This window comes from Streptomyces sp. GESEQ-4 (assembly GCF_017948455.1).
GTDB lineage: Bacteria > Actinomycetota > Actinomycetes > Streptomycetales > Streptomycetaceae > Streptomyces.
The window spans coordinates 230,687-423,028 of record NZ_JAFFSU010000004.1; the positions used below are offsets into that span (position 1 = coordinate 230,687).

Annotated in this window: 174 protein-coding genes, 1 tRNA gene, 2 pseudogenes and 1 riboswitch (1 of these 178 running past the window's edge); of the genes and pseudogenes, 122 read left to right on the forward strand and 55 right to left on the reverse strand. The window is 69.5% G+C overall.

The genetic code is table 11. From position 1 onward, the window contains the following. Positions 1–292, reverse strand: partial view of an LLM class flavin-dependent oxidoreductase gene (locus tag KCH48_RS11200; RefSeq protein WP_210572630.1) — the beginning only. It extends 737 nt beyond the left edge of the window; the window shows 292 of its 1,029 coding nt (coding positions 1–292); the start codon lies at positions 290–292; the stop codon falls past the left edge of the window. Between the two features lie 278 nt (positions 293–570). Here KCH48_RS11200 and KCH48_RS11205 point away from each other — a divergent pair, with 278 nt between their 5' ends. Next, a complete protein-coding gene (locus tag KCH48_RS11205) occupies positions 571–903 on the forward strand; it encodes an ATP/GTP-binding protein (RefSeq protein ID WP_210572632.1) in 333 nt (110 codons plus the stop codon). A gap of 21 nt (positions 904–924) precedes the next feature. On the opposite strand, the gene KCH48_RS11210 is transcribed toward KCH48_RS11205, so the two are convergent. From KCH48_RS11210 to mce, 7 genes are all read right to left on the reverse strand, one after another. Continuing rightward, on the reverse strand, positions 925–1,791 hold the full coding sequence (locus KCH48_RS11210; protein ID WP_210572635.1) for an ABC transporter permease: 867 nt from the start codon (positions 1,789–1,791) through the stop codon (positions 925–927). Then, entirely contained in the window at positions 1,788–3,065 is a 1,278-nt protein-coding gene (locus KCH48_RS11215; protein WP_210572638.1) for an ABC transporter ATP-binding protein, read from the reverse strand. The genes KCH48_RS11210 and KCH48_RS11215 overlap by 4 nt, the downstream gene beginning before the upstream one ends. A gap of 110 nt (positions 3,066–3,175) precedes the next feature. Continuing rightward, a complete protein-coding gene (locus tag KCH48_RS11220; protein WP_210572641.1) occupies positions 3,176–3,946 on the reverse strand; it encodes an ABC transporter permease in 771 nt (256 codons plus the stop codon). A gap of 2 nt (positions 3,947–3,948) precedes the next feature. After that, the gene (locus KCH48_RS11225) at positions 3,949–4,902 is read right to left on the reverse strand and encodes an ABC transporter ATP-binding protein (protein WP_210572644.1); all 954 of its coding nucleotides are present in this window, start codon (positions 4,900–4,902) and stop codon (positions 3,949–3,951) included. Positions 4,903–5,066: 164 nt separating this feature from the next. Further along, positions 5,067–6,005 (reverse strand): cellulose-binding protein, encoded by a 939-nt coding sequence (locus tag KCH48_RS11230; protein WP_210572646.1) that lies wholly within the window; start codon positions 6,003–6,005, stop codon positions 5,067–5,069. Between the two features lie 183 nt (positions 6,006–6,188). Then, positions 6,189–10,004: a polarized growth protein Scy gene (gene scy, locus KCH48_RS11235; RefSeq protein WP_307840860.1), complete on the reverse strand. Its 3,816-nt coding sequence runs from the start codon at positions 10,002–10,004 to the stop codon at positions 6,189–6,191. A gap of 211 nt (positions 10,005–10,215) precedes the next feature. Continuing rightward, complete coding sequence (gene mce, locus KCH48_RS11240; RefSeq protein ID WP_210572649.1) at positions 10,216–10,656, reverse strand: methylmalonyl-CoA epimerase; 441 nt, start codon at positions 10,654–10,656, stop codon at positions 10,216–10,218. Between the two features lie 147 nt (positions 10,657–10,803). Between mce and KCH48_RS11245 the strand changes: the two genes are divergently transcribed. Beyond that, positions 10,804–12,006, forward strand: a complete 1,203-nt coding sequence (locus KCH48_RS11245; RefSeq protein WP_210572650.1) for an acetyl-CoA C-acetyltransferase — start codon at positions 10,804–10,806, stop codon at positions 12,004–12,006. Positions 12,007–12,040: 34 nt separating this feature from the next. Next, entirely contained in the window at positions 12,041–12,997 is a 957-nt protein-coding gene (meaB, locus tag KCH48_RS11250; RefSeq protein WP_210572656.1) for a methylmalonyl Co-A mutase-associated GTPase MeaB, read from the forward strand. A 110-nt stretch (positions 12,998–13,107) separates the two neighbouring features. On the opposite strand, the gene KCH48_RS11255 is transcribed toward meaB, so the two are convergent. Then, positions 13,108–13,767 carry a PepSY domain-containing protein gene (locus KCH48_RS11255; RefSeq protein WP_210572659.1) on the reverse strand — a complete coding sequence of 220 codons (660 nt, stop codon included), beginning with the start codon at positions 13,765–13,767 and terminating at the stop codon, positions 13,108–13,110. A 115-nt stretch (positions 13,768–13,882) separates the two neighbouring features. Here KCH48_RS11255 and KCH48_RS11260 point away from each other — a divergent pair, with 115 nt between their 5' ends. Both KCH48_RS11260 and KCH48_RS11265 read left to right on the forward strand, forming a co-directional pair. Beyond that, positions 13,883–14,545, forward strand: coding sequence for a response regulator transcription factor (locus tag KCH48_RS11260; RefSeq protein WP_210572661.1), 663 nt, complete (start codon positions 13,883–13,885; stop codon positions 14,543–14,545). Continuing rightward, positions 14,542–15,957, forward strand: a complete 1,416-nt coding sequence (locus KCH48_RS11265) for a HAMP domain-containing sensor histidine kinase (protein ID WP_210572663.1) — start codon at positions 14,542–14,544, stop codon at positions 15,955–15,957. The genes KCH48_RS11260 and KCH48_RS11265 overlap by 4 nt, the downstream gene beginning before the upstream one ends. Positions 15,958–15,965: 8 nt before the next feature. On the opposite strand, the gene KCH48_RS11270 is transcribed toward KCH48_RS11265, so the two are convergent. The 4 genes from KCH48_RS11270 to KCH48_RS11285 all read right to left on the reverse strand — a co-directional run bounded on the left by KCH48_RS11270 (position 15,966) and on the right by KCH48_RS11285 (position 18,610). Further along, complete coding sequence (locus KCH48_RS11270; RefSeq protein ID WP_210572664.1) at positions 15,966–16,442, reverse strand: MarR family winged helix-turn-helix transcriptional regulator; 477 nt, start codon at positions 16,440–16,442, stop codon at positions 15,966–15,968. Between the two features lie 92 nt (positions 16,443–16,534). Beyond that, positions 16,535–17,290, reverse strand: coding sequence for an AIM24 family protein (locus KCH48_RS11275; protein ID WP_210572975.1), 756 nt, complete (start codon positions 17,288–17,290; stop codon positions 16,535–16,537). A 35-nt stretch (positions 17,291–17,325) separates the two neighbouring features. Beyond that, a complete protein-coding gene (locus KCH48_RS11280) occupies positions 17,326–17,976 on the reverse strand; it encodes an AIM24 family protein (RefSeq protein WP_210572665.1) in 651 nt (216 codons plus the stop codon). Between the two features lies 1 nt (position 17,977). Continuing rightward, on the reverse strand, positions 17,978–18,610 hold the full coding sequence (locus KCH48_RS11285; RefSeq protein WP_210572666.1) for an AIM24 family protein: 633 nt from the start codon (positions 18,608–18,610) through the stop codon (positions 17,978–17,980). Between the two features lie 195 nt (positions 18,611–18,805). On the opposite strand from KCH48_RS11285, the gene KCH48_RS11290 reads away from it, so the two are divergent. The 6 genes from KCH48_RS11290 (at position 18,806) to KCH48_RS11315 (ending at position 23,204) form a co-directional block, all read left to right on the forward strand. Beyond that, the gene (locus tag KCH48_RS11290) at positions 18,806–19,150 is read left to right on the forward strand and encodes a DUF3817 domain-containing protein (RefSeq protein ID WP_210572668.1); all 345 of its coding nucleotides are present in this window, start codon (positions 18,806–18,808) and stop codon (positions 19,148–19,150) included. Further along, positions 19,147–19,440, forward strand: coding sequence for an MTH1187 family thiamine-binding protein (locus KCH48_RS11295; RefSeq protein WP_210572670.1), 294 nt, complete (start codon positions 19,147–19,149; stop codon positions 19,438–19,440). Before KCH48_RS11290 ends, KCH48_RS11295 begins: the two co-directional genes overlap by 4 nt. A gap of 162 nt (positions 19,441–19,602) precedes the next feature. After that, positions 19,603–20,355 carry a hypothetical protein gene (locus KCH48_RS11300; RefSeq protein ID WP_210572671.1) on the forward strand — a complete coding sequence of 251 codons (753 nt, stop codon included), beginning with the start codon at positions 19,603–19,605 and terminating at the stop codon, positions 20,353–20,355. Beyond that, on the forward strand, positions 20,352–21,032 hold the full coding sequence (locus tag KCH48_RS11305) for a DUF4166 domain-containing protein (protein WP_210572672.1): 681 nt from the start codon (positions 20,352–20,354) through the stop codon (positions 21,030–21,032). Before KCH48_RS11300 ends, KCH48_RS11305 begins: the two co-directional genes overlap by 4 nt. Then, entirely contained in the window at positions 21,029–21,679 is a 651-nt protein-coding gene (locus tag KCH48_RS11310; protein ID WP_210572675.1) for a TetR/AcrR family transcriptional regulator, read from the forward strand. Before KCH48_RS11305 ends, KCH48_RS11310 begins: the two co-directional genes overlap by 4 nt. A 469-nt stretch (positions 21,680–22,148) precedes the next feature. Then, positions 22,149–23,204 carry a UDP-N-acetylmuramate dehydrogenase gene (locus KCH48_RS11315; RefSeq protein ID WP_210572677.1) on the forward strand — a complete coding sequence of 352 codons (1,056 nt, stop codon included), beginning with the start codon at positions 22,149–22,151 and terminating at the stop codon, positions 23,202–23,204. Between the two features lie 28 nt (positions 23,205–23,232). Here KCH48_RS11315 and KCH48_RS11320 read toward each other — a convergent pair whose 3' ends face one another. Next, positions 23,233–23,865 carry an NAD(P)-dependent oxidoreductase gene (locus KCH48_RS11320; RefSeq protein WP_210572680.1) on the reverse strand — a complete coding sequence of 211 codons (633 nt, stop codon included), beginning with the start codon at positions 23,863–23,865 and terminating at the stop codon, positions 23,233–23,235. 120 nt (positions 23,866–23,985) lie between these two features. On the opposite strand from KCH48_RS11320, the gene KCH48_RS11325 reads away from it, so the two are divergent. Then, positions 23,986–24,612: a helix-turn-helix domain-containing protein gene (locus KCH48_RS11325; protein ID WP_307840861.1), complete on the forward strand. Its 627-nt coding sequence runs from the start codon at positions 23,986–23,988 to the stop codon at positions 24,610–24,612. A 15-nt stretch (positions 24,613–24,627) separates the two neighbouring features. Here the strand turns inward: KCH48_RS11325 and KCH48_RS11330 are convergent, their stop codons facing one another. Both KCH48_RS11330 and KCH48_RS11335 read right to left on the reverse strand, forming a co-directional pair. Beyond that, positions 24,628–25,659 carry an adenosine deaminase gene (locus tag KCH48_RS11330; RefSeq protein WP_210572682.1) on the reverse strand — a complete coding sequence of 344 codons (1,032 nt, stop codon included), beginning with the start codon at positions 25,657–25,659 and terminating at the stop codon, positions 24,628–24,630. Between the two features lie 122 nt (positions 25,660–25,781). Beyond that, positions 25,782–27,008 carry a pyridoxal phosphate-dependent aminotransferase gene (locus KCH48_RS11335; protein ID WP_210572687.1) on the reverse strand — a complete coding sequence of 409 codons (1,227 nt, stop codon included), beginning with the start codon at positions 27,006–27,008 and terminating at the stop codon, positions 25,782–25,784. A gap of 272 nt (positions 27,009–27,280) precedes the next feature. On the opposite strand from KCH48_RS11335, the gene KCH48_RS11340 reads away from it, so the two are divergent. The 48 genes from KCH48_RS11340 (at position 27,281) to truA (ending at position 66,349) form a co-directional block, all read left to right on the forward strand. Then, positions 27,281–27,353, forward strand: a tRNA-Trp gene (locus KCH48_RS11340). A 111-nt stretch (positions 27,354–27,464) separates the two neighbouring features. Continuing rightward, positions 27,465–27,746 carry a preprotein translocase subunit SecE gene (secE, locus tag KCH48_RS11345; protein WP_210572689.1) on the forward strand — a complete coding sequence of 94 codons (282 nt, stop codon included), beginning with the start codon at positions 27,465–27,467 and terminating at the stop codon, positions 27,744–27,746. A 77-nt stretch (positions 27,747–27,823) separates the two neighbouring features. Further along, complete coding sequence (gene nusG, locus KCH48_RS11350) at positions 27,824–28,669, forward strand: transcription termination/antitermination protein NusG (protein WP_210572691.1); 846 nt, start codon at positions 27,824–27,826, stop codon at positions 28,667–28,669. A 167-nt stretch (positions 28,670–28,836) separates the two neighbouring features. Beyond that, positions 28,837–29,271 (forward strand): 50S ribosomal protein L11, encoded by a 435-nt coding sequence (gene rplK / locus KCH48_RS11355; RefSeq protein WP_155058660.1) that lies wholly within the window; start codon positions 28,837–28,839, stop codon positions 29,269–29,271. A gap of 77 nt (positions 29,272–29,348) precedes the next feature. Continuing rightward, positions 29,349–30,074, forward strand: a complete 726-nt coding sequence (gene rplA / locus KCH48_RS11360) for a 50S ribosomal protein L1 (protein WP_210572693.1) — start codon at positions 29,349–29,351, stop codon at positions 30,072–30,074. A gap of 130 nt (positions 30,075–30,204) precedes the next feature. Next, positions 30,205–31,050 (forward strand): hypothetical protein, encoded by an 846-nt coding sequence (locus tag KCH48_RS11365; RefSeq protein WP_210572695.1) that lies wholly within the window; start codon positions 30,205–30,207, stop codon positions 31,048–31,050. 87 nt (positions 31,051–31,137) lie between these two features. Beyond that, on the forward strand, positions 31,138–31,992 hold the full coding sequence (locus KCH48_RS11370) for a DUF1396 domain-containing protein (protein WP_210572697.1): 855 nt from the start codon (positions 31,138–31,140) through the stop codon (positions 31,990–31,992). A 282-nt stretch (positions 31,993–32,274) separates the two neighbouring features. Beyond that, complete coding sequence (gene rplJ / locus KCH48_RS11375; RefSeq protein ID WP_210572700.1) at positions 32,275–32,805, forward strand: 50S ribosomal protein L10; 531 nt, start codon at positions 32,275–32,277, stop codon at positions 32,803–32,805. A gap of 122 nt (positions 32,806–32,927) precedes the next feature. Then, positions 32,928–33,314 (forward strand): 50S ribosomal protein L7/L12, encoded by a 387-nt coding sequence (rplL, locus tag KCH48_RS11380; RefSeq protein WP_210572984.1) that lies wholly within the window; start codon positions 32,928–32,930, stop codon positions 33,312–33,314. Positions 33,315–33,921: 607 nt separating this feature from the next. Then, positions 33,922–37,407, forward strand: a complete 3,486-nt coding sequence (rpoB, locus tag KCH48_RS11385; protein ID WP_210572703.1) for a DNA-directed RNA polymerase subunit beta — start codon at positions 33,922–33,924, stop codon at positions 37,405–37,407. 102 nt (positions 37,408–37,509) lie between these two features. After that, on the forward strand, positions 37,510–41,409 hold the full coding sequence (locus KCH48_RS11390; RefSeq protein WP_210572705.1) for a DNA-directed RNA polymerase subunit beta': 3,900 nt from the start codon (positions 37,510–37,512) through the stop codon (positions 41,407–41,409). Positions 41,410–41,568: 159 nt separating this feature from the next. After that, on the forward strand, positions 41,569–42,171 hold the full coding sequence (locus KCH48_RS11395) for a DUF1707 and DUF4190 domain-containing protein (protein WP_374104670.1): 603 nt from the start codon (positions 41,569–41,571) through the stop codon (positions 42,169–42,171). Positions 42,172–42,479: 308 nt separating this feature from the next. After that, entirely contained in the window at positions 42,480–42,851 is a 372-nt protein-coding gene (gene rpsL, locus KCH48_RS11400; protein WP_003948652.1) for a 30S ribosomal protein S12, read from the forward strand. A gap of 2 nt (positions 42,852–42,853) precedes the next feature. Further along, positions 42,854–43,324: a 30S ribosomal protein S7 gene (rpsG, locus tag KCH48_RS11405; protein ID WP_003992340.1), complete on the forward strand. Its 471-nt coding sequence runs from the start codon at positions 42,854–42,856 to the stop codon at positions 43,322–43,324. Between the two features lie 41 nt (positions 43,325–43,365). Continuing rightward, positions 43,366–45,492, forward strand: a complete 2,127-nt coding sequence (gene fusA, locus KCH48_RS11410) for an elongation factor G (RefSeq protein ID WP_210572707.1) — start codon at positions 43,366–43,368, stop codon at positions 45,490–45,492. Positions 45,493–45,647: 155 nt separating this feature from the next. Beyond that, the gene (tuf, locus tag KCH48_RS11415) at positions 45,648–46,841 is read left to right on the forward strand and encodes an elongation factor Tu (protein ID WP_151482642.1); all 1,194 of its coding nucleotides are present in this window, start codon (positions 45,648–45,650) and stop codon (positions 46,839–46,841) included. A gap of 319 nt (positions 46,842–47,160) precedes the next feature. Continuing rightward, on the forward strand, positions 47,161–48,306 hold the full coding sequence (locus tag KCH48_RS11420) for an acyltransferase family protein (RefSeq protein WP_374104672.1): 1,146 nt from the start codon (positions 47,161–47,163) through the stop codon (positions 48,304–48,306). Positions 48,307–48,743: 437 nt separating this feature from the next. Further along, positions 48,744–49,052, forward strand: a complete 309-nt coding sequence (gene rpsJ, locus KCH48_RS11425) for a 30S ribosomal protein S10 (protein WP_003948644.1) — start codon at positions 48,744–48,746, stop codon at positions 49,050–49,052. Positions 49,053–49,069: 17 nt separating this feature from the next. Further along, complete coding sequence (gene rplC, locus KCH48_RS11430) at positions 49,070–49,714, forward strand: 50S ribosomal protein L3 (RefSeq protein ID WP_210572712.1); 645 nt, start codon at positions 49,070–49,072, stop codon at positions 49,712–49,714. An 8-nt stretch (positions 49,715–49,722) separates the two neighbouring features. Then, positions 49,723–50,379, forward strand: coding sequence for a 50S ribosomal protein L4 (rplD, locus tag KCH48_RS11435; protein ID WP_210572714.1), 657 nt, complete (start codon positions 49,723–49,725; stop codon positions 50,377–50,379). Then, the gene (gene rplW, locus KCH48_RS11440) at positions 50,379–50,798 is read left to right on the forward strand and encodes a 50S ribosomal protein L23 (protein WP_210572716.1); all 420 of its coding nucleotides are present in this window, start codon (positions 50,379–50,381) and stop codon (positions 50,796–50,798) included. Before rplD ends, rplW begins: the two co-directional genes overlap by 1 nt. 38 nt (positions 50,799–50,836) lie before the next feature. Continuing rightward, positions 50,837–51,673, forward strand: a complete 837-nt coding sequence (rplB, locus tag KCH48_RS11445) for a 50S ribosomal protein L2 (RefSeq protein WP_059192905.1) — start codon at positions 50,837–50,839, stop codon at positions 51,671–51,673. A gap of 12 nt (positions 51,674–51,685) precedes the next feature. Further along, entirely contained in the window at positions 51,686–51,967 is a 282-nt protein-coding gene (gene rpsS / locus KCH48_RS11450; RefSeq protein ID WP_007384069.1) for a 30S ribosomal protein S19, read from the forward strand. A gap of 42 nt (positions 51,968–52,009) precedes the next feature. Beyond that, on the forward strand, positions 52,010–52,357 hold the full coding sequence (rplV, locus tag KCH48_RS11455) for a 50S ribosomal protein L22 (RefSeq protein WP_155058649.1): 348 nt from the start codon (positions 52,010–52,012) through the stop codon (positions 52,355–52,357). Further along, the gene (gene rpsC, locus KCH48_RS11460; RefSeq protein ID WP_210572717.1) at positions 52,357–53,190 is read left to right on the forward strand and encodes a 30S ribosomal protein S3; all 834 of its coding nucleotides are present in this window, start codon (positions 52,357–52,359) and stop codon (positions 53,188–53,190) included. The genes rplV and rpsC overlap by 1 nt, the downstream gene beginning before the upstream one ends. A 5-nt stretch (positions 53,191–53,195) precedes the next feature. Further along, on the forward strand, positions 53,196–53,615 hold the full coding sequence (gene rplP, locus KCH48_RS11465) for a 50S ribosomal protein L16 (protein WP_210572729.1): 420 nt from the start codon (positions 53,196–53,198) through the stop codon (positions 53,613–53,615). Beyond that, a complete protein-coding gene (gene rpmC / locus KCH48_RS11470) occupies positions 53,615–53,839 on the forward strand; it encodes a 50S ribosomal protein L29 (protein ID WP_010036720.1) in 225 nt (74 codons plus the stop codon). The genes rplP and rpmC overlap by 1 nt, the downstream gene beginning before the upstream one ends. Further along, positions 53,839–54,126, forward strand: a complete 288-nt coding sequence (rpsQ, locus tag KCH48_RS11475; RefSeq protein WP_003992363.1) for a 30S ribosomal protein S17 — start codon at positions 53,839–53,841, stop codon at positions 54,124–54,126. Before rpmC ends, rpsQ begins: the two co-directional genes overlap by 1 nt. Before the next feature lie 200 nt (positions 54,127–54,326). Next, the gene (rplN, locus tag KCH48_RS11480) at positions 54,327–54,695 is read left to right on the forward strand and encodes a 50S ribosomal protein L14 (RefSeq protein WP_003998823.1); all 369 of its coding nucleotides are present in this window, start codon (positions 54,327–54,329) and stop codon (positions 54,693–54,695) included. A 2-nt stretch (positions 54,696–54,697) separates the two neighbouring features. After that, a complete protein-coding gene (gene rplX / locus KCH48_RS11485; protein WP_003992365.1) occupies positions 54,698–55,021 on the forward strand; it encodes a 50S ribosomal protein L24 in 324 nt (107 codons plus the stop codon). Then, positions 55,021–55,578, forward strand: coding sequence for a 50S ribosomal protein L5 (rplE, locus tag KCH48_RS11490; protein ID WP_210572734.1), 558 nt, complete (start codon positions 55,021–55,023; stop codon positions 55,576–55,578). Before rplX ends, rplE begins: the two co-directional genes overlap by 1 nt. Before the next feature lie 5 nt (positions 55,579–55,583). Beyond that, entirely contained in the window at positions 55,584–55,769 is a 186-nt protein-coding gene (locus tag KCH48_RS11495) for a type Z 30S ribosomal protein S14 (protein ID WP_003948630.1), read from the forward strand. A gap of 211 nt (positions 55,770–55,980) precedes the next feature. Further along, positions 55,981–56,379 carry a 30S ribosomal protein S8 gene (rpsH, locus tag KCH48_RS11500; RefSeq protein ID WP_015658459.1) on the forward strand — a complete coding sequence of 133 codons (399 nt, stop codon included), beginning with the start codon at positions 55,981–55,983 and terminating at the stop codon, positions 56,377–56,379. Positions 56,380–56,403: 24 nt separating this feature from the next. After that, positions 56,404–56,943 (forward strand): 50S ribosomal protein L6, encoded by a 540-nt coding sequence (rplF, locus tag KCH48_RS11505; protein ID WP_210572735.1) that lies wholly within the window; start codon positions 56,404–56,406, stop codon positions 56,941–56,943. Between the two features lie 3 nt (positions 56,944–56,946). After that, entirely contained in the window at positions 56,947–57,330 is a 384-nt protein-coding gene (gene rplR / locus KCH48_RS11510; RefSeq protein ID WP_210572736.1) for a 50S ribosomal protein L18, read from the forward strand. 40 nt (positions 57,331–57,370) lie between these two features. Then, positions 57,371–57,979: a 30S ribosomal protein S5 gene (rpsE, locus tag KCH48_RS11515; RefSeq protein WP_030671799.1), complete on the forward strand. Its 609-nt coding sequence runs from the start codon at positions 57,371–57,373 to the stop codon at positions 57,977–57,979. After that, entirely contained in the window at positions 57,979–58,161 is a 183-nt protein-coding gene (gene rpmD, locus KCH48_RS11520) for a 50S ribosomal protein L30 (RefSeq protein WP_005481207.1), read from the forward strand. The genes rpsE and rpmD overlap by 1 nt, the downstream gene beginning before the upstream one ends. 2 nt (positions 58,162–58,163) lie before the next feature. Further along, positions 58,164–58,619 (forward strand): 50S ribosomal protein L15, encoded by a 456-nt coding sequence (gene rplO / locus KCH48_RS11525; RefSeq protein WP_014674382.1) that lies wholly within the window; start codon positions 58,164–58,166, stop codon positions 58,617–58,619. A 242-nt stretch (positions 58,620–58,861) separates the two neighbouring features. After that, entirely contained in the window at positions 58,862–60,175 is a 1,314-nt protein-coding gene (gene secY, locus KCH48_RS11530) for a preprotein translocase subunit SecY (protein ID WP_210572737.1), read from the forward strand. After that, the gene (locus KCH48_RS11535; RefSeq protein WP_210572738.1) at positions 60,175–60,837 is read left to right on the forward strand and encodes an adenylate kinase; all 663 of its coding nucleotides are present in this window, start codon (positions 60,175–60,177) and stop codon (positions 60,835–60,837) included. Before secY ends, KCH48_RS11535 begins: the two co-directional genes overlap by 1 nt. 134 nt (positions 60,838–60,971) lie before the next feature. Next, complete coding sequence (map, locus tag KCH48_RS11540) at positions 60,972–61,808, forward strand: type I methionyl aminopeptidase (protein WP_210572740.1); 837 nt, start codon at positions 60,972–60,974, stop codon at positions 61,806–61,808. Positions 61,809–62,043: 235 nt separating this feature from the next. Continuing rightward, positions 62,044–62,265 (forward strand): translation initiation factor IF-1, encoded by a 222-nt coding sequence (gene infA, locus KCH48_RS11545; protein WP_003948620.1) that lies wholly within the window; start codon positions 62,044–62,046, stop codon positions 62,263–62,265. Positions 62,266–62,323: 58 nt separating this feature from the next. Further along, positions 62,324–62,437, forward strand: a complete 114-nt coding sequence (gene rpmJ, locus KCH48_RS11550) for a 50S ribosomal protein L36 (RefSeq protein ID WP_003998809.1) — start codon at positions 62,324–62,326, stop codon at positions 62,435–62,437. A gap of 191 nt (positions 62,438–62,628) precedes the next feature. After that, positions 62,629–63,009: a 30S ribosomal protein S13 gene (rpsM, locus tag KCH48_RS11555; RefSeq protein ID WP_037680379.1), complete on the forward strand. Its 381-nt coding sequence runs from the start codon at positions 62,629–62,631 to the stop codon at positions 63,007–63,009. Between the two features lie 69 nt (positions 63,010–63,078). Continuing rightward, a complete protein-coding gene (rpsK, locus tag KCH48_RS11560) occupies positions 63,079–63,483 on the forward strand; it encodes a 30S ribosomal protein S11 (RefSeq protein ID WP_003956432.1) in 405 nt (134 codons plus the stop codon). Between the two features lie 225 nt (positions 63,484–63,708). Continuing rightward, positions 63,709–64,731: a DNA-directed RNA polymerase subunit alpha gene (locus KCH48_RS11565; RefSeq protein ID WP_210572742.1), complete on the forward strand. Its 1,023-nt coding sequence runs from the start codon at positions 63,709–63,711 to the stop codon at positions 64,729–64,731. Between the two features lie 117 nt (positions 64,732–64,848). Continuing rightward, positions 64,849–65,349, forward strand: a complete 501-nt coding sequence (rplQ, locus tag KCH48_RS11570) for a 50S ribosomal protein L17 (RefSeq protein ID WP_210572744.1) — start codon at positions 64,849–64,851, stop codon at positions 65,347–65,349. A 142-nt stretch (positions 65,350–65,491) separates the two neighbouring features. Beyond that, a complete protein-coding gene (truA, locus tag KCH48_RS11575) occupies positions 65,492–66,349 on the forward strand; it encodes a tRNA pseudouridine(38-40) synthase TruA (RefSeq protein WP_210572752.1) in 858 nt (285 codons plus the stop codon). Between the two features lie 30 nt (positions 66,350–66,379). On the opposite strand, the gene KCH48_RS11580 is transcribed toward truA, so the two are convergent. The 6 genes and pseudogenes from KCH48_RS11580 to KCH48_RS11605 form a co-directional block, all read right to left on the reverse strand. After that, positions 66,380–68,461 (reverse strand): acyltransferase family protein, encoded by a 2,082-nt coding sequence (locus KCH48_RS11580; RefSeq protein WP_210572754.1) that lies wholly within the window; start codon positions 68,459–68,461, stop codon positions 66,380–66,382. A 49-nt stretch (positions 68,462–68,510) separates the two neighbouring features. Then, positions 68,511–69,584 (reverse strand): annotated as a pseudogene (locus KCH48_RS11585) (sugar phosphate nucleotidyltransferase); the annotation flags it as partial. A gap of 66 nt (positions 69,585–69,650) precedes the next feature. Continuing rightward, positions 69,651–70,877 carry a hypothetical protein gene (locus tag KCH48_RS11590; protein WP_246885124.1) on the reverse strand — a complete coding sequence of 409 codons (1,227 nt, stop codon included), beginning with the start codon at positions 70,875–70,877 and terminating at the stop codon, positions 69,651–69,653. A 20-nt stretch (positions 70,878–70,897) separates the two neighbouring features. Next, the gene (locus KCH48_RS11595; protein ID WP_246885125.1) at positions 70,898–72,349 is read right to left on the reverse strand and encodes a glycosyltransferase family 2 protein; all 1,452 of its coding nucleotides are present in this window, start codon (positions 72,347–72,349) and stop codon (positions 70,898–70,900) included. A 258-nt stretch (positions 72,350–72,607) separates the two neighbouring features. Continuing rightward, a complete protein-coding gene (locus tag KCH48_RS11600) occupies positions 72,608–73,951 on the reverse strand; it encodes a glycoside hydrolase family 26 protein (protein WP_246885180.1) in 1,344 nt (447 codons plus the stop codon). A gap of 118 nt (positions 73,952–74,069) precedes the next feature. Then, positions 74,070–74,963 carry a hypothetical protein gene (locus KCH48_RS11605; RefSeq protein WP_210572760.1) on the reverse strand — a complete coding sequence of 298 codons (894 nt, stop codon included), beginning with the start codon at positions 74,961–74,963 and terminating at the stop codon, positions 74,070–74,072. Between the two features lie 294 nt (positions 74,964–75,257). On the opposite strand from KCH48_RS11605, the gene rplM reads away from it, so the two are divergent. The 3 genes from rplM (at position 75,258) to glmM (ending at position 77,810) form a co-directional block, all read left to right on the forward strand. Beyond that, entirely contained in the window at positions 75,258–75,701 is a 444-nt protein-coding gene (gene rplM, locus KCH48_RS11610; RefSeq protein ID WP_210572762.1) for a 50S ribosomal protein L13, read from the forward strand. Between the two features lie 42 nt (positions 75,702–75,743). Beyond that, positions 75,744–76,265 carry a 30S ribosomal protein S9 gene (gene rpsI, locus KCH48_RS11615; protein WP_210572764.1) on the forward strand — a complete coding sequence of 174 codons (522 nt, stop codon included), beginning with the start codon at positions 75,744–75,746 and terminating at the stop codon, positions 76,263–76,265. A 186-nt stretch (positions 76,266–76,451) separates the two neighbouring features. Continuing rightward, positions 76,452–77,810: a phosphoglucosamine mutase gene (gene glmM / locus KCH48_RS11620; protein ID WP_210572765.1), complete on the forward strand. Its 1,359-nt coding sequence runs from the start codon at positions 76,452–76,454 to the stop codon at positions 77,808–77,810. A gap of 33 nt (positions 77,811–77,843) precedes the next feature. Here the strand turns inward: glmM and KCH48_RS11625 are convergent, their stop codons facing one another. Both KCH48_RS11625 and coaA read right to left on the reverse strand, forming a co-directional pair. Then, the gene (locus KCH48_RS11625; RefSeq protein WP_210572767.1) at positions 77,844–78,794 is read right to left on the reverse strand and encodes a DUF389 domain-containing protein; all 951 of its coding nucleotides are present in this window, start codon (positions 78,792–78,794) and stop codon (positions 77,844–77,846) included. A gap of 16 nt (positions 78,795–78,810) precedes the next feature. Further along, entirely contained in the window at positions 78,811–79,788 is a 978-nt protein-coding gene (gene coaA / locus KCH48_RS11630; protein ID WP_210572772.1) for a type I pantothenate kinase, read from the reverse strand. Positions 79,789–80,009: 221 nt separating this feature from the next. On the opposite strand from coaA, the gene KCH48_RS11635 reads away from it, so the two are divergent. Both KCH48_RS11635 and KCH48_RS11640 read left to right on the forward strand, forming a co-directional pair. Continuing rightward, positions 80,010–81,020 carry an ATP-binding cassette domain-containing protein gene (locus tag KCH48_RS11635; RefSeq protein WP_210572774.1) on the forward strand — a complete coding sequence of 337 codons (1,011 nt, stop codon included), beginning with the start codon at positions 80,010–80,012 and terminating at the stop codon, positions 81,018–81,020. After that, positions 81,017–81,832 carry an ABC transporter permease gene (locus tag KCH48_RS11640; RefSeq protein WP_210572776.1) on the forward strand — a complete coding sequence of 272 codons (816 nt, stop codon included), beginning with the start codon at positions 81,017–81,019 and terminating at the stop codon, positions 81,830–81,832. The genes KCH48_RS11635 and KCH48_RS11640 overlap by 4 nt, the downstream gene beginning before the upstream one ends. A 30-nt stretch (positions 81,833–81,862) precedes the next feature. Here KCH48_RS11640 and KCH48_RS11645 read toward each other — a convergent pair whose 3' ends face one another. Next, a complete protein-coding gene (locus KCH48_RS11645; protein WP_210572778.1) occupies positions 81,863–82,273 on the reverse strand; it encodes a hypothetical protein in 411 nt (136 codons plus the stop codon). Between the two features lie 165 nt (positions 82,274–82,438). Here KCH48_RS11645 and glmS point away from each other — a divergent pair, with 165 nt between their 5' ends. After that, positions 82,439–84,286, forward strand: coding sequence for a glutamine--fructose-6-phosphate transaminase (isomerizing) (glmS, locus tag KCH48_RS11650; RefSeq protein WP_210572780.1), 1,848 nt, complete (start codon positions 82,439–82,441; stop codon positions 84,284–84,286). Here the strand turns inward: glmS and KCH48_RS11655 are convergent. Both KCH48_RS11655 and KCH48_RS11660 read right to left on the reverse strand, forming a co-directional pair. Next, the gene (locus KCH48_RS11655; protein WP_210572782.1) at positions 84,247–84,468 is read right to left on the reverse strand and encodes a DUF397 domain-containing protein; all 222 of its coding nucleotides are present in this window, start codon (positions 84,466–84,468) and stop codon (positions 84,247–84,249) included. The two genes, glmS and KCH48_RS11655, sit on opposite strands and share 40 nt — an antisense overlap. An 8-nt stretch (positions 84,469–84,476) precedes the next feature. Continuing rightward, the gene (locus KCH48_RS11660) at positions 84,477–85,328 is read right to left on the reverse strand and encodes a helix-turn-helix transcriptional regulator (protein ID WP_210572784.1); all 852 of its coding nucleotides are present in this window, start codon (positions 85,326–85,328) and stop codon (positions 84,477–84,479) included. A 199-nt stretch (positions 85,329–85,527) separates the two neighbouring features. Between KCH48_RS11660 and KCH48_RS11665 the strand changes: the two are divergent. From KCH48_RS11665 to tsaE, 9 genes and pseudogenes are all read left to right on the forward strand, one after another. Then, positions 85,528–85,942 (forward strand): annotated as a pseudogene (locus KCH48_RS11665) (ATP-binding protein). 53 nt (positions 85,943–85,995) lie between these two features. After that, on the forward strand, positions 85,996–86,496 hold the full coding sequence (locus tag KCH48_RS11670; RefSeq protein WP_210572786.1) for a hypothetical protein: 501 nt from the start codon (positions 85,996–85,998) through the stop codon (positions 86,494–86,496). A gap of 9 nt (positions 86,497–86,505) precedes the next feature. Further along, entirely contained in the window at positions 86,506–86,877 is a 372-nt protein-coding gene (locus KCH48_RS11675) for a holo-ACP synthase (RefSeq protein WP_210572788.1), read from the forward strand. A 40-nt stretch (positions 86,878–86,917) separates the two neighbouring features. After that, positions 86,918–88,351 (forward strand): NAD(P)H-hydrate dehydratase, encoded by a 1,434-nt coding sequence (locus KCH48_RS11680; RefSeq protein ID WP_210572794.1) that lies wholly within the window; start codon positions 86,918–86,920, stop codon positions 88,349–88,351. A gap of 409 nt (positions 88,352–88,760) precedes the next feature. Next, positions 88,761–89,585 carry a L,D-transpeptidase family protein gene (locus KCH48_RS11685; protein WP_210572992.1) on the forward strand — a complete coding sequence of 275 codons (825 nt, stop codon included), beginning with the start codon at positions 88,761–88,763 and terminating at the stop codon, positions 89,583–89,585. Between the two features lie 166 nt (positions 89,586–89,751). Further along, complete coding sequence (locus tag KCH48_RS11690) at positions 89,752–90,396, forward strand: M23 family metallopeptidase (protein WP_210572796.1); 645 nt, start codon at positions 89,752–89,754, stop codon at positions 90,394–90,396. Positions 90,397–90,603: 207 nt separating this feature from the next. Further along, positions 90,604–91,785 (forward strand): alanine racemase, encoded by a 1,182-nt coding sequence (gene alr / locus KCH48_RS11695; RefSeq protein WP_210572798.1) that lies wholly within the window; start codon positions 90,604–90,606, stop codon positions 91,783–91,785. Between the two features lie 72 nt (positions 91,786–91,857). After that, positions 91,858–93,102 (forward strand): alpha/beta fold hydrolase, encoded by a 1,245-nt coding sequence (locus tag KCH48_RS11700; protein WP_210572803.1) that lies wholly within the window; start codon positions 91,858–91,860, stop codon positions 93,100–93,102. Next, on the forward strand, positions 93,074–93,589 hold the full coding sequence (gene tsaE / locus KCH48_RS11705; RefSeq protein WP_210572809.1) for a tRNA (adenosine(37)-N6)-threonylcarbamoyltransferase complex ATPase subunit type 1 TsaE: 516 nt from the start codon (positions 93,074–93,076) through the stop codon (positions 93,587–93,589). Before KCH48_RS11700 ends, tsaE begins: the two co-directional genes overlap by 29 nt. Before the next feature lie 377 nt (positions 93,590–93,966). Here tsaE and KCH48_RS11710 read toward each other — a convergent pair whose 3' ends face one another. Further along, the gene (locus KCH48_RS11710; protein WP_210572811.1) at positions 93,967–94,521 is read right to left on the reverse strand and encodes a hypothetical protein; all 555 of its coding nucleotides are present in this window, start codon (positions 94,519–94,521) and stop codon (positions 93,967–93,969) included. 108 nt (positions 94,522–94,629) lie between these two features. Between KCH48_RS11710 and tsaB the strand changes: the two genes are divergently transcribed. Genes tsaB through KCH48_RS11730 form a run of 4 tightly spaced genes read left to right on the forward strand, consistent with a single transcriptional unit; the run spans position 94,630 to position 97,112 of the window. Then, positions 94,630–95,283, forward strand: a complete 654-nt coding sequence (tsaB, locus tag KCH48_RS11715; protein ID WP_210572813.1) for a tRNA (adenosine(37)-N6)-threonylcarbamoyltransferase complex dimerization subunit type 1 TsaB — start codon at positions 94,630–94,632, stop codon at positions 95,281–95,283. A 17-nt stretch (positions 95,284–95,300) separates the two neighbouring features. Continuing rightward, complete coding sequence (rimI, locus tag KCH48_RS11720; RefSeq protein WP_210573000.1) at positions 95,301–95,774, forward strand: ribosomal protein S18-alanine N-acetyltransferase; 474 nt, start codon at positions 95,301–95,303, stop codon at positions 95,772–95,774. Next, on the forward strand, positions 95,767–96,852 hold the full coding sequence (tsaD, locus tag KCH48_RS11725; RefSeq protein WP_210572815.1) for a tRNA (adenosine(37)-N6)-threonylcarbamoyltransferase complex transferase subunit TsaD: 1,086 nt from the start codon (positions 95,767–95,769) through the stop codon (positions 96,850–96,852). The genes rimI and tsaD overlap by 8 nt, the downstream gene beginning before the upstream one ends. Further along, positions 96,849–97,112: a hypothetical protein gene (locus KCH48_RS11730; protein ID WP_210572817.1), complete on the forward strand. Its 264-nt coding sequence runs from the start codon at positions 96,849–96,851 to the stop codon at positions 97,110–97,112. Before tsaD ends, KCH48_RS11730 begins: the two co-directional genes overlap by 4 nt. On the opposite strand, the gene KCH48_RS11735 is transcribed toward KCH48_RS11730, so the two are convergent. Together KCH48_RS11735 and KCH48_RS11740 are read right to left on the reverse strand one after the other, a co-directional pair. Continuing rightward, positions 97,057–97,794 carry a hypothetical protein gene (locus tag KCH48_RS11735; protein WP_210572819.1) on the reverse strand — a complete coding sequence of 246 codons (738 nt, stop codon included), beginning with the start codon at positions 97,792–97,794 and terminating at the stop codon, positions 97,057–97,059. The two genes, KCH48_RS11730 and KCH48_RS11735, sit on opposite strands and share 56 nt — an antisense overlap. A gap of 39 nt (positions 97,795–97,833) precedes the next feature. Continuing rightward, positions 97,834–100,143 carry a glycoside hydrolase family 3 N-terminal domain-containing protein gene (locus KCH48_RS11740; protein WP_210572821.1) on the reverse strand — a complete coding sequence of 770 codons (2,310 nt, stop codon included), beginning with the start codon at positions 100,141–100,143 and terminating at the stop codon, positions 97,834–97,836. Positions 100,144–100,262: 119 nt separating this feature from the next. Between KCH48_RS11740 and KCH48_RS11745 the strand changes: the two genes are divergently transcribed. From KCH48_RS11745 to KCH48_RS11765, 5 genes are all read left to right on the forward strand, one after another. Further along, positions 100,263–101,330, forward strand: coding sequence for a LacI family DNA-binding transcriptional regulator (locus tag KCH48_RS11745; RefSeq protein ID WP_210572823.1), 1,068 nt, complete (start codon positions 100,263–100,265; stop codon positions 101,328–101,330). 153 nt (positions 101,331–101,483) lie between these two features. Further along, the gene (locus KCH48_RS11750; protein WP_307840862.1) at positions 101,484–102,533 is read left to right on the forward strand and encodes an LCP family protein; all 1,050 of its coding nucleotides are present in this window, start codon (positions 101,484–101,486) and stop codon (positions 102,531–102,533) included. A 111-nt stretch (positions 102,534–102,644) separates the two neighbouring features. After that, positions 102,645–102,995: a YciI family protein gene (locus KCH48_RS11755; protein WP_210572825.1), complete on the forward strand. Its 351-nt coding sequence runs from the start codon at positions 102,645–102,647 to the stop codon at positions 102,993–102,995. Positions 102,996–103,043: 48 nt separating this feature from the next. Beyond that, a complete protein-coding gene (locus KCH48_RS11760) occupies positions 103,044–104,327 on the forward strand; it encodes an RNA polymerase sigma factor (protein WP_210572827.1) in 1,284 nt (427 codons plus the stop codon). Between the two features lie 132 nt (positions 104,328–104,459). Continuing rightward, on the forward strand, positions 104,460–106,496 hold the full coding sequence (locus tag KCH48_RS11765; RefSeq protein WP_210573010.1) for a cell wall-binding repeat-containing protein: 2,037 nt from the start codon (positions 104,460–104,462) through the stop codon (positions 106,494–106,496). Here KCH48_RS11765 and KCH48_RS11770 read toward each other — a convergent pair. Then, positions 106,474–107,790: a methyltransferase domain-containing protein gene (locus KCH48_RS11770; protein ID WP_210572828.1), complete on the reverse strand. Its 1,317-nt coding sequence runs from the start codon at positions 107,788–107,790 to the stop codon at positions 106,474–106,476. The two genes, KCH48_RS11765 and KCH48_RS11770, sit on opposite strands and share 23 nt — an antisense overlap. Here KCH48_RS11770 and KCH48_RS11775 point away from each other — a divergent pair. From KCH48_RS11775 to groL, 4 genes are all read left to right on the forward strand, one after another. Beyond that, on the forward strand, positions 107,773–108,675 hold the full coding sequence (locus KCH48_RS11775; protein ID WP_210572830.1) for a polysaccharide deacetylase family protein: 903 nt from the start codon (positions 107,773–107,775) through the stop codon (positions 108,673–108,675). The two genes, KCH48_RS11770 and KCH48_RS11775, sit on opposite strands and share 18 nt — an antisense overlap. Then, positions 108,672–109,370 carry a polysaccharide deacetylase family protein gene (locus tag KCH48_RS11780; protein ID WP_210572832.1) on the forward strand — a complete coding sequence of 233 codons (699 nt, stop codon included), beginning with the start codon at positions 108,672–108,674 and terminating at the stop codon, positions 109,368–109,370. Before KCH48_RS11775 ends, KCH48_RS11780 begins: the two co-directional genes overlap by 4 nt. 306 nt (positions 109,371–109,676) lie before the next feature. After that, positions 109,677–109,985, forward strand: a complete 309-nt coding sequence (gene groES, locus KCH48_RS11785; protein WP_003998759.1) for a co-chaperone GroES — start codon at positions 109,677–109,679, stop codon at positions 109,983–109,985. A gap of 117 nt (positions 109,986–110,102) precedes the next feature. Beyond that, positions 110,103–111,725: a chaperonin GroEL gene (gene groL, locus KCH48_RS11790; protein ID WP_210572834.1), complete on the forward strand. Its 1,623-nt coding sequence runs from the start codon at positions 110,103–110,105 to the stop codon at positions 111,723–111,725. A gap of 69 nt (positions 111,726–111,794) precedes the next feature. On the opposite strand, the gene KCH48_RS11795 is transcribed toward groL, so the two are convergent. From KCH48_RS11795 to KCH48_RS11805, 3 genes are all read right to left on the reverse strand, one after another. Beyond that, positions 111,795–112,502: an ester cyclase gene (locus KCH48_RS11795; RefSeq protein WP_210572836.1), complete on the reverse strand. Its 708-nt coding sequence runs from the start codon at positions 112,500–112,502 to the stop codon at positions 111,795–111,797. 71 nt (positions 112,503–112,573) lie between these two features. Further along, positions 112,574–113,347 (reverse strand): SDR family oxidoreductase, encoded by a 774-nt coding sequence (locus KCH48_RS11800; protein ID WP_210572838.1) that lies wholly within the window; start codon positions 113,345–113,347, stop codon positions 112,574–112,576. Between the two features lie 367 nt (positions 113,348–113,714). After that, the gene (locus tag KCH48_RS11805) at positions 113,715–114,383 is read right to left on the reverse strand and encodes an MOSC domain-containing protein (RefSeq protein ID WP_210572840.1); all 669 of its coding nucleotides are present in this window, start codon (positions 114,381–114,383) and stop codon (positions 113,715–113,717) included. Positions 114,384–114,463: 80 nt separating this feature from the next. Between KCH48_RS11805 and KCH48_RS11810 the strand changes: the two genes are divergently transcribed. Continuing rightward, positions 114,464–115,360 (forward strand): LysR family transcriptional regulator, encoded by an 897-nt coding sequence (locus tag KCH48_RS11810; RefSeq protein ID WP_210572843.1) that lies wholly within the window; start codon positions 114,464–114,466, stop codon positions 115,358–115,360. A gap of 79 nt (positions 115,361–115,439) precedes the next feature. Here the strand turns inward: KCH48_RS11810 and KCH48_RS11815 are convergent, their stop codons facing one another. Further along, entirely contained in the window at positions 115,440–115,766 is a 327-nt protein-coding gene (locus KCH48_RS11815; protein WP_210572845.1) for a WhiB family transcriptional regulator, read from the reverse strand. A 380-nt stretch (positions 115,767–116,146) separates the two neighbouring features. Here KCH48_RS11815 and KCH48_RS11820 point away from each other — a divergent pair, with 380 nt between their 5' ends. The 4 genes from KCH48_RS11820 to KCH48_RS11835 all read left to right on the forward strand — a co-directional run bounded on the left by KCH48_RS11820 (position 116,147) and on the right by KCH48_RS11835 (position 120,525). After that, on the forward strand, positions 116,147–116,758 hold the full coding sequence (locus KCH48_RS11820; RefSeq protein WP_003948568.1) for a response regulator transcription factor: 612 nt from the start codon (positions 116,147–116,149) through the stop codon (positions 116,756–116,758). Between the two features lie 278 nt (positions 116,759–117,036). After that, positions 117,037–117,624 carry a sigma-70 family RNA polymerase sigma factor gene (locus KCH48_RS11825; RefSeq protein ID WP_210572847.1) on the forward strand — a complete coding sequence of 196 codons (588 nt, stop codon included), beginning with the start codon at positions 117,037–117,039 and terminating at the stop codon, positions 117,622–117,624. Between the two features lie 154 nt (positions 117,625–117,778). Beyond that, a complete protein-coding gene (guaB, locus tag KCH48_RS11830; protein WP_210572857.1) occupies positions 117,779–119,284 on the forward strand; it encodes an IMP dehydrogenase in 1,506 nt (501 codons plus the stop codon). Positions 119,285–119,400: 116 nt separating this feature from the next. Beyond that, entirely contained in the window at positions 119,401–120,525 is a 1,125-nt protein-coding gene (locus KCH48_RS11835; RefSeq protein ID WP_210572859.1) for a GuaB3 family IMP dehydrogenase-related protein, read from the forward strand. Positions 120,526–120,615: 90 nt separating this feature from the next. Here KCH48_RS11835 and KCH48_RS11840 read toward each other — a convergent pair whose 3' ends face one another. Beyond that, entirely contained in the window at positions 120,616–121,824 is a 1,209-nt protein-coding gene (locus KCH48_RS11840; RefSeq protein ID WP_210572861.1) for a nucleotide sugar dehydrogenase, read from the reverse strand. A 280-nt stretch (positions 121,825–122,104) separates the two neighbouring features. Here KCH48_RS11840 and KCH48_RS11845 point away from each other — a divergent pair, with 280 nt between their 5' ends. From KCH48_RS11845 to KCH48_RS11885, 9 genes are all read left to right on the forward strand, one after another. Continuing rightward, on the forward strand, positions 122,105–123,811 hold the full coding sequence (locus tag KCH48_RS11845; RefSeq protein WP_210572864.1) for a glycerol-3-phosphate dehydrogenase/oxidase: 1,707 nt from the start codon (positions 122,105–122,107) through the stop codon (positions 123,809–123,811). Between the two features lie 115 nt (positions 123,812–123,926). Further along, positions 123,927–125,975, forward strand: coding sequence for a serine/threonine-protein kinase (locus KCH48_RS11850; RefSeq protein WP_210573012.1), 2,049 nt, complete (start codon positions 123,927–123,929; stop codon positions 125,973–125,975). A gap of 154 nt (positions 125,976–126,129) precedes the next feature. Continuing rightward, positions 126,130–128,922, forward strand: coding sequence for a protein kinase (locus KCH48_RS11855; RefSeq protein ID WP_210572866.1), 2,793 nt, complete (start codon positions 126,130–126,132; stop codon positions 128,920–128,922). Between the two features lie 145 nt (positions 128,923–129,067). Beyond that, positions 129,068–130,729, forward strand: coding sequence for a serine/threonine-protein kinase (locus KCH48_RS11860; protein WP_210572868.1), 1,662 nt, complete (start codon positions 129,068–129,070; stop codon positions 130,727–130,729). A gap of 66 nt (positions 130,730–130,795) precedes the next feature. After that, the gene (locus KCH48_RS11865) at positions 130,796–132,226 is read left to right on the forward strand and encodes a serine/threonine-protein kinase (protein ID WP_374104673.1); all 1,431 of its coding nucleotides are present in this window, start codon (positions 130,796–130,798) and stop codon (positions 132,224–132,226) included. Positions 132,227–132,337: 111 nt separating this feature from the next. Then, positions 132,338–133,990, forward strand: a complete 1,653-nt coding sequence (locus KCH48_RS11870) for a serine/threonine-protein kinase (RefSeq protein WP_210572872.1) — start codon at positions 132,338–132,340, stop codon at positions 133,988–133,990. A 96-nt stretch (positions 133,991–134,086) separates the two neighbouring features. Beyond that, positions 134,087–135,811, forward strand: coding sequence for a serine/threonine-protein kinase (locus KCH48_RS11875; protein WP_210572874.1), 1,725 nt, complete (start codon positions 134,087–134,089; stop codon positions 135,809–135,811). 137 nt (positions 135,812–135,948) lie between these two features. Next, complete coding sequence (locus KCH48_RS11880) at positions 135,949–137,562, forward strand: succinic semialdehyde dehydrogenase (RefSeq protein ID WP_210572876.1); 1,614 nt, start codon at positions 135,949–135,951, stop codon at positions 137,560–137,562. Positions 137,563–137,640: 78 nt separating this feature from the next. Next, on the forward strand, positions 137,641–139,419 hold the full coding sequence (locus KCH48_RS11885; RefSeq protein ID WP_210572878.1) for a GMC oxidoreductase: 1,779 nt from the start codon (positions 137,641–137,643) through the stop codon (positions 139,417–139,419). A 105-nt stretch (positions 139,420–139,524) separates the two neighbouring features. Here KCH48_RS11885 and KCH48_RS11890 read toward each other — a convergent pair whose 3' ends face one another. Next, entirely contained in the window at positions 139,525–140,550 is a 1,026-nt protein-coding gene (locus KCH48_RS11890) for a cell wall protein (RefSeq protein ID WP_210572880.1), read from the reverse strand. A gap of 602 nt (positions 140,551–141,152) precedes the next feature. Then, on the reverse strand, positions 141,153–141,440 hold the full coding sequence (locus KCH48_RS11895) for a chorismate mutase (RefSeq protein WP_210572883.1): 288 nt from the start codon (positions 141,438–141,440) through the stop codon (positions 141,153–141,155). Between the two features lie 311 nt (positions 141,441–141,751). Between KCH48_RS11895 and guaA the strand changes: the two genes are divergently transcribed. Further along, positions 141,752–143,332, forward strand: coding sequence for a glutamine-hydrolyzing GMP synthase (gene guaA / locus KCH48_RS11900; protein ID WP_210572884.1), 1,581 nt, complete (start codon positions 141,752–141,754; stop codon positions 143,330–143,332). A gap of 3 nt (positions 143,333–143,335) precedes the next feature. Here the strand turns inward: guaA and KCH48_RS11905 are convergent, their stop codons facing one another. Continuing rightward, a complete protein-coding gene (locus KCH48_RS11905; protein ID WP_210572886.1) occupies positions 143,336–143,809 on the reverse strand; it encodes a pyridoxamine 5'-phosphate oxidase family protein in 474 nt (157 codons plus the stop codon). Positions 143,810–143,948: 139 nt separating this feature from the next. Between KCH48_RS11905 and KCH48_RS11910 the strand changes: the two genes are divergently transcribed. Beyond that, positions 143,949–144,743 (forward strand): class II aldolase/adducin family protein, encoded by a 795-nt coding sequence (locus KCH48_RS11910; protein WP_210572888.1) that lies wholly within the window; start codon positions 143,949–143,951, stop codon positions 144,741–144,743. Between the two features lie 57 nt (positions 144,744–144,800). Here the strand turns inward: KCH48_RS11910 and KCH48_RS11915 are convergent, their stop codons facing one another. Then, positions 144,801–145,685 (reverse strand): DUF4429 domain-containing protein, encoded by an 885-nt coding sequence (locus KCH48_RS11915; RefSeq protein WP_210572890.1) that lies wholly within the window; start codon positions 145,683–145,685, stop codon positions 144,801–144,803. A gap of 186 nt (positions 145,686–145,871) precedes the next feature. On the opposite strand from KCH48_RS11915, the gene KCH48_RS11920 reads away from it, so the two are divergent. Together KCH48_RS11920 and KCH48_RS11925 are read left to right on the forward strand one after the other, a co-directional pair. Then, positions 145,872–147,167, forward strand: a complete 1,296-nt coding sequence (locus tag KCH48_RS11920) for a hypothetical protein (protein ID WP_210572892.1) — start codon at positions 145,872–145,874, stop codon at positions 147,165–147,167. A 118-nt stretch (positions 147,168–147,285) separates the two neighbouring features. Next, positions 147,286–147,816, forward strand: coding sequence for a DoxX family protein (locus KCH48_RS11925; protein ID WP_210572894.1), 531 nt, complete (start codon positions 147,286–147,288; stop codon positions 147,814–147,816). A 3-nt stretch (positions 147,817–147,819) separates the two neighbouring features. Here KCH48_RS11925 and KCH48_RS11930 read toward each other — a convergent pair whose 3' ends face one another. Together KCH48_RS11930 and KCH48_RS11935 are read right to left on the reverse strand one after the other, a co-directional pair. Then, positions 147,820–148,089: a hypothetical protein gene (locus tag KCH48_RS11930; RefSeq protein ID WP_210572895.1), complete on the reverse strand. Its 270-nt coding sequence runs from the start codon at positions 148,087–148,089 to the stop codon at positions 147,820–147,822. Further along, positions 148,076–149,563, reverse strand: a complete 1,488-nt coding sequence (locus tag KCH48_RS11935; protein WP_210572897.1) for a PspC domain-containing protein — start codon at positions 149,561–149,563, stop codon at positions 148,076–148,078. The genes KCH48_RS11930 and KCH48_RS11935 overlap by 14 nt, the downstream gene beginning before the upstream one ends. 179 nt (positions 149,564–149,742) lie before the next feature. Here KCH48_RS11935 and KCH48_RS11940 point away from each other — a divergent pair, with 179 nt between their 5' ends. Both KCH48_RS11940 and KCH48_RS11945 read left to right on the forward strand, forming a co-directional pair. Next, a complete protein-coding gene (locus KCH48_RS11940) occupies positions 149,743–151,035 on the forward strand; it encodes an ATP-binding protein (protein WP_210572899.1) in 1,293 nt (430 codons plus the stop codon). Beyond that, entirely contained in the window at positions 151,032–151,769 is a 738-nt protein-coding gene (locus KCH48_RS11945; protein WP_210572901.1) for a response regulator transcription factor, read from the forward strand. Before KCH48_RS11940 ends, KCH48_RS11945 begins: the two co-directional genes overlap by 4 nt. Before the next feature lie 33 nt (positions 151,770–151,802). Here the strand turns inward: KCH48_RS11945 and KCH48_RS11950 are convergent, their stop codons facing one another. Both KCH48_RS11950 and KCH48_RS11955 read right to left on the reverse strand, forming a co-directional pair. Beyond that, a complete protein-coding gene (locus KCH48_RS11950; protein WP_210572903.1) occupies positions 151,803–152,435 on the reverse strand; it encodes a hypothetical protein in 633 nt (210 codons plus the stop codon). A 100-nt stretch (positions 152,436–152,535) separates the two neighbouring features. Then, a complete protein-coding gene (locus KCH48_RS11955; protein ID WP_210572905.1) occupies positions 152,536–153,576 on the reverse strand; it encodes a C40 family peptidase in 1,041 nt (346 codons plus the stop codon). A 439-nt stretch (positions 153,577–154,015) separates the two neighbouring features. Between KCH48_RS11955 and KCH48_RS11960 the strand changes: the two genes are divergently transcribed. Both KCH48_RS11960 and KCH48_RS11965 read left to right on the forward strand, forming a co-directional pair. After that, positions 154,016–154,369: a hypothetical protein gene (locus KCH48_RS11960; protein ID WP_210572906.1), complete on the forward strand. Its 354-nt coding sequence runs from the start codon at positions 154,016–154,018 to the stop codon at positions 154,367–154,369. 244 nt (positions 154,370–154,613) lie between these two features. After that, on the forward strand, positions 154,614–155,882 hold the full coding sequence (locus KCH48_RS11965; RefSeq protein WP_210572908.1) for a pentapeptide repeat-containing protein: 1,269 nt from the start codon (positions 154,614–154,616) through the stop codon (positions 155,880–155,882). 269 nt (positions 155,883–156,151) lie between these two features. On the opposite strand, the gene KCH48_RS11970 is transcribed toward KCH48_RS11965, so the two are convergent. Next, on the reverse strand, positions 156,152–157,819 hold the full coding sequence (locus tag KCH48_RS11970; protein ID WP_307840864.1) for a pentapeptide repeat-containing protein: 1,668 nt from the start codon (positions 157,817–157,819) through the stop codon (positions 156,152–156,154). Positions 157,820–158,401: 582 nt separating this feature from the next. Between KCH48_RS11970 and KCH48_RS11975 the strand changes: the two genes are divergently transcribed. Further along, positions 158,402–159,031, forward strand: a complete 630-nt coding sequence (locus tag KCH48_RS11975; RefSeq protein ID WP_210572911.1) for a class I SAM-dependent methyltransferase — start codon at positions 158,402–158,404, stop codon at positions 159,029–159,031. A gap of 143 nt (positions 159,032–159,174) precedes the next feature. Here KCH48_RS11975 and KCH48_RS11980 read toward each other — a convergent pair whose 3' ends face one another. The 5 genes from KCH48_RS11980 to KCH48_RS12000 form a co-directional block, all read right to left on the reverse strand. Further along, positions 159,175–162,111, reverse strand: coding sequence for a TniQ family protein (locus KCH48_RS11980; RefSeq protein WP_210572912.1), 2,937 nt, complete (start codon positions 162,109–162,111; stop codon positions 159,175–159,177). Further along, the gene (locus tag KCH48_RS11985) at positions 162,108–163,196 is read right to left on the reverse strand and encodes a TniB family NTP-binding protein (RefSeq protein ID WP_210572913.1); all 1,089 of its coding nucleotides are present in this window, start codon (positions 163,194–163,196) and stop codon (positions 162,108–162,110) included. The genes KCH48_RS11980 and KCH48_RS11985 overlap by 4 nt, the downstream gene beginning before the upstream one ends. Next, positions 163,193–165,238 carry a helix-turn-helix domain-containing protein gene (locus tag KCH48_RS11990; RefSeq protein ID WP_210572914.1) on the reverse strand — a complete coding sequence of 682 codons (2,046 nt, stop codon included), beginning with the start codon at positions 165,236–165,238 and terminating at the stop codon, positions 163,193–163,195. The genes KCH48_RS11985 and KCH48_RS11990 overlap by 4 nt, the downstream gene beginning before the upstream one ends. Then, entirely contained in the window at positions 165,235–165,987 is a 753-nt protein-coding gene (locus KCH48_RS11995) for a TnsA-like heteromeric transposase endonuclease subunit (protein WP_210572915.1), read from the reverse strand. Before KCH48_RS11995 ends, KCH48_RS11990 begins: the two co-directional genes overlap by 4 nt. 219 nt (positions 165,988–166,206) lie before the next feature. Then, complete coding sequence (locus tag KCH48_RS12000; protein ID WP_210572917.1) at positions 166,207–167,370, reverse strand: C40 family peptidase; 1,164 nt, start codon at positions 167,368–167,370, stop codon at positions 166,207–166,209. A 7-nt stretch (positions 167,371–167,377) separates the two neighbouring features. Then, a riboswitch (cyclic di-AMP (ydaO/yuaA leader) is annotated at positions 167,378–167,549 on the reverse strand. 263 nt (positions 167,550–167,812) lie between these two features. On the opposite strand from KCH48_RS12000, the gene KCH48_RS12005 reads away from it, so the two are divergent. Together KCH48_RS12005 and pcrA are read left to right on the forward strand one after the other, a co-directional pair. Further along, positions 167,813–168,901, forward strand: coding sequence for a ScyD/ScyE family protein (locus KCH48_RS12005; RefSeq protein ID WP_210572919.1), 1,089 nt, complete (start codon positions 167,813–167,815; stop codon positions 168,899–168,901). 267 nt (positions 168,902–169,168) lie between these two features. After that, positions 169,169–171,658 carry a DNA helicase PcrA gene (gene pcrA, locus KCH48_RS12010; RefSeq protein ID WP_210572921.1) on the forward strand — a complete coding sequence of 830 codons (2,490 nt, stop codon included), beginning with the start codon at positions 169,169–169,171 and terminating at the stop codon, positions 171,656–171,658. Between the two features lie 41 nt (positions 171,659–171,699). On the opposite strand, the gene KCH48_RS12015 is transcribed toward pcrA, so the two are convergent. Next, the gene (locus KCH48_RS12015; protein WP_210572923.1) at positions 171,700–173,247 is read right to left on the reverse strand and encodes a M23 family metallopeptidase; all 1,548 of its coding nucleotides are present in this window, start codon (positions 173,245–173,247) and stop codon (positions 171,700–171,702) included. Between the two features lie 83 nt (positions 173,248–173,330). Then, positions 173,331–174,194, reverse strand: a complete 864-nt coding sequence (locus KCH48_RS12020) for a triacylglycerol lipase (RefSeq protein WP_210572925.1) — start codon at positions 174,192–174,194, stop codon at positions 173,331–173,333. A gap of 590 nt (positions 174,195–174,784) precedes the next feature. Between KCH48_RS12020 and KCH48_RS12025 the strand changes: the two genes are divergently transcribed. Continuing rightward, positions 174,785–175,201 (forward strand): cobalamin B12-binding domain-containing protein, encoded by a 417-nt coding sequence (locus KCH48_RS12025; protein WP_210572926.1) that lies wholly within the window; start codon positions 174,785–174,787, stop codon positions 175,199–175,201. A gap of 92 nt (positions 175,202–175,293) precedes the next feature. On the opposite strand, the gene KCH48_RS12030 is transcribed toward KCH48_RS12025, so the two are convergent. Beyond that, positions 175,294–176,892, reverse strand: coding sequence for a DUF5691 domain-containing protein (locus KCH48_RS12030; RefSeq protein ID WP_210572928.1), 1,599 nt, complete (start codon positions 176,890–176,892; stop codon positions 175,294–175,296). 82 nt (positions 176,893–176,974) lie between these two features. Continuing rightward, a complete protein-coding gene (locus KCH48_RS12035; protein ID WP_210572930.1) occupies positions 176,975–178,330 on the reverse strand; it encodes an SWIM zinc finger family protein in 1,356 nt (451 codons plus the stop codon). 133 nt (positions 178,331–178,463) lie between these two features. Here KCH48_RS12035 and KCH48_RS12040 point away from each other — a divergent pair, with 133 nt between their 5' ends. The 7 genes from KCH48_RS12040 (at position 178,464) to sucD (ending at position 189,852) form a co-directional block, all read left to right on the forward strand. Beyond that, positions 178,464–179,615, forward strand: a complete 1,152-nt coding sequence (locus KCH48_RS12040) for an AAA family ATPase (RefSeq protein WP_210572932.1) — start codon at positions 178,464–178,466, stop codon at positions 179,613–179,615. After that, on the forward strand, positions 179,594–181,981 hold the full coding sequence (locus KCH48_RS12045; protein ID WP_210572933.1) for a DUF5682 family protein: 2,388 nt from the start codon (positions 179,594–179,596) through the stop codon (positions 181,979–181,981). The genes KCH48_RS12040 and KCH48_RS12045 overlap by 22 nt, the downstream gene beginning before the upstream one ends. A 301-nt stretch (positions 181,982–182,282) precedes the next feature. After that, positions 182,283–183,446, forward strand: coding sequence for a VWA domain-containing protein (locus KCH48_RS12050; protein WP_210572934.1), 1,164 nt, complete (start codon positions 182,283–182,285; stop codon positions 183,444–183,446). Positions 183,447–183,687: 241 nt separating this feature from the next. Further along, positions 183,688–184,773, forward strand: coding sequence for a hypothetical protein (locus KCH48_RS12055; protein ID WP_210572935.1), 1,086 nt, complete (start codon positions 183,688–183,690; stop codon positions 184,771–184,773). A 328-nt stretch (positions 184,774–185,101) separates the two neighbouring features. Beyond that, positions 185,102–187,276 (forward strand): hypothetical protein, encoded by a 2,175-nt coding sequence (locus KCH48_RS12060; RefSeq protein WP_210572936.1) that lies wholly within the window; start codon positions 185,102–185,104, stop codon positions 187,274–187,276. A 489-nt stretch (positions 187,277–187,765) separates the two neighbouring features. Then, positions 187,766–188,944 carry an ADP-forming succinate--CoA ligase subunit beta gene (gene sucC / locus KCH48_RS12065; RefSeq protein ID WP_210572937.1) on the forward strand — a complete coding sequence of 393 codons (1,179 nt, stop codon included), beginning with the start codon at positions 187,766–187,768 and terminating at the stop codon, positions 188,942–188,944. A 23-nt stretch (positions 188,945–188,967) separates the two neighbouring features. After that, on the forward strand, positions 188,968–189,852 hold the full coding sequence (gene sucD / locus KCH48_RS12070) for a succinate--CoA ligase subunit alpha (protein WP_124439782.1): 885 nt from the start codon (positions 188,968–188,970) through the stop codon (positions 189,850–189,852). A 163-nt stretch (positions 189,853–190,015) separates the two neighbouring features. On the opposite strand, the gene KCH48_RS12075 is transcribed toward sucD, so the two are convergent. After that, positions 190,016–191,128: a helix-turn-helix domain-containing protein gene (locus KCH48_RS12075; protein ID WP_210572939.1), complete on the reverse strand. Its 1,113-nt coding sequence runs from the start codon at positions 191,126–191,128 to the stop codon at positions 190,016–190,018. A 96-nt stretch (positions 191,129–191,224) separates the two neighbouring features. Between KCH48_RS12075 and KCH48_RS12080 the strand changes: the two genes are divergently transcribed. Next, positions 191,225–192,342 (forward strand): DUF6350 family protein (locus tag KCH48_RS12080; protein WP_210572940.1); only part of this gene is annotated, 1,118 nt, incomplete at its 3' end.

A 192,342-nucleotide genomic window follows, 5' to 3' on the forward strand; every position in this document is an offset into this window, starting at 1 on the left:
CGCTCGTCATGTGCAGCAGCGCGGCCTGCTCGCCGAGGGCGACGGGGTGGACGGTGGGCAGCACGCTGACCGCCGTACCGACCCTCAGGCGCCTGGTGCGGCCGAGCAGTAACGCGGCCAGCGTGATCGCCGAGGGGCAGGTGCCGTACGGCACGAAGTGGTGCTCGGCGAGCCATACGGCGTCGAGCCCCGCCTCCTCCGCCACCTCGGCCGAGCGGACCGCGCGGTGCAGCGCCTCCCCCTGGCCCTGGCCCGGGAACTGGGCCGCCAACACGAAACTTCCTACGCGCATTGCTTTCCTGCTTCCTTGGCTCCGACACGGAGCTCCCCCACCGGGCATAACCGTCTGACACGTGCCGAGGACACGGCCTGGCGAAGAGATTTGCGGATTGTCTGGAGAATCGATCAAGAAACGGGTCGAGGACAAGTCGAGGAGGGGTCGATAGGGGATCGGGAAGGGACGGGCCTGAAGGGGGACTTGCGATGATTGGTGCTCTACGCGTACCCCTGACTGCGCCGCGTAGGCTGTTTTCCGGCCCGTGCTTCCTGTATAGCCCCGTGAGGTGTTCCGTGTCCCCGCGTCGCAACCGACCCAAGGGCAGTGAGTCGTCCGGCCGGAGCGCCGAGGACGACCGGCCGGGCCGGTACGGCGGCTGGGAGTCGAGGGAGAGCTGGCGGGGCGAGGAGTGGAACGTGCGGCACGTGGCCGGGGCCAGTGCGCAGGGCAAGATGTACCGCTGCCCCGGCTGCGACCAGCTGATCCCCTCCGGCGTCCCGCACGTCGTCGCCTGGCCGGACCACTCGGGCGTCGACGAACGGCGCCACTGGCACAAGGCCTGCTGGAACGCGAAGGACCGCCGCACCACACGGGTGCAGCGGTCCAGGAACGCACCGAAGTTCTGACGGGGCAGTTTGACGGAGCCCTCAGACGTCCCGCTTCTCCAGCAAGGCGTAGGCGCCGACGAAGGCCGCGGCCGTCACGCCGAGGACGATCCACAGCGGGTCCCAGCCGGAGGGGCCGGTGTCGGTGAGGGAGTTGGAGTAGAAGACGCTGAGCTGGTTCGGGATCGAGTACTCGAACAGGGCTTCCTGCAGATCCCGCAGCGACTGCGAGAACATGAACAGCGCGATGACCAGCGGGGCCAGGACGAGGCCGATCATGATGGTGATGGCGCCCGCCGAGTGCCGGATGATCGAGCCGATGATGAGCGAGAGCAGTCCGAGCAGCGCGATGTAGAGGGACACACCGAGCGTGCCCTTCAGCCATTCTGCGCTGGACGGATCCCGCGCGTCGGTCACCATGCCCACCTGGGCGACGGCCACGAACGTGGTCGCCACCAGCGACACCACGAACGCCACCGTGAAGAACACGATCGCCTTCGCCGCCATGACCCGCCCGCGCGAGGGGCACGCGGTCATCGTCGTACGGATCATGCCCGTGCCGTACTCCGAGGCCGTGGTCAGCACACCGAGGGTGATGATGCACATGACGCCGAGGAGCACTCCGAAGAAGCCCAGGGCCAGCGGGTTCTCGTCGCCCAGGCCGCTGTCGGCCGCGTTGGCGACCAGTGCGCCGGCCGCCAGCCCGATGCCGACGACGAGCAGCACGAACACGCCCAGCGTCCACATCGTGGAGCGCACCGACCGGATCTTGGTCCACTCCGAGGCGAGGGCGTGCCCGAGGTGCGTCCGGACGACGGGGATCGGCGAGGTGTAGGTCGGGTACGGCGAACCGGGGGCAGCCTGCCACGCGGGCGCGGCCTGCTGCGTCGGGGGCTGGGGCGTGCTCATCGGGCGTCCTCGGGCTTGGTCGGGGCGGCGGCGGGCTGCGCGGGGGCGGCGGGGGGCTGGGCGGGCGCGGCAGCGGGCTGCTGGGGTGCGGGCGCCGACTGGGCAGGCGCGGGCTGCTGAGCCGGCGGCGCGGGCTGGGCGTACGGGTTGGGCTGTCCCGCGCCGGGGGCGGCTCCGGGCGCGGCAGGAGCGCCGTACAGGCCCTGTCCCTGTCCCTGCGCGGTCGGCGGGGCGAACGGCTGCCCGCCCTGCTGGGGCGGCGGCGGAGCGTACCAGCCGGGCTGGCCCTGGCCCGGCACCGGCATCGGCGGCTGCGTGCCGGGCGGCAGGGGCTGCATCAGCCCCTCCTTCTGGTCGACCGTCGAGCGGTAGTCGACGGCGCCCTGCGTCATCCGCATGTACGCCTCCTCCAGCGAGGCCTGGTGCGGCGACAGCTCCCACAGGCGTACGTCCGACTCGTGCGCGATGTCGCTGATGCGGGGCAGCGGCAGCCCGGTCACCCGCAGCGCGCCGTCCTGCTCGGGCAGGACGTGCCCGCCCGCCTCGGTGATCGCGGTGGTCAGCTTCTCGCGCAGCTGCGGCTCGGTGTCGGGCGTGCGCACGCGCGCGAAGTCGGCGGAGTTCGCCGAGATGAAGTCCGTGATGCGCATGTCGGCGAGCAGCTGCCCGCGGCCGATCACGATGAGGTGGTCGGCGGTCACCGCCATCTCGCTCATCAGGTGCGAGGAGACGAAGACCGTACGGCCCTCCGCCGCGAGCGCCTTCATCAGGTTGCGCACCCAGAGGATGCCCTCGGGGTCGAGGCCGTTGACCGGCTCGTCGAACAGCAGCACCTGGGGGTCGCCGAGCAGCGCGGCGGCGATGCCGAGGCGCTGGCCCATGCCGAGGGAGAAGTCCTTGGAGCGCTTCCTGGCCACGTCCTGCAGGCCGACCACGCCGAGCACCTCGTCCACGCGGCGGGCCGGGATGCCGGACAGCTGGGCGAGGCAGAGCAGGTGGTTGCGGGCGGCCCGGCCGCCGTGCACGGCCTTGGCGTCGAGCAGCGCGCCGACCTGGCGGGGGGCGTTGGGCAGCCTGCGATAGGGGTAGCCGCCGATCGTCACCTGCCCCGAGGTGGGGTTGTCCAGGCCCAGGATCATCCGCATCGTCGTCGACTTGCCCGAGCCGTTCGGCCCGAGGAAGCCGGTGACGGCCCCGGGCCGCACCTGGAAGGAAAGGTTGTACACAGCGGTCTTGTCGCCGTAGCGCTTGGTCAGGCCGACTGCCTCGATCATGCTCCGCACCCATCAAAGGTTCAGGACAGCGGGGCACACGCCCCCCGTAAGGGTTAGGAGGATATCCGGGTACTGACGGTTCCCTTCAAGATGAAGCAAAACCGTAAGGTTCAGGCGTCCCGTTTCTTCAGCAGTACATAACCGCCCACAAGCGCCACGACCACCCACAGGGCCATGATCGCGAGCCCGCCCCAGGGGCCGTACGGGGCGTCGTCGTCGACCGGTGTGACCACCTGCATGATCTTGCTGCCAGCCTGGTCGGGCAGGTACTGGCCGATCTTCTTCGTCGCCGAGACATTGCCGAGGATGTTGGAGATCAGGAAGAAGAACGGCATCAGGATGCCCAGCGACAGCATCGGTGAGCGCAGCATCGCGGCGACGCCCATCGAGAACATCGCGATGAGGGTCATGTAGACCCCGCCGCCGATGACCGCGCGCAGCACGCCCGGGTCGCCGATGGAGGCCTTGAGGTCGCCGAGCATCGCCTGGCCCAGGAAGAACGTGACGAAGCTGGTGACGAGGCCGACGGCCAGGCAGAGGCCGGTGGCGACCGCGATCTTGCTGACCAGGAAGGTGCCGCGCTGCGGCACCGCGGCCAGCGAGCTGCGGATCATGCCGGTGCTGTACTCGTTCGAGACGACGAGCACACCGAACACGATCATCGCCAGCTGACCGAGGCTCATGCCCGCGAAGCTGATGAAGGTCGGGTCGAAGGAGAGCTGGTCCTGCCGGTCCATGTTGTCGAACTCGCTCTTCGACAGGGCCGAGATCAGGATGCCGAGGCCGATGGTGACCACCACGGCGAGGGAGAGCGTCCAGACGGTGGACGCGACGGAGCGGATCTTCGTCCACTCGGAGCGGATGACCTGGGTCGCCGCCATGCTCAGGCCTCCCTGTTCCAGCCGTTGCCCCACGGTTCTTGCCGGGGGGCTTCGGAGTGGGCGTGGTATTCCACCGATTCGGCGGTCAGCTGCATGAAGGCCTCCTCCAGCGAGGCCTGCTGCGGGCTCAGTTCATGCAGCACGATCTGGTGCTGCGCGGCCAGCTCGCCGATCTGCTCGGACTTGCTGCCGTCCACCTCGAGGGTTCCGTTGCCGGTCTCCACGACGGTGACCCCGGCTCCGTGCAGCACATCGAGCAGCCGCTCGCGCTGCGGGGTGCGGATCCGGACGTACGACCGCGAGTTGCGCGCGATGAAGTCGGCCATGGTGGTGTCGGCGAGCAGCCGGCCCTGGCCGATGACGACGAGGTGGTCGGCGGTCAGCGCCATCTCGCTCATCAGGTGCGAGGAGACGAAGACCGTACGGCCCTGCGCGGCCAGCGACTTCATGAAGTTGCGGATCCAGTGGATGCCCTCCGGGTCGAGCCCGTTGACCGGCTCGTCGAACATCAGGATCCGCGGGTCGCCGAGGAGCGCGCCCGCGATGCCGAGCCGCTGGCCCATGCCCATCGAGAAGCCCTTGGTCTTCTTCCGCGCGACCGCCGTGAGTCCGACCGTCTCCAGCACCTCCCGCACCCGGCTGCTCGGAATGCCGTTGCTCTGCGCGAGGCACAGCAGGTGGTTGTAGGCGCTGCGCCCGCCGTGCCAGGCCTTGGCCTCCAGCAGGGCGCCGATGTACGTCAGCGGGTCCTTCAGCTGGTCGTAGTGCTTGCCGTCGATGCGGACGTCCCCGGCGGTGGGGTGGTCGAGCCCGAGAATCATCCGCATGGTGGTGGACTTGCCCGCACCGTTCGGCCCGAGGAACCCCGTGACGATTCCTGGTCTGACGGTGAAGGAGAGGTTGTTGACCGCCACCTTCTCGCCGTACCGCTTGGTCAGCCCCTCGAGCTCAATCATGCGGCAACGCTAAATCGGGCGTTCGGCGGATGCCACCCGGACTGGCAAACCGAGGCCGACGGATATGGCAACAATCGCCAAAGCCGTCACCCACGATGCGGATGTGACAAAGGCCCGCACCCCCTGCCCTGGGGATGCGGGCCTCGGCCGACTAACTCACTCGCTCACCGGGTCTGCTGAGCCGGCACCCCGCGGGAGATCGGCTCGTCCTCGGCGGCGGGCGCACCGGTCGCGGCGACCGCGGCACCGGTGAGGGTCGCCAGCATCTCGCGGACGTTCGTCAGCTGGGCGTTGATGCTGTCGCGACGGTTGGTGAGGGCGGCCAGCTCGCGCTCGGATTCCGAACGGATGCGGTCGGCCTTGGCGTTGGCGTCGGCCACGATGTCCTCGGCCTGGCGCTGAGCCGTCTCCACCGTCTGGCGGGCGCGGCGCTCGGCGTCCGTGCGCAGCTTCTCCGCCTCCAGACGCAGCTGCTCCGCGCGGTGCTCGATCTCGGCGAGGCGCTTCTCGGCCTTGGCCTGACGGGACGCCAGGTCGCGCTCGGACTGCTCGCGGCGCTTGGCGAGGTTCGTCTCGAAGTCGGCGGCGGCCTGCGCGGCCTTGGCGCGGGTCTCCTCGAAGAGGGCGTCCGCCTCCTCGCGCTTGGACTGCGCGTCCTTCTGCGCCTCGGCACGCAGCTGGGCGGAGTCACTCTTGGCCTTCTCGACGATCCGGACGCCTTCGTCCTCCGCCTTGGCCTTGCGCTCCGCAGCGAACGATTCTGCGTCGTTGCGGACCTGCTGAGCCGACGACTCGGCGAGTTCGCGGTGCTGTTCGGCTGCGCGGCGGGCCTCCTCGCGCAGATCCTTGGCCTCTTCCTCGGCGAGGCGAAGGATCTTCTCGACTCGCGCGCCGAGGCCGGCGTACGACGGCTCGGCGTCGTTCACCTGAGCCTGGGCGTTCTGCGTTTCGAGGTGGAGCTCCTCGATGCGCTTTTCCAGAGCGGTGATGCGGGCGAGAGCGCTGTCACGGTCGGAGACGAGCTTGGAGATCCGTTCGTCCACCTGAGCGCGGTCGTACCCACGCCGCACAAGCTCGAAGCCGTAGGGGGAAGTGTCGCTCATGGGGTTCCTGTCGAAAGAGACCGGTGAGGTGATAGGTGGAATCCTAGGGGCCGAAGCGGTGTGTCATCGAGCGGATGCGTGTTTGATCTGGAGAATGACACCCCTTTTGGGTGGCTAACCCTCAGACGGCTTGCCAAAGACTTGGTCAAAGGCCCCAGAAGACACCGAAACTCCTCGACTGCGCTAGCTCTCCGGCGACTTGCCACCCGATCGGGGGGCGCCGACCGTCGCACCCGCCTTGACCGCGCCGTCCTTGCCCGCGGACGGCGCTTCGAAGGACTCGAGCGCCTCCAGGACGTCCTGCACGCGGGAGATCTCGGCGTTGATGTCCTCACGGCGCCGCACCAGCGTCTCCAGCTCGCGCTTGCCCTCCTCGACCGTCCGCTTCGCCTCGCGGATCGCCTCGGCCTTGAGCTCCTCGGCCTCCCTGACGAGCGTCGCCTTCTTCTGCTCGGCCTCCTTGAGCAGCCCCTCGGCCTTCTTGACCGCGGCGATACGGACCTTGCCCGCCTCGGAGTTGGCCTCCGAGACCAGCTCCTTGGCCTTCGCCTGCGCCTTGGCGAGCTGTTCCTCGGCGGCCTTGATGAGCGCGTCGCAGCGGTCGCCCGCCGACTTCATCGTCTCGGCCGACTCACGGCGGGCCCGCTCGTGCAGCTCCTCGATCTCCGTCGTGATGCGGTCGCGCAGCTCCTCGGCGCGCTCCCGGATCGCGGTGGCGTCCCGGCGGGCGCCGACGAGCAACTCGTCCGCGTCCGTACGGGCCTTCTCCACCATCCCGTTGCCCTCGACGGTCGCCTCGGACACCAGCCGGTCGGCCTCGCTGCGGGCCGCGCCGACCATCGTGTCGGCCTGCGCCTCCGCCTCGGCCGTCGTCTTGTGCGCCTGCTGCTGCGCCTCGGTGAGCAGCTTGTCCGCCTCGGCCGTGGTCTCCGTGATGAGCTTGTCGACCTGCTCGGCCGCCTCGGAGCGCCGCTTGTTGGACTCCTTGCGGGCCTCGTCGAGGGCGCGCTCGGCCTCCTCGCGTGCGCCGTTGACCAGCCGCTCGGCCTCGGCTTCGGCCTCCGCCTTGACCCGCGCCGACTCGGCCCGGACCCGCTCGGCGTGCTGCTGGGCCGCGCCGACGGTGTCGGCGGCCTCCGCGCGCAGCCGCTCCGCTTCGCTGGTCGCGTCCGACAGCCGCTGCTCGGCCTGGGCGGCCGTCTCATTGGCCAGCCGCTCCGCCTCGGACCGCGCCTCGGTGATGAGGGTGTCCGCCTGCGTCGCCGCGTCCGACCGGATGCGGTTGGCGTCCTCGCGGGCGTCCGCCCGGGTGCGCGAGGCGTCCTGCTCGGCCTGCTCGGTGAGGTCCGACACCTCGGTGCGCACCCGCTGGGCGTGCTCGGCCGCGTCCGAACGCAGCCGCTCCGACTCGGCGATCGCCTCCGAAACGGTGCGCTCCGCAAGGGACTTGGCGGCCTCCGTCTCCTCGGCCGCCTCGCGCCGGACACGGCCCGCGTCCTCGCTGGCCCGCTCCCGCTCGGCGTAGGCGTCCGTGCGAACCCGGTCGGCCTCCTCCTGCGCCTCGCGCCGGGTACGGTCCGCCGCGTGCTCGGCGGCGGAGCGCAGCCCGGTGATCTCCTCCTGGGCCTGCTCGTGCAGCCCGACGACCGAGTCCCGTACCTGCTGGGCGTGTTGCTCGGCGGCCGACACCATCTCGTTGGCGCGCCGGTCGGCCTCCTCGATCAGCCGGAGCGCCTCGGTCTGCGCCTCCTCCACGCGGTTGCGCGCGGAGGCCAGCAGCTCCTCGCTCTGCTCGCGGGCCCGCTGCCGCTCCTGGTCCGCCTCCTGGCGCGCGGAGCCGAGGAGTTCCTCGGCCTCTCGGCGGCGCCGGGCGGCCTCCTCCTGGGCGGCGGCCAGCGTCTCCGTGGCCTCCGTGCCGAGCCGCTCGGCGGCGGCCTGTGCCTCTGCCCGTACCCGGTCGGCGGTGTCCTGGGCCTCCGACTTCAGCCGCTCGGCCTCCGCCGCGGCCTCCGACCGCAGGCGTACGGCGATGGCCTCGCCCTCCGCGCGGGAGGCGGACGCGTCCGACGCGGCCTCGTCCCGCAGCCGCTCGGCCTCCGCCTCGGCCTGCGCCTGGAGCGTACGGATCCGCTCGGCGGCCTCGGAGCGCAGCCGCTCCGTCTCCTCGGCGGCCTCCCGGCGGATCCGCGCGGCCTCCTCACGGGCGTCGGCCAGCGCCTGCTCTGCCGCCGCGAGCCGCTCCTCGGCCTCCGTGTGCAGCAGGGTCAGTCCCTCGGCGGCCTCGGCGCGGCGGGCCTCTATGGCGCGCTCGGTCTCCTCGCGCAGCTCACGCGAGGCCTGCTCGGCGTCCGCCTTGATGCCCTCGGCCTGCTCGACGACCTCCTCGCGGTGCCGCTCGGCCTCCTGGCGGGTGCGCTGCAGGGTCTCCTCGGCCTGGCGGCGCAGCGTCGTCGCCCGCTCGATCGCCTCCGTACGGACCTTCTCGCTGTCCGACTGGGCGGTCTGGCGCAGCTCGTCGGCGTCGGCCTTCGCCTTGGAGAGCAGCTCCTCGGCGGTCTTGGCCGCCTCCTCGATCTGCTGGACGGCCTCCTTGCGCGCCTCCGCGCGGATCTTCTCGCCCTCGGCCACCGCGTCGGCGCGCAGCTGCTCGGCCTCGCCGCGCAGCCGGCGGGCCTCCTCCTGCAGCTCGACCGTCTTGGCGCGGTACTCCTTGGTGTCGTCCTTCGCCGAGCCCTTGAGCTGCTCGGCGATGTCGTGCGCCTCGGCGCGCAGCCGGTCGGCCTCGGCCTCCGCCTCGCGGCGGATCCGCTCGGCCTCCTCGGCAGCCGCCTTGGTGGTGTTCTGCGCGTCCTCCTGCGCCTTGTTGAGGACGTCCTCGGCGGTCTTGGCCGCCTTCGACAGCTGGGTCGCGCTCTCCTCGGCGGTGAGGGTGCGGGCCTTCTCGGCGGCCTCCTCGACGATCCGCTCGGCCTCGGCACGGGCGTCCGAGACGATCTGTTCGGCGTCCGACTTGGTGGTCTCGGCCTCCTTGGTGGCCTCGCTGACCAGCCGGGCGACCTGCTCCTTTGCCGTACGCGTGCGCTGCTCGTTGGCCGCCTCGGCGCTGGAGAGGGCCTTGGCGGCGGCCTCCTTGGCCTCGGTGAGCACCTTCTCGGCCTCGGCCTGCGCCGTGCGCAGCGCCTTCTCGGCCTCCGCCATCCGCTGCTCGGCGGCCCGGCTCATCTCGGTGGCCTGGCGGCGGGCCGACTCCGACTCGTTCGTCGTGGAACTGCGCAGCTGCTCGGCGTGGTCCGTGGCCTCCTGGGCCTGGGTGGACGCCGCGTTCAGCAGCCGCTCGGCGTCCGTGCGGGCCCGGCGCAGCAGCTGCTCGGCCTCCGCGCGGGCCGTCTCGGCCTCGCTGGTCAGCCGCTGCCGGGCCTCGGCGGTGAGCCGCTCGGCCTCGGCGCGGGCGGTGGCCATGGCCTTCTCGGCCTCCGCGCGGGACTCCTCGAGGAGCCGGCGGGCCTGCTGCTCGCTGCGGGCGCGCAGCTGCTCGGCCCATGCCACGTTCTCGTTGACGTGCGACTCGACGGTCTGCCGGCGCTCGGCCAGCTCCTGGTCGAGCTGCTGGCGGCGGGTGACCGCCTCCTGGTGCAGCTCCGCCTGGAGCCGGGCGGCCTGCTCGGCGTGCTCCTGGAGGATCCGCTGGGTCTGCGCCCGAGCCTGGCTCATCTCCCGCTCGGCGTCGAGCCGCAGCTGGTCGGCCTGCATCTGGGCGTTGCGCAGCAACTGCTCGGCCTGGTAGCCGATGTCGCCGCCCTCGTAGGCGGGCCGGGACATGAGGGTGCGCCGCGCCTCGTGCAGCTTGGCGCGCAGCACCTCGACCTGGTAGCCGAGGTCCTCGGCGTGCTGGATCGCCTTTTCCCGCTCGGTCTTCAGCCGATCCATCTCGGCCTCGAACCGAGAGAGGTGGTCGACGTCAGCCGCCGGCTCTCGCTCCTGGCTTTCGTAGCCCCGCACTGCGCGGTCCCATCCGTCCCCTGGTCGCAAGTCTCTCCAAACGAGCACCGTCCATCCGCCGAACGGGGCCCCCGGGGAATGGTGTCAGATCAACGGCGGAGCACGGGCTGCCGCCCCGACGCTCGCCCCCCGAAACCCGGACCCCGGCCAGCGGTCACCACAGGGTTGAGCGGCGACCGCCCCCAACCCTACCGGCCCATATGTACGGGGGTCAGTGCTCAGGTGACTCAACAGGCGCCGAAGTGACCAGTTCTGTCAGGACGCCATGGCAATCCTTGGGGTGCAGGAACGTGATCCGTGACCCCATGGAGCCGCGTCGGGGCTCTTCGTAGAGCACGCGTACGCCCTTGTCCTTGATGTCCGCGGCGTCGGCGTCCACATCCGCCGTGCCGAAGGCGATGTGGTGGACGCCCTCCCCGTTCTTCGCCAGCCACTTCGCGACGGTCGAGTCCTCGCGGGTGGGCTCCAGGAGCTGGAGGTAGGACGCCCCGCCGTCGGACGTATCGTTGATCTTGAGCATGGCCTCGCGTACGCCCTGCTCCTCGTTGATCTCGGAGTGGAACACCTCGAAGCCATAGGTGGCCCGGTAGAACTCGACGGTCTTGTCGAGGTCGAAGCAGGCGATCCCGATGTGGTCGATTCGCGTCAGCATGAAGTCAGTGCAGCGCTACGGGAGCGGTTACGCAACGTGCGCGCGATCACACCGACTGCCGGATGACGCGGTGGACTACCGCTCAGTACATTCGAAGTAAACCCTCGTTCACTCCTCAGCTGTGCAGCTGAAAGGGGATCGCACCTCATGTCTGGAACGAACACCACGACATCCGTCATCGTCGCGGGTGCCCGCACTCCGATGGGTCGGTTGCTCGGCTCTCTCAAGTCGTTCTCCGGGGCCGATCTTGGCGGCTTCGCGATCAAGGCCGCCCTCGACCGTGCGGGGATCGGCGGCGACCAGGTGCAGTACGTGATCATGGGCCAGGTGCTCCAGGCCGGGGCAGGGCAGATCCCGGCACGCCAGGCCGCGGTCAAGGCGGGCATTCCGATGAACGTCCCGGCGCTCACCGTCAACAAGGTGTGCCTGTCGGGCCTCGACGCGATCGCGCTCGCGGACCAGCTGATCCGCGCCGGCGAGTTCGACGTGATCGTGGCCGGCGGTCAGGAGTCCATGACCAACGCACCCCATCTGCTCCCGAAGTCCCGTGAGGGATACAAGTACGGGGCGATCGAGATGCTCGACGCCATGGCGTACGACGGTCTGACCGACCCGTGGGAGAACGTCCCCATGGGCCAGTCGACCGAGAAGCACAACACGAAGCTGGGCATCGCGCGCCCCGAGCAGGACGAGATCGCCGCCCTGTCCCACCAGCGCGCCGCGGCCGCCCAGAAGAACGGCGTCTTCGAGGCCGAGATCACCCCGGTCGAGATCCCGCAGCGCAAGGGCGAGCCGGTCGTCTTCAGCGAGGACGAGGGCATCCGCGCCGAGACGACGGCCGAGTCGCTGGGCAAGCTGCGCCCGGCGTTCGCCAAGGACGGCACGATCACCGCGGGTTCGGCCTCGCAGATCTCCGACGGTGCGGCGGCCGTGGTCGTGATGAGCAAGACCAAGGCGCAGGAGCTGGGCCTCGAGTGGATCGCCGAGATCGGCGCCCACGGCAATGTGGCCGGTCCGGACAACTCGCTCCAGTCGCAGCCGTCGAACGCGATCCTGCACGCCCTGAAGAAGGAGGGCCTGGAGGTCGCGGACCTCGACCTCATCGAGATCAACGAGGCGTTCGCGGCGGTCGCCGTCCAGTCAATGAAGGACCTCGGAGTGTCCAGCGAAAGGGTGAACGTCAATGGTGGCGCGATCGCCCTGGGCCACCCGATCGGCATGTCGGGCGCCCGCCTCGTGCTGCACCTGGCGCTGGAGCTGAAGCGCCGGGGTGGCGGTGTCGGCGCGGCCGCGCTGTGCGGCGGCGGCGGGCAGGGTGACGCGCTCGTCGTGCGGGTACCCAAGGCCTGATGTCGATTTCGTAGGCGAGCTGAACGGAGCTGTGATGCAGGACGTCTCCACTCTGGTGGCCCAGGCCAGAGAAGGCCGGCCGCGGGCCGTGGCCCGGCTGATCTCCCTGGTGGAGGGGGCGTCCCCGCAGCTGCGCGAGGTCATGACGGCGCTGGCCCCGTTGACGGGCAACGCGTACGTGGTCGGCCTCACCGGCTCGCCGGGTGTCGGCAAGTCGACATCGACGTCGGCGATGGTGACGGCGTATCGCAAGCAGGGCAAACGGGTCGGCGTGCTCGCCGTCGACCCGTCCTCGCCGTTCTCCGGCGGCGCCCTGCTCGGCGACCGCGTCCGTATGTCGGAGCACGCCTCCGACCCCGGCGTCTACATCCGCTCCATGGCGACGCGCGGCCACCTGGGCGGCCTCGCGTGGTCCGCGCCGCAGGCGATCCGCGTCCTGGACGCGGCCGGCTGCGACGTGATCCTGGTCGAGACCGTCGGCGTCGGCCAGTCGGAGGTCGAGATCGCCTCGCAGGCGGACACGAGCGTGGTCCTCCTGGCCCCCGGCATGGGCGACGGCATCCAGGCGGCCAAGGCCGGAATCCTGGAGATCGGCGATGTGTACGTCGTCAACAAGGCCGACCGCGACGGCGCCGACGCGACCGCCCGCGAACTGAACCACATGCTGGGCCTCGGCGAGTCCCGGGGCCCGGGCGACTGGCGCCCCCCGATCGTCAAGACGGTCGCCTCCCGCGCCGAGGGCATCGACGAGGTCCTCGAAGCGCTGGAGAAGCACCGCGCCTGGATGGAGGAGCACGGCGTCCTCGCCGAGCGCCGGCTCGCCCGCGCCTCCCGCGAGGTCGAGACCATCGCCGTCACCGCCCTGCGCGAACGCATCGGCGACCTCCACGGCGACCGCCGCCTGAGCGCGCTGGCGGAGCGGATCGTGGCGGGGGAGCTGGATCCGTATGGGGCGGCGGACGAACTGGTGGCGGGGATCACGGCGGGCTGACGGTCGGAGCCGCGCCCCGAAGGGGCGCGGGGCTGTATCGATATGCGGCTCCGCCGCGCGGGCGCGACCAGCCACGACGGACCCGCAGCCGAACGACGGCCAAGCGTTCGTCAGTCGTCGTCGTGGTCGTCGTCAGCGCGGTCGTCCCGGTCGTCACTGCGGTCGTCGTCCGAGTCCGCCGTGACCTTGCCCGTCTTCAGGTCGACGCGCCAGTCGTGGTCGACCCTGCCCGAGCCTGTGCTGACGTCCCAGCCCTTCGCGCGGCCGTCGTCGTCGAGGTCCACGTCCGTCACCGTTCCCTTGGCGGCGGCGGCCTCGGCGGCCTGCGCGGCGGTCACGGAGGTGCCCTTGAGGGCGGCGCGTACGCCGGCGGTGTCGTCGTCATCGTCCTCGCGCCCGGTGTGGGAGCCGAGGACCTTGCCGTCGGCCGGGTCGATGCGGACCTGGTGCCAGGTGTTGTCGTCGGCGAGGATGCCGACCTTCCACCCGGCCGGACCGTCGTCCCCGTCGTCCCCGTCGTCGTCACGGTCATCGTCCAGTTCGGCGGAGACCGCGGTGCCCGGGGCTTCCTTGAGGGCGGCGGCGATCGCGTCGGCGGCGGTCACGGTGCCGGACTCGACGCGCGGCGCGGCGTCGTCGTCCCGTGCCACGGTCGCGTCCTTCTGCCGTGCGGGCGCGTCGTCGTCCCCCGTGACCGCGAGTGCCGTGGCCGTACCGCCTCCGATCAGTGCGGCGGCCGTGACGGCGGCGATCACGATGTTGCGCTTCATGCTGATTCCTCCTGAGTCGTTTGCGTTCGACGGGAATCAATCTCGCTGACCGACGCTGAGGGGAACCTGAAGCCGCCTGAAGAGATCTTCAGCTTGGCTTTGTCACGCTGTACGCATGCGCCTGTTGATCGTGGAGGACGAAAAGCGGCTCGCCCTGTCGCTCGCCAAGGGCCTGACGGCCGAGGGCTACGCCGTCGACGTCGTCCACGACGGCCGCGAAGGCCTGCACCGGGCGACCGAGGGGACGTACGACCTGGTGATCCTCGACATCATGCTCCCCGGCCTCAACGGCTACCGCGTCTGCGCCGCCCTGCGCGCCGCCGGCCACGACGTGCCGATCCTGATGCTCACCGCGAAGGACGGCGAGTACGACGAGGCGGAGGGCCTCGACACGGGCGCGGACGACTACCTCACCAAGCCGTTCTCGTACGTCGTCCTGGTCGCCCGGATCAAGGCCCTGATGCGGCGACGGCAGGGCGCCGGCGCCTCGCCCGTGCACGTCCACGGCGAGCTGAAGGTCGACACCGCCGCCCGCCGGGTCTTCCTGGCCGAGGACGAAGTCACCCTGACCGCCAAGGAGTTCGCGGTCCTGGAGCAGCTCGTGCTGCGGGCCGGAGAGGTGGTGTCCAAGGCCGAGATCCTGGAGCACGTCTGGGACTTCGCGTACGAGGGCGACCCGAACATCGTCGAGGTGTACGTCAGCACCCTGCGGCGCAAGCTGCGCGCCGGGCTCATCCGGACGGTGCGCGGCGCCGGCTACCGGCTGGAGACGGCGTGAGACGACGGCTCTTCGGCTCCGTACGCTCCCGGGCGACGCTCGGCGCCACCCTCGTCGTCGCCGTGGCACTGCTCGCGGCCGGGACCGCCGTCCTGCTGTCCCTGCGGTCCAACCTCGTCGGCGAGGCGGGCACGCAGGCCGAGCGGTCCGCGCGGGAGGTGGCCGCCGACCTCGCGGCCGGGACGGCGTACGACCAGCTCTCCCTGGACGACGACCAGCCGGTCCAGGTCGTCGACGCGGACGGCAGGCTCGTCGCGGCCAGCGAGAAGCTGGAGCGGATCAGCGGGACGGGCACGGACGCGGTACGGCCGCAGACGCCGGGGCGCAGCCCGGCGGCGGGCGACGACGACGATGACGACGACGCCGACGACCAGTCCCTGGAACCCGGTGAGATCGGCCGGAATGCCAAGTTCCACGACGGTTCCGCGACCATCGAGGGGGAGACGGCCGAATACCGGTTCGCCGAGGTCCCTGTGGAGGTGCCGGGCAAGGGCGCGCTGACCGTCTACGCGGGCGCCCCGCTGTCCGCCGAGCAGAGCGCCGTCAACACCGCGCTGACCGTCATGCTGATCGGCTTCCCGCTGCTGCTCGGCGTCGTCGCGGGCGTGACCTGGCTGGTCACCCGGCGCGCGCTGCGCCCGGTCGAGGGCATCCGCGGTGAGATGGCCGCGATCACCGCCTCCGAGGACCTGGCACGCCGCGTGCCGGTGCCGGACACGCACGACGAGGTGGCCAGGCTCGCCCGGACGACGAACGAGACGCTGGCCGCCCTGGAGGCCTCCGTGGAGCGCCAGCGGCGGTTCGTCGCCGACGCCTCCCACGAGCTGCGCAGCCCGATCGCGTCGTTGCGCACCCAGCTGGAGGTGGCCGCCGCCCACCCGGAGCTGCTGGACCTGGACGGGGCGGTCGCCGACACCGTACGGCTGCAGCACCTGGCCGCCGACCTGCTGCTGCTGGCCCGGCTCGACGCGGGGGAGGGGCCGGCCGGCACCCGGGTGGACCTCGCCGCGCTGGCGCGGGAAGAGGGCGCGGGCCGGGCAGGTGTGACGGTCGAGGCCGCCGATGCGGTGGAAGTGGCCGGATCACGCGGGCAGTTGGGGCGGGTGCTGGCCAATCTGCTGGACAACGCTCAGCGGCACGCCGGATCGGCGGTCACCGTGGCCGTACGGCGGGACGGAGACCGGGTGGTGGTCGAGGTCGCCGACGACGGTGACGGGGTGCCGGAGGCCGACCGGGAGCGGATCTTCGAGCGGTTCGTACGGCTGGACGCCGCCCGCAGCCGTGACGACGGCGGCGCGGGGCTGGGCCTCGCCATCGCCCGGGACGTCGCCGTACGCCACGGCGGCACGCTCACGGTGCGGGACGCACCGGCAGGCGGAGCCCTGTTCGCACTCCGCCTGCCGCTTGCCTGATCAGGACGTCAGGGGCGCCCTCGCTGCCCGCGCAGGTGCTCTGCGATCGGCTTCAGCGCCTTGTCGAGCTCGGTCAGTGCCTCGGGGGACAGCAGATCGATGAAGTGCCTCCGCACAGACGCCACATGATGGGGCGCGACCTTCTGCATCGTCTCCATGCCGTGCTCGGTCAGCACCGCGTACAGCCCGCGGCGGTCGGACTCGCAGTTCTCGCGCCGCACCAGGTCCGCGTTCTCCATGCGGGTGATCTGGTGTGAGAGGCGGCTCTTGGACTGGAGGGTGGCGGACGCGAGGTCGCTCATCCGCATCCGTACGCCCTCCGACTCGGAGAGATTCACCAGGATCTCGTAGTCGTTCATCGTCAGGCCGAACGGCTGCAGGTCCTTCTCGAGCTGGTACGTCAACAGCCTGTTGACCTCCAGGTGGGTGCGCCAGGCGCACTGCTCCGCATCGGTCAGCCAGCGCGTGGCCGTCTCGGTCTCCATGAATGAAGTCTACCTAAAATGTTGAAAGGCGAACTAGTGAGGGTGGTGTGACTGCGTGCACGCGTTCGACGTCACACTCCGCAGACTACCGCTCACAGCCCGAAGCGACGCTGGAGGTCCCCCAGCTGTCCGGGAAGACGCGGTGCGCCGGCTTGCTGTCCGGGCCCTGTCTGTCCCCCATGGCCACCGGGTACGCCGGCCTGCTGCGGGACCGCCCCCGTGGCCTGCTCGGCCATCAGGGTCTCGGTGGACTGCAGCAGGACCGTACCCGCTCCCACGAACTCGAACTGATGCTCCTCTCCGGAGGCCCCGCCGAGGCCCGTCATCGCACGTAGACCGCCCATCAGGCCCGTCATATAGCCGTGGTCGTAGTGATGGCACGGCGACGGGCAGTCGGCCCAGCCGACGAGCGCCTGCGGGTCCACCCGGATCGGCGGTTCCATGAACACCACCGGGCCGTTAGATGCGGCTATGAACTTGCCGGTTCCGATCAGCGTCAGAAAACCCGGAACGATCGACTGCTTGAGCGCGAGACTTGGCTGAAAAGCGAGGAGGTTGCCCGAGCGAATGGTCAAGTTGCCGTTCTCGAGGTCGTACGGATTCACGTCGAAGGCCCGGTCGGCGAGGAGCATCTTGCCCGAGCCCTCCGCCACGACCCAGTCGCTCGCGTGCAGAGGCGAATGAAACGACGTACGGACAAGACGGTCCAAACGGCCGTGCCCGATGCCGTTGAAGTCGATCGAGCCGTAGTAGGCGATCATCTTCCCCTTCTGCAGGAACCACTGGGAGCCCTTGAGCTCCACGCAGAAGGTGTACGCGTTCACGTTGTCGTCGGCGGGCAGGGTCATCGGGTCGTGGACGACGACGCCCGGGGTTCCGTAGGTCACAGCTTCTCCTCCGAGGCCTGGACGTACACCGCGCCGTTGCCGCTCAGCTCCAGCTGGAACGCCTCGCCGGAGCCGCGGCCCACCATGTCCCGCCAGCCCAGCGCGGTCGACAGCTTGTTGCGTACGTCGCCGTGGTGGGCGACGTACGCCTGCGGGTCGACATGGACGGGCCGCTGGGGGGTGATCGGTATCTCGAAGACACCGCCGTGCGCCATCACCGCGACCGCGCCCTGCCCCTTGAGGGTGGTGGTGAACAGTCCCTGGCCCGACACCTGGCCCCGCACCATGCCCATCACGCCGCCCTGCGACCCCAGGAACATCGTCCCCTGCTGAAGCGTGCCCTCGAAGGCGAGCAGCCGGTCCGCCTCCACGCACAGCGTGTCGCCGGCGAGGTTGATCACCTGGACGTGGTGGCCGCCGTGCCCGAACAGCACCGTGCCGCTGCCCTCGACGGTCATCAGCGGCGTGTCCTCATTGGCGACCCGGCGCCCGATCATCGACATGATCCCGCCCTGGCCCCCGGCCGTGTTGGGCGTGAAGGACACCTCGCCCTTGTAGGCGAGCATGGCCCCGCGCTGACTGAACAGCCGCTGCCCCGGCATCACAGTCGCCTCGACCATCTTCGAGTTGACCTCACGGAAGCCCATGTCACACATCCCCCGCGACGGTGTTCCGCTCACTGGGCTGGACATACACGAGCCCATCGCCCTCGAAGCGGATCTGGAAGGCCTCACCGCCGCCCTCGCCCATGAACGTGCGGAACGTCACACCCGACTGGAACGACTGCCGCAGATTCCCCTGATGCGCCACATAGGCCCCCGGGTCGACGCTCAGCGGATACTGCGGACTCACCCGCAGCGCCACAGCCGGCCCGTCGGACATGATCGCCGCCTGACCGTGCCCCTCGACGGTCGTGGTGAACAGCCCATTGCCCTGCGAGGCGCCGCGCACCCCGGTGAAGGACGTGCCCGTCCGCAGCCCGGAGTCGGTCGCCAGCAGGTTGCTGGACTCCACGAACAGCTTGTCCCCCTGGAGACTCACGAGGTTGATCTCGGACGCCCGGTCCGCGAACCAACAGGTCCCCTGCCCCCTCACCTCCATCACCGTCATCTGCTCCCCGGTGATCCGCCGCGTCACCATCCCGCGGATGCCCTCACCGCCGCCGCTCAGCTTCTTGAAGGCCATCTGCCCGTCGTACGCGACCATCGAGCCGTTCTTCGCCTTCACGGCGTCCCCGGTCATGTCGACGGCGAGCACCTTGCTGCCTTGAAGTCGGAACATCGCCACGGTGTGAAGGTAGCCGCAGCCGGTGTCCCGCCAACAGGCCCCACGGGTGGAGATCGACCCTGACCGCACCCCTAAGGGCGGAGCGGGCCGCACCCCCGGCCACGCGCACCCACAGCCGTTTGCCACAATGGGAGGACGTTTGTGCTCGTGTTCACAAGCAGTCGACGCCTCTCCCACCGAAGGTGACCCGTGGACCTCAAGACCGCCGCCGCCCTCCGCCGCCTCCGCCTCGTCTCGGTCCCCGAGGCGGTGTCGTTCCTGCTCCTGCTCGTCTGCTCGGTGCTGAAGCGGACCACCGAATTCGACGCCGTACGCCCGATGGGCATGATCCACGGCGCCCTCTTCATCCTGTACGTGATCTTCTGGGCGGACGCCTGGAACCGTACGAAGTGGTCCACGAAGACCGCCGCCCTGTACTTCGTCCTCTCCGTCCTCCCGGCCGGCGGCTTCTTCGCCGAGCGCAAGCTCAAGCGCGAGGCCGAGAACGCGGTGATCGCCTCCCGCGCCCGCAAGGAAGGAATCGTGAACGCGTGATCGTCGCCTTCTCCGTGACGCCGCTGGGCGTCGGCGAGGACGTGGGGGAGTACGTCGCCGACGCCGTCCGCGTGGTCCGCGAGTCCGGCCTGCCCAACCGTACGGACGCGATGTTCACCTCCGTCGAGGGTGACTGGGACGAGGTCATGGACGTCGTCAAGCGAGCGGTCGCCGCCGTAGAGCAGCGCGCCCCGCGCGTGTCCCTGGTCCTCAAGGCGGACATCCGCCCCGGCGTGACCGACGGTCTCACCTCCAAGGTGGAGACGGTGGAGCGACACCTGGCCGAATAGCCGGCACGCACGTCAACAGCGAACCCCGGCCCGACAAGGGCCGGGGTTTTCTCGTCCCCTCTCTTTGAGCGATCGCTCAAAAAACTGCTAGGCTCCCGCCCCAGACAGTTTGAGCACCCGCTCAAAAACCTGCTCACACCACGCTCACCAGGGGGAAGAACGATGGGTCTCTCCATAGAGGCATTCATACGCGCCGAACTCGACGACCTCTGGACCCACACCCAGGACCCCTCCCAGCACCAGCGCTGGGACCTCCGCTTCACCGAGATCGACTACCTCCCACGCGCCGAGGGCGAGCCGCAGCGCTTCCGCTACGCCACGCGCGTGCTGCCCTTCCTCACCATCGCCGGCACCGGCGTCTCGGCCGGCGAGAAGGAACGCCCCGACGGCACCCGCACCTCGGCCCTGCGCTTCGCCTCCCGGCACCCCCTCTCCCTGCTCGCCGAGGGCAGCGGCTACTGGCGTTACGTCCCCGACGGCGACGGAGTCCGCTTCCTCACCGGCTACGACTACCGCCCCCGCTGGGGCGCCCTCGGCGCACTGGCCGACCGCCTCGTCCTCCGCCCCCTGATGGGCTGGGTGACGGCATGGTCCTTCGACCGCCTCCGCCTCTGGCTGGAGCGCGGGATCACCCCCGAGCGAGCCCTCCTGAACTGGCTGGCGGAAATGACCGTACGAGCCCTGATCCTCACGCTCTCGGCCACGGCCCTGCTCAAGGCCTCCTCCCTCACCCTCTTCGGCCCGTTCGCGCCGACGATGGCGTACGTCTACCCCCTCTTCCTGACGCTCGCCATCTGCACGGCCCTCCTCAAGTCCCCCCTCGCCTGCACGCCCGCCGCCCGCCGCTGCCTGCGCACCCCACCCACGCGCGCGGGTGCCCCGCGTGTCCTGCGCACGCTGAAGGAGCTGTCATGACGTCGATCTTCCGCACCGTGATGGGCACGGACTTCGACCGCCTGCACCCCCAACTACAGCGCCGCTTCTCGGTCGGCCTCTCAACCGGCGAGGCATGCACGGGCCAAGGCGTCATGCACCGCATCTGGCACGGCGGCCCCTGGCTCAAACCCTTCCTCGCGCTCGGCACCACCCGGAACATACTCGTCCCGCGCACCGGCCGGAACGTCCCCTTCACCATCGAGAACGTCCCCTACGTGGACACCTACGGCCGTGAGACGGTGACCTTCGTGCGCACCTTCGACCTGCCCGGCGGCCCCCGCCGATTCGACGCCCAGATGGTGCTCAGCCCCAAGGGCGACCGCATCCTCGACTACCTCGGCACCCACCAGCACCTGGCCACCGACCTCCACTTCACAGCGGAGCCCGACGGCTCCCTCCTCATCAGCTCCGGCGAACACCGCTTCCGGGAGGGCCCGGTGGACGTACGCGTCCCCGAACTGATCGGCGCGACGGCGCAGGTGCGTGAGAGTTACGACGACGACACGGCCCGCTTCCGCATCCAAGTCCAGGTCGTGAACCGCTACTTCGGCCCGCTGTTCGGCTACGAGGGCTCATTCAGGGCGACGTACACGAACACACAACGATGCGATGTACGCCCCGGACTCCGCCCCGTCCGCGAGGAGTGCCGCGCATGAGCCCCGAGACGGCGAAGTCCCTCGAGACCAAGACCAAACTCCTCGAGGGCGCGCTGCGGACGCTCACCGAGCAGGGCATCGCCAAGACCTCGGCCCGCACGGTGGCGGCCGCCGCCGGGGTCAATCAGGCGCTGGTCTTCTACCACTTCGGTTCGGTGGACGAGTTGCTGGCGGCGGCGTGCAGATACGGCGCGGAGCAGACAGTGGCGCGCTACCGCCCCCGCCTGGCCACCGTCACGTCCCTCTCCGAACTCCTCACCGTCGGCCGGGAAATCCACGAACAGGAACGCGCCGGAGGCCATGTCGCCCTCCTCGGCCAGCTCCTCGCCGGCGCCCAGACCCACGAGAACCTCGGCCCGGCCACGGCGGCGGGGCTCGACCTGTGGATCGTCGAGATCGAGAACGTCCTCACCCGCGTCCTGACGGCGACACCCTTCGGCGAGTTCGCGGACCCCGCGGGGCTGGCGCGCGCGGTCGCCGCGTCCTTCGTAGGCATCGAACTGTACGAAGGGGTGGACGCGGTGGGGGCGACCGCGGCGCTGGACGCCCTGGAACAACTCGGCTTCCTCCTGGGCGCGTTGGAGGAACTCGGCCCGGTCGCCCAGCGAGCAGTACGCCACCACCTCCGCCGAACCAGCCGCCGCTGACGCCCCGGCACGATGGCTGGGGCGGGGGTGGGTCGCGCAGCCCGGCGCTGACGGGGTGCCGCCTGCGCCCACCCGTGCCGCCCCAGGCGGCACGCATGCCCGCAGCTGGGGCGGCGGAGATCGGGCCGCCCGCAGTCGCCTACGCGCCCGGGCGGCCCGGCGTCCTGCCGCGCATGCCACCACGGACCCGCGGTCGCCCGTGGGCGGGGCGCCGCGTATGCAACCACGGACCCGCGGTCGCCCGCGGCGGGAAGGGGACGCGGTGGGGGTGTCCGCCCGCAGCGGTTGTCGCGTCAACACGGGCACCTCACCAGCAGACCGAGCCGCGACGTTCCGAGGACGGACACCCCCACCGCGGCCCCGACCCCACCACCAACCGAACGCGCTACGCGCACCCCCACCCACCCGCACCCCCCGCCGGGAGGCATCACACCCAAGCCCCCACCCACCGTCTCGTACTCTTGAGCCCGTGCAGGAACTCCACGACGCCCCCCTCGCCCCCCTGACCACCTTCCGCCTGGGCGGCCCCGCCGCTCGCCTGGTCACCGCGACGACCGACGCCGAGGCGGTCTCCGTCGTACGGGAAGCCGACGACAACGGAACGCCCCTGCTGCTCATCGGCGGCGGCTCGAACCTGGTCATCGGCGACAAGGGCTTCGACGGCACGGCCCTGCGCATCGCCACCCAAGGCTTCGACCTCACCGGCACCACCCTCGAACTGGCCGCCGGCGAGGTATGGACGGACGCAGTCGCCCGCACCGTAGACGCCGGACTCGCCGGCATCGAGTGCCTGGCCGGCATCCCCGGCTCGGCAGGCGCGACCCCGATCCAGAACGTCGGCGCGTACGGCCAGGAGGTCTCCTCGACGATCACAGAGGTCGTCGCCTACGACCGAACGACCCGCGAGACGGTCACCCTCCACAACACCGACTGCGCCTTCTCGTACCGCCACAGCCGCTTCAAGGCAGCCCCCGAGCGCTACGTCGTCCTACGCGTCCGCCTCCAGCTGGAGGACGCCGACGGCCTCTCCGCCCCCATCAAGTACGCCGAGACGGCCCGCGCCCTGGGCGTGGACCCAGGCGACCGCGTGCCCCTCACCGCCGCCCGCGAGACCGTGCTCAAGCTCCGCACCGGCAAGGGCATGGTCCTGGACCCCGAGGACCACGACACCTGGTCCGCCGGATCCTTCTTCACCAACCCGATCCTCACCGACGCGGAATTCGCCGAGTTCCACGCGCGCGTGCACGCCCGGCTCGGCGACGGCGTGGAGCCGCCCGCCTATCCCGCGGGCGACGGCCACACCAAGACCTCCGCCGCCTGGCTGATCGACAAGGCCGGCTTCACCAAGGGCTACGGCACCGGCCCGGCCCGCATCTCCACCAAGCACACCCTCGCCCTCACCAACCGCGGCGACGCGACCACCGAGGACCTGCTGGCGCTCGCCCGTGAGGTCGTCGCCGGTGTTCGCGAGGCCTTCGGGATCACGCTGGTCAACGAACCGGTGACCGTGGGCGTGACCTTGTAAGGGCCAGCGTCAGTAGGTCACGTGGGGGTCAGTAGGCGACCCCCACCCCCTGCTTCACCGCCCCCGGCTCGTCCGTCATCGCCAGCATCGCGTGGGCCACGTCCGCGCGGCCGATGAAGCGGCCCTTGGCCGGAGTGCCGCCGACGACCATGCGGTACCTGCCGGTGAGCGGCTTGTCCTGGAGCCGGGGCGGTCGCACCGAGGTCCAGTCGACCGCGCTGCGGGCGAGCTCCGCCTCCATCTCCCTGAGGTCGTCGTAGACGTCCTTCAGGACCGCGGAGACCAGACCCCGCATGGCGCGATCGAGAGGGCCGTCCCCCTCCGGCGCGGGCCCGACCGGAGCCGCGCTCACCACCAGCAGCCGCCGCGTGCCCTCCGCCTCCATGGCCCGCAGCACCGTGCGCGTGAGACGGGCGGCGACCCCGGCGTCCTTACGGCTCCGCGCGCCGAGACCCGAAAGAACCGCGTCCCGGCCGGTCACCGCGGGACGCAGCGCTTCCGGATCGGTGACGTCCGCCCGGAACACCTCCAGACCGGCGCCCCTCACCGCAAGCCGCGCGGGATCCCGTACGACCGCCGTCACCTGGTGCCCGGCGGTCAGCGCCTGCCGGACGATCTCCTGCCCGATGCCGCCGGTGGCACCGAAAACCGTGAGGTTCATGGGTGGTTCTCCCGTCTCCGCAATGCCGTCTCTCTGGGTGGGTGAGTGTTCACTCACCCCACCTCACTCCAGAGTGGGTAAGTACTCACCCACCCGTCAACCCCGGTAAGGTCCGCCCTCGTGGAATCCGTGCAGAAACCCGCCCGCGAACCCGCCCGCGAACCCACCCGCGTCCGCATCCTCGACGCCGCCCACGAGCTGATGCTCACCCTCGGCCTGGCCCGCGCCACCACCAAGGAGATCGCCAAGGCGGCCGGCTGCTCGGAGGCCGCGCTCTACAAGCACTTCGCGAGCAAGGAGGACCTGTTCATCCGCGTCCTCGCCGAGCGTCTGCCCCGCCTCGGCCCCCTGCTGACCAGCCTCGCCGCCGAACCGGGCGGGCACACGCTGGAGGAGAACCTCACCGAGATCGCCCGCCAGGCCGCCCTGTTCTACGAGCAGAGCTTCCCGATCGCCGCCTCGCTGTACGCCGAGACCCAGCTGAAGCGACGGCACGACGACGCGATGCGGCAGATGGGCATGGGGCCGCACAAGCCCATCGAGGGCCTGGACGCCTACCTCCGCGCGGAGCGGGACGCGGGCCGCGTCCGCGCCGACGCCGACACCTTCGCGGCCGCGTCCCTGCTCCTCGGCGCCTGTGCCCAGCGCGCGTTCGCCTACGACGCCACACCGGAAGGCGTACGGCCGCCCCTGGACACCTTCGCCCGGCGGCTCGCCCGCACGCTCCTGGCCGGCGTCACCGCATGAGGCGCACCGCGTGAGCTACGCCGTCAGCCAGTCGTCGATGCCCGACAGCAGCTTGCGCCGCACATCCTCCGGCGCCGCGGACGCCCGTACCGACTGGCGGGCCAGCTCCGCCAACTCGGCGTCCGTGAAGGCGTGGTGGCGGCGGGCCAGCTCGTACTGGGCGGCCAGCCGGGAGCCGAAGAGCAGCGGGTCGTCGGCGCCCAGCGCCATCGGGACGCCCGCCTCGAACAGCGTCCGCAGCGGGATGTCCTCCGGTTCCTCGTAGACACCGAGGGCCACATTCGACGCCGGGCACACCTCGCAGGTGATCCCCCGGTCGGCGAGCCGCTTCAGCAGCCGCGGGTCCTCCGCCGCCCGTACGCCGTGCCCGATCCGGTTCGCGTGCAGGTCGTCCAGGCAGTCCCGCACCGACGCCGGGCCGGTCAGCTCACCGCCGTGCGGAGCCGACAGCAGGCCGCCCTCGCGCGCGATGTGGAACGCGCGGTCGAAGTCCCGCGCCATGCCCCGCCGTTCGTCGTTCGACAACCCGAAGCCGACCACACCCCGGTCCGCGTACCGCACCGCCAGCCGGGCCAGCGTGCGGGCGTCCAGCGGATGCTTCATCCGGTTCGCGGCGACCAGCACCCGCATCCCGAGCCCGGTCTCCCGCATCGCCGAGTCGACCGCGTCCAGGATGACCTCCAGCGCCGGGATCAGACCGCCCAGCCGAGGGGCGTACGACGTCGGGTCGACCTGGATCTCCAGCCACCCCGAGCCGTCCTTGATGTCCTCCTCCGCGGCCTCCCGCACCAGCCGCTGGATGTCCTCGGGCTCCCGCAGACACGAGCGCGCCGAGTCGTACAGCCGCTGGAAGCGGAACCAGCCCCGCTCGTCCGTAGCCCGCAGTCTCGGCGGCTCCCCGCCCGTCAGCGCATCGGTCAGCGCCTCGGGCAGCCGCACGCCGTACTTGTCGGCCAGCTCCAGCAGGGTGGTGGGCCGCATCGAGCCGGTGAAGTGCAGGTGCAGATGGGCTTTCGGCAGCTCAGAGACATCACGTACACGCTCCATCCCAGGATCCTGCCGTACGTTCCCGCCCTCCCGGTAGCGCTTTCCCCGTTAGTGGTCTTGCTCGCACAAACGAATGGGGCACATACCGACATCGGTATGTGCCCCAGGCCGGAGAGGAACCGTCAGTCGCGGGCCTCCGCCAGCAGCTTCTGGATCCGCGAGACACCCTCGACGAGATCCTCGTCACCCAGGGCGTACGACAGCCGCAGATAGCCCGGAGTGCCGAAGGCCTCGCCGGGTACGACCGCCACCTCGGCCTCCTCCAGGATCAGCGCGGCCAGCTCGACCGAGTCCTGCGGGCGCTTGCCGCGGATCTCCTTGCCGAGCAGGCCCTTCACCGACGGGTACGCGTAGAAGGCGCCCTCCGGCTCCGGGCACACCACGCCGTCGATCTCGTTGAGCATCCGCACGATCGTCCTGCGGCGCCGGTCGAAGGCCTCGCGCATCTTCGCGACCGCGTCCAGGTCGCCGGAGACCGCGGCCAGCGCCGCCACCTGGGCGACGTTCGACACGTTCGACGTGGCGTGCGACTGGAGGTTCGTCGCCGCCTTCACCACGTCCTTCGGGCCGATGATCCAGCCCACCCGCCAGCCCGTCATGGCGTACGTCTTGGCCACCCCGTTGACCACGATGCACTTGTCACGCAGCTCGGGCAGCAGCGCGGGCAGCGACACGGACGCGGCGTCGCCGTACACCAGGTGCTCGTAGATCTCGTCCGTCAGCACCCACAGGCCGTGCTCCGCGGCCCAGCGGCCGATCGCCTCGGTGTCCTGCTCGCTGTAGACCGCGCCGGTCGGGTTCGACGGGGAGACGAAGAGGACGACCTTCGTCTTCTCCGTGCGCGCCGCCTCCAACTGCTCCACGCTCACCCGGTAGCCGGTCGTCTCGTCCGCGACGACGTCCACCGGCACACCGCCGGCCAGCCGGATCGACTCCGGGTACGTCGTCCAGTACGGCGCCGGGACGATGACCTCGTCGCCCGGGTCGAGGATCGCGGCGAAGGCCTCGTAGATCGCCTGCTTGCCGCCGTTGGTGACGAGGATCTGCGACGGGTCGACCTCGTAACCGGAGTCGCGCAGCGTCTTCGCGGCGATCGCGGCCTTCAGCTCGGGGAGGCCACCCGCGGGCGTGTAGCGGTGGTACTTCGGGTTCTTGCAGGCCTCGATCGCGGCCTCGACGATGTAGTCCGGGGTCGGGAAGTCGGGCTCACCCGCGCCGAAGCCGATCACCGGACGCCCGGCGGCCTTGAGGGCCTTGGCCTTGGCGTCCACAGCGAGGGTGGCGGACTCGGAGATCGCGCCGACTCGGGCGGAGACCCGGCGCTCGGTGGGAGGGGTTGCAGGGCTCATGGGCCCCATCGTTTCAGACCGGAAACCTGCCCGGCACGCGGGTTTCACGGACTGAACAACACCGGGCCGATCGCTGAACAAGCGTCCGGAACCGGCCCGCGGCCAGGGTGATCTTCGGCCACACCGTCACCGACAAAGCCCCTACGGGCACTTTCTGTTCGACGCCCGGCCGCAGAACACGTACACTCTCACCTCGTTGGCCTCATACAGGCCGCGCTCATCCGGTGCACACCGAGCATCCGGGCGGATGCGGTACGTTTGGGGAGAACCAAAGGGTCGTAGCTCAATTGGTAGAGCACTGGTCTCCAAAACCAGCGGTTGGGGGTTCAAGTCCCTCCGGCCCTGCTACACACACCTTCGCCAGGATGTGTGCGCGCATGTACGTACAAGCAGCATTGCGCCGTGCGGCTCAGACCGGGCGCGGCACGGCCACGACCCGGAATCAGGTGAGGACGAATGACGGACGCCGTGGGCTCCATCGACACGCCTGATGCCCAGGACGAGACGCCGAAGAAGCAGGGCCGCAAGGGCGGCAAGCGCGCAAAGAAGGGCCCGCTGAAGCGGCTCGCGCTCTTCTACCGCCAGATCGTCGCGGAACTTCGCAAGGTCGTCTGGCCCTCGCGCAACCAGCTGACGACGTACACGACAGTCGTGATCATCTTCGTCGTCATCATGATCGGCCTGGTGACTCTGATTGACTTCGGACTCGACAAGGCCGCCAAGTACGTCTTCGGCTGAGCCGAAAGCGAAGGGCGCCGTACCCGGCGCCCCTATTCGCGCGTTCCACCCCATGTATCCAGGAAGAAGCAGCCACCGTGTCTGACCCGAACGTGAACGACGCCATCGAGCCGGTCGAGTCCGTGGAAGACGAGCTCGAGATCGTCGAGGGTGCCGACGACGACCTGGACGAGGTCGAGGCTGCCGACGCCGCCGAGGGTGAGCCCGCCGAGGAAACCGCCGTACACGTCGAGGACGAGCCGGCCGAGGCCGAGGCGGCTGAGGACGAGGCTGAGGCCACCGAGGAAGAGGAGCCGGCCGAGCCGGTCGACCCCGTCGCCGCCCTGCGCGAGGAACTGCGCACGCTTCCCGGTGAGTGGTACGTCATCCACACCTACGCCGGCTACGAGAACCGCGTGAAGACCAACCTGGAGCAGCGCGCCGTCTCGCTGAACGTCGAGGACTACATCTTCGCGGCCGAGGTGCCGCAGGAAGAGGTCGTCCAGATCAAGAACGGCGACCGCAAGACGATCAAGCAGAACAAGCTCCCGGGCTACGTCCTCGTCCGTATGGACCTGACGAACGAGTCCTGGGGCGTCGTCCGCAACACCCCCGGCGTCACCGGCTTCGTGGGCAACGCCTACGACCCGTACCCGCTGACCCTGGACGAGATCGTCAAGATGCTCGCCCCCGAGGCCGAGGAGAAGGCCGCCCGCGAGGCCGCCGAGGCCGAGGGCAAGCCCGCTCCGCAGCGCAAGGTCGAGGTCCAGGTGCTGGACTTCGAGGTCGGCGACTCGGTCACCGTCACCGACGGCCCGTTCGCCACGCTGCAGGCCACCATCAACGAGATCAACGCTGACTCGAAGAAGGTCAAGGGCCTCGTGGAGATCTTCGGCCGGGAGACGCCGGTCGAGCTGTCCTTCGACCAGATCCAGAAGAACTAGCACCTTCTGGACGTACGCCTTCCGAACAGGTCAGACGGGCTGCTGAAGCCGGTCTGACCTGCTCGGTTTTTGGCCGCGCAGGGATACCCGTTATCGTTGTGCGGTATGCCTCCATCCGGATGATCGGGTGGCAGGCGATCACCTCTCACTAGGACCCGGAGAGAGCAATGCCTCCCAAGAAGAAGAAGGTCACGGGGCTCATCAAGCTCCAGATCCAGGCCGGTGCGGCCAACCCGGCGCCGCCGGTCGGCCCCGCGCTGGGTCAGCACGGCGTCAACATCATGGAGTTCTGCAAGGCCTACAACGCCGCGACCGAGTCGCAGCGTGGCTGGGTCATCCCGGTGGAGATCACGGTCTACGAGGACCGCTCCTTCACCTTCGTGACCAAGACGCCGCCGGCCGCCAAGATGATCCTCAAGGCCGCGGGCGTGGAGAAGGGCTCCGGCGAGCCGCACAAGACCAAGGTCGCCAAGATCACCGAGGCGCAGGTCCGCGAGATCGCCACCACGAAGATGCCCGACCTCAACGCCAACGACATCGACGCCGCCGCGAAGATCATCGCCGGCACCGCCCGTTCCATGGGCATCACGGTCGAGGGCTGAACCCCAACCTCCAGCAGCAGAAGTGGCGGGGCCTGCTCGGCCCGGACCACGACTCCTAAGAATCCCCAGGAGCAGTAGTGAGCAAGCGCAGCAAGTCTCTCCGCGCTGCGGACGCCAAGATCGACCGGGAGAAGCTCTACGCCCCGCTCGAGGCCGTCCGTCTCGCCAAGGAGACCTCCACGACCAAGTTCGACGGCACCGTCGAGGTCGCCTTCCGTCTGGGTGTCGACCCGCGCAAGGCCGACCAGATGGTCCGTGGCACCGTGAACCTTCCGCACGGCACCGGCAAGACCGCCCGGGTCCTGGTCTTCGCGACCGGCGACCGTGCCGAGGCCGCGCGTGCCGCGGGCGCCGACATCGTCGGCTCCGACGAGCTCATCGACGAGGTGACGAAGGGCCGTCTGGACTTCGACGCCGTCGTCGCCACCCCGGACCTCATGGGCAAGGTCGGCCGCCTCGGCCGGGTCCTCGGCCCGCGTGGTCTGATGCCGAACCCGAAGACCGGCACCGTGACCCCGGACGTGGCCAAGGCCGTGACCGAGATCAAGGGCGGCAAGATCGAGTTCCGCGTCGACAAGCACTCGAACCTGCACTTCATCATCGGCAAGTCGTCCTTCGACGACACCAAGCTGGTGGAGAACTACGGCGCCGCGCTGGAGGAGATCCTCCGTCTGAAGCCGTCCGCCGCCAAGGGTCGCTACATCAAGAAGGCCGCCATCACCACCACGATGGGCCCCGGCATCCCGGTCGACCCGAACCGCACCCGCAACCTCCTCGTCGAGGAGGACCCGGCAGCTGTCTGACCGGGCCGAGCCCCACAGGCTCGCTGACGTCCGGCGACGGGCCCCACACCTTCCGAGGTGCGGGGCCCGTCCCCTTTTCGCGCTCCGCTGGGTTAGCGTGCGACCAGGGCAACGCACGGGGGTGGAACGCATGCAGAGGACTACGGCACACTGCCTGGCTCTCACGATCGCGCTGACGGCAGCGACCGGCTGCACCTCCTCCGACGGCCCCGACGAGGACGACCGGGAGCGCAGGCCGCCCCGCGCCCTCCTCGCCGCCCTGCGCACCGTGGAACGCTCCACCGACGGCGCCGACTCGGCCAAGGTGGAGTCCACCACCGTCATGGGCGGTGAACTGTCCCTCGAAGCCGACGGCGCCCTCGGCTGGGGCGACGGCCTCACCGGCACCCTCACCATCACCTACACCGGCGGCACCACGGCCGAGACCATGCGCGACCTCGGCGTCACATCGATGGAGGCCCGCTACCTCCCCGACGCCTACTACGCCCGGATGGGCGACACGTTCGCCGAGCAGACCGGCGGCAAGCACTGGATCCGCTACGCCTACGACGATCTGGACGACCTCGGCGGCGGCGCGGCCGCGAACTTCGCGGACCAGATGCGCAGCGCCACCCCGAACCAGTCGGTGAAGCTTCTGCTCGCTTCCGGGGACGTACACAAGATCGGCGAGGAGCAGGTGCGCGGCAAGCACACCACGCACTACTCCGGCACGGTCTCCGTGGGCGACCTCGCCGACGCCGAGCTGAAGGAACTGCTGCGGCAGGCCGGCGTCACCACCCAGACCGTCGACATCTGGGTCGACGACCAGGACCTGCTGATCAAGAAGATCGAGCAGGGCCGGCTGGCGGCCGGCCACCTCACGCAGACCGCGTACTACAGCGACTACGGCGTGCGGGTCACCGCCGCCGAGCCGCCGGCCTCCGACACCGAGGACTTCAAGGAACTACTGAAGAAACAAGGCGGCAGCGCCTCCTGAACCTCAGGGAATTCAGCGGCCCCCTCAAGCCCGCTGGGATAGGCTCGCGAGGCTGTGAATCAGCCGTGTGTTCCTTGGGGGGAATCGATGAAGACTGCTGTACGCCGTTCCGTGCGAGGCCGGGCGACGGGCGCCGGACTTGCCGCGCTGCTGCTCGCGGGGGGTGCCGTCGGCTGTGGCACCGAGCAGTCGCCGGAGATGACGCCGGTGGCCGCCGTGGCCAAGGCCGCCGAGAAGACGGAGAAGATCACTTCCCTGAGCTATCGGATGCGCGGCGAGGTACCGAGCGACGGCCGGGTCGAGGCCGAGGCCGTGATGCGCATGGAGCCGACGGCGATGAGCATGAAGATACGGATGCCCGACGACCCCGAGGTCAAGGGCGCCGTCGAGATGCGCATCGTCGGCAAGTCGCTGTACATCGGCGGTGAGGCGATGGCCGGGCAGATGGACGGCAAGAGCTGGATGAAGATCGACGCCCCCAAGTCGGGTGGCGGCGAGCACCGGCTGGGCGCCGAGACGGCCGGTCTCGCCCAGGCCGAGCGGAACCCGGCCGCCGAATCCGCCTTCCTCACCGGCGCCGACGACGTCACCGAGGTCGGCACCGAGACGGTCGACGGGGTGAAGACCACGCACTACAAGGGCACGCTCACCCTCGACGACATGCGGGACAGCCTGAAGGACGAGGACAAGAAGACTCGCGAACGGCGCGAGAAGAGCCTCGAACAGTACGAGGACATGGGCGTCGACAAGCTCACCATGGACATGTGGGTCGACGGTGAGGACCACACCAAGCAGTTCCGCATGCGCGGCGACGCCGACAAGGGCACGCTCGACATGACCGTCACCTTCTCCGACCTCAACGAGCCGGTCACCGTCCAGGCCCCGCCCGCCAAGGACACCATGGACTTCGGCGACATGATGAAGGAACTCGGGCAGGCCTGAGCACCGTACGACCGGATTTGCCTGACGGCGATCCGGTCGCGTACGCTCCTACAGAAGCCAAAGACCGCTGGTCGTTGCTGTGCGCTCGCGAGAGGGTGCGGTGGCCGAAGGATCCGCTGAATGGCGGACGACCCGCGCAGGTGAATGTGGATGTGCTCCTGGAGTGCCCATGTCTCATGGGAATTCCGGTTGAGCTACGCCCCGTGCGCCTGCGCCGGGGCGTTTCGTTTACCCCAGCCCCTTCCGAGCGGTCCTCAACACCCGGAAGGAGGCCGACGCTCTATGGCAAGGCCCGACAAGGCTGCCGCGGTAGCCGAGCTGACGGAGCAGTTCCGCAGCTCGAACGCCGCCGTGCTGACCGAGTACCGGGGTCTCACCGTGGCGCAGCTCAAGACGCTGCGCCGTTCGCTCGGTGAGAACGCCCAGTACGCCGTGGTGAAGAACACGCTGACCAAGATTGCGGCCAACGAGGCCGGGATCACGACGCTCGACGACCTGTTCAACGGTCCGACGGCGGTCGCCTTCGTCACCGGTGACCCGGTGGTGTCGGCGAAGGGTCTTCGTGACTTCGCCAAGGACAACCCGAACCTCGTCATCAAGGGCGGTGTCCTTGACGGTAAGGCGCTGTCCGCCGACGAGATCAAGAAGCTTGCGGACCTCGAGTCCCGCGAGGTTCTGCTCGCCAAGCTGGCGGGCGCCATGAAGGGCAAGCAGACGCAGGCTGCTCAGGTCTTCCAGGCGCTTCCGTCGAAGCTCGTCCGCACCGTGGACGCGCTTCGCGCCAAGCAGGACGAGCAGGGCGGTGCCGAGTAATTCGGCTCGCGAAATGACCGCCGCCTGAGGCTTTGCGCCTTGAGGCAACGGTCGTAGCGGGCCGAACGTACGCCCGCCAGACATGTACACACGGCACCAGCCGAATTAGTGGAAGGAAAGCCATCGTGGCTCTCACCCAGGACGAACTGCTCGCCGAGTTCGAGGGCATGACCCTCATCCAGCTCTCCGAGTTCGTGAAGGCGTTCGAGGAGAAGTTCGACGTCACCGCCGCCGCTGCGGTCGCCGTCGCCGGCCCCGCCGCTGCCGGCGGCGCCCCGGCCGAGGCCGAGGCCGAGCAGGACGAGTTCGACGTCATCCTCACGGGTGCCGGCGAGAAGAAGATCCAGGTCATCAAGGTCGTGCGTGAGCTGACCTCCCTGGGCCTCAAGGAGGCCAAGGACCTCGTGGACGGCGCCCCGAAGCCCGTCGTCGAGAAGGTCGCCAAGGAGGCCGCCGAGAAGGCTGCCGAGTCCCTCAAGGCCGCCGGCGCCTCCGTCGAGGTCAAGTAACACCTCAATGGGTCCTCGAGGATCCGTTGCGAGCTGATACAGCCGTAGGGCTGTAACGCGAGCGCACCGAAGAGCGATCATCCATCCGGGTGGTCGCTCTTCGGCGTTCCCGGTGCCTGGTGGTGGCGGCCTTGCACGGGCGGATGCGCGGAGTAGGGTGATCTTCGTCGTGTCTCCGGGCACCTCCGAAGCCGGCCGCAAGTGACGATGGCAGCACCCGGTTTGGGCAAGGGGGGCCTTGACGAACCGCACGCAGCGCGCAATTCTCAGGACGCGTCGTCACAACGATCCGGATCCGAGGCATGGATCGACGGCGAAGAGGGAAGCATCGAAGTGCATTGAGGGCGTGGCTTGCAGCAGGGGTTGAGAACAACGAGGGTCTTCAAAAACCCGAACTGGACATCAGTGGGCCTTGTGGCTACACTGACCCTTTGCGCTGCCTGTTAGCTGTCCCCTGCCCGTCACCAGGGGCATGCCCTCCCTTGAGCACCGACGATCAGAACGTCCCTGACCTGGCCTTTTGGCTAAATCAGGGAGTGCTGTCTCTGTGCGCAAGAGGGGGACCGGTACGCGCGTAGTGAGTCCGAGCCCTCGGAAGGACCCCCTCTTGGCCGCCTCGCGCACTGCCTCGACCGCGAATACGAACAACGGCGCCAGCACCGCCCCGCTGCGCATCTCCTTTGCAAAGATCAAGGAGCCCCTCGAGGTTCCCAACCTGCTCGCGCTGCAGACCGAGAGCTTCGACTGGCTGCTCGGCAACACCGCCTGGCAGAGTCGGGTCGAGGCGGCTCTGGAGTCCGGTCAGGACGTCCCCACCAAGTCCGGTCTGGAGGAGATCTTCGAGGAGATCTCTCCGATCGAGGACTTTTCCGGGTCGATGTCGCTGACTTTCCGCGACCACCGTTTCGAGCCTCCGAAGAACTCCATCGACGAGTGCAAGGAGCGCGACTTCACGTACGCCGCCCCGCTCTTCGTCACCGCCGAGTTCACCAACAACGAGACCGGCGAGATCAAGTCCCAGACCGTCTTCATGGGCGACTTCCCGCTCATGACCGGCAAGGGCACCTTCGTCATCAACGGCACCGAGCGTGTCGTGGTGTCGCAGCTGGTCCGCTCGCCCGGCGTCTACTTCGACTCCTCCATCGACAAGACGTCCGACAAGGACATCTTCTCCGCCAAGATCATCCCGTCCCGGGGTGCCTGGCTGGAAATGGAGATCGACAAGCGCGACATGGTCGGTGTCCGCATCGACCGCAAGCGCAAGCAGTCCGTCACCGTTCTTCTGAAGGCTCTCGGCTGGACCACCGAGCAGATCCTCGAGGAGTTCGGCGAGTACGAGTCCATGCGCGCCACCCTGGAGAAGGACCACACCCAGGGCCAGGACGACGCGCTGCTCGACATCTACCGCAAGCTGCGTCCGGGCGAGCCCCCCACCCGGGAGGCCGCGCAGACGCTGCTCGAGAACCTCTACTTCAACCCGAAGCGTTACGACCTCGCCAAGGTCGGCCGCTACAAGGTGAACAAGAAGCTCGGCGCCGACGAGCCGCTGGACGCCGGTGTGCTCACCACCGACGACATCATCGCCACCATCAAGTACCTGGTGAAGCTGCACGCCGGTGAGACCGAGACGGTCGGTGAGTCCGGTCGCTCGATCATGGTCGAGACCGACGACATCGACCACTTCGGCAACCGTCGTATCCGCAGCGTCGGCGAGCTGATCCAGAACCAGGTCCGTACGGGTCTCGCCCGTATGGAGCGCGTCGTGCGTGAGCGCATGACCACGCAGGACGTCGAGGCGATCACGCCGCAGACCCTGATCAACATCCGGCCGGTCGTCGCCTCCATCAAGGAGTTCTTCGGCACCAGCCAGCTGTCCCAGTTCATGGACCAGAACAACCCGCTGTCGGGGCTGACGCACAAGCGTCGTCTGAACGCCCTCGGCCCGGGTGGTCTCTCCCGTGAGCGGGCCGGCTTCGAGGTCCGTGACGTCCACCCGTCGCACTACGGTCGTATGTGCCCGATCGAGACGCCTGAAGGCCCGAACATCGGTCTGATCGGCTCGCTCGCCTCCTACGGCCGGGTCAACGCGTTCGGCTTCATCGAGACGCCGTACCGCAAGGTCGTCGACGGTGTCGTCACCGACGACGTCGACTACCTGACCGCCGACGAGGAGGACCGCTTCGTCATCGCGCAGGCCAACGCGCCGCTCTCCGAGGACTTCCGGTTCGAGGAGTCCCGCGTGCTGGTCCGCCGCCGTGGCGGCGAGGTCGACTACGTCCCCGGTGACGACGTCGACTACATGGACGTCTCGCCGCGCCAGATGGTGTCGGTCGCGACCGCCATGATCCCGTTCCTGGAGCACGACGACGCCAACCGTGCCCTCATGGGCGCGAACATGATGCGGCAGGCCGTGCCGCTCATCAAGTCCGAGGCCCCGCTCGTCGGCACCGGCATGGAGTACCGCTCCGCCGTCGACGCCGGTGACGTGGTCAAGGCCGAGAAGGCGGGTGTCGTCCAGGAGGTCTCCGCGGACTACATCACCACCGCCAACGACGACGGCACGTACATCACGTACCGCCTGGCCAAGTTCGCCCGCTCCAACCAGGGCACCTCGGTCAACCAGAAGGTCATCGTCCACGAGGGCGACCGGATCATCGAGGGCCAGGTCCTCGCCGACGGTCCGGCCACCCAGGAAGGCGAGATGGCGCTGGGCAAGAACCTGCTCGTCGCCTTCATGCCCTGGGAGGGCCACAACTACGAGGACGCGATCATCCTGTCGCAGCGCCTCGTACAGGACGACGTCCTCTCCTCGATCCACATCGAGGAGCACGAGGTCGACGCCCGTGACACCAAGCTCGGCCCCGAGGAGATCACCCGGGACATCCCGAACGTCTCCGAGGAGGTCCTCGCCGACCTCGACGAGCGCGGCATCATCCGTATCGGTGCCGAGGTCGTCGCCGGTGACATCCTCGTCGGCAAGGTCACGCCCAAGGGTGAGACCGAGCTGACGCCGGAGGAGCGCCTGCTCCGTGCGATCTTCGGTGAGAAGGCGCGCGAAGTGCGCGACACCTCGCTGAAGGTGCCGCACGGTGAGATCGGCAAGGTCATCGGCGTCCGCGTCTTCGACCGCGAGGAGGGCGACGAGCTTCCCCCCGGTGTGAACCAGCTGGTGCGCGTGTACGTGGCGCAGAAGCGCAAGATCACCGACGGTGACAAGCTCGCCGGCCGCCACGGCAACAAGGGCGTCATCTCCAAGATCCTGCCGATCGAGGACATGCCGTTCCTGGAGGACGGCACCCCGGTCGACATCATCCTCAACCCGCTGGGTGTCCCGTCCCGAATGAACCCGGGACAGGTCCTGGAGATCCACCTCGGCTGGCTCGCCAGCCGCGGCTGGGACGTCTCCGGCCTCGCCGACGACTGGGCGCAGCGCCTCCAGGCGATCGGCGCCGACCAGGTCGACGCGGGCACGAACGTCGCGACCCCCGTCTTCGACGGTGCGCGCGAGGACGAGCTCGCCGGTCTGCTGCAGCACACCATCCCGAACCGCGACGGCGACCGCATGGTCCTCCCGTCCGGCAAGGCGCGGCTGTTCGACGGCCGTAGCGGTGAGCCGTTCCCGGAGCCGATCTCGGTCGGCTACATGTACATCTTGAAGCTGCACCACCTGGTCGACGACAAGCTGCACGCCCGTTCGACCGGTCCGTACTCGATGATCACCCAGCAGCCGCTGGGTGGTAAGGCCCAGTTCGGTGGCCAGCGGTTCGGCGAGATGGAGGTGTGGGCGCTGGAGGCTTATGGCGCCGCGTACGCCCTCCAGGAGCTGCTGACCATCAAGTCCGACGACGTCACCGGCCGCGTGAAGGTCTACGAGGCCATCGTCAAGGGCGAGAACATCCCGGAGCCCGGCATCCCCGAGTCCTTCAAGGTGCTCATCAAGGAGATGCAGTCTCTCTGCCTGAATGTGGAGGTGCTGTCCAGCGACGGTATGTCCATCGAGATGCGTGACACAGACGAGGATGTCTTCCGCGCTGCGGAGGAGCTCGGCATCGACCTGTCCCGGCGTGAGCCGAGCAGCGTCGAAGAGGTCTGACGGAGTCCGGCGGGCCTTTCTGAGAGATCAGCAAAGGCCCGCCGACCCCGGGACCCCGTATCAGACCCCAAGACTTACGACCCTGAGAGGGATTGACGCATAGTGCTCGACGTCAACTTCTTCGACGAGCTCCGGATCGGCCTGGCCACCGCTGACGACATCCGTCAGTGGAGCCACGGCGAGGTCAAGAAGCCCGAGACGATCAACTACCGCACCCTCAAGCCCGAAAAGGACGGACTCTTCTGCGAGAAGATCTTCGGTCCGACCCGGGACTGGGAGTGCTACTGCGGCAAGTACAAGCGTGTCCGGTTCAAGGGCATCATCTGTGAGCGCTGCGGCGTCGAGGTGACTCGCGCCAAGGTGCGCCGTGAGCGGATGGGCCACATCGAACTGGCCGCCCCCGTCACGCACATCTGGTACTTCAAGGGTGTCCCGTCGCGCCTCGGCTACCTGCTGGACCTGGCGCCCAAGGACCTCGAGAAGGTCATCTACTTCGCGGCGTACATGATCACGTACGTCGACGAGGAGCGCCGTACCCGCGACCTGCCCTCCCTGGAGGCGCACGTCTCCGTGGAGCGGCAGCAGATCGAGAACCGTCGCGACTCCGACCTGGAGGCCCGCGCCAAGAAGCTCGAGACCGACCTGGCCGAGCTCGAGGCCGAGGGCGCCAAGGCCGACGTGCGCCGCAAGGTGCGCGAAGGTGCCGAGCGGGAGATGAAGCAGCTGCGTGACCGTGCGCAGCGCGAGATCGACCGGCTCGACGAGGTGTGGACCCGCTTCAAGAACCTCAAGGTCCAGGACCTCGAGGGCGACGAGCTGCTCTACCGCGAGCTGCGTGACCGCTTCGGCACGTACTTCGACGGTTCGATGGGTGCCGCGGCGCTGCAGAAGCGCCTGGAGTCCTTCGACCTCGACGAGGAGGCCGAGCGCCTCCGCGAGATCATCCGTACCGGCAAGGGCCAGAAGAAGACCCGTGCGCTGAAGCGGCTGAAGGTCGTGTCTGCCTTCCTGCAGACCTCCAACAGCCCCAAGGGCATGGTCCTCGACTGCGTCCCGGTCATCCCGCCGGACCTTCGCCCGATGGTGCAGCTGGACGGTGGCCGCTTCGCGACCTCCGACCTGAACGACCTGTACCGCCGTGTGATCAACCGCAACAACCGTCTGAAGAGGCTCCTCGACCTCGGCGCGCCCGAGATCATCGTCAACAACGAGAAGCGCATGCTTCAGGAGGCTGTTGACGCCCTCTTCGACAACGGTCGTCGTGGTCGCCCGGTCACCGGTCCCGGTAACCGTCCCCTGAAGTCCCTCAGCGACATGCTGAAGGGCAAGCAGGGCCGCTTCCGTCAGAACCTGCTCGGTAAGCGTGTGGACTACTCCGCGCGTTCCGTGATCGTCGTCGGTCCGCAGCTGAAGCTGCACCAGTGCGGTCTGCCGAAGGCGATGGCGCTGGAGCTCTTCAAGCCGTTCGTGATGAAGCGGCTCGTGGACCTCAACCACGCGCAGAACATCAAGAGCGCCAAGCGCATGGTGGAGCGCGGCCGCACGGTCGTGTACGACGTCCTCGAAGAGGTCATCGCCGAGCACCCGGTTCTGCTGAACCGTGCTCCCACCCTGCACCGCCTCGGCATCCAGGCCTTCGAACCGCAGCTGGTCGAGGGCAAGGCCATCCAGATCCACCCGCTCGTCTGCACCGCGTTCAACGCGGACTTCGACGGCGACCAGATGGCCGTACACCTGCCGCTCTCCGCGGAGGCGCAGGCCGAGGCGCGCATCCTGATGCTGTCCTCGAACAACATCCTCAAGCCCGCCGACGGCCGTCCGGTGACGATGCCGACCCAGGACATGGTCCTCGGTCTGTTCTTCCTCACCACCGACGGCGAGATGCGGGACGTCAAGGGCGAGGGCCGGTCCTTCGGCTCCGCGGCCGAGGCGATCATGGCGTTCGACGCCGGCGAGCTCTCGCTGCAGTCGCGCGTGGACATCCGCTTCCCGGTGGGCACCATCCCGCCGCGCGGCTGGACCCCGCCGGCGCAGGAAGACGGCGACCCGGAGTGGCAGCAGGGTGACAGCTTCCGGCTGAACACCACGCTGGGCCGCGCGCTCTTCAACGAGCTGCTGCCCGAGGACTACCCGTTCGTCGACTACGAGGTCGGCAAGAAGCAGCTCTCCGAGATCGTCAACGACCTCGCCGAGCGCTACCCCAAGGTCATCGTGGCGGCGACGCTCGACAACCTGAAGGCGGCCGGCTTCTACTGGGCGACCCGTTCCGGCGTCACCGTGGCCATCTCCGACGTCGTCGTTCCCGAGGCGAAGAAGGAGATCGTCAAGGGTTACGAGGCGCAGGACGAGAAGGTCCAGAAGCAGTACGAGCGCGGTCTGATCACCAAGGACGAGCGCACCCAGGAACTCATCGCGATCTGGACCAAGGCGACCAACGAGGTTGCCGAGGCCATGAACGAGAACTTCCCGAAGACCAACCCGATCTTCATGATGGTGAACTCGGGTGCACGAGGCAACATGATGCAGATGCGTCAGATCGCCGGTATGCGTGGTCTGGTGTCGAACGCCAAGAACGAGACGATTCCGCGTCCGATCAAGGCCTCGTTCCGTGAGGGTCTGTCGGTGCTGGAGTACTTCATCTCCACGCACGGTGCCCGTAAGGGTCTCGCCGACACCGCCCTGCGTACCGCCGACTCGGGTTACCTGACCCGTCGTCTGGTGGACGTCTCGCAGGACGTGATCATCCGCGAGGAGGACTGCGGTACCGAGCGCGGTCTGAAGCTGAAGATCGCCGAGCGCGGCGCCGATGGCTCGCTCCGCAAGACCGATGACGTCGAGACCAGCGTCTACGCCCGCATGCTCGCCGAGGACGTCGTCGTCGACGGCAAGGTGATCGCGCCGGCCAACGTGGACCTCGGCGACGTGCTCATCGACCAGCTGGTGCACCACGGCATCGAGCAGGTGAAGACCCGTTCGATCCTGACCTGCGAGTCCCAGGTCGGCACCTGCGCCATGTGCTACGGCCGCTCGCTGGCCACCGGCAAGCTGGTCGACATCGGTGAGGCGGTCGGCATCATCGCCGCCCAGTCCATCGGTGAGCCCGGCACCCAGCTGACGATGCGTACCTTCCACACCGGTGGTGTGGCCGGTGACGACATCACCCAGGGTCTGCCGCGTGTCGTCGAGCTCTTCGAGGCCCGTACCCCGAAGGGTGTCGCCCCGATCTCCGAGGCCCAGGGCCGCGTGCGGATCGAGGAGACCGAGAAGACCAAGAAGATCGTCATCACCCCGGACGACGGCAGCGACGAGACGGCGTTCCCGATCTCGAAGCGTGCCCGGCTCCTGGTCAGCGAGGGCGAGCACGTCGAGGTGGGCCAGAAGCTCACCGTGGGTGCCACCAACCCGCACGACGTGCTGCGCATTCTGGGCCAGCGTGCCGTCCAGGTCCACCTGGTCGGCGAGGTCCAGAAGGTCTACAACTCGCAGGGTGTGTCGATCCACGACAAGCACATCGAGATCATCATCCGGCAGATGCTCCGCCGGGTGACGATCATCGAGTCCGGCGACGCCGAGCTGCTGCCCGGCGAGCTGGTCGAGCGCACGAAGTTCGAGACCGAGAACCGTCGTGTGGTCCAGGAGGGCGGTCACCCGGCCTCCGGTCGTCCGCAGCTGATGGGTATCACCAAGGCCTCGCTGGCGACGGAATCCTGGCTGTCGGCCGCCTCCTTCCAGGAGACGACCCGAGTCCTGACGGACGCGGCGATCAACGCCAAGTCCGACAGCCTCATCGGCCTCAAGGAGAACGTCATCATCGGTAAGCTCATCCCGGCCGGTACGGGCCTGTCCCGCTACCGCAACATCCGGGTCGAGCCGACCGAGGAAGCCAAGGCCGCGATGTACTCGGCCGTCGGCTACGACGACATCGACTACTCGCCGTTCGGCACGGGCTCCGGCCAGGCCGTTCCGCTGGAGGACTACGACTACGGTCCGTACAACCAGTAAGCGAGTCGCTTGAACTGAAGGGCGGCCACCTCTCGGGGGTGGCCGCCCTTCGGCGTCTCAGGGGACTCTCCGGGTTTTCTCCGGGGCGTCCCTGGTGCCGGAGATGCCGGTTTCAGAGCATGATGGAGGCACTCCGACCGATACGGGGGGTGGTGCTCCGTGACGCACCCGTCGTGGCAGCCGTGGCAGGGCAACGGCACGCCGCAGCCGTGGCAGGGAAGCGGGAGTCCTGCCCCGCAGCGGTGGCAGGGGGGCGGTGTCCCGCAGCCATGGGCCGGCCAGGGCAGCCCGTCCCCGTCCATGCTCGCCTCGCACGCCGACCGTGAGCGTGCCGTGGACGTGCTCAGAGCGGGGTTCGGCGAGGGGCGGCTGGAACAGGGGGAGTTCGAGAAGCGGGTCGGGCGGGCCTACGCGGCCCGTACGGTGGGTGAGCTGGCGCTGCTGGTCGCCGACCTGCCGCAGGGGCCCGTACCGCACCCTGCGCCCGTCATGCACGTGCCGGGGACCTTTCTGCCGGCCCGGCCGCAGACGAACGGCAAGGCGGTCGGTTCCGCGGTGTGCGGTGCGGTGTGTCTGCTGACGTTCGGGCTGGCCGGCGTCCCCGCGGTGGTCCTGGGCCACGCGGCCCGTGCCGAGATCCGCCGGACCGGGGAGGCGGGCGACGCGCTCGCGCTCACGGGGCTGGTGATCGGCTGGCTGTCCACGGTGGGATGGGCGATCATACTGACCGCGATGATCGTGGCAGCGGCCGCGTCCGCGTGACGCGCCCGGATCGTCGATTCGAAGATCATCAGCCGCACAGGGGCTTGACATGCTCCGTGCCGCGATCCGGCCGAGGCCCATTTGTTTTGACCGCAGCGAATGAGGTAGGTACGCTCAGACCTTGTGCCTGGGGTGTGCCCTGGCTCTCGTGCGTGCCTTCAACCGCACTGGGGTCCGAGAGTGGCCACCGTAATCTGCGCCTCTTTCTGCCTAACGGCGGGAGTCTGCGGGTTCGACACACCCGACCGCGTGGGTCGGCGACGTTCCAGGTTAGCTTCACCATTCGGCACACAGAAACCGGAGAAGTAGTGCCTACGATCCAGCAGCTGGTCCGCAAGGGCCGGCAGGACAAGGTCGAGAAGAACAAGACGCCCGCACTCGAGGGTTCCCCTCAGCGCCGCGGCGTCTGCACGCGTGTGTTCACGACCACCCCGAAGAAGCCGAACTCGGCCCTGCGTAAGGTCGCGCGTGTGCGTCTGACCAGCGGGATCGAAGTCACCGCTTACATTCCGGGTGAGGGACACAACCTGCAGGAGCACTCCATCGTGCTCGTGCGTGGCGGCCGTGTGAAGGACCTGCCGGGTGTTCGCTACAAGATCATCCGTGGCTCCCTCGACACCCAGGGTGTCAAGAACCGCAAGCAGGCCCGCAGCCGCTACGGCGCCAAGAAGGAGAAGTAAGAATGCCTCGTAAGGGCCCCGCCCCGAAGCGCCCGGTCATCATCGACCCGGTCTACGGTTCTCCTCTGGTCACCTCCCTCATCAACAAGGTGCTGCTGAACGGCAAGCGCTCCACCGCCGAGCGCATCGTGTACGGCGCCATGGAGGGTCTGCGTGAGAAGACGGGCAACGACCCGATCATCACGCTGAAGCGCGCGCTGGAGAACATCAAGCCGACCCTCGAGGTCAAGTCCCGCCGTGTCGGTGGCGCCACCTACCAGGTTCCGATCGAGGTCAAGCCCGGTCGTGCCAACACCCTGGCGCTGCGCTGGCTGGTCGGTTACTCCCGCGCCCGTCGCGAGAAGACCATGACCGAGCGTCTGCTCAACGAGCTTCTCGACGCTTCGAACGGCCTTGGTGCGGCCGTCAAGAAGCGCGAGGACACGCACAAGATGGCCGAGTCCAACAAGGCCTTCGCGCACTACCGCTGGTAGTCGCTACCCCATCGAGAGAACCGAGAGAAGACGAAAGCCTTATGGCTACCACTTCGCTTGACCTGGCCAAGGTGCGCAATATCGGCATCATGGCCCACATCGACGCGGGCAAGACGACCACCACCGAGCGGATCCTGTTCTACACCGGCGTTTCGTACAAGATCGGTGAGGTCCACGACGGCGCCGCCACGATGGACTGGATGGAGCAGGAGCAGGAGCGTGGCATCACGATCACCTCTGCTGCCACCACCTGTCACTGGCCGCTGGAAGACGTCGACCACACCATCAACATCATCGACACCCCGGGCCACGTGGACTTCACCGTCGAGGTGGAGCGTTCGCTGCGTGTGCTCGACGGTGCGGTGACGGTGTTCGACGGCGTCGCCGGCGTTGAGCCCCAGTCCGAGACGGTGTGGCGTCAGGCGGACCGCTACGGCGTTCCGCGCATCTGCTTCGTGAACAAGCTCGACCGCACGGGCGCCGAGTTCCACCGCTGCGTGGACATGATCTCGGACCGTCTGGGCGCGCAGCCGATCGTCATGCAGCTCCCGATCGGTGCCGAGGCCGACTTCAAGGGCGTCGTCGACCTGGTCACCATGAAGGCGTTCGTGTGGTCCGCCGAGGCCACCAAGGGCGAGATGTACGACGTCGTCGACATCCCGGACACGCACACCGAGGCTGCCGAGGAGTACCGCGGCAAGCTGCTGGAGGCCGTGGCCGAGAACGACGAAGAGATCATGGAGCTGTACCTGGAGGGCGAGGAGCCTTCCGCGGAGCAGTTGTACGCCGCGATCCGTCGCATCACCATCGCGTCCGGCAAGTCCAGCGACACCACGGTCACCCCGGTGTTCTGCGGTACCGCGTTCAAGAACAAGGGCGTTCAGCCCCTGCTCGACGCGGTCGTGCGCTACCTCCCCTCGCCGCTCGACGTCGAGGCCATCGAAGGCCACGACGTCAAGGACCCGGAGCTGGTCATCCGGCGCAAGCCGTCGGACGACGAGCCGCTGTCGGCGCTGGCGTTCAAGATCATGAGCGACCCGCACCTCGGCAAGCTCACCTTCGTCCGGGTCTACTCGGGCCGCCTGGAGTCCGGCACCGCCGTGCTGAACTCCGTCAAGGGCAGGAAGGAGCGCATCGGCAAGATCTACCGCATGCACGCGAACAAGCGTGAGGAGATCGAGTCGGTGGGCGCCGGTGACATCGTCGCCGTCATGGGCCTGAAGCAGACCACCACCGGTGAGACGCTGGCCGACGACAAGAACCCGGTGATCCTGGAGTCCATGGACTTCCCGGCGCCGGTCATCCAGGTCGCCATCGAGCCCAAGTCGAAGGGCGACCAGGAGAAGCTGGGCGTCGCGATCCAGCGCCTGGCCGAGGAGGACCCGTCCTTCCAGGTCCACTCGGACGAGGAGACCGGCCAGACCATCATCGGCGGTATGGGCGAGCTGCACCTCGAGGTGCTGGTCGACCGTATGCGCCGTGAGTTCAAGGTCGAGGCCAACGTCGGTAAGCCGCAGGTCGCGTACCGTGAGACGATCCGCAAGGCCGTCGAGCGCGTGGACTACACCCACAAGAAGCAGACCGGTGGTACCGGTCAGTTCGCCAAGGTGCAGATCGCGATCGAGCCCATCGAGGGTGGCGACGCCTCTTACGAGTTCGTGAACAAGGTGACCGGTGGTCGTATCCCGAAGGAGTACATCCCTTCGGTCGACGCCGGTGCGCAGGAGGCCATGCAGTTCGGCATCCTCGCCGGGTACGAGATGACGGGCGTGCGCGTCACGCTCCTCGACGGTGCCTACCACGAGGTCGACTCCTCCGAGCTCGCGTTCAAGATCGCCGGTTCGCAGGCCTTCAAGGAGGCCGCGCGCAAGGCCAGCCCCGTGCTGCTCGAGCCGATGATGGCCGTCGAGGTCACCACGCCCGAGGACTACATGGGTGAGGTCATCGGTGACATCAACTCCCGCCGTGGTCAGATCCAGGCCATGGAGGAGCGGGCCGGTGCCCGCGTCGTGAAGGGTCTCGTGCCCCTCTCGGAGATGTTCGGCTACGTCGGAGACCTCCGCAGCAAGACATCGGGTCGCGCAAGCTACTCGATGCAGTTCGACTCCTACGCCGAGGTTCCGCGGAACGTCGCCGAGGAGATCATCGCGAAGGCCAAGGGCGAGTAACGCACTCCGTTCACACGCTTTAGGCTTGACTCCGGAGCCTCAGGGGGCATTCCGCCACAATCATGGTGGGAATGCCCCGGGCCCGGGCTTTCCAGCAAAGATCACCTGGCGCCGATGAAGCAAGGCGTTCAGAACCACTCCACAGGAGGACCCCAGTGGCGAAGGCGAAGTTCGAGCGGACTAAGCCGCACGTCAACATCGGCACCATCGGTCACATCGACCACGGTAAGACGACCCTCACGGCCGCCATTACCAAGGTGCTGCACGACGCGTACCCGGACCTGAACGAGGCCTCGGCCTTCGACCAGATCGACAAGGCTCCTGAGGAGCGCCAGCGCGGTATCACCATCTCCATCGCGCACGTCGAGTACCAGACGGAGACGCGTCACTACGCCCACGTCGACTGCCCCGGTCACGCGGACTACATCAAGAACATGATCACCGGTGCTGCCCAGATGGACGGCGCCATCCTCGTGGTCGCCGCCACCGACGGCCCGATGCCGCAGACCAAGGAGCACGTGCTCCTGGCCCGCCAGGTCGGCGTTCCGTACATCGTCGTCGCGCTGAACAAGGCCGACATGGTGGACGACGAGGAGATCCTGGAGCTCGTCGAGCTCGAGGTTCGTGAGCTGCTCTCCGAGTACGAGTTCCCGGGCGACGACCTGCCGGTCGTCAAGGTCTCGGCGCTCAAGGCCCTTGAGGGCGACAAGGAGTGGGGTCAGTCCGTCCTCGACCTGATGAAGGCCGTCGACGAGTCGATCCCGCAGCCCGAGCGTGACGTCGACAAGCCGTTCCTGATGCCGATCGAGGACGTCTTCACGATCACCGGTCGCGGTACGGTCGTCACCGGCCGTATCGAGCGCGGTGTCCTCAAGGTCAACGAGACCGTTGACATCGTGGGCATCAAGCAGGAGAAGACCACCACCACGGTCACCGGCATCGAGATGTTCCGCAAGCTGCTCGACGAGGGCCAGGCCGGTGAGAACGTCGGTCTGCTGCTTCGTGGCATCAAGCGCGAGGACGTCGAGCGCGGCCAGGTCATCATCAAGCCGGGCTCGGTCACCCCGCACACCGAGTTCGAGGCGCAGGCCTACATCCTGTCCAAGGACGAGGGTGGCCGCCACACGCCGTTCTTCAACAACTACCGCCCGCAGTTCTACTTCCGTACGACGGACGTGACCGGCGTGGTGACCCTCCCCGAGGGCACCGAGATGGTCATGCCGGGTGACAACACCGAGATGAAGGTGGAGCTCATCCAGCCCGTCGCCATGGAGGAGGGCCTGAAGTTCGCCATCCGTGAGGGTGGCCGGACCGTGGGCGCCGGCCAGGTCACCAAGATCAACAAGTGACCTGACCCGGTAGATCCCTGAAGGGGCCCGTACGACTTCGGTCGTGCGGGCCCTTTCGCTGTGCCCTCGATGCGCTCTGTTCGAACGATTCCGATGGTTGTGCTGAGGCCAGGTGAAATCTGGTCGAACGTCGTGCGGCGGATTGGCGAGAGTTCCGGCAATTTCGAAACGCCCGCGCGAGGAATGTTCTTTTCTGTCCCGGTGGGGCGGAACGTACAGCCGTAGCGTGAACGGTCGTCCGTGGCCGTCGGGTCCGGAGCAACTACCGAGGATGGCAAGGTCTTTGATGCAGGGTGTGCGCAGCCGCTTGTCGGTACCGATGCCGGCCGTGGTGGCCGAGCGTCCACCACAACTGACCCCCGCGCCGAGCCCGGACCGGCCCGTCCGCGTCGCCCGGCAGCGCCCCAGGCTCTACGTCCTCGACGGCATCCGCCTCCTCGCCGCCCTGATGGTGGTCCTGCACCACTTCGTCGGCACGAGCCGGGTCGACCGGCCGGGCAACGTGATCTGGGACCGCCCGGTCTCGGAGATCATGCCGACGGTGTTCCGCGTCTCGTCCTTCGGCTGGATCGGCGTCGAGATCTTCTTTGTGATCAGCGGCTTCGTGATCTGCATGTCCTGCTGGGGCCGTACGCCCAAGGACTTCTTCGTGTCGCGGGTGATCCGCCTCTACCCGGCCTACTGGTTCGCGGTCTTCTTCACGACCGCCGTGCTGGTGCTCATGCCCGGGGTGTGGGAGCGGCTGTCGATGCGGAAGGTGCTCTTCAACCTGACGATGCTGCAAGCGGGTTCGGGCGTGCCGCACGTCGACGGCGTGTACTGGACCCTCTGGTCGGAGCTGCGGTTCTACCTGCTGTTCCTCATCGTCGTCGCCATGGGCCTGACCTACCGCAGGGTCATCATCTTCTGCTGTGTCTGGGGCGCGGCCGCGATGCTCGCCCCGATCTCCAAGTTCCCGCTCATGGTCCTCGTCGCCGACCCGAGCGCCGCCTGGTACTTCATCGCCGGCCTCGCCCTCTACCTCATGCACCGATTCGGCCAGGACCTGCTCCTGTGGGGCATCCTCGCGATGGCCTGGCTCATGGGCCAGTTGGAGCTGGGGGAGCGGGTCGCGCACGAGGGCGTCAGCAGCTGGCGCGGCGCGGTGGTCATCTTCACCGCCTTCATGCTGTTCATGGTCGCCATCGCCCTCGGCTACACCGACCGCATCCAGTGGAAGTGGCTGGTGACGGCGGGCTGCCTGACCTATCCGCTCTACCTCCTGCACTACGTCGCCGGTACGGTCCTCATCAGCCGCCTGCACGACACGATGGACCCGCGCCTGCTGGTCGCCTCCCTCATCGCCGGCTTCATGGTGCTCAGCTGGCTCGTGCACCGGCTCGTGGAACGTCCGGCGGCACGGGCACTGAAGAAGGGGCTGGACTCGTCCTTCGTACGGCTGCGGGGCTTCCAGCGCGCGGCCTGAGGCTTCGGATCTGCCGCCCTGTGTTTGACCTGCGTCACGCTCGGGGTATTGTCTCCGGCTCGATTGGCCAGCGACCTGCCCCATATGGCAGACTGTCCGAGTTGCTCGGTCGAGTGTTGATGCTGCGCGCCTCCCGCCGGGAGGACCGGAAGCGAGTCCCACAGTACTCGTCGCCCTAACTGCCTCACGGCAGCGCTGGGGCGGACGTACGGGAATCTTTCGGGAAGTGTCAGTGCGGCACTGGCCAGGCACCTGGTGGGCCACGCGTAAGCAAATCAGACGCTGCACCCCCGGCCGTGCTTTCCAGCAGGGAAGTCCCAGAGATGGGACATCTGTGTCAGTGAGAGTGCGACACGCCCGACCGCGTGGGTCGGAGGTGGAGTGTTCGGAACACCGGGTTCCAGAGCGTTAAACGAGAGACAGGACTACTAGTAGCCATGGCGGGACAGAAGATCCGCATCCGGCTCAAGGCCTACGACCACGAGGTCATCGATTCCTCGGCGAAGAAGATCGTCGAGACGGTGACGCGTACTGGTGCGTCGGTCGCGGGCCCGGTGCCGCTGCCCACTGAGAAGAACGTGTACTGCGTCATCAAGTCGCCGCACAAGTACAAGGACTCGCGCGAGCACTTCGAGATGCGTACCCACAAGCGCCTGATCGACATCCTCGACCCCACCCCCAAGACCGTTGACTCTCTGATGCGACTCGACCTCCCGGCCGGTGTCGACATCGAGATCAAGCTCTGAGGGTCGGTGAGCTGAGAATGACCAAGCAGATCAAGGGCATCCTGGGCGAGAAGCTCGGCATGACGCAGGTGTGGGACGAGAACAACCGTGTTGTTCCGGTCACCGTCGTCAAGGCCGGCCCGAACGTCGTGACCCAGGTCCGTACGAATGACAGTGACGGCTACGAGTCGGTCCAGATCGCCTTCGGCGAGATCGACCCGCGCAAGGTGAACAAGCCCCTCAAGGGCCACTTCGCCAAGGCCGACGTCACCCCCCGTCGCCACCTCGTCGAGATCCGTACCGCTGACGCCAGCGAGTACACCCTCGGCCAGGAGATCACCGCCGAGGTGTTCGAGGCCGGGATCAAGGTCGACGTGACCGGCAAGAGCAAGGGCAAGGGCTTCGCCGGTGTCATGAAGCGTCACAACTTCAAGGGCCTCGGCGCCGGACACGGCACCCAGCGCAAGCACCGCTCTCCCGGTTCCATCGGTGGCTGCGCCACCCCGGGCCGTGTGTTCAAGGGCCTCCGCATGGCGGGTCGTATGGGCAACGAGCGCGTCACCACCCAGAACCTGACCGTCCACGCCGTTGACGCGGAGAAGGGTCTGCTGCTCATCAAGGGCGCGGTTCCCGGTCCGAACGGCGGCCTCGTCCTGGTCCGCACCGCGGCCAAGGGGGCCTGAGGTAACCGATGAGCACTGTTGACATCCTTTCGCCCGCCGGCGAGAAGGCCGGAAGCGTCGAGCTCCCCGCGGAGATCTTCGACGTGGAGAAGATCAGCGTTCCGCTGCTTCACCAGGTCGTCGTCGCGCAGCTGGCAGCTGCCCGCCAGGGCACTCACAAGACCAAGCGCCGCGGTGAAGTCCGTGGTGGTGGCCGCAAGCCGTACCGCCAGAAGGGCACCGGTCGCGCCCGTCAGGGTTCGACGCGTGCGCCGCAGTTCGCCGGCGGTGGCGTCGTCCACGGCCCGCAGCCGCGTGACTACTCGCAGCGGACCCCGAAGAAGATGAAGGCCGCGGCCCTGCGCCACGCCCTCACCGACCGGGCCCGCAACAACCGCATCCACGTCGTCTCCGGCGTCATCGAGGGCGAGAGCCCGTCGACGAAGGCCGCGAAGACGCTCTTCGGCAAGATCAGCGAGCGCAAGAACCTGCTGCTCGTGATCGACCGTGCCGACGAGGCCGCGTGGCTGTCCGCCCGCAACCTGCCCCAGGTCCACATCCTGGAGCCGGGCCAGCTGAACACGTACGACGTTCTCGTCTCGGACGACGTGGTCTTCACCCAGGCCGCCTTCGAGTCCTTCGTGTCCGGCCCGAAGGCCAATGACACCGAAGGGAGCGAGGTCTGATGGCCATCCGTCACCCCGCCATTGCCTCCAAGGCCGCCAAGAAGGCCAAGGCCGCGCGCGTCGCCAAGGCGCGTCGCCACGCCACCGAGGGCAAGAACACCGTCGTCACCCCGGCGAGCAAGGCGTACACGGACCCCCGTGACGTCCTGCTGAAGCCGGTCGTGTCCGAGAAGAGCTACGCGCTCATCGACGAGAACAAGTACACGTTCCTGGTCGACCCGAGTGCCAACAAGACCCAGATCAAGCAGGCCGTCCAGGCGGTCTTCTCGGTCAAGGTCACCGGGGTCAACACGATCAACCGCCAGGGCAAGCGCAAGCGGACCCGCACCGGCTTCGGCCAGCGTGCGGCGACCAAGCGCGCGATCGTGACCCTCGCTGAGGGCGACCGTATCGACATCTTCGGCGGTCCGACCGCGTAAGCGGGTCGGATCGTCCGATATCGGACGAGGACTGAGAAATGGGAATCCGCAAGTACAAGCCGACTACGCCGGGCCGTCGCGGCTCCAGCGTCGCCGACTTCGTCGAGGTCACGCGGTCCACGCCGGAGAAGTCGCTGGTCCGCCCGCTGCACAGCAAGGGCGGCCGTAACAACGCCGGTCGTGTGACCGTTCGCCACCAGGGTGGCGGACACAAGCGCGCCTACCGAGTCATCGACTTCCGTCGCCATGACAAGGACGGCGTGCCGGCGAAGGTCGCGCACATCGAGTACGACCCCAACCGCACCGCGCGCATCGCGCTGCTGCACTACGCCGACGGCGAGAAGCGCTACATCCTCGCCCCGCGCAACCTGCAGCAGGGTGACCGCGTCGAGAACGGTCCCGGGGCCGACATCAAGCCGGGCAACAACCTGGCGCTCCGCAACATCCCGGTCGGTACCACGATCCACGCGATCGAGCTCCGTCCGGGTGGCGGCGCCAAGTTCGCCCGTTCCGCCGGTGCCTCCGTGCAGCTGCTCGCGAAGGAGGGCCAGATGGCCCACCTCCGTATGCCGTCCGGTGAGATCCGCCTGGTCGACGTGCGCTGCCGCGCCACCGTCGGCGAGGTCGGCAACGCCGAGCAGTCCAACATCAACTGGGGCAAGGCCGGCCGCAAGCGCTGGCTGGGCGTCCGCCCGACCGTTCGCGGTGTGGCGATGAACCCGGTTGACCACCCGCACGGTGGTGGTGAGGGCAAGACCTCCGGTGGTCGCCACCCGGTCAGCCCCTGGGGTCAGAAGGAAGGACGTACTCGTTCGCCCAAGAAGGCGTCGAACAAGTACATCGTCCGCCGCCGCAAGACGAACAAGAAGCGCTAGGAGCGGGTTTAGATGCCGCGCAGTCTCAAGAAGGGGCCCTTCGTCGACGACCACCTGATCAAGAAGGTGGACGCCCAGAACGAAGCCGGTTCCAAGAACGTCATCAAGACCTGGTCCCGTCGCTCGATGATCGTCCCGGCCATGCTCGGCCACACGATCGCGGTGCACAACGGCAAGACCCACATCCCGGTGTTCGTCACCGAGTCGATGGTCGGCCACAAGCTCGGCGAGTTCTCGCCGACGCGCACCTTCCGGGGCCACGTCAAGGACGACCGGAAGTCGAAGCGCCGCTAGTAGCGGATCGCATTCAGACAAAGAAACCTGAAAGGGACAACCATGGAAGCCAGGGCCCAGGCGCGGTACATCCGCGTCACGCCCATGAAGGCCCGCCGCGTGGTGGACCTCATCCGTGGCATGGATGCCACGGAGGCCCAGGCGGTCCTGCGATTCGCTCCGCAGGCCGCCTCCGAGCCGGTCGGCAAGGTGCTCGACAGCGCCATTGCCAACGCCGCGCACAACTACGACCACACCGACGCCGACAGCCTCTTCATCTCCGAGGCGTACGTCGACGAGGGCCCGACCCTGAAGCGGTTCCGTCCGCGTGCCCAGGGCCGCGCCTACCGGATCCGCAAGCGGACCAGCCACATCACCGTGGTCGTCAGCAGCAAGGAAGGAACCCGGTAATGGGCCAGAAGGTAAACCCGCATGGGTTCCGCCTCGGTGTCACGACCGACTTCAAGTCGCGTTGGTACGCCGACAAGCTGTACAAGGACTACGTCAAGGAAGACGTCGCCATCCGTCGGATGATGACGTCCGGCATGGAGCGCGCCGGTATCTCGAAGGTGGAGATCGAGCGCACCCGTGACCGTGTCCGCGTGGACATCCACACCGCGCGTCCGGGCATCGTCATCGGCCGCCGTGGCGCCGAGGCCGACCGTATCCGCGGTGACCTGGAGAAGCTGACCGGCAAGCAGGTCCAGCTGAACATCCTCGAGGTCAAGAACCCGGAGACGGACGCTCAGCTGGTGGCCCAGGCCGTCGCCGAGCAGCTGTCCTCCCGTGTCTCCTTCCGTCGGGCCATGCGTAAGAGCATGCAGTCCGCCATGAAGGCCGGCGCCAAGGGCATCAAGATCCAGTGCGGTGGCCGTCTCGGCGGCGCCGAGATGTCCCGCTCGGAGTTCTACCGCGAGGGCCGTGTGCCCCTGCACACGCTCCGCGCGAACGTGGACTACGGCTTCTTCGAGGCCAAGACGACCTTCGGCCGTATCGGTGTGAAGGTCTGGATCTACAAGGGCGACGTCAAGAACATCGCCGAGGTCCGCGCCGAGAACGCTGCCGCCCGTGCGGGTAACCGCCCGGCTCGCGGTGGCGGCGCCGACCGCCCGGCCCGTGGTGGCCGCGGTGGCGAGCGTGGCGGGCGCGGTCGTAAGCCGCAGCAGGCTGCCGGCGCCGAGGCCCCCAAGGCCGAGGCTCCCGCCGCCGCCGCTCCGGCTGAGAGCACCGGAACGGAGGCCTGACCGACATGCTGATCCCCCGTAGGGTCAAGCACCGCAAGCAGCACCACCCGAAGCGCTCCGGCATGTCCAAGGGTGGCACGCAGGTTGCCTTCGGCGAATACGGCATCCAGGCGATGACCCCGGCGTACGTCACGAACCGTCAGATCGAAGCGGCTCGTATCGCCATGACCCGTCACATCAAGCGTGGCGGCAAGGTCTGGATCAACATTTACCCGGACCGCCCCCTGACGAAGAAGCCCGCCGAGACCCGCATGGGTTCCGGTAAGGGTTCTCCCGAGTGGTGGGTGGCCAACGTCAAGCCCGGACGTGTGATGTTCGAGCTGTCGTACCCCAACGAGAAGATCGCGCGCGAGGCCCTGACCCGTGCGGCTCACAAGCTGCCGATGAAGTGCAAGATCGTCAAGCGCGAGGCAGGTGAATCGTGATGTCGGCCGGTACCAAGGCGTCCGAGCTGCGCGAGCTGGGCAACGAGGAGCTGCTCAACAAGCTCCGCGAGGCCAAGGAAGAGCTGTTCAACCTCCGCTTCCAGGCGGCGACCGGACAGCTCGAGAACCACGGTCGGCTGAAGGCCGTCCGTAAGGACATCGCGCGGATCTACACCCTGATGCGTGAGCGCGAGCTGGGCATCGAGACGGTGGAGAGCGCCTGATGAGTGAGAGCAACGTGACTGAGCAGACCGCAGAGGCGCGCGGCTTCCGCAAGACCCGTGAGGGTCTCGTCGTCAGCGACAAGATGGACAAGACCGTCGTCGTCGCCGTCGAGGACCGCGTCAAGCACGCGCTGTACGGCAAGGTCATCCGCCGTACGAACAAGCTCAAGGCGCACGACGAGCAGAACGCCGCGGGCGTCGGTGACCGGGTTCTCCTGATGGAGACCCGTCCGCTGTCCGCGACGAAGCGCTGGCGCGTCGTAGAGATCCTCGAGAAGGCGAAGTAATCAAGCGGGGGTTCCACCCTCGCTGACCCCCGCTGGGGGCTCCGCCCCCAGGCCCCCGGGCCTGGCCGCGGTGAAGCCCCCGGCGTGGGTTGTCGCCTGCAGAGGCACAAGTAATTCCTGCGGAGTAACCCGCAGGACGGTTCCGCCAGGCTCTCCGGGTCAACCCCCGGAGGGAACCGGCAGACAATCAGGAGATAGACGTGATCCAGCAGGAGTCGCGACTGCGTGTCGCCGACAACACTGGTGCGAAGGAGATCCTTTGCATCCGTGTGCTCGGTGGCTCCGGTCGCCGCTACGCGGGCATCGGTGACGTCATCGTCGCCACCGTCAAGGACGCGATCCCCGGTGGCAACGTGAAGAAGGGTGACGTCGTCAAGGCGGTCATCGTTCGCACCGTCAAGGAGCGCCGCCGTCCGGACGGCTCGTACATCCGCTTCGACGAGAACGCCGCCGTCATTCTGAAGAACGACGGCGACCCTCGCGGCACCCGTATCTTCGGCCCCGTCGGCCGTGAGCTGCGCGAGAAGAAGTTCATGAAGATCATCTCGCTCGCGCCGGAGGTGCTGTAAGCATGAAGATCAAGAAGGGCGACCTGGTCCAGGTCATCACCGGTAAGGACAAGGGCAAGCAGGGCAAGGTCATCGCGGCCTTCCCCCGTGAGGACCGTGTCCTGGTCGAGGGTGTCAACCGGGTCAAGAAGCACACCAAGGCAGGTCCGACGGCTCGCGGTTCGCAGGCCGGCGGCATCGTCACCACCGAGGCGCCGATCCACGTCTCCAACGTCCAGCTGGTCGTGGAGAAGGACGGCAACAAGGTCGTGACCCGCGTCGGTTACCGCTTCGACGACGAAGGCAACAAGATCCGCGTTGCCAAGCGGACGGGTGAGGACATCTGATGACTACCACCACCAGCCCGCGTCTGAAGCAGAAGTACCGCGAGGAGATCGCGGGCAAGCTGCGTGACGAGTTCAAGTACGAGAACGTCATGCAGATCCCCGGCCTCGTCAAGATCGTGGTCAACATGGGTGTGGGCGACGCCGCCCGCGACTCCAAGCTGATCGACGGCGCGATTCGCGACCTCACCACGATCACCGGTCAGAAGCCGGCCGTCACCAAGGCCCGCAAGTCCATCGCGCAGTTCAAGCTGCGTGAGGGTCAGCCGATCGGTGCCCACGTCACGCTCCGTGGCGACCGCATGTGGGAGTTCCTGGACCGCACCCTGTCGCTCGCGCTGCCGCGCATCCGCGACTTCCGTGGTCTGTCCCCCAAGCAGTTCGACGGCCGTGGCAACTACACCTTCGGTCTCACGGAGCAGGTCATGTTCCACGAGATCGACCAGGACAAGATCGACCGCGTCCGGGGTATGGACATCACCGTGGTCACCACGGCGACCAACGACGCCGAGGGCCGCGCGCTCCTCCGTCACCTCGGCTTCCCCTTCAAGGAGGCGTAAGCGAGATGGCGAAGAAGGCTCTGATTGCCAAGGCTGCTCGTAAGCCCAAGTTCGGTGTACGTGGCTACACGCGCTGCCAGCGCTGTGGTCGTCCGCACTCCGTGTACCGCAAGTTCGGCCTCTGCCGCGTGTGCCTTCGTGAGATGGCTCACCGTGGCGAGCTGCCGGGCGTGACCAAGAGCTCCTGGTAGTCCCGTACTTCGGGACGTCAGGAACTCTCGGTAAGTAAAGGGCAGTGTCAGGTGCCCACCTCTCCGTGGCTTAGGCTAGGAGGGTTGGGCGCCTGGACGCCCATACGACTTACTACGCCGTAGGTCCACCGCGCCGCACCCGCCCCGTCTCGGATCGGGGAGAGGGATGGCGCACCAGGAAACCCCGGCGAGAGAGGCCGAAGGCCAATTCATGACCATGACTGATCCGATCGCAGACATGCTTACGCGTCTGCGGAACGCGAACTCGGCGTACCACGACACCGTGGCGATGCCGCACTCGAAGATCAAGTCTCACATCGCGGAGATCCTCCAGCAGGAGGGCTTCATCACGGGCTGGAAGGTCGAGGACGCCGAGGTCGGCAAGAACCTCGTCCTGGAGCTGAAGTTCGGCCCCAACCGTGAGCGCTCCATCGCGGGCATCAAGCGGATCTCCAAGCCCGGTCTCCGGGTGTACGCGAAGTCCACCAACCTGCCGAAGGTGCTCGGCGGCCTCGGCGTGGCGATCATCTCCACGTCGCACGGGCTTCTCACCGACAAGCAGGCCGGCAAGAAGGGCGTAGGCGGAGAAGTTCTCGCCTACGTCTGGTAGCGGAAGGGAACGGAGGAAACAGCTATGTCGCGCATTGGCAAGCTCCCCATCACGGTTCCCGCCGGCGTGGACGTCACCATCGATGGCCGCACGGTCCAGGTGAAGGGCCCCAAGGGCACCCTCTCCCACACCATCGCGGCGCCGATCGAGATCGCTAAGGGCGAGGACGGCGTGCTGAACGTCGTGCGTCCGAACGACGAGCGTCAGAACAAGGCCCTGCACGGCCTGTCCCGCACGCTGGTGGCGAACATGATCACCGGCGTGACCCAGGGTTACGTGAAGAAGCTCGAGATCAGCGGTGTCGGTTACCGCGTGCAGGCCAAGGGTTCGAACCTGGAGTTCGCTCTCGGCTACAGCCACCCGATCACCGTCGAGGCCCCCGAAGGCATCACCTTCAAGGTCGAGAACCCGACGCGGTTCTCGGTCGAGGGCATCGACAAGCAGAAGGTCGGCGAGGTTGCGGCCAACATCCGCAAGCTGCGCAAGCCCGACCCGTACAAGGCCAAGGGCGTCAAGTACGAGGGCGAAGTCATCCGCCGCAAGGTCGGAAAGGCGGGTAAGTAAGCCATGGCATACGGACAGAAGATCCTTAAGGGCGACGCCTACAAGCGCGCCGCGATCAAGCGCCGTCACATCCGGATCCGCAAGAAGGTCGCGGGTACGGCGGAGCGTCCGCGTCTGGTCGTTACCCGCTCCAACCGCCACATCGTGGCCCAGGTGATCGACGACATCAAGGGTCACACCCTGGCGTCGGCGTCCACCCTGGACACCTCGGTGCGCGGTGGCGAGGGTGACAAGTCCGCACAGGCCAAGCAGGTCGGCGCCTTGGTCGCCGAGCGCGCCAAGGCCGCGGGCGTCGAGGCCGTCGTATTCGACCGTGGTGGTAACCAGTACGCCGGGCGCATTGCCGCTCTGGCGGACGCCGCCCGCGAAGCCGGACTGAAGTTCTAGTCGGTTCCGTAGCTAGCGGAGACAGAGAGAGGTAATTCCAATGGCTGGACCCCAGCGCCGCGGTGGCGGTGCCGGTGGCGGCGAGCGGCGGGACCGGAAGGGCCGTGACGGCGGCGCAGCTGCCGCCGAGAAGACCGCGTACGTTGAGCGCGTCGTCGCGATCAACCGCGTCGCCAAGGTTGTGAAGGGTGGTCGTCGCTTCAGCTTCACTGCGCTCGTCGTAGTGGGCGACGGTGACGGCACCGTGGGTGTCGGTTACGGCAAGGCCAAGGAGGTGCCGGCCGCCATCGCCAAGGGTGTTGAGGAGGCCAAGAAGCACTTCTTCAAGGTCCCCCGTATCCAGGGCACCATCCCGCACCCGATCACGGGTGAGAAGGCTGCCGGCGTCGTTCTCCTCAAGCCGGCTTCGCCGGGTACCGGTGTTATCGCCGGTGGCCCCGTGCGTGCCGTGCTCGAGTGCGCCGGTATCCACGACGTGCTGTCGAAGTCGCTCGGCTCGTCGAACGCGATCAACATCGTGCACGCGACCGTGGAGGCCCTGAAGGGTCTGCAGCGTCCCGAGGAGATCGCGGCCCGCCGTGGTCTGCCGCTCGAGGACGTCGCTCCCGCGGCTCTGCTGCGTGCGCGTGCCGGGGCTGGTGCTGCGTAATGGCTCAGCTCAAGATCACGCAGACGAAGTCGTACATCGGCAGCAAGCAGAACCACCGTGACACCCTGCGCTCCCTTGGTCTCAAGGGCATCAACACGCAGGTCGTCAAGGAGGATCGTCCCGAGTTCCGCGGCATGGTGCACACCGTCCGCCACCTCGTGACGGTCGAGGAGGTCGACTGATCATGGCGGAGCAGAACCCGCTCAAGATCCACAACCTCCGTCCCGCCCCGGGCGCCAAGACCGCCAAGACCCGTGTGGGTCGTGGTGAGGCGTCGAAGGGTAAGACGGCCGGTCGTGGTACCAAGGGCACCAAGGCCCGCTACCAGGTTCCGGAGCGCTTCGAGGGTGGCCAGATGCCCCTCCACATGCGTCTCCCGAAGCTGAAGGGCTTCAAGAACCCGTTCAAGACCGAGTACCAGGTCGTGAACCTCGACAAGCTGGCCGCGCTCTACCCCGAGGGTGGCGAGGTCACCGTCGAGGGTCTGGTGGCCAAGGGCGCTGTTCGCAAGAACAGCCTCGTCAAGGTGCTCGGCCAGGGCGAGATCTCCGTGGCGCTGCAGGTGACGGTCGACGCCGTCTCCGGCTCCGCCAAGGAGAAGATCACCGCCGCCGGCGGCACCGTCACCGAGCTCGTCTGAACACCTCAGGCGCCTCGATGACTTGAGCGATCCCGACCGGGGATACCCACAAATGGGGTATCCCCGGTTGGTCGTTCCAAGGGTGGCAGTCCCGCGGGTAAGGTGGCCTGCACTGCCAACTTTTACTGAGTGCTTCACGTGGGGCACTCAGAGCGGCAGTTGACCGTTACGTAAGTCGTTATCCATCGGAATCTCACAACCGTCACCCTTGACGCAGAAGCGCGGGGGTCGCAGGAGGCACCGTGCTCACCGCGTTCGCCCGGGCGTTCAAGACGCCCGACCTGCGCAAGAAGCTGCTCTTCACGCTCGGCATCATCGTGATCTACCGGATCGGTACGCATATCCCGATCCCCGGTGTCGACTATCAGAACGTCCAGACCTGTATCGACGTGGCCAAGGGCAACCAGGGCCTGTTCGGTCTGGTCAACATGTTCAGCGGCGGCGCGTTGCTGCAGATCACGATCTTCGCGCTCGGCATCATGCCGTACATCACGGCGAGCATCATCCTGCAGCTGCTGACGGTGGTGATCCCACGGCTCGAGGCCCTGAAGAAGGAGGGCTCGGCCGGTACAGCGAAGATCACGCAGTACACCCGGTATCTGACGGTCGCGCTCGCCGTCCTCCAGGGCACCGGTCTGGTCGCCACCGCCCGCAGCGGCGCGCTCTTCCAGGGCTGCCCCGTGGCCTCTGAGATCGTCCCGGACCAGTCGATCTTCGTGACCATCACCATGGTCATCACCATGACCGCCGGTACGGCCGTCGTGATGTGGCTCGGTGAGCTCGTCACCGACCGCGGCATCGGCAACGGCATGTCGATCCTGATGTTCATCTCGATCGCCGCGACCTTCCCGTCCGCGCTGTGGGCCATCAAGACGCAGGGCTCCCTGGCCGGCGGCTGGATCGAGTTCGGCACCGTCGTCCTCGTCGGCCTGTTCATGGTCGGCCTGGTGGTCTTCGTCGAGCAGGCGCAGCGCCGCATCCCCGTGCAGTACGCGAAGCGGATGATCGGCCGCCGGTCCTACGGCGGTACATCCACGTACATCCCGCTGAAGGTGAACCAGGCGGGTGTGATTCCCGTCATCTTCGCCTCGTCGCTGCTCTACATCCCGGCATTGATCGCGCAGTTCTCGAGCGGGAACTCCAGCTGGAAAACGTGGATCGAGTCACACCTGGTGAAGGGTGACCATCCGATTTACATCACTCTGTACTTCTTGCTCATCGTGTTCTTCGCGTTCTTCTACGTGGCTATCTCCTTCAACCCCGAAGAAGTAGCCGACAACATGAAGAAGTATGGTGGCTTCATCCCGGGCATCCGGGCTGGCCGGCCGACCGCTGAGTACCTGTCGTACGTGCTCAACCGGATCACCTGGCCGGGTTCGCTGTACCTGGGTCTGATCGCTCTCGTCCCGACAATGGCGTTGGCTGGTTTCGGGGCAAACCAGAACTTCCCGTTCGGCGGCACCAGCATCCTGATCATCGTGGGTGTCGGTCTCGAGACGGTGAAGCAGATCGAGAGCCAGCTCCAGCAGCGCAATTACGAAGGGTTCCTCCGCTGATGCGAATCGTCCTCGTCGGGCCGCCGGGCGCCGGTAAGGGTACGCAGGCCACGCGCCTTGCCGAGAAGCTGCGCATCCCGCACATCTCCACGGGCGATCTGTTCCGCGCGAACATCAGCCAGCAGACGGAACTCGGCAAACTCGCGAAGTCCTACATGGACGCCGGCAACCTGGTCCCCGACGAGGTCACCATCGCGATGGCCAAGGACCGCATGGAGCAGCCCGACGCGGAGAACGGCTTTCTGCTCGACGGCTTCCCGCGCAATGTCTCGCAGGCCGAGGCGCTGGACGAGGTGCTGGAGACCGAGGACGTCACGCTGGACGCGGTGCTGGATCTCGAGGCACCCGAGGAAGAGGTCGTCAAGCGGATCGCCGGCCGGCGGATCTGCCGCAGGGACTCCGCGCACGTCTTCCATGTGACGTACAGCGCGCCGAAGAAAGAGGGCGTCTGCGACGTCTGCGGCGGTGAGCTGTACCAGCGGGACGACGACTCCGAGGAGACCGTCCGCAAGCGGCTCGAGGTCTACCACACGCAGACCGAACCGATCATCGACTACTACAAGACGCAGGGCCTGGTCGTCACGATCAACGCGATGGGTCCCGTGGACGAGGTCACCGGTCGTGCGCTGGAGGCGCTGAAGCGCGAGGGCGACGAGAAGTAGTCGTTCGTACGTTGTCGTAGCCGCGGTTCCCCGTCGGGGGACCGCGGCTACTGCGTGAGAGCGGACGCATGCCGCGCACGTATGGTTGTGGAAGCAGCCCCATTCCTCCCCGTTGCAGAAAGGCCACCGCCGCCATGGTGCAGATCAAGTCCCCTGAGCAGATCGCCAAGATGCGTGAGGCAGGGCTGGTCGTTGCCGCCATTCACGCGGCGACGCGGGAGGCGGCCGTGCCGGGTGCCTCCACCAAGGACCTGGACGAGGTCGCGCGGAAGGTGCTCGCGGAGCACGGGGCGAAGTCGAACTTCCTCGGGTACGGCGGCTTCCCGGCCACCATCTGCACCTCCGTGAACGAGGTCGTGGTCCATGGCATCCCGTCCGACGAGGTCGTCCTCAAGGACGGCGACATCATCTCCGTCGACGCCGGCGCGATCATCGACGGCTGGCACGGCGACGCGGCCTACACCGCCTTCGTGGGCTCCGGTCACGCGCCGGAGCTGATCGAGCTCTCCCGGGTGACGGAGGAGTCGATGTGGGCGGGCATCGCGGCGATGAAGCAGGGGCATCGCCTCGTCGACGTCTCCCGTGCCATCGAGACGTACATCCGCCGCCAGCCGAAGCCGGGGGGCGGGCGCTACGGGATCATCGAGGACTACGGCGGCCATGGCATCGGCACGGAGATGCACATGGATCCGCATCTGCTGAACTATGTCGAGAAGCGGCGCGGCAAGGGGCCGAAGCTGGTGCCCGGGTTCTGCCTGGCGATCGAGCCGATGGTGTCGCTGGGGACGCCGAAGACCGAGGTCCTCGCGGATGACTGGACGGTCGTCACGACGGACGGTACGTGGTCGTCGCACTGGGAGCATTCGGTTGCGTTGACCGAGCAGGGGCCGCTGGTGCTTACGTCTCCCGACGGGGGTAGGGCGAAGTTGGCGGAGTACGGGGTCGTTGCGGCTCCGGATCCGTTGGCTTGAGTGCCCTACGGGTGGGGTGGTTCTGGTCTCGTCGGCGGCTGCGGGCTTGTGGGGGCTTGTCGCGCAGTTCCCCGCGCCCCTCCGGGGCGCTTAATGATCTGCCGGTTGGGGCAGGCTCCCTGGATTCGTCTTTCCGGGTGCGCTGACGTAGACTGACTCGTCGGCTCTTGTGTACCCGCATGTCTGCATGCGCTCGCACAGGGTCGATCAAGGTAGTCGATTCGAAGGGCGAAGCGTGGCCAAGAAGCAAGGTGCCATCGAGATCGAGGGCACTGTCGTCGAGTCTCTTCCGAACGCCATGTTCAAGGTCGAGCTCCAGAACGGCCACCAGGTCCTGGCACATATCAGCGGCAAGATGCGAATGCACTACATCCGTATCCTCCCTGACGACCGGGTCGTGGTGGAGTTGTCTCCGTACGACCTGACGCGTGGCCGGATCGTCTACCGGTACAAGTAGATCTTGCCTGTGCCCCGGCTCGCCGGGGTGGTGGCACTGACCCGGAGAACCTCACCTAATGAAGGTCAAGCCGAGCGTCAAGAAGATCTGCGACAAGTGCAGGGTGATCCGCCGTCACGGTCGGGTCATGGTCATCTGCGAGAACCCGCGCCACAAGCAGCGCCAGGGCTGACGCACGACCGACTCTCTGCATCCGCAGAACTTCGCGCGACGCAAGCAGTACATGTTCATACGCGGAATCCAGGGCTGAGACTCATCAGACCTGACACCCCCGGTCGGAGGCTGGGGACCCAGTTCGTACCTCGTACGGCGGCTGGGAGGCGGTTCCGTGTCAGACCTCCGAACGACAACTGGAGCCATTGAATGGCACGCGTTTCCGGTGTCGACATCCCGCGCGAAAAGCGTGTGGAAGTCGCCCTGACCTACGTGTTCGGCATCGGCCGGACCCTTTCGCAGCTGACGCTGGCGGAGACGGGCATCGACCCGAACACCCGTGTTCGCGACCTCTCCGAGGAGCAGCTCGTCGCGATCCGCGAGTACGTGGACAACAACATCAAGACCGAGGGTGACCTCCGTCGTGAGATCCAGGCCGACATTCGCCGCAAGGTGGAGATCGGCTGCTACCAGGGTCTCCGTCACCGTCGTGGCCTGCCCGTCCGCGGTCAGCGCACCAGCACGAACGCTCGTACCCGCAAGGGCCCGCGTCGCGCCATCGCCGGTAAGAAGAAGCCGGGCAAGAAGTAGTCCGCAGCGGACAACGCTTCATCAGCGGTCTTCGCTGTAGGACCGACCACCTCCCCGTAGGAGTTATAGATGCCCCCCAAGGGTCGTCAGGGCGCTGCCAAGAAGGTGCGCCGCAAGGAAAAGAAGAACGTCGCTCACGGTCACGCGCACATCAAGAGCACGTTCAACAACACGATCGTCTCCATCACGGACCCGTCCGGCAACGTGATCTCCTGGGCCTCCGCCGGCCACGTCGGCTTCAAGGGCTCCCGGAAGTCCACGCCGTTCGCCGCGCAGATGGCCGCCGAGTCGGCTGCCCGCCGCGCCCAGGAGCACGGCATGCGCAAGGTCGACGTGTTCGTCAAGGGCCCGGGTTCCGGTCGTGAGACCGCCATCCGTTCGCTTCAGGCGACCGGTCTCGAGGTCGGCTCCATCCAGGACGTCACCCCGACCCCGCACAACGGCTGCCGTCCGCCGAAGCGCCGTCGCGTCTGACGCACCGGCTCACGGTGGCTCGGCTTCCGGCTGGGGGTGTGGGGGTTATCCCCCACATGTCGCAGTACGGCTGCCGTCCGCCGAAGCGCCGTCGCGTCTGACCTGACGTACGGCTGCTTGGTTTGAGGTTTGCGGGCGGTATGGCTCTTCGGAGTCGTATCGCCCGTACCCTTGTAACAAATCAGGGCGTCAAATAGCGGGCGCCCCTGACAGAAGGAACGCAACATGCTGATCGCTCAGCGTCCCTCGTTGACCGAAGAGGTCGTCGACGAATTCCGCTCCCGGTTCGTGATCGAGCCGCTGGAGCCGGGCTTCGGCTACACCCTCGGCAACTCCCTGCGTCGGACTCTCCTGTCGTCGATCCCCGGAGCCGCTGTCACCAGCATCCGTATCGACGGTGTCCTGCACGAGTTCACCACCGTGCCGGGCGTCAAGGAGGACGTCACCGACCTGATCCTCAACATCAAGCAGCTGGTCGTGAGCAGTGAGCACGACGAGCCGGTCGTGATGTACCTGCGCAAGCAGGGTCCGGGTCTGGTCACCGCCGCCGACATCGCGCCGCCGGCCGGTGTCGAGGTGCACAACCCCGATCTCGTCCTCGCCACGCTCAACGGCAAGGGCAAGCTGGAGATGGAGCTCACGGTCGAGCGTGGCCGTGGTTATGTCTCCGCCGTGCAGAACAAGCAGGTCGGTCAGGAGATCGGGCGTATTCCGGTCGACTCGATCTACTCGCCGGTGCTGAAGGTCACGTACAAGGTCGAGGCCACGCGTGTCGAGCAGCGCACCGACTTCGACAAGCTGATCGTCGACGTCGAGACCAAGCAGGCCATGCGTCCGCGTGACGCCATGGCTTCCGCCGGTAAGACGCTGGTCGAGCTGTTCGGGCTTGCCCGTGAGCTCAACATCGACGCCGAGGGCATCGACATGGGTCCGTCGCCGACGGATGCTGCGCTCGCGGCTGACCTGGCGCTGCCGATCGAGGAGCTTGAGCTCACCGTTCGGTCGTACAACTGCCTCAAGCGTGAGGGCATCCACTCCGTGGGTGAGCTGGTCGCGCGCTCCGAGGCCGACCTCCTCGACATTCGTAACTTCGGTGCGAAGTCCATCGACGAGGTCAAGGCGAAGCTGCACGGCATGGGTCTGGCCCTCAAGGACAGCCCGCCCGGATTCGACCCCACTGCTGCGGCGGACGCGTTCGGCGCGGACGACGACGCGGATGCGGGCTTTGTGGAGACCGAGCAGTACTGATCGGTTCCACTTCCGGGGTTCGCGTCAGCGGACCCCGGATCTCCGACAGACGACCGTCTGCTCGGATACTGACCCCGGTACCTGATACGGCCGGGGCAGACACCTAGGAGAAACATCATGCCGAAGCCCGCCAAGGGTGCCCGTCTGGGCGGCAGTGCCGCGCACGAGAAGCTGCTCCTCGCGAACCTCGCGAAGGCGCTTTTCGAGCACGGCCGTATCACCACCACCGAGGCGAAGGCCCGTCGGCTGCGGCCGTACGCCGAGCGTCTGGTCACCAAGGCGAAGAAGGGCGACCTTCACAACCGCCGTCAGGTGCTCCAGGTCATCACGGACAAGAGCATCGTGCACACGCTCTTCACCGAGATCGGTCCGCGGTACGAGAACCGTCCGGGTGGTTACACCCGTATCACCAAGATCGGTAACCGTCGGGGCGACAACGCGCCGATGGCTGTCATCGAGCTGGTCGAAGCGCTCACTGTTGCACAGGCTGCGACGGGTGAGGCCGAGGCGGCGACGAAGCGTGCTGCTAAGGACGCCGAGGGTGCTGAGGTTGCTGAGGCCAAGGTCGATGTGACCAAGGCCGATGAGGCTCCTGCCGAGGAGTCGAAGGACGCGTAAGCGTTCTGCCGGGGGCTGTTCGGTTTGCGGCTGCGGGTTCGTCGTGGCTTGTCGCGCAGTTCCCCGCGCCCCTTCAGGGCGTTGGCGGGTCCGTTCCTTTCCAGGAGCGGGCCCGCTTTTGTGTTTCTGAGAGGATCTGTGGGTGAGCGATGAAGCAGCGGCGGGTTACGTCCGTGTCCGCCTCGATCTGTCCTACGACGGGAGCGAGTTCTCCGGCTGGGCCAAGCAGGCCGGTGGGCGTAGGACTGTGCAGGGGGAGATCGAGGATGCTCTGCGGACTGTTACGCGGTCCCGGGAGACGTATGAGCTGACCGTGGCCGGGCGGACCGATGCCGGGGTGCATGCGCGGGGGCAGGTCGCGCATGTCGATCTGCCTCGGGAGGTGTGGGGGGAGCATCACGAGAAGTTGCTGAAGCGGCTTGCCGGGCGGTTGCCGAAGGATGTGCGGGTGTGGGCGCTGAGGGAGGCGCCGGAGGGGTTCAACGCGCGGTTCTCGGCTGTCTGGCGGCGGTATGCGTATCGCGTCACCGACAATCCGGGGGGCGTTGATCCGTTGCTGCGGAGTCATGTGCTGTGGCACGACTGGCCGCTCGACGTCGATGCCATGAACGAGGCGGCTCAAGGGCTGCTGGGGGAGCATGACTTCGCCGCCTACTGCAAGAAGCGGGAGGGGGCGACCACCATTCGTACGCTGCAGGAGCTGCGCCTGGTGCGGGGGGCGGACGGGATCGTCACGGCGACCGTGCGGGCCGATGCGTTCTGCCACAACATGGTGCGGTCGTTGATCGGGGCGTTGTTGTTCGTGGGGGACGGGCATCGAGGGCCGGACTGGCCGGGGAAGGTGCTTGCCGCCGGTGTGCGTGACTCGGCCGTGCATGTCGTACGGCCGCATGGGCTGACGTTGGAGGAAGTCGGTTACCCCGCCGACGAGTTGCTGGCCGCGCGGAACAAGGAGGCGCGGAACAGGCGGACGTTGCCGTCGGCGGGGTGTTGCGGGTAGCGGGGGCGGCCGGCCGGGCCTCCTCCGGTATCAGGACTTCAGGGCCGCGGCCACTTCCTTCTCCAGCCACGGTGCAACGAAGTCGAGGCCCGCTTTGGAGAGATGGACGTCGTCGCCCTGCGGATAGAGGCGGGCGCCCCCGTCCGTGGTCTGGCGGCAGTCCGTGCTGTCGCACAGCAACCCGTCGAGGTCGACCAGGTGGACCTGGGAGTCGGAGGACTCCGTGAACTCGGCGACGACCTCGTTGAAGCAGGTTCCCCAGTCCGAGGTGATCGCGCCGTTGTAGTTCCGCTCGTTCATGAGCATGATCCGGGTGTCGGGGGACTCCGTACGGATCAGCTCCATGGCCTTGCCGAGCTGCTTGACGTAGCGGGACTTGTAGGCGGGACTGCACGCGGTCAGCCACTTGCCGTCGATCTTCTGTTCCGCCGCGTCCCAGCCCAGATGGATGAGGGCCGCGTCCGGCTGGGAGCCCTGGAGCTGGTCCGCCCAGAACTTCTCCCACTTCAGGCAGGAGTCCCAGTTGTCGAAGACCGTGTCCGTACGGTCGCGAACGGCGGCCGGGGACATCACCCCGCAGCCTCGCTGGCCGCCGTCGACCACCGCGTAGTCGTCCCCGTGCTGTGCCAGCGCCGTCGCGAAGTCCTCAGCCATGGAGTCGCCCAGGGTGAGCACCAGCGGCTTGCCGTCGGGGCGCATGGAGTCGGCGATGTACGTGGGCAGGTACCAGGAGCCGAAGCCGATGGCCAGGGAGGCCGCGGTGAACAGGGGGACCACCTTGACGGGGCGCCAGTCGCGGACCCGGTACTGCTCGATGGTGTAGTGCATGACCATCGACAGCAGCCAGGTGAGCCCGGCGCCGAGCAGGAACAGGGCGTACGGCTTCATGTCCGGGTAGACCATCAGCAGCAGCCAGTACACCGGCAGGTGCAGCAGATACAGGCTGTACGAGATCTGGCCGATCTCCATGAGCGGCTTCAGGCGCAGCACCCGCGCCAGCGGGCCGCGGTCGGTGCTGAGGCAGGCCGCGGTGAGCGCGATCAGGAAGGCGACGACTGCCAGTCCGCCCTGGTAGAGGCGGGGCTCATGGTAAGTGCTGACCTTGATGCTGAGGTAGATCACGGCGGCCAGGGACAGGATTCCGGTCACCGTGGCCAGGTGGTACCCGCCGCTGCTCTCGGTGTCGCGTCGCGCCGCCCTGCGCTGCACCAGGTAGACGAGGAACGCGGCGGCCGCGCCCGCCATGAAGGCCACGGCGCGGGTCTGCGTCGCCAGGTACAGGAAGTCGGTGTCGTGGTTGCCGCCCCGCCACAGCACCGGAGCGACGAGCGCCGAGGCACCGAACAGCACCATGGTGACCACGGCGACCGGGAGCACACGCTTGCGGAAGACGGCGAAGGACACCACGAGGACCAGCGGCCACACGACGTAGAACTGCTCGGTGATGCTCAGTGACCACATCGCCGACAGGGGCTGGATGGCGCCGAAGTGGTCCCAGTACGCGTCGCCGCGGGCGATCTGGGCCCAGTTGCCGATCTGGAGGAGCGCGCCGAGCGCCTGCTCGGAGACGGTCTGGGCCTCCTTGAGCGGGCTGGTGAGATAGGAGATCCCCACGACCAGGGTGAGGGTCACCATCAGTCCCGGCAGCAGCCGCTTGAAGCGGCGGCGGTAGAAACGGCCGATGCGGATACGGCCGGTGCGCTCGACCTCGCGGATCAGCAGGAGCGTGGTGAGGAAGCCCGACAGCACGAAGAAGGCGTCCACGCCGAACAGTCCGTTGCTGAACCAGTTGGTGTGGTACAGCAACACAGACAGGATGGCGATGCCGCGCAGGCCGTCGACGGCCTGGAAGCGGGAGCGCAGAGGAGCCGGTTCCGGTTTGGCTTCCGGCTTGGGCTTCGGCGCCGCCCGCCGCGGCGCGGGTTCCGGCTCGGGCGCGGCGACCGCGGTGTCGTACGCGTCGAATCCATCGTGCTGCGGGACGTACGGCTGCTGCGGGACGTAGCTCTGCGGCTGTTGTCCGTACGCCGGTTGTCCGTAGCTCGGCCGGCCGTACCCCTGCTGACCGTGGCCGTCCTGGCCGGGATGGTCAGTGGGCGGCTGACGATGCATGGGGTACTCCAGAGTGGGCGACGCCCTGCGAGGTGCAGGGAGCGGGGGATGCGGAGGTGCGGACGGCGTGGGCGGCCAGCCGGGCGCCGCAGGCGATACGGAGGCCGGGTGGGAGTTCGTTGCCCTCGGCCACGTGGGCCCCGTCGCCGACCACGGCGGCTTGCAGCACGCTGCCCTCGCCGATCCAGGCGTGGCGGCCCACGACGGAGCGGTGCAGGCTGGTCCGGGCGTCGATCCGGGCGCCGGCCAGCAGCACACTGCCCTCGACCACGGCTCCCTCGCCGACCACGGCACCGGCGGCCACGACCGTGCCGCCGCTGAGCACCGCGCTGGGGTGCACCTCGGCGCCGGGCAGCACGAGGGCGTCACCGACCGGCCCGGGCAGCGCGGGGGAGGTGACCAGGCCGCGCACCAGGTCGGCGGAGCCCTGCACGAAGGCGGCCGGGGTACCCAGGTCCAGCCAGTAGCTGTCTTCTACGACTCCGCACAGATGCGCGCCCGTGGCGAGCAACTTGGGGAAGGTCTCGCGCTCCACGGAGACGACCCGGCCGGCGGGGATGCGGTCGATCACGGAACGGGTGAAGACGTAGCAACCCGCGTTGATCTGGTCGGTGGTGATCTCTTCCGGGGTCTGCGGCTTCTCCAGGAACGCCTGGACGCGGCCCTCCGCGTCGGTGGGGACGAGACCGAAGGCACGCGGATCGGCCACCCGCTTCAGATGCAGCGTGACATCGGCTCCCGAGGCACGGTGGCTCTCCCGCAGGGCGGCGAGGTCCACGCCGGAGAGGATGTCGCCGTTGAAGATCAGCACCGGCTCGTCGGGGGCGCTGCGCAGCCGCTCGGCAGCGTTGCGTATGGCGCCGCCGGTGCCGAGCGCGGTCTTCTCGGTGACGTACTCCAGCTCCAGGCCGAGGCGGCTGCCGTCACCGAACTCCTCCTCGAAGAGCTCGGCGAGGTAGGAGGTCGCGAAAACGATCCGGGTGATCCCGGCCGCGGCTGCTCGCGCCAGTTGGTGCGTGAGGAACGGCACCCCGGCCACGGGGAGCAGCGGCTTGGGGGTGTGGCTGGTCAGGGGCCGGAGTCTGGTGCCCTGACCGCCCACGAGAAGGATCGCTTCAGTCATGTGGTGTCCGCCTTGGGTCGCGGGGACGGGTGATGGAGGCGTGGGGGGATCTCCTGTGCTGCGGGATTACTGGGCTGTGGCGCCAGGACCTGCGTAGTCGGAGGTGAAACAGGCTTTGACGGCCTTCTCGGTCTGGGGACGGCCGGCGAAGTCGAGCCGGGACGCGACCTTGTCGTCCGGCGGGGTGTTGGGGTCGTCGTCGAACCAGATGGACCACCAGTACAGGCCCTGCATCCGCCGTTCCTGGACGATCTGGCAGACGGCCTTGTACCAGTTGGCCTGCACCTCGGGATTGACGTCGCGCTTGGTGTAGAAGTCGCCGGGCGCCTTGTAGGCGCCCTTCATCGCGCCGATGCCGGCCTCGGCGATGGTGATGTTGGGCAGCGGGCCGGTGGCCTTCTTGTCCAGCCAGTCGTTCCAGCCCTCGACCAGCGTCTCGACGGGTGCGGTGTCCGCGACCTTCACGGGGAAGTAGGCGTCGACGCCGAGGTGGCTGACCGGCATGTTGATGCGGCCGGAGACGTAGTTGTCCCAGTTGGCGTCGTAGGCGACCTCGCCGGAGAAGGTCTTCTCGGCGGAGGCGACCAGGGCGTCCCAGCCCGCGTCGCCCTCCAGGGAGTTGAGCTCGGTGCCGATCACAAAGGTGTTCGCCTTCTCTTTCTCGGCGACCTCGAGATACGGGGTGAGGAACTCCTTGTAGGACGCGAACCAAGCGGAGCGTGAGGCCGGTTCGATGTTGCCGCGCCAGCCGGTCGGCGGGTCCAGCGACACCTCGTCCATGATCGGGCGGAGCGTGGTGCGGAAGCCGGCGTCCTCGAACACCTTCAGCACTCGCCGCAGGCGTTCAGGGGACGGCGTCTTGGATCCGGCGGAGAGTTCGTCGGACGTGATGCCCTCGGTGAAGAAGGGGAAGGACAGGGACACCGAATTCGCGCCCAGGCCGATGAGGTACTTGGCGTGCTTGCGGGCCTGGTCCTCGATGAACGTGTCGGAGCGCTTCTTCTCCTCCTCCTCCCAGTAGAGCTGTACGCCCCACTGCGCCATGCCGGCCTTCCAGGGCTTGGCGACCTTGAGGGCGTCGGCGGCGGACGACGCGGCGGACGACGAGGGTGTCGTACCGGAGGAGTCGTCGGCCGGGGCGGTGGAGTCCTTGGAGCCGTCCCGGACGATCTTGGGCAGGGTCGAGCCCGACTCCCAGCGCACCGGGTGGTCGCCGAGGACGAAGGGGGTGGCCAGCACGACGGTGAGGACGGTCACCGGGAAGATGGCGAGCAGAGGCAGTCGCGAGCGCATGTCAGGTGTCTTCCGGGGGCTCAGGCGGGCTTGGCGATCACGACGAACTTGTTCTCCTCGCGCCGGACGAACTTCAGGAAGCCCTTGAAGCCGCCGAGTCCTTCCAGCACGGAGAAGACGGGGATGAGCGCGACCACGACGATCGGCTCCCACCACTTGCGCCGCCCGCTGACCGACGCGAGCGCGTTCAGCCGCAGTCCCTCCCAGTAGGTCCAGATGACATAGGCGAAGTTGAGGGCCCACAGGATGACCACGGACTGGGTCACGGGCGAGGTGTTGAGATCGCCGACGAGGAGACCGATGCACAGCACGGCGACGATGTGCTGGAGCGGGCCGAGGATCCAGGTGGTGACGCAGATCGACAGGAACCAGCGGTAGCGCCAGGGCACGGCCTTGTTGAAGCAGAGTGCCACCAGGCCCCAGGCCCACCGGTCGCGCTGCTTGATGAAGTCGCGGGCGGTCGCGGGGGAGGCGCCGTAGCAGCGGCCGTTGAACCAGTCGCTGCGGCCGGGGTAGCGGCGGCAGAAGGTCAGGGCGAGGCGGGCATCCTCGACGATCTCCTTGGGACCGAAGTCCCAGCCGATCGTGGCCTCGATGGAGGCGCGCAGCACCAGCAGCTCGCCGTGCACACCGGCGGCCGGGGTGCCCATGCCGGTCAGAGCGCGGAAGCGGGCGATGTCGTCGGCGGGACGTACCGCGTCGGCGAGCCAGGTGAAGAGGCTGACCGCGTTCTCGCGGGGGTACGTGAGGATGCCCTGGGCCATGTGCTTGGCCTCGTCGGGGTGGGCGCGGCGCTGGCGGTTGATGAACTGGGCCAGCGAGGACGCGGTGTCGGGGCCGACGCCGGTGTCGTCGTCCATGTGCAGCACCCAGACGTGGTCGAGGGCCTCGCCTTCCTCGATGCGCAGCTCATGGGCGTAGTGGTTGGCTCGCGCTTTGAAGCGGGTGCCGTTGGCCGGGACGTACGCCTTGGGAACGGTGATCACTCGGATCAGGGGGTGGGAGGCGGCGAGCCGGTCGATGTCCTCCGCCGCCTCGCAGCCCTCTTCGGTGAGGATGTCGACGCGCAGGTACGGGAACCACTCGGGCAGATGCTCGACGTAGGAAAGGATCGAGCGTTCCAGGGCCGGGTAGGTGTCGTGCCGCCCGATGGTCGGGCAGAGGACGATCAGGAAGTCCTCCTGGGCCGGCGCCGGCGGGGTCATCCGGTCGTTCTTGCGGACCCGGCGGCGGATCAGCAGAGCGCCTTGGATGCCCACCATCACGCCGATCACGGGCAGCGACCATACGACGGTCAGCGCCCAGCTCAGCGGTGATGAACTGGGCCGGTAGGTCCAGAGCCCGAACGCGACCAGAAGGACGAAGGGCAGCAGGAACGGGAGGATGCCGGGCCTCCACGACGCGGTGCGCTTGGCCAGTTTCTGATTGTGCCGTGAGTGCGGCACACCCCCGTCGACCAGTGTCGATGCCATGACGACTGCGGAACTCCCCCGTGAGATCGGTGGTGCGTTGAGGCAGCGACAGATCTCGGCCGCGGCGCGACAGAGCGCACCACAGCACCTTCCCTACGGGATCCCCACCCCTCAACGCCCTCGTTGGCGTGAAAATCGGCCAATCGCCCCTCAGATGCCCCCCCAGGCGTCCAGAACCATTGGCCGAACAGGAGCACGATTCTGGCATACGTGTCCGGACCATGGAACCGTTGTGAGGAAGTTGTGTTTAAAAGTTAATCAGGCGAAGTCTTGTGCCGTGATCACACGGGAGGAGTGGTACGTCCGCTTCGCGTCGTCTGTGGTGTTCTTCTTCCGCGGCTCGGAGACGTTGTCGTACGACAGCGCCTGTCCCCACACCGTCCACAGCACCCACGGCGTCCTGACCAGGGTCTTGGGCTGCGCGGCGTTGAGCGGGACATGGAAGGACTCGGAGACGATCCGGGGTCTGCGGTACGTCTCCAGACCGCGGTACCACACCTCGGTCCAGGCTCCGCCGCCGAACGGCTCGGCCGGGGTGTCGCTGTAGTCGTCGACGCCGACGATGTCGACGTAGCGCCCGCCGGGGTAGTACGGCCCGGGCACGCGGCCGTAGGAGCTGTGCCAGGAGTTCGGGGCCCAGACGAAGATCAGGTTGTGCAGGCCGCGGTGGTGGACGAGGTAGTCGTACGTCACCTGCCACAGCTTGCGGAAGGCCGCCGGGTCCTGGCCGGCCCACCAGAAGCCACGACCCGGTGCGGTGTTCATCTCGTGGTACGGCCGCAGCAGCACGGGTACGCCCTGGTCGGCGAGGTAGCCCAGGTGGTCCGCGAGATAGGCGAGGTCCCGCAGCAGGTCCCGGTGCTCGGCGGTGCCCCGGCTCACCACCCGGGCGAACCACCCGGGATCCTGCGCGGCGGGCGAGTTGCGGTGCAGGGTCTGTGGGAAGCCCTTGACGGGGCTGCCCGGGTAGGGCTGGTGGAAGGAGAAACCGACCAGGCCCGCTGGGGCGCCGCCGTTGTGCGGCAGGGACACCTCGGCTCCGGTCGCGCACTCGCGGTGCGTGCCCGAGGGGCGGTACGAGCCGTCGGCCGCCCTGGGCAGGCCCGCCCACACGCCGACGGCGAGGTCCACGGCGTCCTCGACATACCCCCAGTGGCGGCGGCAGCCCGGCCAGTCGCCGGAGTAGGAGCGGGACCGGCCCACCGCCCAGCCGGGCCGGCCGTAGCCGGGGCCGAGGTCCAGCTCCACGAAGCCGGGCAGGCGGCCGGTGATGTCGCGGGCCTTGCGGTAGTAGTAGCCGGGCTGCTTGGTGCCCCGGTGGTCGCCGTACTGCGCGTTGTACCGCTCGTTGTGCAGCTCGACGTGCTGGCCGATCACCGTGCGGCTCGGGCGGCCGCGGCGGGCGGTGTTCTCCAGGTTCGCGAGCATCGCGTACACCCGGCGGGCCTCGGGGGTGGCCTTCGGGTCACGGTCCCGCAGATCGGTCGGCACGAGCCGGGGTCCGGCCTCGCCGTCGTCCTGGTCGGGCCAGGCCCACACGGCCAGCGGGGCCAGCACGGCGGCGCCGGCGGCTGCGCCGAGCAGCTTGATCCGGCCTCGCATCCGCACGGCCCCCGCCCCCTCCCCAACATGACGTGGGGTGATTGTCTCTCGGTATGGGGGCGGAGGCCGGCGGCCGACCGATCGTCGGCCGCCGTCATGCGCCGGTTGCCGCTGCTCGCTACTCGTTCGCCGCCGCCGACGCCTGGGCCTCGCCGCGCCGGCGGATCTGGCGGAACGTGAACTCCTGGAGGTCGTCGCCCGAGCTGAAGACCTCCGTGCTCTTGTCCGTGACGTCGTTGCCGTTGATGAAGCCGGCGACGGTGAAGTAGGCGTAACGGCCGTAGGAGTTGGTGGTCGTGCGGCAGGTGGGGCCATTGCAGAAGGGCTTGACGCCACCGCCGGACAGGGACGCGACGACGCTCTTGCCGTCGGCCTGTCCCTTGGTCTTCGTCGCCTGTGCCTCGGTGTTGAAGACGGCCACGCCGACCGTCACCGCGATGCCGCTCCTGGTGTAGGTGACGCGCAGGAAGCGGGTGCAGTCGTTGGCCTTGAGGACCCTGCCGAGGGTGCCCTGCGGGTTGGCGGCCGAGGCGCAGTTCTTCGTGTCGGCCGTCGGACCCTTCTTGTACAAGGTCTCGCCCATGGTCAGCTGCGTGCCCGGGAAGAGGATCTCCGGGCTGAGCGCGGCCTTGTCCTTCTTCACGCTGGCCACGAAGTCCTTGGGGTCCAGCGGCGGCGGCGCGGTGGTCGGCGCGAAGGACGGGTCCGCGGCGCCGGACGCGCTCGGGATGTCCGCGGTCGACGGCAGCTGGGAGGAGCCGTTGCCGGACGCCTCGCTGTCACCGTTCGCCGACACCACGGCCACGGCGACGGCGGCGCCTATCGCCACGGTGGCCAGCGCGCCGCCGCCGACGAGCAGCAGTCGGCGGCGTTTGTTGCGGGTCTCCGACGCTTCGGCGAGAGCGGCCCAGTCCGGAGTCTCGCCGTCGCCGCTGCTGCTCCACGGCTGCTGCTGCGAATTCGGTTTCCAGGGGTCCCACTGGGACTGAGGACCCCCCTGCCCAAAGCTCATGGGCCGCATCTTAGACGGGGCGGCGACCCGTGTGTCGCCCAGTCTCACGGGTCACGGCGGCATCGCGGGCCCGATGCCGCTTTGACCCATCAGGGGCGCCGAAGGTAGCCTTGCAGTTCGTTATGCGTATTGGCTTGGTCGTTCTCAGACGAGAGGCCCTTACGTAGGTTCCCTGGAGCAGTTACCAGTGGGCGGCATACGGGCAGTGATCCCGGCCATTGTCGTCCCCAGCTGCACGATCGCTTCAGTGATGCCATGTGTCAGCACCCATCCACTGAAGAAGAAGGCTGCGAAGTGCGTACGTACAGCCCCAAGCCCGGCGATGTGACTCGCCAGTGGCACGTCATCGACGCCCAGGACGTCGTCCTGGGTCGTCTGGCCTCCACTGCGGCGTCCATCCTGCGCGGCAAGCACAAGCCGATCTACGCGCCCCACGTCGACACCGGTGACTTTGTCATCATCATCAACGCCGACAAGGTGCACCTGTCCGGCAACAAGCGGACCCAGAAGATGGCGTACCGCCACTCCGGTTACCCGGGTGGTCTGCGCTCCGTCCGTTACGACGAGCTGCTCGCCAAGAACCCCGAGAAGGCCATCGAGAAGGCCGTCAAGGGCATGCTCCCCAAGAACACCCTGGGCCGTCAGATGCTCACGAAGCTGAAGGTCTACTCGGGCGAGAACCACCCGCACGCTGCCCAGCAGCCGGTTCCGTTCGAGATCACCCAGGTCGCGCAGTAAGTCCGGCCACCCCCTAAGACTGAAGAGAATCTGAGGAGAATCGTGGCCGAGACCACCGTCGAGACGCCCGTCGAGGGCGAAGAGATCGTCGACATCGAGAGCTACACCACCGAGTCCGAGGTGCCCGTCGAGGGCGAGTACACCTCGGAGTCGCTGGCGTCCCGCTTCGGCGACCCCCAGCCGGCCGCCGGCCTGGGCCGCCGCAAGAACGCCATCGCCCGCGTCCGGATCGTCCCGGGCACCGGCAAGTGGAAGATCAACGGTCGCACCCTCGAGGACTACTTCCCGAACAAGGTGCACCAGCAGGAAGTCAACGAGCCCTTCAAGGTGCTCGAGCTCGAAGGCCGTTACGACGTCGTCGCCCGCATCGCGGGTGGCGGTGTCTCCGGCCAGGCCGGCGCCCTGCGCCTCGGTGTGGCCCGCGCGCTGAACGAGGCCGACGTGGACAACAACCGCGGCGCCCTCAAGAAGGCCGGCTTCCTCCGTCGCGACGACCGTGCGGTCGAGCGCAAGAAGGCCGGTCTGAAGAAGGCCCGTAAGGCTCCGCAGTACAGCAAGCGCTAGGCTTCGCTGCCTGCTCGTACTCGCGGTACTACCAGCAGTACGCAGTACGTCCGAACGCCCCGGCGGCACGCCACAGTGCCGTCGGGGCGTTCGTTTATCACAGCCATGGGCGTATAACGGCACAAGACGTTCAAGGACTTGTGTGATCGCCTGATCTCCGAAAGTGACGCTTTATCAGGAGGACAAGTGGGACGACTCTTCGGCACAGACGGCGTGCGCGGTGTCGCCAACGCGGATCTGACGGCCGAGTTGGCACTCGGCCTCTCCGTCGCCGCGGCGCATGTACTGGCCGAGGCGGGCACGTTCGCGGGGCACCGGCCGACCGCCGTGGTCGGCCGTGACCCGCGCGCGTCCGGGGAGTTCCTCGAGGCCGCCGTGGTCGCGGGCCTGGCCAGCGCGGGCGTGGACGTGCTGCGCGTCGGTGTGCTGCCGACGCCCGCGGTCGCCCATCTCACCGGCGCGCTCGGCGCGGACCTCGGCGTGATGCTCTCCGCCAGCCACAACGCCATGCCCGACAACGGCGTCAAGTTCTTCGCCCGCGGCGGCCACAAGCTCGCCGACGAGCTTGAGGACCGTATCGAGGCGGTCTACGAGGAGCACCGGACGGGCGCTCCGTGGAACCGGCCCACGGGTGCGGGCGTCGGGCGGGTGACGTCGTACGACGAGGGCTTCGAGCAGTACGTCACCCACCTCGTCTCCGTCCTCCCGAACCGTCTCGACGGGCTGAAGGTCGTCCTCGACGAGGCGCACGGCGCCGCGGCGCGGGTCTCGCCGGAGGCGTTCTCGCGGGCCGGTGCGGAGGTCATCACGATCGGTGCCGAGCCTGACGGGCTCAACATCAACGACGGCTGCGGCTCCACGCATCTGGGTCTGCTGCAGGCGGCCGTCGTCGAGCACGGCGCGCATCTCGGGATCGCGCACGACGGTGACGCCGACCGTTGTCTCGCCGTCGACCACACCGGTGCGGAGGTGGACGGCGACCAGATCCTGGCCGTGCTCGCGCTGGCGATGCGGGAACGCTCCGCGCTGCGTGCCGAGACGGTGGTGGCGACGGTGATGTCCAACCTCGGGTTCAAACTGGCCATGGAGCGCGAGGGATTGACGCTCATTCAGACGGCCGTCGGCGACCGGTATGTGCTGGAGGAGATGAAGGAGCACGACTACGCCCTCGGCGGCGAGCAGTCCGGGCACGTCATCATCCTCGATCACGCCACGACCGGTGACGGGACGTTGACCGGGCTGTTGCTGGCGGCGCGGGTCGCGGAGACGGGTCGTACGCTGCGGGATCTTGCTTCTGTGATGGAGCGGTTGCCTCAGGTGCTCATCAATGTGCCGGATGTCGACAGGGCCCGTGTCGGGGACTCGGCCGAGCTTGCGGTCGCCGTGACTGAGGCGGAGCGGGAGCTGGGGGCGACGGGGCGGGTGTTGTTGCGGCCGTCCGGTACCGAGCCGTTGGTGCGGGTGATGGTCGAGGCTGCGGACATCGAGCAGGCTCGGTCCGTGGCCGGGCGGCTGGCGGATGCGGTGAAGTCGGCGCTCGGGTAGTACGGCCGGCTTCCGTCAGTACGGCCGGCTCTGTCAGCACGGCCTTCCTGCTTTGGCGGTACGTTCGCGCTGCCCGGCCCAGAGCCACTTCTGGGCCAGGAGCGTGAGCGTTCCGGCGAGGAGGATGCCCAGCAGATTGAGCAGGAGTTGTTCGGTGGAGCCCCAGGTCTGCTTGGTGTCGCCGTAGCTCAGGGCGACCGCCGCGTTGGCTGCGGCGGGGACCGTGGTCACGGAGATGGCCACGCCCACCAGGGCGCCCGACTTGGCTGAGGTGAGGGACAGGGTGCCCGCGATGCCGGCCAGGACTGCCACGATGAAGGAGAACTCGTCGGGGGCGTAGATGAAGGCCGTGTTGGGCCGGGTGGCATCAAGCTGCTCCTCAGTGAACTCTCCGATCGAGTCCATGAAGAGGCTGAAGGCGACCGTCACCGCCATCGCCACCGCGAAGCCGACCAGAAGCGCGATCAGTGAGCGCAGGGCGAGGCGCGGATGGCGCTGGACGATCGCCGTGGAGAAGCCGGCCAGGGGGCCGAACTCCGGGCCGACCGCCATCGCGCCCACGATCAGGATGGCGTTGTCGAGGACGACACCGCAGGCCGCGATCATCGTGGCGAGCGTGATGAAGGCGACGTAGGTGATCGACAGGGTCGACTCCTCGTGCGTGGCTTCGGCGAGGTGCTCCCACAGGACCGCGTCCGCGGCCTCGCCGGGGGCCTCGTCCTCGGCCTTGTCGGCACGCTTGGACAGCGAAAGGTCGATGTTCTCGACGGCGATGGAGCCGTCCTTGTCGATGTCCAACTCCTGCAGTTTGGTGAGGAGTTCGTCGCCCGCCTCCCGCGCGACGTCGCACATCACCACGTCCCCCGCGGGGTTGCGGGCGGCGCCCGGCAGCACCACGAGGTGGGTGGTGCCGACCGTCTTCTCGATCAGGCGGACCACGTCGTCGGTCTTGCCGGCCGGGGTGATCAGGCGGAGGTGCAGCATGGGGGCAGGGTAGCGGTCACAGCTTGCGCAGACTGAGCCGCTGCACCTTGTGGTCGGGGCCCTTGCGGATGATCAGGGTGGCGCGGCCGCGGGTGGGGGCCACGTTCTCGATGAGGTTCGGCCTGTTGATCGTGCGCCAGGTGGTGCGGGCGTAGTCGAGGGCCTCCTCCTCGGAGACCTGGGTGTACTTGCGGAAGTACGAGGACGGGTTCTGGAAGGCGGTGTCGCGGAGTTTGCGGAACCGGTTCAGGTACCAGCGCTCGATGTCCTCGGGGCGGGCGTCGACGTACACGCTGAAGTCGAAGTAGTCGGCGAGGCCGACGCGGGTGCGGCCGTCCTTGCCGGGGAGGGCGGGCTGCAGGACGTTCAGGCCCTCGACGATCAGGATGTCCGGGCGGCGCACGGTGAGCTTCTGGTCCGGGACGATGTCGTAGATCAGGTGGGAGTAGACGGGGGCCGTGACCTCGTCCTTGCCCGCCTTGATGTCGGCGACGAAACGGGTGAGCGCGCGGCGGTCGTACGACTCGGGGAAACCTTTCCGCGACATCAGGCCGCGGGCCTCCAACTCCTTGGTGGGCAGGAGGAATCCGTCCGTGGTGACCAGCTCCACGCGCGGGTGCTCGGGCCAGCGGGAGAGTAGGGCCTGGAGGAGACGGGCGACCGTGGACTTTCCTACGGCGACCGAGCCGGCGACGCCTATGACGAACGGGGTGCCGGACTGGGAGCCCTTCTCGCCGGTGTCGCCGAGGAAGGTGTTCAGGGCGCCGCGGAGGCCGGCGGTGGCGCCGATGTAGAGGTTGAGGAGCCGGGACAGCGGGAGGTAGATGTCCCGCACCTCGTCGAGGTCGATGACATCGCCGAGGCCGCGCAGCTTCTCGACCTCCTCGGCGGTGAGGGGGAGCGGCGTCTTGTCGCGCAGCGCGCTCCACTCCGTGCGGGTGAGGTCGACGTAGGGAGTCGCCTCCGGCCTGTGCCGGTGGGCGCTCCGGGGCATCGGGGAGACCGGAGAGATCACAGTCCATTGTTACGGGAGTACGAACGGTCGGCGGGGTGGGGTCCGTCACGCGCTCGGTTTTCGGGGCGAACCCGGGCAAGACGGGGAATGTCAGTGCCGTGCGTCACAGTTGTGGGAAAGGTGGGCCCGCGCCGGGATCCATGAACGCCCAGGCCCGGGGTCATGAACAGCGAGGGGTGACGAACGTCGAGGGGTGACCCATGACCTATGCGATTGAGGCGGAAGGCCTGGTCAAACGGTTCAAGGAGACCGAGGCGCTGGCCGGGGTCGATCTGGGGGCCCGCAAGGGCTCGGTGCTCGGGCTGCTCGGTCCCAACGGCGCGGGGAAGACGACCGCCGTGCGGATCTTCGCGACCCTGCTGCGCCCCGACGCCGGCCGGGCTCATGTGGCCGGCCATGACGTGGTCCGGGACGCCGGGGTCGTCCGCGCCCTCGTCGGGCTGACCGGGCAGTACGCGGCGGTGGACGAGAACCTGACCGGCACGGAGAACCTGCTGCTCATCGGTCGGCTGCTCGGCTTGCCGCGGCGGGAGGCCAGGGCGAGGGCGGGTGAGCTGCTGGAGCGCTTCCAGCTGACGGACGCGGCCGGCCGGGCCGTGAAGACCTTCTCCGGCGGCATGCGCAGGCGCCTCGACCTCGCGGCCAGCCTGGTGGGCCGGCCCAGCATCCTCTTCCTCGACGAGCCGACCACCGGCCTGGACCCGCACAGCCGCGGTGAGCTCTGGGACCTGCTGCGGGGCCTGGTCGCGGACGGCGCGACCGCCCTGCTGACCACGCAGTATCTGAACGAGGCCGATGTACTCGCCGACGACATCGTGGTGATCGACAAGGGTCGGGTGATCGCCGAGGGCACCCCGGACCAGCTGAAGTCGCAGGTCGGCGGGCAGGTGCTGCAACTGCGGCCGGTGCTGGCGCAGGACCTTGCGCGGGCGCATCGGCTGGTCGCCCAGGCGGCCGGGCCGCAGACCCAGATCGAGGGCGAGACGATCACGGCCCCGGTGAACGACCCCCAGCTCATGCCGGCCGTGGTGCGCACGCTCGACCGCGAGGGCATCGCGGTGGGCGAACTGGCGCTGCGCCGCTCCTCGCTGGACGAGGTGTTCCTGGCTCTGACGGGGCACCGGGCGGAGCCGGGTGAGCCGGAGAACGACGGCGGTACGGCCGTACGGGACTCGGACGATGAGTTGGAGAAGGCGGTGAGCCGGTCATGACCGCGACCACTGCCACTGCCGCCGCCCCGATCACGGCATCGGGCCGCGTGCGGCCCCTGGCCGGCATCCAGCAGACCTTCACGATGGCCTGGCGCAGCCTGGTCGCCGTCAAGCACAACCCGCTCGAACTGGTCGACTACAGCATCACGCCGATCATGTTCGTGTTCCTCTTCACGTATGTGCTGGGCGGGCAGATGGCCGGATCGCCCGAGGCGTATCTGAAGTACGCGCTGCCCGGGATCATCGTGCAGAACACCCTGTTCATGACCATGTACACGGCCATGGCACTCAACACGGACCTCACGAAGGGCGTCTTCGACCGCCTGCGCAGCCTGCCGATAGCCCGTTCCGCCCCGCTCATCGGACGCATCACCGCGGACCTCGCCAAGCACGTCTGGGCGATGCTGCTGATGATCGGCCTGGGCCTGCTGCTCGGGTTCCGGATAACCGGCGGCTTCGGCGGATTCCTGCTCGGCATCCTGCTGCTGGTCGTCTTCGCCGCGGCCGTCTCCTGGAGCGCGGTGCTGATCGGGATGCTGGCCGGCGACGCGGAGAAGGTACAGGCCTTCGCCTTCACCCTCATCTTCCCCATCACCTTCACCAGCAGCGCCTTCGTCGTCGTCGACACCATGCCCGGCTGGCTCCAGGCCTTCAGCGACGTCAACCCGGTCACGCATCTGTCCGACGCGTTCCGGGGGCTGCTGCTGGGTGGGGCGGTGGCGGAGCCGGTGATGTGGTCGTTGGTGTGGGCTGCGGGGATTGCGCTTGTCTTCTATCCGTTGGCTATGCGGGCTTATCGGGCGAAGACGTGAGGGGGCCCTCTCGCGTGGGGTTGCTCGGAGTCACCGGCGGGGAGTCCTGCCGGGGGCCGTGGAGTAGAACGCCAGGATGATCCCGAGGCCGCCCGCGACCCCGCCGACGACCGCGGGGATCCGGCCGAGGACTACCGCCTCCCTGTGCTGGTCGGCGTATCCGGAGGTGGCGGCCTCGTCGCCCAGGGCCCGCCCTTCGAACTCCACGGTGTCGTCCTCCTCGCCCGCGGGCAGCGGGCCGCGCAGGCCGTACCTGTCGAAGTCGTCGCGCCAGATGTGGACCGTGCCCTGTTGCGTACGGTCGTCAGATCCGAGCGCCTCCCAGGAGCCGTGGCACTCGCCGGCGCCCACCTTGCAGGTCCAACGCTTGGGCACGCTGATGGTCCTCGGCTCGCCGTACTTCCAGATGTACTCCCCTTTACCACGCTCGAGGTACCCCATGAAGGCCACTCACTCCCCCTCGTGAGCGCGCAAGTCGCCGCCACCCTTTGCCCATGCCTGAGCTTCGGTAGGTGCTTGGCGGAGCGTTCGTACTGTGGTGGGAATTTCTGAAATCGGGCAGGTGGAGGCCGTTTCGGGCGTGGGTTCGGTCGTAGGCTGCCGCGCATGTGCGGAATCGTGGGATACGTGGGGTCGCAGTCGGCGCTTGATGTGGTGATGGCCGGGCTGAAGCGGCTGGAGTACCGGGGGTATGACTCGGCGGGTGTCGCCGTGCTCTCGGACGGTGGGATGGCCGCTGCGAAGAGGGCGGGGAAGCTGGTCAATCTGGAGAAGGAACTCCTTGAGCGGCCGTTGCCGACCGGGGCGACCGGGATCGGGCATACGCGGTGGGCCACGCATGGGGGGCCCACCGATGCCAACGCTCATCCGCACCTCGACAACGCCGGGCGCGTCGCCGTCGTGCACAACGGGATCATCGAGAACTTCGCGCTCTTGAGGGCCGAGTTGGCGGAGCGGGGGCATGAGCTGGCCTCCGAGACCGACACCGAGGTCGTCGCCCATCTGCTCGCCGAGGAGTTCTCCGCCTGCGCCGATCTCGCGGAGGCGATGCGGCTGGTGTGCCGGCGGCTGGAGGGGGCGTTCACGCTGGTCGCCGTGCATGCGGATGAGCCCGAGGTGGTGGTGGGGGCTCGGCGGAACTCGCCGCTCGTGGTGGGGGTTGGGGAGGGCGAGGCCTTTCTTGCCTCCGATGTCGCCGCGTTCATCGCTCATACGCGGTCCGCGATCGAGCTGGGGCAGGATCAGGTCGTCGAGCTGCGGCGGGACGGGGTGAGCGTGACCGGGTTCGACGGGCGGCCCGCCGAGGTGCGGTCGTATCACGTTGACTGGGATGCCTCGGCCGCGGAAAAGGGTGGTTACGACTACTTCATGCTCAAGGAGATCGCCGAGCAGCCGAAGGCCGTCGCCGACACGTTGCTGGGGCGTATCGATGCGGCCGGTTCGCTGACGCTGGACGAGGTGCGGATCGCTCCTCAGGTGCTGCGGGAAGTCGACAAGGTCGTCATCGTGGCCTGCGGTACGGCCTTTCACGCCGGGCTCATCGCCAAGTACGCCATCGAGCACTGGACGCGGATTCCCTGCGAGGTGGAGCTGGCGAGCGAGTTCCGGTACCGGGATCCGATTCTCGACCCGCAGTCGCTCGTCATCGCGATCTCGCAGTCCGGCGAGACCATGGACACGCTGATGGCCCTGCGGCATGCGAGGGAACAGGGCTCGAAGGTCCTGGCGATCTGTAACACCAACGGTTCGACGATCCCGCGCGAGTCGGACGCGGTGCTGTACACGCATGCCGGGCCGGAGGTGGCCGTCGCCTCGACCAAGGCCTTTCTGACGCAGCTCGTGGCCTGCTATCTCGTCGCCCTCTATCTGGGGCAGGTGCGCGGGACCAAGTGGGGTGACGAGATCCGGGACGTCATCCGGGACCTGTCCGAGATCTCCGGTGCGGTCGAGCGTGTGCTGGAGACCATGACGCCCGTACGGGGGCTTGCGCGCAGCCTCGCCGAGAAGGACACCGTGTTGTTCCTGGGGCGGCACGTCGGGTATCCGGTCGCGCTGGAAGGTGCGTTGAAGCTCAAGGAGCTTGCGTATATGCACGCCGAGGGCTTTGCGGCGGGGGAGTTGAAGCACGGGCCGATCGCCCTGATTGAGGCTGATGTGCCGGTGGTTGTTGTGGTGCCTTCGCCTCGGGGGCGGTCCGTTCTCCACGACAAGATCGTGTCCAACATCCAGGAGATTCGGGCTCGGGGGGCGCGGACCATCGTCATCGCGGAGGAGGGGGACGAGGCGGTGGTGCCGTATGCGGATCACTTGATTCGGATTCCGGCTACGCCGACATTGCTGCAGCCGTTGGTGGCCACGGTGCCGCTTCAGGTGTTCGCGTGTGAGTTGGCTACCGCCCGGGGCAACGAGGTGGATCAGCCTCGGAACCTGGCGAAGTCGGTGACGGTGGAGTGAGCCGGCTTTAGGGCTTCGATGAAGGGCGTGAAGGCTCCGGCCGGGAAGGTGATGGTCGCGCCGGCCGGGGTCTTTGAGTCGCGGATGGCTATGTGGGTGGGGGAGTTGGCGATTTCCACGCAGGAGTCGCCGTCGCCAGGGCCTGAGTAGGACGACTTCCGCCAGTTGTCGGGGGTGTCCATGGGATGCCTCACAGCTCCTTCGCCAACCTGTGGATGAAGTCACGCGAACGCTGGGGGTCGAGCGACGCGCCCTCCACCTTACGGAGGAGTGTTCGAAAGGCGCCGAGCTGGCCTTCGGAATCGATGAACACCGCGCCATGCGGGCCATCGCGTACGACTGTGTCCAACTTGGGTACGGGGCCTCCCGCATACGTCATGGCGCTCGCGGCGCCGGCGAACCCCTCCAGGTCGAAGGGGATGACGCGCACGGTGATGTGGTCCGCCTCGGAGATTTCGATGAGGCGGGTGAGCTGGGACCGTGAGGTGGCGCGGTCGCCCACCATGATGCGCAGCGCGGCCTCGTGGATAACGGCCTCGTACTCTGTGGGGGCCGGGCTTTCGAGGATCACCTTGCGTTGCATCCGGTGCCGGACGCGCAACTCCAGCTCTTCTTCGGGAAGTTCGGGGACCCTGTAGGAGAAGACGGCACGGGCGTAATCCTCCGTCTGCAGTGGGCCGGGGATGTACAGGAACTGTGCCTCGCGCAGGAACGTGGCGTGGTGCTCCAACTCGGCGAGATCGAGGAATGGTGTGGGCAACAAGCCTCGGTATTCCTCCCACCAACCGCGTGTCCGGTCGGTCGCCATGGCGATCAGGGCGCCGATGAGGGCTTCGTCGGTACACACGTAGTGGGCTGCGAGGCGGCGCAGCCGCTGCTCGCTCACGCCCGCCAGGCCGGATTCGATGTGGCTGATTTGGACACGACCAGTCCCGAGCAGCGCTGCGGCCTCGGTGGCGCTGAGGCCTGCCGCGTCGCGGAGCCTGCGCAGTTCGACCGCCAGACGCATCTGGCGTGCCGTGGGTTCGTGCCTGAGAACCATCGATCGCTCCTCGGTTCAACACGCCTGCCAGCGTGCCTCGTTCGGGGGTCAGATTACGCGATCGGCTTGCTCCGTATGACAGGTTAGGTCTACCGTCGGTGACGTAGCGCATACTCAGCGGAAGCGCACCGCCCCGTCCTGCCATGACGGCTGCGGCACTGCCACCGCAACTCCCCACCAACCCGAACGGAGCTCACGCATGCCCGAAAACGAACCCTGGGAGTACACGCTCTACATCCCGAACGACGTCCGAGCCGTCACCGTCTCCCGCCGCACCCTCCGCCTCATCCTCACCATGCACGGCCTCATCAGCCTCGTCGACACCGCGGAGCTTCTCGCCACCGAGCTGGTTGCCAACGCCGTACGTCACACCAAGGGGCCCGCGGCCCTACGGGTGCGATGGGCGGCCGGTGTGCTGCGGATCGGGGCGTGGGACGCCGACCCCGAACCGCCGGAGCCGCCGGGGGAGTTGGAGCGACTCGGGGAGGGCGAGGAGGGGCGAGGGCTGGCCCTCGTTCGTGCGGGCCTGCGCCGATGTGTGGGGTTGGCAGCCGCTCACCAGGCACGGCAACCGCGGCAAATACGTGTGGTGTGAGCTGACTTCGGCGGCGTGAACGGCATCAAGGTTGCACACATGGTCACATCAACTCACCAGGACAGCTGAGCGATGACGGATCCGCGAGACAACCGAGAAGGCAGCCAACGGGACGAGCCGCCTGAGTTGCCCGCCGTCCTCCAGTTGCTGCGGGACGGGCCGCCGGAGCTGGCCGACCTGCTCCGCTTCACGATGACGAGCCAAATGCTGGGCATCCCCCAGGAGAAGGTTCAGGGGGACTTCCTCTTCGGCCTTGAAAGCCTCAGGCAGAGGGGGCTCCTTCCCCTGGACGACGTGGCCCGGGTGCGCGCAAGAACCTCGGGCTTGGCCCCAGACCACCGTGAGCAATGGGCCGCAGGCTATGCCGCCGGATATCTCGCAGCATGGGCCGCTGCGATCTTGCGGATCTTGGACACTCGCGGCGTCAAGTTCGACAAACACCTCCACCGAGCCCTCCACCTATGCCCCGACACGGATGCGCTCACCCGTTTCCTGGACCGTGCCGTCACCGCGACGCACGAGGCTGATCTGGTCGCCGGGGAACCGGGCCTGGCGGCGCTCGGTGGGTCGTAGAGTGCCCGGATGAGCATCATCGGTGTCGGAATCGACGTGGCCGAGATCGACCGGTTCGAGGCGTCGCTGAAGCGGACGCCCGGGATGGCGGAACGGCTGTTTGTGGAAAGCGAGTTGCTGCTTCCCAGCGGGGAGCGGCGGGGGGTTGCCTCGCTCGCCGCCCGCTTCGCCGCCAAGGAGGCGCTGGCCAAGGCGCTCGGCGCGCCGCCCGGCCTGCACTGGACGGATGCCGAGGTGTACATCGAGGACAGCGGGCAGCCGCGGTTGCGGGTGACGGGGACGGTGGCGGCGCGGGCGGCGGAGCTGGGGGTGCGGGCCTGGCATGTGTCGTTGAGCCATGACGCGGGGGTGGCCTCGGCGGTGGTCGTGGCTGAGGCGTAGCGACCTGAAGAAGTGACCGTTTCGAGAGAGACTCGATCCCATGCGTACTGCGTACAGCGTGGAGACGGTCAGGGCCGCCGAGCGGGAACTCATGGCGCGGCTGCCCGAGGGGGCGTTGATGCAGCGGGCCGCGGCCGGACTGGCCGTTGCCTGCGGGCAGTTGATGGGGCGGGTGTACGGCAGCCGGGTGGTGCTGCTGGTCGGCAGTGGGGACAACGGTGGCGACGCGCTGTACGCGGGGGCGCGGCTGGCCCGGCGTGGTGCGGGGGTCTCGGCGGTGCTGCTGTCGCCCGAGCGGGCGCACGCCGGGGGGCTCGCGGCGCTGCGCCGGGCGGGTGGCCGGGCTGTGCGGGCGGGTGACGCCGAGCAGTTGATCGCGGCGGCCGATCTCGTTGTCGACGGCATCGTCGGGATCGGTGGGAAGGGTGGGCTGCGGGCGGAGGCCGTATCGCTGGCTTCGGTGGTCGCGGATTCGCTTGCTGCCGTTGTCGCCGTTGATTTGCCCAGTGGCGTCGACGCCGATACCGGTGAGGTGCGGGGTGCGGCCATCCGCGCCAATCTGACCGTGACCTTCGGGACGCACAAGCCGGGGTTGCTGATCGATCCGGCGCGGGAGTACGCCGGGTCGGTGCGGCTCGTCGACATCGGGCTCGAACTGCCTGTCGAGGCCGAGTTGGAGGCTTTGCAGCACGCGGATGTGGCGGCGCTGCTGCCGGTGCCGGGCGGGGAGAGCGACAAGTACCGGCGGGGCGTCGTCGGGATCGCCGCCGGGTCCGCGCGGTATCCGGGGGCGGCGGTGCTGGCTGTGGCGGGGGCGTTGCGGGGTGGGGCCGGGGCCGTGCGGTACGTCGGGCCGGCCGCGGATGCCGTGATCTCCCGTTTCCCCGAGACGCTGGTGTCCGACAAGGGGCCCAAGCAGGCGGGGCGGGTGCAGGCGTGGGTCGTGGGGCCCGGGGCCGGGGACGATGCGTCGGCTGTGGGGGAGGTGTTGCGGGCGGATGTGCCGGTGCTGGTGGATGCGGACGGGTTGCGGCTTGCGGATCCGGATGTCGTACGTCGTCGTAACGCGCCGACGCTGATGACTCCCCATGCTGGGGAAGCCGCCGCGCTGTTGGGGGTTGCGCGGGAGGAGGTCGAGGGGGCTCGGCTGTTTTTCGCGCGGGAGTTGGCGGGGCGGTATGCGGCGGCGGTGTTGCTGAAGGGGTCGACGACGTTGGTTGTGGATACGGGGAGTGGGGCGGCGGTGAGGGTGAATCCGACGGGGACGGCTTGGCTGGCTACCGCGGGGAGTGGGGACGTGTTGTCGGGGTTGGCGGGGTCTTTGCTGGCGGCGGGGCTTTCGGCTGTCGATGCGGGGAGTGTGGCGGCGTATCTGCATGGGCTGGCGGGGCGGTTTGCGGCGGATGGGGCGCCGGTGGGGGCGCATGACGTTGCGGAGGCGATTCCGGGGGCGTGGAGGGATGTACGGGGGTGAGGGGGCGGGGGCTGTTCGGCGCCCGGGGTTGGGCTGGGCGGGGGTGAGTCGCGTGGCCCGGCGTGGGGGCTGAGGCGGGGTGGGTCGCGCGGCCCGGCGCTGACGGGGTGCCGCGGATTGGCGTCGGCCGGGGGTAAGTCGCGCGGCCCGGCGCTGACGGGGTGCCGCCTGCGCCCACCCGTGCCGCCCCAGGCGGCACGCATGCCCGCAGCTACGGCAGCGGTACGCATTCCTGCGGCTGAGGGCTACGGCAGCGGCACGTATGCCCGCAGCTTGGGCGGGGGCGGTGCGCGCAGCTTCGGCAGCGGCACGCATGCCCGCAGCTGGGCGGATGGGTGCAGGCTGCGTACGGGTGATGCCTCCCGCGCGGCTCCCCAGCACCGTCGAGGCCGCGCGCTTATGTGAGCGCATGATCAGTGGACGTCTTGTGCGCCGGAGTGTCGCGGTTTTGTTGGCCGTTGTCACTGTGATTCCTGTGGGGAGCGCCGCTGCGGAACCTGGGCCGAATGCAGCTGGTGTGGAAGGGGAGTTGGTGCCGGGGGAGAGTGCGACCGGCGATGAATTGGATGCCGTCGAGACGGAGCTCAGGGACGCGGCCGACAGGGCGTCTGCGTTTTTTGAGGATGTTCCGGTCGACGAGGAGATCGTGCCGGACAGCTGCCCCGACTTCACCGGGCCTTATCAGCGGCAGGTCGAGCGGTACCTGAAGTTGAAGGTGGACGGGAAGCAGTCGGAGAGGGACTGCGACGCGATCCGGGCGTTTCAGGAGAAGCAGGGGATCGAGGTCGACGGATATGCCGGGCCCCTTACGTGGGCGTGGACGCAGGTCGCCGCCGCGAAGAAGAACCCCAATGCCGCGAAGAAGTGCCCGGTACGGACGTATCGCGTCGCCTGTGTCGATCTCAGCCGGCAGTTGACCTGGGTGCAGAAGGGGAAGAAGGTCGTGTTCGGGCCGGTGCCCATGCGCAGTGGGCGGGCCGGGCATCGGACTCGTGTCGGATGGCACACGATCCACTGGCGGCACAAGAATCACTACTCGACGCTCTACAAGTCCCCTATGCCGTACGCCCAGTTCTTCAGCGGCGGTCAGGCGTTCCACGCCGTCCACGGCACCATCTTCACCACCGTCGGCTCCCGAGGCTGCGTCAGCTTGCGCCACGGCGACGCCCGCAAGCTGTGGGGCCTGCTGAAGAAGGGCGATCGGGTGTACGTGTGGGGGCGTCGGCCGATCTGAGCGCGAGGCGACGGCCGTAACTCGTGTGCGCGCGTTGTGATTGCGGCCGTCGCTCGCAAACGGTAGGGCGGGAAATTGGCGCTTCCTAGGTGAAGAAACCACCGAAGGGAGCAATACCGGTCGGCCGAGTGTGCGGAGAAGAAATGGGGGATGGTTCGCTGGCGGCATGAGTGAATCAGACATACGTGATGCTACTCGGCGTGAAGTGCTGGGAGGGGCGGCCGTTGTTCTGGGGGGCGCCGTCCTTGGGAAGCGCGCGAGCGATTCTGATTCGGGTGACTGGGGTGAGGAACCGGCCGGGAGTTGTGGCATCGAGTACGACGAGGAATTCGAGGCCCTGCTCGCGGCCGTGGAGGAACCCCAGGACTGGGTGGACCCGGACGAAGACGTGTACCGCGCTCCCAAGAAATGGCGCCGTCCGGTGCGGCGGCGGGTCAAGGTCACGGCGCGTTACCGGATGCGGGGGAATTGGGCGGTCGGGTATCACACCGGAATCGACCTCGCCGTACCGAGGGGAACCCCGGTCTATTCGGTGGGCCCCGGTGTCGTGGTGCTGGCCCGGTGGTCGGGGTCGTACGGCAAGGCCGTGACGGTGAAGATGAGTGACCGCCGGTATGTCGTCTACGCCCATCTGTCGCGTATCTCCGTGGAGCGGGGCGACAAGGTTCGGCCCGGCACGCGGCTCGGCAACAGCGGCAGCACCGGCCGTGCGACCGGGCCGCATCTGCATTTCGAGGTGCGCACCCGCCGCAAGTACGGCTCGGACATCGATCCGGTGAAATATCTGGCCCGGCACGGACTGCGACTCTGACCCGCCCGCCCGCCCGCATGCAGTCGCAGTCGCAGTGGTGATGGCGTCCGCTGAGCGCCCCAGGGGCACGCAGGGCCGCCCGGCCCGGGAATCTTGTGCGGGCCGGCGCGGTCAGGATTCCCGTGCCACTCGGCGGGAGCCGTCACAGCCAGCCACCGGCGGCCGGAGAGCTCGACCGTCAGACCCCTCTGAGACACTGAGGGCGCCATGACTGAGAACGCACCGCCGCCGACCGCCCCGCTGCGTGCCCGCGCCGAGATCGACCTGGCCGCGCTGCGGGCCAATGTGCGGGCCCTGCGTGCCCTGGCACCGGGTGCGCAGCTGATGGCCGTGGTGAAGTCCGACGCCTACGGGCATGGCGCGGTGCCGTGCGCCCGCGCGGCTGTCGAGGCCGGGGCGAGCTGGCTGGGAACCGCCACTCCCGAGGAGGCCCTCGCGCTGCGGGCCGCCGGTGTGCCGGGGCGGATCATGTGCTGGCTGTGGACCCCGGGCGGGCCCTGGCGCGAGGCCATCGAGGCCGACCTCGATGTATCCGTCAGCGGTATGTGGGCTCTACAGGAAGTGACCGCTGCCGCTCAGCAGACGATGACCCGCACCCGCACCCCCGCCCGCGTCCAGCTCAAGGCCGACACCGGCCTCGGGCGGGGCGGCTGCCAGCCCGGTGGCGACTGGGCCGAACTGGTCGGCGCCGCCCTGCGCGCCGAGCAGGACGGACTCATCCGCATCACCGGGCTCTGGTCGCACTTCGCCTGCGCCGACGAGCCCGGGCATCCGTCCATCGACGCCCAGCTCGGCCGCTTCCGGGAGATGGTGTCGTACGCCGAGGAGCAGGGCGTGCGGCCCGAGGTGCGGCACATCGCCAATTCGCCCGCTACTCTCACGCGGCCCGACAGCCACTTCGACCTCGTCCGCGCCGGGATCGCCGTCTACGGCATCTCACCCAGCCCGGAGATCGGCGGCCCGACCGACTTCGGGCTGCGGCCGGTGATGACGCTGTCGGCGTCGGTCGCGTTGGTGAAGCACGTGCCGGGCGGGCACGGCGTGAGTTACGGGCATCACTACACCACCCCCGGCGAGACCACCCTCGGCCTGGTGCCCGTGGGCTACGCGGACGGCATCCCGCGGCACGCCTCCGGGACCGGGCCGGTCATGATCGGCGGCAAGTGGCGTACGGTCGCGGGGCGGATCGCGATGGATCAGTTCGTCGTGGATCTGGGGGGCGACGAGCCCGTGACCGGGACCGAGGCGGTCCTCTTCGGGCCCGGCGACCGCGGTGAGCCCACCGCCGAGGACTGGGCGCAGGCCGCGGGCACCATCGCGTACGAAATCGTCACCCGCATCGGAACCCGTGTCCCCCGCGTCTATGTGAACGAGGAACAAGCGGGGTAGACGCCAGGAGGCGTGCACCGCAGTCAGCACCAGCCATCCGGCGACCAGCAGTACGGCGAAGAGGAGCGATTCGTGAGCGAGAGCAGTGCGGAGGCCGTAGCGAACGCCGCCTCGGCGGCCGTCGCCTCCGCCACGGGGGCGGCCGGGAACTGGCGCCGGGTGACCGGTATCGCGGGTGCCGCGATCGGCGTGGTCGCCGCGGGCGCGGCGGCCGGCGTCGCGATCGAACGCATGACGGTCGGCCGCGGGATGCGGCAGAAGGCCCGCCTCGCCCTGGACTCGGCCGGACCGTACGGCGCCCTGCGCGGCACCCCCGGCAAGGCGTACGCCGACGACGGCACCGAGCTGTACTACGAGGTCGACGACGTCGAACCCCAGGAGGGGCTCACCCCGCGGCGCCGGCGGCTCTTCGGCCGTAAGGCCCCCGCCCCGGTCACCGTCGTCTTCAGCCACGGCTACTGCCTCAGCCAGGACTCCTGGCACTTCCAGCGCGCGGCGCTCAGGGGTGTCGTACGGACGGTGCACTGGGACCAGCGCAGCCACGGCCGGTCCGCGCGCGGGGTGTCGCAGGTCCAGGACGGCATGCCGATCACCATCGACCAGCTGGGCCGCGATCTGAAGGCCGTGATCGACGCGGCCGTCCCCGAGGGGCCGATCGTGCTGGTCGGGCACTCCATGGGCGGGATGACCGTGATGGCGCTGGCCGCCCAGTTCCCCGAGCTGGTCCGGGAGCGGGTCACCGCCGTCGCGCTGATCGGTACGTCGTCGGGGAAGCTCGGCGAGGTCAACTTCGGGCTGCCGGTCGCGGGCGTCAACGCCGTGCGTCGCGTGCTCCCCGGAGTGCTGAAAGCGCTGGGGCAGCAGGCGGCGCTGGTCGAGCGGGGGCGGCGGGCCACCGCCGATCTGTTCGCCGGGATCATCAAGCGGTACTCGTTCGCGTCCCGGGACGTCGATCCGGCGGTCGCGCGGTTCGCCGAGCGGATGATCGAGGGCACGCCGATCGACGTGGTCGCCGAGTTCTACCCGGCCTTCGCGGACCACGACAAGACCGAGGCGCTCGCGTATTTCGCCGATCTGCCGGTGCTGGTGCTGGCCGGGGTCAAGGACCTCGTCACGCCCAGTGAGCACAGCGAGGCCATCGCCGACCTGTTGCCGGACGCCGAGCTGGTGCTCGTCCCGGACGCCGGTCACCTGGTGATGCTGGAGCACCCGGAAGTGGTCACCGACCGTCTCGCCGACCTGCTCACCCGCGCGGGTGCCGTGCCGGCAGGGGCTACCGTAAGTGGCTATGGAAGCAGTACCGCACAGCCAGGCTGAGCCGGGCGTCCAGAACCTCACCGTCACCTCTCCCGACCAGATGCGGGAACTCGGCCGCCGCCTCGCCAAGCTGCTGCGCGCCGGTGACCTCGTGATGCTCAGCGGGGAGCTCGGCGCGGGCAAGACGACGCTGACCCGGGGGCTGGGTGAAGGGCTCGGGGTCCGGGGGGCCGTCACCTCACCGACGTTCGTGATCGCGCGCGTGCATCCGTCGCTGGGGGACGGGCCGCCGCTGGTCCACGTCGACGCGTACCGCCTCGGTGGCGGCCTCGACGAGATGGAGGACCTCGACCTCGATGTCTCGCTGCCCGAGTCGGTGATCGTCGTGGAGTGGGGCGAGGGCAAGGTCGAGGAGCTGACCGACGACCGGTTGCAGGTCGACATCCACCGGGCCGTCGGCGACACGGCGGACGAGGTTCGGCGGGTGACGCTGACCGGGCTGGGGGAGCGCTGGGCCAACGCGGACCTCAGCGTGCTGTCGGCGTGAGCGTGAACGTTCCGACAAGGCGTCGGCAAGTTATTGCTTTCGGGGTCTTACGCGTGGTCACATGGTACCCAGTCTGTAGTTAGGTCTACCTAACTACGTCCGCCCCCGTCCCTCAGGAGGCGTCCATGTCGGTTTCGGAACGCAGTGTGGAGAACGACCGCCACGAGGTCCGGCCTCGGCAGCCGTACGCGGTTGGCGGGGTGTCGATGAGTGCGTTGCTGGCGTCCTGTGCGGCGGCGCGCGTGATTTCCACGCCGCCAGCTGCGCCAGCGCGGTGTGAGACAGAGGGCCGTCGGGCCGCGTAGTCGTCTGCGGGTTCGATGTGGCTTGTCGCGCAGTTCCCCGCGCCCCTATCGGGGCGCTCCACTGACCCGGCTCTAGCGGATCACGACCACCTTTTGGCCCACCGTCGCGAACCGCCACATCGCGTTGCCGTCCGCGCGTGATTCGCGGATGCCGCCTGTTTTCACCGTGGGGTCGGGTACCGGGGTCGAGCCGTCGACGGCTGCGCTGAAGCCGATGGCTACGCCGTCGACGCTGGTGAAGCGGACGACGTGTTCGATGGGGGTGCCGTCGGAGCCGGTGACCGCGTTCGAGCGGGAGGTGACGAAGTAGGTGCCGGGCGGTGGGTCGACCGTGCTCGGGTTGACCTTGAAGGTGCGCTGGACCTTGTTGGCCCGGGTGACGAGCCAGACGCGGTCGGCGTCCACCGAGTACACGACGCGTTCACCCGTTCCGGAACCGGCGGGCAGTGCCTTGGGGTGCCGACCGTCCCGTGCCGCCTTGGAGGTGGCCGCCGAGGCCGACCCGCCCGCCTGGGGCCGGCCCAGATCGGCCGGGACGGTCGCCGAGGCCTGGTAGGCGAGGAAGCCGATGGTCGCGACGGCCGCCGCGGTCAGCACGGCCACGAATCCGGCGCTGCTGCTTGGCACGGTCGCCCACCTCTTCGTCGTACGTCACGCTTCGTTGCGACGGTAGCAGCAGGTGACCGCCGGACCTGGGCGGCCGTGCGCGAGCCCGGGGAGCCGTAGGCTGTTTGCGTGCTCTTGCTCGCTCTGGATACCGCCACCCCCGCCGTCACCGTCGCCCTGCACGACGGGACGGACGTCATCGCCTCGTCGAGTCAGATCGACGCGCGCCGACACGGAGAGTTGCTGCTGCCGGCCGTCGACCGTGTGCTGACCGAGGCGGGGCTGAAACTCGACGCCGTCACCGGGATCGTCGTAGGGATCGGTCCGGGCCCGTACACCGGGCTGCGGGTCGGTCTGATGACCGCGGACACGTTCGGGCTGGCGCTCGGCGTCCCCGTGCACGGTATGTGCACGCTCGACGGCCTCGCGTACGCGTCCGACATGGGCAGCCCTTTCGTCGTGGCCACCGACGCCCGGCGCAAGGAGGTCTACTGGGCGCGGTACGCCGACTCCCGTACGCGCCTCACCGATCCCGCCGTCGACCGGCCCGTCGACATCGCCGACCAGGTCGCGGGACTGCCCGCCGTCGGCGCGGGCGCGCTGCTGTACCCGGACACCTTCCCCCACGTACACGAGCCCGAGCATGTGTCGGCCGCGGCGCTCGCGAGCCTCGCGGCCGAGAGGCTGGCGGCCGGCGCGGAACTGCCCGCGCCCCGGCCGCTGTACCTGCGCCGTCCCGACGCCCAGGTGCCCAAGAACTACAAGGTGGTCACCCCCAAGTGACAGCGGTGCTGCGCGAGATGCGCTGGTGGGACATCGATGCCGTGCTCGAGCTGGAGAAGGACCTCTTCCCCGAGGACGCCTGGTCGCGCGGGATGTTCTGGTCCGAGCTGGCCCACGCGCGCGGTCCCGGGGCGACCAAGCGGTACGTCGTCGCCGTCGACGAGGACCGGCTCGTGGGGTACGCGGGCCTCGCCGCGTCCGGCGACCTCGCCGACATCCAGACCATCGCCGTGACCCGCGACCAATGGGGCACCGGCCTCGGCGGGCGGCTGCTGACCGAACTGCTGCGGGCGGCCACCGCCTTCGAGTGCGCCGAAGTGATGCTGGAGTGCCGGATCGACAACATCCGCGCGCAGAAGCTGTACGAGCGCTACGGCTTCGAGGCCATCGGCTTCCGGCGCGGCTACTACCAGCCGGGGAACGTGGACGCCCTCGTCATGCGACTGACCGACCCATCAACCTCCGTACAAGGAACCGAGATCAATGGCTGACGAACCTCTGGTGCTGGGGATCGAGACCTCCTGCGACGAGACCGGCGTCGGCATCGTCCGCGGCAGAACTCTGCTGGCGGACGCCGTCGCGTCCAGCGTCGACGAGCACGCCCGTTTCGGCGGCGTGGTGCCGGAGGTCGCCTCCCGGGCGCATCTGGAGGCGATGGTCCCGACGATCGACCGTGCGCTGAAGGAGGCCGGGGTGAGCGCCAGGGACCTGGACGGCATCGCCGTCACCGCCGGTCCCGGCCTCGCCGGTGCCCTGCTGGTCGGCGTCTCGGCGGCGAAGGCGTACGCCTACGCGCTGGGCAAGCCGCTGTACGGCGTGAACCACCTCGCCTCGCACATCTGCGTGGACCAGCTGGAGCACGGCGCGCTGCCCGAGCCGACGATGGCGCTGCTGGTGTCCGGCGGGCACTCGTCCCTGCTGCTGTCCTCCGACATCACCTCCGACGTACGGCCGCTGGGCGCGACGATCGACGACGCGGCCGGCGAGGCCTTCGACAAGATCGCGCGGGTGCTGAACCTCGGCTTCCCGGGCGGTCCCGTCATCGACCGGTACGCCAAGGAGGGCGACCCTCAGGCCATCGCCTTCCCGCGCGGTCTGACCGGGCCCCGCGATCCGGCGTACGACTTCTCCTTCTCCGGTCTGAAGACCGCCGTGGCCCGCTGGATCGAGGCCAAGCGGGCGGCGGGGGAGGAGGTGCCGGTGCGCGATGTGGCGGCGTCCTTCCAGGAGGCGGTCGTGGACGTGCTGACCCGCAAGGCCGTACGGGCCTGCAAGGACGAGGGCGTCGGGCATCTGATGATCGGCGGTGGCGTGGCGGCCAACTCCCGGCTGCGGCACCTCGCCCAGCACCGGTGCGAGGCGGCCGGGATCGAACTGCGGGTGCCGCGGCCCAAGTTGTGCACCGACAACGGCGCGATGGTCGCCGCGCTCGGCGCGGAGATGGTGGCGCGGGGGCGGGCGGTGTCCAGCTGGGACCTGTCGGCGGACTCCTCGCTGCCGGTGACCGACCCGCATGTGCCGGGGCACGACCATGTCCACGAGGTCAGCAAGGACAACCTGTACTCATGACCGTGGCGTTGATGTGGGAGGCGCGGGCGGTCGAAGGGCGGGGCGAGCAACTGCTGGCCTGGGCGCGCGAACAGCGGCTTCCTGAGGAGCCGCTGCGCCGCGAGACCTTCCGCGCGCCGCAGGACCGGGTGCTGGTCATCACGTGGTGGGACGCCGACTACGACACCGTACTGCCGGAACTGCCCGAGCCCGACGGGGAGTTGGTCACTCGGGTGGTGCATCGATGGCGCTTCGAGTCCGTCGACGCCTGGACAGGGTGAGCCAGAGACCGAGCACCAGGACGGTGACGACTCCGCCGATGAACCACAGCCGCCAGTCGGGCGGGGTGTGTCCGAAGACGGTGACGATCTCTCCCTCGCCCGGTACCGAGGTGATGTCGCGGAGTGTGAGGATCACATCCTGCTGGCCGAGCAGGTCGTTGTTCTCCCGGAAGTCCTCCAGGCCACCGGTATAGGTCTCGCCGGTCGTGTCGATCAGGGCGGGGGACTTGGACTTGTCCGGTGGCTGCGCCACGTAGAGCGTGATCAGTTCGAGGGCCCCGTCCTCGTGCTGGACCAGGACGGAGCGCCTGAAGAGTTCGCCCTTGGAACCGGTGACGTCCCGCGCCGCCGCGCTCACGGACGAGTTCGGCGGACAGCCGGTGTTGGACTGGTAGTCGTAGTCGGCCTCGGTGGTGTCTTTGTCGCACGGGGTCGCCGCAAGGAGCATCCTCTGGAACTCTTCGGTGGTGTAGTGGGCGGCGAAGTTGGCGATTCGGTCCTTGCTGGAGGCACCGTCACTGGGAAACCTGTCGTTCTTGACGTCGGTCGACCTGAAGTACTCCGTGAACAGTTTTCCGGGCGGCGTCTCCGGTTCCGGGGATCCGCAGGACGCCAGCAGCAGGACGAGCAGCGCGGTGATGGCCGAAACCGCTCCGGGACGGAGACGCGTCGCAGATGTCATCCGTTCTGTGTAGCGGGGTGGGGGCGGGAGGGGTCCCGGTCACCCCGACGCCGATACCTCCGTCTCGCACAGCAGCCGCCGGTCGGGTCCCAACTCCCGTACGGGCCCTGTGAGTTCCAGCCGCGCCGTATGCCGTACGTCCGCGCTGGACGCCGCCAGCCGCAGCTCCAGTACGCCCGGTTCGACCACCCGCCGTCCTGAGCGGTCGGTGAAGGAGGACAGGTCGGCGTGGAAGCGGAAGGTCACCCGGTTCGCCTCGCCCGGCTCCAGCTCCACCCGCCGGTAGCCGATCAGCCGGACGTCCGGGCGGGTCACCGACGCCACCGGGTCGTGGAGGTAGAGCTGGACGACCTCCGCGCCCGCGCGGTCGCCGGTGTTGCGGACGGTCACGGTCATCTCGTACGAGCCGTCCGTGCCGATCTCCGTCTCCGTCGCGTCGGACTCCCAGGCGAACGTCGTGTACGAGCGGCCGTGTCCGAAGGCGTACAGCGGCGTCGGGTCCAGGTTGCTGACCTCGCCCGCCAGGCCCAGCGGCGGCTGGAGGTAGGTCCAGGGCTGCCCGCCGGGCACGTGCGGGACGCTCACGGGCAGGCGGCCGGAGGGGTTGACGCGGCCCGACAGCACTCCCGCCACCGCCGGGCCGCCCTCCTCCCCCGGGAAGAACGCCTGGACGACCGCGCCGAGGCGCCCGTGCCAGCGGCCGAGCGCGTAGGGCCGTCCCGTCAGGAGTACGAGCACGACCGGTACGCCCGTCGCGATCAGCTGGTCCAGCAACTCGCCCTGTACGCCCGGCAGTCGCAGGTCCGTCACATCGCAGCCCTCGCCCGAGGTGCCCCGCCCGAACAGGCCCGCCCGGTCGCCCAGCACCGCCACGCACACATCCGCCTCGGACGCCCGGGCCACCGCCTCCTCGAAGCCGGAGGTGTCCGGGGCCGAGGTGTCGCAGCCCTCGGCGAACGTCACCTTGGCGTCGGGGAGTTCGTCGCGCAGGGCCTGGAGGAGGGGCGGGATCTCGATGCCCATGGGGACTTCGGGGTGGTGGGTGAGGACGTGGGACGGGAAGGAGTAGCAGCCGAGCATGGCGAGGGCGTCCGCCGCGCGCGGGCCCACGACCGCGATGCGGGCGTCCGGGGCCAGCGGCAGCAGGCCGTCCGGGTTGTCCAGCAGGACCACGGACTCCTCGGCCAGACGCCGGGCGAGGGCGCGGTTGGCCGTCGAGTCGAGGTCGATCGGGCCCTTGGGTTCCGGGTTCCAGTCGGCGTCCAGGAGGCCGAGTTCGCACTTCTGGAGCAGGACCCGGCGGGCCGCCCGGTCCACCAGTTCCTCGGGGACGCGGCCCTCCCGTACCGCCTCCAGCAGCGGGCGGCCGTAGCACTTCACCGTGGGCAGTTCCACGTCGATGCCCGCGGCGAGTGCCGCGTGCGCCGCCTCGGCGGGGGAGCCGGCGACGCGGTGCAGGGTCTCGAGGAACGCGATGCCGAAGTAGTCGGCGACGACGGTGCCGGTGAACCCCCAGTCCCGGCGCAGGAGTTCGGTCAGCAGGGCCGGGTCCGCGGAGGCCGGGACGCCGTCCGTCTCGTTGTAGGCCGCCATCACCGAACGGGCCCCGCCCTCGCGCAGCGCCATCTCGAAGGGCGGCAGGATCACGTCCGCGAGCTCCCGGACGCCCGCCCGCACGGGGGCCTGGTTCCGGGCGCCCGCGGAGGACGCGTACCCGGCGAAGTGCTTGAGCGTGGCGACGATCCCGGCCGACTCCAGGCCCCGGACGTAGGCGGCGCCGACCGTGCCGACCAGGTACGGGTCCTCGCCGATCGTCTCCTCGACCCGGCCCCAGCGCGGATCCCGTACGACGTCCAGGACGGGTGCGAGGCCCTGGTGGACGCCGGCCGCGCGCAGGTCGCGGCCGATGTGCCGGGCCATCTCCTCGACCAGCAGGGGGTCGAAGGTGGCGCCCCAGGCGAGGGGGACCGGGTAGGCCGTGGCGCCCCAGGCGGTGAAGCCGGCGAGGCATTCCTCGTGGGCCACGGCAGGGATGCCGAAGCGGCCCGCGTCGGCGATACGGCGCTGGGCGCGGGCCAATGCCTGCGCGCCCAGCGCCGGGTCCACGGGGGCGGTGCCGTAGGAGCGGGTGAGCTGGCCCAGGCCGTGGGTGATCAGCTCGGCGAAGTCTTCGGCGGAGCCGACGGTCATGTCGTGCTGGTGCGGAGCGACTCCGTCGCCGTCCGTGGCGGCGCCCACCCACACGCCGTACAGCTGGGCGGTCTTCTCCTCCAGCGTCATCCGGGAGAGGAGATCGTCGACGCGGGCGGCGGCGGGCAGGGCGGGGTCACGCCAGGGGGCGGTGGTCATGAAACTCCTGTCGGTTCCCGGTCGCTGGCGAATGTTTCGTTATACACTTCGAATGTTCCGGGACGCTATGGCGCTCAGAAGGGTTCGTCAAGAGGGGGTGCAGGGATACGATCGCCGCCATGACACCCTCCGAGCCCGCTCAAACCCGGACGGCAGGACGCTCGACGCAGACCGCGACGCTCGCCGAGATCGCCCGCGAGGCCGGCGTATCCGCGCCGACTGTTTCGAAGGTCCTCAACGGACGGGCCGATGTCGCCCCGGCGACCCGGACCCGCGTCGAGGAACTGCTGCGCGCCCACGGCTACCGGCGCCGCCGTGCCGAGGCGAGCCGCTCCCCCCTGATCGACCTGGTCTTCCACGAGCTGGAGAGCGCCTGGGCGATGGAGGTCATCCGGGGCGTGGAGAACGTGGCGCGGGACGCCGGGCTGAGCGTGGTGCTCAGCGAGAGCGCCGGCCGGCTCACCCCCGGCCGCACCTGGGCCGACCAGGTCGCCGCCCGCCGCCCGCACGGCGTGATCCTCGTGCTGTCCGGCCTCGACGAGTCCCAGCGCGCCCTGCTGACCAGCCGTTCCATCCCGTTCGTGGTGATGGACCCGGCGGGCGACCCGGGCGCCGACGTGCCGTCCATCGGCGCCACCAACTGGCAGGGCGGGCTCGCCGCCACGCGCCATCTCGTCGAGCTGGGGCACACCCGGATCGGCGCGATCACCGGACCGTCCCGGATGATGTGCAGCCGCGCCCGGGTGGACGGCTACCGGGCGGCGCTGGAGACCGCCGGGCTGCCGGTCGACCCCGAGCTGATCAAGAACGGCGACTTCCACCACGAGACGGGCTACCGGCGGGGGCTGGATCTGCTGCGCGCCCCCGACAGGCCCACCGCGGTCTTCGCCGGCAACGACCTCCAGGCGCTCGGCCTGTACGAAGCGGCGCGCGAGCTGGGGCTGCGCATCCCGGAGGACCTGAGCGTCGTCGGCTTCGACGATCTGCCGATCGCCCGCTGGGTGGGGCCGCCGCTGACGACCGTACGGCAGCCGCTGACCGAGATGGCCGAGGCGGCGGCCAAGCTCGTCCTCGATCTCGCGCGCGAGGAGGGGACGCCGGCGGCGACTCGGGTGGAGCTCGCGACGAGTCTGGTGGTGCGCAGCAGCACAGGGGCACCGCCCGCTTTTCCGAAGTCAGTCGGGTGACCGTCCGAAACTTTCGGAGTCGGATGAAAGCCGATGAGAGCCGATGAAATCCGGTGACTCCGCCCTGAGGCTGGGCTGAGAAGTCTTAGATTTTCCGCAGAAACAGCGGGCAGGGGTGTCCTCTCGTAATAATTCGGACTTACGTTCCTGTCCGTGACTGCTGATGACGAACACGGGGACGACAACGGGGGATCGGACAGACACATACGCCCGCGCTCCGGCCTGCTGAAGGCCGTCGGTCTCACCCTGGCCGGTCTGCTGGCGCTGGGCGCCGCGGGGGCCGGCTGGGTCTACTGGCACCTCAACGACAACATCACGAGCGTCGACATCAACAGCGCGCTCGGCGACGACCGCCCGGCCAAGTCGATGACGACGCCCGCCGGTTCGGCGTCCGCATCCCCCCTGCCCACCGAGGCCCTGAACATCCTGGTCCTCGGCTCGGACTCGCGGGACGGCGAGGAGAACCAGCAACTCGGCGGCGGTGCCAGTGGCGGCGCCCGCTCCGACACGGCGATGGTCGTCCACGTCGACGCCGGCCGCACCGAGGCCACCGTGGTCAGCATCCCGCGCGACACGCTCGTCACCCGGCCGTCCTGCCCGCTGGCGGACGGGGAGTCGACGGAGGAGGCGTACGGCGTGATGTTCAACAGCGCCTACGCGGTGGGCGGTCCGGTCTGCGCCGTGAAGACCGTCGAGTCGATGACGGACGTCCGCATGGACCACTACATCGAGATCGACTTCGCCGGCTTCGCCAAGCTGGTGGACGCGCTCGGCGGGGTCACCGTCACCACGGACGAGGACATCGACGACGAGGACAGCCACCTGACCCTGGAGGCCGGCACCCACCAGCTGGACGGCGAGCAGGCCCTGGGCCTCGCCCGCACCCGGCACGGCATCGGCGACGGCAGCGACCTCGGGCGCATAGGCCTCCAGCAGACGCTCGTGAAGGCCTTGCTGGAACGGCTGTCCGACATCGGCCCCACCCGGCTCTACTCGGTCGCCGACGCCGTGACCGGCAGCCTCACCACGGACACCGGCCTGGACTCGCTCACCGAGCTGTACGCGCTGGGGCAGAGCCTCGAAGGGCTGTCCGCGGACGACACGACGACGGTGACCATGCCGGTGGAGAGGGCACCTTCGGACGCCAACCGGGTGGTCGCTCAGGAGCCGGAGGCGGGGGAGTTGTGGGAGTCGTTGCGGTGAGGAGAATGTCCCCGAAGAAATCCGGGGCGCGTGTCGATCCGGCCGTCTCCCGTTCGACGCAGGGGTGAAAGGCGGGGAGAGACCCCGCCGGTCCGTGTCGAAGGAGTCCCCATGCCCCGCTACCTGTCGCTGGTGAAGACCCAGGAGAGCCAGGCGGCCGCCGGCCCCAGCCCCGAACTGATGGAGCGGATGGGCGAGTTGATTGAGGAGATGACCAAGGCCGGGGTGATGCTCGACACGGCCGGTCTGACGCCCACCGCCCAGGGCACCCGCGTGCACTGGGAGGACGGGAAGGTCTCCGTGACCGACGGTCCGTTCACCGAGACCAAGGAGGCCGTCGGCGGTTACGCGATCCTCCAGTGCAAGGACAAGGCCGAGGCGCTGGAGTGGACCAAGCGGTTCCTGAAGGTGCACGAGGACTTCTGGACGGTGACCTGCGAGGTGCGGGAGATCATGGGCTGAGCCTCCGGTCCTTGGAGGCGCGCCGGTCCGGGTGTCCAATGGGGGGCTGTGAGCAGCTCGCAGCCCTCCGCCGACCCGCCATCCACCGTCGACCCGCGATCCACCGTCGAGACCGTCTTCCGTATCGAGTCGCCCCGCGTCATCGCCGCCGTCGCCCGTGTCGTCCGCGACGTCGGTATCGCCGAGGAGCTGGCCCAGGATGCCCTGGTCGCCGCGCTGGAGCAGTGGCCCCGGGACGGGGTCCCCGACAATCCGGGCGCCTGGCTGATGGCGACCGCCAGGCACCGCGCCGTCGACCTGATCCGGCGCAAGGAGAACTACGCCCGCAAGCTGGCCGAGATCGGCCGCGACCTGTCGACGGTGACCGAACCCGAGGAGCCCGCCGACCCCGACGACATCGACGACGACCTGCTCCGCCTCGTCTTCACCGCCTGCCACCCGGTTCTCTCCGCCGAGGCCCGCATCGCCCTCACCCTGCGCCTCCTCGGCGGCCTGACCACAGCGGAGATCGCCCGCGCCTTCCTCGTCCCGGAATCGACGGTCGCCCAGCGCATCGTCCGCGCGAAACGCACCCTCGCCACGAAGAACGTCGCCTTCGAGGTGCCGTACGGCCCCGACCGCGAGGCCCGCCTCGGCTCCGTTCTCGACGTCATCTACCTGATCTTCAACGAGGGTTACGCGGCCACGGCCGGCGACGACTGGCTGCGCCCGTCCCTCGCCGAGGACGCGCTGCGGCTGGCCCGGCAGTTGGCCGTCCTGATGCCCAAGGAGCCCGAGGTGCACGGCCTGGCCTCGCTGCTGGAGTTCCAGGCGTCACGGATGGCCGCCCGCACCGGCCCGGACGGTGAGCCGGTCCTGCTCCAGGACCAGAGCCGCAGCCGCTGGAACCGGCTCCTCATCGCCCGCGGGATCACCGCCCTGGACCGCGCGGACGCGGTGTCCACCGGCCTGCCCGGCCCGTACGCCCTCCAGGCCGCGATCGCCGCCTGCCACGCGCACGCGCTCACCTACGAGGACACCGACTGGCGCGCGATCGCCACCCTGTACGGCCTGCTCGCCGCCCGCGCCCCCTCCCCGGTCGTCGAACTCAACCGCGCGGTCGCCGTGTCGATGGCGGACGGCCCTGCCCCGGCCCTGGAGCTGGTCGACTCCCTCGCCACCGAACCCGCCCTGCGGGACTACCACTTGCTGCCGAGCGTGCGCGGCGATCTGCTGGCCCGCCTGGGGCGTACGGAGGAGGCGCGCGAGGAGTTCGTCCGGGCGGCCGGTCTCGCACGCAACGAACGCGAGCGGAAACTGCTGCTGGCCAGGGCGCGGGAGTGCGATGCGTAACCCGAGGACGTAACCCGAAAACGCACAGCTGTTCACTAGTAACTCCGTTCCCCTCGTGCCCCGTTGGGCACTACAGTGACCCGGCCTCTGTGCAGAGGCTGTGAAGATCCATGGGGGGATCAAACCTTGAGCATGTTCACGCGCCGCCGTGCCGCGGCGCTCGCGACCGCGGCGGCGCTCGCCGCCGTGGGCACCCTGGCCACCGCGCCGGGCGCCGCCGCCGACGAGGCAGGGCCCTGGCCGGGCACCGAGGGCCGGATCCTCACCGACGGCCCCGTCCTCGTCGACCCGGCCACCGGCCGGGCCGCCACGGTCCCGGGCACCTCCGGCGACCACGCTGCCTGGGCGCCGGACGGCAGCCGGCTGGTCACCGCCTGGAGCCAGATCTCCAGCGTCCGGCCCAGCGGCTCCTCGAAGATCACCCTGCCCTGGGCGGAGGGCATGCGCTCCAGCGCCGCCTACGAGGACCTGGCCTTCTGGTGGGGCGGCCGCTACGTCGTCTTCGCCAGCGGCGGCCAGCTCGCCTACGGCCCCTCCGACGGCTCCTGGGCGCCCCGCCCGCTGCTGTCCGACGCCCAGGGGTCGGCGCAGGTCTGCGACGAGGACCCGACGGCGAGCCCGACATCGACCCTGCTCGCCTTCTCACGCCGTATCAACGGCTGCTCCGACCGCGCGTGGATCTACACCTACGAGGGGACCACGGGCACGCTCAAGCGAGTGCTGGCCAACGCCGAGCAGCCCGCGCTCTCGCCCGACGGCACCAAGCTGGCCTTCGTCCGCAAGGACCCCGACGGCAACCCGCAGATCCTCACGGCGAACGCCGACGGCACCGACGTCCGACAGCACACCGACGGCCCCCGCCGGTACGCCAACCCGTCCTGGTCGCCCACCGGCAAGCGGATCGTCTTCGACGCCCACACCTCGCCGCACAGCGACGACGTACACACCACCGAGTACGTCGACCTGGCCACCGGCGAGCTCACCCGCGTCCCCGGCACCCCGCAGGGGAGCAACCCCAGCTGGCAGCCGCTGCGCAAGAACACCACCGGCCGCGTCTGGGGCAGCAACGCCTACAACACCAACATCGCCGCCTCCCGCTGGACCTGGAACAAGGTCGGCACCAGCGTGCCGGGCCTGCTGAACGCCAAGGCCGCGGTGCTGGTCAACCAGGACGACGCGGCCTACTCGCTCACCGCGCCCGCGCTGGCCGGCAAGAAGCAGGGGCCGGTGCTCACGACCCCGAAGAGCGGGCTGTCCACGGCGGTGAAGAGCGAGCTGAAGCGGGCGCTGAAGCCGGGCGCCAGTGTGTACCTCCTCGGCGGCACGTCCATCCTCAGCAGCAACGTCGCCGCCCAGCTGAGGACGCTCGGCTACGTCCCCAAGCGGCTGTCCGGCGCCGATCGCTACGAGACGTCGGTCAAGGTGGCCCAGTCCGTCACCGGCGCCCCGAAGTATGTGTTCCTGGCCTCGGGCACCGACTACCGCGCGGCCCTCCCGGCTGCCACCGCGGCCGGCGCCGACGGCACGGCCAGCGCGGGCAGTATCGTCCTCACCAGCGGCAACAAGCTGACCGCAGCGGTGAAGTCGTACCTCAACAGCCTGAACCCCGACAAGACCATGATCATCACGGTCGGGTCGGACGCCAAGTACGCGCTGACCCACACGGGCTTCTCCAGGTGGCCGTCGAGGTACTCGTACTACCCGATCACGGGCAGCACCGACGCGGCCCTGTCCGTCGCCGTCGCCAAGTTCTGGTGGGCGGTGCCGAGCAACGTGGCCCTCGCCTACGCCGGCGCCTGGCGCGACGGCCTGTCCGCCGCAGGGGCGGTGAACGTCTTCGGGCCCCTCCTGTGGACCTCGCGCCCCGCCCTGTCGGACGAGACCAAGAGCTATCTGCTGCGCGAATCCGCGAGCATGAACTTCGCGGTCGCGTTCGGCCCCGCCGCCTCGGTCACGACGGGCGCGCTGAACACGGCGGGCTCCTCGATCAGCGCGAGTGGCTCCCAGTTCGTGTACCACGACTACTACAACGGCGTGGTGCCCACGAGCACGCAGGCCAGCACCTTCTCGGCCCGCACGAACGGCGGTCAGCCCGCCACCGTGGCCCGCACCGGCCCGGTCGGCGCCGACCCCCACCTGGAGCCCCTCAAGAAGCTCCACCGGCAGTAGCCGACGCCCGCGCAGGGGCGCCGACGAGCATGGTCGGCGCCCCCGCGACCCGGGTGAGGAACACGGTCGCCGCGTTGGGCCCCTGCGGCTTGACCTTCCTGCGCAACTCCTCCGGCTCCACCGCCGACCCCCGCTTCTTCACGGTCAGCGTCCCGACCTGCCGCTCCCGGAGCAGTGCCTTCAACTTCTTGACGCTGAAGTGGAGTTGATCGGTGATCTCGTACGCGGTGGCGTACGGGGTCACGTGGTACTCGTCGGCGGTGATGTACGCGATGGTGGGGTCGATCAGCCCGCCCTCCAGGTCCTCGGCGACCTCGGCGACCAGATGGGCCCGGATGACGGCGCCGTCGGGCTCGTACAAGTACCGCCCGACGGGCCGGACTTCGGGGTCGGGCAGCATGGTGGCGGGCGAGGCCCAGATGCCGGCCAGGGCGGGCAACAGCACCGCCCGTCGCGCACCCGGTGTGACACCCGTGCCGAACCACAGCATGGCCTCCTTCACGTCCCCCCTGTCCGAGATCCACTCGGCCTCGGCCTGCGCGGGGATCGCGTCGTGCGGGATGCCGGGCGCGATCTTCAGCGCGGCGCGCGGCGCATTGAGCGCGGCGGACACGGCCCAGGACAGGGGAGGCGAGTAGGCCTCCGGGTCGAAGATCCGGCCGCGTGCGCCGGAACGCCGGGCCGGGTCGACGAATACGCCGTCGTACCCGGACGTGTCGACCTCCGTCACATCCGCCTCCCGTACCTCGATGAGGTCGGCGAGGCCGAGGGCAGCCGCGTTGGCGCGGGCCACCTCGCAAGTCAGCGGATCCCGATCCACCGCCAGCACCCGGATCCCGGCGCGGGCGAACGCGATCGCGTCACCACCGATACCGCAGCACAGGTCCGCGACGGACCGGATCCCCAGCGCATCGAAGCACTCGGCCCGATACGTCGCCACACTCGCCCGCGTCGACTGCTCCACCCCGTTCGGCGTGAAGAACATCCGCCCCGCGTCCTCGGCCCCGAACTTCGCCACCGCCCGCTGCCGCAGCCGCGCCTGCCCGAGCGCCGCCGACACCAGCTCGGCGGGGTGCTCGCGGCGCAGCCGGGTGGCGACGGCGAGTTCCTGCGCGGGGTCGGTGCCGCGGACCTCGTCGAGGAGGGCGCGGCCTTCGGGGGTGAGGAGGGGGGCGAGGTCGTTCACCGGTTCATTGTGGGCCAGTCGGTGGATGGTGCAGGCGCGGCGGCGGTGTCGGCCGGGGTTGGGGGCGGGTGGCTGCGAGGATCCGGCTCCATGCGAGTAGTCGTACAAAATGATAAATACGGTGCGTATCGGAAGCGGCGGATCCGTGCCGGAATCGCCGTGCTCGCCGCCGCGGCCATCGCCTCGGGCTGCGCGGACGGCGCCTCCACGGCACCGCCCGCAGCAGGTCAGCAGCCCCGTGAGGCGCCCGGCGTCAAGGCCCCGGACAAGCAGCAGGTCCGGGTCGCGGCGGCGAAGCGCTGGGGCCTGTCGCGGGTCCCCCTGACCGCCCCGTTGCCCCCGGCCGTGAAACCGGAGATCAAGACCCGCGCGGGCTTCGAGGTGGACGGCCATGAGGAGGACGACCTTCCGCCGGTCTTCACCACGATCCCGACCCGGCAGAAGATCGTCTTCCTCACGATCGACGACGGCGCCGAAAAAGACCCGGCGTTCCTGCGCATGATGCGCGAACTGCGGGTCCCGTACACCGCGTTCCTCAGCGACTACCTGGTGAAGGAGGACTACGGCTACTTCAAGCGCATGCAGCGGGCGGGCGTGAGCCTGCACAACCACACCCTCCACCACCCCTACCTGCCGGGCCTGTCGTACTCCCGCCAGAAGCGCGAGATCTGCGGCATGCAGAACGTCATCGAGAAGCACTACGGCACCCGCCCGACCCTCTTCCGCCCGCCCTTCGGCAACTACAACGCGGACACCCTGTACGCCGCGAAGGCCTGCGGCATCAAGTACGCGCCCCTGTGGAACGAGGAGGTCTTCGCCGACCACTGGGAGTACCGCGAGTGGGACCGTGACCTTCATCCCGGCGACATCGTTCTCAGCCACTTCCGCGGTAAGGACGACTGGAAGGGCACGATGCCGGACATGGTCCGACGGTTCCTGGAGAAGGTCACGGCCAAGGGGTACGCCGTGGCACGGCTGGAGGACTACCTGTGAGGCCGCGCGCGGCCGGGGCGCTGGCGCTGACCGCCGCGCTGCTCACCGGCTGCGCCCAGTCCGTCGACCCCTTCGAACGCCCCGGCGAGAAGGCGGACGGACGAGTGAGCCCGCACGGACCGGAGGCGGACCGGGGTCTGCCGCCCGTGGTCGACCGGGTCCGCACCCGGGACAAGGTCGTCTTCCTGACCTACGACGACGGGGCGGAGAAGGACCCCCGCTTCGTCGACATGGTCCGCGAACGACGGCTCCCGGTCAGCATGTTCCTCACGGACAGCGTCGTGGGCCCGGGCTACGGCCACTTCGCGCGCCTGCAGTCGGTCGGCGCGAGCATCCAGAACCACACCCTCGACCACACCGCCCTGCCCGGCCTGCCCTACGCCGGCCAGCGCGCCGAGATCTGCGGCCAGCAGGACAAGCTCAAGTCCCGCTTCGGCATCCGCCCCCGCCTCTTCCGCCCGCCCCACGGCCGCTACGACATGACGACCCTGCACGCCACCGCCGACTGCGGCCTCTCGGCGATCGTCCTGTGGACCTCCGCCGACACCGACGCCGCCCCCCTCCACCCCGGCGACATCATCCTCATCGGCCCGGACGACCCGACCGGCCCACCCCTGTGGCAGCGAACGGAACGGGTGCTGCGGCGGGTGGAGGGGGCGGGGCTGAGGGTCGGGAGGCTTGAGGATTACCTGTAGGCCAATCCAGCCCGTCCGGCGTTTGAGGACGAGGCCGCCAGGCCGAAGCGGGGGTCTGGGGGCGCAGCCCCCAGGAAAAAGACGCCGGGTTCCACGCAACGGACGTCCACGAGAATCCGCCGACGCGCCGCAGGCATTGGCACTCCGCTTGACCGAGTGCTAACCCCGTCATAGTCTCTGGTCTGGCACTCCCCCCTGGAGAGTGCCAATAGCGACGGGCAGGTCCGGCACCCGCGACGACGGATCGACCTGGTCGCCACCTCAGACAGTTAACCCCGTGAGATCTCCGAAGGGGGAGGTCGGATCGTGACGACCACCAGCTCCAAGGTTGCCATCAAGCCGCTTGAGGACCGCATCGTGGTCCAGCCGCTCGACGCGGAGCAGACCACCGCCTCTGGCCTGGTCATCCCGGACACCGCCAAGGAGAAGCCCCAGGAGGGCGTCGTCCTGGCCGTGGGCCCGGGCCGCTTCGAGAACGGCGAGCGCCTGCCGCTCGACGTCAAGACCGGCGACATCGTGCTGTACAGCAAGTACGGCGGCACCGAAGTGAAGTACAACGGCGAGGAGTACCTGGTGCTCTCCGCTCGCGACGTGCTCGCGATCATCGAGAAGTAGATCAACGAAGCACACTTGTTTTTGAGCTGCGCCCCGGGCCCCCGCGACCTTATGAAGCCGGGCGTCAGGGGCGCAGTTCGTTTCACCCACGTTTTCCGAGAGGGCTGAACCGCTCCCATGGCGAAGATCCTGAAGTTCGACGAGGACGCCCGTCGCGCCCTCGAGCGCGGCGTCAACAAGCTTGCCGACACGGTCAAGGTGACGATCGGCCCCAAGGGCCGCAACGTCGTCATCGACAAGAAGTTCGGCGCACCCACCATCACCAACGACGGTGTCACGATCGCCCGCGAGGTGGAGATCGAGGACCCGTACGAGAACCTCGGCGCGCAGCTGGTGAAGGAGGTGGCCACCAAGACCAACGACATCGCTGGTGACGGCACCACCACCGCCACCGTGCTGGCCCAGGCACTGGTCCGCGAGGGCCTGAAGAACGTCGCCGCCGGCGCCTCCCCGGCCGCCCTGAAGAAGGGCATCGACGCCGCCGTCGCCGCGGTCTCCGCGGAGCTCCTCGCGACCGCGCGCCCGATCGAGGAGAAGTCCGACATCGCCGCCGTCGCCGCGCTGTCCGCGCAGGACCAGCAGGTCGGCGAGCTGATCGCCGAGGCGATGGACAAGGTCGGCAAGGACGGTGTCATCACCGTCGAGGAGTCCAACACCTTCGGTCTGGAGCTGGACTTCACCGAGGGCATGGCCTTCGACAAGGGCTACCTGTCGCCGTACATGGTGTCCGACCAGGAGCGTATGGAGGCCGTCCTCGACGACCCGTACATCCTGATCAACCAGGGCAAGATCTCGTCCATCCAGGACCTGCTGCCCCTGCTGGAGAAGGTCATCCAGTCCAACTCCTCCAAGCCGCTGCTGATCATCGCCGAGGACGTGGAGGGCGAGGCCCTCTCCACCCTCGTCGTGAACAAGATCCGCGGCACCTTCAACGCGGTGGCCGTCAAGGCCCCCGGCTTCGGCGACCGCCGCAAGGCGATGCTGGAGGACATGGCCGTCCTCACCGGCGCCACCGTGATCTCCGAGGAGGTCGGCCTCAAGCTCGACCAGGCCGGTCTGGACGTCCTCGGCTCCGCGCGCCGCGTCACCGTCACCAAGGACGACACCACGATCGTCGACGGTGCCGGTGAGAAGGGCGGCGTCGAGGGCCGCATCGCGCAGATCAAGGCCGAGATCGAGACCACGGACTCCGACTGGGACCGCGAGAAGCTCCAGGAGCGCCTCGCGAAGCTGGCCGGCGGCGTGTGCGTGATCAAGGTCGGCGCCGCCACCGAGGTGGAGCTGAAGGAGAAGAAGCACCGTCTGGAGGACGCCATCTCCGCGACCCGCGCCGCGGTCGAGGAGGGCATCGTCTCCGGTGGTGGCTCCGCGCTGGTCCACGCCGCCAAGGTCCTCGAGGGCAACCTCGACAAGACCGGCGACGAGGCCACCGGTGTCGCCGTCGTCCGCCGCGCGGTCGTCGAGCCGCTGCGCTGGATCGCCGAGAACGCCGGCCTGGAGGGCTACGTCATCACCTCCAAGGTCGCCGAGCTCGACAAGGGCCAGGGCTTCAACGCCGCCACCGGCGAGTACGGCGACCTGGTCAAGGCCGGCGTCATCGACCCGGTGAAGGTCACCCGCTCCGCCCTGGAGAACGCCGCCTCCATCGCCTCCCTGCTCCTCACGACCGAGACCCTGGTCGTCGAGAAGAAGGAAGAGGAAGAGCCGGCCGCCGCGGGCGGCCACGGCCACTCCCACTGACGTACGTCAGCACCGAGGCCCGGCACCCCTTGTGGGTGCCGGGCCTTCGCGTTGCCTGCTTGCCTCAGGTCACTGCTCCAGCGCGTCCAGCGCCCCCAACTGCGCCATCAGCCCCAGCCGGTCGTACTGCCACCAGCCCTCGGCGATCTTCCCGTCCGGACCGCACCGGTGGATGGTCGTCCCGGTCATGGAGACCCGCTTCCCGGTGGACGCGATCCCGAGGAAGTCGCCCTTGTGCAGGCCGTTCCAGGTCCAGCGGGTGCACACCCGGTCACCCTGGGCCAGCTGGTCCTCGATCGTGAACGAGAAGTCGAAGCCGCCCCGCCACACCTCGACCTGGCGCCGGAAGGCGTCGAGCCCGATGGCGTCCTGCGGGTTGCTGGGATCGTGGTCGTGATAGTCCTCGATGAGCACATCGTTGAACGTGGGCGCCGCGCCCTTCCCGGGCAGCGCGTCGAAGAACCGTCGCGCGGTGGCCGCGTACAACTGCTCGTCGCGCACCACGTCCAGATCCGTGAACGTCGGCATCTCGTCGCAGAGGGCGACCATCTCCCGGAAGATCTTGTCGGTCTCCGGGAGGTTCGAGTTCCGCATCGCCTCCTCGTACGACGGGAACTCCACGATCTCGATGAAGTGCGACGCGTCGGACCGGTCCTTGCCGATCACGCTGTGCGTCGCGGTCCGCTTCCCCTTGGTCTGCTCGACCCAGGTGTCCATCAGCCGGTTCATCTCGTCGAACCGGCTCGTCTTGCAGTCGATGAGCTGTACGAACGTCATGGCGTCGCCTCCGTCCCCCGAGGGTCCGGTCGAACAGCTCCATTCTCCTCCTGAGCGCCCTTTCTGTCGGCTTACTGCGGCCCGTACTTGCGCCCCGTCTTCGAGGTGATCCCGCCGAGCATCCCGCGCGGCACCACCTTCGCCATGCCCATCAGCACCTTGTACCGGGGGTCGGGAATCGACAGCGTCTTGCCGCGCACCAGGTCGGCGAGGGCCGCCGCGGCCAGCTTGTCGGCGTCCAGCCACATCCAGCCGGGGATGTTGTCCGTGCCCATCCCGGCCCGCTCGTGGAACTCCGTACGGACGAAACCGGGCGCCAGCGCCATCAGCCGTACGCCGCTGCCGGCCAGATCACGCGCCGCGCCCTGCGTGAACTGCACGACCCATGCCTTGGACGCCCCGTACGTACCGCGCGGCACGAAGGCGGCGACCGAGGCGACGTTGATGACCCCACCCCGCCCGCGCTCCCGCATCGCCTCCGCCGCGGCGGAGGTCAGCCGCAGCACCGCCTCGCAGTGCACCTTGAGCATCTTGAGCTCGTCGGCCATGGATACGTCGAGATAGCGGCCCTTGTTGCCGAAGCCCGCGTTGTTGATCAGCAGGTCGACGGGGTTCTTGCGGTCGGCGAGGCGGGCGGCGACCGCGTCGATGCCGGTGTCCTCGGAGAGGTCGGCCGGCAGCACCTCCGCCTCGATGCCGTGCCGGTCGTGCAGTTCGGTCGCCTGCTCCGCGAGCCGCTTGGTGTCCCGCGCGACCAGCACGAGGTTGTGCCCGTCGGCCGCCAGCCGCCGCGCGAACGCGGCGCCGATGCCCGCGGTGGATCCGGTGATGAGAGCCGTTGTCATGGCGCAAGGTTAAACACCCGGAGCCTGCCAGTCCGCTCCCTGCACAGCCCCTCCCGCCAGGTGAAGCCCAGGCGGAGACCGAGGTGCTGAGAGCCCATCAGACCGACAGCCGCGACGCGGAGCAGGAGGGGGCCGGGCGCCGAGCGGTCCGGTGCGGGCGCGTGTCCGGCCGGTGGATCCCGGTGTGCCGGTGCGCGCGCCATCCGGCGGGATGCCGTCGTGCGTCAGGTCTTGGGTGTCTCTTTTCGATGGGCGCGACGCGGCACGGGAGGGGGCCAGGCGCCGAGCGGTCCGGTGCGGGCGCGTGTCCGGCCGGTGGATCCCGGTGTGCCGGTGCGGGCGCCATCCGGCGGGATGCCGTCGCGCGTCAGGAGGCCCTCTGCTTCTCCATGTACTCTCGCGCCTTCGCCAGTGCCTCCGGGTGCAGTGCGTCGCCGGCCGCGAGCAGTTGGGGGAGCAGTGCCCGCTCGGTGGTCATCGCACGGAACTGCAGGGCGACGGTCACCTCGTGAGCGGGCCGGTGCACGATCTCGACCGGATCGCCCGCGCGGATCTCGCCGGGCTCGATCACCCGCAGATACGCGCCGGGCGCCCCCTTCGCCGTGAAGCGCTTCACCCACCGCTCTTCACCCAGGTGGACCTGGAAGACGCTGCACGGAATCCGGCCGCTGGTGACCTCCAGCACCACGGACCCGATGCGCCAGCGCTCGCCGATCCGCGCCCCGGACACATCCAGACCGGTCGTCGTGAGGTTCTCGCCGAACACGCCGTTCGCCAGCGGTCGCCCCAACTCCCGTTCCCAGTCGTCGAGATCCTCGCGCGCGACCGCGTACACGGCCTGGTCGTCGCCGCCGTGATGCCGCGTGTGGCACACCGCGTCCCCGGCCACCCCGCTCCCCGCGAGGCCCTTGGGCCCGGGCGCCGCCACCCGCACCGGCCCGTCCACCGGCCGCTTGTCGATGCCGGTCACACCGTCCGGCTGGTCCGTGTACGGCACGGACTTCGGGCGGCCCAGATTGACAGACAGAAGCTTCATGGAGGCACGCTAGGCGACCGGCACCCAAAGTGTCGACGGAATATCCGGCGTCGTACCCAAGGAGCGCTTATGCTCGAGGAGTGATCGAGGCCCGTCATCTCCGTGTCCTGCGCGCCGTGGCCACCACCGGTTCCTTCTCCGCGGCGGGCCGTGAACTGGGCTGTACCCAGCCCGCCGTCAGCCAGCAGATGAAGGCCCTGGAGGCATCAGTCGGCACCCCCCTGCTGATCCGCACCGGCCGCGAGATGCGGCTGACCCAGGCCGGCGAGGCCCTCGTCCGGCACGCCTCCGGCATCCTCGCCGGGCTCACCGCCGCCGAGGAGGAGGTCGCCGCGATCGCGGGCCTGCGCGCGGGCCGCGTCCGCCTGGTCTCCTTCCCCAGCGGCAGCTCCACCCTCGTCCCCACCGCCCTCGCCGCCCTGCGCGCCGCCCACCCCGGCACCCGCGTCTCCCTGGAGGAGGCCGAACCCCCGCGCTCCGTCGAGATGCTGCGCGAGGGCGACTGCGACCTCGCCCTCGCCTTCCGCTACGAGGGAGCGGCGGGCGCCGAGGAGTGGGACGACCTCGTCGTACGACCGCTGCTGCGCGACCGTCTCGTCGCGCTGGTGCCGGACGGCCACCGGCTCGGGCGCGCGGACTCGGTCGCCATCGGCGAACTCGCCGCCGAGCCCTGGATCGCGGGCTGCCCGCGCTGCCGCGGCCAGTTGGTCGAGGTCTGCGAGGGCGCGGGCTTCACTCCCCGCATCGACTTCGCGACCGACGACTACCCCGCGGTCGTCGGCCTGGTGGCCGCGGGCCTGGGCGTCGCCGTCCTGCCCCAGCTCGCCATCGAGTCCGTACGACCACGGGGCGCGCGCACGGTGACGCTGGAACCGGCGGTCCGGCGGGAGATCGTCGCCCTCACGCTGCCCGACCTGGCGCAGGTGCCCGCCGTGGCGGCGACGCTGGAGCAACTGGCGCGGGCGGCCACAAGGTAGGGGCACGCGAGCGCGTGCCCCTGGTGTGGTCTGTGTCTGTGGAGAAGCTGTGCAGAAACGTTCCTTCGAATGTGATCGGTCAACTGGACGAGGCATGTTCGCCGGCCGGTGATGCCGACACCAGCCGATTGCGCGCCCGCCCCATGAGCTCTTCGCGCTCGTCCTCGGTCAGGCCGCCCCAGACGCCGTACGGCTCGCGCACCGCCAGCGCGTGCGCCGCGCACTGCGCGCGGACCGGGCACCTCATGCAGACCTCCTTGGCCGAGTTCTCACGAGCACTCCGCGCCGCACCCCGCTCGCCCTCCGGATGAAAGAAGAGCGAGCTGTCCACCCCGCGGCAGGCAGCGAGCAACTGCCAGTCCCACAGGTCCGCGTTCGGTCCGGGAAGGCGGGAGAAATCTGCCATTACGTGACCCCTTGTAGCCGTTCTGGGCGGATACGGTGTCCACGACCGTACATCTACGATCTAAGGAGATGAAAATATGACTCATTGCGAATCTAGCCTCAGAATCCGCTTGATGGGAAGAAATGGGGCTAAATGGGGCATGGTTGTGATGAAACGTTGAGGGTCTTCTGCGCCTCTCTGCACCGTGTCCGCCCCCTCACGTAGAGTGCCGAAGACGGCGCGCGGCCCCGTAACTCTTTCGAGTGACCGTCGTTGAGAGTGCGGAGGCGGTTGAACCAACAAGCGCTCGGGCAGGCGTCCGACGCGGTCGACCGCACAGGTGACGATTTCGTACCAGCCTGGAGGCTCAAGGTGACGTGCATCAGCTGCGGAGGACGGCCATGACATCCGTCCTCGTCTGCGACGACTCCCCGCTTGCCCGAGAGGCGCTCCGCCGCGCGGTCGCGACCGTGCCCGGTGTCGAGCGCGTGACGACCGCGGCCAACGGCGAGGAAGTCCTCCGCCGCTGGGGCGCCGATCGCTCGGACCTGATTCTGATGGACGTACGCATGCCCGGTCTGGGCGGCGTCGAGACCGTCCGGCGGCTGCTGTCCGCCGACCCCGGTGCGCGCATCATCATGCTCACCGTCGCTGAGGACCTGGACGGGGTCGCTCTGGCGGTAGCCGCCGGTGCGCGGGGGTATCTGCACAAGGACGCGTCGCGTGCGGAGCTGCGCGCCACGGTGACGCAGGCGCTCGCCGACCCGACGTGGCGGCTCGCTCCGCGGCGGCTGCGGTCGGCCGAGATGGGGGCGGCGCCGACGCTCACGGCGCGTGAGATCCAGGTGCTCGAGGGTATGAGCCACGGTCGGTCCAATGCCGAGATCGGGCGCGAGCTGTTTCTCTCCGAGGACACGGTCAAGACGCATGCTCGGCGGCTGTTCAAGAAGCTCGGGGCTTCGGACCGGGCGCATGCGGTGGCGCTCGGCTTCCGGTGGGGCCTGGTGCGCTAGGCGCTCCTGAGGTGCCGCGTTGTGTTGTCCGGCGGCTGCGGGTATTCCGTGGCTGGTCGCGCAGTTCCCCGCGCCCCTGACGGGGCGCGGGTCGGTGCCCGCTGCTCGTTTCGGCGCGGATGCCGCATCCTTGAGGTGTGGAGTCTCTCGGGGACGAGTCGGTCGAGCGGAAGGGGAGGGCGCAGGGGATGAGTTCCGGCGCACCTGCTCATAACGCTTCGGTGCACAACAACGGACGCGGTGCCACGGACCCGACGGCCGCAAGGCACCATGGACCGATGCGCGATGACGAGGCATCCCGTGCCCAAGGGGCGATCGGAGCGCTCGTTCATCGTGCCGTCGACGGGGACGAGCAGGCGACGCATGACCTGCTCGCCCATGTTCACCCCCTGGCCCTGCGCTACTGCCGCACCCGTCTGTCCCGGCTGCCGGGCGACGCGCGGCACTTCGTGGAGGACCTGGCCCAGGAGGTCTGCGTCGCCGTCCTCCTCGCCCTCCCGCGCTACAAGGACACCGGCCGCCCCTTCGAGGCCTTCGTCTTCGCCATCGCCGCGCACAAGGTCGCGGACCTGCAGCGGGCGGCGATGCGGCACCCGGGTTCGACGGCGGTCCCGTCGAACGAGATGCCGGAGCGGCCCGACGACTCACTGGGCCCCGAAGAGCGCGCGCTGCTGAGCAGCGACGCCGAATGGGCCAAGAAACTCCTGGCCAACCTCCCGGAGAACCAGCGCGAGCTGCTGCTGCTGCGCATCGCCGTGGGCTTGACGGCGGAGGAGACGGGTCAGATGTTGGGAATGTCACCCGGTGCGGTCCGAGTGGCGCAGCACCGGGCGCTGAGCCGACTCAGGGCACTGGCAGAGCAGTAACGCCTGTGCCGTAGGCGCCTTCCTTGAACAGGCCGCCCGCGATGTCCGTACGAACATACGAAGCCGGTGGTCACCCAGAACCGTGGAATTTGAGACCCATGCTTCCCGTTAGCATGGACATCCGCACCGATCAAGGCCATTTGGGGAAGGTGTCATGACTGCGAACGTCGACGGAGTGCCCGGTAAATTCGCGACACTCGGGCTGACCTACGACGACGTGCTGCTGCTGCCGGGCGCATCCGAGGTGCTGCCGGGCGCGGTCGACACCTCGTCCCGCATCTCCCGCAACGTCCGGGTCAACATCCCGCTGCTCTCGGCGGCGATGGACAAGGTGACCGAGTCCCGCATGGCGATCGCGATGGCCCGTCTCGGCGGCGTCGGTGTGCTGCACCGCAACCTCTCCGTCGAGGACCAGGTCAACCAGGTGGACCTGGTCAAGCGGTCCGAGTCCGGCATGGTCACCGACCCGATCACGGTGAACCCGGAGGCGACGCTCGCCGAGGCGGACGCCCTGTGCGCCAAGTTCCGCATCAGCGGTGTCCCCGTCACCGACCCGGCCGGCAAGCTGCTCGGCATCGTCACCAACCGCGACATGGCCTTCGAGTCCGACCGCAGTCGTCAGGTGCGCGAGGTCATGACGCCGATGCCGCTGGTCACCGGCAAGGTCGGCATCTCCGGCGTGGACGCCATGGAGCTGCTGCGCCGCCACAAGATCGAGAAGCTTCCGCTGGTCGACGACGCGGGTGTGCTCAAGGGCCTCATCACGGTCAAGGACTTCGTCAAGGCCGAGAAGTACCCGAACGCCGCCAAGGACGGTGAGGGCCGGCTGCTCGTCGGTGCCGCCGTGGGCGCCAGCCCCGAGGCCCTGGAGCGCGCCCAGGCGCTCGCCGCGGCCGGGGTGGACTTCCTGGTCGTCGACACCTCGCACGGCCATAACAGCAACGCCCTCAGCTGGATGTCGAAGATCAAGTCGAACGTGTCCGTCGACGTGATCGGCGGCAACGTCGCCACCCGTGACGGCGCCCAGGCGCTGATCGACGCCGGTGTCGACGGCATCAAGGTGGGCGTGGGCCCCGGCTCCATCTGTACGACCCGCGTGGTCGCCGGCATCGGCGTCCCGCAGGTCACCGCCATCTACGAGGCCTCCCTCGCCGCCCGCCCGGCGGGTATCCCGCTGATCGGCGACGGCGGCCTGCAGTACTCCGGCGACATCGGCAAGGCGCTGGCCGCCGGTGCCGACACCGTGATGCTGGGCAGCCTGCTCGCGGGGTGCGAGGAGTCGCCCGGTGAGCTGCAGTTCATCAACGGCAAGCAGTTCAAGTCGTACCGCGGTATGGGCTCGCTCGGCGCCATGCAGTCCCGGGGCCAGGGCAAGTCGTACTCGAAGGACCGCTACTTCCAGGCCGAGGTCTCGGCCGACGACAAGCTGGTGCCCGAGGGCATCGAGGGCCAGGTGCCCTTCCGCGGCCCGCTCTCCAGCGTCCTGCACCAGCTCGTCGGCGGGCTGCGCCAGACCATGGGCTATGTGGGCGCCGCCACCATCGAGGAGATGGAGGCCAAGGGCCGCTTCGTGCGGATCACCTCCGCGGGCCTCAAGGAGAGCCACCCGCACGACATCCAGATGACGGTCGAGGCGCCGAACTACAGCCGCAGCAAGTGACGCGCACGCGCGCGTGAAGCGTGTCCAAGGGCGGTCCCGGAGCATCCGGGGCCGCCCTTGTCGTAGCCGTCGGCGATACTGGAAGACGCTGAAAGCATCAGGGAAAGGCCACACACGTGACTGAGATCGAGATCGGGCGCGGCAAGCGCGGCCGCAGGGCGTACGCCTTCGACGACATCGCCGTCGTCCCCAGCCGTCGTACGCGCGACCCGAAGGAGGTCTCGATCACCTGGCAGATCGACGCCTACCGTTTCGAGCTGCCCTTCCTGGCCGCCCCCATGGACTCGGTCGTCTCCCCGGCCAGCGCGATCCGCATCGGCGAGCTCGGCGGCCTCGGCGTGCTGAACCTCGAAGGCCTGTGGACGCGGTACGAAGACCCGCAGCCGCTGCTCGACGAGATCGTCGGCCTCCCCGTCGAGGCGGCCACCCGCCGCCTCCAGGAGATCTACGCCGCTCCGATCAAGGAAGAGCTGATCGGCCGGCGCATCAAGGAGGTGCGCGACTCGGGCGTGGTCACCGCGGCCGCGCTCTCCCCGCAGCGCACGGCCCAGTTCTCCAAGGCCGTCGTGGACGCGGGCGTGGACATCTTCGTCATCCGCGGCACGACCGTCTCGGCGGAGCACGTCTCCGGTTCGCACGAGCCGCTCAACCTGAAGCAGTTCATCTACGAACTCGACGTCCCGGTGATCGTCGGCGGCTGCGCCACCTACACCGCGGCCCTGCACCTGATGCGTACGGGCGCGGCGGGCGTCCTCGTCGGCTTCGGCGGCGGCGCGGCGCACACCACGCGCAATGTGCTGGGCATCCAGGTGCCCATGGCTACGGCTGTCGCGGATGTGGCGGCGGCGCGGCGTGACTACATGGACGAGTCCGGCGGCCGGTACGTCCACGTGATCGCGGACGGCGGCGTGGGTTGGTCGGGCGACCTGCCCAAGGCGGTCGCCTGCGGTGCGGACGCGGTGATGATGGGCTCCCCGCTCGCGCGTGCCTCGGATGCGCCGGGTCAGGGGCACCACTGGGGCATGGAGGCGGTCAACGAGGAACTGCCGCGCGGCAAGAAGGTCGACCTGGGGACGGTCGGCACGATCGAGGAGGTGCTGACGGGTCCGTCGCACACTCCCGACGGCTCCATGAACTTCTTCGGTGCGCTGCGGCGGGCGATGGCCACGACCGGCTACAGCGAGCTGAAGGAGTTCCAGCGGGTCGAGGTCACGGTGGCCGACTCGCAGCACAAGCGGTAGCCCGTAGGTCTGCGTCTCCGTCTACGTCAGGGAAGGGCCGGTCACCCCGGGTGGGGTGACCGGCCTTTTGCGTGCCCAACTGCGCCCCCCTCACAACCGATGCGCCGCCCCCGTAGGCGTAGCCCCCCGTGTGTCCAGCAGCAGCTGCGCCTTCACCGACAGCCCCTGAAGGTCGTACGTCCGATGCTGCTGGAGCAGGATCGTCAGGTCGGCCTCCGCGGCGGCCTCGTACAGGGAGTCCGCGCGGGGGACCGGGCGGTCGAGGATGTTCCAGGAAGGGATGTACGGGTCGTGGTAGCTGATGGAGGCGCCTAGTTCCATCAGGCGGATGGCGATCTCCTGGGCGGGGGTGGACTGTTGGTCGGCGAGGTCGGGTTTGTAGGTGACGCCGAGGAGGAGGACGCGGGCGCCGCGGGCGGACATGCCGTGTTCGTTGAGGAGTTTGGCGGCGCGCTGGATGACGTAGCGGGGCATCTGGTTGTTGACCTGCTGGGCGAGTTCGACCATGCGGAGGGTGCGGCCGGCGCGGCCGGTGAGGTCCTGGGGGACGGAGTGGCCGCCGACGCCGGGGCCGGGGCGGAAGGGCTGGAAGCCGAAGGGCTTGGTCTCCGCGCAGCGGATGACGTCCCAGAGGTCGACGCCCAAGTCGTGGCAGAGGACGGCCATTTCGTTCACGAGGGCGATGTTGACGTGACGGAAGTTGGTCTCCAGGAGCTGTACCGTTTCGGCTTCGCGGGGGCCACGCGCGCGTACCACCTTGTCGGTGAGGCGGCCGTAGAAGGCGGCGGCCGACTCGGTGCAGGCGGGGGTGAGGCCGCCGATCACCTTGGGGATGTTGGCCGGGGTGAAGTCGCGGTTGCCGGGGTCGACGCGGCTGGGGGAGTAGGCGAGGTGGAAGTCGCGGCCCGCGCGCAGTCCTGAGCCCTCTTCGAGGAGCGGGCGGAGGAACTCCTCGGTGGTGCCCGGGTGGACGGGGGATTCGAGGATCACCGTGGTGTGCGGGCGCAGCCGCTCGGCCAGGGTGCGCGCGGCGGCCTCCACCTGGCCGAGGTCGAGGCCGCCGTCCGCGCCCCGGGGGGTCGGGGCGCAGATGACGGCGGTGCGCACCCGGCCCAGCTCCGCCGGGTTCGTGGTCGGCCGGAAGCCCCCCGAGAGCATCCGGCGCAGTTCGGCGGGGCTGAGGGAGCCGGGCTCGGGCCCCGTCTTGTACCCGATCGTGGCGACGCCGGCGGCGACGGCGGCCTGGGCCAGGGGCAGGCCGTACGGGCCGAGACCGATGACGGCGAGATCTGCGGGCATGGCGTGGGCCGTCCTTCCCAGTAGCCGAAGCGGGACAGGTGCGCAAGTCGTGTGGACAGCGTGAGCGAGCGCAATGTGAGACTAGGAGTAAATATGACCGATATACGGCATTGATTTTCCTGTGTCTTTTTGTGTCTTCTGGCAGGTCGGTGAAAGTTGTCCACAGGTCGGCGGGCGGGCGGTGGCTGAAGTCGGGCATGACGGTCAGAATTTGGGCATGGGGGAGACGGACGGGGTTCACCCGACGGGTGGGACCGGCGACCGACAGCAGGAGGCAGTGGTGAGGACAGCGACACTGGGGCCGGCGCAGCGCGCCGAGTCCCTGGCAGCAATGGCCGAGCACGAGCTGGACCTGCTGGTGGTGGGCGGCGGCGTCGTCGGCGCCGGCACGGCCCTGGACGCGGTGACACGCGGCCTGTCCACGGGGCTGGTCGAGGCACGTGACTGGGCGTCGGGCACATCGAGCAGGTCCAGCAAGCTGATCCATGGCGGCCTGCGCTATCTGGAGATGCTCGACTTCGCGCTCGTCCGGGAGGCGCTGAAGGAGCGCGGGCTGCTGCTGGAGCGGCTGGCCCCGCATCTCGTGAAGCCGGTGCCGTTCCTGTACCCGCTGCAACACCAGGGCTGGGAGCGCCTGTACGCAGGATCGGGCGTCGCGCTCTACGACGCCATGTCGATGGCCCGCGGCCACGGCCGGGGACTGCCCGTGCACCGCCATCTGAGCCGCCGTCACGCCCTGCGCGTCGCGCCCGCCCTGAAGGCGGAGGCGCTGGTCGGCGCGTTGCAGTACTACGACGCGCAGATGGACGACGCCCGCTTCGTGGCGACCCTGGTGCGCACCGCCGCGGTGTACGGGGCGAAGACCGCCAACCGCGCCCGCGTGACCGGCTTCCTGCGCGAGGGCGAACGAGTCGTCGGGGCCCGGGTGCAGGACGTGGAGGCGGGCGGGGAGTACGAGATCCGCGCCAAGCAGATCGTCAACGCCACGGGCGTGTGGACCGACGACACGCAGGCGCTGGTGGGGGAGCGTGGGCAGTTCCACGTCCGCGCGTCCAAGGGCATCCATCTGGTCGTGCCCAAGGACCGCATCCACTCGTCGACCGGTCTGATCCTGCGCACCGAGAAGTCCGTGCTGTTCGTCATCCCGTGGGGCCGCCACTGGATCATCGGCACCACCGACACCGACTGGGACCTCGACAAGGCCCACCCGGCCGCCTCCAGCGCCGACATCGACTACCTGCTGGAGCATGTGAACTCCGTGCTCGCGGTGCCGCTCACGCGCGACGACGTCGAGGGCGTGTACGCGGGGCTGCGCCCGCTGCTGGCCGGCGAGTCCGACGCCACGAGCAAACTGTCCCGCGAGCACACCGTCGCGCACCCGGTGCCGGGGCTGGTGGTCGTCGCGGGCGGCAAGTACACGACGTACCGCGTGATGGCCAAGGACGCGGTGGACGAGGCGGTGCACGGCCTCGACATGCGGGTCGCCGAGTGCGTCACCGAGGACGTCCCGCTGATCGGCGCCGAGGGCTACCGGGCGCTGTGGAACGCGCGCGCACGGATCGCCGCCCGCTCGGGGCTCCATGTGGTGCGCGTGGAGCACCTGTTGAACCGGTACGGGGCGATGGCGGAGGAAGTCCTCGACCTCATCGGCGCCGACGCGTCGCTGGGTGAGCCCCTGCAGGCCGCCGACGACTATCTGCGCGCCGAGGTCGTGTACGCCGCCTCGCACGAGGGAGCACGGCACCTGGACGACGTACTGACCCGGCGTACCCGTATCTCCATCGAGACCTTCGACCGCGGGACGCGCAGTGCCCGTGAGGCCGCCGAGCTGATGGCGCCCGTCCTCGGCTGGGACAAGGACCACATCGAGCGCGAGATCGAGCACTACGAGAAGCGGGTGCAGGCGGAGCGGGAGTCGCAGCGCCAGCCGGACGACCTGACGGCGGATGCGGCCAGGCTGGGGGCGCCGGACATCGTGCCGTTGTAGAGCCTTCGGCTCCCGCAGTCCCTTCCGCTCGGCGCCTGGGGCACCCTGGGCGTCGGGCACTTGCCGAGTAAGAGACAATGGAGGCTCTGTCAGGGCGGGTTGCATGAGGGGACGCATGTCGGAGGCGGAGCGGGCGGGGACATCCCGTCAGGACAAGAGCGCACGTCTCCTCGCCGGGCGGTACCGGCTGGGAGATGTGCTCGGCCGCGGCGGCATGGGCACGGTCTGGCGTGCCGAGGACGAAACCCTGGGGCGGACGGTCGCCGTCAAGGAACTCAGGTTTCCGTCCAGCATCGACGAGGACGAGAAACGACGGCTCATCACGCGCACCCTGCGTGAGGCCAAGGCGATCGCGCGGATCCGTAACAACAGCGCGGTGACGGTCTTCGACGTGGTCGACGAGGACGACCGGCCGTGGATCGTGATGGAACTCGTCGAGGGCAAGTCGCTCGCCGAGGTCATCCGGGAGGACGGCCTGCTGGAGCCCCGGCGCGCGGCCGAGGTGGGCCTCGCGGTCCTCGATGTGCTGCGTTCGGCTCACCGCGAGGGCATCCTGCACCGCGATGTGAAGCCGTCGAACGTGCTGCTCGAGTCCGGCTCCGACCGGGTCGTGCTCACCGACTTCGGTATCGCGCAGGTCGAGGGCGACCCGTCCATCACATCGACCGGCATGCTCGTCGGCGCCCCCTCCTACATCTCCCCGGAGCGGGCCCGCGGGCACAAGCCGGGACCGGCGGCCGACCTGTGGTCGCTCGGCGGGCTGCTGTACGCGTCGGTCGAGGGTGCCCCGCCGTACGACAAGGGGTCCGCGATCGCGACGCTCACCGCGGTGATGACCGAGCCGCTGGAGGAGCCGAAGAACGCGGGACCGCTCAAGGACGTCATCTACGGCCTGCTCACCAAGGACCCGGCCCAGCGGCTGGACGACGCCGGTGCGCGCGCCATGCTCAACGCGGTGATCCACGCGCCCGAGCCGAAGGAGGCCGAGCCGGAGCCGCCGGCGGACGCGACGAAGGTCGTGCCGCTGCCGGCGCAGCCGGACGAGCCGAAGGACAAGACGGGCAAGGCGGGTTCCGCGGGCGCGGAGGCGGGTGAGCGGCTGCGGGGCGCGCTGCGTTCCATGCGAAAGGCCGCCGCGTCGGCCGGGGCGGCCACGGCGTCGGCCGCGGCCACCGCTCGCCCCAAGTCCGGGAGCGATACGACGGTTTCGGAATCCGAGGGTGCGGCTGAGACCGCGTCCGGGGAATCGGGTACGGCGACGGCGTCGGCGTCGGCCGGCGAGCGCCTCGCCTCGGATGAGGCCTCCGGATCATCGCAGGCCGCGAACACGGCCTCGAGCGGGCGGAGTTCGGGCTGGCCCGTCATGCCGCCGCCCGACCTGCCGCCGCGGCCCGTGCCCAGGGCGCCGCTCACCGATGTGGTGCCCAAGCGGACGCTGGTGATCATCGCGGTGGTCGTCGTGCTCGCGGTGCTCGGCACGGTGCTGGCGTTCATGTTCGGGGACGACGACGGTTCGAACGACTCGGCGGGCGGCGGCAAGGCCTCCGCCTCGGCGAGTGCGAGCGCCTCGACCAAGGAGGACGCGGGCGGGGGCACGCGTACGGACAGTAAGGCGACGGAGTCCGCCGGGGCGGGGTCGACGACGGGTTCGACGTCCGGTTCCGGGTCCGGAAGTACGCCGAGCACGAGTGCGAGTGGGTCCGGTGACAGTGGTGCCGAGGCCGGCGGGGCGGCCGGGGTGGCGTCGACGCACCAGGGCGGCACCTATGCGATCGGGCTGCCCAAGGGGTGGAAGTTCCAGACCGCGGGGGCTGCGGGCGACCGGTTCACCGGGCCCGACGGGCAGAAGCTGCTGGTCGCCTGGACGTCCACGCCGAAGGATGACCCCGTGGCGGACTGGAAGAGCCAGGAGTCCGGCATGAAGCGCGCTCAGTACCAGAGGATCCGGATAGAGGCGGTGGGCTACCGCGGCTGGAACGCGGCCGACTGGGAGTTCACCTATGTCGAGAGCGGGACGAAGTACCGGACCATCGACCGAGGGTTCGTCGTCGACGACGACCAGGGTTATGCGCTGATGTACACCGCGAAAGCCGCGAACTGGGGCAGCGAGCTGCGCAAGGACACCTGGCGGACGCTGGCGAAGAGTTTCGAACCCAAGTCGTGACGTGACGGGCCCGGCGTAACGGGGCATGAGATCTGGGCATCACCTCGGTGCGGGTTGCCTCCGGCACGTATCGTGAGTGGTTGCGGACCGTACGCATCCATAACGGGCCGCAAGGCGAACGGATTTGACCAACCGGGCGGCCGGGGGAGGCAACGTGGACGACTATGCGGGTCGGGTACTCGCCGACCGCTACCGCCTGCCGCTGCCGCCGTCCGACGAGTACGAACTCACCGAGTCCCGGGCCTTCGACACCTACAGCGGGCAGGAAGTCCTGGTCAGGCAGGTGCCGTTGCCGGAGATCGTCGAGGCCGAGGTGCTCGACGCGGAGGGGCTGCCGGACGGGTTCACGGCACGGTTGCCAGACGGTTTCGCGGCCCGGGACCGTGGGGCGCGGGAGCGTGGTGCGCGACGCCCTCCGGTGCGGAAGGCCACGCGGCGGCCCACCGATCCGGCCGTACGGCGTGCCGTGGAGGCCGCCCAGGCCGCGGCCCGGATTCCCGACCACCCCCGGCTCGACCAGGTCTTCGACGTGTTCGCCGAGGGCGGTTCGCTGTGGATCGTCAGCGAACTGGTGGCCGCACGGCCGCTGGCGGCCCTCCTCGCCGAGAAGCCGCTGACGCCGTACCGGGCGGCCGAGGTCGCCTCCGACGTCCTGATGGCCCTGCGCGTCCTGCACGCCCACGGCTGGGTCCACCGCAACATCACCGCCCGCACGGTCCTCGTCTGCGACGACGGCCGCGTCATGCTGACCGGCCTCGCGGTCGGGGCGGCGGAGGAGGCGTTGTGCGGGTACGACCCGGTACCAGCTGAGGACGGCGAGGCGGGCGGGGGCGCGGACGCGGGCGCGGGGGAGGGTGGCGCTCCGGGGTTCGGTGACGGGCGTGGGGGCGGAGATTCCGGCGGGTCCGTGGGCTTCCGGGACGCGGATGGCCGTGGTTCGTCGGGTGGGTTCGGTGGTGCTGGTGGTCCGGTGAGTCCGGGCGGCTTCGGAGGGCCCGGCGGCAGCGGTGGCGGTTCTGGGGCCGCGGACGTCGATCCCGAGGCCGCGCGGAGGGCCGCGATCGAGGCTCGGGCGGCCGGAGGGCTGCCGGCCGTCGGGGCGGAAGCGGCGAACGGGGCGGGCGCGTCGAGCGCGATCGCCCGCAGGGCTCCCGACATCGGCGGTGACATCCGGGCCGCGCGGGCCGGGGCGATCGCCGCGTATCGAGCGGGCGCCCGCGCCGCGGCCCGCGTCCAGGAGGCGGAGCAGAGCAGCCGGGCCGCCCTCCCCGGGGCCCGCCCCTCCCCTGAGGGCACCCCGCACGCTCAGACCGACGGCTCGACGCAGCGGCCGTATGCCGACGGCGCCCAGCAGCCGCCGTACGCCCCCGGAAGCGACGCGTCCAACCTCCGGCCCGCGTCCGAAACCGGCGTCGACCCGTCGCCGTACCCCTACGACCACGGCCTCGACATCCCGCCGAATTCCCTTGCCCCGGGAGAGATCGCCGACCCGTACGGAGTGGGCGGAGCCTCCTGGCACGGGGCCGCGCCGCGGGGTGTGCAGACCGGGGCCCATGGGCAAGTCGGCGGCGACCAGGGGGGCCGTACGGCACTCCCTCCCGGAGCGAACGCCCCCGCCCCCCTTCCCGACGCCTCCCAGACCCCGCCCCCCAGCCGCTGGGACGACCTCGTCGCCGGGGCGCCGGTGCGGCGGGGGCCGACGACCGCGCTGGCCGCCGAGCGGGCGCGGCAGGCGCGGATGGCTGTGGTGGGGCCGGTGACGGAGCGCTGGGCGCCGGAGCAGGCCGGGCCGGTGCACGAGAACTGGCAGTTGGCGGCGCCGATCGGGCCGGCCACCGATCTGTGGGCGCTGGGGGCGTTGCTGTTCCGGGCCGTGCAGGGGCATGCGCCGTATCCGGAGGAGTCGACGGCCGAGCTGGTGCAGCTGGTGTGCGCGGAGCCGCCCGCCTTCGCGGAGGAGTGCGGTCCGCTGCGGCCGGTCGTCGAGTCGTTGCTGCGTCAGGACCCCACCGACCGGCTCGAGTTCGAGGAGCTGCGGGGCTGGCTGCGTTCGCTGGTGCGGTCGGCGCCCGAGCCGGAAGCGGGGGCGCATGTCGTCGCCGCGCCGCCCGTCGACGCGAGCCGGCTGCCGATCGTACGGCGCAAGGGCGAGCTGGTGCGCAGGCGGCGGGCCGGACTGCCCGCGACGCACGGGCGGCACAAGCGGGCGCGGCAGCAGGCCCGTTCGCCGCGGAGTCTCGGCCGTACGTTGCTGCTGGTGGTGTTGCTGGCGATGGCCGCGGCGATCGCGTACGCGATGCTGTTCATGCCCAAGTCCGACAGCACCGGCACCGAGGACACCGACCGGACCGGGGCCGCCGGTGAAGTGAGCCAGGAACCCGCGCAGTCGCCCGAGGCGAGCAGTGAGCCGCGGCCCGACCAGACCTCGCCGGGCGCGGAGAGCCCCTCGGCGTCCGCCGGTTCCGACGAGACGCAGACCACCGCTCCCGACCTCCCCGACGGCTTCGCACTGCGCACGGACCGGGAGGGCTTCGCCGTCGCCGTCGCGGGCGGCTGGGACCGGACCGCGAAGAACGGGCGCGGGCAGGTCGTCTACTCGAACGGCGACTTCGACCTCATCGTCGTACCGGGACGGGACACCGCGGACGAGTACGGCACCGATCCGATGGCGTATCAGCGGGAGAAAGAGCCCGAGTTGCAGCCGTACCGCGACTCCAGCTGGGCCACCGCCACCGGCCTGAAGACGATTCAGGTGGGCGGGCGGACCATGGCCGAGGGGCAGTTCACCTGGACCGGCGCCGACGGCCGCGAGCTGTTCGTGCGCAACCTCGCGATCCTGATCGACGGGCGCTATCACGTGCTGCAACTGCGCGGCCCGGACGCCGAGCGGGACGAAGTGACGCGGCTGTACGAGCAGGCGGCGGCCACCTATCGGTTCACGGGCTGACAGCGCTTGCGGTGTTCGGTTGCCTGTCGGCCGCCGAAGCGACAACCGTCACAGGACTGTCTCCGTGCCACCCCCGCGGTTCCCTGCGGGCGGGCCGGTCCTTAGTCTGACCCTGTCAAGACCATTGCGGGGCAACGTGAATCAGATGCAGGGCCTGCTTCTCGCGGGCCGCTACCGGCTTGCCGACTCGATCGGCAGCGGCGGCATGGGCCGTGTGTGGCGCGCGCATGACGAGGTGCTGCACCGGGCGGTGGCGATCAAGGAACTGACCGCCGCGCTCTATGTCTCCGAGGCGGACCAGGAGAGACTCCTCGCCCGTACCCGGGCGGAGGCGCGCGCGGCCGCGCGGATCAACCACTCCGCCGTCGTCACCGTGCACGACGTGCTGGAGCACGACGGCCGGCCGTGGATCGTGATGGAACTGATCGAGGGCCACTCGCTCGCCGACGCGGTGAAGGAGCGGAGCCGGGTCGCGCCGGAGGAGACCGCGCGTATCGGACTGTGGGTGCTGCGCGCCCTGCGTGCCGCCCACTCCGCCGGTGTCCTGCACCGCGATGTGAAGCCCGGCAACGTCCTCCTCTCGCAGGACGGGCGCGTACTCCTCACCGACTTCGGTATCGCGCAGATCGAGGGCGACAACACGATCACCCGCACCGGAGAGGTCGTCGGCTCGGTCGACTACCTGGCCCCCGAGCGCATCCGCGGCCATGATCCCGGGCCGTCCTCCGACCTGTGGGCGCTGGGTGCCACGCTGTACACGGCGGTGGAGGGCAGGTCGCCGTTCCGCCGCACCTCGCCGCTGACCACCATGCAGGCGGTCGTCGAGGAGGAGCCCGCGCCGCCGCAGCATGCCGGCCCGCTCGGCGACGTCATCACCGCCCTGCTGCACAAGGATCCGGCCGTACGACCCGACGCGGAGGCCGCCGAGCTGATGCTCGCGGAGGCGGCGGAGGGGCGTCGGTCCAGCGGGGCGCAGGTGTATGTGCCGACGCAACATGGGGGCCCGCAACATGTGGTCCCGCACCATGGGGTCGCGCAACATGGGGTCGCACACCATGAGACCGGCGCCGTGCATGTGCCGCAGAGTCCGGACACCGGGGCGCCGTATCCGCCCGCCACCGGCCCGACGACGTTCGCGCCACCGACCGGCATCGGGCCAGTGCCCCCCGCCCGGCCGAAGCGCCGCCGACTGCGCACGCTCGCCCTGGTCGTCGTACTCGCCGCGCTGGTCGGCGGCGGTGGCGCCGTGGCGTACCAGAAGTGGGACGAGGAGCGGCAGACGGACACTATGTCTGCGCCGCCTTCGCCCAGCCCCACGGAGTCAGATGGCTGGGTGGACGTGAACGACCCGCTGGGCTTCGGTCTCTCCCTCCCCAAGGGCTGGGAGCGGAAGCCCTACAGCGACGAGGGCGACCTCACGCAGATCGACTACACGCCCGACGGCGGCAAGCACTTCGTCCGCATCGCCATCGACACCTCACCGGACTTCGCCGACCCGTACCAGCATCAGCTTGACCTGGAAGAACAGCTCAAGATCAACGGGTTGGTCAACTACAACCGCGTGACCATGGAGGAGAACACCTACCGCGATCACAAGGGTTCGCTGTGGGAGTACACCTGGACCGCGCTGAAGAAGGATCCTCCGTACGTCGCCGGGCCGCGCCGTGCCGTCGAAGAGATGTACATCGCCCGGGACGGCACCGAGTACGTGATCTACATGTCGTCGCCGGCAGAGGACTGGGCGACGGCCGACAAACAGTTCAAGCGGATTCTGCAGAGCTGGCGGGAGCCCACCCGCACGCCCTGAACTTTCGGCCACCGCCCGTGACTTGGCCGATCGGCGCTCCGGAGGGGACCCATCCGGTGCGGCATGATGGGGCGCATGGGGACCCAGAGGGAGCAGGGGGATGGCCGATGGGGCAACCCCCGTCTGATCGCGGGTCGTTACCGGCTCGATGTGCGGCTGGGCCGTGGCGGCATGGGTGTCGTGTGGCGGGCCACCGACCGGCTCCTGCGCCGGCGGGTGGCGGTGAAGGAACTGCTCCTCGACGAGACCCTCTCCGCCGACGAGGTCCGGCAGCAGCGCGACCGCACTCTGCGCGAGGCCCGCGCGGTCGCCCAGCTCAGTCACCCGCACATCATCGTCGTCCATGATGTGGTTGAGCACGACGAACGCCCGTTCATCGTCATGGAGTTGATCGACGGCTGCTCCCTCGCCGAGCGCATCTCCGCGGACGGCCCGCTCGACGCCCCCGAGGTCGCCCGGATCGGTATCGCCCTGCTCAGCGCCCTGCGCACCGCGCACGCGGCCGGTGTCCTGCACCGCGACCTCAAGCCCGCGAACGTCCTGCTTGAGCCCGCCACCGGCCGCGTCGTCCTCACCGACTTCGGCATCGCCCGGCTGACGGGCGCCCCCACGCTCACCGAGAGCGGCACCTTCGTCGGCTCGCCCGAGTACACCGCGCCCGAGCGTATGACCGGCGCCCGCACCGGCCCCGAGTCCGATCTGTGGTCGCTGGGCGCGCTGCTGTGCGCGAGCCTGAGCGGGGAATCGCCGTTCCGGCGCGACTCGTTGGGCGGCATCGTGCACGCGGTGATCGCCGACGACATCCGTCCGCCCGTCCAGGCCGAGCCGATCCTGCCCGTCGTACGAGGGCTGCTGGACCGCGATCCGGACCAGCGGCTGGACGCCGAGCGAGCCGAGCGGATGCTGCGGGACTTTCTCGACATGGGGCGACTGCCGCCGCAGGCGGTGACGTACCGGCGCCGGCGCGTGCTGGTGGGCGCGCTGCTGGTCGCCGCGACGGCGGGGGCGGGGGCGTCGGCGGCGGCGCTGCTCATGAACGGTGAGGGCGACACGCCTCGTCCGGAAGTGTCCGCGCCCGCCGGGTACCGGGTCGTCGAGGAGCCGGCGGGGTTCTCGCTGGCCGTGCCGGCGGGGTTCACGCGTCGCGCTCAGGGGCTGTACGTGTCGGATGGAGAAACCTTCCGCCTGAGCGTCCGGATCAGCGAGACCGAGCCGCCCGGCGGCCCCCTGGACGCGATGCGGCGAGCGCACGAGAAGGGACCGGACACCCACGCGGGGTACCGCGACGGCCGGGTCATCGCCACCACGCACCACGGACACCCCGCCGCCCGCCGGGAGTTCACCTGGAACGCGGCAGGTCAGGCGAAGTACACGTACGAGCTGTGGTGGCAGGAGGACGGCCGGTTGTACGAGGTCCAGGTGTCGGCGCCGGTGGGGGAGGCGCGGCAGGGGCGCGCGTATTTCGACGTAGCGCTCGACACGTTCATGCGGGGGTGAACGGGAGATAGAGATGTAAAGGGTGGATAAGGGGCGAACTGCGTCACGGCTCTGTGACCGGAATGCGTTCCCTGTGGAACCGGGAGCGGTTGCCGCGATATGGATAAACACATGAGCAGCAACGGGGGAGCCCCTTACGGGTCCGACGAGCCGACGAGTTTCGATCTGCAACCGCCGAGACCGCCCGCCGCGGTGCCGCACCCCAATAACCCGTATGCGGCGCCCGTACAGGTCGCGCCCGCGCAGTCCGCGCCCGCGCAGGACCCGGGCGCCGGGCGGCTGATCGCGGGCCGTTACCGGCTGCTGGCCAAGCTCGGACACGGCGGTATGGGCACGGTGTGGCGGGCCAAGGACGAGACGATGGACCGTGAGGTCGCCGTCAAGGAGCCGCGCGTACCGGATCATCTTCCCGAGCGCGAACGTGCCAACGCCTTCGAGCGGATGCGTCGCGAGGCGCGTGCCGCGGCCCGGCTGGACCACCCGGCGGTCGTGATGGTGTACGACGTCGCGGTCGTGGACGGCCGGCCATGGATCGTGATGGAGCTGGTGCAGGGCCGTTCACTGGGCGACGCGCTGCAGGAGGGCACGCTCGGGGCCCGGGAAGCGGCGAGAATCGGCCTCGAAGTGCTGGGCGCGCTGGAGGCCGCGCACGCGGCGGGCATCCTGCACCGGGACGTCAAGCCGGACAACGTCCTGCTCGGCCGGCACGACCGCGTCGTCCTCACCGACTTCGGCATCGCGCAGATCGAGGGCGAGACGAACCTCACCGACACCGGCGGCTTCGTCGGCTCGCCGGAGTACATCGCGCCGGAGCGGGTGCTGGGCCAACGCCCCGGCCCGGCAAGCGACTTGTGGTCACTTGGTGTGGTCCTCTACGCGGCCGCGGAGGGCGTCTCACCGTTCCGCCGCAGCAACACTCCGGCCACGCTCCAGTCGGTCCTCAACGCAACGCCCGCACCGCCGGCCACCGCGCAGGGCCCCCTCGCCGACGCGATCAACGGCCTGCTCCAGAAGGACCCCGCCCGCCGCCCGAACGCGGGCCAGGTGCGCGCCCTGCTGGAGACGGCCGCGAATCCGCCGGCGCCCGCGCCGACGCAGGTCGTGCGGATCGCCGGGGACGGCACGGGAGGGGATGGCGCGGGAGGCGTCCGGCTGGGGCGCAAGGCGTTGCTCGGGATCGGTGCGGCGGTCGTCGCGGGTGCGGTGGCGGCGTATCTGGTGATCGCCGACCCGTTCGCGGGGTCCCTGCCGGACGGCTGGACGCAGCGGGCGCACCGGAAGCTGGGGGTGACACTCCAGGTGCCGGCGACCTACCAGGTCGGCAAGCCGGACGCCGACGACAACGACAAGAACTGGGTCACCTACACCGACTGGAGCGGCAGCATCTGGATCGGCGTGAACGTGGACAGGAAGTCCGAGGACACCTCGAACGAGATCAAGAACTCCGCCGCGGCCGAAATGTACGCCGACAACGAGGTGTTCAAGGACCAGGGCAGTTACGACTTCGCCATGCCCGAAGGCGCTCGGACCAAGCCGAAGTCGACCACGTACAAGGGCAAGCAGTCGGCCGAGAACACCGTCACGTACACCACGACCGACACCCAGAACCCGCGCCCCCGCGAGCTGAAGCTCTTCTACTACAAGACCTCGGCCGGCGACATGTACAAGGTGACGATCAGCTATCCGGGCAAGGGCGACTTCACCGAGCGGGGACGCGACGTGGCGCGGACGACGATCGCCAACCTGGACATCGACAAGCTGTGAGCTTCAACCGCCGCCTGCGCCCGCCTTCCCGATGCGCGGCCTGATCGCAAGGCATCGCGTCGACAAAGAGCATTCCCGCACGGTAGTCATGGGGGCATGAGCAACGACGGGGGCGGGGCAGGCCCCAAGGGCCGGCTGGTCGGGGGGCGCTACCGGCTGGTCGAGCGCATCGGCTCCGGCGGGATGGGCACCGTCTGGCGGGCGCACGACGAACTCGTGGACCGCGAAGTCGCCGTGAAGCAGCCGCGGTTACCAGGTGACCCGGAGGACGCCGGCCACCAGCGCGCCGCCAACCGGCTCTATCGCGAGGCCCGCGCCGCCGCTCGCGTCGATCATCCCTCGGCCGTCTCCATCCATGACGTCGTCGTGGACGACGGACTCCCCTGGATCGTCATGGAGTTGATCCGCGGGGAGTCACTGCACGAGGTGCTGCAACGCGGGCCGATGGAACCCGCCGAGTCCGCCAGGGTCGGCCTCGCCGTCCTCGGCGCGCTGCGCGCCGCGCACGCCGTCGGGATCGTCCACCGAGACGTCAAGCCGGCCAACGTCCTGCTCGGCCCGCACGGCCGCGTCGTCCTCACCGACTTCGGCATCGCCCATGTCCAGGGCGAGGAATCCCTCACCCTCAGCGGCGAGTTCGTCGGCTCCCTCGAATTCATCGCCCCCGAGCGCATGTCCGGCCGCGGCGCCGGTCCCCCCTCCGACCTGTGGTCCCTGGGCGTCCTGCTCTACGCCGCCGTAGAAGGATGGTCCCCCTTCCGTCGTACGACGCTGGAGTCCACCCTCGCCGCGATCCTCTCCGCGGACCCGCCCGAGCCCAAGCAGGCCGGACCGCTCGGGTCGCTCATCGTGCGACTGCTGGTCAAGGAGCCCGAGCAGCGGCCGGACCCGGAGGAGGTCGGCAAGATCCTGGAGGCGGCGGCCGGACGATGGCCGACGGCCGGTCCGACCGGGGCACCCGCGACGGAGGCCCAGGACGCCTCCCAGCTGAGGGAGTTCTCCGACGACGTCGGGACGGTACGGCTGGCAGGCGCGGGTGCGGAAGCAGCCGACGGCACGACTGGCGCCGAAGCCGAAGCCATACCGGAGCCGGATCAGGCTGAGCCGAAGCCTGCTTCGGAAGAGCCGCAGCCCGCTCCGGACGAGGCGAAGAACCCCACCCCCGACCCGAACCCCGACCCCACCCCCGCCACCGTCTCCACCCCCAAATCCCGCCGCCCCGCCCTCCTCCGTCACCCTCTCCCCGCCGCCCTGCTCGGCGCCCTCCTCGCCGGCGGCATCTGGCTCGGTACGTCACTCGCCGACACCGACAGCGGAGGGGCTTCCGGCCCTGGCGCCGAAGCGGGCAGCACCTCGTCCGCGCCCTGGACCGCGCACCGCGAGGAGGACATGAAGGCCGTCGTCTCCGTCCCGGCCGGCTACGACGAGTACGCCCGGGAGGGCAACGCGGCCGGTCAGCCCCGGATCGTGGTCTACGCGGACGACAGCGAGACCGTACAGATCCGGCTGACCCAGTGGGACAAGGCGCCCCGCTCCCCGATGGGCCAGGCCGAGGAGGCGCACGCCCACTGGGACAGCTACAACGGGGACGCGCGGACGCAGTACACGCGTACCAGCATCGACGGCCACGAGGCGGTGCTCGCCGACACCACCTACGACCTGAAGGAGTACCCGACGCGGGTCATGGAGCTGATGATCCGGACCGACGACGGCCGGATGTACGAGCTGCGTGTGGACATGCCCAAGGGGACGGCGGACGAGAAGAAGGGCACGGCGGCGTTCAAGGGCGCCCGTGACCGTCTCGAGATCGGAACGAACTGAACCATCGCTGATCGTCTCCGCTCAAGACCCTGATCAGCGCGTTTGTTGCCAGTGATCGCTGGCGCCGTGTGAGCAGTCGGTGAATCCCTATTACCGCCGGGTACACAAAGCCCCCGCCGCGGCATACCCTGCGGCTCATGACGGACTCGCAGGCCCCGGCAAAGACCGGCACCAACCCGCTCGCCCCCGCCCCCGCGGGCGCCCGTACCGCCGCCGACGTGGTCACCCCCGAGCTGATCGCGCAGCTCACCAAGGGCGTGACCGGATCCGGCCGGACCGCCAACCACACGCCGTTCACCGGCGAGAAGCTGGCCGACCTGCCCGAGTCCACTCCGGAGGACGTACGGCAGGCCTTCGAGGCGGCCCGCACGGCCCAGTCCGTCTGGGCGCAGGTTCCGGTGCGGCAGCGCGCCGCCGTCCTGCTCCGCTTCCACGACCTGGTGCTGGAACGCCAGGCCGAGGTCCTCGACCTCATCCAGCTGGAGACCGGCAAGGCGCGGCTGCACGCCCACGAGGAAGTGCAGGCGGTGGCCGTCGCGGCCCGCCACTACGGCCGTAGGGCCCCCGCGTATCTACGGCCCAAGCGGCACGCCGGCGCCGTGCCCACGCTCACCCGCGTCACCGAACTGCGCCACCCGCGCGGTGTCGTGGGCCAGATCGCCCCCTGGAACTACCCCCTCGAACTCTCCGTCGGCGACGCGCTCCCCGCCTTCGTCGCGGGCAACGCGGTCGTCATGAAGCCGGACACGGAGACATGCCTGACCGCGCTGTGGGCCCGGGACCTGCTGATCGAGGCCGGACTGCCCGCCGACGTCTTCCAGGTCGTCCTCGGCGAGGGCCCCGTCGTCGGCCCGGAACTCGTCAAGCACGCCGACTACGTCTCCTTCACCGGCTCCACCCGCACCGGCCGCGAGGTCGCCCAGGGCGCCGCCGCCCGGCTGATCGGCGTCTCCCTCGAACTCGGCGGCAAGAACGCCATGCTGGTCCTCGAGGACGCCGACATCGACAAGGCGGCGGCGGGCGCGGTCCGCGCCTGCTTCTCCTCCGCCGGTCAACTGTGCATCTCCATCGAGCGGTTGTACGTCCATGAGTCGATCGCCGACGCCTTCCTGGAACGCTTCGCCACCCGCACCAAGGCGATGCGGCTCGGCACGTCCCTCGCCTACGGCGCCGACATGGGATCGCTGGTCGGCGAACGCCAGCTGGAGACCGTGACGCGGCACGTCGACGAGGCCGTGGAGAAGGGCGCGAAGGTCGTCGCGGGCGGCGTGGCCCGCCCCGACATCGGCCCGTACTTCTACGAGCCCACCATCCTCGACGGCGTCACGGAACCCATGTCGGTCTGCACGGAGGAGACCTTCGGCCCGGTCGTCTCCATCTACCGCTTCAAGACCGAGGACGAGGCCGTCGAACTCGTCAACTCCACGCCGTACGGCCTGAACTCCTCCGTCTGGACGAAGAACGGCACCCGCGGCCGCGCGGTCGCCGCCCGCCTCCGCACCGGCACCGTCAACGTCAACGAGGGCTACGCCCCCGCCTACGGCAGCGTCCAGTCCCCCATGGGCGGCATGAAGGACTCCGGCCTCGGCCGCCGCCACGGCTCCGAGGGCATCCTCAAGTACACGGAGGCCCAGACGGTGGCCCACCAGCGCCTGCTGCCGATGGCCCCGTCACTGGGAATGGACGACGAGAAATACGCCGCTTTCATGAGCCGCAGCCTGCGCCTGATGAAGGCATTCCGGTTCAGGTAAAAGTGCCCCGATAGGGGCGCGGGGAACTGCGCGAGAAACCACAGACGGCCCGCACGTGAAACTCAACGAGGAGACCCCGTGCCCCAGGACACCTACGACTACGACGTCATAGTCGTCGGCTCCGGCTTCGGCGGCTCAGTGACCGCCCTCCGCCTGACAGAAAAGGGCTACAGCGTCGGTGTCCTGGAAGCGGGCCGCCGCTTCACCCCCGAAACCCTCCCCAAGAACTCCTGGGACCTGAAGAACTACCTCTGGGCCCCCCGGCTCAGAATGTTCGGCCTCCAGCGCATCCACCTGCTCGGCAACGTCATGGTGCTGGCGGGCGCCGGCGTCGGCGGCGGCTCGCTCAACTACGCCAACACCCTCTACGTACCGCCGAAGCCGTTCTTCGAGGACCCCCAGTGGCGTGACATCACCGACTGGCAGGAGGAGTTGCGGCCGTACTACGACCAGGCCCAGCGCATGCTCGGCGTACGGCTCAACCCGACCATGACCCCGTCCGACGTACATCTGAAGGCGGCCGCCGAGCGGATGGGCGTCGGCGACACCTTCCATCTCGCACCGGTCGGCGTGTTCTTCGGGGACGGCAAGGACGCCGACGGGACCACGAAGGCCGCGCCCGGCGAGCAGGCCGGCGACCCGTACTTCGGCGGCGCCGGCCCCGTGCGCAGGGCCTGCAACGAGTGCGGCGAGTGCATGACCGGTTGCCGCCACGGCGCCAAGAACACCCTCAACGAGAACTACCTCTACCTCGCCGAGAAGGCGGGCGCGGTCGTGCACCCGATGACGACGGTCGTGTCGGTCACGGACGACTCGCAGGGCGGGTACGCGGTGGCCACGCTGCCGACCGACGACAAGAGGAAGGGCGAGGGCCGCACCTTCAAGGCCCGCCGCGTCGTCCTCGCCGCCGGTACCTACGGCACCCAGACCCTGCTGCACCGCATGAAAGCGACCGGTCAACTCCCCTACGTCTCGGGCCGGTTGGGCGAACTGACCCGCACCAACTCCGAGGCACTGGTCGGCGCGCAGACCGACAACCGGCGCTACCGCAAGGTCACCGGCGAGCGGAAGGCCGACTTCACCCGCGGGGTCGCCATCACGTCCTCGATCCACCCGGACGCCAACACACACATCGAGCCGGTCCGCTACGGCAAGGGCTCCAACTCGATGGGCGGCCTGTCGATCCTCCAGGTCCCCTACGTGGACGGCGGGTCCCGCGTCGCGGCCTGGCTGAAGAACTCCGTCCGGCACCCGCTCCTCGTCCTGCGCTCCCTCTCCAACCGCCGCTGGTCGGAGCGGACCATCATCGGCCTGGTGATGCAGTCGCTGGACAACTCCCTGACGACGTACCTGAAACCGGACGGCGTCGGCAAAGGCCTGCTGACCGCACGCCAGGGCCATGGCGCCCCCAACCCCAAGCAGATCAAGGCGGCTTCACAGGCGGCGTCGGCGATCGCGGAGTCGATCAACGGCTTCGCCGGCTCCAACGTCGGCGAGCTGATGGGCACCCCGCTGACCGCCCACTTCCTCGGCGGCTGCCCGATCGGCGACTCACCCGAGACCGGCGTGATCGACCCGTACCACCGCCTCTACGGCCACCCCGGCATCTCCGTCGTCGACGGCGCCGCGGTCTCCGCCAACCTGGGTGTGAACCCGTCCCTCACCATCACCGCCCAGGCCGAGCGGGCGATGTCGTTCTGGCCCAACAAGGGCGAGGAGGACCCGCGTCCCGCGCAGGGCGTGCCGTACGAGCGGCTGAAGCCGGTCGAGCCCAAGTCGCCGACGGTCCCGGCGGACGCGTTCGGCGCGCTGAAGCTGCCGTTTCTGGGGATACCGGCGGTACCGCCGAAGAAGTGACCGGTAACGACAAGACCGGTAACAACAAGAGTGACCGGTAACAACAAGAAGGACCTGCACCCCCCTCCGAGCGCAGGTCCTTCTTTGTCTTGCGGCAAGCTCCGGTTACCCGGTTACGCCTGCCTTCCGTCGGCGCATCGCGAAGACCGCGCCCGCACCGGCGACGATGGCCACGCCGCTGACCAGGCCGATGGCCGGCAGCGCGGAGCTTGCGCCGGTGTCGGCGAGGTTGCCGGTCGGCAGGTCGGAGATGTTGCCCTGCGGCTTCTTCCCCGGGCCCTTGCCGCCGTTGTCACCCGGCGTGGCGGTGCCCGGGTCCGGGTTGGCGGAGCCGGCCTTCAGGACCTCGAAGTCGGCCTGGTCCCAGCCCTGGGCGATGCAGTCCTGGCCGTCGACGTTGTCGAGGTAGGCACCGGAGCCGAAGGAGTAGGCGTCACCGGCGGGGGCCTTGGCGCCGATGCTGACGCGCAGATCCAGCGTCTGGCTGGCCTTCGACTTCAGCGTCTCGACGCCGAAGAAAAGGTCACCGGCCCACTCGGAGTCCCCGATCCGCTCCCAGGAGCCGGACTCGGGGTTCTTGAACTCCAGGTCGACGTGGGGGCTCAGATACTTCGACTCGTCGAGCTCGAAGTTCTCGACCTCGGCGTAGAAGCCGAGGTCCTCGACGTCCGTGTCGGACTCGTTGGTGACGATCAGCTTGAAGCCGTGGAAGCCGTCACCCGCGACGATCTTGCCGGGCAGGCCCTTGACGTCCGCGGACACCTTGGCGTCGGAGAACTCCTCGTCGACTTCCTCGCAGAACGGGACGTCCGGCGCCTCGCTCGGCTCGGCCGGCTCCGAGGGCTCGGGCCGGCCCGACTCGCTCGCGGAGGCGGAGGGCGTGGCACTTCCGGTCGGCGCGGAACTCGTCGGGGCGGCGCCGGCCGACGTGGTGCCCGTCGGCAGCGTGGTGGTGCTCGGTGTCGCCGTGGCCGTGTCGCTCGCCGTCCCGGAGGGCGTCTCGGTGACGGACTCGGTGGGAGTCGGGGAAGCCGACGACCCCTCCGCGAACGCGGCGGGCGCGGACAGCAGCGCGAACGGCGATATCGCAGCCGTCGCGGCCGCGACCGCCATGGCACGGCGAACCTTCATGCAGACCTCGAATAGTCCAGTTGCGCTGTGGGACACGTGTGTGGCCCTTGATACGCCTGGTTTGATCCGCGAACCCTGTGAAAGGTTGCACTCCGCTTCACAGAATTCTTATGTGGCCTGGGTCACTGGGTGGCCGTCCGGCTCGCGTCCGGGTCATGCAGAAGGGCCCCGCGGGCGTGAGCCGCGGGGCCCTTCTTTGGTCAGCACCGACGTCAGGGCAGCGCCGGTGCCTGGGGAGCGGCGCCGGGGGGTTGCGCCGCTTGCCTGGTCTCGACCTTTGGCAGAGGCTTGTTACGCATCGTGCTGGACGGGCGGGACCTCCGCAACCTTTTGACCCATCCTTGTACGTTTCCTTGGCCCTGTCCGGGGGGATCCTGGGGGTCTGTTTTTCCCGCCGGCCGGCCCCGGGCGTCCCCGGAGCCGGCCGTTCTCTGGGGCGACCGGGCTGCTGTCCCCTGCCGTCCGGTCACCAGCGAGCCACGCGTGGTTCTTCGGGCCCGCCCCTGGCTGGCACGGACATCGGGACCAACGAACCCTTTTGCGCGCCGGTCACGCGCCGTACGGGTGAGAGGAATGCGCACGTCTGTGCCGGGAACGCGGTTTCAGATCCTGCCGCGGCACAGCTCCAGCAGGGTCATCGCCAGCGAGGTGCCCGGCTTGCCCAGGGCCTCCCTGTAGTGGGCGAGGATCTCCATCTCGCGGGAGAGGTTCACGCGCCGGCCGCCGGAGGCGATCCGGGCCTCCTGAACGACGGCGGAGACCGCCATCCGTTCCTGGATCAGGCCGATGATCCGGTCGTCGAGTGCGTCGATGCGCTCACGGGCGCCGGTGATCGTCTCGGCGGCCTCGCGGGTGTGCGCGCCGGTCTTCTCCGCTGCGGTGGTGGTCATCTCGGGGCTCCTCCATAGGGCTGGGCAGGGTGCCCCGGATCGACACGACCCGGAAAACGTCAGGCGCCCCGGGCCTTGTCGGCCCGGGGCGCCTGGTGAGTCGCTTGTCAGTCTCTCAAGCAGCACGACCATGGCAGCCGGCGGGCCGGGTGCCATAGGTAAAGAGGAAGGTCGTGTGCGTGAGCATGGGGTCAGTATGACGTGGCCGTCTGTGACGGCAAACCCGGTTCGCATCCTGAGACGGCAGTCGGGCACCCGGGCGCCGTTAGAATCGGTGGCACAGCCCTTGTCAAGCCGCCGGAAGGCAACCCGTGTCATCAGCGACCCCTGCTGCCGCCGCCCCCGACACCGTCCTGGTCGTCGACTTCGGCGCGCAGTATGCCCAGCTCATCGCCCGTCGCGTCCGCGAGGCCCGGGTCTACAGCGAGATCGTGCCGAGCACCATGCCGGTGGCGGAGATGCTCGCCAAGAACCCGGCGGCGATCATCCTGTCCGGCGGCCCTTCGTCGGTGTACGCGGAGGGCGCCCCGCGCCTCGACCGCGAGATCTTCGAGTCCGGCGTCCCCGTCTTCGGCATGTGCTACGGCTTCCAGCTCATGGCGACGTCGCTCGGCGGCACGGTCGACAACACGGGGGCGCGCGAGTACGGCCGTACGGACCTGCATGTCAGCAAGTCCGGCTCCACCCTCTTCGAGGGCACGCCCGCCGAGCAGTCCGTGTGGATGTCGCACGGCGACGCCTGCTCCGCCGCCCCCGAGGGCTTCAGCGTGACGGCCTCCACGGACGTCGTCCCGGTCGCCGCCTTCGAGAACGACGAGAAGAAGCTGTACGGCGTCCAGTACCACCCGGAGGTCATGCACTCCACGCACGGCCAGCAGGTGCTGGAGCACTTCCTGTACCGGGGTGCCGGGCTGACCCCGAGTTGGACCACCGGCAATGTGATCGAGGAGCAGGTCGCCGCGATCCGTGAGCAGGTCGGCGACAAGCGCGCCATCTGCGGGCTGTCCGGCGGCGTGGACTCCGCCGTCGCCGCCGCCCTCGTACAGAAGGCCATCGGCTCCCAGCTGACCTGCGTGTACGTCGACCACGGTCTGATGCGCAAGGGCGAGACCGAGCAGGTCGAGAAGGACTTCGTGGCCGCGACCGGCGTACAGCTGAAGGTCGTGGACGCTCAGGAGCGGTTCCTGAAGGCGCTTGCCGGGGTGAGCGACCCGGAGGAGAAGCGGAAGATCATCGGGCGCGAGTTCATCCGGGTCTTCGAGCAGGCGCAGGCCGAGATCATCGCGGACGAGGGTCCGGCGGTGGAGTTCCTCGTGCAGGGCACCCTGTACCCGGACGTGGTCGAGTCCGGTGGTGGCACCGGAACCGCCAACATCAAGTCCCACCACAATGTGGGCGGGCTGCCGGAAGACCTCGAGTTCCAGCTGATCGAGCCGCTGCGCAAGCTGTTCAAGGACGAGGTCCGGATGGTCGGCCAGGAGCTGGGCCTGCCGGACGAGATCGTCCAGCGGCAGCCGTTCCCGGGTCCGGGTCTGGGCATCCGTATCGTCGGCGACGTGACGAAGGAGCGGCTCGACCTGCTGCGCGAGGCCGACGCCATCGCCCGTGAGGAGCTGACCGCGGCCGGCCTCGACCGTGACATCTGGCAGTGCCCGGTCGTCTTGCTCGCGGACGTCCGCAGCGTCGGCGTCCAGGGCGACGGCCGGACGTACGGCCATCCGATCGTCCTGCGCCCGGTCTCCAGCGAGGACGCGATGACGGCCGACTGGTCGCGACTGCCGTACGACGTGCTCGCGAAGATCTCGACGCGGATCACGAACGAGGTCGCGGACGTCAACCGGGTCGTGCTCGATGTGACGAGCAAGCCGCCGGGGACGATCGAGTGGGAGTGAGCCCTACGTGCGCTTGATCTTGCGCACGGGCTCTCCCGGCTTCCAGACCTCGACGACCAGGTACTTGTCGTCCTCGACGTAGGTCCGTACGACCTCCGTCAGCTCGGTGCGGAAGAGGTGGAACGGCTCCGGCGGTTCCACCTCTGCGCCGTATCCGGCCTTGGTCTCGGGGTCGGTGACCTCGATCGCCCGCCCGCTGACGCGCACATCGCCGCCGCCCATGGACTGCCCCTCCCCGGGGTTCGTCTGGAGCGCGAAACGCGGGTCGCGGCGCAGGTCGAGGGCCTTGCGGGAGTCCGGCATCATGCCGAGCCAGAGCTCGCCGTTCAGGAAGCGGACCTCCAGGCCGGTGGTGCGGGGAGAGCCGTCCTTGCGAAGGGTGGCGAGGATGTGGTGGGTGAAGGCGCCGAAGCGTTCCTCGACGCGTTTGGCGAGGTCGGGTTCCGCGGTGACGAAGGCCGCCCAGTTCTTTGTCATAAGGCGAGTGTGCCGCCGATACCCGACACCTTCTGTCCGGTTTCGATTGAACGCTGCTTCTTTACACATCACCCCTGTTCTCCTGCGCTGACCGACGGTAACTTCCGCCCCGTAAAGGAACCCAGTGCAGGAGGAACCTATGCACGGGCCCACACCGCCCACGCCGCTGCCCACCGATCGGCTGCAGTTCGCCATGCCGCCGATGCACGAGTCGGTCGACGACGAGCGCCGGCATCGCAAGGAGCGGCTCGCGGGCGCGCTGCGGATCTTCGGGCGGCTCGGCTTCGAGGACGGTGTCTCGGGGCACATCACCGCGCGCGACCCGGAGTACAGCAACTGCTTCTGGGTCAATCCGTTCGGGATGCCGTTCAAGCACGTCACCGTGAGCGACCTGGTGCTCGTCAACTCCGACGGGCAGGTGATCGAGGGCCGCTATCACGTCAACCAGGCCGCGTTCACCGTGCACGCGCAGGTGCACGCGGCCCGGCCCGACGTCGTCGCGGTCGCCCACTGCCACTCGGTGTACGGGCGGGCGCTGTCGGCCCTCGGTGATCTGCTGGACCCGATCACCCAGGAGAGCTGCGCCTTCTACGAGGACCACGCCCTCTACGACGCCTACACCGGGGTCGCCGTGGACGCCGAGGAGGGCCGCCGCATCGCCGGCGCGCTCGCCTCGCGCAAGGCGTTGATCCTGCGCAACCACGGGCTGCTGACGGTGGGGGACTCGGTCGACGCGGCGGCCTGGTGGTTCCTGTCGCTGGAGCGGTCCTGCAAGGTACAGCTGACGGCGAAGGCGGCCGGGCGGCCGTTCCTCATCGACCACAAGGCCGCGGTGGCCACGCGGGAGCAGCTGGGCGGGGATCTGGTGGCGTGGATCAACTATCAGCCGTTGTGGCAGGACGTCAGTCGCAGTGAGCCGGACTTGTTGTCGTAGGGCGGGGCGTAGGGCGTAGGGCCGGGGGGCGCGGGGCTTGTTGGGGGTGGCGGCGGCTCAAAAGCCTCGTAGCACCGCCGCCTTGGTCATCGCGAACTCCTCGTCCGTGAGGACGCCGTCGCGGTGCAGTTCGCCCAGTTCCCGCAGCCGGCGCAGGAGTACGTCGTGGTGGTCGGCCTGCGGCGGTACGGCGGCCGTCAGTTGGCGGCGGTCCGCGTAGTCGCTGCCGGTGCGGGTCGAGGGGTGCGGCAGTCGCGCGGTGACCGCGGTGGCGACCAGGGCCGTGAGCAGGTCGCGGCGGGCGCTGCCCCACAGGTCCAGGGCGAACGGGTCCTTCTCCGGCGGCAGTTTGGAGAACACCGTCTCGCGGGTCACGAAGCGCAGGAAGCCGTCCTCGTAGCCGGAGTTGGGCAGCCACTCGACCTGTTCGAGGTCGCCGATGTTGATGATCCGGGGGCCCGTCGCGCGTTTGACGCGGTCGGAGGTGTCGGACCAGTCGATCCGCACCTGCGTACCGTCGAAGGAGACCGTGCCGTCGGAGGAGCGGACCGAGACCGGGACCGGCGGGCCCGGCAGCAGATAGGTCTTGGCCGGGTCGCTCGGGATCTGGTCCAGGAGCAGCGCGCGGCGGATCTCCTCGGCCACGTACTCGGCGACTCCGGAGCGGTCGATGTCCACGACCAGCCGGTACGGGTCGGCCGCGTCGGGCAGCCGGCCGCCCGTCGCCTGGAGTAGAGGATCGGCGCCTTCTCTCAGGCGCATCCGGAGCCGGCCGCGCTTGCGTTCGGGCTCGAAGACGATGCCGGAGACGGCCTCCAGCGGCACGGCGACCTCTCCGTACGTCTGCCGGAACAGTGGCACGGAGCGGTGCAGGCCCGGCGTGATCCTGACCGTGCTGCCGTCGAAGGCCCAGGTCCCGTCGCGCTGGATGATCTCGGCCATAGGGAAATTCTCGCAGCAGGGTCAACACGGCGGGCCTCCCTTTCCCTCGCGTTGACCTGACCTGCCGGATGGGGGGTGGGTGTGGTAGGGCACAATTCGCTGTCGTCGTGGGGGATTCGTGGGTCGGGGGCCTTTTCGCCGGATTCGTGGGTTCGTTCGGGATCTGATGGCGTCTGAGGAGGATGCATGGCGGTGCAGGAGGCGAGACAGGGTGGGGGTGCTGACTCGGGCGGGCCGACGGGTGGGCACCGGGGTGGCTGCACCTGTGGTGACTGTCCGCACGGGGCCCGTGCGGGGCATCGGCGGGCCGTCGCCGAATTCCTGCTGAAGCGGGACGAGTTCGCGGCGGGGCAGGGGCTGCCCGCCGCCGTGGCCCATTCCGCATCGGCCTCCCGCCAGTGGGTGTCCGAGGAGTTGGCCCAGTCCGCCGAACTCGTCGCCGAACGCGGCCGTGCCGAGGGCGACGCCCGGCTCGTCCACCTGTGGTGGCGTACGTCCTGTGCGGTGGGGGCGCTGGCCCTGCTGCTGTTGCTCGGCCAGGCGCTCACCGCGATCGGCGCGGGCTGGACGAGTGCGCGGACCGCGGGGCTGCTCGCCGCGCTGGTCGTGGCCGGTGCGCTGACGGCGGCCTCGTGGTTCCACCGGGCGCGCGGCGGTGCGCTCGCGCCGGTCATCGGTGAGGACAACCGGCTGTCCACGTCGCGTGCGGTGGCCGGGGCGTGGGCTCTGTTCGTGGCGTACGCCGTGCTGGTGCTGGCCGGGCGTCTCGCGGTGGCCTCCGGGCACGAGGAGCGGGACGCGCTGATCGCCGGGCTCGAACTCGCCCGGGGTGCCGGGGTCGTGACCGTGCTCGCCGTGGTCTGCGGCATCGCGGTGCTGGTGCGGCGGGTCGTCGGGATGCGGGTGCTGGGACAGCGGCTGCAGAAGGTACGGGCGGACCGGCCACGGGCTGCCGATCTGCTGACGGACGACTCGGGGCGCGGGTCGTTCGCCGACCTTCAGTACGTCGTGATCAGCGCGGTCGCGTTGCTGTTCGCGGCGGTGCGGCTGGCGCGGCGGCCGGATCAGCTGCCTGATCTGCCGTGGGGGCTGGCGGTCGTGGTGCTGGTGTCGGCGGCGACATATGTGGCCGGGAAGTATGCGGAAGGGGGTCGGCCGGTGATCCTTTCGGTCGTGCGGTCCCGGGAGACCGGTGCTCTGGACGCGCCCATCCGCACCGGCGACGACATCGAGATCCGGGGGGCCGGATTCGTGCCGCCGGGGGCGCAGGGCGCGGACCGGTTGGCGCGGATGGTCGTCCGGATCGGCGCGGTCCATGTGCATGTGCCGCTGGTGCCGGTGACCGGCGGGTTCAGCAACCCCACGGACGCGGTGCTCACGGTGCCGGTGCCGGTGGATGTGGAGCCCGGGCGGCTGGACGTTCAGGTGGTGACGGCCGCGGGGGCCGAGACGAACCGGTACGCGATCGATGTGACGGAGTGACGCGGAAGCCGGACCAAGTCGGAAAAACAGGTCTGGACGAGGTTGAGCGGGGCAGCCTGTTCGTGCGTATCGTCATTTGAGGGGTCACGTCACAGCGGGCGAGAGGCGGCTACGAGCGATGACTCACGGCATTCGTACGGACACGCACTCCCCCTATCTCGACGGCGGACGCGACTGGCGGGACACCGCCACCCGTTACGCCCTGCTACCGCTCCGCGTCTTCCTCGGCGTCACCTTCATCTACGCGGGCCTGGACAAACTCACCGACAGCGCCTTCATGAAGGACTCCGGTTCCGGGTCCGTCGGCGATCTGATGCGTACGGTGCGTGACTCGTCGGCGATCCCGGCCCTGGTCGACCAGGCGCTGAAGAACCCCGTCGGCTTCGGCTACGCCATCGCCTTCGGCGAGCTGGCCGTCGGCATCGGGACACTGATCGGCCTGCTCACCCGCATCGCCGCACTGGGCGGTGCGCTCATCTCCCTCAGCCTGTGGCTGACCGTGAGCTGGGCCACCGAGCCCTACTACTACGGCAATGACCTCGCCTACCTGATGGCCTGGCTGCCTCTCGTCCTCGCGGGCGCGCCCATGCTGTCGCTGGACGCCGCGCTACGGGGGCGACGACGACAGCGGACGGGGGCATTTCGGTAACCCTCAGCCCGCCTGCGTGGGGTTGTGGCCCGGTGCCTGTGGCTGGGCCTCGGTCGGGCCAGGTGGTGCGCCGGTTCGGCGTCCGCGGCGGCGTATCCCCCGGGTCAGCCCACCCACCGTGGCGGCCAGGCAGAAGCCGACCACGACGAGCGGTATCACCGCGAACCACGGTGTCTCCCAGGCGCCGCCCGCGTCGCCGGCGTAGATGATGCCCACGAGGGTCAGGAAGGCGCCGGCGACCAGTCGGCCGGGCTGGACCTCATGACGTAGCACGGCTCACCTCCGCCTGTCCGACGCCGACCCGGAGATCGAGGTCGAGTGTGCCGGTGCTCTTGGTGCCCGGGGGCGGTGTGAGGGTCAGTTCCTGGTGTCGGCCCGGTTCCACGTCCACGTCCTGTTGCTCGTCGCCCGGCAGTTGGATGTCGCCCACGCCCACGTCGATGGTCACCTTCACGGTCACGTCCTCCGGCACGATCACCTTCAGCCGGCCCACGCCGACGTCGGCGCCTGTGTCGACCGTTCGGCCCTTGGCGAGGGGCACTGCGGTCAGGTCGAGCGTGCCGACGCCTGTGCCCAGCTCGTAGTGCTGCCGCACGTCCGCCACCGCGGTGGGGCGCCATGTCTCCTGAATCCACTGCGTGCTGATGTCCTTCGGTATCGCGGCCGCCGCGGCGAGCAGACTCGCCGTGATGACCGCGAGGAAGAACGAACCGGCTCCCGTGCGGCCCAGGAACGCGCTGACGGCTATGCCCAGGCCGAGGACGATGAGCGCGCAGGCGAGCCCGGTCTGGAGGCTCGTGCCGAGGGGGTGTTCGTCCCAGGTGAGGCGGGTGCCCAGGACGCCGGCGAGGAGGGCGAGCAGGGAGACCCAGCCGCCGATCCAGCGGGGGCCGCGCGGACGCGGTGCCTGGACGGGGGTGCGGCGGCGTATGTCGTCGGGGCTGTTGCCCCATGGGCCGAGGCCGATGTTGACGGCTGCCGCGATGTCGCGGGCGTGGGAGTCGCCCGGGCCCCAGAGATAGCCCGTCCCGCCCTCGTGCGTGCCGTCCTTGACGATGGGGTCGCGCCACCAGGACGGGTAGGCGGTGGGGACGGGCGGGGCCTGTGCCTCCGGCGGGGCGTCCGCGACGGCCTGGGCTGCCAGGGGGTCGGGGTCGGGGGTGCCGCGGTGCCGGGACCAGTAGGCGGCGCCCGCGAGGAGCAGGGAGAGGACCACGGCGAAGGTCAGTACCCCGCCGTTCTTCAGCAGGGTCAGGAACACCCCGCAGCCCACCAGCGCGAACAGCACGGCCGTCAGGGCCTGGCCGTCGACCCGGCCGGTCAGCAGCTTCCGCACCTCGTTCTGCTCCTCGTCCTCGTACGGGACGAAGAGCCAGGCGAAGCCGTAGAAGATCAGACCGAGGCCACCGGTCGCCGACAGCACCGCCAGGGTGATCCGGAAGATCACCGGATCCATGTCACACTGCCGCCCGAGCCCGGCACACACCCCGGCCAGCATCTTGTGCGACCGATCCCGCCGAAAGCGGTGAGGCGGACCGGGGACGTCGGCCGACTGGGCGGGTGCGTCGGTGGGTGGGCGGGGTGCGCTGGTCGGCGGGCCGGGTGGCTGCGTGCCCTCCTTCTCGTACGCGCGAGGCTCCTTTCCCTCGGTGCCGGGCGCGTCCGTGGCGTCCTGCCCGGTGCCCGGGGTGGGGCGTGGGCCGGAGCCGGGTCCCGGACCCGTCGCGGCGTGCTGGTGATCTGTCATGAGTCCATGGTGACGGGCGCAGTGCCTCGGCGGGAGTCGGAACGACCCTGGCCGGACCCTGATATCGGCCCTGAGCCGAGGGCGGGGAAGCGTTCGACGGAGACGGGTTTCGAAGATCAGGGGAGTCTCGGGGGTCGACCCTGATGCCTCGGCCGTCCGAGCGTGTGAACATCGATGGCATGCCGGAAGCCGCAACAGCGCCACTCGTGGAACCGCGGCCGCCGCGCAAGCTCTACCGCAGCAGTGACGGACGCTGGCTGGGTGGCGTGGCGCGGGGGCTCGCCGGGCATCTCGGGCTGCCTGTGATCTGGGTGCGGCTGGTCTTCGTCGGCCTGTTCATGGCGGACGGCCTCGGCGCTCTGCTCTACGCCGCGTTCTGGTTCTTCGTGCCACTCGGCGTCGGCGGCGTCGAAGCCCAGCGGCCCCCCTCCCTCGTCGGCACGGAAACCTCGCCCGACGGCCGCCGCAGACTCGTCGCCCGCAAGCCGGACAAGGGCCAGATCGTCGCTCTGCTCCTCATGGTCGTCGTGGCCATGGTCTTCGTCGGCAGTGTGAATCTGGGCAGCGGCGCCCAGGCGTATCTTGTGCCGGCCGTGCTCGTCGGCGCGGGCGTCGCCCTGGTCTGGCGCCAGGCGGACAACGCCCGCCGGGCCCGCTGGGTCGCGGCCGGCCGCCGCAAGCGCACGCTCAACCTGCTGCGGGCCGTGGGCGGCGTGCTGCTGGTCACCGCCGGCGTCTCCGGCATCTTCGTGCTGCAGGGCTCCGCCGCCCACCTCGGCTCGGTCCTGCAGGCCGCCCTCGCGGTCCTCGTCGGGATAACGCTCCTCGCCGGTCCCTACCTCGTGCGCATGACCCAGGACCTGTCCGAGGAGCGGCTGATGCGCATCCGCGCCCAGGAGCGCGCCGAAGTCGCCGCGCACGTCCACGACTCGGTGCTGCACACCCTGACCCTGATCCAGCGCAACGCGGAGAACGCGAGCGAGGTGCGCCGCCTCGCCCGGGCCCAGGAGCGCGACCTGCGCACCTGGCTCTACAAACCCGAGGGCACCGGCAAGGACGAGGCCGACGAACCCACCACCCTCGCCGACGCCGTGCGGCGCAACGCGGCCGAGGTCGAGGACAAGCACGGCGTCCCCATAGAGGTCGTCGTGGTCGGCGACTGCCCGCTCGACGAGAGAATCGCCGCACAAATGCAAGCCGCACGCGAGGCGATGGTGAACGCCGCCAAGTACGGTGGCGAGGGCGGCGCCGTCCAGGTCTTCGCCGAAGTGGAGGGGAAGACGGTCTTCGTGTCCGTCCGGGACCGCGGACCGGGATTCGATCTCGACTCGATACCCGCCGACCGTATGGGTGTCAGAGAATCGATCATCGGCCGCATGGAGCGCAACGGCGGTTCGGCCCGGCTGCGTGCCGTGCCGGACGGCGGCACTGAGGTCGAGCTGGAGATGGAGAGGGCGGAGAAGACGACATGAGCGACCCGACCGAGGCAAGCGGTACGGCGGGAGCGGCGGAGTCGGCCGAGTCCGCCCAGGCGGGCGGCGGCGAGCGCCGGGTCCGCGTGGTCCTCGTCGACGACCACCGCATGTTCCGTACCGGCGTACAGGCCGAGATCGGACAGACCGAGCAGACCGGCGTCGAAGTCGTCGGCGAGGCCGCGGACGTCGACCAGGCGGTCACGGTCATCACCGCGACCCGGCCCGAGGTCGTCCTCCTCGACGTGCACCTCCCGGGAGGCGGCGGGGTCGAAGTGCTGCGCCGGTGCGCCCCGTTGATGGCGGACACCGAGCAGCCCGTCCGCTTCCTCGCCCTGTCCGTCTCGGACGCGGCGGAGGACGTGATCGGCGTGATCCGGGGCGGCGCGCGAGGCTACGTGACCAAGACGATCACGGGCACGGACCTGGTCGCCTCCATCTTCCGTGTGCAGGAAGGCGACGCGGTGTTCTCGCCGAGGCTCGCCGGGTTCGTCCTGGACGCCTTCGCCTCGACGGACGCCCCTCCCGTGGACGAGGACCTCGACCGCCTCACCCAGCGCGAGCGCGAGGTGCTGCGTCTGATCGCCCGTGGCTATGCCTACAAGGAGATCGCCAAGCAGCTGTTCATCTCCGTGAAGACGGTCGAGTCCCATGTCTCCGCGGTGCTGAGGAAGCTCCAGCTGTCCAACCGGCATGAGCTGACCCGGTGGGCGACGGCACGGCGGCTGGTCTGATCACGGACGGGGGCGGTAGGAGAGAGTCGCGGTTCAGTGGTGGCCCGGCCGCGGCGCCGGGCCCAGTGCCCGCACGGCCCAGCGGTAGTGCCGTACGGCCTTGATCACGCCTATCAGACCCGTCAGCCACAGGATCGTGCCGATGCCCATGTCGAGGGCGACATCGCTGTAGCGCGTGCGGTCCGGTTCCGCACCGGCCGCCGAGGCGAGGGACGCCCACAGGCCGATCACGCAGAGCGCGACGGAGGAGAGCAGCCAGAAGAGGCTGAGGCCGGGGGAGCGGAGACCGGCGTCGGTCTCCGGGTCGCTGTCCAACTGCAGCCAGGCGTCGAGGAGTTGCCGTATGCGATGGTCGCGGCGGATGGCGTGGGCCAGGGTGATGACGGACGGGGACAGGGCCGCTAGGCCCAGCAGCGCGAAGACGGGGCCGAGGAGGAAGCCGAGCGGATCCCGCTCCTCCAGCTGCTGCAGCGGGATCACAAGGAGCGCCCAGCCGATGATCGCGGAGAGCGCCAGCAGCCACAGCAGCAGTACCCGGTGGACCCCGATGCTGCACCGGTGCAGCTCCTCCAGCGCCCGCCCCCGGTCCGCCAGCAGGGCCGCCCGGTCCGGCCACATCCTGCTGTGCGGCGGTGGGGGAGGCGGCGGCAGTGCGGAGCGCGGCATCGACACCTTCTCGGGGCACGGGACGTCGTACGAAGCGTTTCGCAGACGCTACCGTGCCGACGTGGGCATGCCACGCCCTGTGGTGTGCCGTCGGACACCTTCACGCCACCCGCGTCGCCCCCGCGAACGGCATCTCGTCGATGGGCGCCAGCCGTACCGGCGCCGAGGGGTTGGGGGCGTGGATCATCCGGCCGTTGCCGACGTAGAGGCCGACATGACTGATGCCGGAGTAGAAGAACACCAGGTCGCCCGGGAGGAGTTCGGCGCGGGAGACCCGGCGGCCGGCGTCGATCTGGGCGTAGGTCGTACGGGGCAGGGAGATGCCCGCGGAGCGGTACGCGGCCTGCATGAGGCCCGAGCAGTCGAAGGCGTCGGGGCCGGTCGCGCCCCACACATAGGGGCTGCCGAGCTTCTGGTAGGCGTACGAAACGGCGGAGGCCGCACGGGCGTTGGGCGCCGTCACGGGTCCCGTCAGGCCGTCCCGTGCGTCCGTACGTGAGGCCCGTCCGGCGTCCTCGAGCCGGGCCCGCTCCTCGGCCGTCAGCCGGGACAGCAGCCGCCGGGCCGCGTCCAGCTTGCCGGTGATCGTCTTCTTGTGCCGCTTCAGCTCGGCCTGCCGGGACTTCAGTGAGGTGAGCTCGATGTGCGCGGCGCCGCGCAGTCGCTCGATCTCGCGCAGCTGCTTGCGTACGCGGTCGACGGACGCGGCCTGACGGCTGCCCGCACGTTCGGCGAACTCGGCGCCCTGGAGGTATCCGTCCGGGTCGGCGGAGAGCGCGAGCTGGAGCGCGGGGTCGAGGCCGCCGTCGCGGTACTGGGCCGCCGCCATCGAACCCAGCGCGGCCCGCTCGGAGTTGAGGCCGTCCGTCTTGCGCGCCGCCTCGTCCCGCAGGTCCCGCAGGCGCCGCTCGGCCGCCTCCGACTTCTCCTTCGCGCCGTTGTATCTCTCGGTGGCGACCTCCGCCTCCTGGTACAGCCTGTCCACCTTCGCCTTGACCTGAGCGGGCGTCAGCTCCGGCTCCGCATGCCCGGTCCCGTCCAGACCGGTCGCGGTCGCGGCGCCCGCGAGGGCGATCGTGGCGGCCGTACGGGCCGAGGTGCCGCCGGTCGAACGCTGTCGGGGCTTGCGGTGCGCTGCCACGTGGACCTGCACGTCCTTTCGTCCGACCGCCGGTGCCGTGGGGGCCGCCGGCGGCTCTGCGTCCGGCGGCAGCCCGCACAGGGGGAGCGGACCGCCGCCGGACCTTTTCGGCGGGGTGATCGACTGCCGCCCCTGGCCCGGGCGGCGGTGGGGAGCCGGTCACCTGGGGGAGGACGCTAAACCCGGGTGTGTCGGACGGGTAACGCGTTGCGCGGAACTGACGCGAGCGGACCGCACGGTGACCGTAAGTGATCGTGATCCCGTTCCGGGGCCGTCGACTTCACGCAGTGTGGTGACCGAAGTGAGGATTCCGGGACCCCTGGGGGTGACGGGCTGCTATGGACCGCATATATGCAACCTCCGCGCCAAGCCGGTCCGGTGCATCGCTGAGGCAGGCCGGTGTCATGTGCCCAACCGCCTCTGATTAGGCTCCGGCGTCATGGACGTACTCATCCATCTCTTCGTCGGCCTGCACATCATCGGCATCGCCGCCCTGCTCGGCGGCTTCTTCACCCAGATGAAGGCGATGGGGCAGGGCACCGCCCGCTTCGTCCCCGCGATGCTGCACGGCGCGCTGACCATGCTGGTCACCGGCATGATCCTGGTCGGCCTCAACCAGGCCGACGACCAGTCCGTCAACAACATCAAGATCGGTGTGAAGCTGGCGCTGCTGGTCGTGATCCTCGGGCTCGTCTATGTGAAGCGCGACGACGAGAAGGTCGAGAAGCCGCTGTTCGGCCTGGTCGGCCTGCTGACCACGGCGAACGTCTTCATCGCGGTGCTGTGGACCTGACGTCCCGCAACGGGAAGACGCTCGCCCAGCCCCGGACGTCGTAGCGCGGCCGGGACGGGCGAACTCGGCGACGAGCAGGACGCCGCCCGTGCTTCTGTAGGTTCCGATTTCAATTGTCGTTCGGTGGCGACGTGACCTGGGGCTTCGGAGTGTGGTCCAGCCTTCTTGTCGGGGTTTCGTCCGGACTAACTGTCGGTTTCTGTCGGCTGCAACCAGTCGTGCACCTTGGGCAGTCTTGTCGGTAATGAGCTCACGTCTGCCCCGGCGCCAGGCCGAACAGCGCGGTCTGCGTCTGTGGCCCGTCGGCATCGTCTTGGTCCTTGCCTTCATCGCTGCGGTCCTGGTGGCCGCGGTTGTGTTCTACGCAGGTTGGGACCTGCTCGGCGTAACCGGGTTGAAGCCTGAGCCGCGCATTGACTCCAAGACGCTGTTCGATCTCGTCAAGCTTGCCTTCGGCGTGGTGGCTGGCGCGGGTGCCCTGGTAGCCCTGGTTGTGGCCTACCGTCGCCAGCGCGTCGATGAGGACGGCGCGTTCCGTGACGCCACCCGACTACATACCGAACGCTTCACCACTGCCGTTTCCCTACTCGGCGAAGAACCCGCGGCAGTCCGCCTCGGCGGCGTCCACGCACTGGCTGGACTCGCCGACGACGCCCCCAACCGTGAACTGCGACAGACCTGCATCGACGTCCTGTGCGCGTACCTCCGACTGCCCTACACCGCCGAAGCCGACCTGCCGGCGAACGACCCGAAAGCCCGCCACACTTACCTGGCTCTGCGGGAAGTCCGGCACACCGTCGTCAGGCTCCTTCGCGACCGCCTCCGTCTACCCCTCCACCATCACCACTCGTGGCAAGGTCACGACTTTGACTTCACTGGCGTCATCTTCGACGGTGGCGACTTCAGCGAGGCGGTCTTCTCCGGCGGTACGGTCGAGTTCACCGGGGCGGTGTTCTCCGGCGGTACGGTCGACTTCACCGGCGCGGTGTTCTCCGGCGGCGCAGTGGACTTCCATGGGGTGGTGTTCTCCGGCGGCACAGTCGACTTCAGCTTCGTGATGTTCTCCGGCAGCTCAGTCAGCTTCAGCAGGTCGACACTCTCCGGCGGCACAGTCGACTTCCACGGGTCGAGGTGCTCCGGCGGCGCGGTCCTCTTCGTCGGGTTGACTTTGTTCGGCGGCACGGTCGACTTCGATGGGGCGATGTTCTCTGGCAGCACGGTCCGCTTCAACAGTTCAACGTTCTCCGGCAGCACGGTCCGCTTCTACGGAGCGACATTCTCCGGAGGTACAGTCGACTTTGATGGATCGACATTCTCCAACGGCACGGTGCACTTCAACAATTCGACGTTTTCCGGCAGCACGGTTCACTTCGACGAAGCGACGTTCTCCGGCGGTGCAGTCGACTTCAGCGATGCCGGAGGGACTGCTCCAGCTAGCCTGCTTCCGGGACCAGGATTCCCCCTGCCAAATGGGCTCATCCTGCCCACGGCTTGGCAATCGCCGCCTCCCTAGTCGAGGCCACGGCGCGATCCCCATCAGTCCGGGCCAAGGCCAATCCACGTGTGCAGCACGTGACGTAGCCGACGACGGCACGGACGTCACCTAGGGCTTATAGCCTGTTTACTCAGCGGAGGCTGCTGATCGCGAGTGCAGGCAGGTTAGGCAAGTCCGGCTTGGCATGTCTTGGAAGGTGTTTCGGGTTGAAACATCTTCCGGAGCTCGGGGACTGGGGACGTCGGATAGGGATCACTCCGTGGCGAACTGCCACCGATGGTGGTGGTTCAGCGTTTGACCCGGTTACGGACAGCCAGGACGGCGAGCGTCAGAAGGACGGGCTCGGTCAGGCGTGAGGTCATCTCTATGTAAGTGCCAGAAGTAGTCAGGTCCTGGCCAGAGGAGCGGAACACCACCGAGTTGAGCGTGACGTACAGAGCCTTCTCGAAGCGCTTGCCGGTGAATCGGTTGCCGGTAGGGTCTTGCGGGTCGTCCTTGTTGATCTCGAAGGTGACCTTGCCTCCGCTGGCCGGGACGGTGCCGGTCGCTGTCTGGTTCGGGGTGTCCTTGGCGAGGCCGACGGCCATCAGCAAGACGATGGTGAGGAGCATGGCGGCGCCGAGCCAGGCCAGGGCCCGGGAGGCGCGCAGGCCGTAGCCGGACAGCGCCCAGTACGCGGTCAGCAGCCGCCGTTCACTGTGGGGGATGTCGTCGGCGTGGCGGCGCATCTCCATCTCCCCGTAGTAGAAGTCTGCGGCCCCGGGCTCGTGTTTGCCGTCCTCGAAGGCCTTGCGCAGCGCCCGGTACACCGGCGCGAGCTGCAATGGCCCGGTGCGCCCGGCGCCGAGGACCGCGATATTCCAGCCCTGCACTGCCCTCGGCTGGTTGGCACGCCAGTGGTGTTCCTCGGCCAGGACGCGGCGTTCGGCGAACCACATAGGCCACCATCGTCGCCAGTGCACGGCGGGTGGGGCTGTGTCGAACGTACAGGCGCCCTCCAGCCTCAATTGATCCAGGTGGACCGTGCCAGCGAACAGGCATCCTGACAGGTTGATGTCGGCGAGGACCAGGTGGGCTGCATCCACCCCACGCAGCGATGCCACCCGCACGCCGGGATCGGGCGCCCTCTCAAAAGGATCCTCGGCCAGCTGCCGACCGTCGGCGAGAACGAACGGATCCGGCTCCGCGGCGATCGTGAGGGGGTACTCGAACACCGCATGAGCAAAGTCCACCGTGGCGTAGCGCAGACGTACCTCTGCTGTCGATGACCAGCGTGTCCGACGACACTCCAGGCGATGGGCGGCAAACGCCAGGGTCACTGGGCCGCCGAACGTCGCCCTGGACAGCAGGACTCGCCCAGTGCAGATTAAAGGCCCTACGGTCACAGCTTCCTTGAAGGTTGCAGACTCGAACCAAGCGTCGCCTTTGAAGGTCGCCGACTCGAATCCGGCCTTGCCCTCGAACGTCGCGGAGTCGAAACCGGCGTTGCCCTTGAAGGTCGCCGACTCGAACCAGGCTTTTCCTTTGAAGGTCGCTGCTCCGAACACAACGCTGTTCTCGAAGGTCGCCGACTGGAACCTGGCGCTGCCCTCGAAGCCTGCCGACTCGAACCAGGCGATGTCCTTGAAGGCCGCCAACCCGAACCCGGCGACGCCCTTGAAGGTCGTCGACCTGAACCCGGCGTGGCCCTTGAAGGTCGCCGACTGGAACCAGACATCGTCCTCGAAAGTTGACAACTGGAACCAGGCACTGCCCTCAAAGGTCGCCAACCCGAACCCGGCAGTACCCTCGAACGTCGCCGACTCGAACCCGGCGCTGTCCTTGAAGGTTGTTGACTGGAACCCGGCGTGGCCCTTGAAGATGGCCGACTCGAACCAGGCGATGTCTTGAAAGGTAACCGACTCGAACCAGACGTCACCCTCGAAGACTGCCGACTCGAACTTGGCGACGCCCACGCGAGGGTGGCCAGTTACGGGGTCACGGAGGGCGTTGAGGAGGGCGCCGAGAAGGGATCCGGTGAACGAAGTGCCGCGGTGGTCGATGTCGGCGCCGGGGACCAGATCCGCAAGGTAGGCATCGCGGTCGAGATCGGCCAGGTGTGCGAGACACGCAGTGTGACCCGACACACGAATGCCGGGACATCCGAAGAGGTTTTCTGGGTTGGCACCCTCGCCACAGTGCAGCCAGCTCTGCGGGGTCGGGGACGGTCCGTGGGGTGGCTGAGGCATATCCGAGAGACGATTGCACACGGCCCAGCGGTTGCGGATCTCACCTCTCGCCTATACCCGTTTCTCTCGCATCCGCCCCGGCGAGCGACGCCAGGGGCACGCTGCCCGGAACAAGGAGCGCCAGGGAAGCCGGTGATCGTGGCTGCCGAACTGGGCTGAAGAGCCTGCGGATACTTGTAAGGCATGTGTGCCTTCTCCAAACTACCCGGGGCGTGCCGTGATCAGGTGACGTGACGATCAGTCCCGAGGGGAAGGGCCGGTACGGGGCGGAGAACGGCGGTGCACGGCGGGGGTGTTAGCTTCCTGCCCGTGTTAGAACACCAGGATGAGACCAGGGCGGCCTACGACGGGGTCGTCGAGCTCTATGCGTCGATGTTCACTAGTCGGTTGGAGACGCGGCCGTTCGCACGGAACATGATCGGCACCTTCGCCGAGCTCGTGCGTGACACGCGGAACTTGCGGGTAGCCGACGTCGGGTGCGGACCCGGTCATCTGACGGCCATGCTGCACGACTTGGGGCTGGATGCCTTCGGGATCGACCTCTCCCCGGCCATGGTCGACCACGCTCGGCGGGCCCAGCCGACGCTGCGGTTCGACGAAGCACGAATGGAGGCCCTGCCGGTCGAGGACGGCGTGCTTGGTGGAGTGCTGGCCCACTACTCGATGATCCATACCCCACCTGAAGAACTGCCCGCGCTACTTGCTGAGCAGGTGCGTGTCCTGGCACCAGGGGGTCTGCTCCTGGTGTCCTTCTTCGGGACTGAGGGGCCGGAGCCGGTCCGCTTCGATCACAAGGTGGCGCCCGCCTATAGCTGGCCGGCGGAGCAGTTTGCCGGGTTGCTGACCGAGGCCGGGCTCGTCACGGTGGCTCGGTTGCTCCACGACCCAGCGTCCGAGCGCGGCTTCCTCGACACACACTTGCTGGCCCGCCGCCCGTAGAGACTGACCTGTGGACTCTTGAGTTAGTTCGGTCAACATGCCTGATGCTTCTTCTGAACCTGAGATAACGCGTACTGCTGGTTCGATCCGCCAAGTGCAGCCGTGGCGGCCCGCCGCCCGACATCGCCAGCCTCACAGTTTCTTCAGGCCGTGATGCGGTGTTGAGTTTCGAGATGGGCGGCGCGGTGGCCCTCAGCGGTGAGGGTGTAGAAGGTGCGGCGTCTGCCGGGGCCGCGGCCAGGGGTGGCTCTGTTCATCCAGGCGGCGTCGTCTTCGAGGCGGCTGGTGAGCCATCCTGCGCGTTCGAGTCGCTTGAGCTGGGGATAGAGGGTTCCTGGTTCGAGGCCGGTGCGTGGGATGACCTCTGCTCCGTAAAACTCCTCCTGTGGTCGGGTCAGCAGGTGCCGCAGGAGGATCAGCGTCGGTCCGGTGATGCGGACACGCTCGACAGCCATGTCGCTGAAGGGGGTGGGTGGGCCGGGATTGCGGCGGATTCTGAATTTGGCGTGGGCGGATTCCAGGGTGTGATCGTCGGGTTGAGCCGTGATCTGGTCATGCTGGAGTGAGGTGGTCATGAGGGCCTGTACTCGCTCTTCTTCGAGGTTGCGCAGCAGTTGTCGGCCCTGCTTGGTGGGCTGCTGGGGTCGGCCGAAGGCTGCTCGGTTGAAGAGCGGCGTACCGATGTCACGTTCCAGCCGCTGAAACTGTGTGACCAGGGCGTTCGGTTCGACCTTCAGGTAATGGGCGGCGCTGTCGAGAGACGGGAAGCGCATGGCGATCTGGAAGCGGTGGAGCCGCAACCAGCCATGGAGTGTGCCTTTGACGGCGGTCCGGACGGCACGCGGGAGGTTGGCGTCGGTCTTGGTCATGATCGTGCGGCTGTGCACTCCCGGTGGCCGCAGAGGGATATTCAGGCGCTTGAGACGTCGACGCACTGTCTCGTCCTCGGTGCCGAGTTCTGAGGCGATGTCGAGGGTCGAGCGCTTGTGGGTGAGGTATTGCTCGCGTAGCCATGCCGGGTCCATGGGGAAAGGCTTGCGGGTGCGGCGGACGGTGACGCCGAGGGCGCGGGCATGAGCAACGGCGAGCGGGCGCGGGATGCCGGTTTCCCGGGCGATGTCTCGAAGGGGCTTGCCGCCGTCGATGTACTCGCGTTGAAGGAAGTCTGCGGTGAGGACGGCTTTGGCCTGCTGACGGAGGCGCCAGGATCCGACGCTCGATCGCCTGCTCCAGGCGCGGGGTTCGCGGGGAACGCGTTCCAGTGCGAACCGGACGTGGGCCAGGGTGGTGTCCAGAGCTCTGGCCGCCTCTCGTGGGGCACGTTGTTCGGTGATGACGATGCGGCGCACTTCCTCCAGGTCGAGGTCGTCGAGGCGGCGGCCGGGGAGGGCGAGGCCGTCGGCGCATTCCTGCGGTGGTTCCCAGGTCAGTGGTTCCTTGATGCTCAGGTCGTGCAGGATGCCGACCGCGTGCCGATGGAGCGCGTCGCGCTGGTCGAGGGTCAAGGAGGGCGGGAAGGCGAAGTAGCGGGAGCGGTCGGCTACTGATCGCAGGGTGAGGGGGTGGCGTGGGTCGGTCAGGTCGGCTCCGGTGAGCAGTTGGTTGAGGTAGCGCTGGGCGTTGAGGTAGCGGGGCGCCACGGTGGTCTTGCTGCTGAGCTGTTCACCGGGCTGGTTGCCGGTGCGGAAACAGAGTTCCCGCCAGTCGTCTGGGCTGATCGGGGCTACCGGGATGAGACGTCGGCGACGCTCGTAGTCGATCGGGCTGCCGTGATCGTCGAGGTAGTGGGCGAGGTTGCAGAGCGCGGTGAGCACGGCGGGATGCCCGGACTTGAGGGCTCGCTGCAAGGTGACGGTCATGGCGTTCGGCAGGTGCGGGCTCAGGCGGTCGGTGACGCCCCGTGCCCTCAGGTCGGGCTCGCCAGGCAGGAGGAGAAGTGCGGCGGCGATGCCACGGCACAGGTTCTCCTGCGTTCCCTCCCGGGGCATGAGCCGGACTGTCCAGCTGGGCCAGAGAAGTTGCGGAACATGACGGATGCGTGCGCCCGCCCTCTGGTCGCCGGGGCTGGGGACGCGGGCGCGGGGGGTGGAGGAGGCAAACCGGACACGGTCGAGGGCGCCCATTGTGTGGTCGCCGGCGTGCAGGAATCGGCGCTGTGCGGCAGGCGAGAGCTGGGACCACTGTTCGGCGGTCATGCCTCGGGGGATCACCTTGTTCGCGGTGTCGTGCCGTGCTCGCAAGTTGTGGACGGCATGGACGGCGAAGGAGTCATCATCTGTGTCGAGGAAGGGCAAAGCCGTGTGGGCGATCACGCCGCTGACGGCGGAGCCGAGCGGCTTGGCCCGATCGGCAGGGGTCCGCGTGGCCAGTGGCCGGTGCTGCCAAAGCCGCTGGATCGTCGCGCCCATGGGAGCGACGTTGTGGTCGTCGATCGTGTGCATCAGCCATGACGTGCAGTGGTTGAGGTCATCCAGGACAGTGCGGGCCGTGACCGGGGTGGCGAGCAGGCTGTCGACGCGGCACTGTGCGGCCAGCAAGGGGTGATCAGAAGTCAACGGCAGAAGTTCGGCGCTGGACAGGTCGGTGCCGCAGACCGATACCAAACGGGAACCGATGGTGCAGGCCGTCGGCGGGAAGCGGTGGGTGTGTCCGGGCAGTCTGACGCGTGTCCCTTTGCCGCAGCCGGGACAGGTGTCGTGCAGCAGTGCCTTGTGCGCGGTGCAGGCGAAGACCCAGGGGAGCCACCACTTCAGTAGCCAGCGTCCCTCCCGTTCGGCCAGGCACTGGGGGCAGAATCGGCATCGCCGTTGACGCCGGGGGCCGAAGGGGAAGCCGGGGCCGATCACCGCTTGGTCGAGGCGGCCAGCCGGAAGGCCGGTGCGGGTCTCCAGCGTGCGGAGGGAAGCGGTGGGCAGGTCGGTGACCAGTGGGCGTGTGAGAGAGTGCCGGGGCAGGCCCAGGACGCGCAGGAACGCGGAGAGGGGCATGCCGTTGCGGCGGCTCAGCGCTTCCAGCCAGCTGTCCACACCCTCGCCGGGCAGAATCGGCAACCGCAGCGGCAGCACACGCGTCTCGGTCACAAGGCATCCCCGAGCACGGTAGTGATGTTCGCATGGGCCATCCCTGCGGCCAGCTGCGTGCGTGCCTGCTCCGACGCTTCGTCCAGCCGGACTCCGTCGAGCACCTCGCGGGTGACGGCTTCCGTGCCGTTGCGGATCGCGCGGTAGCAGCCCCGCATGAGCAGGGTGAAGTACGACCCGATGTGCCCGCTGGTGCGTTCGAAGAGGTAGTCCGCGTGGCGCAGCAGCATCCCGGGCCGGTGCTCGGCAAGGACGAGCTGGCGTTCCGTGGCCTTGATCAGGCTCCGCCAGTGGCGGCGGCCCTGCTCGGTGTCGAGCCGGAACGGATCGACACCCAGACGGGTCCAGCGACGTGCGGTCTGGGCCAGGGCCACGTTCTTGCCGGTCAGACCGTCGGCGAAGAACCGCCGCTCGGCCAGACCGACACCGACATAGACGAAGGTCACCGGCAGTTCGTTGGCGAGCCACTTGAGGTGGTTGGACACCGCCAGGCCGTCGCGGCGGTCCAGGTCGATGAAGTGGATGTCGTCGATGATGCCGAGCTGTGTCTCGCAGGACAGGACACAGTCCAGGGCGTGACTGGCCAGGGCGGCCGCGTTCGCCCGGTCGGTGGCCGGGTGGCCGTAGTACTCGCAGATCATCCGGTTCAGGGTTCGCAGGGTGGTGTTGGAGGTCAGCCCGACACGGAAGACCGGGATGCGTTCGTGCCCGGCCTCGGTGACCGGGGACAGACGGCGCATCTGCTGACGGTCGAAATCGCGGCCGAACAGGTTGGCGATGGTGGTCTTGCCCAGACCCGGCAGGGCGTCGATGACGGCGGCGGAACGGATGCGGTCGCCGTCCTGCCGGTTGCTGGCCACGATCTGTTCGAGTTCGTCGTGAATGCCCGCGAGCTGTGGAGTCTGCACGATGCCGAAGTTGGCGTGCCAGTCGTGCCGGGCGTCGTTGTAGTCCTCAGCTGCGGCCTCGCCCAGCGCGGTTAGCCGGGCTCGTGTCAGGGTCTCAGGCCGGAGCCGGGGCGGAGCGTCGGCGAAGCGGCGCCAGCCCTCCTTGCGGGAGAGGCTGAACAGGTTGGGCAGCCTCACTCGATCACCTCGAAGGCGTCGGCGTAGAAGTCGTCGCCTGCAGGGATGTCGAACAGTTCGTCCTCGTCATCGCTGTCCCCGGCCGGCAGTTCCGGCACCAGCCGCAGCTCCGGAGGCGTCAGAGGGCCGGACTGGTCCGGCAGCACCGGCAGGGACAGAGCCCCGCGTTCAGCCGACAACCTCACCGCGATGCGGCGTTCGCGCCGGTCGGTGACCATGCCCTGGTCCCAGCGGGCCAGAAGATCCGCAAGGGCCTGCGCGGAGTCGACGTGCCGACCCTCCCGGGCGGCGAGCCTGCGGGCAAAAGCGGCGGCCTCACCGCTGAAGGCCATGTGTAGTGCGGGTGCGTGCTCCCAGTGCAGCGCGTGCCAGGAGTCGTCGGCAGGGTCCTGGAAGTAGACGAACCGTACGTCGTCAGGGTTGACGTGGATTGGCCACTGCCGTCCCATTCCGGGGTAGGGGCTGGGTGTATTGCGGTAGCCGTCCAGAACGGGGCCGTTGTAGCGCATCCCGTCGACCTCGACCCCGTAGTGCTGGATCGTGCGTGCCTTGACCGCGAGAAATTGAAAGGCTAGCTCCGGGGACGCGGGCATGCGCAGCCGTCCGGCCCGGGATAGACCGATGCGGAGCATCTCCAGCGGCGACAACGACAGCTTCGGCCACTGCGGAATGACCAGTCCGTCATGCTCACGCCGGTGATAGACCTCCGAGATCCACTCACGGATGATCTCCTCCACCTCGTGGATGAAGAAGAACGCGGCATCCTCGACCGCCTCACCCCGGCTGTGGACATCGGGCCCCTTGTATGCGGGAAGGTGCTGGATCAGCCCCTCCCGCAAGGTGCGGAAGAAACGCTCGACCGTCGGCTTGTCCGTTGGCTTCTTCGGCTGGGCTGGCTGAATCGACATGCCCAGACGGGTGCAGACCCCGATGACATGCGCCGAGATGAACGCCCGCCCATGATCGATGACCAGCGTCTCCGGCGGACACAGCCCGCCGCCCGGCACGAGCCCCTCCTCGGTGAACACCACCTCGTCCCACAGCCCGTGGTAAGGAGCCAGCGCGGGGCGGCTCGAGTCATCCAGCGGAGGGCAGGCCGCCTCGAAGAGCACACTGGCGACATCGAGCGCCTTCGTAGAGCAGGCCGTCACCCGCAGGCCGACAATGCAGCGCGAGAACAGGTCTTGAGCAACGGTGAGCTGGAGCGGAACCCACCGGCAGGTCACCGGTTCCATGGCATAGATGTCCAGGTCCTGGGTATTGAGCACGACATACTCACCCGGTCGGGCAGCCCGCAGCCGCCCGTAGGCGCCCTGCGGCCTGTCCGCGATCGAACGGCGTGCCTTGGCACTGCCGGAGACCGCGTTCGTGCCCTTGGTCAACACGGCAAGCCTCGCGTAGGCCGTGCTCCGGGACGGAACGGCGACGATGCCCTTGCCGTACTCGCTGTTCAGCCGTTCCTCGACCCGCGACAACAGGGCCGACCGGGTAGGGGTCGAGCTGGCCACCGACTCCGCCACCACGCGGCGGACCGCTTCCTCCCACCGGGGATCGACGCTGGAAGTCCTCCCGGCGCGGGCGTCCACGAGCCCTGCATCGCCGCTTTCCCGGTAAGCGGTCAACCAACGCTGCAGCGTGCGAGGCGAGACACCGAGCTCAGCTGCCTTGGCAGCGGTCCGCTCTTTGAGCGGGAGATCGGGGCCGTATTCGGGCCGAGGTTCGCCAGGCAGAGCATCGGCCGCGTGCCCGGACTGGTAACCGCCGAGCACTTCGCGGACGTGCCCGGCCCGTTCCCGCAGCCGCTGACGCTGGTCGGCCGACAAGGACGCCAGCAGCAGGCCCACCCCGTCCGCAGCGGCCTGCGCTGGCTCATCCATCGACCGGGCGTTGGCCGCCAGCCGCCCGAGCGGAACGGAGCCGTACTCGCCCGTCCGCTCGTTATGGACCGTCGTCCGGAGCCCGTCGATGTCCACGACCTCGACGACGTCACCACCGAAGAAGAGACGCACCCCCGGGAACAGCGACACCGCGTATGCGTTCATGCCGCCACCCGCACCCGGCTTGCACCGTTCAGCGGAGTCCGCAGGTCAGCAACGAGCCGACCGGACCACACCAGGTGCAGGACGACCGGACGGACGATCTCGCACGGGTGCTGCCCGGCCAGCGCGGCTTCGACGGCACCGATCGTCGGCTGGCAGGTGGCAGCCTCCAGCACATGCGGGACGAGCGAGGCTTCCACCAGCTCCCGGCGCCGGTAGCCGGCCAGGAAGCGCACGTTCTCCACGACGGCCTGCTCAGCCCCCGACCAGGTCTCATAGACCCAGCCGCGGCGCGAACACACCCGGCGTGTCCAGTCGAACTGCGCGATCACCTTGGGATCCCTCATACGTGAGGGCGCCTTGACGTCCACGACAGTCACCAGACCGTCGGCATGGACGAGGAACAGATCAGGAACATGACGGCGAACGCGGTCACCGTCAGCACCGACCAACTGGAACGGCTGGGCCGCGACCTCCACGACATCCGGCGCGAAATCGGCAAGCAGAATGCGGGCGAGCTCCAGTCGACTCTCGTAGGCCACGAGACGACCCGTTGTGGCGGCGTGGTACCAACCCGAGTAGTGCTTCCGACCCCGGTACCAACGGAACTCGCGTACCGGCTGTCCGCCAGCGACCTCGTCCACCGGGACCCTGTCGAGTTCGGCCTCGACCAGCCGACCGTCGGCCCGCCGGTACGCCGCCCGAACCGTCCGACTATCTGTCGCGTCCGCGACGCCTGGACCAGTCCCCATGGTCGCCCCTTCGTGTCCGATGCCATCGACACCAAGACACTGGCAACCACCATGAGTAACGTGGATGAGAAGCCGGGAAGACCAACGAGGTAGTGGACCCGTGCGGTATGGCACGGCCAGGCGCCGGACCTGGCCGTGTACCGAAGAGAGCGTGTCGACTGACAAGTTGACGACAAGTCACTCGGACAGCGACATCTCTAATCGGAACCTACAGCTTCCTCAGGCCGGCCGTACCACGCTGTGGATCGACGACTCACCGTCGTAGAAGATCGACTCCTCGCGCACATAGGCGCCCGGCTTCGGTGCGTGGATCATCATGCCGTTGCCGATGTAGATGCCGACGTGGCTGATGTCGTCGTAGAAGAAGACCAGGTCGCCGGGTTGGGCGGCGGAGAGGGAGACGGTCGTGCCGGCGTTCACCTGGTCCCAGGTGGTGCGCGGGAGGGAGATGCCGGCGGCGTTCCAGGCGGCCTGGGTGAGGCCGGAGCAGTCGTAGGAGTCGGGGCCGGTGGCGCCCCAGACGTACGGCTTGCCGATCGTGGAGCGGGCGAAGGCGAGGACCTTCTCGGCCTTGGTGGCGTACGAGGAGTCGGCCACGGAGGTGTCGGAGGACTCCGACGTGCCGGTGCCGCTCTCCTGCCGCTGCTGCGCCGCCTCCTGGGCCGCCGCCTCCGCCGCGGCCTGCTCCCTGGCGAGCTCCGCGGCCTTGCGCTCGGCCTCCTGCTGCTTCTGCCGCTCGATCTGCGCGAGCCGCGCCTTCTCCTCGGCGGTCAGCTTCGACAGCAGCTCGCGCGCGTCGGCCAGCTTCTGCTGGACGGTCGTCTTGGCGGCCTTCAGGTCGCCCTGCGACTCGGTGAGCGTCTCGAGGCTCGCGGTGGCTTCCCGGCGCTTCTCCATCGTCGCGGACTGCTGCGTGACGAAGTCGTCGACCGCCTCCTTCTGACGGCCGGTCATCCGGTCCATCAGCTGGGTCTGGTCGAAGTAGTCCTGCGGGGTGTCCGCGAGCAGGAAGGTCGCGGTGTCGGGCGCGGAGGCGCCGGTGCGGTACTGGGCCGAGGCGAAGGAACCCAGTTCCTCGCGCGCCTCGTTGAGCTTCTGCGTGCGCTGCGCGACGTCATCGAGGAGGGTGTCGACGCGCTTGCGCTGCTTGGTGGTCTTCTCTTTCGCCGAGTTGTACTTCTCGGTCGCCGACTCGGCCTGGCGGTAGAGATCGCCGACCTTCTTCTCGACCTCTTCGAGACTCGGCTTGTCGTCGGCCGCGGGGGCGGCGTTGGCCGACTGGGACAGCAGGGCCACGGAGGTGAGGGCCGCCGTGGCGAGGGCGGGGGTCCGTATGCCTGCGACGCGCGAACCCGAAGGACGCGACTTGCGGTGCGACGCCAAGGGAGGCGACTCCTTCCATCGTCCGCCTACCGAGTTAGCTGTCGGGTTCGGGCGGGTGGTTCGGAAGGGTTGCCCTACGACCGCTTCCCGAAGGGAAGTCCGGCCGATTCACCCCAAGTTCGGTGGGTCCCCGGCTCCGGACTGCCCCGTGGGCGCGCCGGACTCGGCGGAGGCCGTACGGCCCGGCGACGTTCGCCGGTAGGGGTCGTGCGGCCTGGAGGAACGCTAACCAACTGGTGTGGCCTCTGTGAAGGTTGATGGGCGATATGCCCGATACATTTTCGTGACCTTAGCCCAGGGCGTCGCTCGCCGTGGTCAATACGGAAGGGTCTGCGGTGAGTTGCTCGTATTTTGTCCGGAGTGACGACGTCCGCCCGCTTCGGGGCGGTAGCTTCCAGCCAGCCACGGTCGGGAGCCGTGGCGGCTGGGAGGGAGTACGGCCATGAGGAACCGCACCGCACTCGTCATCGCCACAGGAGTCGCACTCACCGTCACCGCAGGCATCGCACCCGCGAGCGCGGGCGCCGGACAGGACAGCCGCGCCGGCGGCAAGCCCGTCGTCCGCGTGATCGCGAAGGGCCTCGACAATCCACGCCAGCTGTCGTACGACCACGGACGCCTGTACGTCGCCGAGGCGGGCCGCGGCGGCAAGAAGTGCATCGGGGAGGGGCCGGAGGGCGAGACCTGCATCGGCCTCACGTCGGCCGTCACCAAGATCTACTGGAACGGGGGCGCGTGGAAGCACTACAGGGTGGTGCAGGGGCTGCCCTCCGCCGCCGCCCCGGACGGCGGCTTCGCGACCGGCGTCGACGGCGTCTTTGCGCGGCACGGCAAGGTCTGGGGCGTCGAGACCTTCGCCCCGCCGGAGGCCGGAGTGCCCACGACCCCGCCCTGGAACAAGCTCGGCAAGCTGCTGAAGATCAGCCACGGCACGGCGAAGATCGCCGCGGACATCGCGGCCGTGGAGCTGAGGCACAACCCGCACAAGGCATCCGTGGAGTCCAACCCGTACGCCGTCCTCGCGCTCCCCGACGGCCGCAAGATCGTCGCGGACGCCGCCGGCAACGACCTGATCGAGGTCTCGCCGTCCGGCCGGGCCCGCCCCTTCACCGTCTTCCCGGACCACGACAAGAACCAGTCCGTCCCGACCTCCCTGGCGCTCGGCCCCGACGGCAAGCTCTACGTCGGCGAGCTCAACGGCGAGAGTGAGAAGCCCACCGCGCGCGTGTGGCAGGTCGACCCCCGGACCGGCAAGATCCTCGGCTGGAAGTCCGGCTTCGGCTCGATCACCGGCCTCGCCCTCAACGACAAGGGCGACCTGTACGTCAGCCAGCTCTTCGCCGGTGTCGTCACCAAGGTCTCCCACGGCAAGCGGACGAACGTGAAGGTCCCGTTCCCGGCGGGCGTGGCCGTCGACCCGTACGACGGCAAGGTCTACGTCTCGGCCTGGTCCGTCGCCGACCGGGACGGAACGGATCTGGGGCAGGGCAAGACGCCGGGCGGCCAGGTCTGGAAGATCCTCGGCTTCTGAGACCCTTGGGGCTTCGGAAATCGGCGATGTTCTCAGGGCGGCGGCGGGCTGTCAGTGGGGCGCCTTAGGGTCTGTCCGATGGCCCGGTTCGGGTTTCGTGCCGGTTCCTGATCAACAGACCCGAGCGGGGTCTGGTGCGTGCAGCTGCAAGGCGGAGGAGGGAGTCATGGCGGAGCCATGGCGACTGACGACAACGCGGCAGATGCGCGTGCCAGGGCCCGCGACCCCCGGACTGGGCCATCGGGCAGGCCCTAAACTCGGAGAGCGATGAGCAGCCTCTTTGATGACAGCTTCCTGGCGGACCTCCAGGCCCCGCGGGGCCCCGCGGAGGAACCCCCGCCGCCACCCGAGGACGATCATGCGCCGGAGCCGGTTCCGGACGATCTGTTCGGCGGGAAGTTCGACGCGCCGCCGGACCGGGACGCGTACTACCGGGACGGCGCGCACCGCCCGGCGGTGGACCCGGCCGCGCTCCTGGACGGGCTGAACGAGAACCAGCGAGCGGCCGTCGTCCACTGCGGCTCCCCGCTGCTCATCGTGGCCGGCGCCGGCTCCGGCAAGACGCGCGTGCTGACACACCGCATCGCGTACCTGCTCGGCGAGCGCAAGGTGCACCCCGGCCAGATCCTCGCGATCACCTTCACCAACAAGGCCGCCGGCGAGATGAAGGAGCGCGTCGAGCAGCTCGTCGGCCCGCGCGCGAACGCGATGTGGGTGATGACGTTCCACAGTGCCTGCGTACGCATCCTGCGCCGCGAGTCGAAGAAGCTCGGCTTCACCTCGTCCTTCTCGATCTACGACGCCGCCGACTCCAAGCGCCTGATGGCCCTGGTCTGCCGCGACCTGGACCTCGACCCCAAGCGCTACCCGCCCAAGTCCTTCAGCGCCAAGATCAGCAACCTGAAGAACGAGCTGATCGACGAGGAGGACTTCGCCGCCCAGGCCACCGACGGCTTCGAGAAGACCCTCGCCCAGGCGTACGCGATGTACCAGTCGCGCCTGCGCGAGGCCAACGCCCTCGACTTCGACGACCTGATCATGACGACGGTCAACCTGCTGCGCGCCTTCCCGGACGTCGCCGAGCACTACCGCCGCCGCTTCCGGCACGTCATGGTTGACGAGTACCAGGACACCAACCACGCGCAGTACGCCCTGGTACGCGAACTCGTCGGCACGGGCGAGCGCGCCGACGACGCTGACGTACCGCCCAGCGACCACGACCTGCTCCCCGCCGAGCTCTGCGTCGTCGGTGACGCCGACCAGTCGATCTACGCCTTCCGCGGCGCGACCATCCGCAACATCCTCCAGTTCGAGGAGGACTACCCGGACGCGACGACGATCCTGCTGGAGCAGAACTACCGCTCCACCCAGACGATCCTCACCGCCGCCAACGCCGTCATCGAGCGCAACGAGTCCCGCCGCCCCAAGAACCTGTGGACCAACGCGGGCGCGGGCGCGCGCATCACCGGCTATGTCGCCGACACCGAGCACGACGAGGCGCAGTTCGTCGCCGAGGAGATAGACCGCCTCACGGACGCGGGCGACGCGAAGGCCGGCGACGTCGCGGTCTTCTACCGTACGAACGCCCAGTCCCGTGTCTTCGAAGAGGTCTTCATCCGCGTCGGCCTGCCCTACAAGGTCGTCGGCGGCGTCCGCTTCTACGAGCGCAAGGAGGTCAGGGACGTCCTGGCCTACCTGCGCGTGCTCGCCAACCCCGAGGACTCGGTCCCGCTGCGCCGCATCCTCAACGTGCCCAAGCGCGGCATCGGCGACCGCGCCGAGGCGATGATCGACGCCCTCTCCCAGCGCGAGAAGATCAGCTTCCCGCAGGCACTGCGCCGCGTCGACGAGGCCTACGGCATGGCCGCCCGGTCGACGAACGCGGTCAAGCGGTTCAACGTGCTCATGGAGGAGCTCCGTACGATCGTCGAGTCGGGCGCGGGACCCGCGACCGTCCTCGAGGCCGTCCTCGAACGCACCGGCTATCTCGCCGAGTTGCAGGCCTCCACCGACCCGCAGGACGAGACCCGGATCGAGAACCTCCAGGAACTCGCGGCCGTGGCCCTGGAGTTCGAGCAGGAGTCCGCGGAGGGCGAGGCCGCGGGCGGACTCTCCGACTTCCTGGAGCGCGTCGCCCTGGTTGCCGACTCCGACCAGATCCCCGACGAGGACGAGGAAGGCGCGGGCGTCATCACCCTGATGACCCTGCACACCGCCAAGGGCCTCGAATTCCCCGTCGTGTTCCTGACCGGCATGGAGGACGGCGTCTTCCCGCACATGCGCGCCCTCGGCCAGACCAAGGAGCTGGAGGAGGAGCGGCGCCTGGCGTACGTCGGCATCACGCGCGCGCGTGAGCGCCTGTATCTGACGCGGTCCGCCATGCGGAGCGCGTGGGGGCAGCCGTCGTACAACCCGCCCTCGCGCTTCCTGGCGGAGATCCCGGACCAGCACGTGGACTGGAAGCGGACCGGTCCCTCCGCGGCCCCGGCGGGCCCGGTGTCGGGCGTCGCCGCCTCACTGTCCTCGTCCCGCTCCCGTTCGTCGGCATCGGGCGCCTCCGGCTTCGCCACGCGACGGACCTCGGAGAAGCCGGTGGTCGCGCTGGCGGTCGGCGACCGGGTCACCCACGACCAGTTCGGTCTCGGCACGGTGATGGCGGTCAAGGGCACCGGCGGCAACGCGGAGGCCACGATCGACTTCGGCGACACCAAGCCGAAGCGCTTGCTGCTGCGGTATGCGCCGGTGGAGAAGCTCTGACGGAGTGGGCCCTCGCTGAACCGGCGGGGGCCCGCAGGCACTTACGTCGGGTCCAGCCCGTGGCTGCGCAGCCAGGCCAGCGGGTCTATGGCGGAGCCACCGGACGGCTTCACCTCGAAGTGCAGGTGCGGACCGGTCGAGTTGCCGGAGTTGCCGGAGTACGCGATCGTGTCGCCGGCCTTCACGGTCGTACCGGACGAGACGGCGTAGGTGGAGAGGTGGCAGTACCACGTCTCCGTACCGTCCTTGTCGGTCACGATCATCATGTTGCCGTAGGAGCTGTTCCACTCCGTGCGGACGGTGCCGTCGGTCGCGGCCATCACCGGCGTGCCGTACGAGACCGGGAAGTCGATGCCGGTGTGGATGGACATCCAGTTGATGCCGGACTGGCCGAAGTAGGCGCTGAGCCCGTGCCGGGCGACCGGCAGGGCGTACTTCGGGCGCAGCCGCTCCTTGCGGGCCGCTTCCGCCGCCGCCTTCTTCTTCTCGGCCTCCTGCTGGGCCTTGAGGTCGATGCGCTCCTGCGTACGGCTGGCCCGGTCGGCGAAGTCGTCGGCACCGGCGGTGAGGCTCTCGAGCTGGGTGTCCAGCTTGTTGTTCGCGGCGGACGGCTTGACGGACTTCGTGTCCGCCGCGGTCGTCGACGTGTCGCCGCCGTCGTCGGTCAGTGTGCCGACGGACGCGGCGGCGATCCCCGCGACACCCATCACACACGCCGACGGCACGGCGACCGTCAGCAGCGCGGAGCGCTTGGCGGGCGTACGGCGACGGGAGCGCCCCGCGCCACGAGCGGCCGCGCGTGAGCCGGGCGCAGGGGTCGGCGAGACGGCCTCTTCCTGCTCTTCCTGGCCGTCGAGCAGGGGTGTTACGACGGACAGCTCACCGGTTGAGACATGCTCGTACTCGTCGGCCGGGTGCTGGGCGCCGTCCGAGTTCCACTGCGTGGCGTCGTACGCGCCGGTGTCGAAGGTCTGCGTGCCCCAGTCCCAGTGCTGGGTCTGGTCCGCCGCGCCGGAGTGCTCAGGCTGCTCGGGCTGCAGCCAAGTACCCGAATCCCACTGGCCGGTGGCCTCGGGGCCGGTGGACTGCGGCGGGATGACGGAGAGCGGCTGGTGGCCCTCGGTCCAGGCGGTGGTGTCGTACGCGCCGGTGTCGTAGGCGGCGTGGTGCTGGGCCGCGTACACGTCGTAGTTCAGCGTCTGGTGACTGCCCGTCGACCACTGAGTGCCGTCGTACGAGCCCGTGTTCTCGCCGGGCATGCTGCCGAAGAGCGGGTCGGCGTCGAAGGTCGGGGTGGCGTAGGCACCGGTGTCCAGGCCCGCCGCGCCCGCGGGAATACAGTTCGCCGCGTAGGCGTCGTACGTGGTGAAGTCACCGTAGTGGGCTTCCTGTCCGCCGTACGGCGCGTAGGGCGCCGAGGCATCGGAAGCCGGAGCCGGGGAGGTGATGATCCCCGACGGGTGACGTTCGTTCACCAACTTCTCTCTCGCCTCGACAACAGGGGCTGCCAGAGCAGTGCGGTGACTGTACCCGGCAGTACGCGGGCGCGACAATCTTCGGCAGGTTTCGCGCCTGAAGGAAACGGGCATTCGGCCGTGTTTCGGGGGACGGCGGGCGCGGGTTTGGCCCTGCGTTCGAAGAGTGTTCGAAGCTGGATGGGGCGGAGCGAACGTCACGCCACGGTCAGACCACCGGTCCGGGCGGCTTCTGCGGTTCCTGTCGGCGCGGTGTCGAGGGCCTGCCGTATGCCGGTCGCGACGGCGGGGTGCACGGGCAGGGCGAGGTGTCCGACGCCGCTCACCCGCACGTTGTGCGCCAGCAGGTCGGGGTGGTCGATGCAGGCGGTCTCCAGCGGGTCCATCAGGTGGTCCAGGTCGCTCCAGAAGCTCACGAACTGCGTACGGCAGCCGGGAGCCGGCCGGGTGAGCTCCTCGAGGACGTCCGAGCCCGGGCGCATCTGGCGGACGATCGGGTGGGCGTTCATCAGCGGAGCCACCCGGGTGCCGGAGTGCGGCGTACCCAGCGTCACCAGCGTCCTGACGCGGATGTCACCGCCCAGTCGCTGTACGTAATAACGGGCGATCAGTCCGCCGAGGCTGTGGCCGACGATGTCGACCTGATTGCTGCCCGTGCGCTCGCAGATCTCCTCTATGTGCCGGGCGAGCAGCTCGGCCGCGGCGCGTATGTCACAGGTCAGCGGAGAGTAGTTGAGCGACTCGACCTGCTGCCTGCCGTGCTGGGCGAGACTGCGGCGCAGCAGGACGAAGACCGAGCGGTTGTCGATGAAGCCGTGCAGCAGGACGACCGAGGGCTTGGCCTCCGTCGGCAGCTGTGCGGTGTCGGGCGGGGGAAGCGCGGGGCCCGGGCCGCGGCGCTCCTGGATGATGCCGGACGGGTAGAGGAGGAGATGTCCCGCGAGGATGGCGAGGTCCAGGGCGGTCGCCTTCAGGAGGTTCATGGACAGCCCCGCCAGTCTGCTGGGGAGCAGGCGCTGGCAGAGGGGAAGAAAGGGCACTACCGCCCTGGTGACCTTCATGGCCGACCTCCTGTCGGCACGCGGAAGGACGGCTCTGTCCCCCGTGTGCCCTCGTGGGAAGCCGTACCGAAGACGGCCGACGGTGCGCCGGCGGGGCGCGTGGGACGGGTGCGGTCGGGGGCCTGAGGTGCGCCTGCGGTGCAAGACGCGCCTGTGGTGCCGATGAAGCGACGAGGTCCCCTGTCGGTGTGGCGACGAGGCTCCCCGCTGTCGTGCCGTACCTGTCCTACGTGCCCTGCCTGCCACCGTCGGTGCGCCGCACCCACACGGCGCGCTGCCTGCGGCGCGGTGGTGCGACGACCTCGTTGCGGCTCCCTGTGCGCTTGGAACGGTGCGCGGCTAACGTGTCCCACCGTGTGATTTCCCCCTCGGTCGGCACCGCGAAACTGCCGGTTACGGGATGCTGGAGATAACGTTCGTTCACTTCCCCGGCCGGTGCAGTGTGAGGTGTCCTGGCCGTGGCGCTGTGCTCCAGTACGTACTCGGTGCGGCGGATGGCTCAGCGCACGGCATGCGAGGCTCGTACGGCACGGGCGGTGCGTGGGGTACGTATCGGTACGGATGCATGTAGTCGCTTCATGGAGGCAGTGATGGGTGTGGCAGCCGGTCCGATCCGCGTGGTGGTGGCCAAACCGGGGCTCGACGGTCACGATCGCGGGGCCAAGGTGATCGCGCGGGCGCTGCGCGACGCCGGTATGGAGGTCATCTACACCGGGCTTCACCAGACCCCGGAACAGGTCGTCGACACGGCGATCCAGGAGGACGCCGACGCGATCGGCCTGTCCATCCTCTCCGGCGCCCACAACACCCTGTTCGCCGCGGTGATCGACCTCCTCAAGGAGCGTGACGCCGAGGACATCCTGGTCTTCGGAGGCGGCATCATTCCCGAGGCGGACATCGCTCCGCTGAAGGAGAAGGGGGTTGCCGAGATCTTCACGCCGGGGGCTACGACGGCTTCGATCGTGGAGTGGGTCAGGGCGAACGTGGTGCAGCCGGCCGGTACGTAGCTGCTCCGCTGGGAGGGGCGCGATGGGTCGTGGGTTGTCTGCGGCGCCGTTGTAGCTGGTCGCGCAGTTCCCCGCGCCCCTGCGGGGCGCGCTTACACCGCCCCCAGCTCCTCCGCCATGGCCGCCCTCAGTCGCAGTGTTGTGACCAGGCGTTGGAATGCCTCCGCCCAGTAGCCTCCGGCTCCCGGTGATGCGTCCTCCGGTTCGTCCGGTATGGCCATCAGGCCGTCCAGTCGGGCTGCCTCCCCGGGGTCCAGGCAGCGTTCGGCCAACCCCATCACTCCGCTGAAGCTCCATGGGTAACTCCCCGCGTCTCGCGCGATGTTGAGCGCGTCCACCACAGCCCGCCCCAGGGGCGCGGCCCACGGCACCGCGCACACTCCGAGCAGCTGGAACGCCTCGGACAGTCCGTGCGCCGCGATGAACCCGGCCACCCACTCGGCGCGTTCGTCGGGGCTCAGGGTGCCGAGGAGCTTCGCCCGTTCCGCCAGGGACACCGCTCCTGGGCCGCCGGCTTCCGGTGCCGACGGGGTGCCGAGGAGCGCCCGTGCCCACTCCGCGTCGCGTTGCCGCACGGCGGCTCGGCACCATGCCGCGTGCAGTTCGCCCTGCCAGTCGTCCGCGACCGGCAGCGCCAGGATCTCCTGAGGTGTGCGTCCGCCGAGCCGGCCGGGCCAGGTCCCGAGCGGTGCCGCCTCCACCAACTGGCCGAACCACCATGACCGTTCACCCCGTCCCGCCGGAGCCTTGGTCACGACACCGTCTCGCTCCATGCTGGGGTCGCACTCGTGCGGCGCTTCAACGGCGATCGTCGGTGTCTCGCGCATACGGTCGACGGTCACGCATGCCCCGGCCCGGACCGCCATCCGTCCGGCCAGTGCCGAGCCCGGCAGCGCCGACAGCAACTCCGCCGCCGTCGCCCGTACATTGCGGCTCCGGTCGGCCAGCGCCTGTTCCAGGAACGGCTCGTCGTCCGGTCCCAGCCCCGTCCGCAGCGAGTCGAGGAACATCAGGCGGTCCTCCGCCCGCTCCGTCGACCAGGTGGTCGCGAGCAGTTCGCGTGCGGCGGCGGGCACGCGGGCGCGGATGGCCGCGAGCAGGGCGACCCGCTCGGCGAACAGTCCCTCCTGCCAGAGCTCCCGTACCTTCTCCGTATCTCCGGGGTCGGGCACCGCCGCGCCCCCGCCGGGCGCCGCACGCAGGGCGAACCGCCAGTCAGGGTTGAGCCGGGCGAGCCACATCGCCCGCGGCCCCGCGAACGTCAGCGCCGCCGGCCGTAGATCCGTACGGCCGCGGGCCGCGTCCAGCAGCGCGGGCAGCATCTCCGGTGGCGCCGCGAAGCCGCGCGTGTTGGCCCTCGCGAGCCACTGCGGCAGCAACTCCATGAGATCCGGCGCCGTGCCTCTGCTGCGGCCGGCGCCCGCGCCGGGACGGTCGGCCAGCAGCAGCGCGAGCCTGCGGGCCGCCGCGGCGGGCAGGTGCGGGCGCGGGTCCTCGGGCGCCGGTTCCGGGCGCTCGGCCGCTCGCGCGGGTCGTAGCCCGGCCCGCCGTCGTACGGTCTCCACGGCCGCCGCGTCCAACAGCGCCACCGGGGCCTCCCGGCCGGGAACGGAACCCGGCGGAGTGCGCCGCTCGGTCCCGAGCAGGGCGGTGGTGACCAGGTCCTCCCAGGCGCTTGACGCGGTGTTCATGCGCTTCCCTTCCGTTGGGTGCTGTGTGGTGGTTGAAGGGTCATCGACGTCGGGTGTCCGGTGGGGCGGGACACATGCATGGTCAGCACAGCGCCACCGCCTCACCTGCTCCTTCCGTCCAGGCGGTCAGCGGGTTGAAGCCCCGGTGGCCGCACTCGCCGAAGACCTTGACGGGGGTGCCGCCGGATAGAGCGACGAGTCGCCACAGGCCGGGGTGGGAGCGGGCCGATGGGGTCAGCGGCAGGGCCGTTGGCCCGTCGGCGTCCGCCAGTTGCCAGGAGTCGCCGTCCGGGGTCGGTATGACGCGGTCGAGCGTGACCGGGACCGACTCCAGCCAGGGGTCGTCCCGCAGCGCATCGCTGTAACGGGCGGCCGCCTGGGCCGTCGTCACTCCCGGCGGACGTATCGCCGCCGGAGCGGGTGGCGCGAACCGCTCACCCAGGGAAGACCGCAGCTGCCCCGCTCCGGGGTATGCGGACACCTCGGCGTCCAGGGCCAGCCCGACCGGCAGCGCCAGGTCGGGAGCGCGGCCCGCGGCGCCGTAGGAGAGGAGCAGCGCGGTGCGAGCCGTGTCGGCGCCGTGCAGCCAGATTCTGCGGGTCGTCAGCTTCGGATCGGCCGTGTCGTACTGGGCGAGGATCAGCCAGCGGTCCCGGACCGGCGGACCGTCCGCCGAGGCGGGCAGGCCGATGCGGGAGCGGACCGTCGCCGCCAGTTCCTCGGGCAGCCGCTCGCGGCGCAGCCAGCCCTGGTCGAGGAGATGGAGCAGGGCGCACTCCTCCAGCAGCCGCACCGGCCAGCCGGGACCGGACGCCGGGATCGCCCCCAACTCGCGGACGCGTGAGGCCAGTCCGGGGGCCTGGGCGTCGACCATGCGGGCCGCGGTCTCCTCCCACAGCCCGTACCCCGCCTGCTCCGCGCCCGCGAGGCCGCCGCGCAACAGGTCCGCCAGACGCTGCTCCAGCTCCGACGCCCCCGCGGTGACCCGCTCGGCGCGACGCTCCGCCCGGCGCCGGGCGGCCTCCGGATCACCGGACCCGGACGTGGCACCGGCCGGCCCCGCCGCCCGCTTCTCCTCGGTGCGCCGGCGTCTGCCCGCGAGCCACTGCTCCGCCCAGTCCGGCGCCCGGCCCGGCGGCACCGCGCCGTCCCCGCCCGCCCAGAGCAGCAGCAGCCCGAGCGCGTGCTTGCACGGGAACTTGCGGCTCGGACAACTGCACTTGTACGCGGGGCCGGAGGCGTCCGCGATGTCGACGACCGTCTGATACGGCTTGCTGCCACTGCCCTTGCACAGCCCCCACACCGTCCCCTCGTCGGAACTGCCCGCCTCGGACCACGGCCCGGCCGCTCCGAGTTTGCTTCCCGCCTTGCGTGACGCGGCGTCAGGCGCCAGTGCAAGCACCTGGTCCGCGGTCCAGCGCACCCCCTGCTGAGTCATGTCATCGAAGGTAGATCCCACCACTGACAATCGGTCCGGCGAGCGCGTTTGCGCAGGTCAGAACGGATTGTCAGTGGCGTGGTGCACGGTGGACACCAGATCCGAACCGGCCGAGCTGGAGGGGGCCTCAGCCATGTCTGTGACCGTGGAACCGTCGTCCGTCGAAGTGCCCGAGAACACGCCCGCGCAAGATTCCGCGCAGGAAGCGGCGGCGCTGCGCCCGCACGCCGAGGACGCCTTCGCCGCCGAACTCGCCACGCTGGCCGCGCAGGACGACCGTCCGCGCCCGGCCCGCTGGAAGATGTCGCCGTGGGCCGTCGCCACGTATCTCCTCGGCGGCACCCTGCCGGACGGCACGGTGATCACACCGAAGTACGTCGGCCCGCGCCGCATCGTCGAGGTCGCCGTCACCACACTCGCCACCGACCGCGCCCTGCTGCTGCTCGGCGTGCCCGGCACCGCCAAGACCTGGGTCTCCGAGCATCTGGCCGCGGCGGTCAGCGGGGACTCGACCCTGCTCGTGCAGGGCACGGCGGGCACGCCGGAGGAGGCGATCCGGTACGGCTGGAACTACGCGCAGTTGCTCGCGCACGGGCCGAGCCGAGACGCCCTCGTGCCCAGCCCGGTGATGCGGGCCATGGCCGAAGGGATGACAGCGCGGGTCGAGGAGCTGACCCGCATCCCGGCCGACGTGCAGGACACGCTCATCACGATCCTGTCGGAGAAGACGCTGCCGATACCGGAGCTGGGGCAGGAGGTGCAGGCGGTCCGCGGCTTCAACCTGATCGCCACGGCCAACGACCGCGACCGCGGGGTCAACGACCTGTCCAGCGCCCTGCGCCGCCGCTTCAACACGGTCGTGCTGCCGCTGCCGGAGAGTGTCGAGGCCGAGGTCGACATCGTCTCCCGTCGCGTGGACCAGATCGGCCGCTCCCTCGACCTGCCGTCCGTGCCGGACGGCGTCGACGAGATCCGCCGCGTCGTGACCGTCTTCCGCGAGCTGCGCGACGGGGTCACCTCCGACGGCCGTACGAAGGTGAAGTCGCCCAGCGGCACGCTGTCCACCGCCGAGGCGATCTCCGTCGTCACCAGCGGGCTGGCGCTGGCCGCTCACTTCGGCGACGGCGTGCTGCGGGCCGGCGACGTCGCCGCGGGCATCCTCGGCGCCGTCGTCCGTGACCCGGCGGCCGACCGGGTCATCTGGCAGGAGTACCTGGAGGCGGTCGTCCGCGAGCGCGACGGCTGGAAGGACTTCTACCGGGCATGCCGGGAGGTGAGCGCGTGAGCGACAAGGGCGGGGGTGCTGCCGCGGGGCCACTGCTTCTCGGCGTACGGCATCACGGGCCCGGCTCGGCGCGCGCCGTGCGGGCGGCACTGGACGCGGCCCGGCCGCGGGTCGTACTGATCGAGGGCCCACCCGAGGCCGACGCGCTGATTCCGCTCGCCGCCGACGAGGAGATGCGGCCACCGGTCGCCCTCCTCGCCCACGCCGTGGACGAGCCCGGACGTTCGGCGTTCTGGCCGCTGGCCGAGTTCTCCCCGGAGTGGGTCGCGATCCGCTGGGCCCTGGACCACGAAGTACCGGCCCGCTTCATCGACTTGCCGGCCACGCACACGCTGGTGTGGGAGCGGGACGCGGAGGCCAGTGAGGGCCCAGGTTCTGAGGGGGCGCAGGCGCCCACCGTCGATGACGTCCGTGTCGATCCGTTGGCCGTGCTCGCCGAAGCCGCCGGTTATGACGACCCCGAGCGGTGGTGGGAGGACGTGGTCGAGCACCGGGGGGTCGGGGAGGGGGACGCGTTCGCGCCGTTCGTCGTGCTGGAAGAGGCGATGGGGGCGTTGCGGGAGGTGTACGGGACCGGGGGGCATGACCGGGATCTCGTGCGGGAGGCGTACATGCGGCTCCAAGTGCGGGCGGCCCAGCGTGAGTTCGGGGACGGGGCGGCCGTGGTGTGCGGGGCCTGGCATGTGCCCGCGCTGCGGGAAAAGGCTGCCGTCTCCGCCGACCGGGCACTGCTGAAGGGGCTGCCCAAGGTCAAGGTGGACATGACCTGGGTGCCGTGGACACACCGCAGGCTGGCGCGGGTCAGCGGATACGGCGCGGGCATCGACTCGCCGGGCTGGTACGGGCATCTGTTCAGCGCGCCGGACCGGCCGGTCGAGCGGTGGCTGACGAAGGTCGCGGGGCTGCTGCGCGCCGAGGACCGGCTCGTCTCCTCGGCTCATGTCATCGAGGCGGTGCGGCTGGCTCAGACGCTCGCCGCGATGCGCGGACGTCCGCTGCCCGGGCTGAGCGAGACGACCGACGCCGTACGGGCGGTGATGTGCGAGGGCTCGGACGTGCCGTTGGCGCTGGTGCACGACCGGCTGGTCGTGGGCGATGTGCTGGGGGAGGTGCCGCGGTCGGCGCCCGCCGTGCCGTTGCAGCGGGACCTCGACCGGATCCAGCGTCGGCTGCGGCTCAAACCGGAGGCGCTGGAGCGGGAGTTGGAGCTCGACCTGCGCAAGGAGACCGACGCCGGACGCAGCAGGCTGCTGCACCGGCTGCGGCTGCTGGGCGTCGAGTGGGGTGATCCGGCGGCGTCGCGGGGCAGTACGGGCACGTTCCGGGAGACGTGGCGGCTGCGGTGGGAGCCGGAGCTGTCCGTGCGGGTCGCCGAGGCCGGGGTGTGGGGGACGACCGTGCTCGCTGCCGCGACCGCCAAGGCGGAGGCCGACGCTGTGGCGGCGCAGGGCCTCGCCGAGGTCACCGCGCTCGCCGAGCGGTGCCTGCTGGCCGAACTGCCGGACGCGCTGCCCACGGTGATGCGGATCCTCGCCGACCGCGCCGCCCTGGACACCGACGTCGGCCATCTCGCCCAGGCCCTGCCCGCCCTGGTCCGCTCCCTGAGATACGGCGATGTGCGCGGCACGGACACCAGCGCCCTGGCCGAGGTCGCGGCAGGCCTCGCCGAGCGGATCTTCGTCGGCCTGCCTCCGGCGTGCGCCGCGCTCGACGCGGACGCGGCGGAGGAGATGCGGCGCCATGTGGACGCCGTGCACGGGGCGGTGGGGCTGCTGGGCGACGCTTCCGCGCCGGGCCACGGTGACCTGCGGGTTCGCTGGCGGTCGGTGCTGCGGGTGCTGTCGGGACGGGACACCGTGCCCGGCGTCGTCCGGGGGCGTGCGGTGCGGTTGCTGCTGGACGAAGGGGAGTTGGGCCAGGACGAGGCGGCGCGGCTCATGGGGCTCGTGCTGTCGCCGGGGACCGCACCAGCGGACGGGGCCGCGTGGATCGAGGGGTTCGTCGGCGGGGGTTCGGGCGGCGGGATGCTCCTCGTCCACGACGAGCGGTTGCTCGGACTGGTCGACGCCTGGCTGACGGGGGTGCCGGCGGAGGCGTTCACGGACGTACTGCCGTTGCTGCGGCGGACGTTCTCGGCGTACGAGCCGGGGGTGCGGCGGACCCTCGGCGAACTGGTCCGGCGCGGACCGGGGGCGCGGGGGAGTACGGCGGCCGCCGGCTCCGGGATACCCGGGTTCGCACCCGACCTGGACACGGCACGCGCGGACGCGGTGCTGCCGGTGGTGCGGTTGCTGTTGGGGCTGGAGCTGGATGACGGCGATCACTCGAGCGCCGACGCCAACGACCTCGTGGGGGTGGGGAGATGACGACCGACAGGTTGAGCGAGCCGGGGGAGCCGCGTGGGCCGAGGGAGCGTAGTGAAGCGGTGAACGGGGTCACGGGTATGGGTGGCGGGCAGTCGCTCACGGTGGCAGACGGTCCGAGGGCGACCGTGCGGGTGATGCCGCTCTGGGCGCGGCCGGTGACGGGGCAGCCTGCGGCGGGGCAGGGGCCTGTGGCGGAGCGTCCTGCGGCGGGGCGTCCTGCCTCGGGACAGCGGCCTGTGGTGGGGCGGCCTGCTTCGGGACAGCGGTCTGTGGTGGGGCGGATTCTCACGGGGGTGGGCGTATGACGACCGAGGCGATGGACCCGGCGCAGGAGCGGTTGCGGCGGTGGCGGCTGGTGCTCGGGGGTGACGCGGCCGACGGCACCGGATGCACGCTGGCCGGGCAGGACGCCGCGATGGACGGGGCGCTCTCCGCGCTCTATGGGCAGGGGGAGAAACCGCGGACGGGGAGGGACCGTTCTGCGGGGCTGGGGGCGTCGGCGCCGTCCGTGGCGCGCTGGCTCGGGGACATCCGGACGTACTTCCCCTCCTCCGTGGTGCAGGTGATGCAGCGTGACGCCATCGACCGGCTCGGCCTCGCCACGCTGCTGCTAGAGCCGGAGATGCTGGAGGCGGTGGACGCGGACGTGCATCTCGTCGGCACGCTGCTCTCGCTGAACAAGGCGATGCCGGAGACCACGAAGGAGACGGCACGGGCGGTCGTGCGCAAGGTCGTCGAGGACCTCGAGAAGCGGCTCGCCAGCCGCACCCGGGCCACGCTCACCGGCGCCCTCGACCGCAGCGCGCGCGTCAACCGGCCCCGCCACCACGACATCGACTGGAACCGCACGATCGCGGCCAACCTCAAGCACTACCTGCCCGAGTACCGGACGATCGTGCCCGAGCGGCTCATCGGATACGGGCGGGCCTCCCAGTCCGTGAAGAAGGAGGTCATCCTCTGCATCGACCAGTCGGGGTCGATGGCGGCGTCGGTCGTCTACGCATCGGTGTTCGGGGCGGTGCTGGCGTCCATGCGGTCGATCAGTACGCGGCTGGTCGTCTTCGACACGGCCGTCGTCGACCTCACCGACCAGCTCGACGATCCGGTCGACGTGCTCTTCGGCACGCAACTCGGCGGCGGTACGGACATCAACCGGGCGCTCGCGTACTGCCAGTCGCAGATCACCCGGCCCGCGGAGACGGTGGTCGTGCTGATCAGCGACCTGTACGAGGGAGGCATACGGAACGAGATGCTCAAGCGGGTCGCGGCGATGAAGGGGGCGGGGGTGCAGTTCGTGACGCTTCTCGCGCTGTCGGACGAGGGGGCGCCCGCGTATGACCGGGAGCACGCGGCCGCACTCGCGGCGCTGGGCGCGCCGGCTTTCGCCTGCACGCCCGATCTGTTCCCCGAGGTGATGGCTGCGGCGATCGAGAAGCGGCCGTTGCCGGTTCCGGACAGCGCATGACGACGGGAGGGAGGAGGACGGGAGGAGAGGAGGGCGGTGAAGTCGGTTCGCTGACGATTTGTCGACCGACTTCGGCCAGCAAATGGGACATGTGTACCCATCGGTGCCGAGGGGGCTTGCGGAACCTCGGGAGGCGCGTGCAAGGATCGAGGCCTTGTCAGCGGTGCGCCGCGCCCCGCTTGCCCGCATGCGTCGCGCCGACCTGTCGCTCGTTCCGCCGCACGGGAGGACCCACCCCCTCTTGACCTTCTCAGCAGCCCTGTCCGGTGCCGCTCTGCGTGTCATGCGCACAGCGGCCGGGCGGCGTGCGCTGGAACTGGCGCTGCTGGTGTGTGGGTTGTTCGCGCTCGGACTGCTCTACGGGGAGCAGGCGCACGCGACGGACGGGGACGGTATGACGTCGGCGACCTCGGTCGAGGCCGTGCGGCAAACGGAGCCGGGGGACGGAGTCCTGGCGGCGACGCGGGCCACGGTCGGGCGGTTGGTGAGTCCGCCGGCCGAGGGTGGGGGCGGGGCGGCTGGTGACGCGGTCGAGGCTGTGGCCTCTGACGCGGGCTCCTCCAAGTCGACCTCCCCTGAGGTCAACTCCTCCGAAGTCACCGTTCCCCAGCGCCCCCAGGCCGACAAGGCACTCCCTCACCCGCGCACCCCCGGGCCCGCCGATCGCATACGCCGACCGGTGACCGAGGAGGTCGTCGGATCCGTGGGCGAGCGGGTCGTGCGGCCGGTCGGTGATCTGGTGGGGGGTGTGACCGAGGGGCTGGCCGAGGCGCAGAGGAACATACCGCCGCTGTCGTTGCTGCCGTCCCTGCCGCTGACGCCCGAGTCGCCGGTGCTGCCGGAATTCCCGGGTGCCCTGCTGCCTGGGCTGCCCGAACTGCCCCTTCCGCCGGTGCTTCCGGGACTGCCGGGGCAGACGCTCCCCGCCCCGGTCACGTCGGCACCGCAGCCGGGGCCGGGCGCGGGCGCGGACGGCGAGGCGGTGGGCGACGGCGCCTCCGAGCAACGTACGGACGGGGCAGGGGCCGTAACGTATGGCCCGGTGTTCGTCGCCGACGTGACGTCGGCCGGCGACGCGACGCGGGCCGCCGGGCATCGCGTCCGGCCCACCGAGCACGCGCCCGACCAGCCCGCTCCCGGCGGTGATCCGGGGGGTGCGCTGGGCAACCGTTCGGCGGCCGACAACGGCGCCTCGCGGCACGGCGATGCGCATGCCGTCGCTCTGTACCACCGGGCGCCGCTGAGGCTGGTGGCCGGCGCCGCCGCGCGTCATGACGCGTGCGAGACCCGGGACAGGCACCCGGACATTCCCGTCTCCCCGGCATAGGGCAGCCCTCCCCCCCGCCGTAGACCTTCCGCGCGGGGGCGGACCAGGTCTGCCCTCCCGTCCGGACACCCCTCCGATCTCCGGGCGGAAGCCGCCGGAGCCGTATCGGCACCTGTCATCGCATCCGGATCCACATCCACATCCGCGTCCACCGGTTCGCTCTTCCCGAACCGTGCGGGACGACGGACGGAATGGCGGACCTACGGAGGCGAGCGGGTGCGGCGGTGACGGACATGTCCCCAGCCTCCCGAAGTGCCTTGAGTTCCAAGGGCTTCGGGGCTCCCCAGGGTCGTTCGAGCCCTCAAGGATCTAAGGATCTGACGCACGTATGAACAAGAACATCCGCCGCTCCATCGTCATAGCCGCCGGTGTCACCGGCGCCTGGGCGCTCGGTTCCTCCGTGGCCAGCGCGGACGAGTTGCCCGCAGCGTCCGTGACCACGCCTGACGCGACGACCGACGACGTCACGTCCGACGTGACCACCGCCCTCACCGACACGCTCGGGAACGTCACCGACACGGTTGACGGCGTCGTCACCGGCGTGACGGACACGGTCTCCGGCGCCGCCGGGGACACCACCGCCGAGGCGACGTCGACCACTCAGGCGACCGGCGCCACCACCGACAAGGCTGCCGCCGGCGCCGCCGAGCAGGCTCGCCGGTACGTCGACGCGCAGGTGACCGTCCCGAAGGCGTCCAAGGTGAGGGGCGCCCAGGCGATCCAGGGCGCCAAGGCCGCGCGCGCCGCGCAGGCCGAGGCCAAGGTCACGGCAGCGGACGCCGCGGGCACGGTCCGCGCCACCGCCGAGAACACCTCGGCCACGGTCCACGCCACCGCCACGGCCTCCGACGCCCCCACCGCACCGCGCGGCGGCATCGACTACCTCTTCGGCCCCCTCTCCGCCTTCGCCCCCGAACTGGAGAAGGCCCTGGCCGCCGCCCAGACGAAGCTCCAGGCCACCCAGTCGGCCGCCCGCGCCCAGGCCCAGGGCATCGACGGCGTCGTACGCACCAAGGCCCAGCACGTGGTCGCGGGCGCGGGCCGCACGGCAGCGGGCGTGACCGGCACCGCGCAGACCACGGTCACCGGGGTCCAGGGCCGTGCCGCCGGTACGGCCGCCACGGTCACCGGCTCGGCCCACTCCACGCTCACCGGCGTGGAGGGCCACGCGGCCCGCCTGTCGACCGCCGCCACCGGCACCGCGCAGGCCACCGTCACCGGAGCCCACGCCCACACCGCCCCCGTCCTCGGCACGGCCACCTCGCAAACCACCGCCGTCACCAGTGCCGCCGAGGCTTCCGTCTCCGCCGTCCCCGGTCACCTCACCGGCACGGTCGGCGGGGTGAAGCAGCACGTCGTCGGGACTGTCAGCAGCGTCCCGGGGACAGTCACGCCGGTCGTCGAGGAGACGGTCGTCGCGGCCGTGCCGCCCGTCGCCGATCACGCCGTGCACGGCGTCGTCCCGGTCGCGGAACAGACCGTGGCCGGTGTCGTGCCGGTCGCCGAGGGCGCCGTCGGCGGGGTGGCGCCTGCCGCCACCCATGCGGTGGACGGGGTGACGCCGGTCGCCGAGGGCGCCGTCGGCGGGGTCGTGCCCGTCGCCGGCCACGCCGTGGACGGGGTGACGCCGGTCGTCGGGCAGACGGTCGCCGGGGTCGGGGCCACCGCCGGGTACGCGGTCGACGCCGCGAGCGCGCTGGCGTACGGAGTCGTCGCGGATGTCCAGCCCGTCGCCGGTGGCGTCGTGCAGGGTGTGCCGCCGGTCGCCACCGGGGCGGTCGCCGATGTGCGGGGCGTCGCAGGCGGCGCCGTCGCCGGGGTGCAGCCGGTCGTGGGCGGGGTCGTCGCGGACGTACCGCCGTACGCCACCGGTCTGGCCGGCCAGGTCGCCGACGACACCACGCACGCCGTCCTGCCGCCCGTCGGCAACGCCGCTGTGCACGGCGTGGTCCCGGTCGGGGAGCAGGCCGTCGGGGACGCGGGTGCGCTGGCGTACGGCGTGGTGGGCGACGTCGAGCCCTTCGCGGGCGGCGTCGTCGGCGCCGTACCGCCGCTGGCGCAAGGCGTGGCCGGGCAGGTGCCGCCGTTCGCGTACGGGGTCGCCGGGGCGGTGCAGCCGTTCGCGTACGGGGTCGCCGGAGCGGTGCAGCCGGTGGTCGAGGCGGCTGTGGAAACGGTTCGCCCGGTCGTGCAGGGCGTCGGCGGGAGCGCCACGGAGCTGGCGTACGGCGTCACCGGTGAGGTGCGGCCCTTCGCGTACGGCGTCGTCGGTGAGGTCGACCCCTTCGTCCACGGTGTCGCCGGGCAGGCCGTGCCCTTCGCGCAGGAGCTGACCGGGACCGTCCAGGCCGCCGCGGGCCCACTCGCCGAGCACGCCGTGACCGGCGTCGACGGGGTCGCCGAATCGGTCACTCCGGCCTACGTCCAGAACATCCAGAGCTACGCGCAGGACGCCACCGGCTACGCCTCCGGCACGCAGTACGGAACCCCGTACAGCATCTGACCGCAGGCCCGCCACCGACGCCGTACGACGGGACCCGGCGGAACCGTCATTCGGCGCACTCACCGACTCCGCGGCGGCGATGGACCCGGACGGCCGAAGCCGTCGGACCGTCCGGCCGGCACCCCGCGGACGGGCCGGCTGATCCCCATTGGGGTGGGGATCAACCGGCCTCGCACCCCTGAAGAGGCGCTGTCGCGCCGCTGAGGGGGCTGTTGAAGAGGCCTCACCGGGTCAACCCCAGCCCGGTGAGGCCTTTCACCTGCGGCACGCCGTGCCAGTGATCGCGGCATCATGTGACAGGTATCACCGCTCAGGTGTGACCCCTGATTTAGAGACCCTTGTCCGGCGGCGATAACCTGCGAGACGGACATGCCGCGCGCTCGGACACCGTGTGCGCCTCCCTTGTGACAGACAGCGGACGTCACGTTGCCCTCGCGGCACGCCCACGCAGACAACGAACCGCGAGATCACTGATAGGGACGGAAGCGCGTGGACCTGTTCGAGTACCAGGCGAGGGACCTCTTCGCCAAGCACGATGTACCGGTGCTGGCCGGTGAAGTCATCGACACGCCTGAGGCGGCCCGCGCAGCCACTGAGCGCCTCGGTGGCAAGTCCGTCGTCAAGGCTCAGGTGAAGGTCGGTGGCCGTGGCAAGGCCGGCGGCGTGAAGCTCGCCGCGACCCCGGACGAGGCCGTCGCCCGCGCGACGGACATCCTCGGCATGGACATCAAGGGCCACACGGTCCACAAGGTGATGATCGCCGAGACGGCTCCGGAGATCGTGGAGGAGTACTACGTCTCCTTCCTCCTGGACCGTGCCAACCGCACCTTCCTCTCCATCGCCTCCGTCGAGGGCGGCGTGGAGATCGAGGAGGTGGCGGCCAACCGTCCGGAGGCCGTCGCCAAGACGCCGATCGACGCCAACGAGGGCGTGACCCCGCAGAAGGCCCGCGAGATCGTCGCGGCCGCGAAGTTCCCGGCCGACGTCGCCGACAAGGTCGCCGACATCCTCGTCACCCTGTGGGACACCTTCATCAAGGAGGACGCCCTCCTGGTCGAGGTCAACCCGCTGGCGAAGGTCGCGTCCGGCGACGTCATCGCCCTGGACGGCAAGGTCTCCCTGGACGAGAACGCCGAGTTCCGCCAGCCGGACCACGAGGCCCTCCAGGACAAGGACTCCGCGAACCCGCTGGAGGCCGCGGCCAAGGAGAAGAACCTCAACTACGTCAAGCTCGACGGCGAGGTCGGCATCATCGGCAACGGCGCGGGTCTCGTCATGAGCACCCTGGACGTCGTCGCGTACGCCGGCGAGAAGCACGGTGGCGTCAAGCCCGCCAACTTCCTCGACATCGGCGGCGGCGCCTCCGCGCAGGTCATGGCGAACGGCCTGGAGATCATCCTGGGCGACCCGGACGTCAAGTCCGTCTTCGTCAACGTCTTCGGCGGCATCACCGCCTGCGACGAGGTCGCCAACGGCATCGTCCAGGCCCTGGAGCTCCTGAAGACCAAGGGCGAGGACGTCACCAAGCCGCTCGTCGTCCGCCTCGACGGCAACAACGCCGAGCTGGGTCGTCAGATCCTGTCGGACGCCAACCACCCGCTGGTCCAGCGCGTGGACACCATGGACGGCGCGGCCGACAAGGCCGCCGAGCTCGCGGCTGCGAAGTAAGGGATCGAGGGACTCAGACCACCATGGCTATCTTCCTCAACAAGGACAGCAAGGTCATCGTTCAGGGCATGACCGGTGCCACGGGCATGAAGCACACCAAGCTCATGCTGGCCGACGGCACGAACATCGTCGGTGGCGTGAACCCGCGTAAGGCGGGCACGTCGGTCGACATCGACGGCAACGAGATCCCGGTCTTCGGCACGGTCGCCGAGGCGATCGAGAAGACGGGCGCGAACGTGTCCGTCCTCTTCGTGCCGCCGGCCTTCGCCAAAGCCGCGGTCGTCGAGGCGATCGACGCCGAGATCCCGCTCGCGGTCGTCATCACCGAGGGCATCGCCGTCCACGACTCGGCCGCGTTCTACGCGTACGCCGTGTCGCAGGGCAACAAGACCCGGATCATCGGCCCGAACTGCCCCGGTCTCATCACCCCGGGTCAGTCGAACGCCGGCATCATCCCGGGCGACATCACCAAGCCGGGCCGCATCGGTCTGGTGTCGAAGTCCGGCACGCTGACGTACCAGATGATGTACGAGCTCCGTGACATCGGCTTCTCCTCCGCCGTCGGCATCGGTGGTGACCCGGTCATCGGTACGACCCACATCGACGCCCTCGCCGCGTTCGAGGCCGACCCCGACACCGACCTGATCGTGATGATCGGTGAGATCGGTGGCGACGCCGAGGAGCGGGCCGCGGCCTTCATCAAGGAGAACGTGAAGAAGCCGGTCGTCGGCTACGTTGCGGGCTTCACCGCGCCCGAGGGCAAGACCATGGGTCACGCGGGTGCGATCGTGTCCGGTTCGTCCGGTACGGCCGCTGCGAAGAAGGAGGCGCTGGAGGCTGCGGGCGTCAAGGTGGGCAAGACGCCTACCGAGACGGCGAAGCTGGCGCGGGAGCTTCTTGCCGGCTGAGCAGTTTCTTGGCTGAACGTTGGTGGGCCCGTTCCCGGGGTGGGGGCGGGCCTACCGGCGTTTCGCTTGCCCGCGCTGGCGGGGTGCCGCCTGCGCCCACCCGTGCCGCCCTAGGCGGCACGAATGCCCGCAGCTGGAGCGGACCGGCTGCCCGCAGCTGGGGCTAGGGCAATGTGGGCTGCAGTCTCTCCGGGCCTTTCGCCGACTCCTTCCGCAGCTTCTCGCGCAGTTTCCACTCCGCCTCCGACAGCGGGCCCGGGGCCACGCGTTTCGGGACGCCGCGTACGTCGCTCCCTGGTGCTACCGGTGGCTCGTAGTGGGTCGGGGCCGAGCGGAGGGTGAGGGCTGTGGTGCCGATGAGGGCGACGGTGAAGGCGATGGCGGCGCGGGTCCAGAAGCGGGCGCGGCGTTCGCTGCCGTGGCGGACCGCGGGGGGCTGGGCGGCGCGGAGGCGTTCGGTGGAGGCGAGGGTGGCGAGCCGGCGGTGGAGTTCGGCCGGGTCGGACAGCTCCGGCAGCCGTTCGGCGATCGCCGCGCGCGCGTGCAGCAGGCGGTTCGCCGCCGCCGGAGTGCTCGCCTCCGTCTCCGCCGCCGTGTCCGGCAGATCGAGGCCTACACCGTCGTACAGCAGGAGCGTGCGGCGGTGTGGTGGCGGGAGTGTCAGGAGTACGTCCATCAGCGCGCGGTCGGTGGCGTCGGCGGGGGGCGGTTCGGGGTGCCGGTAGCGCGGGCGGAGGCGGTGCCAGGGGGAGAGGGCGCACTCGTACGCCGTCGCCCGCACCCAGCCCGCCGGGTCACGGTCGAGCGCCACCTCCGGCCAGCTCTGCCAGGCGAGTTGGAAGGCCCGCTCGACCGACTCGCGGGCGAGTTCGCGGCGCCCCGTGAGCAGATACGTCTGCCGGACCAGGGCGGGTGCGCAGAACGCGTACAGCGCGTCGAAGGCCTGAGCGGGCGTCAGGGCGTCGGACCGCAGGTCGATCGTCACGGGAGCGAGGTCTTGACCCGCCGTCACCTTCTCGTCGTCCTTCTGGGCCTTCTCGTCCTTCTGGTCCTTCTCGCTCTTCCCGCTCTTCTCGAGTGCGAGTTCGGCCAGCAGCCTCGCGTAGGCCTCCCGTTTCCGGCCGCGCGGAGTCGTCCGGCCGGTCTCCCACGAGCGGACCGTTTCCCGGGCGACGCCCACCCGCGCCGCGACCTGAGCCTGCGTCAACGACTGGGCCTCGCGCAGGCGTCGGCGTTCGTCGGGCGGGGGGAGCGGGGTCGAAGGGCTCTGCTTCACGGCTCGCCCTTTCGTACGAAAAAGTACATAAACATATATTGAGCGACACATCGGTGGTTTGCCTGTTACGACGGGAAAGCGCGTGTCGTTGGGACCATGGCGGGCGTGACCCAGATGACCGTTCGCCGCCGTTCGTCGTTGTCGTTGCTGCTCGCCCGGATGCGCGACCGTTCGCCCGGGCTGACCGCGAGCCTGCTGGCCGGTGCGCTGGCGGCGGCGGTGGGGCTCGGGTCGTTCGCAGTGCTGGTGTTGGTGCTGTGGATCAGTTCGCCGTATCCCGACAGCGGGCCGGACGGGGCGCTGCATGTCGCCGCCGCGCTGTGGCTGCTGGCGCACGGGGCCGACCTGGTCCGCACCGACTCGCTATCCGGCGGCCCCGCGCCGGTCGGCGTCACCCCGCTGATGCTGCTCGTGCTGCCGGTGCTGCTGCTGCACCGGGCGGCGCGGGACGTCGCGGCGGACGAGCGTGAGGTGGACGGACGCGGCAGCGGTGAGGAGCCGGGGCCGGGGCCGGTGGTGGCGTTGGCGGGCGTGGTCCTCGGCTATATCGGAGTCGGTGCGGCGGCGGCTCTGTATGCCTCGGGGGGTGCGTTGCGGCCGTCGTGGGTGTGGGTGTGCGTGTGTGTGCCGGTGGTCGCGACGGTGGCGGCGGGGGCGGGGGTCTGGACGGCGTACGGGCGCACGGGTGAGCCGGTCTACAGCGTGCTGAACCATATGCCGCCGTGGGTACGGCGGCGGGTACGGCGTCTTCTCCTCGTACCGGATTTCCCGTCCCGTCTCTTCGCCGCGGCGCGCGCCGCGGGTGCCGGGGCGGCCGTGCTGGTCGGGGGTGGGGCGCTGCTGCTGACGGTGTCGCTGATCTGGCACGGCGAGGCGGCCAGGAGGTCTTTTCTGCAGCTGACGGAAGGGGGGTCCGGGCAGTTCGCGGTGCTGTTGCTCTGCATGGCGCTCGTGCCGAACGCGGCCGTGTGGGGAGCGTCGTACGCCCTCGGCCCCGGCTTCACCCTCGGCGTCGGCCACGTCGTCTCCCCCCTGTCCTCGGCGCCCGCCCCACTCCTGCCGCCGTTCCCACTGCTGGCGGCGGTACCGGACGCGGGGGCCGGAACACCGCTGAACTGGGCGGCGGGGGTGATTCCGGTGGTGGCGGCGGTGACGGTGGGGTGGTTTGTGGGTGTGGCGGGGGGTGGGGGGGGGGGGGGGGGGGGGTGGGGGGG

Bases quoted from the DNA above. Each gene is read 5' to 3' on its own strand.
- secE (WP_210572689.1), top strand. From the start codon at position 27,465: ATGACGGACGCCGTGGGCTCCATCGACACGCCTGATGCCCAGGACGAG.
- rpsM (WP_037680379.1), top strand. From the start codon at position 62,629: ATGGCACGCGTTTCCGGTGTCGACATCCCGCGCGAAAAGCGTGTGGAA.
- rpmD (WP_005481207.1), top strand. From the start codon at position 57,979: ATGGCTCAGCTCAAGATCACGCAGACGAAGTCGTACATCGGCAGCAAG.
- KCH48_RS11495 (WP_003948630.1), top strand. From the start codon at position 55,584: ATGGCGAAGAAGGCTCTGATTGCCAAGGCTGCTCGTAAGCCCAAGTTC.
- KCH48_RS12020 (WP_210572925.1), bottom strand. From the start codon at position 174,194: ATGAAGGTCACCAGGGCGGTAGTGCCCTTTCTTCCCCTCTGCCAGCGC.
- KCH48_RS11910 (WP_210572888.1), top strand. From the start codon at position 143,949: ATGCACGGGCCCACACCGCCCACGCCGCTGCCCACCGATCGGCTGCAG.
- KCH48_RS11655 (WP_210572782.1), bottom strand. From the start codon at position 84,468: ATGGACACCCCCGACAACTGGCGGAAGTCGTCCTACTCAGGCCCTGGC.
- KCH48_RS11935 (WP_210572897.1), bottom strand. From the start codon at position 149,563: ATGACAGATCACCAGCACGCCGCGACGGGTCCGGGACCCGGCTCCGGC.
- coaA (WP_210572772.1), bottom strand. From the start codon at position 79,788: ATGCCCCGGAGCGCCCACCGGCACAGGCCGGAGGCGACTCCCTACGTC.
- KCH48_RS12030 (WP_210572928.1), bottom strand. From the start codon at position 176,892: ATGAACACCGCGTCAAGCGCCTGGGAGGACCTGGTCACCACCGCCCTG.
- KCH48_RS11320 (WP_210572680.1), bottom strand. From the start codon at position 23,865: ATGAACCTCACGGTTTTCGGTGCCACCGGCGGCATCGGGCAGGAGATC.
- KCH48_RS11765 (WP_210573010.1), top strand. From the start codon at position 104,460: ATGTTCACGCGCCGCCGTGCCGCGGCGCTCGCGACCGCGGCGGCGCTC.
- rpsG (WP_003992340.1), top strand. From the start codon at position 42,854: ATGCCTCGTAAGGGCCCCGCCCCGAAGCGCCCGGTCATCATCGACCCG.
- glmS (WP_210572780.1), top strand. From the start codon at position 82,439: ATGTGCGGAATCGTGGGATACGTGGGGTCGCAGTCGGCGCTTGATGTG.
- meaB (WP_210572656.1), top strand. From the start codon at position 12,041: ATGCAGGACGTCTCCACTCTGGTGGCCCAGGCCAGAGAAGGCCGGCCG.
- KCH48_RS11755 (WP_210572825.1), top strand. From the start codon at position 102,645: ATGCCCCGCTACCTGTCGCTGGTGAAGACCCAGGAGAGCCAGGCGGCC.
- KCH48_RS11950 (WP_210572903.1), bottom strand. From the start codon at position 152,435: ATGCCGCGCTCCGCACTGCCGCCGCCTCCCCCACCGCCGCACAGCAGG.
- KCH48_RS11305 (WP_210572672.1), top strand. From the start codon at position 20,352: ATGACGTCGATCTTCCGCACCGTGATGGGCACGGACTTCGACCGCCTG.
- KCH48_RS11635 (WP_210572774.1), top strand. From the start codon at position 80,010: ATGACCTATGCGATTGAGGCGGAAGGCCTGGTCAAACGGTTCAAGGAG.
- rplK (WP_155058660.1), top strand. From the start codon at position 28,837: ATGCCTCCCAAGAAGAAGAAGGTCACGGGGCTCATCAAGCTCCAGATC.
- rpmJ (WP_003998809.1), top strand. From the start codon at position 62,324: ATGAAGGTCAAGCCGAGCGTCAAGAAGATCTGCGACAAGTGCAGGGTG.
- rplR (WP_210572736.1), top strand. From the start codon at position 56,947: ATGGCATACGGACAGAAGATCCTTAAGGGCGACGCCTACAAGCGCGCC.
- rpsC (WP_210572717.1), top strand. From the start codon at position 52,357: ATGGGCCAGAAGGTAAACCCGCATGGGTTCCGCCTCGGTGTCACGACC.
- KCH48_RS11280 (WP_210572665.1), bottom strand. From the start codon at position 17,976: ATGGGCTTCCGTGAGGTCAACTCGAAGATGGTCGAGGCGACTGTGATG.
- groL (WP_210572834.1), top strand. From the start codon at position 110,103: ATGGCGAAGATCCTGAAGTTCGACGAGGACGCCCGTCGCGCCCTCGAG.
- tsaD (WP_210572815.1), top strand. From the start codon at position 95,767: ATGGCTGACGAACCTCTGGTGCTGGGGATCGAGACCTCCTGCGACGAG.
- KCH48_RS12035 (WP_210572930.1), bottom strand. From the start codon at position 178,330: ATGACTCAGCAGGGGGTGCGCTGGACCGCGGACCAGGTGCTTGCACTG.
- KCH48_RS11915 (WP_210572890.1), bottom strand. From the start codon at position 145,685: ATGGCCGAGATCATCCAGCGCGACGGGACCTGGGCCTTCGACGGCAGC.
- KCH48_RS11600 (WP_246885180.1), bottom strand. From the start codon at position 73,951: ATGCGAGGCCGGATCAAGCTGCTCGGCGCAGCCGCCGGCGCCGCCGTG.
- KCH48_RS11840 (WP_210572861.1), bottom strand. From the start codon at position 121,824: ATGCCCGCAGATCTCGCCGTCATCGGTCTCGGCCCGTACGGCCTGCCC.
- KCH48_RS11225 (WP_210572644.1), bottom strand. From the start codon at position 4,902: ATGATTGAGCTCGAGGGGCTGACCAAGCGGTACGGCGAGAAGGTGGCG.
- KCH48_RS11310 (WP_210572675.1), top strand. From the start codon at position 21,029: ATGAGCCCCGAGACGGCGAAGTCCCTCGAGACCAAGACCAAACTCCTC.
- KCH48_RS11245 (WP_210572650.1), top strand. From the start codon at position 10,804: ATGTCTGGAACGAACACCACGACATCCGTCATCGTCGCGGGTGCCCGC.
- rpsJ (WP_003948644.1), top strand. From the start codon at position 48,744: ATGGCGGGACAGAAGATCCGCATCCGGCTCAAGGCCTACGACCACGAG.
- KCH48_RS11675 (WP_210572788.1), top strand. From the start codon at position 86,506: ATGAGCATCATCGGTGTCGGAATCGACGTGGCCGAGATCGACCGGTTC.
- KCH48_RS11595 (WP_246885125.1), bottom strand. From the start codon at position 72,349: ATGGCATCGACACTGGTCGACGGGGGTGTGCCGCACTCACGGCACAAT.
- KCH48_RS11905 (WP_210572886.1), bottom strand. From the start codon at position 143,809: ATGACAAAGAACTGGGCGGCCTTCGTCACCGCGGAACCCGACCTCGCC.
- KCH48_RS11860 (WP_210572868.1), top strand. From the start codon at position 129,068: ATGCAGGGCCTGCTTCTCGCGGGCCGCTACCGGCTTGCCGACTCGATC.
- rplD (WP_210572714.1), top strand. From the start codon at position 49,723: ATGAGCACTGTTGACATCCTTTCGCCCGCCGGCGAGAAGGCCGGAAGC.
- map (WP_210572740.1), top strand. From the start codon at position 60,972: ATGGTGCAGATCAAGTCCCCTGAGCAGATCGCCAAGATGCGTGAGGCA.
- KCH48_RS11965 (WP_210572908.1), top strand. From the start codon at position 154,614: ATGAGCTCACGTCTGCCCCGGCGCCAGGCCGAACAGCGCGGTCTGCGT.
- KCH48_RS11745 (WP_210572823.1), top strand. From the start codon at position 100,263: ATGACACCCTCCGAGCCCGCTCAAACCCGGACGGCAGGACGCTCGACG.
- KCH48_RS11890 (WP_210572880.1), bottom strand. From the start codon at position 140,550: ATGAAGGTTCGCCGTGCCATGGCGGTCGCGGCCGCGACGGCTGCGATA.
- rpmC (WP_010036720.1), top strand. From the start codon at position 53,615: ATGTCGGCCGGTACCAAGGCGTCCGAGCTGCGCGAGCTGGGCAACGAG.
- KCH48_RS12050 (WP_210572934.1), top strand. From the start codon at position 182,283: ATGACGACCGAGGCGATGGACCCGGCGCAGGAGCGGTTGCGGCGGTGG.
- tsaE (WP_210572809.1), top strand. From the start codon at position 93,074: ATGGAAGCAGTACCGCACAGCCAGGCTGAGCCGGGCGTCCAGAACCTC.
- KCH48_RS12040 (WP_210572932.1), top strand. From the start codon at position 178,464: ATGTCTGTGACCGTGGAACCGTCGTCCGTCGAAGTGCCCGAGAACACG.
- KCH48_RS11370 (WP_210572697.1), top strand. From the start codon at position 31,138: ATGAAGACTGCTGTACGCCGTTCCGTGCGAGGCCGGGCGACGGGCGCC.
- KCH48_RS11740 (WP_210572821.1), bottom strand. From the start codon at position 100,143: ATGACCACCGCCCCCTGGCGTGACCCCGCCCTGCCCGCCGCCGCCCGC.
- guaB (WP_210572857.1), top strand. From the start codon at position 117,779: ATGACTGCGAACGTCGACGGAGTGCCCGGTAAATTCGCGACACTCGGG.
- KCH48_RS12015 (WP_210572923.1), bottom strand. From the start codon at position 173,247: ATGCCCGTTTCCTTCAGGCGCGAAACCTGCCGAAGATTGTCGCGCCCG.
- KCH48_RS11215 (WP_210572638.1), bottom strand. From the start codon at position 3,065: ATGATCGAGGCAGTCGGCCTGACCAAGCGCTACGGCGACAAGACCGCT.
- KCH48_RS11800 (WP_210572838.1), bottom strand. From the start codon at position 113,347: ATGACAACGGCTCTCATCACCGGATCCACCGCGGGCATCGGCGCCGCG.
- KCH48_RS11565 (WP_210572742.1), top strand. From the start codon at position 63,709: ATGCTGATCGCTCAGCGTCCCTCGTTGACCGAAGAGGTCGTCGACGAA.
- rplW (WP_210572716.1), top strand. From the start codon at position 50,379: ATGGCCATCCGTCACCCCGCCATTGCCTCCAAGGCCGCCAAGAAGGCC.
- KCH48_RS11775 (WP_210572830.1), top strand. From the start codon at position 107,773: ATGCGAGTAGTCGTACAAAATGATAAATACGGTGCGTATCGGAAGCGG.
- KCH48_RS11420 (WP_374104672.1), top strand. From the start codon at position 47,161: ATGCCGGCCGTGGTGGCCGAGCGTCCACCACAACTGACCCCCGCGCCG.
- KCH48_RS11670 (WP_210572786.1), top strand. From the start codon at position 85,996: ATGACGGATCCGCGAGACAACCGAGAAGGCAGCCAACGGGACGAGCCG.
- KCH48_RS11815 (WP_210572845.1), bottom strand. From the start codon at position 115,766: ATGGCAGATTTCTCCCGCCTTCCCGGACCGAACGCGGACCTGTGGGAC.
- KCH48_RS11940 (WP_210572899.1), top strand. From the start codon at position 149,743: ATGCCGGAAGCCGCAACAGCGCCACTCGTGGAACCGCGGCCGCCGCGC.
- KCH48_RS11260 (WP_210572661.1), top strand. From the start codon at position 13,883: ATGCGCCTGTTGATCGTGGAGGACGAAAAGCGGCTCGCCCTGTCGCTC.
- KCH48_RS11275 (WP_210572975.1), bottom strand. From the start codon at position 17,290: ATGACCCTGCCCGCCGACGACAACGTGAACGCGTACACCTTCTGCGTG.
- fusA (WP_210572707.1), top strand. From the start codon at position 43,366: ATGGCTACCACTTCGCTTGACCTGGCCAAGGTGCGCAATATCGGCATC.
- KCH48_RS11795 (WP_210572836.1), bottom strand. From the start codon at position 112,502: ATGACGTTCGTACAGCTCATCGACTGCAAGACGAGCCGGTTCGACGAG.
- KCH48_RS11735 (WP_210572819.1), bottom strand. From the start codon at position 97,794: ATGACATCTGCGACGCGTCTCCGTCCCGGAGCGGTTTCGGCCATCACC.
- KCH48_RS11210 (WP_210572635.1), bottom strand. From the start codon at position 1,791: ATGAGCACGCCCCAGCCCCCGACGCAGCAGGCCGCGCCCGCGTGGCAG.
- rpsS (WP_007384069.1), top strand. From the start codon at position 51,686: ATGCCGCGCAGTCTCAAGAAGGGGCCCTTCGTCGACGACCACCTGATC.
- KCH48_RS11580 (WP_210572754.1), bottom strand. From the start codon at position 68,461: ATGCATCGTCAGCCGCCCACTGACCATCCCGGCCAGGACGGCCACGGT.
- rpsK (WP_003956432.1), top strand. From the start codon at position 63,079: ATGCCCCCCAAGGGTCGTCAGGGCGCTGCCAAGAAGGTGCGCCGCAAG.
- KCH48_RS11255 (WP_210572659.1), bottom strand. From the start codon at position 13,767: ATGAAGCGCAACATCGTGATCGCCGCCGTCACGGCCGCCGCACTGATC.
- KCH48_RS11680 (WP_210572794.1), top strand. From the start codon at position 86,918: ATGCGTACTGCGTACAGCGTGGAGACGGTCAGGGCCGCCGAGCGGGAA.
- rplO (WP_014674382.1), top strand. From the start codon at position 58,164: ATGGCGGAGCAGAACCCGCTCAAGATCCACAACCTCCGTCCCGCCCCG.
- KCH48_RS11330 (WP_210572682.1), bottom strand. From the start codon at position 25,659: ATGGAGCGTGTACGTGATGTCTCTGAGCTGCCGAAAGCCCATCTGCAC.
- KCH48_RS11850 (WP_210573012.1), top strand. From the start codon at position 123,927: ATGTCGGAGGCGGAGCGGGCGGGGACATCCCGTCAGGACAAGAGCGCA.
- pcrA (WP_210572921.1), top strand. From the start codon at position 169,169: ATGAGCAGCCTCTTTGATGACAGCTTCCTGGCGGACCTCCAGGCCCCG.
- KCH48_RS11920 (WP_210572892.1), top strand. From the start codon at position 145,872: ATGGCGGTGCAGGAGGCGAGACAGGGTGGGGGTGCTGACTCGGGCGGG.
- KCH48_RS11690 (WP_210572796.1), top strand. From the start codon at position 89,752: ATGAGTGAATCAGACATACGTGATGCTACTCGGCGTGAAGTGCTGGGA.
- rplF (WP_210572735.1), top strand. From the start codon at position 56,404: ATGTCGCGCATTGGCAAGCTCCCCATCACGGTTCCCGCCGGCGTGGAC.
- KCH48_RS11820 (WP_003948568.1), top strand. From the start codon at position 116,147: ATGACATCCGTCCTCGTCTGCGACGACTCCCCGCTTGCCCGAGAGGCG.
- KCH48_RS11875 (WP_210572874.1), top strand. From the start codon at position 134,087: ATGAGCAACGACGGGGGCGGGGCAGGCCCCAAGGGCCGGCTGGTCGGG.
- KCH48_RS12060 (WP_210572936.1), top strand. From the start codon at position 185,102: ATGAACAAGAACATCCGCCGCTCCATCGTCATAGCCGCCGGTGTCACC.
- KCH48_RS11960 (WP_210572906.1), top strand. From the start codon at position 154,016: ATGGACGTACTCATCCATCTCTTCGTCGGCCTGCACATCATCGGCATC.
- KCH48_RS12045 (WP_210572933.1), top strand. From the start codon at position 179,594: ATGCCGGGAGGTGAGCGCGTGAGCGACAAGGGCGGGGGTGCTGCCGCG.
- KCH48_RS11990 (WP_210572914.1), bottom strand. From the start codon at position 165,238: ATGAACGCATACGCGGTGTCGCTGTTCCCGGGGGTGCGTCTCTTCTTC.
- KCH48_RS11685 (WP_210572992.1), top strand. From the start codon at position 88,761: ATGATCAGTGGACGTCTTGTGCGCCGGAGTGTCGCGGTTTTGTTGGCC.
- rpsE (WP_030671799.1), top strand. From the start codon at position 57,371: ATGGCTGGACCCCAGCGCCGCGGTGGCGGTGCCGGTGGCGGCGAGCGG.
- KCH48_RS11300 (WP_210572671.1), top strand. From the start codon at position 19,603: ATGGGTCTCTCCATAGAGGCATTCATACGCGCCGAACTCGACGACCTC.
- KCH48_RS11230 (WP_210572646.1), bottom strand. From the start codon at position 6,005: ATGAGCGACACTTCCCCCTACGGCTTCGAGCTTGTGCGGCGTGGGTAC.
- rplQ (WP_210572744.1), top strand. From the start codon at position 64,849: ATGCCGAAGCCCGCCAAGGGTGCCCGTCTGGGCGGCAGTGCCGCGCAC.
- KCH48_RS11945 (WP_210572901.1), top strand. From the start codon at position 151,032: ATGAGCGACCCGACCGAGGCAAGCGGTACGGCGGGAGCGGCGGAGTCG.
- rplJ (WP_210572700.1), top strand. From the start codon at position 32,275: ATGGCAAGGCCCGACAAGGCTGCCGCGGTAGCCGAGCTGACGGAGCAG.
- KCH48_RS11625 (WP_210572767.1), bottom strand. From the start codon at position 78,794: ATGCTGCACCTCCGCCTGATCACCCCGGCCGGCAAGACCGACGACGTG.
- rplX (WP_003992365.1), top strand. From the start codon at position 54,698: ATGAAGATCAAGAAGGGCGACCTGGTCCAGGTCATCACCGGTAAGGAC.
- rplP (WP_210572729.1), top strand. From the start codon at position 53,196: ATGCTGATCCCCCGTAGGGTCAAGCACCGCAAGCAGCACCACCCGAAG.
- KCH48_RS11645 (WP_210572778.1), bottom strand. From the start codon at position 82,273: ATGGGGTACCTCGAGCGTGGTAAAGGGGAGTACATCTGGAAGTACGGC.
- KCH48_RS11825 (WP_210572847.1), top strand. From the start codon at position 117,037: ATGCGCGATGACGAGGCATCCCGTGCCCAAGGGGCGATCGGAGCGCTC.
- KCH48_RS11925 (WP_210572894.1), top strand. From the start codon at position 147,286: ATGACTCACGGCATTCGTACGGACACGCACTCCCCCTATCTCGACGGC.
- KCH48_RS11285 (WP_210572666.1), bottom strand. From the start codon at position 18,610: ATGTTCCGACTTCAAGGCAGCAAGGTGCTCGCCGTCGACATGACCGGG.
- KCH48_RS11870 (WP_210572872.1), top strand. From the start codon at position 132,338: ATGAGCAGCAACGGGGGAGCCCCTTACGGGTCCGACGAGCCGACGAGT.
- rplV (WP_155058649.1), top strand. From the start codon at position 52,010: ATGGAAGCCAGGGCCCAGGCGCGGTACATCCGCGTCACGCCCATGAAG.
- KCH48_RS11880 (WP_210572876.1), top strand. From the start codon at position 135,949: ATGACGGACTCGCAGGCCCCGGCAAAGACCGGCACCAACCCGCTCGCC.
- sucD (WP_124439782.1), top strand. From the start codon at position 188,968: ATGGCTATCTTCCTCAACAAGGACAGCAAGGTCATCGTTCAGGGCATG.
- KCH48_RS11535 (WP_210572738.1), top strand. From the start codon at position 60,175: ATGCGAATCGTCCTCGTCGGGCCGCCGGGCGCCGGTAAGGGTACGCAG.
- KCH48_RS11995 (WP_210572915.1), bottom strand. From the start codon at position 165,987: ATGGGGACTGGTCCAGGCGTCGCGGACGCGACAGATAGTCGGACGGTT.
- KCH48_RS12025 (WP_210572926.1), top strand. From the start codon at position 174,785: ATGGGTGTGGCAGCCGGTCCGATCCGCGTGGTGGTGGCCAAACCGGGG.
- mce (WP_210572649.1), bottom strand. From the start codon at position 10,656: ATGCTGACGCGAATCGACCACATCGGGATCGCCTGCTTCGACCTCGAC.
- KCH48_RS11865 (WP_374104673.1), top strand. From the start codon at position 130,796: ATGGGGCGCATGGGGACCCAGAGGGAGCAGGGGGATGGCCGATGGGGC.
- KCH48_RS12005 (WP_210572919.1), top strand. From the start codon at position 167,813: ATGAGGAACCGCACCGCACTCGTCATCGCCACAGGAGTCGCACTCACC.
- rpsQ (WP_003992363.1), top strand. From the start codon at position 53,839: ATGAGTGAGAGCAACGTGACTGAGCAGACCGCAGAGGCGCGCGGCTTC.
- rplC (WP_210572712.1), top strand. From the start codon at position 49,070: ATGACCAAGCAGATCAAGGGCATCCTGGGCGAGAAGCTCGGCATGACG.
- rplB (WP_059192905.1), top strand. From the start codon at position 50,837: ATGGGAATCCGCAAGTACAAGCCGACTACGCCGGGCCGTCGCGGCTCC.
- KCH48_RS11335 (WP_210572687.1), bottom strand. From the start codon at position 27,008: ATGAGCCCTGCAACCCCTCCCACCGAGCGCCGGGTCTCCGCCCGAGTC.
- KCH48_RS11805 (WP_210572840.1), bottom strand. From the start codon at position 114,383: ATGAAGCTTCTGTCTGTCAATCTGGGCCGCCCGAAGTCCGTGCCGTAC.
- KCH48_RS11365 (WP_210572695.1), top strand. From the start codon at position 30,205: ATGCAGAGGACTACGGCACACTGCCTGGCTCTCACGATCGCGCTGACG.
- rplE (WP_210572734.1), top strand. From the start codon at position 55,021: ATGACTACCACCACCAGCCCGCGTCTGAAGCAGAAGTACCGCGAGGAG.
- KCH48_RS11590 (WP_246885124.1), bottom strand. From the start codon at position 70,877: ATGCGCTCGCGACTGCCTCTGCTCGCCATCTTCCCGGTGACCGTCCTC.
- rimI (WP_210573000.1), top strand. From the start codon at position 95,301: ATGCGCTGGTGGGACATCGATGCCGTGCTCGAGCTGGAGAAGGACCTC.
- KCH48_RS11895 (WP_210572883.1), bottom strand. From the start codon at position 141,440: ATGACCACCACCGCAGCGGAGAAGACCGGCGCGCACACCCGCGAGGCC.
- KCH48_RS11660 (WP_210572784.1), bottom strand. From the start codon at position 85,328: ATGGTTCTCAGGCACGAACCCACGGCACGCCAGATGCGTCTGGCGGTC.
- KCH48_RS11605 (WP_210572760.1), bottom strand. From the start codon at position 74,963: ATGAGCTTTGGGCAGGGGGGTCCTCAGTCCCAGTGGGACCCCTGGAAA.
- KCH48_RS11220 (WP_210572641.1), bottom strand. From the start codon at position 3,946: ATGGCGGCGACCCAGGTCATCCGCTCCGAGTGGACGAAGATCCGCTCC.
- KCH48_RS11640 (WP_210572776.1), top strand. From the start codon at position 81,017: ATGACCGCGACCACTGCCACTGCCGCCGCCCCGATCACGGCATCGGGC.
- KCH48_RS11730 (WP_210572817.1), top strand. From the start codon at position 96,849: ATGACCGTGGCGTTGATGTGGGAGGCGCGGGCGGTCGAAGGGCGGGGC.
- KCH48_RS11270 (WP_210572664.1), bottom strand. From the start codon at position 16,442: ATGGAGACCGAGACGGCCACGCGCTGGCTGACCGATGCGGAGCAGTGC.
- alr (WP_210572798.1), top strand. From the start codon at position 90,604: ATGACTGAGAACGCACCGCCGCCGACCGCCCCGCTGCGTGCCCGCGCC.
- rpsH (WP_015658459.1), top strand. From the start codon at position 55,981: ATGACCATGACTGATCCGATCGCAGACATGCTTACGCGTCTGCGGAAC.